The organism is Curtobacterium sp. Leaf261, assembly GCF_001422205.1.
Taxonomy (GTDB): Bacteria; Actinomycetota; Actinomycetes; order Actinomycetales; family Microbacteriaceae; genus Curtobacterium.
Window position 1 is genome coordinate 227,425 of record NZ_LMMJ01000008.1, and the last position, 230,686, is coordinate 458,110.

Sequence of the window (230,686 nt, forward strand, 5' to 3'; positions counted from 1 at the left end):
TGGCGGCGCCTACATCGTCGGCCTGTTCTTCGGCGGGCTCCCGCTCGTCGTGCCGATCGCGGTGTTCGTGTTCCTCGGTGCGTTCATCCCCGTCGTCGGCGCGATCGTCACGGGCTTCCTCGCGGTGTTCGTCGCCCTCATCTTCAACGGGCCGGTCGCCGCGGTGCTCGTCCTCGGGGTCATCCTCCTCGTCCAGCAGCTCGAGGGGCACATCCTCCAGCCGCTCGTGATGGGCAACGCCGTCAAGGTGCACCCCCTCGCGGTCGTCCTCGGCGTCACGGCGGCCTCCGGGCTCGCGGGCATCGCCGGGGCGTTCTTCGCCGTGCCGCTCATCGCCACGCTGAACGCCATGGTGACCACGATCGCCTCCGGTCGGTGGCGCGGGCTCGACTCCGACCACGTGCTCGAGGCGACGCCCAAACGCGGTCAGCACGGCGAGATCCAGCTGTTCCGCCGTCAGCGCCACCGCATCGGCGACGACGTGCCGGCACCCGGGAGCGACAAGCAGCCCGCGGCGGAGAAGGGCACCGCCGGATGACCGAGGGCACAGCCGTCCCGGCGACACCGGCGGGACACCTCGAGCAGCCCGCGGACACCTACACCGACGAGACACCACCGCCTGCGCCGCTCCCAGCGCCGACCCTGGCCGACGTCGAGGCAGCGCGCCGGGTCGTCGAGGGGGTCGTCCGGGTCACGCCGATGGAGACGTCACAGTTCCTCGCCGAGATCCTCGGCAGCCCCGTGCACCTGAAATGCGAGAACCTCCAGCGAACCGGTGCGTACAAGCTCCGCGGTGCGTACAACCGCCTCGCAGCGCTCAGCGAGGACGAGCGCGCACACGGTGTCGTCGCGGCGAGCGCCGGCAACCACGCGCAGGGCGTCGCACTCGCCGCCCGGGAACTCGGCATCCGCGCGACGATCTTCATGCCGGTCGGCGTCGCACTCCCGAAGCTGCAGGCCACGCGCGGGTACGGTGCCGAGGCGGTCCTGCACGGGAACACCGTCGAGGAGGCCCTCGCCGCCGCCAAGGACCACGCGGCGTCGACCGGAGCGGTCTTCATCCCGCCGTTCGACCACCCCGACATCATCGCCGGGCAGGGCACGCTCGGACTCGAGGTCCTCGAGCAGGTCCCCGACGCGGACACCGTGGTCGTGCCGATCGGCGGCGGCGGACTGATCTCCGGCATGGCGATCGCCCTCCGCGGCATGGCCGAGCGCCGTGGTCGCCCCATCCGGATCATCGGGGTGCAGTCGGCGAACGCTGCCGCGTACCCGGTGTCGCTCGCGGCCGGTGCCCCGACGACGATCGCCACGACCCCGACGATCGCCGACGGCATCGCGGTCGCCCGGCCCGGCGAGATGAACTTCCCGATCATCCGCGACCTGGTCGACGAGGTGGTGACCGTGTCGGACGACGACGTCTCCCGTGCCCTGGTGCTCCTGCTCGAACGCGCCAAACTCGTGGTCGAGGCCGCGGGGGCCGTCGGTGTGGCGGCGATCATGACCGGAGACGTCCACGACACGGGCCGGACGGTCGTCGTGCTGAGCGGTGGCAACATCGACCCGCTCATGATGGAGCGCGTGATCACCCGCGGACTCGTCGCGGCGCAGCGCTACGTGGCGGTCCGCGTGATGCTCCCGGACCGTCCGGGGCAGCTCACCCGGGTCTCGCAGATCATCTCGGACGCGGGCGCGAACGTGGTCGAGGTCCTACACACCCGGCACGGCCTGGGGCTCGACATCAGCGAGGTCGCCCTCGACCTGAGCATCGAGGCCCGCGGCCCTGAGCACGCCGAAGAGGTGCAGGACCGCCTCCGCGAGGCCGGGTACCGACCGCAGCTGCAGGAGTAGCGCGACCGCGCGACCTCGCCACCGCCGGCCTCGTCATCGCACGCCGCCGGACGCGACCATGGACACAGACGGGAGGCACGGTGCCAGCTGGCACCGTGCCTCCCGTCAGAACGCGGCGCAGCCGGTCCGGCTGCTCGCGACCCCGTTGCCCGGTTACGGCTGGTAGCGCTTGACGTCCTGGACCACGACCGTGATCTCCTTGCCATTCGGGGCTTCGTACGTCGTCGACGCCCCGGCCTTCAGGCCCATGATCGCCGCACCGATGGGGCTCGACGGGCTGTAGACCTGCAGGTCGGAGCCCTCGGCCACGATCTCACGGTTGCCGACGAGGAACGTCGAGGCGTCCCCGGCGATGGTCGCCGTGACCACGGTGCCCGGCTCGACGGTGCCGTCGTCCGTGGCCTCGCCGACGGTCGAGGTGCGCAGGAGCTCGGTCAGCTGGCGGATCCGGGCCTCGATCTTGCCCTGCTCGTCCTTGGCGGCGTGGTAGCCGCCGTTCTCCTTGAGGTCGCCCTCTTCGCGCGCCGCCTCGATGCGGGCGACGATCTCGGCACGCCCGGGACCGCTCAGCGTCTCGAGCTCAGCCTGCAGACGGTCGTGCGCCTCCTGCGTCAGCCACGTGGTCTGTGTGTCGTTGCTCATGTGATCTCCTCCGGCCCCCGCAGGTCCAGCCAAAAACGAAGAAGACCGGCCAGCGGCCGGTCTCCTTGGCGAATCACACGAGACTACGGGATCCAGCACTTGTTGATCAAGCCGGTGACCCCGCGGGAGCTCGTCTTCACCTCGGTCTGGATCGTCCTGGTGCGCTGCTCGGAGGTGGGCAGCGTGACGACCTTCCAGCCCACGATGGTGAACGACTTGTCGAGGACCTGGACGGCGCACTTCGCGGTGTTGCCCGGATCGACCGACACCTGCGAGCGCACGACGGTGAGGCGGTCGGACTGGACGTGGTAGCCGACGTCGTCCGAGTCGAGCCCGCGATCCGTCTCGCCGGGACCGGCCCAGATCACCCAGACCGTGAACACCACGGCGATGAAGACCGCGACGGCGACCGCGATGACGATGTTCCGTCGGCTGCGGCCGGGGGTCCGGCCGTAGCGGGCGTCCATCGCTGCGGCCGAGGCGGATGCGCCGTGGTCGGGCTGGGCTCCATCGGGGGAGCGCGGGGGCAGTGAAGCGGACAGTTCGGGGACTCCTGGTCGATTACGCTGGGGCAAGCGTAGTTCACCGAGTCCGTGCCGCAGCCGTGCGGGGACCCCGGGTGCAGCCGCGCTCATGCCGAACCGACCAGGAACCAGGAGACGTCGTGACCCTGCGGCTCATCGCGGTCCACGCGCACCCGGACGACGAGTCCAGCAAGGGCGCTGCCACCTACGCCAAGTACATCGCCGCCGGCGCGGAGGTGCTCGTCGTCTCGTGCACGGGCGGTGAGGCCGGCGACATCCTGAACGAGCAGCTGTCGACGACGGCGCGGTACCGGGCCGGTCGCGACATGGCGGGGTACCGGCGCACCGAGATGGCCGCCGCACAGGAGGCCATGGGCATCGAGCACGTCTGGCTCGGCTACCACGACTCCGGGCTGCCGGACGCGGAGCAGGGCGAGACCGTGCGCCCGGGTACCTTCGCGACGGTGCCGATCGAGACGAGCGCCGAGAACCTCGTCCGGGTCGTCCGTCGGTTCCGCCCGGACGTCATGGTCACCTACGACGAGAACGGCGGGTACCCGCACCCGGACCACATCCGGACGCACGAGATCTCGATGGCCGCCTGGCGTGACGCCGGGGACCCGACGAAGTACCCCGAGGCGGGGGAGCCGTGGGTGATGAGCAAGCTGTACTACGAGCGCACGATGAACCCCGCGCGCTTCCGTGCCGTGTTCGCCGCACTCACCGAGCGGGACCCCGAGGCGCCGTTCCTCGAGCAGTTCGGCGAGTTCCTCAAGCGGTTCGAGGACCGTCCGGACCTCGCCACGACGCACGTGCACGTCGCCGACCACTTCGACGCGCGCGACCGGGCGCTCCGTGCGCACGCCAGTCAGGTGCCGGGGGACAGCCCGTTCTTCTTCTGGCCGAACGACCTCATCGCCGAGGTGTGGCCGACCGAGGACTTCCAGCTCGTGGCCAGCCGTGTCGACGCGATGCTCCCCGAGACGGACCTGTTCGCGGGGGTCCACGAGGACTCCGAGCCGTCGCAGACCGAAGTCGCGTTCGCGCCGCTCGAGGCACCGGCCGCCGCTGAGCGGACGGAAGTCACTGAGCGGACGGAAGCCACTGAGCGGGCGGTCGACGACGACCACCCGGGTGTCAGCGGATCGTCCGCAGAAGAGGAGACGCACCAGTGACCCTGTCCGTGCTCATGGCCCTGTCCGTGCTGGGCGGGGCGGTCGTGCTCGCCGCGACCTCGCCGTCGACGCCCGCCTCGACCGTCCCGGACGTCGACGTCACGCCCGGGGTCGTCGGGTTCATCGCGATCGCGGCGGTCGCCGTCATCACGATCCTGCTCATCCTCGACATGACACGGCGGATCCGTCGGACCCGGTACCGGGCCGAGATCCGCGCGCGACTCGAGGCCGAGGAGCGCGGCGAGCTGCCCGAGGACGACCGCGACGGCGTCTGACCGGCTGACGGTCTGACCCCGCCGTCCGACCGGACCCGGCCGACCGACGCTGCACCGGGGGCGCCGAACACGTCCGTCCGTCGGGAACACGCGGATCGCGGTGTTCCCGACGGACGACGGTGTTCGGGACGCCCGCCGATCAGGACGACGGTGTTCAGAACACCGGTCGATCGGGACGCCGGTCCGGTCAGGAGCCGGTCGTGGCGGACGGTGCGTCCGACGGGGCAGCGGGCGGGGTGGGCGCCGAGCCGTCGTTCGCCGAGCCGTCCTTCGGCGCGGCGGGCGGCGTGGGGGCCGACCCGTCCGCCGGGGCCGCCGGCGGGGTGGGAGCGGAGCCGTCCGCGGCGGGACCGTCCTTCGGGGGTGTCGGTGCGCCGGCGGCACCCGGCGCACACTGGCCGGGTCCTGCCGCGGGACCGCCGGCGGCGCCGGCTCCCGCCTTCGGCGCACCCGAGGGAGCGCCGCTCGGTGCACCCGAGGGAGCGCCGGTCGGTGCACCCGAGGGCGCGCCGCTCGGACGGGCGGACGCGGAACTCCCGGCGCCGACGGGCGTCCCGCCGTCGTTCCCGGCGGCGACCGCCGCGGTCACGCCGAAGCCGCCGGCGATCAGGACCGCCGCAGCCGCCGCACCGATCCCGACCCGCCGTCGGAGTCGCGCTCGTCCCGCACCGGGACCGGCCGGGGACGCCGCCGATGCCGGCACCGTGCCTCCCGTCCGGTCCGACGTGGTGCGGTCCGCGTCCTGGAGGCTCGCGAAGACCGGGAACTCGGTCGTCACGTCGTCCGCACGCGAGCCCATGGGGGTCAGCTCGCGGGTCCGGGCGTCGGAGGCGTCGAGCGAGGGCAGCTCGCGGGTCGCGTCGTCGTGCTGCTCGTCGTCGCGGTGGGCGTCCGGCCGGTTGTCGTCGTGGTTCGTCATGGTGGTGTCTCCGTTCCGCCCGGCTCGCTACCGGGTCGAGATCAACCGTCGAAGTCGAATCTGAAGCATGACTGAAGCACAGGGAGCGTCCAGACGACTCCAGGCTTCGTGATGGTCAGGTCACCGAGGGTTGCTCTCATGCCCGCTCCTGCACGTGTCCTCCTCGTCGACGACGACGACGCCATCCGCACCGCCGTCACCGCGTCCCTCCGCGCCGAGGGACTCGTCGTGCGCGACCTGCCGGACGGAGCGGAGCTGCACACCGAACTCGGGTCGTTCGTGCCGGACCTCGTCGTCCTCGACTGGATGCTCCCGGGGGCCAGCGGCATCCAGCTCGCCGCCAGGGTCCGGACGAGCTCGGACGCCGCGGTCGTCATGCTCACGGCGCGCGACGAGGTCGACGACCGACTGCGCGGGTTCGCCGAGGGGATCGACGACTACGTGGTCAAGCCGTTCGCGATGGCGGAGCTCGTCGCCAGGGTCACCGCGGTGCTCCGCCGGCGGGGCAGGATCCCGGCCGTGGTCGAGGTGGGGGACCTCGTGCTCGACGGCGCCGCCGCGACGGTCCAGCGCGGTGGGACGGTCCTCGACCTGACCGCGACCGAGTTCCGCCTGCTGACGTTCCTCGCCGAGAGCCGGGGGAGGACGGTGTCGAAGGGACAGATCCTCACGCAGGTGTGGGGGTACGACGACTACGACCCGAACCTCGTCGAGGTGCACCTCAGTGCCCTCCGGCGGAAGATGGAGGCACACGGACCGCGGCTCATCCACACGGTGCGCGGGCTCGGCTACCGGATGTCCAGCGTGGCGGTGGCAGCGTGACGCGGCGGGCGACCGGGCGCCCCGCGGTCGGTGCGCCGGCCGGTGCGACGGGCAGTGCGCCGAACGCTGCGACGGGCAGTGCGCCGGGCGGTGCGGCGGGCAGTGCGCCGACCGGTGCTCCGGGCAGTGCGGCGAACGGCGCGACGGCGCTCCGGACAGGATCGCTCCGGGCCAGGACCGTCGTCGCGATCCTCGTACTGCTGGTCGTCCTCCTCGGGGCCCTCGCGGTGACGGTCGAGGCGCTCCTCGGGGCGCGGCTGCACGCCCAGATCGAGGACCGCCTCCGTGACAGGGCGTCCGCCGCGGCCGCACTCGTCGGCACGGTCGACGCCGACGACCTCGCCGACCGGCTGTCCATGCAGGGGCTCTCCGTGAAGATCGTGCAGGCCGACGGCGCCGCGGTCGAGGCGGGCCCGACACCGGCCGAGCTGCAGGAGGGGCCGCCGGACCCGGGGACGCTCCCCGGCCCGCCGGCGGGCCGGGGAGCGCGGTCCGACAGCGCGGGCGCCGGCACGAAAACGGGCACGGGCACGAGCACGGGCACGAGCGCTGCAGCGGGCGCTGGGACGGCGGCCGGCGCGACCATCAGCTCGTCGACGGTGCGTGAGCACGACGGCGTCGTCACGCTGGTGTCCCGCCTGAGCGACGACTCGACGATCACCCTGACGACCGGCACGCGGTCCGTGGACCAGACGCTGACCGAGCTCGGCTGGGTGATGGGCGGGGCCTCGGCGGGCTTCCTGCTGCTCGCGGCGGCCGGCCTCGTGCTGGTCGTCCGGCGATCGCTCCGGCCCCTCGACGACATGACCGCCGCCGCGCGCTCGATCGCGTCGGGGGATCGCGGTCGGCGTCTCCGTCCGGCCCGTCGGGACACCGAGATCGGCCGCGTCGCCGCGGCGTTCGACGAGATGCTCGACGCGGTCGAGGGCGCAGAACGTCAGGCGGTCGACGCCGAACTCCGGATGCGGTCGTTCGTGTCCGACGCCGCCCACGAGCTGCGCACCCCCGTGGCCGGCATCCGTGCCGCGGCGGACGCGCTGGTCCGGGCACCGCTCGGGAGCGAGGACCGGGAGCGCCTCGCCACCCACGTCGTCCGGCAGTCGGGGCGCGCCTCGCGCCTGGTCGACGACATGCTCATGATGACGCGCGTCGACCGCGGCCTGGAGCTCGACCGCCAGGACGTCGACCTCGCCGACTTCCTGCGCGCGGAGGGGGAGCGGCTGCGGATGCGGCTGCCCTCGCTCACGCTCGACGTCCGGGTCCCCGGGGTGCCGATGGTCGTCGCGGCCGACGCGGACCGTCTCGCCCAGGTGGTCGGGAACCTCGTGGACAACGCGGCCAGGGCGACCGGGGGCCATGGTCGGGTGCTGCTGGAGCTCGACGAGCCCGTGGACGGCTCGTCGGCGCCGGGGACGACGGCGGTTCGCGTGTCCGACGACGGTCCCGGGGTCCCCGGCGCGGACCGGGAGCGGATCTTCGACCGGCTCGTGCGTCTCGACACGGCCCGGAGCGACCGATCCGGCGGTGCGGGACTCGGGCTGCCGATCGCCAGGGGCATCGCGCGGGCGCACGGTGGCGACCTCGTGTGCGCGGAGTCCGCCGGCGGCGCGGTGTTCGTGGTCACCCTGCCCGGGGCCGCCGGGGCCGCCGGGGCCGCCGGGGCCGCTGGATCAGCCGGAGCCGCTGGATCAGCCGGAGCCGCCGGGTCAGCCGGGGCCGCGGAGGCCGCCGGATCGACGCGCCCGATGGTCCGCGAGCAGTCGGACGGGAGGCGCGGTCCGGCACCGCGCGTCGGTGACGCTGGGTGGGCCTCCAGTCCGGCGCCGACCGGGAGCGGGACCGCCGGACGCGTCCCGGCGGAACTCAGCGGACGGGCTGCAGCGCGATGACGAGGATGCCGACCCACTGCGCGAGGAACGCCACGACGGTGAGCGCGTGGAACACCTCGTGGAAGCCGAACACCCCCGGAGCGGGGTTCGGACGCTTGAACCCGTAGACGACCGCGCCGACGACGTACGCGAGTCCGCCAGCGAGCTCGAGCGTCATCATGGCCACGTTCGCCGCGAACAGCTGCGGCAGGAACGCCAGGGCGGCGCACCCGAGGAGCACGTACAGCGGCACGTACAACCAGCGGGGCGCCCCGATCCAGAACACCCGGAACGCGATCCCGAGCAGCGCTCCGGACCACATCAGCACGAGCAGGACGGTGGCGGGTGTCGTCGCGAGCGCACAGACGGCGATCGGGGTGTAGGTCCCCGCGATGAGCAGGAAGATGTTCGTGTGGTCGATGCGCTTCAGCACGCGCTTGACCTTCGATCCCCACGGGAACCGGTGGTAGGTCGCCGACACCCCGAAGAGCACGAGTGACGTCGCCATGAAGACCGCGCTCGAGGCCTTCGCGGCCGGACTCGCGGCGAGCACGACGAGGACGATGCCCAGCACGAGGGCGACCGGGAAGGTCCCGAGGTGGATCCATCCGCGCCATGCGGGTGGTGCGGCGGGCTGGTCGGTCGCGTCCGCGTCCTCGGTGAACGGGATGTGGGGCAGCGTCCCGGAGGGCTCGGACGAGGTCATGCTGGAACCCTACGGCGACCGGGTCGCGCCTCGGCTGGGAGGCCGGTCCGAGCGCGGTGTGCATGGTTCCCAGCGGATCAGCGCTACCGTTGGCGGGTGGTCGACGGGGTCGGTGGGACAGGGCGAGGGCTGCTGTACCGCGCGTACCAGCGTCGGATCCGGAAGCAGCTCGCCGGTGCGGTGATGCCGAAGCACGTCGCGATGATCGTCGACGGCAACCGGCGCTGGGCCAAGCAGCTCGGCCTCGAGACCGCTGCGCACGGACACCGCGCCGGGGCGGCGAAGATCCCGGAGTTCCTCGCCTGGTGCGACGACCTGGGCATCGAGGTGGTGACGCTCTACCTGCTGTCCGCCGACAACCTCACCGGACGACACTCGGACGAACTCGAGGAACTCACCGCGATCATCGCCGAGCTCGCGGCGGCACTCGGACGCCACCGCGCGTGGCGGGTCCAGCACGTCGGGTCGAACGACGGCCTGCCCGAACCCCTCGTCACCGCGCTCGAGGCCGCCGAGCGATCCACCGCGGACCACGCCGGGCTGCACGTGAACCTCGCCGTCGGGTACGGCGGACGTCGTGAGATCGCGGACGCCATGCGGAGCATCGTCCGCGCGCACGGCGCTGGCGGAGGGACGCTCGACGACCTCGCCGAGGTGCTCACGCCGGAGCTCATCGGCGACCACCTCTACACGCAGGGCCAGCCGGACCCGGACCTCGTGATCCGGACCTCGGGGGAGCAGCGCCTGTCCGACTTCATGCTGTGGCAGAGCGCGCACAGCGAGTTCTACTTCGTCGAGGCCTTCTACCCCGATCTCCGCGAGGTCGACTTCCTCCGCGCGGTGCGCGACTTCGGTCTGCGGTCGCGGCGCTTCGGCAACTGACCCGGCGTCACCGGCGCGTGGACGGACCGACAGACGGACTGGAGGGACGGTGCCAGCCCGCACCGTCCCTCCAGTCCGATGCGGGTCGTGCCCGTCCCGCGGGCGCATCCGGTGCGTGTTCCGGTGTCCGGTCCGGCCCGCGGTACGCGTCGCCGACCGCCAGTCGGTATGCTCTGTTGTCCCTCATGTCCATGTGAGGGCATGGATCGTCGACTCGGGGGTCGATCGACGGTCCGTCCCACGCGACGAAAGGCCCACCCACCGTGACGAGCATCGACGAGTACGCCGCTGGTTTCGCGGAGGAGCCCGGGTACCTCGACCACGCCGCGTTCGGACCCGTCCAGACCGCGGTGCTCGAGGAGCAGCGCGTCCTCGGGACCTACCAGCAGCACGTCCGGTTCGGCGTGATGGACGTGCTCGACGAGCAGGACATCCGACTCCGGACGGTGGCCGCGCGCCTCACCGGGCGGCGCGAGGACCAGGTCGTCTCGCAGACCGCGACGACCCCGGGGCTCCTGCACACCGCGTTCGGGCTCACGGGCGGCGTCCTCGTCGCGGCGGACGAGTACCCGTCGCTGACACTCGCGCTCGCGAGCGCATCGGCCGCGAGCGGACGGATGCATCCCGTCGTGATCGAGTCCGGCGCGGGCTGGCTCACCCCGGACCTCATCGCATCGCGGCTGACCGACGACGTCGCGGCGGTCGCGGTGAGCCTCGTCGACTGGCGGACCGGGTACCGGATCGACCTCGAGGCTGTCCGCGACGTCATCGGCGACCGGCTGCTCGTGCTCGACGCGATCCAGGGTTTCGGCGTCGTCGACGTGCCCTACGAGCTCGCGGACGTCGTGGCGACCGGCGGCCAGAAGTGGTTGCACGCGGGCTGGGGCACCGGCTTCCTCGCGTTCAGCGACCGCGCACTGGAGCGACTGCACCCCGCGCTCTCCGGGCCGATGGGCACGAGCGGTGCACCCGGCGAGGTGCCGAGTGTCCTCCCCGGTGCGGCCGGCTACCAGATGAGCCGCGTGGACCCGGTTTCCCAGGCGCGGCTGGCGGTCGCACTCGAGTCGTTGGCCGGTGTCGGGGTCGGCGCCGTCGAGGCACGGGTCGCCGAGCGCGTCGAGCGTGTGTTCGCCCTGGCGGACGAGTTCGGTGTCGCGGTCGAGTCGTCGAGGGACCCGCGGGAGCGCGGGGGGATCGTGGTGCTCCGGCCGGCCGAGGGGCGTCTCACGGCCCTGACCGCGTCGCTGCACAACCACGGCGTGACAGTCACCACGCGCACCGGGACCGTCCGCGTGTCGGTGTTCGCGTCGACGACGGATGAGACGCTCGGGATGCTGCGGGACGCGCTGGTGTCCTTCGCGACGATGAGCTGAGGCGCGGGGCTGCAGCGGGCGCGGGGCTGGGTTGCGCCGGCGCGGGGCAGCGGGCGCGGTGCGGGGCGGGGCCGGGCGGGGCCGGACGGTGTGGCATCGGTGTTGACGCATCGCGCCGTCTTCGATCGTGGGTGCGATGCGCCGATCACGCTGCCATGCGCGCAGCGTGGTGTGAGTCGCCCCGGCACACCCCGGCGTCGACATCGTTCACGTGACCGTAACTCAGGTCGTGGCGTGTCGGTCCCCTGGGTGTCGGTGGGCGGTCGTAGCTTTGCCGCATCGAGCACAGTGCTCGGTCGAGGCGGCCACAGATGGAGCTTCGCGACCCAGGTGATCTGCTCACGCGGATCTTGCTCAGTGGCCGTTCCGTAGGACATGGACCGGGCCGAGCGCGGCCCGGGGATGGAGTGGTCGTGACCTCTCAGAACGTCTCCCGCGAAACGTCCACCACGGATGCCGTCGGTTCGACACCGGCCGGTTCGGCATCCACACGACGGGTCGTGGACACGTCCGCTTCCGCCGGGGCCGGGGTCCCGACGACGGAGCGCACCTACGTGCTCGACACATCGGTCCTGCTGAGCGATCCGCGCGCGATGTTCCGGTTCGCCGAGCACGCGGTGGTCTTGCCGATCGTCGTCGTCAGCGAGCTGGAGTCCAAGCGGAACGACCCCGAGATCGGGTACTTCGCCCGGCAGGCCCTCCGGATCCTCGACCAGCTCCGCGTCGAGCACGAGCGACTCGACTTCCCGATCCCGATCGGCGACGGTGGGTCCCTGCGTGTGGAGCTCAACCACTCGAACATGGCGGTCCTGCCGTCCGGGCTCCAGCTCGGCGACAACGATTCTCGGATCCTCGCGGTCGCGTCGAACCTGTCGAACGACGGCCTCGACGTCGTCGTCGTCTCGAAGGACATGCCCCTCCGCGTCAAGGCGTCCTCGATCGGGTTGGCGGCGGAGGAGTACCGCGCCGAGCTCGCCGTCGACTCCGGCTACACGGGCATCACGAACCTCGAGATCTCCGGCGACCAGATGGCAGCCCTGTACGAGCACGAGGAGGTCCGCGCCACCGGCCTCGACGACGTCCCGGTGAACACCGGGGTCGTCATCCACTCCGAGCGCGGGTCGGCACTCGGTCGCGTGCACACCAAGGGCGCGGTCGCCCTGGTCCGCGGCGACCGCGAGGTGTTCGGCCTCCGCGGACGATCGGCCGAGCAGCGACTCGCGATCGATGCGCTGATGGACCCGGAGATCGGGATCGTCTCCCTCGGCGGCAGCGCCGGGACCGGCAAGTCGGCACTCGCACTGTGCGCCGGGCTCGAGGCCGTGCTCGAACGGCAGCAGCACAAGAAGATCATGGTGTTCCGACCGCTCTACGCGGTGGGCGGCCAGGAGCTCGGGTTCCTGCCGGGGGACGCGAACGAGAAGATGAACCCGTGGGCGCAGGCGGTGTTCGACACGCTCGGGGCGCTCGTCTCGGACAACGTGCTCGAGGAGGTCGTCGAGCGCGGCATGCTCGAGGTCCTGCCCCTCACCCACATCCGTGGTCGGTCCCTGCACGACGCCTTCGTGATCGTGGACGAGGCGCAGTCGCTCGAGCGCAACGTCCTGCTCACGATGCTCTCGCGGATCGGGCAGAACTCGCGGGTGGTCCTGACGCACGACGTCGCCCAGCGCGACAACCTGCGGGTCGGTCGGCACGACGGTGTCGCGAGCGTGATCGAGCGTCTGAAGGGGCACCCGCTATTCGCACACGTGACGCTGACACGGTCGGAGCGCTCCGCGATCGCCGCGCTGGTGACGGACCTGCTGGACTCGCCCGACCTCGTGTAAGGCGCGGGGGTCGCGCCGCGCCCGGGGTCGCGCCGCGCGGGTCGCGCCGCGCGGGTCGCGCCGCGCGCGGGTTCGCTTGCCCGTTCGCTTGCCCGTGGCGTTGAGAAGTGCCCATCTGTCGGCTCGGAAGCCGGGCCCGACAGATGGGCACTTCTCATGCGGGTGCCGGGGGCCGGGGGCGTGGGCCGGGGCTGGGGCGGGCTCGTCCTGCACAGGCCGGCTCGCGCCGTCAGTCATCCACACGGACTGGAGGGACGGGTCGGTTCCGCCCCGCAGCCCGGCACTCTTGATCCATGCGCACCGACGACCGGATCCGGCTCTGGGGACGGCCACCGTCCGGTTGCCGGTGCGCACGCTCGGGCGGTCGCCACGGTGGGGACTTGCGGCCGCCCGAGCACCTCAGTGTGATCCGGGGTCAGCCCGGGTGCGCCATGCTCAGGACGTCGGAGTCGATGTCGACGTCGGGGTCAGCCCGGGTGCGTCATGCTCAGGACGTCCAGGGCGCTGTCGAGCTGCTGCTCGGTTACCTCGCCGCGCTCGACGAACCCGAGGGCGATCACGGCCTCCCGCACGGTGACGGACTCCGCGACGGCGTACTTGGCGACCTTCGCGGCGGCCTCGTACCCGATGACCCGGTTGAGCGGCGTGACGATCGCGGGCGAGGACTCGGCGAGAGCCCGCGCGCGTTCGAGGTTCGCCTCGAGCCCGTCCACGGTCTTGTCCGCGAGCGCGCGGGTGCTGTTCGCGAGCAGACGGATCGACTCGAGCAGCGCGGTGCCCATCACCGGGATCGCGACGTTGAGCTCGAACGCACCGGATGCCCCGGCCCATGCCACCGTGGCGTCGTTGCCGATCACGCGCGCCGACACCATGAGCACGGCCTCCGGGATGACCGGGTTGACCTTGCCGGGCATGATCGACGAGCCGGGCTGCAGATCGGGGATGTGCAGTTCGCCCAGGCCGGTGTTCGGACCGGAGCCCATCCACCGCAGGTCGTTGTTGATCTTGGTGAGGCTCACGGCGAGCACGCGGAGGGCCCCGGACGCCTCGACGAGTCCGTCGCGGGCACCCTGCGCCTCGAAGTGGTCGAGCGCCTCGGTGATCGGCAGCTCGGTGTCGCTGGCGAGCTGCGCGATGACCCGCTGCGGGAAGCCCGCGGGGGTGTTGATGCCCGTGCCGACCGCGGTACCACCGAGCGGGACCTCGGCCACGCGGCCGATCGTCGCCTGCACGCGCTCGATGCCCAGTCGGATCTGCCGAGCGTAGCCGCCGAACTCCTGGCCGAGCGTGACCGGGGTGGCGTCCATCAGGTGGGTACGGCCGGACTTCACGGCGTCGGCCCACCGGTCCCGCTTCCCCTCGAGTGCCGTCGCGAGGTGGTCGAGTGCGGGGACGAGGTCGTGGAGGAGCGCCGCGGTCACGGCGACGTGCACCGACGTCGGGAAGACGTCGTTCGAGGACTGCGACGCGTTCACGTGGTCGTTCGGGTGCACGGGGAGCGACTCGGTCGAGGCGAGGGTCGCGAGCACCTCGTTCATGTTCATGTTCGAGGACGTCCCGCTGCCCGTCTGGTAGACGTCCACCGGGAACTGGTCGTGGTGGTCACCGCCGATGATCGTGTCGGCAGCACCGACGATCGCATCCGCCACCGCCTGGTCGAGGATGCCGAGCTCGCCGTTCACGATGGCCGCCGCACGCTTGATCCTGGCGAGCGCGACGATCTGGGCTGGCTCGAGCCCGCTTCCGGAGATCGGGAAGTTCTCGACGGCACGCTGGGTCTGCGCGCGGTACAGGGCCGACGCCGGCACCCGGACCTCGCCCATGGTGTCGTGCTCGATCCGGTGGCCGCTCGCAGCGGCCTCCGCTGCGGTCGTCGTGGTGGGGTCGGTGGTGTCGGTCACGTCGTCGTGGTCCTCTCCTTGTCGTGCCGTCGTGCGGCTGGGTGTGCTGTGTTCGAGCTTGGCAGGCCGTCGTGCGGTGATGCTGGGTGCGTTGGCCGTGAGCCCTCGGACATCCTGGCACCACTCGGTGTCGGGAACCGTGTGGTCAGACCGCTCCGGGGGCGACACCGGTGTCCCCGGAGCCGACTCCGGCGTCCCCCACGACCGTGTCGACGGTGACGAGCCCGGAGGCCAGGTCGTACGTCGCGCCGACGACGGCGAGCCGGCCCTCGGCGATCGCGTCGGACACGGCACCGGAGCGCTCGAGGATCGTGCGCATCGTCGCCTCGAGGTGCGCCGCTCCCACCGCTTCCTGCTCGACGCCGGGATCGGTCGCCCTGACCCGTTCCACACTCGGCGCGATCGCGTCGACGAGGGCCTGCAGGTGCGGTGCGGGAACGGGTTCGCCGGACCTCGCCGCCTTGACCGCCCCGCAGAGCGTGTGTCGGAGCACCACGACGAGGGGGGTGCCGAGTGCGACGACGGCGAACTCGATCGAGCCGAGCACGACCTCGTCGGCGATCTGCCCAGCGTTCCGGATCGCGAAGACGTCACCGATGCCGGCGTCGAACACGTGCTCGAACGGCACGCGGCTGTCCGAGCAGCCGAGCACCGTCGCGAAGGGGGCCTGGGCGTCGGCGAGCTCCGTCCGACGCTCCGGGTCCGTCCGCCCCACACGGCGACGATCCGCGGCGAAGCGGGCGTTCCCCTCGGTCAGGAGACGGAGTGCCTCGGCTGGCGTGGACGCGGCGCGGTCGGTCATCGTTCTCCTGCTGCTCGGGTCGGGTGCTGCTCGGGTCGGGTGCTGCTCGGGTGGTGCTCGGGGTGCTGGTCTGGTGTCAGGGGAGGGTGCGTGCGAGGACATGTCCACGCCGGAGACGCTGTGGTCGACCCCCGGGGCGTCGCTGCTCCTGGGTGTCACTGCTCCTGGGTGTCACTGTTCCGAGGTGTCACTGTTCCGGCGCAGTGCGCTAGCCGTCCTGTTGCGCTGCGACCCGCGTTGCCAGGGTCCGGAACGACGCCTGGTCCGCGGTGCCGCTCAGGACGATGGTGCTCGTCCCGAACTTCCCCACGAGCGAGTACTCGTGGTTGCCGGCGGACGAGCCCTCGCTCCGACGGTCGTACACGGTCCACTTCGTGCCGTCGATCGTCCTGGACCCGGTCGCGGTCTTCTGCTCCATGGCGTTCGACACCCACGTCGGGTTCGCCTTGATGCCCTGCTGCAGGCCGATGTACTCCTTGTCCGGTGTCAGGAACCCCACGGTCCAGACCGGCACGCCGTCCGACGGGTCGTCCTGGTAGTCGGCACGGTTCGAGCTGTACCCGGCAGGCAGTTCCGGGGCGGCGATCGTGACCCCGGGGACCTGGGCGTCGGCAGCGACGGACCGGTAGTCGACCGCGGCGCGGGTGCTCTGGTCCGGACGGACGACCACCGCGACGAGGAACAGGACGATCCCGAGCGATGCGACGAGCGCGAGCACGAGGTTCGTCATGGTCTGGTGTGCTCGGTGCGCCCGCCGGTTGGCGTCCTTGCGGATCCGCGTCTCCTCAGCGGTCTCCGGTCGGCCGAGCTCGGCGACGATCGGGCGACCGTCAGCATCGGTCACGATCCGGCCCCCGCAGCCGGACCCTCACCCTGTCGGCCGTCCGAGGCGGTCCGCGCCGCGTCGAGGCGCTCGCGAGCCCCGACGAGCCATTCCTCGCACCGGGCGGCCAGCAGCTCACCGCGTTCCCAGAGGGCGAGCGATCGTTCGAGCGTCGCCGAGCCCTGCTCGAGCTCGCCGACGACCCGCACGAGTTCGTCACGCGCCGCCTCGTAGCTCAGCGTCGCGACGTCGGTCTCCGGCTTGTCGATGTCAGGCACCCCACGATTCTACCGAGCAGCACCCGACGCTCCACCCGTGCGGAGCGCCTGTGGAGAACCGCCACGAGCGCCTGTGGCGAACAGGGTCCGACCACGCGCGCGGGGTCGCCGACCGACTCCGCGGCGGTGGCGGGGGTCGCCGCCCGACTACGCGGCGGCGGTGGCGTCGTCGGCGACGGGGTCCGTCCCGCCGGGACCGGCGCCGTCGGCGGTGATCGTCCCGGCGGCGGTCCCGGCACCGAGCGTCACCCGGACTTCGGTCGGCGTCGCCACGTCAGCCGAGGACCGCACGACGGTGCCGTCCGGCCGCTGCACGATGGCGTACCCGCGTCGGAGCGTGTCCCGCGGCGAGAGCGCACGGAGGCGTCCGGTCAGGTGGCCGACCTCGGCATGCCCGCGCTCCAGTCGGCGCTCCAGGAGTTCGCGGGAGCGGGAGAGGTCGCGGGCGAGCTCCTCGGCCCGGGTGTCCACGAGCCAGGCGGTCGACGCGAGCGCGGGCCGGGAGCGGAGTGCCGCGATGCGGTCTGCCTCCACCGAGAGCGTGTGCGAGAGCCGCAGACCGAGGCGCGCTCGGGCCTGTCGGACGTTCGCGAGCTCGTCGGCCACGTCCGGCACGACGCGCTTGGCCGCATCCGTCGGGGTGGATGCGCGGAGGTCGGCCACCTCGTCGAGGAGCGGTCGGTCGGCCTCGTGCCCGATCGCCGACACGATCGGTGTGGTGGCTGCCGCAGCGGCGCGGACCAGTCCTTCGTCGCTGAAGCCGAGCAGGTTCTGGAAGTCGCCGCCGCCGCGCGCGACGATGATGACGTCGACGTCCGGGTCGGCGTCGAGCTCCTGGATCGCCGCGGTGACCTCGGCGACCGCCCGATCGCCCTGCACGGCAGCGTGCACCGTCCGGAACTCCACCTGCGGCCAGCGGAGCTGTGCGTTCCGCAGGACGTCCTTCTCGGCGTCGGAGTCCCGCCCCGTCACGAGTCCGATGCGATGCGGGAGGAACGGCAGCGGTCGCTTGCGGGCCGGGTCGAACAGGCCCTCGGCGGCCAGGGTCGCCCGGAGTCGTTCGAGACGCTCCAGCAGGTCCCCGAGGCCGACGTGCTTCATCTCGACGACCTGCATGGTGAGCGTGCCGCCCTTGACCCAGTAGTTCGGCTTGACGGCGGCCACCACGCGCGCACCCTGACGGAGGTCGGACGGCACGCGGGCCCGCACGCTCGACCAGATCGAGAAGGACACCGTCGCATCGACCTCGACGTCCTTGAGCTTGCCGTAGACGTTCCCCCCGGCGACGTTCCACTGCGTGATCTCACCCTCGACCCACGCGGTGCCGAGTCGGTCGATCCAGTCCCGCATCTTGGCGCCGAGCAGGGCGACGGGCCACGGGTTGTCCGCGGTCGGGGGTCCCTGGTCGATCGCCATCTCGTGCTCCTGTGTCTGTCGCCGGACCATCGATCCTGCCGCACATCGGCGACATCGGCACGCCGACGAGCCCACGGACGAGAACGTCGACGAGCCCACCGACGAGCCCACCGACGAGAACGCCCACCGACGAGAACGCGGACGCGCCCAGGAGCCGCGCGACCCGCCCGCCTACAATCGAGGGGTGACCATCACCAACGGACAGCGCGTGCAGCTCGCGGCTCCGCGGCTGCCGGCGGCACGGGGGCGACTGCACCCGGTCCAGGGGTCCGGCGAGCGGAAGGTGCTGCTCGCGGCACCCCGCGGGTACTGCGCCGGTGTCGACCGCGCGGTGGTCGCCGTCGAGAAGGCGCTCGAGCAGTACGGCGAGCCCGTCTACGTGCGTAAGCAGATCGTCCACAACGTCCACGTGGTGTCGACGCTCGAGCAGCAGGGCGCGATCTTCGTGGACGAGGTCGACGAGATCCCCGAGGGGTCCCACGTCGTGTTCAGCGCCCACGGTGTCTCACCCGCCGTGGTCAAGGGGGCCGCGGACCGCGATCTCCAGGCCATCGACGCCACGTGTCCCCTCGTCACGAAGGTGCACCGCGAGGCCGTCCGGTTCGCCAGGGCCGAGCGGACCATCATCCTCATCGGCCACGCCGGGCACGAGGAGGTCGAGGGCACCATGGGGCACGCCCCCGAGCGGACGATCCTCGTCAACGGCCCGGATGACGTGGCGGCGCTCGAGGTGCCCGACCCCGACAACCTCGTGTGGCTCTCGCAGACCACCCTGAGCGTCGACGAGACCATGGAGACGGTCCGTCTGCTCCGCGAGAAGTTCCCCGCCATCGAGAACCCGCCCTCCGACGACATCTGCTACGCCACCCAGAACCGCCAGGTCTCGATCAAGAAGGTCGCCGTCGACGCCGACCTCGTGATCGTGGTCGGGTCCGCGAACTCCTCGAACAGCGTCCGCCTCGTCGAGGTCGCCCTCGAGCACGGCGCGAAGGCCGCGCACCGCGTCGACTACGCCGAGGAGATCCGCCAGGAGTGGCTCGAGGGCGTCGCGACGGTCGGGGTCACCTCCGGCGCGTCCGTCCCCGAGGTCCTCGTGCGCGAGGTCCTCGAACAGCTCAGCGACGCCGGGTACGCCACGGTCGAAGAGGTCGTCACTGCCCACGAGGACCTGATGTTCTCCCTCCCCAAGGAGCTCCGTACCGACGCCGCCGGCCAGCCGACGCGCGCACTCGGCGGTCGCAACCGGTGACCGACCCGCACGAGGTCCCGCTCCCGCAGCAGCCGCCGGCTCAGCAGCCGCCGGCTCAGCAGCCGCCGGTCCCGCAGACGGGGACGACGGACGGACGGGAGGCCCGCCACGCGCCCGCCCTGTCGGCCGACGGTCGTCCGATCGGTCGCCCGGCGCCGCGGTACGGCGAGTACGCCCCGGAGGGCTGGGTCAACCCGGCCGAGGTCGAGCGGCAGCGTCGCGAGCGGGCTGCGGCCGAACAGCGTCGTGAACTGGCCGCGCTCGAGGCCGCACGTGCGCGTGCGACGCGATCCGTGCCTCCCGGCCGGAACCGCGGCACTCCGCCGCATCCGGACCCGCGACGACCGGACCAGCCGCGCTCCGACCGAGCGCGCCCCGGCGCGGCGCGATCGCCCTACGGCGCGTCCCCCGGTGACCTGATGATCACCGTGCTGCTGCTCGTGTTCGGCCTGACCACGGTCCTGCAGCAGCTCGTCGGGATCGGGAACGTCGCCTCGCAGGTCGCCCGGCAGATCGAGGAGCGCTACGTCGCGCTCGAGGACCCGCAGGCACTCGTCCCGGCGACCGTGCTGTCGGCCGTCGTCGGCGCAGTGCTCTTCGCGGCGGCGCTCTGGCTCTCGATCGTGCGTCTGCGTCGGCGCCAGGTCACGTTCTGGGTCCCGCTCGCCGCCGGCGCGCTCGCCGGAGCAGTGACGACGATCGTCTACGTCGTCGTGGTCATGCACGACCCCGCGTTCGTCAGCTGGATCGTGACGCACCGCGGCGGTGCGTAGCCACCGCGCTCAGCCCGCCAGGAACGCCGCCGCCGCACGACCGAGCGCCGCCACGTCGTCGATGTGCACGAGCTCGCGCACCGAGTGCATCGACAGCAGTCCGACACCGATGTCCACCGTCGGGATCCCGAGCCTGGTCGCGGCGATCGGTCCGATCGTCGAGCCGCCGGGGATCGTGTTCGGGTTGACGTACGGCTGGTACGACACTCCGGCCGCGGCGCACACGGAGGCCCACATCACCTCGCCGGCCGCGTCGGTCGCGTAGCGCTGGTTCGCGTTGATCTTGAGGAGCGGACCGCCGCCAGGGCGCGGACGGTTCGTGGGGTCGTGCTTCTCCGGGAAGTTCGGGTGCACGAGGTGTCCGGCGTCGCTCGACAGCAGCCACGATGCCCGGAACGACCGCGCGGCCTCGGACACCGTGGCCCCGAGGCCGTCGTGGATGCGGTGCAGCACGTCCTCGAGGAACGGTCCACCCGCGCCGGACGGTGTCGACGAGCCGACCTCCTCGTGGTCGAACGCCGCGAGCACGGGGATGTGGCCGCCGTCGGTCGGCGCTCCGACGAGAGCCCGGACGGACGCGTGCACGCTCGTCAGGTTGTCCATCCGACCGGCCGCGAGGAACTCGTCCCGCATGCCGATCCGTGCCGGTGCCTGGGTGTCCGCGAGCACGAGGTCCCAGCCGACCACCTCGCCGTCGCGCACGCCGGCGAGCCCGCGCAGCGCACCCAGGACATCGCCGGCACCGTCCGTCCCGACGATCGGGAGCAGGTGCCGCTGCCGGTCGATGACGGCCCCCTCGTTCGCACCCCGGTCCAGGTGGATCGCGAGGTTCGGGATCCGGCAGACCGCACCGGTTTCCACGAGCCCCGACGTGCCGTCCGCCCGGACGACGCGGCCGGCGATCGCCAGGTCGCGGTCGAACCAGGTCGACAGGATCGGACCGCCGTAGACCTCGACGTTGAGCTGGCTCCAGCCGCTCGCGGTGGTCTGCGCGTTCGGCTTGAGGCGGAACGTCGGGGAGTCGGTGTGCGCGCCGACGATGCGGAACGGGGTGATCGCCGTGGCCGCCTCCGGCTGGCGCCAGGCGATCACGGCGCCGTCGCGCACGACGAAGTACGACCCGGCTCCGACCGGCCAGGCATCGAGCTCGGACAGCTCCGTGAAGTCGGCATGCCGGAGCCGGATCGCCACCTGCGCCACCGCGTGGAACGGCGTCGGCGCGCCCTCGATGAACGAGCTGAGGTCGGCGACGTACGCGGCGGTGGTGTCGGTCATCCGACCATCGTGGCACGGCCCCGGAACGAGATCACCCCACTCCTGCCGCATGACACCCCCGGTGGGCAGGGGGGTGATGCGTCAGGAGTGGGGTGATCCGGGCCGAGGGCCCGAGGTGCAGCTCGGGGCGGCTAGCTCTGCGAGTGGCCGGCGCTGCCGAGGACCTTCGTCGCCTCGACCACGCGGGCGGCCATCGCCGTCTCCGCCTTCTTGCCCCAGGCGCGCGGGTCGTACTGCTTCTTGTTGCCGACCTCGCCGTCGAGCTTCAGGACGCCGGCGTAGTTGGTGAACATCGAATCGGCGATGTCGCGCGTGAACGCGTACTGGGTGTCGGTGTCGATGTTCATCTTGATGACGCCGTTCCGCACCGCCTCGTGGATCTCGTCGTCGGTCGACCCGGAGCCGCCGTGGAACACGAGGTCGAGCGGGTTCTCGCCCTTGTCGTACTCCTTCGCGATGCCGGCCTGGATCTCGCCGAGGAGGTCGGGGCGGAGCTTGACGTTGCCGGGCTTGTACACACCGTGCACGTTGCCGAAGGTGAGTGCGGAGATCCAGCGGCCCTGGTCACCGAGCCCGAGTGCCTCGACGGCCTTCTCGACGTCGCCGAGGGTGGTGTAGAGCGCGTCGTTGGTGCCCTCGTGCTCCACGCCGTCCTCCTCGCCGCCGACCACGCCGATCTCGACCTCGAGGATGGCGTTGATGTTGCGGGTCTTCGCGAGCATGGTCTTCGCGATCTCGATGTTCTCGTCGAGGGGGATCGCCGAGCCGTCCCACATGTGCGACTGGAAGATCGGGTCGCGGCCGGCGCGGACCTCGTCCTCCGACGCCTGGATCAGGGGGAGCACGAACCCGTCGAGGGCGTCCTTCGGGCAGTGGTCGGTGTGCAGTGCGACCGTGATCGGGTAGTTCTTGGCGACCTCGTGCGCGAACTTCGCCATGGCGAGCGCACCGGCCGCGCGGTTCTTGACGGTCTGGCCGGCGAAGTAGTCCGCACCGCCCGTGGTGACCTGGATGATGCCGTCGGAACCAGCCTCGGTCAGGCCCTGGAGCACGGCGTTGATCGTCTGCGACGACGAGACGTTGACCGCGGGGTAGGCGAACTTGCCGCTCTTGGCGCGATCGAGCATGTCGGCGTACTGCTCCGGTGTGGCGATGGGCATCTGAGGATCTCCTTCGACGTTCGCGATCGCGGACGTGACCCGGCGGGCCGACGTCGTCGACGCGACCCGGCGGGCCGTCGTCGTCGATCGGTGGTGGTGTCCGGTCCGATCGTAGTCAGCGGCACCCGAGCATGTCGTTACGCTTGGGGCGTGACCCCTACGACGGAAACCGGCGCCCTCTTCCTGCAGCCCGATCGCAACCTCGCGATGGAGCTCGTCCGAGCGACGGAGGCGGCGGCGATCCGGGCGCAGCCGTGGATCGGTCGCGGTGAGAAGAACCTCGCCGACGGCGCCGCGGTCGACGCGATGCGGAAGTTCCTCGGCACGGTGAACTTCGACGGTGTCATCGTGATCGGCGAGGGCGAGAAGGACAACGCCCCGATGCTCTTCAACGGCGAGCACGTCGGCAACGGCCACGGTCCGGCCTGCGACATCGCGGTGGACCCCATCGACGGCACCTCGCTCACCGCCGCCGGCCGGCAGAACGCCATCTCCGTCATGGCGGTCTCGGACCGCGGATCGATGTACGACCCGTCCGCCGTCTTCTACATGAACAAGATCGCCGCGGGCGCCGAGGGTCGCGACGTCCTCGACCTGCACGCGCCGATCGGCGACAACATCCGGGCGCTCGCGAAGGCCAAGCACAAGGACATCGAGGACATGCAGATCGCCGTCCTCGACCGTCCGCGGCACGAGGAGCTCATCCGCGAGATCCGTGCCTCGGGCGCCGGGACCCGGCTGCTGCTCGACGGCGACGTGGCCGGCGGTATCTCGGCGGCGATGCCCGGCTCGAAGATCGACATGTGCGTGGGTGTCGGTGGGACCCCGGAAGGCATCATCACCGCGTGCGCGATCAAGGCGCTCGGCGGGGTGCTGCTCGGCCAGCTGCAGCCGAAGGACGACGACGAGCGGCAGCGGGCGATCGACGCCGGCCACGACCTCGACAAGGTGCTCGACCAGGACGACCTCGTCACCGGCGACAACACCTTCTTCGTCGCGACGGGCGTCACCGACGGCGTGCTCGTCGACGGCGTGCGTCGTTCCCGCGGCGTGATCCACACCGACTCGATCGTGCTGCGCTCGCACTCGGGCACCGTCCGCCGGGTGCAGGCGGACCACCGCGCCGAGAAGTGGTTCTGAGCCGCGTCCAAACGTCCGTGTCCTGAACACCCGGGTCCACGTCGAACACGTGTATCCGGGTGTTCCGCATGGACGGGGGTGTTCTGAACACCCGGCGCGGCCAGCCGACCCGCGGCCGGCCGAACCTCAGCGCTCGTCGTCGAGCGCGCCGACGAGCTCCGGCGCGGTGAGCATCCGCGGCTCGTCCTCGACGCTGGCCGGCTCGGCGATCATCTTCGTTTCGTCGAGCAGGCTCAGCCGCCTGGCACTCGGCAGTACCTGCCGCTCGAGCGACCCGACGAACCGGTTGTAGTCCACGACGCTGCCGCGGATCGAGCGCCCGAGCTTGTCGACGTGCCCGGCCATCGTCGCCAGCCGTCCGTAGAGCTCACGGGAGATCCGGAAGAGGTCCTTCGCCTCCTCGGTCACGACGTCCTGCTGCCAGCTGAACGCCACCGTCTTCAGCACGGACCACAGCGTCACGGGGGAGGCGAGGGCCACGCGCTTCCGGAACGCGTGGTCGAGGAGGCCCGGGTCGGCGGCGAGTGCGCTCGAGACGAGTGACTCCGACGGGATGAACGCGATCGTCAGCTCGGGGGAGCCGTCGTAGGCGCTCCAGTACTGCCGTGCGGCGAGGGCGTCGACGTGTGCGCGGAGCGCCTTGACGTGCTGGTCCACGAGCTGCGCGCGTCGGGCGCCGTCGGCGCCGGTGGCCGACGACGGGATCGTCGACGCCTCGAGGTACGCGGTGAACGGCACCTTGGCGTCCACCGCGATCGTCTTGCCACCCGGCAGGTGCACGATCATGTCGGGACGCGCGGCGCCCACGCTCGTGGTGGCATGGGTCTGCACGTCGAAGTCCACCCGTTCGAGGAGTCCCGCCGCCTCCACCACGTTGCGGAGCTGCGTCTCGCCCCACACGCCGCGGGTGCTGTTCGCGGCGAGGGCGCTCGCGAGGGTCTCGGCGGTGGAGCGGAGTCGTTCCTCGGACTCGGCGGCGCTCCGGAGCTGGGCGGACAGCGCACCGTACTGCTCGCCCCGCGCCCGCTCGAGCTCGGCGACCTTGGCGCGCATGACGTCGAGGCTCTGCGCGACCGGGCTGAGTGCCGTGAGGACCTTCGACTCGCTCTCGGTCCTGGCCGACTCCGCGCCGTGCATCCGCGACACGATGTGCTCGAGCTCGGCGGCTCGTCGTTCGAGCGACTCGACCTGCCGTCGGTACTGGCTGTCCTGCGCCTGCAGGCGCTCCTGGTGGTCCCTCGCGCGGTCGGCGTCGTGCGCGGCAGCGTCGGAGCTGGCCCGCTCGAGCTGGCCCCGCAGCGCCTCGGCGGTCGCACCGGACGCGGCCGAACGCCCCCTGGCGAGCGACCACGCGACGAGGGCACCGACCAGGGCGCCGACGACGAGGCCGACGAACAGCATGAGGATCTCCATGGCGGAAGGCTCCCAGCGACCGCCGACAGCGCCGGGACGCGACCGGCGCGGCGAACTTTGTCATGACATGAGCGCACCCGGGGTGTACGCTCGGCCCTGTTCGCAACGCGGCATCGGCGCCCCCACCCGACGACGGTCCGTCCCTCCTCGCACAGAAGGTCCGACTCCGTGGCACTGCCGATCGAGACCACCGACCCGCCCGGGTACGACGTCGTCACGATGGGCCGGGTCGGCGTGGACATCTACCCGCAGCAGGCCGGCCTCGGGCTCGAGGACGTCGAGACCTTCTCCAAGTCCGTCGGTGGGAGCGCCACGAACGTCGCGATCGCCGCTGCCAGGCACGACCACCGAACGGCCGTCGTCACCCGCACCGGTGACGATCCGTTCGGCCGGTACATCGCCCGCGAGCTCCCGAGGCTCGGCGTCTCCGCGGAGTTCCTGGACACCGTGCCCGGGCTGAGCACCCCGGTGACGTTCTGCGAGATCTTCCCGCCGGACGACTTCCCCCTGTACTTCTACCGGCAGCCCAAGGCGCCCGACCTCATGATCACCGCGAAGTCCGTGACGCTCCACGCGGTCGAGCGTGCACGCATCTTCTGGACCACCGTGACCGGGCTCAGCGAGGAGCCGAGCCGGCAGGCGCACCACGTGGCGTACCGGGCCCGCGGCCGTGCCGAGCACACCGTGCTCGACCTCGACTACCGACCGATGTTCTGGTCCTCCCCGGAGTCGGCGACGCGCGAGGTCGCCGTGGCGCTCGAACACGCGACCGTCGCGGTCGGCAACCGCGAGGAGTGCCGGATCGCCGTCGGTGAGACGGACCCGGTCCGCGCCGCGGACGCACTGCTCGAGCGCGGGGTCGGACTCGCGATCGTCAAGCAGGGGCCGAAGGGCGTCCTCGCGAAGACCCGCGACGAGTTCATCGAGGTCCGACCGCACGCGGTGGACGTCGTGAACGGTCTCGGCTCCGGCGACGGCTTCGGCGGCGCGCTCTGCCACGGCCTCCTCGCGGGCTGGAGCCTCGCGCGGACCCTCGCCTTCGCGAACGCGGCCGGCGCGATCGTCGCCACGCGCTTCGAGTGCTCGACCGCCATGCCGACGAGCGCCGACGTCGACGCGTTCCTCGGGAGTGCCGCCCATGTCTGAGCTGGTCACCACCGACCGCGCCGCGGACCTCGGCGACGCGTTCGGCCGCATCCGCGAGGTCCGGGCGACCGCCCCGGGGACGATCCGCGAGACGCTGCTGTCCCGTCGTCGTCGTCCGCTCCTCCGCGGCGACGACCGGCTGTTCATCGTCGCCGCCGACCACCCGGCCCGCGGCGCGCTCGCCGTCGGCGACGACGAGTCCGCGATGGCCGACCGGTACGACCTGCTGGCCCGGCTCGTCACGGCGCTCGGGCGTCCGGGCGTCGACGGGGTCCTCGGCACGCCGGACATCATCGAGGACCTGGCCCTGCTCGGCGTCCTCGACGACAGGGTGGTCGTCGGCTCGATGAACCGCGGTGGGCTCCGCGGCGCCCGCTTCGAGATGGACGACCGGTACACGGCCTACTCGGCACAGTCCATCAGGGACGCCGGACTCGACTTCGCCAAGCTCCTGCTCCGGGTCGCCCTCGACGACGCCGGTACCGCACCGACCCTGGCGGCCACCGCGCAGGCCGTGTCCGACGCGGCGCGCCTCGAGCTGCCGATCATGCTCGAGCCGTTCATGAGCACCTGGCAGGACGGCCGGGTCGGCAACGACCTGCGCGCGGAGGCCGTCATCCGCTCGACCGCGATCGCCGCGGGGCTCGGGGAGTCGAGCGCGTACTCGTGGCTGAAGCTCCCCGTCGTCGACGAGATGGAGCGGGTGATGGCGGCCACGACGCTGCCGACCCTGCTGCTCGGCGGCGACCCCTCCGCGAACCCCGACGAGACCTACGACCGGTGGGCGGACGCACTCGCGCTGCCCGGCGTCCGGGGGCTCGTCGTCGGACGGACCCTCCTCTACCCGCCGGACGGGGACGTCGCCGCTGCCGTCGACGTCGCCGCGGGCCTCGTGCACACCTCCACCACCGTCGCTCCAGCAAAGGACCACGCATGACGACCAGCACCGCACCCGCCACGACGAACACCGCGACGCTCCCCGTCGTCGGCCACTGGATCGACGGCGCTCTCGTCCCGTCGACCTCCGGCCGCACGCAGCCCGTGTACGACCCGGCGCTCGGCGTGGCGACGAAGGAGGTCGCCCTCGCGAGCCAGGAGGAGATCGACACGGCGATCGCCTCCGCCAAGGCCGCGTTCCCCGCCTGGCGCGACCTCTCGATGGCCAAGAAGCAGCAGATCATGTTCGCGTTCCGCGAGATCCTGAACCGCGACAAGGCGGAGCTCGCCGAGATCATCACGAGCGAGCACGGCAAGGTCATCTCCGACGCGCTCGGGGAGATCGCCCGCGGGCAGGAGGTCGTGGAGCTCGCGACGAGCATGCCGAGCCTGGTGAAGGGCGAGTTCTCCGAGAACGTGTCCACCGGCGTCGACGTGTTCTCGATCCGCCAGCCGCTCGGTGTCGTCGGTGTCATCAGCCCGTTCAACTTCCCGGTCATGGTGCCGCTGTGGTTCCTGCCGATCGCGATCGCCGCCGGCAACACGGTGGTGCTGAAGCCGAGCGAGAAGGACCCGTCGGCCGCGCTCTGGATCGCTGCGAAGCTCGGGGAGGCCGGCCTGCCGGACGGTGTCCTGACGGTCCTGAACGGTGACAAGACCGCCGTCGACGGACTGCTCACGAGCCCGGACGTCGAGTCCATCTCGTTCGTCGGATCGACCCCGATCGCGCAGTACGTCTACGAGACCGGGACGAAGCACGGCAAGCGCGTGCAGGCGCTCGGTGGCGCGAAGAACCACATGCTGGTGCTCCCGGACGCCGACCTCGACCTGGTCGCCGACAGCGCCGTCAACGCGGGCTTCGGCTCCGCGGGCGAGCGCTGCATGGCCATTTCGGTCGTCGTCGCGGTCGAGCCCGTGGCGGACGACCTCATCGCGAAGATCGTCGAGCGGGCCGGCATGCTCCGGATCGGCGACGGCCGTCGTGGCTGCGACATGGGCCCGCTCGTCACCGAGCAGCACCGCGACAAGGTCGCCTCGTACATCGAGGTCGCGGAGCAGGACGGTGCCGAGGTCGTCGTCGACGGCCGTACGGTCCAGCCGGACGGCGACGAGAACGGGTTCTGGCTCGGCCCGACGCTGATCGACCGTGTCCCGACCAGCAGCCGCGTGTACACCGAGGAGATCTTCGGTCCGGTGCTCAGCGTCGTCCGGGTGGCGACCTACGAGGAGGGCGTCGAGCTCATCAACTCGGGCGCATTCGGCAACGGGACCGCGATCTTCACGAACGACGGCGGGGCCGCACGTCGGTTCCAGAAGGACGTGCAGGTCGGCATGATCGGCATCAACGTGCCCATCCCGGTCCCCGTTGCCTACTATTCGTTCGGCGGGTGGAAGAAATCGCTCTTCGGCGACAGCAAGGCGTACGGCCAGGACGGCGTGGACTTCTTCACCCGTCAGAAGGCCGTCACGTCCCGGTGGACCGACCCCGCCGACCGGAGCGGCTCGACGCACGGCGGCGTCGACCTCGGCTTCCCGTCGAACGCCTGATCGCGATGACCGAGCAGAACGCCAGCGCCTGGTTCGTCCCGAGCGGGTCCCGTCCGGAGGACGGCTGGACCGACGTCGTCGACGGCCGCGTCGCCGGATGGGCCCACACCGGCATCCGCCTCGGCAGCCTGGTGGGCGGCGGACCCGACCTCGAGGCGGACGGGCAGCCGACGGACCCGGCCGAGCTGCGCCTCCCGTCCGATGCCGTGGAGCGCATCGTCGTGCCGCTGAGCGGCACCTTCACCGTCGCGTACGACGGCGCGTCCGGTTCCGGGACGATCATCCTGGAGGGCCGTGGCAGCGTCTTCGACGGACCGACCGACGTCCTCTACCTGGGTGCGCACACCGGGGCGAGCGTCATCGGGACGGGCCGCTTCGCGGTGGCCGAGGCACCGACCGACGAGGTCAGGCCGGCGGCGTACATCCCGGCCGGTGACGTCCCTGTCGAACTCCGCGGTGCCGGCCAGTCGAGTCGGCAGGTCCACAACTTCGGCACCCCGGCGGCACTCGACGCGGTCAAGCTCATCGTGTGCGAGGTCATCACGCCCGCGGGCAACTGGTCCTCGTACCCGCCGCACAAGCACGACACGCTCGTGCCCGGGTCGGAGTCGGACCTCGAGGAGATCTACTACTACGAGGCCGCGGTCACCCGTGGTGCGATCGGCGAGGTCCCCGAGACCGCCGACCCGTTCGCGCTGCACCGCACCTCCGCCTCCGACGACCGCCCGATCGACGAGTTCCGGCAGGTGCGGACCGGCGACGTCGTCCTCGTGCCGTACGGCTGGCACGGCCCCGCGGTCGCAGCACCCGGGTACGACATGTACTACCTCAACGTGATGGCCGGTCCGGACCCCGAGCGCGTCTGGAACATCACGGACCACCCGGCGCACGGCTGGGTCAGGAGCCAGTGGGAGGCGGAGATGATCGACCCACGCCTGCCCTACCAGAAGGAGTCACCCCGATGAGCACCACCCGTCGCATGACCGTCGGCCAGGCCCTGATCGAGTTCCTCGCCAACCAGTGGACGGTCGACGGCGACGTCCGCGAGCGCATCGTCCCGGGGGTCTTCGGCATCTTCGGGCACGGCAACGTCGCGGGTGTCGGGCAGGCGATCAAGCAGCTGCACGTCGACCACCCGGGGCTGCTGCCGTACCACCAGGCCCGCAACGAGCAGGCGATGGTGCACGAGTCCGTCGGGTTCGCCCGGATGCGCCGTCGTCGGGCCACGTTCGCCTGCACCGCGTCGGTCGGCCCGGGAGCTGCGAACATGCTGACCGGTGCCGCGCTCGCGACGACGAACCGGATGCCGGTGCTGCTCCTGCCGAGCGACACCTTCGCGACCCGCGTGTCCGACCCGGTGCTGCAGCAGGTCGAGCAGCCGCACGACACGTCGGTGCAGGTCACCGACGCGTTCCGGCCGCTCTCGCGGTTCTTCGACCGCGTGGACCGTCCCGAGCAGCTGTTCTCGATCGCGCTCGCCGCACTCCGCGTGCTCACCGACCCGGCCGAGACGGGTGCGGTGACGATCGCGCTGCCGGAGGACGTGCAGGCCGAGGAGCTCGACGTCCCCGTCGAGTTCCTGCAGCCCCGCGAATGGCACGTCCGTCGCCCGCTGCCGGAGACGGGGCCGCTCGAGCGGGCCGTCGCCGCGATCCGCGCCGCCCGGAACCCGGTCGTCGTCGCCGGCGGTGGCGTGCTCTACTCCGGCGCCGAGGCCGCGCTCGCCGCGTTCGCGGAGGCCACCGGGATCCCGGTCGGCACCTCGCAGGCCGGCGGCGGATCGCTCGTCTGGGACCACCCGCAGAACCTCGGCGGCGTCGGCGCGACCGGCACCGCGGCCGCGAACGCGATCGCGGCGGACGCCGACGTCGTCATCGGCATCGGCACGCGGTACAGCGACTTCACCACCGCGTCGCGCACCGCCTTCCAGAACGAGGACGTCACCTTCGTGAACGTCAACGTCGCGTCCTTCGATGCCTACAAGCACGGCAGCCAGCTGCCGCTGATCGCGGACGCACGGGAGGCACTGGTCGCCATGACCGCCGCGCTCGCGCCCGCCTCCGGTGACGGTGCGTACCGCGTGTCGTCGTCGTACGCCGACCGGATCAGCACCCTGAAGGCCGACTGGGACGCGGTGGTCGACGCCGCGTTCCGGCCGTCCGGGAAGGCACTGCCCGGGCAGTCCGAGATCATCGGCGCGGTCCAGTCCTCGACCGACCCGCGCGACGTCGTCGTCCAGGCGGCCGGTTCGCTCCCGGGCGACCTGCACAAGCTCTGGCGCGTCCGTGACGCCCTCGGGTACCACGTCGAGTACGCCTTCTCGTGCATGGGCTACGAGATCGCCGGAGGACTCGGTGTCCGCCGTGCCGCCCCCGATCGCGACGTCGTCGTCATGGTCGGCGACGGCTCGTACCTGATGCTGCACACCGAGCTCGTCACGGCGGTCGCCGAGGGGATCAAGATCATCGTGGTGCTCATCCAGAACCACGGCTACGCGTCGATCGGCCACCTGTCCGAGACCGTCGGGTCCGAGCGGTTCGGCACGAGGTACCGCTCGCTCGACGACACCGGGTCGTTCGAGAACGGTGAGCCGCTGCCGGTCGACCTCGCCGCGAACGCCCGCTCGTACGGCGTCGACGTGATCGAGGTCGAGCCGGGCCCGTCGTCGATCGAGGACCTCCGGGCCGCGGTGCGTCAGGCGAAGCAGAACGACCACACGACCCTCATCCACGTCGACGCCGACCCGCTCGACTACGCCCCGGACGGCAACGGCTGGTGGGACGTCCCGGTCGCCGAGACCTCGACGCTCGCCTCGACGCAGGCGGCCCGTGCGGCGTACGTCGATGAGCGGGCGGCGCAGCGACCGCTCCTCGGCTGACCCCGTCCACGAGCCAGACCAACCTCCCCCCACCACGCAGGAAGCAGACACCGCCGTCATGACCGACACCGCACCCGCCCCGGCCTCCATCCGCATCGGCACCGCCCCGGACTCGTGGGGCGTCTGGTTCCCGGACGACCCGCAGCAGGTCCCGTGGCAGCGGTTCCTCGACGAGGCGGCCGCCGCCGGGTACGAGTGGATCGAGCTCGGCCCGTACGGGTACCTGCCGACGGACCCGTCCGAGCTGTCCGACGAGCTCGCGTCGCGCGGACTCAGGCTCTCCGCGGGCACCGTCTTCACCGGGTTCCACAAGGGCGAGGACCAGTTCCAGCGCGCATGGGACCAGGCGGTCGCGGTCGCGGGACTCGCGTCGAAGCTCGGCGCCGAGCACCTCGTGACGATCCCGGACCTCTGGCGCTCCGACGCCACCGAGGAGGTGCTCGAGTCCCGGACCCTGACCGACGAGCAGTGGGACCGGCTCGGCCGCGGGCACGACCAGCTCGGCAAGGCCCTGCTCGAGGAGTACGGCGTCCACCAGCAGTTCCACACCCATGCCGACAGCCACGTCGGCACCTACGGCGAGACCGTCCGGTTCCTCGAGGTGACGAACCCCGAGTACACGAACCTCTGCCTCGACACCGGGCACTTCGCGTACTACGGGGGTGACAACCTGCGGATGATCGAGGAGCACCCGGACCGGATCGGGTACCTGCACCTCAAGCAGGTCGACCACGACGTCCTCTTCCAGGCGCTCAAGAACGACACCCCGTTCGCCACCGCCGTCGCGCGGGGCGTGATGACCGAGCCACCCCTCGGCGAGCCCGCGCTGGCACCGATCATCGAGGCCGTCGCGGCGATCAACCCGGACGTCTTCGGCATCGTCGAGCAGGACATGTACGGCTGCTCGGTCGATGCGCCGGGGCCGATCGCCACACGCACCTTCCAGCACATCTTCGGCGAGACCACCGCCGCCCGCGTCCACTGAGCCCCGAACCAGGAGCACCACGCATGCCGACCACCGACCCCGCCGCGGGCACCGCCCCCGGCACGGACACCCGTCCGACCACCCTCCGCGCCGCCGAGGACACCGCCACCGCCCTGTGGAACGACTCCGCGGACCCCACCGAGCTCCGGACCGCCATCACCGAGTACGGCGCCGTCGGGGCGACCTGCAACCCGGTCATCGCGCTCACCTGCATCCGGCAGGACCCGGACACCTGGGTGCCGCGCATCCGCGAGCTCGCCGACGAGTTCCCGACGCTCGGCGAGTCCGCCATCGGCTGGAAGGCGGTCGAGGAGCTGTCGATCACCGCGGCCAGGCTCCTCGAGCCCGCGTTCCGAGCATCCGGCGGGCGCAACGGCCGGCTCTCCATGCAGACCGACCCGCGCCACCACCGCGACAAGGACGCGCTCGTCGAGCAGGCCGTGCGCTTCGCGGGACTCGCGGAGAACATCATCGTGAAGATCCCGGCGACCGCACTCGGCATCGAGGCGATCGAGGAGGCCGTGTACCGCGGTGTGTCCATCAACGCCACCGTGTCGTTCACGGTACCCCAGGCGCTCGCCGTCGCGCAGGCCATCGAGCGGGGCCTCGACCGACGCACCGCCGACGGCATGCCGGAGCACGAGTTCGGCCACGTCGTGACGATCATGGGCGGGCGCCTCGACGACTGGCTGAAGACGGTCGTCAAGCGGGACCGCGTGATGGTCGACCCGGGGATCCTCGAGTGGGCCGGGGTCGCCGCGCTCAAGAAGGCGCACCACCTGTTCGTCGAGCGCGGCTACCGGTCCCGGATCCTGTCCGCCGCCTTCCGGAACCACATGCAGTGGTCCGAGCTCGTCGGTGGGGACCTCGTCGTCTCGCCGCCGTTCCAGTGGACCAAGGACATCAACGACAACGGGATCGTGGCGGACCCGCACGCCATCGACCGTCCTGTCGATCCGGTGGTCATCGAACAGCTCCGCGCCGCGACGCCCGAGTTCGCCCGCGCCTACGACGAGGACGGCATGACCCCGGACGAGTTCGATCACTTCGGCGCGACGGTCACGACACTCCGCCAGTTCCTCGACGCGGACGCGCAGCTCGACGCGCTCGTCCGGGACATCCTGGTCCCGCCGATGGTCTGACCCGGGCGCGGCACGGCGTGCCGTTCCGGACGGGAGGCACGGGGCGGCCTGGCACCGTCCCTCCAGCCCGCGGACGGCTCCGCACTGCCGGACGGGAGGCACGGGGCGGCCTGGCACCGTCCCTCCAGTCCGAGTCCGGTCGCGTCCGGTCGGGTTCCCGTGTCCGGTTACTTGTCGACCAGTGTGATCTCGAACGAGTAGCGGTCCGGGCGGTAGCAGTGGAAGCCGACCTCGACGGCTCGGCCGGAGGCGTCGTACGCCGTCCGGCGCATCGTCAGCACGGGTCCGTGGTCGTCGATCTCGAGCAGCCGTGACTCCTCGTGCGTGGCCGACCGTGCGCCGATCTGCTGTTTCGCGACCCGCATCGTCACCCCGCGGGCGCGGAGGAGCTGGTAGAGGCCGAACTGCGCGAGGTCGTCTGCGGTGACGTCCGCGAACCCCGGGGGCAGGTAGTTCTCGAGGACGGCCATCGGGACGTCCTCGGCGAACCGGACGCGTCTGATGTGCGTGACGGTCGTGCCAACGACGACACCGAGCGCCGTCGCGACCCGCTCGTCAGCGGGGACGTCCTCACGAGCGAGCAGGGTGGTCGCGGGCTTCTGGTCTCCCCGTGCGAGGTCGTCCCACAGGCTCGTGAGCTCAACCTTGCGCGTCACCGGACCGTGCACGACCTGCGTGCCGATCCCGCGACGACGGACCAGAAGACCTTTGTCGACGAGGTCCTGGATCGCGCGGCGGATCGTCGGACGCGACAGGCCGAGCCGCTCACCGAGGGCCACCTCGTTCTCGAGGCGGGAGCCGGGCGGGATCTCACCCGAGCGGATCGCGTCCTCGATGCGGGTCGCCACCTGCTGGTACAGGGGCATCGGGCCCGAGCGGTCGAGGTCCACGAACAGGTCGGTCGGCAGGCGGCCGTCGTTGGTCATCGCGGAGGTCCTCGCCGTGCGTCAGTCCGCGAAGACCATGGAGCGATGGTCCTGGGGGCGCGGCTGCGCTGGTGCCCGGTGCTGCGCCGTCGCGAACCGCACCTCCACGCTCGCCGCGAGCTCGTCGAGCGTGGTCGCGCCGTGCCGCCCCGCAGCGTGGATCATGATCGCCGCACAGGCCTCGGCGTCCGCCATGGCGTCGTGGTGCCGGAAGTCCTCGAACCCCGCTGCCATGGCGGCGACCGGCAGGCGGTAGGAGTCGAGCGTGTAGGTCTTCCGGGCGACCTGCAGGCTGCACATCGAGCGGTGCGGGTGGAGCGCGATGCCCGTCGCTGCGCATCCACCGGCGATGACACCCATGTCGAACCGGGCGTTGTGCGCGGTGAGGACGTCGCCGTCCGCGAAGGCGACGATGTCGGCGTACTGCTCCGCCCAGCCGAGGGCGTCGAGCACGTCGGTCTCGACGATGCCGTGGATGCGGGTGTTCCACTCCAGGAAGGCGTCGTGCCCCTGCGGCGGACGGATGTACCACCACGTCCGGTCGACGATCCTGCCGTCGCGCACCTTGACGAGCCCGACCGAGCACGCGGACGCACTCGACCCGTTCGCCGTCTCGAAGTCGATCGCGGTGAAGTCCAGGGCCACGACGCCATGCTCGCACGGGCGGCGGACATCGTCCGGGCGTGCTCGCGGCGTTGCGGCGGACCCGGCTCCGTGTGCAGGCGCGCGCCGTTAGGCTTGTGGACCGTGGCTCTCACTATCGCGATCGTCGGACTGCCCAACGTCGGCAAGTCCACCCTGTTCAACGCGCTCACCAAGAACCAGGTGCTGGCGGCGAACTACCCGTTCGCGACCATCGAGCCGAACGTCGGCGTCGTGAACCTGCCCGACCCGCGTCTCCAGGTGCTCGCGGACATCTTCCACTCCGAGAAGATCCTGCCAGCGCCGGTCTCGTTCGTCGACATCGCGGGCATCGTCAAGGGCGCGAGCGAGGGCGAGGGGCTCGGCAACAAGTTCCTCGCGAACATCCGCGAGGCCGATGCCATCGCCCAGGTCGTCCGCGGGTTCGACGACGACGACGTCGTGCACGTCGCCGGCAAGGTCTCGCCCCGCGACGACCTCGAGGTCATCAACACCGAGCTGATCCTCGCCGACATGGAGACCGTCGACAAGGCGCTCCCGCGCTACGAGAAGATGCTGAAGCTCAAGCAGGCGGAGCCCGTCGTCCTCGACACCGCGCGCGAGGTCCGCGCGGTCCTCGAGCAGGGCACCCTGCTCTCCGCGACGTCGATCGACCTGACGCCGATCGCCGAGCTCGGGCTGCTCTCCGCCAAGCCGTTCATCTTCGTGTTCAACGTCGACGAGGCGATCCTCACCGACGAGGCGCGCAAGGCCTCGCTCGCCGAGCTCGTCGCGCCCGCACAGGCCGTGTTCCTCGACGCCAAGATCGAGTCCGAGCTCATCGACCTGTCGCCGGAGGAGGCCCAGGAGCTCCTCGAGGCCACCGGGCAGCCGGAGTCCGGGCTCGACCAGCTCGCACGCATCGGCTTCGACACCCTCGGGCTGCAGACGTACCTCACCGCCGGGCCCAAGGAGACGCGGGCGTGGACGATCGGCAAGGGCTGGAAGGCTCCCCAGGCTGCCGGTGTCATCCACACCGACTTCGAGAAGGGCTTCATCAAGGCCGAGGTGATCTCGTTCGAGGACCTCGTGGAGACCGGCTCGATCGCCGAGGCCCGTGCCCACGGCAAGGCCCGCATCGAGGGCAAGGACTACTCGATGCAGGACGGCGACGTCGTCGAGTTCCGCTTCAACAACTGATGATCGGTCGCCGCTGATGCCGATGCAGGGACAACCCCGCTACCGCACGATCTGGTCGCGCGTGCAGGTCGGTGTCCTCGCCGTGACGGTGCTCGCGTGCATCGTGTTGCTCATCACCGGTGCCGCAGGCAGGCAGCTCGACCCCGTGTTCGCCGTCGCCGCGGTCTTCTTCGGCATCGCGCTCATCGGGCATGCGACCTTCCTGTGGCTCACTGCGCGGGCCGAACGCGATGCCGGGTCAGGGGGGCGCTCGTGAGTCAGCAGTTCGCGTTCTGGAGCACGCCTGCCACACACGATCCAGCGACGGTCTACGCGCAGCTCGGTGAGGTCCCGCACATCCACGGGCTCGACACCCTCGACCTCGGCCGGATCGACACGGCGCTCGTCGGGGCGTTCCCTGCGTGGCGGGTCGAGTCGCGGCGAAGTGCCGAGGTCGGGCAGACCATGCTCGGAGGGCCTGACGGTCAGGTCGGGATCGATGTCGAGTACGGACCGCAGTACGTCATCGTCACCTGCCACGGGGGCGGGATGACGGAGTGGAACACGATCATCGACACGATGCAGGGGCTCGGCCTGCCGTTGTACGACCCGCAGATCAACGAGCGGTTCGCCTGACACGTCAGCCGATCAGACGTCAGCCGAGGAGCGTGTCGATCACCGAGGGTATCCGGTCGGCGACGACGTCCCAGACGATCGACCGCTTGGCGGACCGGTAGTCGTGCGACAAGATGTTCCGCGTGCGGCGCACTGCGGCCGGGCTGAGGTCGTCGGGAAGTCGAACGGCCTCCTCTGCGGGGAGCCGCCCGAGCAGATCGTCGAAGTGGATGATCACGGCTTCCGCCGCACGGTAGGTCAGGCTGTGCTCGCGATCGAATTCTGTTCGGCCGGCGTGCACGATCGCGAGGCACTCCGTCCGGAGCCCGTCGAGCGCGGCACGCACGGCGGGCCAACGGTCTGGCGGCGCCTCGGCCGGAGAGTCGTTGCGAGGGACCAGTCGGAACTGGTCACGACCGTCGGTCACAGGTCGACGGCTTCTGCGTCGATGTGCGCGAAGAACGGATCCTGGAGGTGGTCATCGGTGATGACGTCGACCGGGAACCCCGTGATCTCCTCGACGGCTGCAGCGAATGCACCGATGTCGAACAGGCTCGCTTCAGCGTCGAGCGTGACGAGCAGGTCGATGTCACTCTCCTCGGTGTCCTGGCCGCGAACGGTCGACCCGAACACACGGACATGCGACAGGCGGAAGCGCAGAGCGACCTCGCGGATCTCCGCGGCGTAGACGGACAGGGGAACGCTCGGTCTGGCACGCGCGGCAGCGAGCACCCGCTGGAGTGTCTCTTGCCTCGGACGTTTCGCGCCACTCTCGTAGGCGGAGATGGTCGGCTGCTGCATCTTCGCGATCCGCGCGAGTTCCGACTGGGTCATCCCGATGTCCTCTCGGGCGATCCGGATCAGTTCGTCTGCCCGCTCGATCCGCATCGTCCGCTCCCATCGGTATAGATGTCGACTATACCGAAGGATGGTCGGCTTCAGCGGGTCAAGCAGCGCTCCCGCACCAGCGACCCCACGCCTCGACCTGTGCCATCGCGGCGTCGAGCGAGAGGTGGTTGCCGGTGAGTGCACCGTTGGTCGACGTGACGTCGAACTGTGCGCCCTGGTTGATGATGCCGACGAGGTCGTGGCCCATCTCGGCTCGCCACCGCGTGCTGCTCTGCTTCGTCCAGTGGAACTGGTCGTCACGAGGTTGGGTGGTCATGGAGCGCATCCGATGATGGAGGAGAGAGTGATCCCGCGGCCGACCATCTGGTTACGAGGTCGCTGTGACCGCAACGGTAGGCGCTTCCGATGTGAACCGTTCAGGTGCCCGCATGATCGGGGCTCATCTCGATCAGGTTCTGGCATGCAAGACCTGACGTGATGGCCCCGAGAATGCAGGAATCGCCGCCACCCGATGCGGGCGGCGACGATTCCGGTGCGGTCTGTGACCTGGGGATCAGGCGGCGAAGGCGTACTCGCGGAGCTGGACGTCGTGCGCCTCGAGGATGGTGCGGCTGGACTCGCCGAGCCATGCGCGGCCCGGGACGATCCAGCCCTCGGCGCCGGTCGCCCGGACGTGGGAGCCGATCGAGACCTCGGTGCCGAGCTCGGTACGGGGGAGGCGGACGAGGAACTCGGCGCGCGAGCTGTCGTCGACGACGACGAACTCCACGAGGTTGTCGTGCGTGAGTGCGGGGACCGAGATGACGGTCCCGTCGATGCGGATGAGGCTGAAGATGTTGGTCATGGTGCTGTCTTTCGAAACTGGCGGCATCCCTGTGCTGCTGCTTCGTGGCCGTGGTCCCGGGTGGGGACTGTCCTGGTTGAGGACCGGCGCAGGAGGCCTGCGGGGGATGCACACGCCGGAAGTCGGCGTGCTGTGTTCGGCCGTGTGGCGGAACTGGTGGTCTCGGTGGAATGCGATCCGGGAGGATCGGGACGAGACGATCGGTGTGAGCGAGTAGATGGGTTCGCTCAGAACACCAGAGACGACTGTAGCACGTCAGAGATCCGCGAGGAACCCCAGGAGCAGGTCGTCGAACGCGTCCGGCTGGTCGAGGTTCGTGGCGTGCCCGGCGTCCTCGACGACGACAGCCCGACCGGCGGGGTTGTCGCCGACCGCGGCGGCAGCGTGCGTGCACGGCCAGAGCTGACTGTTCCGCCCGGCGACCATGAGGAACGGCACGTCGAGGCGCGCGATGACGTCACGCCAGTCCTGCAGCCCGTGGTCGCGCAGCAGTCGGACGGTCGACGGGGCGTCGGCCTGGCGGACGGCGGGCATGCCGCCGATGCGCGCGACGAGCCGCTGCACGCCGGGCTGCGCCTGGTCGACGCGGAGCCCGCGACCGGTGTCCGGGATGCCGTCGTCGAAGAACGTCCCGCTGTTCGCGGCGTCCATGCCGTAGAAGCCGTGCGACCAGTCGTCCGTGTTGACCATCTTCGGCGTCTGGTCGATGGTCACCACGCCGGCGACCCGAGCCGTGTCCCCGACCGCGAGGCCCGCACCCGCGGGATCCGCACCCGCGGGGCCCGCGCCCGACGGGCCCGACCCCGTGCCGAACAGGTCGAGCATCGCCCAGATCGAGCTCGCGCCCATCGACTGGCCGACGAGCACGGCGCCGCGCAGGTCGAGCGTCACGAGGAGTTCGTGGATGTCGGCACCGTGACGCGCGATCCGCTGGCCCCACAGCACGTCCTCACTCGCCCCGTGGGATCGCCGGTCGAAGGCCACGACCCGGTACCCGGCGTCGAGGAGCGCGTCCGACTGCAGGGCCCACGCCGTCGCGGGCATCGCGTACCCGGCGACGAGCACCACCGGCCGGCCATCGCGCGGACCGTCGTCCGTGTAGGCCAGGCGCGCACCGTCGGAGGACGTGAAGAACGACGGGTCCGGCATCAGAACGCCTTGCCCGGGTTGAGCGTCCCCGCGGGGTCGAGCGCGTCCTTGACCGCCCGGTGCATCGCGAGCACCCGCGGCCCGAGTTCCGCGCGGACACCCGGGAGCTTCAGCAGACCGACCCCGTGTTCGCCCGTGACGGTCCCGCCGAGCGCGAGACAGTCCGCGACGATCGCGTCGAACGCCACCTCGGCCCGGTCCTTGGCGGCCGAGTCGCCCTCGGGAGCGATGATCAGCGGGTGCAGGTTGCCGTCGCCGGCGTGCGCGATGTTCGCGATCGTCACGTCGTTCGCCCTGGCGGTGGCCTGGATCCGTCGGAGCATCTCGGGCACGGCGCCCCGGGGGACGCAGATGTCCTCGGTGAGCACGGGCCCCAGGCGCTCGAGTGCCGGGTACGCCAGGCGCCTCGCCTGGAAGAGCCGGTCGATCTCGTCGTGGTCCGTGGCTCGCTCCACGTCGGTGCCCCCGGCGTCGGTGAAGATCGCCTCCACACGATCGGCGATGGCGTCGCCCGCCGCACCGGCCTCGTCGATCCGGGAGAGCAGGAGTGCCTCGACCGAGGACGGCAGCCCGAGGTGCATCCAGTCGTCGACCGCGACGAGGCACGTGTGGTCGACGATCTCGAGCGCGGCAGGGACGATCCCGGCGCGCGAGACGGCGGCGACCGCGTCCCCGGCGGCGGCGAGCGAGGGGAAGAACCCGATCACGGCGCGCTCGTCACGGCCGGCGAGGGGGAGGAGCTGCACGGTGACCGACGTGACGATCCCGAGCGTGCCCTCTGACCCGACCATGAGCCCGGTGAGGTCGTACCCCGCGACGCCCTTCGCGGTCTTCCGGCCGAGTTCGACGATCGACCCGTCCGCGAGCACGACGGTGAGCCCGAGGACGTAGTCGCGCGTGACGCCGTACTTGACGCAGCAGATGCCCCCGGCGTTCGTCGCGACGTTGCCGCCGATGGTCGAGATCGCCGACGACGCGGGGTCCGGCGGGTACCAGAGGCCGTGCTCGGCCACGACGGCCCGCAGCGTGTCGTTGATGACGCCGGGTTCGGTGACGGCGTAGCGCTCGTCGGTGTTCACCTCGAGCACGCGGTCCATGCGTTCCAGGGACACGACGATGCTGTCCGCCATGGCGTTCGCTCCGCCGGAGAGTCCGGTCCCGGCACCCCTGGGAACGACACGGACCCCGGCGGAGACTGCCCAGCGGACGGCCGCGACGACGTCCTCGGTGCTCCGGGCGAGGACGACCGCGAGGGGCGGCACGAACGGCGCCCACTCGGCGTCGTCGTGGCTGTACCGGTCGAGGTCGTCGCTGCCGGTGAGCACCCGATCGTCGCCGAGGAGGTGCTGGAGTGCCGTGGTGACGGAGTCGGGGGTGATGGTGGTCACGGGGACCGACGATACCCGTCAGGCCGGGATCGATGCCGTGACCGCGGCGCGGTGCTGCCGGTGGACGGCGGCCGGATCGCCGTCTGAACGCTCGGTGCGGTCATCCGACCGCACCGGTGACGGACTGGAGGGACGGTGCGGGCCTGCACCGTCCCTCCAGTCCGTCAGGTGGTCGCGTGACGTGTCTCGTCAGTTGAGCGCGGGGGTGTCCTCGGGGACCACGCCGGTGCCGTACAGGTCGGTCGCCAGGTCGCGGAGCGCCCGGAGCGCGACGCGCTGCGTGAGCGGACCGTAGGAGATGCGGGCGACGCCGAGCGCCTCGTACTCGGCCGCGGGGAGTGCGCCCGGGAGACCGATGACGGAGAGCTTGCCCCGGCCGAGGCCCTCGACGAGGCGTTCGACGACCTCGCGCGGGTGGCCCCCGGGGACGAACACCAGCGAGGCGCCCTCGTCGAGGAACGCCTTGCCGCGGGCGATCGCGTCCGCGATGCTCTCGTCGAGCGGACGCTCACCGCCGCGCGCGATCGCGTCCGTGCGGGCGTTCAGCTGGAACGGCACGCCCTCCTGCTCGGCGGCCTTGACGATCGCGCGCACCCGGGCGACCGACTCGTCGAACGGGCGCAGGCGGTCCTCGACGTTCGCACCGACGATGCCGAGGCCGATCGCGCGGCGGATGGTCTCCGCCGGGTCCTCGTAGCCGTCGTCGAGGTCGGCGGTCACGGGGAGGTCGACCGCGTCCACGACCGTCTTCGCGCCCTGGAGCGCGAGGTCGAGCGGCATGCCGCCGTCGTCGTAGCCGAAGGAGGCGGCGATCGAGTGGCCGGCGGTCGCGATCGCGGTCGTGCCGGGCAGGGCCGCGACGGTCTTCGCGCTGACGGCGTCCCACACGTTGACCACGCGGAGGATCTCCGGGGCTCGGTGGAGTGTCTGGAGTGTCGTGGCCTTGGCGACGACGTCGTTCTGGGTGCTGGTCATGGCACGAGCCTATGCAGCGGGTCCGCGGGCTGTCCGGCCGATGACGACGTGCGACGGCCCCTGTGCGAGCGACACCCCAACGGGGAGTTTGTGATTCTGGCCGGGCACCCCCAGAATCGTCGCATGACCGGCAACGCCCTCTCCTCCACCGACCTCAGCGCACACCGCACGCGGTCGAACGTGCGACCCGCAGCTGTGCGGGTCGAGACGCTCGGCGACAGCGTCGAGATCATCGAGGACGCAGCGTCCAGCGGTCAGCCGCAGACAGCGTTCGCGGCCGTCTGAACCGCCCGGCTCAGCGGCCGAACAGCCGCCGGAGCCAGCTCCGCGGCTGCCGGTCCCGGTCTGCGCCGGTCTCGTCCGAACTGACGGCGGTCTCGTCGTCGGAACCCGTGGTGGCCCCGTCGTCGAGGTCGGCCGTGGCCTCGTCGTCGGGGTCGGCCGTGGCCTCGTCGTCGAGCGGTCCGGCCACGAGCAGATCGATGTGGATCCCGAGGAGCGTCCCGCCCGCGTCGAGCGTCCGGAGCAGCGGGTACGCGCCGTCGCCCCACCCGGAGTGGCTCAGCACGACGTTCTGCCCCGCGGACGCCCGCGGCATGACGATGTTCGCGGTGCCGGTCGGCAGGGGGCTGCCTGCGTCCATCTGGGAGAACCACGACCCGGGCTCGCCGTTGTCGAACACCGCGTCGTACCAGTCGGGGTCCTCCGGCATGGAAGCGGCGACCGCGTCGGCGTCCACGAAGCCCACCGTCCCGGTGTCGACGCCGATGCCGAACGCGTCGCCCGGGTCCGGAGTCCGCCCGAGCAGCGGGGCGCCGTCGACCGAGGCCACGTCGCCGTCCGCGACGATCACCGAGAGGTAGGCCTCGCGGAGGTGCGATCCGTCGTGCTCCGACGAGACGTCGGCGATGGTCACGACGACCCGGTGGTCGCCTGGCGGGACCTCGACGACGAGCGGGGTGTCGAGTGCCACGAACGGGTCGCACGCTCCGAGGTGCCCGGACGGCACCCGGACGGTTCCGAGCTCCCGCACGGAGAGGACGACGGTCGATCCGTCGGGACTGGGAGCGTTGCCCGGTCGGAGGGCGTGGAAGTCGGCGATGTCCATCCCGATCAGCAGTCGGCCTCGGTGACGGTCAGGTCCATCGTCTTCGAGGACCCGTCGAAGGTGTAGGTGTACCGCATCGCGATGTCCTGGTCGAGGATCTTCCGCGTCGAGTCCGTCGAGCAGAGCGTCGGCACGATCGATCCCTTGACGCTGCTCTTCGTCACGGCCGACGGGTCGACGCTCGACGACACCGTGTAGGCGTAGTGGATGGCATCGTCCTCGGCGGTGACCGCGGTCCAGGTCGTCACGGAGTCGACCTGCTTCGGGAGATCGGACTGCTTGCGGATCTCAGCGACGCTCGAGGCGATCATGTCCTGCTTGGAGTCGCCGAACGCAGCGGAGAACCCCCAGCGCACCAGCGCGGCGACGACGATCGCGACGACGATGCCGAGCACCGTGATCAGCACGCGTCGGCTCCGCGACTGTCCCTGGGGCGGACCGACCGGCGCGCCGTACTGGGCGCCGGCGTACTGCTGGCCGCCCTGCGGCGCGCCGTACTGCGGGGCGCCGCCCGGCTGCGTCGTGCCGTACTGCGGGGTGCTGTCCGGCTGCGGTGCGCCGTACTGCTGGCCGCTGCCCGGCTGCGGTGCGCCGTACTGCTGGCCGTACTGCGGGCCGGCTCCGTACTGCTGGCCGGCTCCGTACTGCGGGCCGGCTCCGTACTGCGGGCCGGCCTGTGGTGCGCCGTCCTGCGGATCGTTCCCCGGCTGCTGACCGTTCCCATCGGGATTCGGCGGCGTCGTCCCTGACATTGTGTTCCCCCGGTTGTCTCGCGGTGTGCGAACTGTGGTCTCGCGATGTGTGGAGGCATCGCACTGTTCGCGCCGACGGCGGGCACTGTCGCCCACCCCGACACGGGCCACCGTACGGCATGGGCGACCTCAGAGGTGAGCGCCGCTCGGCGGCCGGGCGCCCTGCCGACGTCCCAGACGAGCCGGTGGTCCGGCCCACGCGACCCGTCCGTGTTCTGATCCGTTCTCGACAGGCGCGGATGGCTGCCGCGCGGGTGCGGCAGGATGACCGGACCGTTCGGGAATCCAGGTGAAGCCCGACCGGACTCGATGGAGAACGAGAAAAGCCCCTGCAGGAACAGGGGCCGATCTCACCTCGTGAGAGGTATGTGGTCTGAGCTGTGGTGCAACTCGGATCGCAACGACATCGAGTGTATCGCGCTCGGGTGGACATCCACCAGAGTGCTCGGACCACAGCCTCCTGTCCTGGGGATGGGGGTCCGTGATGGCGAGACATCGACGTCGGGGCAGTGGTGGGCGCACCATCGAGCTGTGGATCAGTGTCGTCGGGTTGTCGACGGCGCTCGTGACGCTCGCGGTGGCCGTGCTCGCGCTGCTGTAGGTCCCGCGGGACGACTCCGGACCTCCGGAGTCGTCCCGTTCCCCACGGCGGTCAGTCCTCGATGACGACCCAGTGCTTGCCGTCGCGGATCGCGGTGACGTCGTGGACACTCATGTCGCAACGGTGTCGGTGGACGGTCCTGTCCGCCCCGCGAACGCGGACTCGTCTCACAGGGCCGGGTGCGAGAAGATGTCAGGAGACGAACCCGGAAGGACCAGCATGATCTCGCTCGTCTACGTGAGCCGCGCCACCGATCTCCTCGACGACGAGGCCCTCGAGAAGATCCTCCTCCACGCGCGGGAACGGAACACCGAACTCGGCATCACCGGCATCCTCGTGTACCGCGGCCGCCGCTTCGTGCAGATGCTCGAGGGCCCGGCCGATGCGGTCGACGCCACACTCGCACGCATCCGCGACGACCCGCGCCACCAGGACGTCGTCGAACTCGACCGCAACGAGACCGACACCCGCTGGTTCCCGGACTGGTCGATGGCGTTCGAGCCGCTGAGCGACACCACGCTCCGTGACGTCCCGGGGTTCCGCGACTTCTTCGGCGCGTCCGGGAGCCTCAGCGAAGCCGCCTCGTCGTCCCAGACCAAGGCCCTCCTGCACTGGTTCCGCCGTCACGAGCTCTCTGCCGCAGCCGGCTGAGCGAGCAGTCCCCGCGTCGGTCCCCGCGTGAGACGTGCCCGAGTGAGACATGCGCAAGTGTCGAGTGGCGCGGGCGACCCGACACTTCGGCACTTCTCATCGGGGACGGGCCTACCGTGGGCACCATGACGCGCATCGATCGACACCGCCGCGGCCGCCTCGAGTTCGACGTCGACGACTCCGGCCCCGAGGACGGCGTCCCCGTCGTGCTCCTCCACGGCTTCCCGGCGAACCGCACCGGCTGGCGACAGGTCACGCCGGGGCTCGTCGCCGCCGGACTCCGGTGCATCGCGCCCGACCAGCGCGGCTACTCGGCCGGCGCTCGGCCGCCCGGACGCCGGAACTACCGCCGGGACTGGCTCGTCGACGACGTCCTCGCGCTCCTCGACCTGCTCGAGGGCCCGGTGCACCTCGTCGGACACGACTGGGGCGGTCTCGTCGCATGGCGCCTCGCGCAGCGGGCGCCGGAGCGGCTCGCGTCGTTGACCGTGCTGTCGACACCGCACCCGTCGGCGTTCGGTGATGCGTTCCTCCAGTCCGACCAGGCGTTCCGCTCCTGGTACATGGCGTTCTTCCAGCTGCCGTGGCTCCCGGAGCGGGTGCTCGCCGGGCGGAACCTCGCGACGGCGCTCACGGGGATGGGGCTCCCGGGACACGTGGCGGACCAGTACGCGGCGCACCTCCGCGAACCGGCGGCACTCCGGGCGGCGCTCGACTGGTACCGGGCGCTCCCCCTGCCGGACCCGTCCTCGGTGCCGCAGGTCGACCCGATGATCACCGTGCCGACGACGTTCGTGTGGGGCTCCGGGGACGACGCGCTCGGGCGGTTCGGAGCCGAGCGGACCGAGCGGTTCGTCGCGGCGCCGTACCGGTTTGTCGAGGTCCCGGAGAACCACTGGTTGCCCGAGACCGCACCCGCGCTCGTGCGGGACACCATCCTCGACGCCGTCGAACGGACGCGGACCGCCTGACCCGCGGCACGCCGGACGCTACGGTTGTCTCGTGGACGGGCACCTGGGGGACACACGGAACGCACCGAGCGGGGGCGAGGTCACGCGGAGCGCACCGGCGAGCGGGGGTGACGACACGCGGCTCGACCCGGCGTGGTCGCGCCTGCCGATCGATCGCGCCGGTCAGCGCCGGGACGTCCTCATCGCGGTCCTGATGGCCGCCACCCTGACGATCTCGATCCTGCTCTACTCCCGCGTCGGGCTCTACGACGACGTCGCACCGTGGGAGGTGAGCGCGGTCATGGTCGTCGCCAATGCGGCGCCGCTCGCGGTCCGCCGACGCTTCCCCCTCACCGTCGCGCTCGTCGTCGCGGTCGCCTTCGCGATGACCCAGGTGCTCCACGTCCCCGACGTGCTCGTGACGAACATCACCCTGTTCATCGCGCTCTTCACGGTCGGCGCATGGGTGTCCGATCGCCCGCGAGCCGCGACCGTCCGCTGGGTGGTCATCGGCGGCATGTTCGCGTGGCTCTTCGGGGTCATCCTCTTCCACTGGGGGTCGCCCGGATCGATGCCCGGGGTTCCCGACGACGGCGGGGTCCCGGCGTACGTCGCGATCTCGATCCTCAACATCGCGATCAACCTGCTGTACTTCGGTGCCGCGTACCACTTCGGCAACCGGGCGTGGGCCGGGGCGAAGGCACGTGCGGCCCTCGACGCGCGGACCGAGGAGCTGACCGCGGAACGGGCCAGGAGCGCCGCCCAGGCGGTCGCGCTCGACCGGGTCAGGATCGCCCGTGAGCTGCACGACGTCGTCGCGCACCACGTCTCGGTGATGGGCGTGCAGGCCGGCGCGGCGCGGCGCGTGCTCGGCGTGGATCCGGTGCAGGCGAGCGTGTCCCTCGAGGCCGTCGAGGCGAGCGCGCGGACCGCGGTCGAGGAGCTCGGCAGGATGCTCGGCACCCTGCGGTCGGACGTCGACACCGGCGCCGTCGCACTCGCGCAGAGCTCGAGCACGCGCGGCGTCGACCAGCTCCCGGACCTCGTCACCCAGGCGGACGCCGCCGGTCACCCGACGCGGCTCACGGTGGTCGGGCAGGAGCGGAGCCTCCCGCCCACGGTCGAGGTGGTCGCGTTCCGGATCGTCCAGGAGGCCGTCACGAACACCCTCAAGCACGCCGGCTCCGGAGCGGCGATCGACATCAGGGTCCGCTACCTCGAGGACGGCGTCGAGCTCGAGGTGACGGACACCGGCCGGGGGAGTCGCGGCTCGGCGGGGAGCGGTTCGACAGCGTCCGACCGAGGAACGGCTGGGAGCGGCCTCGGGCACGTCGGCATGCGCGAGCGCGTCGCAGCGGTCGGTGGCTCGGTCGACGTCGGACCGCGGACGCGGGGTGGCTACCTGGTCCGCGCATGGTTGCCCGCATGATGCCGCAGCGGAGCGGTCCCGTCCGCGTCCTGCTCGTCGATGACCAGGACCTCGTCCGGAGCGGGTTCCGGGTGATCCTCGACTCCGAGCCCGGCATCTCCGTCGTCGGCGAGGGCCGCGACGGTGCCGAGGCCGAGGTCCTCGCCGCGGAGCTCCGTCCGGACGTGGTCTGCCTCGACGTCCAGATGCCGGGGGTCGACGGCATCGAGGCGACCAGGCGCATCATGGCCGCCGACGACCCGCCGGCGGTGCTCGTGCTCACCACGTTCGACGCCGACGACTACCTGTTCGAGGCGCTGCGGGCCGGTGCGAGCGGGTTCCTGCTGAAGACCACGACCCCCGAGAAGCTCATCGAGGCCGTCCGGGTCGTGGCCCGCGGCGACGCCCTCCTGGCTCCGGACGTGACACGGCGGGTGATCGAGCGGTTCGCCGTGGCGCCCGAACCGTCGACGGCTGCGGACGGCGACTGTCCTGCGATCGCGGACCTGACCGACCGCGAAGAGGAGGTCCTCCGGCTCGTCGCGAAGGGGCTCAGCAACGGTGAGATCGCCCGGACACTGTTCGTCGGCGATGCCACCGTGAAGACGCACGTGTCGAAGATCCTGCAGAAGCTCGGCCTCCGAGACCGGATCCAGGCCGTCGTGTTCGCGTACGAGCACGGCGTGACGGTCCCGGGCGCCTGAGCCCGTCCGCCGCACGGGGGAGGCGTGCTGCCCGTCGGGCGGCGGATGTGCCGCCCTCGGCGCTTCCGTAGCGTCGTCCTCGCGACGACGACCTCGCCGTCGCCACGAGATCCAGGAGGCATCGATGCTCACGATCGAGAGCGTGTCCAAGCGGTTCGGGGAGCGGCAGGTGCTCGACGACGTCGGCTTCACCGTCAGCGATGGTCGGCTCACCGGATTCGTCGGCGGGAACGGCGCCGGCAAGACCACCACCATGCGGATCCTGCTCGGTGTGCTCCGAGCCGACGCCGGGACCGTGTCGATCGACGGTCAACGCATCGGCGCCGACGACCGACGGCGCTTCGGGTACATGCCCGAGGAACGTGGTCTCTACCCGAAGATGAAGGTCGCCGAGCAGGTCGCGTACCTCGCAAGGCTCCGCGGGATGGCGAAGGCTGCGGCGAACGCGTCGACGGACCGGCTCCTCGACCGGCTCGGCATCGCGCAGCACGCAAACGACCAGGTGGAGAGCCTGTCCCTCGGCAACCAGCAGCGCGTGCAGATCGCCGCAGCGCTCGTGCACGGACCCGAGGTCCTGATCCTCGACGAGCCGTTCTCCGGGCTCGACCCGATCGCGGTCGAATCGGTGCTCGGGGTCCTCCAGGAGCAGGCTGCCAACGGCGTGCCCGTCCTCTTCTCGAGTCACCAGCTGGAGCTCGTCGAGCGGCTGTGCGACGACCTCGTCGTGATCGCCGAGGGTCGGATCCGCGCCGCGGGCAGCCAGGACGAGCTGCGTCGTGCCGCCGGCCCGCAGGCGTGGGAGCTGCTCACCGCCGACGACGTCGGGTGGATCCGCGAGGTCGACGGCGTCCGCGTCGTCGAGTTCGACGGCGGGTTCGCCGCGTTCGAGGCCGACGACGCCACCGCGCAGACCGTGCTCCAGCGCGCCGTGCAGAGCGGCACCGTCGCGAGCTTCGGCCCGCGCATCCCGAGTCTCACCGAGGTCTTCAAGGAGGTCGTCCGATGAACGACATCTCGTTCAGCCGCTCCGTCCAGCTCATCGCCGGACGCGAGATCCAGGCGCGGCTCCGGAGCAGGGCGTTCATCGTCTCCGCAGCGATCCTGCTCGTCGCCGTCCTCGCGTCGATCGTCGTCGGCAGCATCGTGTCGAGGTCGACGGCCTCCGACACGACGACCGTCGCCGTGGTGTCCGGTGTCGACGCGCGCGTGTCCGGCACCCCGCTCCGCGACGTCCCGGGCATCGACGTCCGCGATGCGTCGAGCGTCGCCGTTGCCGAGCGAGGCGTCCGGAACGGCGACGTGGACGCGGCGATCGTGCCGTCCGACGACACGCTCGGCTTCTCGGTCATCGCGCTCGACAGCGCACCCGACACCCTCGTCGGCCAGCTGAGCGCCACCCCGACGGTCCGGCTCCTCGACCCGAGCGACCAGAGCTCCGGGCTGGTGTACTTCGTCGGACTCGGGTTCGGCGTGGTGTTCTTCATGGCCGCGGTGACCTTCGGCGCGACGATCGCCCAGAGCGTCGTCGAGGAGAAGTCCACCAGGGTCGTCGAGATCCTGATGTCCGCGACGAGTGCGAAGGCGCTGATGGCGGGCAAGGTGATCGGGAACAGCATCATGGCCCTCGCCCAGATCGTCCTCATCGCGGTGGTGGCGGCCGTCGCGCTCGCCGTCACCGGCCAGGACGACCTGTTCGCGGCCCTCGGTCCGAGTGCCCTGTGGTTCGTGCTGTTCTTCGCGGTCGGGTTCGTGCTCATCGCCTCGCTCTACGCGGCGGCGGCGTCGCTCGTGGCCCGACAGGAGGACGTCGGGAGCGTCACGAGCCCGGTGATGATGCTCGTGATGATCCCGTACTTCCTGATCATCTTCTTCTCGGACAACTCCGCGGTGCTCGCGGTGATGTCGTACGTGCCGTTCTCGGCGCCCGTCGGGATGCCGATGCGGATCTTCCTCGGCGAGGCCGCGTGGTGGGAGCCGATCGTGTCGCTCGTGGTCATCGTGCTGACGGCAGCCGCGGCGGTGCTCCTCGGTTCGCGGATCTACGAGAACTCGCTGCTCCGGACCGGCGGCCGCGTGAAGGTGCTCGAGGCGCTGCGGGGCTGAGCGCCTGCCCTGCCGCCCCCACGCCGGTCCGCCGGTTCGCTGGTTCGCCGGTCCGCCGCTTCAGCGCTGGTTCAGCGGGACGGCGGCATGCTGGGGTGATGCGCGTACTCGTGGTCGACGACGAGGTCCGGCTCGCCGACGGTGTCCGCCGGGGCCTCGAGGCCGAGGGGTTCGCCGTGGACGTCGCGAACAACGGCATCGACGGCCTCTGGTACGCCCGCGAGAACACCTACGACGCGATCCTCCTCGACCTCATGATGCCGGGGATGAGCGGCTGGGCGGTCTGCGAGGCCCTCCGGGCAGAGGAGGACTGGACGCCGGTGCTCATGCTCACCGCCAAGGACGGCGAGTGGGACCAGGTGGAGGCCCTCGACGCCGGCGCCGACGACTACGTCACGAAGCCGTTCTCCTACCCGGTGCTCGTCGCGCGTCTCCGTGCGCTCGTCCGGCGCGGATCCCGGGAACGCCCCACGATCCTCCAGGCCGGTGACCTGCGACTCGATCCGGCCGGACGTCGGGTGTGGCGTGGTGACGCCCTGCTCGACCTGACGAGCCGGGAGTTCACCGTGCTCGAGTACCTCATGCGGCACGCGGGGCAGGTGCGCGCGAAGCGTGACGTCATCGGGAACGTGTGGGACGACGACTTCGAGGGCGACCAGAACATCGTCGAGGTGTACGTCGGCCACCTGCGGCAGAAGGTCGACCGCCCGTTCGGTCGGTCGGCGATCGAGACCGTGCGCGGGGCCGGGTACCGTCTCGCCGCCGACGGTGGCTGACGGTGGCTGAGCGCGGCCGGGGGCGCCCGAGGGTGACTGCGCGCACAGCGGCCGGCGACCCCCGTCGTCGCCGGGCGTCCATCCGGACCCGCGCGACCGCCGGGGCGGCGATCGTGGTCCTCGTCGCACTCGTCCTCGGTGCGGCCGCGTTCGTCCTGGTGCTCCGGGCCTCGCTCGTCGACGGCGTCCGGAACACGGCCTCGCAGACCCTGGACGCGCTGTCGTCGCGGGTGGAGGCCGAGGGTGCCGCGGCTGTCGACGACCAGGACGACGACCTCCTCGTGCAGGTGCAGGACTCCGACGGCCGGGTCCTCGCGCACGGCGACGACGCGGGCGGCGCGGCCCTCAGCACGCGGGACGAGTCCCGGGTCTCACGCGACGACGAACCGTGGCTGCTGGTGTCGGACGACGTCGACCTCCCCGGCGGGGGCGACGGTGTGATCGTCGTCGGTGCGCCGCTCGAGGACGCCGATGCTGCCATCCGTGAGGTCGTGGTGCTGCTCGTGGTCGCCGTGCCCGTCGTCGTGGCGCTGATGGGACTCGTGACGTGGATCGTCGTCGGGCGGGCGCTCCGACCGGTCGACAGCATGCGCCGCGAGGTCGACGACATCGAGGCCGGGCGGCTCCACACCAGGATCGACGAACCCGGGAGCGGGGACGAGGTCGACCGTCTCGCACACACCTTGAACCGCATGCTCGGGCGGCTCGAGCGGTCGCAGGAGGTGCAGCACCGGTTCGTCGCCGACGCCTCGCACGAGCTGCGGTCCCCGCTCGCGACCATCCGGCAGCACGCCGAACTCGCCCGCGCGCACCCCGCGGCGACCGACGTGGGGGAGCTCTCCGACGTCGTGCTCGACGAGGGCGCCCGGCTCCAGGACCTCGTCGAGTCACTGCTGCTGCTGACCCGTCTGGACGAGCGGGGCGCCGAGCGGGATCGCACCGTCGACCTCGACGACCTCCTGCTCGCCGAGGTCGCCCGGGTCCGTGGACTCGGTTCCGTGGCGGTCGATGCCTCGGGGGTGGGCGCTGCCCGGGTGTCCGGCGACGAGCGGCTCCTCGCCCGGGTCGTCCGCAACCTCGTCGACAACGCCGTCCGGCACGCCGCGCACGGCATCGCGCTCGGCGCGACGGTGGACGGGGGAGACGCGGTGGTGACGGTCGACGACGACGGCGTCGGCATCGGCCTGGAGGACCGTGGTCGCGTCTTCGAGCGGTTCGTGCGTCTCGACGATGGTCGCGCCCGTGACGCCGGGGGGTCGGGCCTCGGCCTGGCGATCGTCCACGGCATCGTGGCCGCGCACGGCGGAACCGTGACGATCGAGGACGCACCGGCCGGCGGCGCGCGGTTCGTGGTGCGCCTGCCCGTCGCGCTGTGAGCGCGCGGCAGGGCGCTGCAACGTGTGGCTGGGGGCGCTGCAACGCGTGGCCGGGGGCGCTTCAGGCCTGCTTCAGCGTCCGCCCGCCACGCTTGTCCCATGAACACCACGAAGCGATCCACCACCATCCGCCGCACCACCCTGCTGGTCGGACTGCCGCTCGTCGGGGCACTGGCGCTCGCCGGCTGCTCGAACGACGACGACGACGACGACCGCGCGCTCCCGGCGTCGTCGTCCTCGAGTTCCGCCAGCTCGTCGACCGGAGCCTCGAGCTCGGCCGGAGGTTCGACGGCAGCCGGCAACGACGCGCTCGAGGCCGCTGCGAAGTCCGCACTCGACGCTGTCGGGTCCGGCAGCGTGATCTCGATCGAGCAGGAGGCCGGGGCGACGTCCTGGGAGGTCCTCGTCGCCGGCTCGGACGGTGCCGAGCAAGAGGTCCACACCGACGCCGCGGGGACGAGCGTCACCTCCGGCCCGACCACGAAGAGCTCCGACCAGGACGACCTCGCCGAGAACACGCGGTTCCTCGGCGCGGCGAAGCTCGGGCACACGGAGGCCGCGAAGGTCATGACGGACGCCGTCGCCGGGACCGTCACCGAACTCGGGCTCGACGACCACGCGGGAGCGGTCGTCTGGGAGGGGAACGTCGTCGACACGGCGAACACGAAGCACAGCGTCCGCATCGACGCCGGCTCGGGCGACGTCGTGACGAACGAGGTCGACACCGACGACTGACGGCCCGCCGGTCAGCGGACGGTCTCGACGACCTGCCGGGTCACGTCCGCGATCAGGGCATCGTCCGACGACGCGTCCTGCGCCGACCCGCGGTTCGTCAGGATGACGACGATGATCGGCGCGCGCCCCGGCGGTGTCACCACGGCGATGTCGTTCCGCGTGCCGTAGGAACCGTTCCCGGTCTTGTCGCCGACGGTCCACCCGGCCGGGACGCCCGCGCGGACGTACGGCCCGCCCGTGGTGTTGCCTTCGAGCAGCGACACCAGGAGCGTGCGACGCGCGGGGGTCAGCAGGTCACCGACCGCGAACCGGCGGAGGTCGGTGGCGAGCGCGTGCGGTGTCGTCGTGTCGCGGACGTCACCGGGTGTCGCCGTGTTGAGGTCCGGCTCCGTCCGGTCGACGTTCGTCGTGCTGTCGCCGAGCGTTCGGAGCGCGGACTGGACGGCCGCGGGACCGCCGAGGTGTTCGGTCACCAGGTTCGCGGCCGTGTTGTCGCTGACCTGCAGCGCGGCCGTGACCAGGTCGCGCAGGGACATCCCGGTGGCGACGTGCTGGGACGTGACGGGTGCATACGACAGCAGATCGGCGGCGTCGTAGTGCACGACCGTGTCGAGTTCCGCGTCGGAGGCCGTCCGGAGGAGGAGCCCGGCGGTGAGGAGTTTCGAGGTCGAGGCGAACGCGAACCGGGTGTCGTCCCGGTACCCGAGGGTGTTGCCGGATCCGGTGTCGAGCACGCGGACCCCGACCTGGGCGCCGTACTGCTGTTCGAGCGCGGCGAACGCCCGGGTGGTGGCCGGCGTGGTGAGCGAGTGTCCGGCGCCCGCCGACGAGGACGACCCCGACACGGAGGCCGATGCAGACGGCGAGTTCGATGGGGCCGATGCGGGACCGCCGCCGGCCGAGCACCCGGCGAGCACGATCGCACTCAGGGCGAGGGTTGCGGCGAACAGACCCGTCCGGCGGATCCGTGACGGGAGAGGACGTTCGGGCTGCAGGGAACGCACCGGGGCTACAGCTCGACGACCTCGAACTCCAGCAGGTCGGCGCCCGATGCGACGGGCTTCCGCGCACCGTCGTCCCCGTGCCCCTCGGGTCGAGCGTGCGCAGCGGCGGCCCCGTTCGCTGACCAGTCCTGGAAGGCCTGCTCGGTCGCCCACGTCGTCACGACGAAGTAGCGGTCATCGCCCTTCACGGGACGGAGCAGCTGGAAGCCCTCGAACCCGGGGGCGCCGTCGACCGAGTGCTTGCGCGCAGCGAACCGCGACTCGAGCTCGGTGCCGGACCCCTCGGGGACGTGGATGGCGTTGATCTTCACGACGGACATGTGCGGATGGTTCCTTCCGGAGTGACGGACGGACTGGAGGGACGTGCCGGTCTGGCACCGTCCCTCCAGTCCGGTGACGATGATGCGACCGACGCTAGTGCGCCGCTCTGGACGCACGCCTGACGGAGCCACGCTCCTGTGGAGGGACGCGTCCGCTCGGTCAGCTGGGGAGGACGGGCGCGCGGTGCGCGCCGACCTCGTCGACGTCCCACGGTCGGGATCCCCGGTACCGCAGCCCGAGCTGTGCGAGCACGGCGTCGACGTGGTCGACGACGTCCGGGTCCCACGATCCTTCGATGCCCATGCCGAATGAGCGGATCTCGTCGTCCGCGTCGTCGAGCAGGGTGAGGGACCATCGGCCCTCGTCGAGCTCCTCGATCGTCACCCATCGGGCGGCTGAGAAGGGCGTCACGCCGTCCGCATGATGTCGGCCGTGAAGTTCTGCACCCGCTGGAGGAGGGCGGCACTCCGGGCAGCGATCATCTCCGGCGGGTTGAGGTGCGGGGGCGCCACGCGGATGAGGATCGAGCACGCCAGGTCCTCGCAGATGTACGAGCCGATCGTGTTGCCGTTCAGCCCGGCCTCACCGGCGCGGGCCGCCGAGAACAGGCGCACCTGCGTCGCCGGCTGCGGCGAGTGACAGAAGGAGCACATCGCGGCGATGCCCGGTCGGAGCGACCCTCCGGCAGCCCGGACGACGATCCCGGTCGCGACGCCGTCCATCCACTGCACCATGTACCCACGGCGCGAGGCCTGCGGGTCGCGCCAGCCGAGGAACTCCCGTTCGTCCCAGAGCATCTCGTGGAGACCCGGGATCGGCAGGTGGTCGAGTTCATCCGGCATCGCGTTGACGAACGACGATCGGATGTCGGCCTCGGTGAGCGGCTTCACGGATTCCCCTCGGGTGAACGGTCATCCAAGCCTAATCCGTCGTGCCGACGTCCGTCGTGCTGACGTCCGTCGTGCTGACGTCCGACGGTCGCGCTGCGGTCCGCCGGGCGGGTGGCGGGGCGGACGGGAGGGACGGTGCGGGGCCGACCCGCGCCTCCCGTCCGGTGGTCAGCGGCGCTGCAGGCGCGCGATGCGCACCGCGGACAGGGCCGAGTCGGGATCGGCTGCGCGGACCGCGCGGGCGAGCGCGTCGGCGCCGACCCGGCGTGCCGCTGCGTCGTCGGCGGCGAACTCGACGAGGACGCGGCTCGATCGCGCCATCGCGCGGGCTCCGGGGACCCAGGGCACGGTGCGTTCGATGGACTCGGCGACCGCGACGACGCTCGCGTGACGGCCTCGGAGGTGGGCCGACTCGTGGGCGACGACGGCGTCGAGCTCGTCCTCGTCGAGCCGGGCGGTCAGGCCCGTGCTGAGGAGCACGCCACCGCTCCGTCCGGGGACCGCGCAGGCGAGGGCGTGGTCGGCCTCGACCACCGCGACGATCGTGCCGTCGACCAGTCGTCGGGGCGCGACGCCGGAGTGGATGGCCTCGCGGACGGCGGCGTGCTCGGCGCCGGGGCGGACTCGGACGGCGATCACGAACGCGACGACGGCAGCGACCGCGACGACGAGGTGGACGCCGTGCGTGGGGGAGTCCGCGACGCCGAACGGATCGTCCGAGGGTCGGCCGGAGAGCACCACGAGGGTGATGCCGCCGATGAACCCGAGCACCCCGACGACCACCGCGGCGCTCCACGCGACGAGCGCCGTCCGTGGTCGGTCGATCGTCCACGCCCAGCGGGTGAGGCCGCGCGGGGCGAGGGCCACGACGACGATCGCGACCACGAGGAGCGCCACGCCGGTGATGACCACGTCGGTGCCCGGTCAGCCCCGGTGAGCGTCGATCGCTCTCCGCAGGGCGTCGAGGTCGTCGGAGGCGAGCGAACCGGTGAACTGGAGCAGCGCTGCCTCGCGGTCCGTCGACGCGGCGAGGGCGGAGTTCATCAGGGAGGCGGTGTGGTCGGCGCGGGAGTGTGCGGCGCGGAACGTCAGGGCCGCGTCGGCGTGCTCGTGGCGGGTGACGGTGCCCTTCCGGCCGAGGCGGTCGAGCACCGTGAGGACCGTCGTCAGCGCGGGGCGCGGCTCCGGGAAGGACTCCAGGATCGCGCGGGCGGTGAGGCCATCGTGCGCGTCCGGGGCCCAGAGCGCGTCGAGCACCGCCTGCTCGAGCTGCCCGCGGGGCCGTGATCGCTGTCCTGCCACGGCATCACTCTACGTGTTGTCGAACGGCAGACGTCACGTGGCTGAAACACGGGGCGGGTACGATCGGTCCCACAACCGAACACCGGGCCGCTCACACCCTGCGGGAGAGCTCCGATCGAACCGGCACGCCACAAGGCCACCGTCCGATCGGACACCGAAGGAGCAACCTCCCCGTCAATCTCTCAGGTCTCACGACCGCAGGAGTCAGGCCACTCTGGAAAGCAGGACGCGCCCCCGGTGCGTCCTCGCCCACGGTGAAAGCCCCGATCGTCCTCGACGGCGGGGTGAAACTCTCAGGCACAGGGAGCGCGCACGACCGACGCTCGAGGAGATGACAGAGGGGGAGTTCCGCCCGGCGGTGTCCGTCGGGCCGTGTCCGGCGTCCGCCGGGCCGTGCCGATCCCAGGAGAACTCCACCATGTCCGATCCGTCCGCCTCGCCGGTTGCCCCGGCTGCTCCGGGTACTCCGGTTGCTCCGCCGCGCGAGTCGCCGCTGCATGCCGCACACGTCGCCGCCGGTGCCTCGTTCACCGACTTCGCGGGATGGCAGATGCCCGTCCGGTACACCTCGGACCTCGCCGAGCACCACGCCGTGCGCTCGGCCGCGGGCGTGTTCGACCTCTCGCACATGGCGGAGATCGGCGTGGCGGGCCCCGAGGCGACGGCGTTCCTCGACGCGGCGCTCGCCGGGTCCTTCGGCACCATGCCCGTCGGCCGCGCCAAGTACTCCCTGCTGCTCGCGGACGACGGTGGCATCCTCGACGACCTCGTCGTGTACCGGACCGACGACGACACGTTCCTCGTCGTCGCCAACGCCGCGAACCGCGAGGTGGCGGTGTCCGCGCTCCAGGCTCGCGTCGTCGCTCCGTCCGGCCGGTCGTTCGACGTCGAGGTCTCCGACGACAGCGACACCACCGCCCTCGTGGCGATCCAGGGCCCGGCCGCCGCAGGGACCCTCGACGCGCTCGTCGTCGAGGACCGCCTGCAGCCCGAGACGCCCCTGGACGAGCTCCGCTACTACCGGGTCCTGCACGCGTCGTTCGACGGACAGGGCGTGCTCGTCGCACGGACCGGCTACACCGGCGAGGACGGCTTCGAGATCTACTGCCCACCGGAGCTCGCGCCGACGATCTGGGACGCGCTGCTCGACACCGGGGCCGACCGCGGAGTGGTACCCGCGGGTCTCGCGTCGCGGGACACCCTGCGGCTCGAGGCGGGCATGCCGCTCTACGGGCACGAACTCGACACCACGACACGGCCGGCCCAGGCGGGGCTCGGCCGGGTGGTCGCGATGGACACGACGTTCGTCGGCCGGGACGGCGTCGCGCCTGCCGAGGACGCACCCGTGCTCGTCGGCATCGTCATGGAGGGTCGTCGTGCCGCGCGGGCCGGCTACCCCGTGATGGACGGCGACCGGCGGATCGGCGTCGTCACCTCCGGCGCGCTCTCCCCGACACTCGGTCACCCCGTCGCGATGGCGTTCGTCGAGCCCGGGTACACCGAGCCGGGAACCGTCCTCCACATCGACGTCCGCGGCACATCCATCCCCAGCACCGTCTCCTCGTTCCCCTTCTACCGCCGCCAGGCGAAAGGCTGACCCGCATGAACGACATCACCACGCTCCAGTACACCAAGGACCACGAGTGGCTGAGCGTCGACGGCGACACCGTCACGGTCGGCATCACCGACTTCGCCGCGAACCAGCTCGGGGACGTCGTGTACGTCGAGCTCCCCGAGGTCGGCGCGACCGCGGTCGTCGGCGAGTCCCTCGGCGAGATCGAGTCGACCAAGAGCGTCGGCGAGCTGTTCGCGCCCGTCTCCGGCACCGTCGTCGAGATCAACGAGGCCGTCGTGAGCGATCCGGACTCGGTCAACAAGGACCCGTTCGGCGACGCCTGGCTCGTCCGCATCAAGCTGGCCGAGGGCGGCATCCCCGGCGACCTCATGGACCACACCGGCTACGCCGCGTTCGCGAGCTGATCGCATGACGGACCAGGACAACCTCCAGACCACGTTCGCCGACCGCCACATCGGCACGACACCGCTCGACCAGCGCCGGATGCTCGACGCGGTCGGGTACGACTCGATCGACGCGCTCGTCCGCGCGGCCGTCCCCGAGTCGATCCACGCCGAGCCGATCGCGTACTCCACGATCCCCGCGGCCGTCGGGGAGACCGAGGCACTCGCGGAGCTCCGGGCGATCGCCGGCGGGAACACCGTCCGACGCCCGATGATCGGGCTCGGTTACTACGGCACCCACACGCCGGCCGTCATCCAGCGGAACGTCCTCGAGAACCCGAGCTGGTACACGGCCTACACGCCGTACCAGCCGGAGATCTCGCAGGGTCGGCTCGAGGCCCTCATCAACTTCCAGACGATGGTCTCCGACCTCACCGGGATGGCCACCGCCGGCGCGTCCATGCTCGACGAGGGCACGGCGGTGGTCGAGGGCATGCTCCTCGCCCGGCGCGCGTCGAAGGTCAAGGGGGACACGTTCCTCGTCGACCAGGACGTCCTGCCACAGACCATGGCGCTGCTCCGGCACCGCGCGGACGCCGTCGGCATCGCGATCACCACGTTCGACGTCGCCGACGGGCTCACCGACGCGGACGTCGACGGCGCGTTCGGCCTCGTCGTGCAGTACCCCGGGGCATCGGGTCGCGTGGCCGATCCCGCGGGCGTCATCGACCGCATCCACGCGGGTGGGGGCATCGCGGTCGTCGCGGCGGACCTGCTCGCGATGACGCTCCTGAAGAGCCCGGGGGACCTGGGCGCGGACGTCTCCGTCGGCACCACGCAGCGCTTCGGCGTCCCGCTCGGCTTCGGCGGTCCGCACGCCGGGTACCTCGCAGTCCGCGCCGGTCTCGAGCGACAGCTCCCCGGGCGGCTCGTCGGGGTGTCGTTCGACGCCGACGGGGGCATGGCGTACCGGCTGAGCCTGCAGACCCGCGAACAGCACATCCGGCGCGAGAAGGCGACGAGCAACATCTGCACCGCGCAGGTCCTGCTCGCGGTGATGGCGTCGATGTACGCCGTCTACCACGGGCCCGAGGGACTGCGCTTCATCGCGAACCGCGTCGCGACGATGGCCGGCGCGATCGCCGTGGGTGCGCGCGAGGCGGGGGTCGAGGTCGTCCACGACGCCTTCTTCGACACCCTCACGCTCCGGATCCCCGGCCACGCGCACACCGTCGTGGCCGCCGCCGCCGAGGCCGGGTACCTGCTCCACGCCGCCTCCGACGACGTCGTGCTCGTCTCCACCGACGAGACCACGACGGCCTCGGACGTCGTCGCGATCGTCCGCGTGCTCGGTGACCGCGTCGAGGAGCGCACCGTGCTCGCGGCGTCGAACGGCATCCCGGCGGCGCTCGGCCGGACGTCGGAGTACCTGACGCACCCCGTGTTCCAGGCGCACCGGAGCGAGACCCGGATGATGCGGTACCTCAAGCACCTGTCCGACAAGGACTACGCCCTCGACCGCGGCATGATCCCGCTCGGCAGCTGCACCATGAAGCTGAACGCGGCGACCGAGATGGCGGCGGTCACGTGGCCGGAGTTCGCCGGCATCCACCCGTTCGCACCGGCGTCCGACGTGCAGGGCTACCTGACGCTCGTCGGCGACCTCGAGACCTGGCTCGCCGAGGTCACCGGGTACGACACGGTGTCCCTGCAGCCGAACGCCGGCAGCCAGGGCGAGCTGGCGGGGCTCCTCGCGATCCACGGGTACCACCAGGCGAACGGTGACACCGAGCGGACGATCTGTCTCATCCCGTCGAGCGCGCACGGCACGAACGCCGCCAGTGCCGTCCTCGCGGGCATGAAGGTCGTCGTCGTGGCGTGCGACGACGCCGGCAACGTCGACCTCGACGACCTCCGCGCGAAGATCACGCAGCACGCCGGAGCGATCGCCGCGCTGATGATCACCTACCCGTCGACCCACGGCGTCTACGAGCACGAGATCCGGGCGATCTGCGATGCGGTGCACGACGCCGGCGGACAGGTCTACGTCGACGGCGCGAACCTCAACGCACTGCTCGGGCACGCGCGGTTCGGGGACTTCGGTGGCGATGTCTCGCACCTCAACCTGCACAAGACGTTCTGCATCCCGCACGGTGGCGGCGGCCCCGGTGTCGGACCGGTCGCGGCGAAGGCGCACCTCGCGCCGTTCCTGCCCGGGCACCCGATGGCGCAGCAGCCGGACCGGCGACCGGGATCGACGGCGTCCGACGTCGTGCCCGCGGTCGCCGGGGCCGGTCTGGAGGAACGGCTCGACTCGGAAGCGGCCCTCGCGTCCGCCCCGCAGCGGCTCGCACACGGCGGAGGTCCGGTGTCCGCGGCACCGTACGGCAGCCCGAGCATCCTGCCGATCACCTGGGCGTACGTCCGGATGATGGGCGTCGAGGGACTCACGGCCGCCACGGAGGCCGCGGTGCTCGGGGCGAACTACCTCGCCGCCAAGCTCCGGGACGCCTACCCGGTGCTCTACACGGGCGATGCCGGACTGGTGGCGCACGAGTGCATCCTCGACCTCCGTCCGCTCAAGGAGTCCACCGGCATCACGGTCGACGACGTCGCCAAGCGGCTCGTCGACTACGGGTTCCACGCCCCGACGATGTCGTTCCCGGTCGTCGGCACCCTCATGGTCGAGCCGACCGAGAGCGAGGACCTCGCCGAACTCGACCGGTTCGTCGATGCCATGCTCGCGATCCGCGCCGAGGCCGACGAGGTCGCCGCCGGCACCTGGCCCGCTGACGACAACCCGCTCGTCGGGGCGCCGCACACCGCGTCGAGCGTCATCGCGGGGGAGTGGTCGCACGCCTACACCCGCGAGCAGGCCGTCTACCCGTTGCCGGGCATCGCGGCGTCGAAGTACTGGCCGCCGGTGCGCCGCATCGACCAGGCGTACGGGGACCGCAACCTGGTGTGCGCCTGCCCGCCGATCGAGGCCTTCGCCGAGTAGCCGATCACCCGGCCCGACACCACGACGCCCCCGGGACCAGGTCCCGGGGGCGTCGTCGTGCCCGCAGCCCGTCCCCCGTCTCGCCCCAGCCCGCCGGCCCGTTCCGCAAAACACCAACCTGGCCGGTTCGCGCAGGGATATACCTCCGCGCGACGCGGCCAACCTGGTGTTTTGCGGAAGGAGGAGGGCGGAAGGGGGGTCAGGACACGGGGAGGTGCTCGCCCCAGAACCGGAGGACGTGCTCGAAGCGCTGCACGCGGTGGCTCGGACGCCCGGACCGGGAGAGCTCGTGGCCCTCGCCGGGGAACAGCAGGAACTCGGCGGCCACACCGGCGCGCTTCAGCGCCACGAACTGTCGCTGCCCCTGCTCGAGCGGGCACCGCCAGTCCTGCTCGGAGTGCGCCACCATGAACGGGATCGTCACGTCGCCGGCGTAGGTCAACGGGCTGCGCCGCCGCTGCTCGTCCGGGTCCGCACCGACGTAGGCGTCCGCGAAGAAGTACCCGATGTCCGAGCTGCCAGCGAAGGAGTCCCAGGCGTTCACGGCGCGCTCGCTCCACGCCGCGACGAACCGGTCCCCGTGCTTCGCCGCGAGCCACGAGGTCATGAACCCGCCGTAGGAGCCACCCATGATCCCGACACGGGACGCGTCGAGGTCCGGCCGCTCGAGCGCCGTGTCGAGGAGCGCCAGGACGTCGTCCACGTCGAGGGTCCCGAGCGCGCCCACGATCGCCTGCCCGTGGTCCCGTCCGTAGCCCGCCGAACCACGGGGGTTCCCGATCACCACGGCGTACCCGGCGGCCGCGTACACCTGCGCCTCGTCGAAGACGGCACGTGAATCGGCGGCGTTCGGGCCGCCGTGCACGACGCGGAGCACGGGATGGGGCCCGTCGCCCTCCGGCAGGACGAGCCAGCCGTGGACGGGGTAGCCGTCGGGAGCCGTGCCGTGGAGTTCCTCGACGGGGCGGAGTCCGGCCTCCCGGAGGTGCGTACCGTACCCGGTCAGCGCGACGTCGGCGGCAGTGCGGACGTCAGCCGTGCCTCCCGTCAGGACGGTGACCGAACCCGAACCCGAACCGGAACCGGCGTCGGGCCGCGACTCGGCGCCGGACCCTTCGGCGGACCCCGTGGCGGCCCCGGCGGTCGACGCCACCTCCAGCAGCACCACCTCGCCCGCGCTGTCCGGGAACGCGACCGACGCGGCGACCAGGTCGTCCGCGACCGAGAACGCGCGGACGACCACCTCGCCGCCGAGCACGACGGGCAGCTCGTCGAGCGTCAGCGGAGCCTCCGGCGCGGTGCCCGTCCACGGGACGCTCCGCAGCTCGACCGCACCGCGGGTAGTCACCGCGACGAGGACGTCGTGTGCGCGCGCGGCGACGAGTCCGGCGCCGGCCTCGAGTTCGACGGTCCGGTCGTCGGTCAGCGCGCGTCCGATCAGCACCCCGTCGTCGTCGGGGGAGGGGACTCCGGCGTACAGCGCGGTCGGTACGGCGACGACACCCTTCTCGCGGTCGGTCCCCGCCCAGAAGAGCGTGCCGTCCGGACCGAAGAACGGACTGCCGGCCTCGCCCGCGGACCTGGCGTGCAGCGCGAGTGCGCCGGATGCGAGGTCGACGCGGTAGAGGTCGCTCTCCAGCGTCTCGGACACGCCGAGGTCGCGGGGAGCGCTGACGATGACCGTCTGTCCGTCGGGGGTCCACACGGGGTCGCTCACCGGGGTCGAGCCGTCCGTGACCGCCGTGGTGACGAGCTGCCCGTCGAGTGCTGCGGCGACGTCCACGACGACCAGTCGGCGGACGCGGTCGCGGAGGAACCCCACGCCGTCCATCCGGTAGTCGAGGCGGTCGATGTGTCGGGGCGGCTCCGCTCCCGCAACCAGCGTGCTGCCGTCCGGGAGCGCCGTGCCGTACCGTCCGGGCTCGGGGATCCTGGCGGTCGCGACGATCCGCGAGGAGTCGGGTGACCACGCCACGGTGGCGTCGACACCGAGGGGGAGTGCCGTGAGCACACGGGCCTCGCCGCCGTCGACCGGCATGACGACGAGCTGCGGGTGGGTGTCAGGACCGTCGCCACCGACGACCCGCGTGAAGGCGACAGACCGGCCGTCGGGCGCGACGACGACGCCGCCGTCGTGCGGTCCCACGGTCCACGGGCTCGTCGTGCCGTCGCCGCCCACCCGGTCGATCCGGCTCACGTTCTCGTCGGCCTCGAGGTCCGGGTGCGCCAGCGCGGTCAGCAGGAAGCCGCCGGATCGTGGATCGCCGACGAGGGCCGGGCGTGACGGGACGAGCAGGTGCGCGATGTCGGAGGGGTGCATGGAACAACGCTACGACCGTTCGGCTGCTCGGGGCGCGAACCGGATGTTCACCGGCCGGATGGGCCTGCGCTACCGATGGTGTCCCGTCAAGCGGATTCGTTGCGCATCCCCCGACCTGAAGCAAGATTCCGTATCCTGCCGCAACGATCTCGCGCGGTGGTTTCCGGTGTGTAACAACTTCTCCACGGATTTTGAGGTGCCTGCAAGCCGCACCTATCGTTCTCACGAACGTGCGGTGAGGCATGCCTCCTGCCGTTCGATCACCATCCATCCAGGAGGATCACAGAGTGAACATCACCAAGAGGCGGTGGCGTCAGGCCATCGGCGCAGTCGCCATCGCCGGCACCGCAGCCGTCGTGCTCGCCGGCTGCACCACGACCAGCAGCTCGGACGACACGTCGAGCACCGGTGGCGGAACGGCCACGATCGCCCAGGTCAACGAGGTCACGTCGTTCAACACGAACACGCCCCAGGGCAACCTCGACATCAACGGCATGATCAACCAGTTGACCCAGCCGCAGTTCTGGGACTTCGCGAACAGCGACTACAAGATCGAGCAGAACACCGACATCGGCTCCTACAAGAAGCTGAGCAGCGACCCGCTCACGGTGCAGTACACGCTCAACAAGAACGCCAAGTGGTCCGACGGCAAGGCGATGGACTCCGACGACCTCCTCATGGGATGGGCAGCGCTCTCCGGGTACTACGACTCCGCGACGCTCGACCCCGAGACCGCCGAGGTCACCAAGGGCACGCAGTACTTCTCCACGGCCCAGGGTGACATCTACTCGACGAAGTTCCCCAAGGTGAACAACGACAAGTCGATCACCATCACGTACAACGACCCGTACGTCGACTGGAACCTCGTCAACCCGATCCAGTTCCCCGCCGCGACCATCGCGAAGGGCGCCGGCATCTCGGAGTCCAAGCTCGTCTCGACGCTCAAGGACACCCCGGCCGGCGACAAGGACAACCCCGCCTCGCCGAACGCCGACCTCCAGAAGGTCGCCAAGTTCTGGAACACCGGCTTCGACTCCTCGAGCCTGCCGTCGAACAAGGGCCTGCTCGTCTCCGGCGGCCCGATGAAGGTCGACTCCTGGACGCCGAAGCAGTCCATGACCCTCGTCAAGAACCCCGAGTACAAGGGCAACCACGAGGTCAAGATCTCCAAGCTCGTCATCCGGTTCATCGGTGACGCGAACGCCCAGGTCACGGCCCTCCAGAACGGCGAGGTCGACGCGATCCAGCCGCAGGCGTCCGCCGACACCGTCAAGGCGCTGAAGGCCATCTCGGGCACCAACCTCCTCCGCGGCGACCAGGTCGCCTACGATCACCTCGACCTCAACTTCGGGTCGAACGTGTTCAAGGACGAGAACACCCGCAAGGCGTTCCTCCTGACCATCCCGCGTCAGCAGATCCTCGACTCGATCGTCACGCCGGTCAACCCGAGCGCGAAGGTCCTCAACTCGCAGATCTTCCTGCCCGGTCAGCCCGGCTACGACGACAGCGTCAAGAACAACGGCTCGTCCGACTACGACAAGGTCGACATCGACAAGGCCAAGCAGCTCCTGAACGGTGCGACGCCGACCGTCAAGATCCTCTACAACTCGAAGAACCCGAACCGCGTCGACAGCTTCCAGGCCATCCAGGCCTCGGCTGCCAAGGCCGGCTTCAAGGTCACCGACGGTGGATCGCCCGACTGGGGAACACTGCTCCCCGGTGGTGACTACGACGCGTCGATCTTCGGTTGGGTGAACCCGGGCGCCGGGAACGCGCAGATCCCGCAGCTCTTCCAGATCGGCAACGGCTCGAACTACAACAAGTTCAGCAACGCCGACGCGGACAAGCTCTCGGGTGAGACGCAGACCACGCTCGACACCTCCAAGCTCGTCGACCAGAAGCAGGAGATCGACAAGATCGCCTTCCAGCAGGCCTACGGTCTGCCGCTGTTCCAGTCGCCCGGTATCTTCGCCGTGAACAAGTCGCTCAAGGGCGTCAAGTACTTCGGCGGCCAGACCGGTCTCGTCTGGAACATCTGGGACTGGAGCAAGTGAGCCTGACGGCCCACTGACGCAACACCACCCACGCGGGGGCGCCGGGCTCATCGAGTCCGGCGCCCTTCGCTGGGTCCCGGCCCAGCAGTCGGCGGGGCTCAGCCATGGGCGGGCCCAGCCATCGGCGAGGCCCCTCCACCGACGGGTTGAGAGAACCCGTATGGCTGACGGGTCGAAACACCCCGTATCCTTGTCCGGTCCATCGCAGTCCGGCACCACCGACCGGTCCATCGACGTCCGAACCACCCCACGACGGTTGCGGACATCCCACCCCGAGAGGCACCATCACCCATGGTGAGCTTCATCACGAGACGGATCCTCGTCTCGATCCTCGTCCTCGTCGCGGCATCGTTCATCATGTACAACCTCGCCGCGATCGCTGGGGACCCCCTCGCAGACATCCGCGAAAGTACGTCGCCGAACAAGGCCGAACTGATCGCCGCGCGCACCGCGACGCAGCACCTCGACCTCATCCCCCCGCTGCGATGGCTCCTGTGGCTCGGCGGCGTCGGCAAGTGCGTGATCGGGCAGTGCGACCTCGGCACCACGTTCCAGGGCCAGTCGGTCTCCGCGCTGCTGCCCCAGGCGCTCGGCTCGACGCTGCAGCTCGTGGTCTTCTCGTTCATCATCGCGATCGTCCTCGGTGTCGCGCTCGGCATCGTGACCGCGCTGCGCGTCTACTCGGGCTTCGACTACTCGGTCACCCTCGTCAGCTTCTTCCTCTACTCGCTGCCGTCGTTCCTGATGGCCGTGCTGCTGAAGTCCTTCGTGGCACTCGGGTACAACAACTTCCTCGCCGATCCGAAGATCGCTGTGACGACCGTGATCGTCGTCGGGATCGTGGTCGGTGCGATCGTCCAGCTGATCGTCGGGGGGACCGCCAAGCGACGGCTGTACGCGTTCCTCATCTCGGGCGTGGTGACGGCGGGGCTCCTGGCGCTCATGTCGGCGACGGGGTGGTTCACGAAGCCGTCACTCGGCCCGGTGTTCGTCATCCTCTTCACGGCGGGCATCGGCCTCGCGATCGTCTCGGTGCTCGCCGGCACGAACAACCGCCGCGCGTGGCTCGTCGGCGGGATCAACGTGCTCGTCGCGATCGTCTCGTACTTCGCGCTGCAGGGGCTCCTCAACGTGTCGACCGGCGGGACGATCCTGATCCTGGCAGTCGCCGCGCTGCTCGTCGGCCTCGTGTCCGGGTACTTCGTCGGCGGGTACGACCGGCCGCTCATGATGCGCATCGGTGCGCTCACCGCGGTCCTCACCGCAGGGATCGTGCTGCTCGACCGCTTCATGCGTGCCTGGCCGGCCTACTCGAACTCGGTCGGCGGTCGCCCGATCGCGACGGTCGGCTCATCGACGCCGACGCTCGAGGGCGACTTCTGGGTGCACGGTCTCGACACCTACACGCACCTCCTGCTGCCCTCCATCAGCCTCCTGCTGATCAGCTTCGCGAGCTACGCCCGGTACGCGCGCTCGGGCATGCTCGAGGTCCTCGACCAGGACTACGTCCGGACGGCGCGCGCCAAGGGGCTCCCGGAGCGGACGGTCATCGTCCGCCACGCACTCCGCAACGCGCTCATCCCGCTCGCCACCCTCGTCGCGACCGACATCGGCGCGCTGCTCGGTGGTGCGGTCATCACGGAGACGGTGTTCGCGATCTCCGGTATGGGGGCCCTGTTCAACTCGGGGCTCGGGCGGACGGACGTGAACCCGGTGATGGGGTACTTCCTCGTCATCGCGATCACGGCCATCGCGTTCAACTTCCTGGCCGACCTCGCCTACACGGCGCTCGACCCCCGGGTGCGTGTCCGATGACCCGCGGCGAGCAGCCAGTCCGCGGCGAGCAGCCAGTCCGCGGCGAGCAGCCCGACGTCCGCACGACCTCGATGACGGAGACGATCCGATGAGCACCATCCAGGGCGGCGCATCGCTCGAGCCGAACCTCACCGACACGGTCGAGGCGCAGAACACCCAGGACGGCCACGATGGCGAGAGCCAGGGCCGCATCGCGTACAAGCGCTTCGTCGCGAACCGCGTCGCCGTGATCTCGGTCATCGTCTTCGTGCTCGTGATCGTGCTGAGCATCTCGGCCATCGGCCTCGGCCCGATCCCCGGCTGGTGGCGCTGGACGTACCAGGAACTCGACGACCAGGTGAACCAGGGCGCCCCGACGCTCTCGATCATCCCGCAGTGGCTCGGCGGGGCCGGGGTCCACTTCGGGCAGCACCCGTTCGGGCAGGACCGCATCGGCAAGGACTACTTCGCCCTGACGATGCGCGGCATCCAGAACTCCGTGCTGGTCATGCTCGTGATCGGTCTGTTCGCGACCTTCATCGGTGTCGTCGTCGGTGCCGTCGCGGGCTACTTCCGCGGTGCGGTCGACGCGATCCTGATGCGCATCACCGACATCTTCATCGTCATCCCCGCGATCGTCATCGGCGCCGTGGTCGGCAAGACGGCGAACGGACTCGGAGCCTGGGGCCTCGCCCTCCTGCTCGGACTCGTGTCGTGGATGGTCGTCGCCCGACTGGTCCGCGCGGAGTTCCTGTCGCTCCGTGAGCGCGAGTTCGTCGAGGCGGCGCGGGTCGCAGGAGCGTCCGACGGCCGGATCATCTTCCGGCACATCCTGCCGAACGCGATCGGTGTCATCATCGTCGCCGCCACGCTGCTCACCGCGAGCGCGATCCTGCTCGAGACCGCGCTGAGCTTCCTCGGCTACGGCATCAAGGCGCCGGACTCGTCGCTCGGTCTCCTCATCAGCCAGAACCAGTCCGCGATCTCCACGCGCCCGTACCTGTTCTGGTGGCCCGCTGTGTTCATCGTGCTGCTCGCCCTGTGCGCGAACTTCATCGGTGACGGTCTCCGTGACGCGTTCGACCCGCGCTCCAAGCGGTTCAGCCTGCGCCGCACCCGCGATGCGGAGGTCACGAACACGTCGGCCTCCGAGCAGATCAGCGCGTGAGTGCAGATCAGCGCGTGAGTGCAGACAAGCGCATGGGTGTGCTGCTGACCGACTCGCGGACGGCGGGCCCACGCCGCCGGTTCCCGGCCGACACGCGCCGGTCTGGAGGCGCGGTGCCAGGTGCGCCGTCCCTCCAGTCCGGCACAGTGTGCGTCGCGCTACTGCGCGGCGAGCGCGAACCAGCCACCGACGGCCGTGGCGACCAGCAGCACGATCGTCAGCCAGTGCAGTCGCATCGGCACGACCGTGGTGTCCGCGACCCCGAGCGGGATGCGGTCCGCCTCGCGGAGCTCCTCCCACCGCTCGCGGACGAGGTAGGCGGCGTCACCGGAGTCCGTCGCGAGCAGGTCGCCGGCGCGACGCTCACCCTGACCGGCCACCGGAACCGTCGACGCCCTGCCGTGCCGCTGTTCTCGACGTCGTGCCACCGCGGTCCCCGCGCGTCCGGGGGCCGGGGCGGCCCACGCGGCGACCTTCCGGCCCGGCGTGACGAGCGTCAGCGCGAAGCGTGTGTCGACGTGCACGAGCGCGGCCCACGGAACCACGACGGTGCTGAAGACGTTCACCACTTCGACGCCGTCGTCGTCGACCACGACGTTCGGGTGCCACAGTGCACTCCAGCCGACGAGCACCCCGAACGCGGCCGGCACGAGCCCGAGCAGCTTCACCGGAGCGGGGTCGATCAGCAGGCTCGACGCGAGCAGCACCGCCACGAGCACCCACAGGCCGATCGCGAGCCGGCGGTTGAACCTCGACACGAACACGGTGCGGCCGGACGGCGCGGGAGTGACCATGCCTCCATCGTCGCAGGTCGCACGCACCGGACACGCACGACAGACTCCTCGAACGCGGTCGCCATGAGCGACCGAGAAAGGACCGGACGTCGATGAGCACGCCCGTCTCCACCGCTCCGGCCACGGCCACCGCCGTCGTCGAGGTCACCGACCTGTCCGTCGACTTCGCGGTCGACGACGTGTGGACCCCCGCGGTCAAGCACCTGAACTACCAGATCGCGTCGGGTGAGGTCCTGGCGCTCGTCGGCGAGTCCGGCTCCGGCAAGTCGGTGAGCTCGATGTCGATCCTCGGGCTCCTGCCCCGGAACGCCCGCGTCACGGGGTCGGTCCGGTTCAACGGCAACGAGCTCCTCGGGCTGCGGTCCGCGCAGATGCGCGAGTACCGCGGCAAGGAGATCGCGGTCATCTTCCAGGAGCCGATGACCGCCCTCAACCCGGTGTTCACGGTCGGGTCGCAGATCGTCGAGACCCTCCGCATCCACTACGGCATCTCGCCGCACGAGGCTGCCGAGCGGGCGATCGAGCTGCTGACGCTCGTCGAGATGCCCGACCCGCAGAAGGCCTTCAACTCCTACCCGCACCAGCTCTCCGGCGGACAGCGGCAGCGTGCCATGATCGCGCAGTCGATCTCGTGCGACCCGAAGCTCCTCATCGCGGACGAGCCGACGACGGCGCTCGACGTCACGGTCCAGGCCGAGATCCTCGACCTCATCCGGAACCTCGCGGGCAAGCTCGGGAGCGCCGTGCTCCTCATCACGCACGACATGGGCGTCGTCGCGGACCTCGCGGACCGGATCGTGGTGATGCGGCAGGGCGAGGCCGTCGAGACGGGTTCGGTCGCCGGGGTCTTCGCCGACCCGCAGCACGAGTACACGCAGACATTGCTCGACGCCGTGCCCCGGCTCGGCCAGGCGGGTGGCGAGGCGATCGACCTCACGGCGACCCTCGAGAACGTGGTCGAGGCCGAGCACGGCGACGCCGCTCCGGCGACGGTCCAGTCCGGTCCGGGCCACACCGCCGTGCACGACGAGCCGACGCAGGACCTCGGTGCGCCCGTCCTGCAGTTCACGGACGCGGTCATCGAGTACGCGGGTCGTGGACGGGTGAAGGCGTTCCGGGCGATCGACCACGTCGACCTCACGGTGCACGAGGGCGAGGTCGTCGGTCTCGTCGGCGAGTCCGGCTCGGGCAAGACCACCCTCGGTCGTGCCGCGATCGGCCTCCTCCCGATCACCGAGGGCAAGCTCGAGGTCACCGGTGTCGACCTCTCCAAGCCCACCCGCTCGCTCGTCCGCAGCGTGCACAAGAACGCCGGCATCGTCTTCCAGGACCCGGCGTCCTCGCTGAACCCGCGCATGACGATCGGCCAGTCGATCGGTGAGCCGCTGTTCCTCGCGAAGGGGATCAAGGGCGGGGCGCTCAGCCGCGAGGTCGACACGCTCCTCGACAGCGTCCGCCTGCCCCGCACGTACGCGACCCGGTACCCGCACGAGCTGTCCGGTGGACAGAAGCAGCGCATCGGCATCGCACGTGCACTGGCGCTCAAGCCCGCACTGCTCATCGCGGACGAGCCGACGAGCGCACTCGACGTGTCCGTCCAGGCGACGGTCCTCGAGCTCCTCAAGGACCTGCAGCGCGAGTTCCGGTTCGCCTGCCTGTTCATCACGCACGACCTCGCCGTCATCGACGTGCTCGCGGACCGCATCGCCGTGATGCACCACGGGCGTCTCGCCGAGATCGGCACGCGCGACCAGATCCTCCGTGACCCGCAGGACCCCTACACGCAGCGCCTCATCGCAGCCGTGCCGCTGCCGGACCCCGCGGTCCAGCGTGAGCGCCGGGAGCTCCGGGCGCAGATCCTGGCCGCCGGCGCAGACGAGGACCGCTGACGATCCACGGATCGTCCGGGCCGGGGCGCGGTGGTGCCGGGTCTGCACGGTTCGTGCTCAGGGGCCGCGGTGGGACCACGACGTTCGTGCTCGTCGCCGCGGTGAGCGCGTTCCTCGTCGGGGACGCGCTCGTCCGCGGGGACTGGGAACTGGTCCTGCGGTCGGTCGGGATCGTCGCGCTGGTCCTGTGGGGGATCTGGGTGCTCCTCGTCCGGCCGAGCATCCGGGTGGACGAGGGCGCGATCACGGTGGTCAACGTCCTCAGGACCGTCCGGGTGCCCTGGACGGAGGTCGCCCACATCGGGATGCGCTTCCAGATCGTCCTGGAGACCCGCTCCGGCGACGAGGTCCGGTGCTGGGGCGGTCCGACGCTGCCCCGTCCGAAGCCTGCTCGGCGCGGTGAACGGGCTGTGATGCCGAGTGCCCGCGAGGTCGACGTGCTCCGAGATGCCCAGGACCGGCACCGCGAGGACTCGACCTCTGCCGGCGCCGTGGTGACGCGCGGATGGGACGTGCTCGCGGTCGCCATCGGCGGTGCGAGCGTCCTCGCCACGCTCGCCGCAGTCCTGGTCCCCTGACCCGCGACCCCGCGACCCCGCGCCCCGCTCCCGGCCCCGACCCCGAACCGGTTCTGTCCCAGCGAGCGTCAACGCGCCGAGGGACTCCCTGGCGCAGTTGTCGCCCCCTGACGCAGAACCGGTTCCGCGGGCAGCGGACGCGCGTCGTGACGGACTGGAGGCACGGTGCCAGCTGACACCGTGCCTCCAGTCCGCGACGCGGTGGCGCCGGTCAGGCCCTGATCAGGGCGTTCTGCTCCGTCTGGATGCAGGCGACCCCGCGGCCGTGCACCCGTTCGAGCGCCGGGTCGATCGTGCGGCACTGTTCCTGCCGGACCTCGTCGAGCACCGCGTAGAGCGGGCACCGGGTCCGGAACCGGCACCCGTCGACCCGGTCGGTGGGGGAGGGCAGGTCGCCGTCGAGCAGGATCCGGTCGCGGGTGGCCTCGGCCTCCGGGTCCGGGACCGGCACGGCGGACAGCAGGGCACTCGTGTACGGGTGCTGCGGGTCTGCGAACACCAGATCGGACGGCCCGTACTCCACGATCCGCCCGAGGTACATGACCGCGACGTCGTCGGCGATGTGCCGGACCACGGACAGGTCGTGTGCGACGAACAGGTACGACAGGCCGAGACGGCTCTTCAGGTCCTCGAGCAGGTTGATCACGCCGGCCTGCACGGAGACGTCGAGCGCGGAGACCGGCTCGTCGAGCACCAGGATCTTCGGCTGCACGATGAGCGCCCTGGCGATCCCGATGCGCTGCCGCTGACCGCCGGAGAACTCGTGCGGGTAGCGGTCGATGTAGCTCGGCTCGAGCCCGACGAGCTCCAGGGACTCGCGGACGCGCCTCCGGATCTCGTCCTTCGGGACCTTCTGGACCGTCAGCGGCTCGCCGATCACGGAGCCGATGTCGAGTCGTGGATCGAGCGAGGCCATCGGGTCCTGGAACACCACCTGGATCTCGCTGCGGAGTGCGACCCGGTCCTTCTTGGACAGGGTGCTCGTGTCGACGCCGTTGACCTCGATGGTGCCCCGCTGCGCACCGGCGAGCTCGAGGATCTCCATGATGGTGGTCGTCTTGCCGCAGCCCGACTCCCCGACGAGTCCGAGCACACGGCCCCGGCGGAGCTCGAGCGAGATGCCGTCGACCGCGTGCACCTCGCCGATCCGACGACGGAACACCGCGCCGGTGGTCAGCGGGAAGGTCTTCACGACGTCGTCGAGCTGCAGGACGACCTCGTCCGCGTGGACGGTGGCGGCGTCGACGACGTCGTCGGGGCGGGGGAAGATGTCCGACCGGGCGAGCGTGCCGTTCGCGATCTCGTCCCGACGGATGCAGGCGACGGTGTGGTCGGTCGCCGGGGCTGCCGTGGCAGCACCGTCGACGGGGGCCGTCGTGGCTGCACCGTCGACGGGCACCGCCGCGGCGGCGCCGTCGAGCGGGACGATGACCGGCGCCAGCAGCTCCGGCTCCGCCGTCCGGCAGGCGTCGAGCACCGCGGGGCAGCGGTCCGCGAACGGGCACCCGGTCGGCTTCGCGGTGAGGAGCGGCGGACGCCCCTCGAGGGGGACCAGACGCTCCGAGCGCGGCGACACCATGTTCGGCATCGACCGGAGCAGTCCGATCGTGTACGGCATCACCGGTTCGGCGAAGAGCGGGCGGACGGCCGCGTTCTCGACGATCCGTCCCGCGTACATCACCGCGACCCGGTCGGCATTGCCCGCGACGACCCCGAGGTCGTGGGTGATGAGCACCACGGCGGCACCCGTCATCTCCTTGGCGGTCTGCAGCACGTCGAGGATCTGTGCCTGGATCGTCACGTCGAGCGCGGTGGTCGGCTCGTCGGCGATGATCAGCTTCGGGTCGTTCGCGATGGCGATGGCGATCATCGCGCGCTGCCGCATCCCGCCGGAGAACTCGTGCGGGAACGCGTCGAGGCGGCGGGCCGGGTTCGGGATGCCGACGACGCGGAGCAGCTCCTCGGCACGGGCCCGGGCGGCCTGCTTCGACAGCGTGCGGTCGTGGAGCTGGAGCCCCTCCGCGATCTGCTGCCCGATCGTGTAGACGGGGGTCAGGGCGGACAGCGGATCCTGGAAGATCATCGCGATGTCCGATCCGCGGAGCTTCGACATCGCCGCGTCGGACTGTCCCACGAGCTCCTGCCCACGGAACCGGATCGATCCCTCGACCTTCGCCGAGCTGGGCAGCAGACCCATCACGGCGAGCGACGAGACCGACTTGCCGGAGCCGGACTCGCCGACGATGCCGAGGAACTCGCCCTCGCGCACCGCGTAGTCCACGCCGCGCACCGCGTAGACCGGCTTGGTGTCGGCGTTGAACGTGACGTTCAGGCCGGAGACGGTCAGCAGGGGTTCAGTCACGGTTCGCTCCGGAGGTGGGATCGATGGCGTCGCGCAGTGCGTCGCCGAGGAGGCTCGTCGAGAGGACCGTCGCGATGAGTGTCGCGGCGGGGAGCACGAAGAGCCAGGGGCGGGTGACGGCGGCCGAGCTGCCCGCCGCGAGGAGGGTGCCGAGCGAGACGTCGGGGACCTGGATGCCGAACCCGAAGTAGCTCAGGGAGCTCTCGGCGAGGATCGCGGCACCGACCCCGAGCGTCGCGTCGATGATGAGCAGGGAAGCGACGTTCGGCAGGATGTGCCGGCGGATGATCGTGAACGACGGCACACCCATGAACCGGGCGGCCTTGACGTAGTCGCGTTCGCGGAGCGACATGGTCTGGCCCCGGACGACCCTGGCCATCACCATCCAGCTGAAGATCGCGAGCCCGACGATGAGCGCCACCCAGGTGAGGCTCTTGAACACCGGGCTGAGCAGCACGAGCACGTAGAACGACGGCACGACGAGCAGCAGGTCGATCACCCAGACGATCACACGGTCCCAGGCGCCGCCGAAGTACCCGGCCATGGCGCCGACGATCCCGGCGATGAGCGTCGCGCCCGGTCCGGCGATGAGCCCGATGAGGAGCGACTTCTGCAGCCCGACGAGGGTCTGGGCGTAGATGTCCTGGCCGATGTCGTTCGTGCCGAACCAGTGCGATGCACTCGGCGCGGCCCCGAACGCCAGGCCGTCGGACTCGACCGAGTCCCAGTGGTAGAGGTACGGGCCGACGAAGGCCCAGAGGATGATGACGAGCAGCGCGATCCCGCCGACCTGCGCGCGGCGGCTCCGCAGGATCTTGCGCCAGAGGCCCGAACGTCGGGGCTGCTCGTCGACGACGTGCGCGGGACCGGGGCTGTCCCCGGGGGAGCCGGCGGTCGTGGTCGTGGTGGGGTCCAGGACGGACATGGGTCACACCCTCACTCGCGGGTCGAGCGCCGCGTACAACAGGTCGGCGAGTGTCCCGGCGATGAGCACCAGGATCGCGGTGAACAGGATGGTGCCGGCCGAGGCGTTGATGTCGTTGTTGCTGATGGCGGTGATGAAGTACTCGCCCATGCCGTGCCAGCTGAAGACGAGCTCGGTGATGCTCGCACCGGTCAGGATCAGCCCGAACGAGTACGCGAAGAACGTCGACATCGGGATGAGCGCGACCCGGACACCGTGGCGCATGATCGCCGATCCGCGGGTGCGGCCCTTCGAGCGTGCGGTCCGGATGAAGTCGCTCGACAGGACGTCCAGCATGGCCGAGCGCTGGTAGCGCGAGTAGGTGGCGACGGCGCCGACCGTCAGTGAGATGGTCGGGAGCAGCAGGTGCCCGAGTCGATCGCCGAGGTGTGGGAAGAACCCGCCGGACAGTCCCGGGGTGTACTCGCCCGTGAACCGGATGACCTGCGACCCGACCGCGTTGTTGAGCGATGTCGCGAGGATCATCAGGACCACCGCGATGACGAACGTCGGGGTCGCGAGCACCGCGAACGACAGGTACGTCGACACCTGGTCGGAGGTGCGGTACTGCCGGACGGCGTTCCAGACGCCGAGGAGCACGCCGAGGATCGCGCCGAGCAGTGTGCCGATGACCAGCAGGCGGAGACTCGTGCCGGACCTGGCGACGATGTCCGCCGTCACCTCGGTGCTCCGGGTGCTGAGCCCGAGCGAGCCCTGCGTCACCAGGTCGCCGAACCAGTGTCCGAGCCGGGCGAGGAGCGGCACGTTCGGGTCGGCCCCGAGCTTGGCGAGCGCCGCGTCGATGGTGCCCTGCGGGACCGCCGGGTTCCGCCCGAGGAACCGTGCCGCCGGGTTCAGCGTCAGGCTCGCGAGGACGTACCCGAGCGCGGTCGCGACGGCCGACAGGATGACGTAGTTGACGATCCGTTTCACGATGAAGGCGAGCATTCACGTTCCTGAGGGTTGGACCCGTCCCCTGCCGCAACGGGCGATGGAACGGGCCGCGGTCGGGCCAGCGGCGGTGCTGATCCGTCGAGGCTATCGGCAGCCATGCGGCCTCGGGCAAACGTAGACGGCTCACGTTACGGACTTGTTTCATTTGTGGATGGTTCCCGTCCGGGGGGTACAGCCCCCGCTATCGTCGGTCACCAACGCACGACGCCATGGCGCACGGTGCGGATCGGCGCTCTCGCGTCACCGGGTCCGGTGCTTCCGCGCCGCCGGGATCAGCGCACACGCGCAACCACAGGAAAGGGAATCCTCGACATGAGAATGAGGATCAGACACGTCTTCGTCATCGCGGGTGTCACGGCAGCAGCCGTCGCACTCGCCGGATGCTCCGGGGGAGGGGGCAGCGCCGGGGACACCAGCTCGTCGACCGCGCAGTCGTCGCTGAAGTCGACCGGTTGGACGAGCGCAGACCGCTCCAGCGTGACGGACGGCGGGACGCTCAACCTGCCGATCGACACCGCGCCGGCGAACTTCCAGATCTCGAACCTCGACTCCGGCACCGTCGACGACAACAACATCGCGGGCACCTACCTGCCGTCGTTCGTCTCCTACAAGGCCGACGGCACCTGGACCGCGAACCCGGACTACGCGACGAGCGTCGAGCTGACGAGCAAGTCCCCGCAGACCGTCGAGGTGAAGATCAACCCGAAGGCCGTCTGGAGCGACGGCACGCCGATCACCGAGGCCGACGTCGAGGCGAACTGGAAGGCCCTGAACGGCTCGAACGAGGCCTTCAACCCCCTCGCCACGAACGTGTGGGAGGACATCGACTCGGTCAAGCAGGGCACCGACGAGCGCGACGTCATCATGACGTTCTCGAAGACGAACGCCGACTGGCCGAGCGTCCTCGGGGCGATCTACCCGACGTGGGCGGTCGACACCCCGGACCACTTCAACAACGCGTGGGCCAAGGGCCCCTTCGCGGCCGACGGCACGACCTACGTGTCGGGTGGCCCGTTCATCGTCTCGAAGTTCGACGAGAACGGTGGCGTCCTGACCTTCACGAAGAACCCGAAGTGGTGGGGCGACACCCCGAAGCTCGACACCATCATCTTCAAGACGGTCTCGCGTGACGCGGTGGCCCAGGCCTACGCCAACAAGGAGTTCGACGCGTTCAACCTGAACGGCAGCGCGGACAACTTCAAGACGGCGACCTCGCGGTCCGACTCCAAGATCGAGCGGTCCCTCGGCACCACGCAGCGCCAGATCACGCTGAACGGCACCTCGTCCGTGTTCAAGGACAAGACGATCCGCCAGGCGTTCGCGCAGTCGATCAACCGGCAGGTGCTCGCGCAGGCGATCCTCTCGCCCGTCAAGAGCCCGGTCCAGGTGCTCAACAACCTCATCTACCTCCCCGGGCAGAAGGGGTACGCCGACCACGTCTCGAGCGTGTACGGCTACAGCACCGACGACGCCAAGAAGAAGGTCACGGACGCCGGCTGGAAGATCGGCTCGAACGGCTACGCGACCAAGGGCGGCAAGACGCTCTCCGTCCGATTCGTCATCCCGTCCGACAACACCAACTCCTCGAACGTCGCGCAGCTCGTCCAGCAGCAGGCGAAGCTCGCCGGCTTCAAGGTGAACATCGACACCGTGCCGTCGGACGACTACTTCACGAAGTACGTCACCACCGACGGCCGTGACTTCGACGCGACCTACTTCGCATGGCAGGGCACGCCCTTCCCGGTGTCGAGCACGAAGTCGATCTACTACCCCGCGAACGCCGGCCAGAACTACTCCGGTGTCACGGACAAGTCCCTCGGCAAGCTGTGGGACACCGCGAACTCGCAGCTCGACGCGTCCAAGCGCATCACGGACGCCGAGGCCATCGACAAGAAGATCGTCCGCGTCGCCGGCACGATCCCGCTGTTCCCGGAGCCGTACGCATGGGGTGCCCGCAAGGACCTCGCGAACTACGGTCCGACGCAGTTCCAGTCGATCGAGTGGCAGAACGTGGGCTTCACCAAGTAGGCACCACACGCAGCACCGGACGCGCCGTCACCCCAGCAGGGGAGGCGGCGCGTTCCGCGTCGCACGCGCCGCGGCCGGGAGGCCCGGGGAGCGTCCGGCAGGCCGGCCCCGGTGGACGGACGTCGGCCGGGAGGCCCGGGGGAGCGTCCGGCAGGTCGGCTAGAGCTGGGCGCCGGACAGCGAGCCGAGGGTCCCGAGCACGATGAGCAGCAGGATCGCGACCCAGTGGGCCCGATGCGTGATCGGGGCGGCGGTCACCTGCGCCGGGGGCAGCGCGTCCCCGGACTCGTCGACGGGGACGAACGCGACCAGGCGCCGGGCGGCGGCCGCGACGGTGACCGGCACCGGCCCTCCAGTCCGGTCGTCCTCGGTCGACGTCGCGACCCGCGTGACGGACGTGCCCTGTTCCGGGTCGATGCGCAGGCGCGCCGTCGGACGCGGCGCGATCCAGATCCGGCGGACGCCCTCGCTCGTGGTGACCTCGAGGCCGTACTTCGCGCTGACGGCCTCGACGCGCCGCCAGGCGATGGTCGAGGTGCGCCGGACGTCGACGACCACGAGCGCCTCGGCGGTGGCCTCGATGCGAGGACGCCAGAGCACGAACCACGCGACGGCCGCGGTGAACAGCGACGGGGCCCAGACGAACACGAGTGCCCGGGGCCCGCTGCCCACGATGCCGATGGGGACGAGCAGTGCGGCGACGATCCAGAGCACCACGGCGAACGTCCGGAGTCCCGGCGCGACGATCCGGAAGGGTGCGGGCGAGCCCGACGCGGCAGCGGGGATGAGTGGGGCGGAGTGGTCGTCGGGCACGGGCCAATGCTCCCACGGCGGTGCTGCGGTGCCCCCGTGGCCGTGCAGCGGCGCTCCCCTGGCGGTGCAGCGGTGCCGCGTGCACTCTGCCGCGGCGCGCGGGACCGGGTGACGTCCCCCCGGGGACGTCCACCGTGCGGGCGCGAGGCGCAGACCGCGAACCGGCAGACGACCCGATTCCCCGGGGAGACAGTCCTGGAGGGATGATCTCTCCGCGACCAATTAACTGCTCACCCCCGTTCGGGTGTCAATCCCCGGACGCCGTGGATCCGCGTCAGGCGGCCCCGTCGGCCCCGCAGTGGCCGCTCTGCGCGCCGATCGGGGTACAGACCACGGACGGGCGCGGTGTCCTGGCACATGTGCGCATCGTCGCGGCAGACGGGCGCCTCGTCCTAGCCGACGAGCGCCTCGACGTGGCGGCGGATGGTCTCGGCCTTCGGGAAGCGGACGCCGACGAGGCCCACGTGCCGCCACCTGACGACACCGTCGGGCCCGATCACGAACACCGAGCGCCGCACGCCGATCGCCGGGGCCTGGACCCCGTAGGTGCGGATGACACTGCCGGAGGCGTCGGAGAGCAGCGGGAACGACAGCGACGACCCCCGGGCGAAGGCCTCGTGCGAGTCGAGTCCCTGCGGGCTGATGCCCCACACGACGGCACCCAGGTCGACGAACTCGTCGAGTTCGGTCTGGTAGCTGCAGAGCTGCGAGGTGCACACGGGGCTGGCGTCGCTCGGGTAGAACGCGAGCACCACGGTCCGTCCGATCTGCGCCGACAGGGTGTACTCGTCGTCGAAGCGCTCCCCGGCGTGCACGAGCATGCCGGGGACGGTGAAGTCCGGTGCGGGGGTGCCGACGTCGGGGATGCTCACGCGCCCACGGTAGGACTCCGTGTGGGTCGTCAGGGGGACCCCCGCGCTGTGAATCCGCCGTGTTCTCCCGGGAGCGGGCTGATCTGCGCGATCAGGCCTTCGGGAAGAGCCCCGGGAGCGCTGCGGCCACGAACGGGTACCCGACGAACACCGCCGCGTCGAGCAGGCAGTGCGTGATGACGAGCGGCAGGAGCCGGCCCCAGCGCGTGTAGATCCACCCGAACACGACGCCCATCACGGCGTTCCCGACGAACGCCCCGAACCCCTGGTACAGGTGGTAGCTGCCGCGGAGGACCGCCGCGGACAGGATGATCGTCCAGCGTCCCCAGCCGAGGTCGGCGAGGCGCGAGTAGAGGTACCCGACGACGATGAACTCCTCCTGGAGCCCGGACCGGATCGCCGAGAGCAGCAGGACCGGGATCGTCCACCAGTACGAGTCGAGCGCGGTGGGGACGACGTTCACGGTGAACCCGAGTGCGCGGCCGGCGAAGTAGAGGCCGAGACCGGGGATGCCGATGGCGAGCGCGATGAGCGCCGCGCCGCCGAGGTCGGCACGCGGCCGGAACCGGTCGATCCCAAGTCGCGACAGATGCGGACGGGAGGCCCGCCAGAGCAGGTAGGCCACGAGCGCGACCGGCGCAAGGTCGACCGCGATCCCGACGAGCTGCCTGGCGAGGTCGACGTACTGCACCGTGGTGGTGGAGGTGTTCAGCGAGGTGGACTGCGACGCGAGCGACTCCGGCTGCGACAGGTCGTCGATGATCTGCAGGATCGAGTACAGCGCGCTCCCGCCGAGCGAGAGCATGAGAACGATGACGATCTCGGCGCGGATCCGGGTGCGCGACGGCGTGGGGAGCTCCCGGCCGGGCTCGAGCACGGGCTGTTCACGCATCGTTCGCTCCTCGATCGGGGCCGTGGTCCGGGGGGTTGCGCACGCCTTGTAGACTGGAGTGTCGGGCAATCTGTCCGATCCTCCCCCAAACCTGAAGGATGTACCTGTATGGCGCTCGCCACCCGGTCCGACCTGCGCAACGTCGCCATCGTGGCACACGTCGATCATGGCAAGACGACGCTCGTCGATGCCATGCTCACGCAGACCAACTCGTTCGACGCCCACTTCGAGGGCGAGGACCGGATGATGGACTCGAACGACCTCGAGCGCGAGAAGGGCATCACGATCCTCGCGAAGAACACCTCGGTGCTCTACAACGGGAAGCACGCGTCCGAGTTCGGTGCCGGCGGTCCGATCACGATCAACGTCATCGACACCCCCGGCCACGCCGACTTCGGTGGCGAGGTCGAGCGCGGCCTGTCCATGGTCGACGGCGTCGTGCTCCTCGTCGACGCTTCGGAAGGCCCCCTGCCGCAGACACGCTTCGTGCTCCGCAAGGCGCTCGCCGCGAAGCTCCCGGTGATCCTCCTGGTCAACAAGACCGACCGACCGGACTCCCGCATCGACGAGGTCGTCGCCGAGTCGCAGGACCTGCTCCTCGGCCTCGCGTCGGACCTCTCGGACGAGGTCGACGACCTCGATCTCGACGCCATCCTCGACGTCCCCGTCGTCTACGCGTCCGGCCGCAACGGCGCCGCGAGCCGCAACAAGCCGGCCGACGGCACGCTGCCCGACAACGACGACCTCGAGCCCCTGTTCGAGGCGATCCTGCAGCACGTCCCCGCACCGAAGTACGACGACGCGCACCCGCTGCAGGCGCACGTCACGAACCTCGACGCGTCGCCGTTCCTCGGTCGCCTCGCACTCCTCCGCATCTTCCACGGCACCATGAAGAAGGGCCAGACGGTCGCGTGGGTCAAGCACGACGGCACCGTCGCGAACGCCCGCATCACCGAGCTCCTCATCACGAAGGCGCTCGACCGCTACCCGGCCGAGTCCGCCGGCCCCGGTGACATCGTCGCCGTCGCCGGGTTCGACACCATCACCATCGGTGAGACGCTGTCCGACCCCGAGGACGTCCGCCCGCTCCCGACCATCACGGTCGACGACCCGGCGATCTCGATGACGATCGGCACGAACACCAGCCCGCTCGTCGGCAAGGTCAAGGGCCACAAGCTCACCGCCCGCATGGTCAAGGACCGTCTCGACCGGGAGCTCGTCGGCAACGTCTCGCTCAAGGTCGTCGACGTCGGTCGTCCGGACGCGTGGGAGGTCCAGGGCCGCGGCGAGCTCGCACTCGCGATCCTCGTCGAGCAGATGCGCCGCGAGGGCTTCGAGCTCACCGTCGGCAAGCCGCAGGTGGTCACCCGCCGCAACGACGACGGCAAGCTCGAGGAGCCCTACGAGCACATGACGATCGACGTGCCGGAGGAGTACCTCGGCGCGATCACCCAGCTCATGGCCGCGCGCAAGGGCCGCATGGACAACATGGCGAACCACGGCTCCGGCTGGGTCCGCATGGAGTTCATCGTCCCGTCGCGCGGGCTCATCGGCTTCCGCACCTCGTTCCTCACCGAGACCCGTGGCACCGGCATCGCGAACGCGATCTCGCACGGCTACGGCGAGTGGGCCGGTTCGATCCAGACCCGCATCAACGGCTCGATCGTGTCCGACCGCTCCGGTGTGGTCACGCCCTTCGCGATCACGAACCTCCAGGAGCGGATGACGTTCTTCGTCAACCCGACCGAAGAGGTCTACGAGGGCATGGTCATCGGCGAGAACTCGCGCGCCGACGACATGGACGTCAACATCACCAAGGAGAAGAAGCTGACGAACATGCGTCAGTCGACCTCGGACACGTTCGAGTCGATGACGCCGTCCCGCCAGCTCTCGCTCGAGGAGTGCCTCGAGTTCGCCCGCGAGGACGAGTGCGTGGAGGTCACCCCGGCCATCGTGCGCATCCGCAAGGTCGAGCTCGCCGCGCAGGCCCGTGCCCGCAACACGGCACGCCTGAAGCGCCAGGACGCGTAGCCAGCACAGTTACGGCACCGGCACCGGCACCGGCACCGGCACCGCGAGACACCGCTCTCCGCACGAGACACCGCCCACGACGGCGGTGGCTCGTCGGCAGGGCGGTGTTTCGCGTTCGGGGGAGCGTCGCGACTACGGTGGAACGGTGACTCTCGACCTCCTCGCGATCTACACCGACCTCCACCAGCACCCCGAGCTCGCCTTCCGCGAGACCCGCACGGCGGGGGTGATCGCGGACCGGCTCGCGGAGCTGGGCATCCCCGCGACGACCGGTGTCGGTGGGACGGGTGTCGTCGGCCTCGTGGAGAACGGCGACGGACCCGTGGTGTGGCTCCGCGCCGACATCGACGGCCTGCCCGTGCGCGAGCAGACGGACCTGCCCTACGCCAGCACCGCGACCGGCGAGGACACCTCCGGCGCCACCTGGCCGACCATGCACGCCTGCGGCCACGACATGCACATCACCTGGCTCCTCGGCGCCCTCGAGCGGCTCGTCGACACCCGCGACGACTGGTCCGGCACCGTCGTCGCCGTGTTCCAGCCGGCGGAGGAGGTCATCTCGGGCGCGCGGGCGATGCTCGACGACGGCCTCGCCGAGCGGTTCCCGGCCCCGGACGTCGTGCTCGGACAGCACACCGCCCCGGCGCCGGTCGGGGTCATCGCCGTCGGATCCGGTCCGGTGATGGCGTCGAGCGACCGGTTCACCGTGACCTTCCGCGGCAAGGGCGGCCACGGTTCGGCACCGCACACCACGCGCGACCCGATCGTCGTCGCCGCGTCGGCCGTCGTCCGGCTGCAGTCGATCGTCGCGCGCGAGGTCGGCCCGCAGGACCCCGCGGTCGTCACCGTCGGCAGCTTCCACGCCGGCACCCGCGCGAACATCATCCCGGACACCGCCACGATCGAGATCAGCACCCGCGCGCGGAACGCCGAGACCCGCGCGATGATCGTCGCTTCGATCGAGCGCATCGTGGCCGCCGAGTCCGAGGCCGGGCGCCTCGACCCGCCGACGATCACGACGGACCCCGGGGCGAACGTGCTCGTCAACGACGACGCAGCGGCCACCCGGGTCCGCGAGGCCCTGGCCGCGGTGATCCCCGGCACCTCGGCGATGGCGTCCGGGCTCGCGATGGCGAGCGAGGACGTCGGTGAGCTCGCGACCGGGACCGATGCGCCGCTCGTGTACTGGTTCACGGGCACCACCGACCCCGCGCTGTTCGGCGAGGGCGCCGAGGTCCCGAGCAACCACTCGCCGTTCTTCGCACCGCTCGCCGAGCCGTCGATCCCGATCGGCGTCGACGCCTTCGTCGCGGCGACCCACGCCTGGCTCGCGCGCTGACCAGCCGGTTCGAGAGGGAGGGACGGGGTGCGTCCGGTGACCGCGCTCCGGACCGGCGGATCCCCGCGGGGCCCGCACCGTGCCTCCCGGCGGAGGCGTCCCACAGTCGAGCTTCAGTCCGGCTTCAGTCCCGCTCAGTACCGTGACCTCATGCTGAACCCGACCCGCCCCCGTTCCGTCCTGCTCACCGCCGCCGCGGCCGCGGTCCTGACCATCGGCCTCACCGGCTGCTCGTCGGACACCGTCAAGCAGGCGACCGACCTCGGCTCCAGTGTCGCGGGCGACGTCTCGTCGAGTGTCGAGGGCATCACCGGTGGTGCGATCCAGGACGGCATGTCGTCCATCGCGGGTGGCATCGACGGTGCGCTCGACTCGGCGCTCGAGGGTGCGGACATCACCTCCGACGGCACCACCCCCGAGGGCTTCCCGACCGCTGCGGTGCCGCTCGTCGACGGCACCGTCCTCGGCGGTGGCGCAGGCCCGAACGGCAGCGGCTGGGTCGTGCAGGTCCGGGTCGGTGCCGTGTCGGACTTCGCGGCCGCCCAGCAGCAGCTCGAGGACGCCGGGTTCACCGACAACACGGTGCGCACCGAGACGAAGAGCGCCTTCGGGCTGTTCCGGAGCAGCGACCACCGTGTGGTCCTGACGTTCGCCGAGAACAAGGACGGCGTCACGGCGACGTACATCGTCACGCCGCGCTGACCGCCCCTCCCGCGGAACGCCACCTCCGCCGCGTCGCGCAGCGCTGTGGCCGCGCGTGACGCTGCCAGGTGGGTGTCCCGCGGAGCGGATACGCTGGGTCCGATGGCCAGGTCCGCTCCCGCGACGCGCCCCGAGCGCGTCCTCCTCGTGCACGCCCACCCCGACGACGAGACACTCGCGTCCGGAGGGACGATCGCGACGCTCGTCGAGCTCGGCGCCGAGGTGACGGTGCTCACCGCGACCCGGGGCGAACGCGGCGAGATGCTCACGCCCGAGCTCGCTCCGCTCTTCGGCGACGGCCCGCGGGTCGCCGCACACCGGGAGTCCGAGATCGCCGGGGCGCTCGCGGCCCTCGGCAGCCCGCGACACCTCTGGCTCGGCGGCCCTGGAGCGCGCCCGACCGACCTCCCCGTCCGGCGGTACACCGACTCCGGGATGCAGTGGGGCCCGGACGGTCGGGCGATGGCCGCCGAGGACTCCCCGGCCGACTCCCTGACGGCGGCCGACCTCGGCGAGGTCGTGGACGACGTCCGAGCGGCGATCCGGTCGACGGGGGCCGACGCGGTCGTGAGCTACGCCGACGACGGCGGCTACGGGCACCCGGACCACGTGCGAGTGCACCACGCCGCCCGGTACGCCGCCCGTGCCGAGGAGATCCCGTTCTCCATGATCGTCGACGCCGACGGGGGAGCGGCCGACCTCGTCGTCGACGTCCTGCCGGTGCGGCCGAGACTGCGTGCAGCGCTCGAGCAGTACCGCAGCCAGCTCACGGTCGACCCGATCGACACCGCCGAGCCGGAGCAGCTCTCGTACGTGATGCCGCACGGGGCCAGGATCGTCGCACCGGCACGCGAGGGCTTCCGGCACGATGCGGCCCCGACCGTCGTGCCCGCGACCGCGCAGACGTTCGACGAGATGACCGTCGGCGGCCGGGTCGGGGCGATCGTCGTCGCACTGGTCGTCGGCGTCCTGGTCGGCGGCCTCGGCACGATCACGCACCAGCAGACGATCGGCACGTTCCCGATCGGGCTCGTGATCACGACGCTCCTCGTCGCAGCGCTCCTCGTCGGGACGCGGATGCTCTTCCGGTCGCGGACCCTCGTGGCGGCGGAGGCCGTCGCGATCCTCGTGACGTCGCAGGTGCTCGCGGCCGTGGGCGGGACGAGCTCCCCGCTCATCCTGGCGAACGCCGCCGGGTACACCTGGACGTACGGACCGGCGATCATCGCCATGATCGTCCTCGCATGGCCGACACTCCCGCCGCGGCCGGCTCCGCCGCTCGGGAGCGTCCGCGCGTCCGAGTCGACGGACCACTCGGCGTAGACTCGGATCCGTCCACCTCGAAGGGAAACGCTGAACCGTGACGTATGTGATCGCCCAGCCGTGTGTCGACGTCAAGGACCGCGCGTGCATCGACGAGTGCCCGGTCGACTGCATCTACGAGGGCGACCGGTCGCTCTACATCCACCCCGACGAGTGCGTCGACTGTGGAGCGTGCGAGCCGGTCTGTCCGGTCGAGGCGATCTACTACGAGGACGACCTCCCCGAGCAGTGGGCCGACTACTACAAGGCGAACGTCGAGTTCTTCCAGGAGGTCGGTTCCCCGGGCGGTGCCGCGAAGGTCGGCGTCATCCACAGCGACCACCCCGTCGTCGCCGCCGAGCCGCCCCGGGCCTGATCCGTGGCGCTCGACCTGCCGGAGTTCCCGTGGGACCAGCTCGCGCCGGCGAAGCAGCGGGCGTCCGAACATCCTGACGGCATCGTCGACCTGAGCGTGGGATCGCCCGTCGACCCGACGCCGGCGAGCATCAGGCAGGCTCTCGCCGACGCCACCGACGCGCACGCTTACCCCGCCGTCGCCGGCACCCCGGCGCTCCGCGCGGCCATCGTCGAGTGGTACCACCGTCGACACGGGGTGGAGCTCACCGACTCGCAGGTGCTCCCGACGATCGGGTCGAAGGAGTTCATCGCGGGGCTCGCGCTCTGGCTCGGGATCGGACGGGGCGACACCGTCGTGTTCCCCGCCGCCGCGTACCCGACGTACGAGCTCGGTGCGGCCCTCGTCGGTGCCACGGCCCTGGCGTCGGACGACCCGGCCGAGTGGCCCGTCGGGACGAAGCTCGCCTGGGTGAACTCCCCGGGCAACCCGGACGGCAGCGTGCTCGGCATCGAGCAGCTCCGGACCGCGGTGGCCCGTGCGCGCGAACTCGGCGCCGTCATCGTGGGCGACGAGTGCTACGCCGAGCTCGGGTGGGAACCGCCGTACGACGAGACGCCGACCCCGACGATCCTCGACCCCCGTGTCGCGGGCGAGAACGTGGACGGTGTGCTCAGCGTGTACTCGCTCAGCAAGCAGTCGAACCTCGCCGGTTACCGCGCGGGGTTCGTCGCCGGGTGTGACCGCGTCATCGCCGAGGCCCTCGCCGTCCGGAAACACACCGGCATGATGCCGCCGGCACCCGTGCAGCAGGCGATGATCGTGGCGCTCGGCGACGAGGACCACGTCCGGGCGCAGAAAGCCGTGTACCGCCGACGCCGGGACCGGCTGCGGGCGGCGCTGGAGTCCGCCGGCTTCCGGATCGACCGGAGCGAGGCGGGGCTCTACCTCTGGGCCACCCGGGGCGAGGACGCCTGGACGACCGTCGAGGCCCTCGCTGACCTCGGGATCCTCGTCGCACCGGGGTCCTTCTACGGCGTCGCGGGCGGGCAGCACGTCCGCATCGCGCTGACCTCGACGGACGAGCGGATCGACGCCGCGGTCGCGCGCCTAGGGGCGAACGGATAGCACCCAGGGGTCCGACAGACTGAAACACAGTGTTCTTCATACACTTGTGGGGTGCTCGACTCCTCGAGTGCACCGAAGTGAAGGACCCCCCTCATGAACCGTCGTCCCCTCATCGCCTGCGCAACCGCCGCGCTCGGCCTCTCCCTCGTCCTCGTCCCGGTCGCCGCCCAGGCCGCGCCCGCCACCACCGCCGCCGCGTCGTCCTCGTCCGCCGTCACCACGCCCCCGTCGCCGGTCGTCAGCACCACGCAGTCCGACTCCGGTGACTGGCAGATCGTCACGGTGAACCTGTCGACGTCGGCGTACGTCGAGCTCCGCGACGACCACGACCAGCTCCTGGACAGCCGATGGGGCGACGCGAACAACTCCATCCGGTTCATCGCGGACCCGAACGGCGCGGACGTCCGGGCATACACGCTCGTCTCGACGGTCGACGGGCGCAAGGCCGAGAACAAGACGGTCCTCGTCGACTTCTCGAACGCCGCGATCAGCCGCCCGGTCGACCAGACCTCCTACCCCGAGCAGACCGAGCTCCGCACGGCCATCCAGCTCGGCGAGTTCGGACAGACCCTGCACTACAAGGCACTGCCCTTCGCCGACGTCACCGTGACGGCGAACGGTCAGACCCACACGGTCGAGGCGGATGCCCAGGGCGACGCGTTCGTGCCGGTCCTCTTCCAGGCCGGATCGAACCGCCTCGCGGTCTCGCAGCAGCTCGGTGCCAAGAAGTCGGCCGTGTACTCCTACGGGTACCTCTTCTGAGTTGAGCGGTCGCGTCCCTGACCAGGGACGACCGGACGACCGGACGGCCGAACGACCCCCGCCCCGACATCTCGTCGGAGCGGGGGTCGTTCCCGTGCCTCCGGACCGGATCGCAACCGTGCGTTCCCACCAAGTCCGGAGCCTCGGAGTGTGTACGACCTCCAGCCCGTGCGGTTTAGGCTGGTCCTGTGACTGACACTCGCAACGACGCTCAGAAGGCCACACCGTCCGCTGCCGCCGACCCGGCCACCCCCGCCGGTGCCGCCGGCAGCGCTGCCGCCGAGCCGGAGCAGGAGACCGCCACCCTGCACTTCCCGGGGGGCACCGCGGAGTTCCCGATCCTCCGGAGCGTCGACGGCGCGAGCGCGATCGACGTGTCGACGCTGACCAAGCAGACCGGGCTGACGACGCTCGACTACGGGTTCGTCAACACGAGTGCCACGAAGTCCTCGATCACGTACATCGACGGCGAGCAGGGCATCCTCCGGTACCGCGGGTACCCGATCGACCAGGTCGCGGCGAACTGCTCGTACCTCGAGGTCGCCTGGCTGCTCATCTACGGCGAGCTGCCGACGCCAGAGGAGCTCGCGGGCTTCGACGCCCGGATCCGCCGTCACACGCTCCTGCACGAGGACCTCCGGCGGCTCTTCGACGCCCTGCCGCACTCCGCGCACCCGATGAGCGTCCTGTCGAGCGCGGTGAGCGCCCTGTCGACGTACTACGAGGACGACATGGACGTCGACGACCCCGAGAAGGTCGAGCTGCAGACCGTGCGGCTCCTCGCCAAGCTCCCGGTGATCGCGGCGTACGCGCACAAGAAGTCCATCGGCCAGGCCTTCCTGTACCCGGACAACTCGATGTCCTTCGTCGACAACTTCCTGCGGTTGAACTTCGGCACCATGGCCGAGGAGTACCAGGTCAACCCGGTGCTCTCGAAGGCGCTCGAGCGGCTCCTCGTCTTGCACGAGGACCACGAGCAGAACGCTTCGACGTCGACCGTGCGCCTCGTCGGCTCGACCAAGGCGAACATGTTCGCGTCGATCTCGGCCGGCATCAACGCGCTCTACGGCCCGCTCCACGGCGGTGCGAACGAGGCGGTGCTCGACATGCTCGCCGAGATCAAGAAGTCCGGGGAGCCGGTGTCCCGGTTCGTCGAGCGCGTGAAGAACAAGGAGTCCGGCGTCAAGCTCATGGGCTTCGGGCACCGCGTCTACAAGAACTACGACCCCCGCGCCAAGCTCGTCAAGGAGTCCGCGCACGAGGTCCTCGACGCGCTCGGTGTCCAGGACGACCTGCTCGACATCGCGATGGAGCTCGAGGCGATCGCGCTCGCGGACGAGTACTTCGTGTCGCGGAAGCTCTACCCGAACGTCGACTTCTACACGGGCGTGATCTACAAGGCGATGGGTTTCTCGCCGCGGATGTTCACGGTGCTGTTCGCGATCGGCCGTCTGCCGGGGTGGATCGCGCAGTGGCGTGAGCTGAACACCGATCCGCAGAACAAGATCGGCCGTCCGCAGCAGCTCTACACGGGCGCACCCGAGCGCGACCTGCCGCCGCGCGACTGACCGGGCACCACCACACCGCTCTCCGGACAGGACACCGCTCCGGAGCGCGTGTCCTGTCCGGAGAGCGGTGCGCAGCGTTCGGACTGGAGGCCCGGTGCCGGTCTGCGAGAGCGGTGCCGGGCCTCCAGTCCGTTGCGCTGGTGCGGCTGACCGGCGGCCGCTCTGCGCCACCGTGGGTCAGCGCGACGCGGGCGCCTCGGCGGTGGAGTCGGCGATGCGGAGCTCGCACGGCAGCAGCAGGTGGGGGAGTTCGCCCGTCGTCCCGTCGAGCTGGTCGATGAGCGCGTCCGCGGCACGCATGCCGAGCTCGCGGCTCGGCGCGACCATGGTGGAGAGCCGCGGGAAGTGCTGGTCGCCGGCGGCCGCGGAGGACGCGAGCGAGAGCACGGAGACGTCCGTCGGGACGCGGAGCCCGGCCTCGTAGAGTCCGACGAGGAGCCCGGCTGACGAGTCCTCCTTCATGATGAGCACACTCGTCACGGCCGGATCGGCGGCGAGGAGTTCGGCGGCGGCCCGTCGACCGCCCTCACTGCCCTGGCCGGAGTGGATGACGGTGCCGTGCACCCGGCGTCGTGTGGTCGACGCCGCGAACGTCGCCTGTGCCCGGAGGTGCGGCGCGTAGCCGGCCATCGGGGTGCCGTCGAGGTCCTCGAGGACGAGCGCGAAGCGACGGTGCCCGAGGCCCACGAGGTGGTCGAGGCTGTCCTCGATCGTGGTCTCGAAGTCGATGTCCACGAACGGCAGGCCGGAGCTGTCGCGTGTCCGCCCGATGAGCGTGAACGGGACGTCGAGCGCACTCAGCACGTCGACGCGGGGATCGTCCATCCGGACCTCCATGAGGATCACGCCGTCGACCAGGCCACCCGAGACGAGGTCGTCGAGGTCCTGGCCCGCGGGGTCGACCGGCCAGAGCACGAGGTGGTGGTCCCGCTGGGAGGCCCGCTCGGCCGCGCTCATGAAGAACTCGGACGTCGTGGCGCTGAAGCGGTCTCCCGCGGTCGGGAAGAGCAGCGCGATGATCCGGGTCCGACGGCTGGCGAGGGCACGGGCGACGACGTTGTTCCGGAAGTTCAGCTCCTGCATGGCCGCGGTCACGCGCGCGGTCGTCGCGGGGGAGACGTACTTCGTGCCGTTGACGACGAAGGAGACCGTGCCGAGCGAGACGCCCGCGCGGTCGGCGACCTGCTGCATCGTGGCCATGGCGCCTCTCGCTCCGCTGGTGCCCTCGTGTGGGGAGTTCTCAGTGTAGTGGCCGTCCGAATCAAGAAAAGCGCTTTACAGGTGAAGCGCTTTTCTGCTAGCTTCGCGCCTCGAGGAACCCAGTGACGACGACGTCCGCGGAGTTGTCGGTGTGTGCCTGTCCCTGCACCCGTCAAGAGAAGAGCTACGCAATGAAGCCTAGATTCCCCTCCCCGTCCCGAAGGGCGCGCGCCGTCCTCAGCGCCGTCGCGGTGATCGCCACCATCCCGCTCGTGCTCACCGGTTGCTCCGGTGGATCGTCCGCGTCGTCGTCCGGCAGCAAGACGCTGACGATCGAGGACTACTACGCCGCGAACTACAACCCGATCTACAAGCAGTGCGCCAAGACGACCGGTGCGACGCTCAAGATCAACCACGTCGCCGGTGCCGGCCTCATCGCGAAGGTGCTGCAGCAGGCATCCTCCAAGACGCTGCCCGACGTCCTCATGCTCGACAACCCGGACGTGCAGCAGATCGCCGCGTCGGGCGCGCTGTCCTCCCTCGGTGACTATGGACTGAGCGCCTCCGGCGACGTCCCCGGTGTCAAGGCCGCGAACACCTACAAGGGCAAGCTCTACGGTCTGCAGCCGGCCACGAACTCGATCGCCCTCTACTACAACAAGAAGCTCCTCTCGGCGGCCGGCATCGAGCCGCCGAAGACCTGGGACGAGCTGCAGGCCGCCGCGAAGAAGCTCACGAGCGGATCGACCTACGGGTTCGCGATGAGCAACATCAACACCTACGAGGGCACCTGGCAGTTCCTGCCGATGTTCTGGTCGAACGGCGGCAACGAGAAGAACATCGCCACGTCATCCGCGACGCAGGCGCTCCAGTTCGTCGAGGGTCTGCAGAACGACGGGTCGATGTCGAAGAGCTCGATCAACTGGGCGCAGGCCGACGTGAACTCGCAGTTCATCGCCGGCAAGGCCGCCATGATGATCAACGGTCCGTGGCAGCTCCCGACGCTGAACGCCGCCAAGGGCCTCGAGTTCGGCAGTGTCCCGATCCCGACCCGCACTGGTTCGGAGACCGTCGCACCGCTCGGTGGCGAGGCGTTCACCGTCCCGGAGACCGGCAACGCGGACACCATGAAGCTGGCCGGCAAGTTCGTCGGATGCCTCAACAGCGACAAGATGCAGAAGGTCATCGCCGGCGTCACGGGCAACGTGCCGACGAACATCGAGGTCGGCGCCGCGTGGGGCGAGAGCCACCCGCAGGTCGCCTCGTTCGTCACGACGGTGAAGACCGCTCGTGCCCGCACCGGTGAGCTCGGGCCGGACTGGCCGAAGGCCGCCACGAAGATCTACACCGCCGTCCAGCTCGCCCTCACCGGCAAGGCCGACCCCGCGGACGCGCTCAAGCAGGCGCAGTCGCAGGACCAGTAGGACGACCGGGGAGCCGGCCGGCCGGCCGGCTCCCCTCCGCGGCGAAGGAGAGGACCAACGTGAGCGCCACGACACAGACACGACCACGGACATCGGTGTCCGCGGTGACACCCCGACCCGGCCAGCGCCGAGCACGGATGCGGAGCGGGGCCACCCGATGGCTCTTCGTCGTCCCCGCGGCCCTGTTCGTGGCGGTGTTCTTCGGCTACCCGGTGGTCAAGAACATCATCATGTCCTTCCAGGACTACACGACCAAGACGTTCTTCACGGGGGAGGCCCCGTGGGTGGGCCTCGCCAACTACATCTCGGTGTTCAAGAGCTCGGTCTTCACCACGAGCCTCGTCAACACCGGCCTGTTCACCGCCGGGTCGATCATCCTGCAGTTCGTCATCGGGCTGAGCCTCGCGCTGTTCTTCAAGCGGCACTTCCCGCTGTCGGGCTTCCTCCGGGGACTGCTCCTCCTGCCGTGGCTCCTGCCGCTCATCGCGTCGAGTGCGGTGTGGAAGTGGCTCCTCGACCAGGACAGCGGTGCACTCAACCAGCTGCTCGGCGTCGTCGGGATCGGTCCGGTGCCGTGGCTCGTCAGTCCGTCGCTGGCACTCATCGCGGTGATCGGGGTCAACGTCTGGCTCGGGATCCCGTTCAACACGACGATCCTCTACAGCGGCCTGCAGTCCGTGCCGCCGGAGCTCTACGAGGCCGGGTCGCTCGACGGCGCCACCGGGTTCAAGGCGTTCCGGTACATCACCTGGCCGAGCATCCGGTCGGTGGTCAGCGTCGTGGTCGTGCTCGGCGTGGTCTACACGCTGAAGGTCGTCGACATCATCCTCGGCCTGACCGGCGGCGGTCCCGCGAACTCGACGCAGACGCTCGCGACCAACGCGTACCACCAGTCCTTCATCAACTTCCAGTTCGGCATCGGCGCGGCCGTCAGCAACGTGCTCATCATCGTCTCGTTCGTCTTCGCGATGGTCTACATCGCGATCTCCAGGAAGGCGGTCGACGAATGACCGTCGGCATCGCGACCAAGGCACTCCGTCCCAGCCGGGCGACCGCAGCGCGCACCGCTCGCCGACCACGCCGGGGCACCGGGGGGCGGAAGATCCCCCTGACCATCATCGGCGTCGTGATCCTCGCGATCATGGTGTTCCCCGTCTACTGGATGGTGAACACCAGCCTCCAGGCCACGTCGGGTGCCGCCACCGCCACGTGGTTCCCGTTCAGCCCGACGTTCGCCGGGTACCGTGCCGCGTTCGCGCAGCAGGGTCAGAACTTCCTCTCGAGCATGATCATCGGGCTCGGCACCGTGGTGCTGACCCTCGTCATCGCCACGCCGGCCGCCTACGGTCTCGCGCGGTTCCGGATGCGCGGCACACGGGTGTTCCTCCTCGTGCTGCTCATCACGCAGATGATCCCGGCGATCGTCATCGCGAACGCGCTCTACACGCTGTTCAACAACGTCGGACTCCTGAACAGCTACATCGGCCTCATCCTGGCCGACAGTGCCGTGCAGGTGCCGTTCGCCATCCTGCTCATGCGGGCGTTCATGGAGTCGCTCCCGCCGAGCCTGGTGGAGGCCGCCCTCGTCGACGGCGCCGGCGACTTCCGCGCGTTCGTCTCGATCGTCATCCCGATCAGCCGCAACGCGATCGTCACCGCGGCGCTGTTCACGTTCCTCGGGGCGTGGGGGGACTTCCTCATCGCGCTGACGCTCACCTCGACGACCGCGGTCCGGCCGATCACACTGGGCATCTACAACTACATCGGCTCGAACGTCACCGACTGGGGCCCCGTGATGGCGACCTCCGTGCTGGCGTCACTGCCAGCCGCCGTGCTGCTGATCTTCGCGCAGCGGTACATCGCCGCCGGTGCACTCGGCGGCGCGGTGAAGTGACCGGACCCGCGCGACCGCACGCTCCGCACACTCCAGCATCACCGTGACCAGGGAAGAAGTACACGACATGAGCGACACCACCACCCCGCTCCGCATCACCGTCTGGGGCGAGAACGTCCACGAGCAGGTCGAACAGCACGTCGCCGAGCGCTACCCGGAGGGCATGCACGGCGCGGTCGCCGACGGCATCCGGGAGAACCTGCCGGACGCCGTCGTCCGCACCGCGACCATGGACCAGCCGGAGCACGGACTCACCGACGAGGTCCTCGCGGAGACCGACGTCCTCACCTGGTGGGGACACGCCGCGCACGGCGACGTCGTCGACGCGGTCGTCGACCGCGTGCACCGGCACGTGCTCTCCGGCATGGGGCTCATCGTGCTCCACTCGGGGCACTGGTCGAAGATCTTCGGCAAGCTCATGGGCACCACGTGCACCCTGCGCTGGCGGAGCGAGCACGACCAGGAGCTCGTCTGGACCGTCAATCCGCAGCACCCGATCACCCGGGGTGTCCCGAACCCGATCGTCATCCCCGAACAGGAGATGTACGGCGAGTACTTCGACGTGCCGACGCCGGACGAGCTCGTCTTCATCTCGGGCTTCACCGGGGGCGAGGTGTTCCGGAGCGGGATGACGTACCGCCGTGGCTTCGGGAAGATCTTCTTCTTCTCTCCGGGCGATCAGGACTTCCCGGTCTACCACCACCCGGACATCCGCCGCGTCATCGCGAACGCGTCGGAGTGGGCGCGCCCGGACCGCGAGCGCGAGCTGCCGATCCTCCGCCGGTTCGACCTCGGCGAGTACCACGACGGGCAGCACTACCGCGGTCCGTTCGACGACCAGCCCGAGGAGACCGACACCGGCGCCACGGCCGATGCGCCCGCGTCTGGGTCTGCGCCGGCGCCCGCGGACGCTCCCGCCGAGGCCGCACGATGACCGGCTTCCGCGCCGTCGGCGACACCGGAACCCCGCTCCGCGTCATCCAGGTCGGCGCCGGCGGCATGGGCACGGCCTGGCTCCGCACGGTCGCCGCCGCCCCCGAGGTCGAGCTCGTCGGGATCGTCGACCTCGACCTCGACGCGGCCCGAGCGGGTGCCGAGGCGGCGGGCGACGCGTCGATCCCGGTCGGGACGAGCCTCACCGCGCTCGCGGCGTCGACCGGCGCGGAGGCCGTCCTCGACATCACCGTCCCGGTCGCCCACCACCCGGTGACGATCGAGGCGCTCACCGCGGGCCTGCCGGTCCTCGGCGAGAAGCCCGCCGCGCAGGACGTCGCGGAGGCGCTGTCGCTCGCCGCCGCGGCCGAGGTCACCGGTGAGCTGTTCATGGTGTCGCAGTCCCGGCGGTACAACGACCAGCTCGTCGCGTTCAAGCAGCACCTGGCGCTGCTCGGCGGTGTCGGCTCGCTGAGCACGGCGTTCGCGAAGGCCCCGCACTTCGGCGGCTTCCGCGAGGACATGGACGACGTCCTGCTGCTCGACATGGCGATCCACCCGTTCGACTCCGCGCGCTACCTGCTCGACCGCGAGCCGGTGTCCGTCTACTGCGAGTCGTACAACCCGTCCTGGTCCTGGTACCGGGGCGACGCGGCTGCGGCTGCGGTGTTCACGTTCGAGGACGACATCCGGTACGTCTACGACGGCTCGTGGTGCGCACCCGGGTTCGAGACGTCGTGGAACGGTGCCTGGCGTGCGTCCGGAGCGTCCGGGACGGCGCTGTGGTCCGGGGACGACGACCCGACGAGCGACGTCGACGGCGCACCCGGTGCGCCGTCCGCCGCGGCGAGCGTCGGCGTCGAGATCGCCGGCTCCCTGTCCGCGTTCGTCCACGCGCTCCGCTCCGGCGACGCGCCGGACGGCGAGGTGCACGGCAACGTCATGAGCCTCGCGATGGTCGAGGCGTCGATCGCGTCGACGCGGAGCGGGCAGCGGGTGCAGCTCGACGACGTCCTGTCGGACGCGCACGCCCTGGCGGTCGGCCGGGAGGCCCGGGCGGACGTCCGCCAGGTCCTGTCCGGCTGGACGTCGGTCCGGTCCGCACTGGGCACCCCGATCGGTGCTCGGTCGTGACCGGGGCTCCGCTCCGGGTCGCGATGGTCGGGCACGGGTTCATGGGCGCCGCGCACTCGCAGGCCTACCGGGTCGCTCCGCGCTTCTTCGACCTGCCTCGGACACCGGTGATGCAGACCCTCGTCGGGCGGGACGGTGCCGCGACCCGGGCCGCCGCCGACCGCTGGGGATGGGCGTCGACGTCGACCGACTGGCGCGAGGTGCTCGACGACCCGACGATCGACCTCGTCGACATCGTCAGTCCCGGTTCGACGCACGTCGACATCGCCGTGGCGGCGCTCGCCGCCGGCAAGCACGTCCTCTGCGAGAAGCCGCTGGCGAACACCGTGGCCGAGGCGACGCGGATGGCCGAGGCCGCACGCGACGCGGCGACCCGCGGGGTGTTCGCGATGGTCGGGTTCACCTACCGCCGGGTGCCCGCCGTCACGCACATGCGCGACCTCGTGGCGGCCGGCCGCCTCGGCACCATCCGGCAGGTCCGCGCACAGTACCTGCAGGACTGGCTCGTCGACGAGGACGGTCCGATGACCTGGCGCCTCGACAAGGACCTCGCGGGGTCGGGGGCGCTCGGCGACATCGGGGCGCACGCCGTCGACGCCGTCGAGTTCATCACCGGACAGCGGCTCGACGCGGTGTCCGGGCTGCTGCACACCTTCGTCACCGAGCGACCGCTGCTCGACACCTCGGTCGTGCAGACCGGGCTCGGCGGTGCGGCCGGTTCCGAGCGCGGGACGGTCACGGTCGACGACACGGCGCTCATCACCGCGAAGCTCTCCGGCGGTGCGATCGGGTCCTTCGAGGCGACGCGGATGGCCACCGGGCGGAAGAACGCCCTGCGGATCGAGATCTCCGGGTCCGCCGGCGCACTGGCGTTCGACCTCGAGCGTCCGAACGAGCTCGAACTGTACGACGCCACCCGCCCGGCGACCGAGCTCGGGTTCACCCGGGTCCTCGTCACCGAGCCGGAGCACCCGTACTTCGCCGCATGGTGGCCGACCGGGCACACCATCGGGTACGAGCACGCGTTCTCGCACCAGCTCGTCGACCTCGTCCGTGCCGTCGACGCCGGTGTCCAGCCGACGCCGTCGTTCGCCGACGGCCTGCACGTGCAGCGTGTCCTCGACGCGGTGGAGCGGTCGAGTGCGTCCGGGAGTGCTTGGATCGACACGGAGCCCGACGGCGAGAGCGAGCGGGACAGCGACCACGAAGGAGTGTCTGCATGACGAGCATCAAGCGACCCGTCACCCTGTTCACCGGCCAGTGGGCCGACCTGCCCTTCGAGGAGGTCTGTCGACTCGCGGGGGAGTGGGGCTACGACGGGCTCGAGATCGCGTGCTGGGGCGACCACCTCGACCCCGACCGCGGGGCGACCGACGACGCGTACATCGCGGACCGGTTGGCGATCCTCGAGCGCAACGGCCTGCAGGTCTTCGCGATCTCGAACCACCTGAAGGGCCAGGCTGTCTGCGACGACCCGATCGACGACCGGCACCACGACATGCTGCCGCCGAGTGTGTGGGGCGACGGGGACCCCGAGGGTGTCCGGCAGCGCGCCGCCGAGGAGCTGAAGAACACCGCGAGGACCGCGGCGAGGATGGGCGCGAAGGTCGTCACCGGGTTCACCGGGTCCTCGATCTGGAAGTACGTGGCGATGTTCCCGCCGGTCCGCGACGAGCTCGTCGAGGCCGGCTACCAGGACTTCGCGGACCGGTGGAACCCGATCCTCGACGTGTTCGACGAGGTCGGCGTCAAGTTCGCGCTCGAGCCGCACCCGTCCGAGATCGCCTACGACTACTGGACGACGCAGAAGACGCTCGAGGCCATCGGGCACCGCGAGGCCTTCGGGATCAACTGGGACCCGAGCCACATGGTGTGGCAGGACATCGACCCCGTCGCGTTCCTCTGGGACTTCAAGGAATCGATCCTCAACGTGCACTGCAAGGACACCAAGCGGCGGCTCAACGGGCGGAACGGCCGGCTGTCGTCGCACCTGCCGTGGGCCGACCCCCGACGCGGCTGGGACTTCATCTCGACCGGCCGCGGCGACGTGCCCTGGGAGGACGCCGTCCGGATGCTGAACGCGATCGGGTACACCGGTCCGCTCTCGGTCGAGTGGGAGGACGCCGGGATGGACCGGCTCGTCGGTGCTCCGGAGGCCCTGGCGTTCGTGCAGGGACTGTCGTTCCCGCAGCCCGAGAACGCGTTCGACGCCGCGTTCGCGCAGGAGCGCTGACCAGCTGATGCACGGGAGGCCCGGTGCCGGTCCATGGACCGGCACCGGGCCTCCAGGCCGTCACCTACGCGCGCACCCTCACCCGCTCGCGCACCGTGTTCGCGGCCTCGACCATGTTCCGGAGCGCCGCGACGGTCTCGTCGTAGCCGCGGGTCTTCAGCCCGCAGTCGGGGTTGATCCACAGCAGGTCGGTGCTGACGCCATCGAGAGCCGTCTCGATGAGCCCGGTGATCTCGGCGACGCTCGGCACGCGGGGGCTGTGGATGTCGTACACGCCGGGACCGACGCCGCGGGAGAACCCGGACGCGGCGACGTCGTCGACGACCTCCATGCGGGAGCGCGCTGCCTCGATGCTCGTGACGTCCGCCCCGAGGCCGTCGATCGCGTCGATGACCTCGGCGAACTCGGAGTAGCAGAGGTGCGTGTGGATCTGCGTCGCGCGGTCAACCCCTGACGTCGCGACCCGGAACGAGCGGACCGACCAGTCGAGGTAGGCCGGCTGGTCCTCGCTCCGGAGCGGCAGGAGCTCGCGGAGCGCGGGCTCGTCGACCTGCACGATGCCGATCCCGGCTGCCTCGAGGTCGGCGATCTCGTCCCGGAGCGCCAGCGCCACCTGCAGCGCGGTGTCCCCGAGCGGCTGGTCGTCGCGGACGAACGACCACGCGAGGATCGTCACCGGACCGGTGAGCATGCCCTTGACCGGCTTCGGGGTGAGCGACGCCGCGTACGAGGACCACGACACCGTGATCGGCGCCGGACGGGAGACGTCGCCCCAGAGGATCGACGGACGGGTCGCCCGCGAGCCGTAGGACTGGACCCAGCCGTGCTGGGTCACCGCGAAGCCGTCGAGGTTCTCGGCGAAGTACTGCACCATGTCGTTCCGCTCGGGTTCGCCGTGCACAACGACGTCGAGGCCGAGGTCCTCCTGCAGCGCGACCACGCGGGCGATCTCGGCGCGCATCGCGTCCTCGTAGTCGGCGTCCGACAGGTCGCCCCGGGCGTGTGCGGCACGGGAGCGGCGGATGTCACCGGTCTGGGGGAACGAGCCGATGGTCGTCGTCGGCAGGAGCCCGAGCCCGAGCGCCTCCTGCTGCGCCGTGCGACGGTCGTCCACGTCGCCGCGCTCGGCGTCGTCGGCCGTCAGCGCCGCGACCCGCTCGCGGATCGACGGGATCCGCACGCCGGTGGTCGACGCGCGGCGGGCGAGCGACTCGGCGGCTTCGTCGAGCTCGGCCCGGACGGCGTCCTGACCCTCGGTCAGACCGCGGGCGAGCGTGACGACCTGCGACACCTTCTGGTCCGCGAACGCGAGCCACGAGCGGAGCTCCGGGTCGAGATGCTCCTCGCGCGACACGTCGTGCGGCACATGCAGGAGCGAGGTCGACGGCGACACCGACACCGCCGCGGCGTGCGCCCCGAGCTCGGACGCCGCGGAGAGTGCGGCGGACAGGTCGCCGCGCCAGATGTTGTGCCCGTCGACGACACCGGCGACGACGGTGGTGCCCGCGAGCACCGAGGGGTCCTCCGGCTGGGCGCCACGGACGAGGTCGATGCCGACCGCCTCGATGCCGGTGGCCACGAGCGGGGCGAGCGCGTCACGGAGGTCGCCGTACGGGGCCGCGACGAGGAGGGCCGGGCGGCCGGGCGCGGCCACGAGCGCGTCGTAGGCCGACGTGACGGCCGCGAGCACGGCCTCCCGTCCGACGGTGTGGGTGTCGGTGACGAGCGCCGGCTCGTCCAGCTGGACCCACTCGGCACCGGCCGCGCGGAGCTCGGCGAGGAGTTCCGCGTACACCGGCAGCAGGTCGGCGAGGCGGTCGAGGGGGCGGAAGTCCTCCGGCGCGTCGTCCGTGGGCTTCGCGAGGAGCAGGAACGTCACCGGACCGACGAGCACCGGGCGCGTGACGAAGCCGTCGGCCACCGCCTCGCGGACCTCGGCGGCGCGGCGACGGTCGGCGGCGCGGAACACGGTGTCCGGTCCGATCTCCGGCACCAGGTAGTGGTAGTTCGAGTCGAACCACTTCGTCATCTCGAGCGGGGCGTCCTCGCCGCGGCCACGGGCGATGGTCGAGTACCCGGCCAGGTCGACCGCCCCGTCCGGTCCGACGACGTCCGCGAACCGCGCGGGGACCGCACCGACGGCGACGGCGGTGTCGAGCACGTGGTCGTAGTACGAGGACGCCTCGGGGATCGCGGAGTCGTCGCGGCCGAGCCCCAGGGACGCGAGGCGGGCCCGGTTCGCGCGGCGGAGGTCCTGTGCGGCCTGCTCGGCGTCCGCGGCGGGGATCGCCCCGCGCCAGAAGGCCTCGAGTGCCTTCTTGAGCTCGCGGTCCGGCCCGATGCGCGGGTAGCCGAGGATGGTCGCGGTGGGGAACGGTGTGGTCGTCATCGTCGGTTCCTAACGTGAGGGGGTCTGGGTGGGAGGGGTGGTCGTCGTCGTGCGGAGACGGTCGAGCACGGCGAGCGGGAGCGCGTGCTGGTTGAACGTGTAGAGGTGGAGGCCCGGGGCGCCGCCCGCGAGCACCTGGTCGGCGAGTGCCGCCGCGTGGTCGGCGCCGCGCTCGAACCGCTCCTCGTCGGAGTCGGCCGACTCGAGCCGGGCCAGGAGGTCGGCGGGGACGGTCTCCTGCGCGAGCGACGTCGCACCGAGCAGCCGCTTCGGGGACGACACCGGCATGAGCCCAGGGAGGATCGGGATCGTCAGCCCGGCGGCCTGGCAGCGGTCGACGAACGTCAGGTAGTCGTCCGCGCGGTAGAACAGCTGTGTGATCGCGAGGGTCGCACCCGCGGCCTGCTTGGCGAGCAGGGCGTCGATGTCCTGCGCGAGGTCTCTGGACCGCGGGTGGCCGTTCGGGAACGCGGCGACGGCGATCTCGACCTTGCGGCCCTGCGCTGGGAGCCGTGCACCACCGGGTCCCGCGCCGGCGGCCCGTGCACTGCTCGGCAGGAGTGCGTCGTCGAACTGGGCGCGCTCGGCCTGCACGCGGTGGATCAGCTGGACGAGCTCGGCGGCACTGCCGAGCCCCACCGACGGGTCGCACGGGGCGTCGGAGCCGTCGGCGTTCCGCGGCGGGTCCCCGCGGAGGGCCAGGAAGTGCCGCACACCGGCGTCGAGGAACCGTCGGACGAGGTGCGCGGTCTGCTCGGCCGTCAGCCCGACGCAGGTCAGGTGCGCGAGCGGCGGGACCCCGGCGTCCCGGATCACCCGGCGCACGATGTCGAGGCTGGCGCCCCGGCTCGACCCACCGGCGCCGTAGGTCACCGAGATGAACGCTGGACGCACCGACGCGAGCTCCTGGATCGTCGTCCGGAGGCGGGCCTCGGCGGCGGCGGTCCGCGGCGGGAAGAGCTCGAACGACACCCGGGGACGCGCGTCCGGCAGCGCGGGCTCGCTGGGTGCTGCCTGCTGGAACAGCGGGGGGACGGACAACGGTTGCTCCCAGGGCACGGTCGGCACGACGATCGGATGATCGTGGTGTCGAGCGGGTGCCGGGCTCGGCTGTCGCTCGCTCATCGGGCAGCGGATGCGGTCCGGAGCCGATGAGGTCGACCGCGACGTTACTGAGCCAGGGGTGCCGGTGTCGACCGTGTTACGCGGGGTGACACATCAGCCGACGGTCGCCGCGGCACGGTCGACTTGCAGTGCGGGCCCGCGCGTGCAGCGCGCCTACGCGTGCAGTGCGGTGTTCAGCTGGATGCCCTGCCCGGCACGCGGGACCGCCTCGACCGCGCCCGACACGCTGTTGCGCCGGAACAGGATGTTCGGCGTGCCGGAGAGCTCGACGGCCTTGACGGTCTGCGGGCGGCCGTCGGGGCGCGGGGCGGCTCCGACGAGCGTCACCTTCGTGCCCGCAGTGACGTAGAGCCCGGCCTCGACCACGGAGTCGTCGCCGAGGGAGATGCCGAGCCCGGCGTTCGCCCCGAGCAGGGCCCGCTCGCCGATCCGGACGCGCTGGGTCCCGCCGCCGGAGAGCGTGCCCATGATCGAGGCCCCGCCGCCGACGTCCGAACCGTTCCCGACGACCACGCCCTGCGAGATGCGGCCCTCGATCATCGCCTCGCCGAGGGTCCCGGCATTGAAGTTCACGAAGCCCTCGTGCATCACGGTGGTGCCGGGTGCGAGGTGGGCGCCGAGCCGGACACGGGAGGCGTCGGCGATGCGGACGCGGTCGGGGACGACGTAGTCGAGCAGCCGCGGGAACTTGTCCACCGCGTGCGCGACGATGCCGGCCCGCTGGAGCGCCGGGCGGAGTGCCGGGAAGACGTCGGCGTGCACCGGCCCGGCGTTCGTCCAGACGACGGTCGGCAGGTGCGCGAACACGCCGTCGAGGGACAGCCCGTTCGGCTGTACGAGCAGGTGGCTGAGGAGGTGCAGGCGCAGGTACGCGTCCGGGGTCGACGCCGGCGCGGTGTCGAGGGCGATCTCGACGGTGACGGCCTCGAGGCGCACGCCGCGCCGGGCGTCCGCTCCGACGTGCACCGCGAGTGCGTCCGGCACCGCTGCCGCGTCGACGTCGTCGGGGATGCGCCCGAGTGCGGGGGAGGGGAACCAGGTGTCGAGGACGGTGCCGTCCTCGCTGACCGTCGCGAGGCCGGAGCCCCAGGCGTGCGTGGGGGCGGTGGGTGCGTCGGTCACGCAGCCAGGGTACAAGGTGGCGGACGGGAGGGACGGTGCGGGCCCGCCACGTCCCTCCCGTCCGGTTCTCCACAGCCTGGGCAGGGCCCGCCTGCTGCCTGGGCAGCGCCGGTAGGCTGCCCTCCATGCCAGCCGAGCTCGATCTGACCGCATCGTCCATCGCCATCACCCGTGCCATCTGCGACATGGAGTCGGTGTCCGGGAACGAGGGCCCGCTCGCCGATGCGATCGAGGCGGTGCTCACGCCGCTCGCGCACCTCGAGGTGATCCGGGACGGCGACGCGATCGTCGCCAGGACGAACCTCGGCCGGAGCCGCCGGGTCGTGATCGCCGGACACATCGACACCGTGCCGCTCAACGACAACCTGCCGACCCGGACCGACGTCGAGGACGGCGTCGAGATCCTCTGGGGGCGCGGCACCGTCGACATGAAGGGCGGCTGCGCGGTCCAGCTGAAGCTCGCCCACGACCTCGTCGACCCGACGATCGACATCACGTGGGTGTTCTACGACCACGAGGAGGTCAGCGACGCCCTGAACGGCCTCGGGCGGCTCGCACGGACGCGGCCCGAGCTCCTCGCGGCCGACTTCGCGATCCTCGGCGAGCCGTCGAACGCGCAGATCGAGGGCGGGTGCAACGGGAACCTCCGCGCCGAGGTCCGTGCGTCCGGCAAGCGCTCGCACTCCGCGCGGAGCTGGATCGGCGACAACGCGATCCACAAGATCGCGCCCGCGCTCGACGCGCTCGCCGCCTACGAGCCGCGCACCGTCACCGTCGACGGGCTCGAGTACCGCGAGGGCCTGAACGCCGTCGGCATCACGGGGGGCATCGCCGGCAACGTCATCCCGGACGAGGTCATGCTGCACGTGAACTACCGCTTCGCCCCCTCGCGGAGCGCCGACGAGGCCGTCGCGCACATCCACGAGGTCTTCGCTGGCTACGACGTCACGATCGTCGACCTCGCCGCCGGTGCACGTCCCGGTCTCGACGCACCACTCGCACAGGAGTTCGTCGCGGCGGTCGGCGGTCCGGAGCCGAAGCCGAAGTACGGGTGGACCGACGTCGCGAGGTTCTCCGCGCTCGGGGTGCCCGCCGTCAACTACGGCCCCGGTGACCCGGCCTTCGCGCACCACGACGAGGAGCAGGTCCCGACGGCGCAGATCACGGCGGTGGAGGAGGGCCTCCGCCGGTGGCTGACCGCCTGACCGAGGAGCCGTCACGGGCCACGGTCCCGCACCGCCGGCGCGTGTGGCTGCGCGCCCGCTACCGCCTCGTGCCGTGGTGGGCCCGCATCACGGTGGTGTACGTCCTCACGAGGATCGTCACGGCCGGACTCCTCGCGGGGTTCGCGCGTGTGCAGCCGCTGAACCAGTTCACGCAGGCGTCGCCGACACCCCTGCAGTTCGCCACCATCTGGGACGGCGCCTGGTACCGGTACATCGCCGCGGCCGGGTACCCGTCGACCCTGCCGATCGGCACCGACGGCGCCGTGACCCAGAACGCGTGGGCCTTCATGCCCGCGTACCCGTTCTTCGTCCACGGCATCATGCTCGTCACCACCGCGTCCTTCGAGGTCGTCGCGGTCGTGGTGTCGCTCGTCTGCGGCTGGGGTGCCGCGCTGCTGTTCCGGCGTCTCATGGGACGGTTCCTCGACGACCGGACCGCGACGTTCGCGACGGTGCTCTTCTGCGTCGCGCCGGTCTCCGCGATGTTCCAGGTCGGGTACGCCGAGTCGATGGGCGTGTTCCTGCTGACCCTCGTGCTGTGGCTGTGGGGACAGCGCCGGTTCTGGGCGATGCTCCCCGTCATCGTGCTGCTCGGGCTCACCCGGCCGACGGGCCTCGCCCTCGCGCTCGCCCTCGTGGTGTCCCTGGTCGTGCGGTTCGTGCGACCCGGCGACCATGAGCGGATGGCACTCCGGGCATTCGTCCCGCAGGCCGTGGCCGCGGTCGTGTCCGGAGTCGTCGGGCTCGCGTGGCCGGTGATCGCGTGGGTGGTCACGGGCGTGCCGCGGGCGTACACCGACACCGAGCTCGCGTGGCGGCAGTCCTACATCGGACGGCAGGAGCTCCTGCCGTTCGCGCCGTGGGTCCAGGGGTTCGACTGGTGGTTCCACGAGCCGGCGGGCATCATCCTGCTCGTCGTCGTGCTCGCCGGGTTCGCCGCGTTCCTGCTCATGCCCCCGGCTCGGCGGATCGGGCCGGAGCTGCGGATCTGGGCCGGGGCCTACATGGTCTACCTGCTCGCGGTGTTCTTCCCGCAGTCGAGCACCTGGCGGATCCTGATGCCCCTGTTCCCGCTCCTCGGCGTGGTGGCGCTCCCGCGCTCGAGGGTCTACCGGGTCGCGATGGTCATCGTGTCCATCGCGCTGCAGTGGGTGTGGATCTACTTCTGCTGGTGGGTCGACGGCTACGACTGGACCCCACCGTGACCACTGCTGGTCGCATCGTGCGCCGGGCTGCTCGCCGCGCCGCTCGCCGCGCTGCTCGCTGCGTCGGTCGCCGGTGACCGCACGGCCGCCAGGACCATCGCGTTGACGGTGGCGATGAACGGCACCGCGAAGAACGCTCCGGCGATCCCCGCGACACTGGTGCCCGCCGCGACGCCGAGCACGATGCCGAGCGGATGCACCTTCACGACGCTCCCGGTGAGGAGCGGGTGCAGCACGTGGCTCTCGAGCTGCTGCATGAAGACCACGATGCCGAGCATGCCGAGGGCGACACCCCACCCGTTGAACACGAGGGCGATCGCCACGGCGACGATGCCCCCGACGATCGCACCGACCACCGGGACGAACGCGCCGATGAACACGATGGCGGCGATCGGGACGGCCAGGGGGATCCCGAGGGCTGCGGCACCGACCCCGATCCCGATGGCGTCGGTCACCGCGACGATGAGCTGGACCCGGATGAAGCTCGTCAGGGTCCGCCACCCCGCGGCACCCGCGACGCCGATCCGCCGGCGAGCCGCACGGGGGAACAGCCCGACGACGAAGGCCCAGATGCGACCGCCGTCGATGAGCGCGAAGAGCGTGGTGAACACGACGATGAAGACGCCCTCGAGCGCGTGCACCGCGCTGTCGCCGGCCGAGCGGAACCCGGACGCGAACGACGACGAGTGCCGCTGCAGGTAGTTCGTGGCATCGGTCACGTACTGGTCGATCTTCTGTGGTGTCAGCCCGAACGGGTGGTTCGCGAGCAGCGCCTGCGCGGAGCGGACGGTCTGCCGCGTCCGTTCCTCGAGCATCGGCAGGTCGTAGCGGATCTGCGCCGTGACGACGAGCACGAGGGTGCCGAGCACGACCAGGACGACGACGAGACTCGCGACGATCGCGATCCACTTCGGCCACCGGTGCCGCTGCAGGAACGCGGAGAGCGGGACGAGGAGCGCCGACAGGATGAGTGCGACGAGGAAGGGCACCACCACGTCGGCGAGGCGAACGACCAGGAACCCGACGAGCGCGAGGGCCGCCGCCACGACGATGAGCCGCCACGAGAACGCCGCCGCGGTGTCGAGCGCCCGAGGCACGTCGACGGAGGTCTCGACGGAGGTGTCGTCAGAGCGCTCGACGGAGGCGTCGATCGGCGCGGTCTTGCGGCGGAACGGCGGGAGCAGCACCGGATCAGCGTAGGGAGCGCCGCCCGCGACAGGGCCGGGAGAACCGCGCCGCAGGCGGCACGAACCTTGGCGGTTTCGCAGAACGGGCCTCTGTGCCGGATAATGGTCCGGCATGTAACTGCACGAAAGGGGACATCTGATGGCAGCCATGAAGCCGAGGACCGGTGACGGGCCGATGGAGGCTGTTAAGGAGGGTCGACTCATCATCGTGCGGGTTCCGCTCGAAGGTGGAGGCCGCCTGGTGGTCTCGGTCAACGACGCCGAGGCCAAGGAACTCCACGACGCACTCGCCGCGGTCGTCTCGGCCTAGCCGATCCGATCGCTGCGGTCGTCGCAGCAACCGCAACACCCAGCAGCAACCAGCAGCAACCAGCAGCAGACGAACGGCCCGGGTCCGATACCCGGGCCGTTCGTCGTTCCGGGTCCGGTCGTGCCGCACTCGCGGCGGTGTCCGCGCAGCGGCATGATGGACCGGTGCGCGCACCCCGACCGATCCGTCATGTCGGCGCCCTGGACGCGGCTCGGGACGGATCGACGTTCGACCACGATCGATGGCCGGGCACCCTGGCGCCGGTCCGGCAGCTCCTCGGCGCCGGACTCGACCTCGACCGGATGACGATCCTCGTCGGCGACAACGGTGCCGGCAAGTCCACCGTGGTCGAGGCGATCGCCATGGCGTACGGCCTCGGTGCCGAGGGCGGCTCGACCGGCGCGATGCACGCCACCCGACACTCGGAGTCGGTCCTCGGCGACCACCTCCGACTCGTCCGCGACCCGGGGGCCGTCCGGAACGGGACGTTCCTCCGTGCGGAGACGATGCACGGGTTCTTCACGTACCTGGAGCAGAACCCCGGCGGGCGGCCCGAGCCGGTGTTCCACGAACGGAGCCACGGCGAGTCGTTCCTCGACTTCGTGATGGACCGTTCGACCTGGCCCGGCCTGTGGATCCTGGACGAGCCGGAGTCGGCGCTGTCGTTCTCCGGCTGCCTGGCGCTCATCGGTCTGATGCAGGACATCCTCGCCGACAGCCGCACCCAGATCCTGCTGTCGACACATTCGCCGATCCTGGCGTCGTTCCCCGGTGCGACGATCCACGAGGTCGGCGACTGGGGCATCCGGCGCTCGGACTACGACGACCTCGACCTCGTCCGGAACTGGCGTGCGTTCCTGGCGTCTCCGGAACGGTACCTGCGGCACCTGGGGTGAGCCGCGCCTCCAGTCCGATGGATCGGCACCGGATCGAGGACTCGACGGGACCGCCGGACGGGAGGCCCGGATCACCCCCGACGCGACGCGAGCGTCGCTAGACGGTCACCTTGGTCATCTGCAGCAGCCCGTCGCCCGCGGGGGAGAGGGCGCTCCGCACCGCGCCGGAGGTGGAGACCTCGGTCAGGAGCGTCCGGAAGTCCGTCGCGGCCCGGTCGCGCTTCGTGGGGTCGGCGACGCGCCCCTTCCACAGGGCGTGCGGGACGAGGACGGTCCCGCCGATGCGCGCGAGTCGCAGTCCGTGCTCGACGTACTCGATGACGTGCTCCGGATCGGCGTCGACGAGGACGACGTCGTAGGACGCCTCGTTCATCCGGGGGAGCACCTGCGCGGCACGGCCGGGGATCAACCGGATCCGACCCGGCGCGGTCCCCGCGGCGATGAAGGCGTCGCGTGCCGACTGCTGGTGGTCGACCTCGACGTCGATCGTCGTGAGCGTGGCGTCGGGTGCGCCTGCGAGCAGGTACAGCCCGGACACGCCGAGACCGGTTCCGATCTCGATCATGCTCGTGGCACGGGACGCGGCAGCGATCACGCTGATCTGCGCACCGATCGCCGGCGACACGGCGGCCACCCCGAGTTCGAGGCTGTGTTCACGCGCTCGCGCAACGACCTCGGGCTCGGAGACCAGGTCCTCCGCGAACTTCCAGTTCGACTCTTTCTCTGACACGCACACTCCTCGTCGGTCAACCTTACGGGTGGGTTCGGGGGGAAAGCGGCTACCCTCGTTCCGTGTTCGAAAACTTCGACAAGATCCTGGTCATCGGGATCATTGCCGTGCTCCTGCTCGGACCGAAGCGACTCCCCGTGTACGCGCAGAAGCTCGCGCAGTTCATCAAGATGCTCCGCGGCATGGCGGACACGGCGAAGTCCCGCATGCGCGAGGAGATGGGTCCGGACTTCGACGACGTCGACTGGCAGAAGCTCGATCCGCGGCAGTACGACCCGCGCCGGATCATCCGCGACGCCCTGCTGACCGACGCCACCACGAACGACCGTGCTGACGCGACGCCGACCGTCAAGCCGCAGTCGGTCCGGGCAACCCCGCCCGTGGTGACGCTCGCCGCGGGGGAGTCCGCCCCGTACGACGCCGAGGCCACGTAGCCCCTCCGTAAAACACCGCTCTCCGACCGAAACACCGTGCTCGAGGGCGGTGTTTCGCCGTGGGAGCGGTGTCTCGACGATCGAACAGGCTGCGGGGCAGGGGCGGGGGGACTAGCGGACGCCGAGGTTCAGCTTCCGGCCCGCGAGACCCCGACCCATCGCCACGAGCCGGTCCGCGATCGCCGACAGCGCGACGGCCGCGACGTCCGACGGGTCGCCGACGACGACCGGCACGCCGGAGTCCCCACCGGTCCGGAGCGCCACGGACAGCGGCACGCTCCCGAGCACCGGCACCGGGTCGACCTCCGGGGCGCCGACGGACAGCCGTCGCGCAGTCTCGACACCACCGCCAGACCCGAAGAGCTCGAGCACGGACCCGTCGGGCTGCACGAGCCCCGCCATGTTCTCGATCACGCCGATCACCCGCTGCCCGGTCTGTCGCGCGACGACCCCGCTCCGCTCCGCGACGTCCGCCGCAGCTGCCTGCGGGGTGGTCACGACGAGGACCTCGGCGTGCGGCAGGAGCTGTCCGACCGAGATCGCGACGTCCCCGGTGCCCGGCGGCAGATCAAGGAGCAGGACGTCGAGGTCACCGAAGAACACGTCGGTGAGGAACTGGTTGATCGTGCGGTGCAGCATCGGCCCACGCCAGGCGACGGCGGTCGAGGGATCGTCGACGAACATCCCGATGGACACGACCTTCACGTCGTGGGCCACGGGAGGCAGGATCATCTGCCCGACGCGGGTGGGCCGTGCTGCCCGGCCGGAGTCGTCCGTCAGCCCGATGAGCCCCGGCACGCTGAACCCGTGTACGTCGGCGTCGACGATGCCGACACGCAGACCCCGTCGCGCGAGCGCCACCGCGAGGTTCACCGTGATGGTCGACTTGCCGACGCCGCCCTTGCCGCTCGTCACCGCGATCACCCGCGTCAGCGAGTCCGGGGTGAACTGCACGCCGTTCGGTCGTCCGGCGCGGAGTCGTTCGGTGAGTGCGGTCCTGGTCTCCGGGCTCATCACGGACACGTCGACGTCGACGTCCGTCACACCGGGCACCGAGGAGGCTGCCGCCAGCACGTCGGCCTCGATCGTGGACGCAGCCGGGCACCCGACGATCGTGAGCTGCAGATCGACGCGCACCGCGCCTCCCGGCTGTGCCTCGACCCCGCGCACCATGTCGAGTTCGGTGATCGGACGATGGATCTCCGGGTCGATCACGCGCGCGAGCGCGACGAGGACGGCACGCGCGAGCGCGTCCCCGGACCGGTCTGGAGGCACGGCGTCAGCCATGCAGACCGGTGGGCGCCGCCTCCTGCGCGTCCTTGGCGGCGTCGTCCGCGGCGTCGCTCCGCTCGGTGGCCGCGGTGAGCGCTGCCTCCTCGTCGCGCCGGTCGAGCTCCTCGAGGAGTGACCGGAGCTCGGCACGGATGAAGTCCTTCGACGCCATGTCCCGGACCGCGAGGCGGAGTGCGACGACCTCGCGGGCGAGGTACTCGGTGTCGGCGAGGTTCCGCTCGGCACGCTGGCGGTCCTGCTCGAACTGCACGCGGTCACGGTCGTCCTGGCGGTTCTGCGCGAGGAGGATCAGCGGCGCGGCGTACGAGGCCTGGAGCGAGAGGATCAGCGTCAGCGCCGTGAAGCCGATCGCGGCGGAGTCGAAGCGCCAGTGCTGCGGCGCGACGGTGTTGAACACCATCCAGACCACACAGAACAGCGTCAGTCCGATGAGGAACCAGGGCGTGCCCATCCCGCGCGCGATGCCCTCGGTCGCCCGCCCGAACGTGTCGCGGCTCTGGCGGCCCCGACGGCTCGGGAGGACGCTGGTGCGCATGCCCTTCGGCGAGTCGAGCCGGTTCGCGGTCCGGTCGGAGCGGTCGGAGCGTGTGTTGTCAGCGGGAGCCATTCGTCGTCCTCCTCCCGGTGGTCACCGGAGGTCTGCGAGTTCGCGTGCGTGGTCTGGAGGCCGGGCCGTTGTCGGGCCCGCCCTGACTTCGCCAGTCATCCGGCAGGATGTGGTCGAGGACGTCGTCGATTGTCACCACCCCGACGAGTCGCTGGGCGTCGTCGACGACCGGCACGGACACGAGGTTGTACGTCGCCATCACCCGGGTGACCTCGGCGGCACTCGCGTCGGCGCGGACGGGTTCGAGCTGGGTGTCGATGAGGGTGCCGAGGCGTTCGTTCGGCGGGTAGCGGAGCATCCGCTGGAAGTGCACGAACCCGAGGAACCGGCCGGTCGGCGGCTCGTACGGGGGCAGGGTGACGCAGACGGCGGCGCCGAGCGCGGGGGCGAGCTCGTGCCGACGGATGAGCGCGAGCCCCTCGGCGACGGTGGCGTCCGCGGAGACGATCACGGGTTCGGTCGTCATCAGACCGCCGGCGGTGTCCGGGTCGAACTCCAGGAGCATCCGGACGTCCTGGGCCTCCTCCGGCTCCATGAGCTGCAGGAGGGCCTCGCTCCGCTCCGAGGAGAGCTGCGCGAGGACGTCGGCGGCGTCGTCGGGCTGCATCTGGTCGAGGACGTCGGCGGCACGGGCGTCCTCGAGACCGGACAGGATCTCGATCGACTCCTGCTCGGGCATCTCCTCGAGCACGTCGGCGAGCCGGTCGTCGGGGAGTTCGCCCGCGACCTCGATGCGCCGCTCGACGGGCAGGTCGAGGAGCGTCGATGCGAGGTCGGCGGGCAGCAGGTCGGAGTACGCGGCGATGACGTGCTCGGCGGACTGGGACTCTCCGGGGAGGGTGTCCTCCTCGGTCACCTCGGCCCACGTCGCGAACGTCGTCGGACCCTTGCCGAACGGGGACGGCGTCGTCTTGGGCTTCCGGAGGAACAGTTGCGAGACGTCCCACGCACCCTGCCCGGAGCTCTCGATGGCGACGTCCTCGATGGTCGCCCGGATGCGGTCGCGGGTGATCAGGACCCGTCGGCCGAGCATCTCGGCGATGACACGGACCTCGCCGCCCCGCTGCTCGAACCGACGCACGTTCACCAGACCGGTCGTGATGACCTGGCCGGCGCCGATCGACGTGATCCGCCCGACGGAGACGAAGATGCGGCGTTTGCCGGGGACCTCGACGATGAGACCCACGACCGTCGGCGAGCCCGAGTTCCGGTAGACGACCAGCACGTCGCGCACCTTGCCGACGCGGTCGCCCGCGGGGTCGAAGACGGAGCACCCGGCCAGTCGGGCTACGAATACCTTCGTGGCGCTCACCCGTCCAGCGTAGCCGTCCCGGGCGCTGCCGTGGTCGCCGCGGACAGCGCGCTCCCGTCGTTTCCCAAGCGGCGACGAGGATACTCGCCGTGTGAGCACTCAGAGCCCGTACGGCCGGACCAATGCCGCCTTCCCGTCGCTGCCCCGCGGAGACGTCCTCGGCACCTACGAGACCTACCCCGAGGCGCAGCGGGTCGTCGCGAAGCTCGCGGAGTCGGACTTCCCGGTGAAGCAGGTCGCGATCGTCGGCAACGACCTGAAGACCGTCGAGCGGGTGACGGGCAAGCTGACCTACGGCCGGGCGGCCATCGCCGGTGCGCTCAGCGGGCTCTGGCTCGGCATCTTCTTCGGCATCGTCCTGACGCTGTTCTCACGCGGGGCGTCGGGCGGGACGATCATCGCCGCCGCGATCATCGGTGCGGCCTTCGGGATGCTCTACGGCGTCGTGAGCTTCTCGATCACGAAGCGCCAGCGGGACTTCACGAGCGTCCACCAGGTGCTCGCGACGAACTACCAGATCGTCGTCGACCCGCAGCTCACCGGTCGGGCGCAGCAGATCCTCGGCGCCGCGTCCGAGGGGTGGACCCCGCAGCAGCCCCAGCCGACGCAGCACACGCAGCCGTGGTCACCGCCGCAGGGGCCGGGCCAGGGCCAGGGCCAGCAGCGCCCGTACCAGCCGCCGCAGCAGCCGCAGCAGCCGCAGCAGCAGCCGCCGCGTCAGCAGCTCCCGCCGCAGCAGCGCCCTCCGCAGCCTCCGCAGCAGCGGCCGACCTACTCCGGCCCGCAGTACGGCGCGCCGGCCTCCGAGGGCGAGCGTCGTCCGGAGCCCCGGCACGACCAGCCGCCGTACGGGCAGCGGACCGAGCGGCCGCGGTACGGCGAGAACGCCCCGCAGACACCGCCGAGGCAGGCGCCGCAGCCGAAGCCGGACACCGCGGACGAGCGCACCGAGCAGGACAGCACCGAGAAGCACGGCACCGAGAAGGACAGCCGCGAGCAGACGGACTGATCGGACGCGGACTGGAGGCGCGGTGCCAGCTGGTGCCGCGCCTCCCGTCCGTCCGTGGTCGCGGAGGCGACCGAGCGGTCCTGCGGGACCGCTCGCTTACAGGACCTTCGCGAAGCAGATCGAGAGCGGGTTGGCGGCGTACGGGCCGAACGGCGCGATGCGGATGAAGCCCTCGCGCTCGGAGAACCGGATCGCGCCGGTCTGCTGGATGCCGGTCTCGTGCACGATCGCCGGTGCACCGAACTCGCTCGCGGCCTCCTCGAGCGCGCGGAGGAGCGCGGCACCGACACCAGCACCGCGGGCTTCCGACCGCACGAACATCCGGCGGACCTCGAGCACACCGTCGGCCACCGCGACGAGCGCACCGCAGCCGAGTGGCACACCGTCTGCGTCACGCGCGACGACGTTCACGACCGCCGAGTCCGTCGTCAGCGGTGCGCCGTGGTCCGGGTAGCCGTGGTAGAGCGCGTCGACCTCGAGCCGCGCGACGGCACGGAGACGGACGGAGTCCGGGGAGTCGAACGGCTCGGCCTCGATCGAGACGACGCCGTTCTCGGCGGTGTCGGGCATGCGGGTCTCAGAGGATCTTGGAGTAGCAGACCGAGAGCGGAGCGCCCCGGTACGGACCGAAGTTCGCGATCCGCGTGAACCCCTCGCGCTCGTAGAACGCGATCGCACGACGCTGTTCGGTGCCGGTCTCGAGGACGACCGCGGGGGAGCCGAGCTCCCGAGCGCTCTCCTCGAGCTGCCGGAGGATCGCCGTGGCGACGCCGATGCCGCGGGCCTCGGACCGGACGTACATGCGCTTGATCTCGACGATGCCGTCCTCGATCTCGCGCAGTCCGCCGCAGCCGAGGGGTGTGCCGGCGGCATCACGCGCCAGGAAGAACGCCGTGATGGACTCCGCCGTCGGCTTCTCGCCCGGCTCGGTGTCGCGGCCGTAGGTGCTGTCGATCTCGATGCGCTGTGCTGCGCGGAGGCGCTGGGCGTCGGGCGCGTCGAACGGCTCGGCCGAGATGATGCAGGCCAGCGGATCGGGGATGGACGACGTCACGTCGAGCAGGCTACCGCGCACACCGCGTGATCCGGCTGTTCTACACCCGAAGGTGGGGGTTCCTCGGGTGTTGGCGCGGTATCCGGCCGTCGGTCGCCGTGCTCAGGACCGTGCGATCCAGGCCTCGACGTCGGAGGCGGTGCGGGGGATGCCGACGGACAGGTTCTCGGCACCGTCCTCGGTCACCAGGATGTCGTCCTCGATCCGGACGCCGATGCCGCGGAACTCCTCGGGGACGGTCAGGTCGTCGGCCTGGAAGTACAGTCCGGGCTCGATCGTGAACACCATGCCCGCCTCGACGACACCGTCGATGTAGAGCTCCCGGCGGGCCTTCGCGCAGTCGTGCACGTCGAGTCCGAGGTGGTGGCTCGTGCCGTGCACCATGTAGCGGCGGTGGTACTGCGCATCCGGCTGCAGCGACTCCTCGGCCGACACCGGCAGGAACCCCCACTCGGCGGTCTTCCGCGCGATCACCTGCATCGCCGTCGCGTGGACCTCGCGGAAGGTGATCCCGGGCTTCACGATCGCGAACGCCGCGTCGGCTGCCTCGAGCACCGCGTCGTACACGAGGCGCTGGATGTCGTCGAACGTCCCGCTGACCGGGAGCGTCCGGGTGATGTCGGCGGTGTACAACGAGTCGACCTCGACCCCGGCGTCGATCAGGATCAGGTCGCCGGGCTGCACGGCGCCGTCGTTGCGGGTCCAGTGCAGGATGCACGCGTGGGAGCCCGACGCGGCGATGGTGTCGTACCCGACCGTGTTGCCGTCGGCGCGGGCACGGCGGTTGAAGGTGCCCTCGACGATGCGCTCGCCGCGCGGGTGGGCGAGGACCTGGTCGAAGTCCGCGATCACGTCGGCGAACCCGTGGCCGGTCGCCGCGACCGCACGGCGGATCTCGTTGATCTCGTAGGCGTCCTTGACGAGGCGGATCTCGCTGAGGTCCCGTGCGAGGGCGTCGTCCGTCGCCGGCACGCCGTCCTGCTCGGCGACACCGCCGACCAGCGCACCGACGCGGGTGTCGATCGACTCGGTGAACGTCGGGTCGGCGTCGCGGACCAGGAGCGCGTCGGAGCCGAGCGCGTCCGCGACCACCGCGAACTCGCCGAGGTCGGCCGTCGCGATGCCGAGGTCGGCGGCGACCTCGTCGAGGGACGGGCGCGGCCCGACCCAGAACTCGCCGATCTCCGGGTTCGCGTAGAACTCCTCGGAGTCCCGGCCGGCGCTCGCGCGGAAGTAGAGCGTGGCGTCGTGGCCGCTGCCCCCGGCCGACGGGGCGAGGACGAGGACGGAGCCGACGACCGCGTCGGTGCCCCACCCGGTCAGGTGCGCGAACGCGGAGTGCGCGCGGAACGGGTAGTCGCAGTCGTTGGACCGGACCTTCGCCTGGCCTGCCGGGACGACGAGGGTCACACCGGGGTGCAGCGCGGAGATGCGCGCACGGCGCTCGGCGGCGAACGCTGCCTGCTCGCGTGCGGCGGGCGTGGAACGGGCACGGTCGGCCCACTGGGAACCGATGAAGTCCTTGAAGGTGCTCGACCCGGGGGTCGTGGAACGGTTGCTCGTCGCGCGGGGTGCAGGAGTCTCGGCCATGCAGGACATCATCCCACTGTGTGTCTCGGCGTGCGCGGGGTGCGAGGTGGGCGACGCGTGCGGTGACCGGCCGGAGGGCGCCGGTGTCGCCCTTGGTCTGGATAGCATGGTCTCCGTGCCAGACCACCTGATCGACCTGCACACGCACTCGAGCGTGTCCGACGGCACCGAGCGGCCCGCGGACCTGGTGCGAGCGGCGGCCACGGCCGGGCTCGACGTCGTGGCGCTCACCGACCACGACACCACCGCGGGCTGGGACGAGGCGACCGAGGCGGCGACTGCACTCCCGCTGACGCTGGTGCCCGGCCTCGAGCTGTCGACGCGCATCGGTCCGCGGAGTGTCCACATGCTCGGCTACCTGGTGGACCCCGACGACGCCGCCCTCGCCGCCGAGACGGCCCGGATCCGCGACGACCGGCTGTCCCGCGCGGAGCGGATGGTCGAGCGCATCGGCCGCGACCACCCGCTGACGTGGGCGGACGTCCTGGCGCAGGCTCGGCCGGGTGCGACGATCGGACGGCCGCACATCGCCGACGCACTGGTCGTCGCCGGGCTCGAGCCCGATCGCAGCGCTGCGTTCCGCGGGATCCTGCACCCGGCCGCCGGGTACTACGAGCCGCACGACGCCCCGTCGCCCCTCCGCGGGGTCGAACTCATCCGGAACGCCGGGGGAGTGCCGGTGATCGCGCACCCCGCGGCCTCGACGCGTGGCATCGTCATCGACGAGCGGGCGTTGGCCGACCTGGTCGAGGCCGGGCTCGGCGGGCTCGAGGTCGACCACCGCGAGAACCTCACGCACGGCAAGCGGGTCCTGCTCGAGTGGGCGGACCGCTTCGGGCTGTTCGTCACCGGGTCGAGCGACTACCACGGCACCGGCAAGCCGAACCGGCTCGGGGAGCATCGGACCGGCGCGGGTGCGCTCCGCGAGATCGTGGCCCAGGCCACGGGGTCGTCCCCGGTCGTCGGCGAGGGTGCCCGCCAGGTCCTCTGACCGCCCGGCCCTGGCCCCGGCCCCGTCTCGGTCGCTGAGAGGTCACATCTGAGACGCCTCGCCCGTCGATGCGGCGCAGATGCGACCTCTCGAGCGGCTGACCTTCGGACCCGCGTCGCGCGAACTCCGCGGACGACGAACGCCCCGCGCGGTCCGGAGACTGCGCAGGGCGTTCTGCGTGTCGCGGGAGCTACTCGGCCGTGGGGGCCGATGCCTCGGGGGCGCCGCCACCGCCGCCACGACGGCGCCGACGCCGACGACGCGGAGCGCCCTCGGTGCCCTCGGGTGCGTCCGTGGTCGTCACCGGGCCGGAGGTGCCGGGCTCGACCGACTCGGAACGGCCGGCCGACGTCGTGTCGGAACCCGTGCCTCCAGTCCGACCGCCGCGTGAGCGCGAGCGGCCGTCACCGGACCGGCCTTCGCCGGACCGAGCCTCACCGGACCTCCCCTCGGAACGGCCTTCGGACCGACCGCCGGAGCGGCCACCGTCACGCGGCGGACGCTCCGTGCGCGGAGCAGCCGCCGCGTGCGCGGACGCACCGGGCAGGCGACCCTTGGTGCCCACCGGGATGTCGAGGTCGGAGTACAGGTGCGGGCTCGAGGAGTAGGTCTCCGTCGGCTCCGGCTGCCCGAAGTCGAGCCCCTTGTTGATGAGCGACCACTTGTGCAGGTCGTCCCAGTCCACGAAGGTGACCGCGATGCCGGTCTTGCCCGCGCGACCGGTCCGGCCGGCACGGTGCAGGTACGTGTCCGGGTCGTCCGGGATCGTGTGGTTGATCACGTGCGTCACGTCGTCGACGTCGATGCCGCGGGCGGCGACGTCGGTCGCGATGAGGACGTCCTTCTTGCCGGCCTTGAACGCCGCCATCGCCCGCTCACGCTGCTCCTGGTTGAGGTCGCCGTGCACCGCCGCGGTGTTGAACCCGCGGTCGTGCAGCTCCTCGGAGATCCGGGCCGCAGCACGCTTGGTGCGCGTGAAGATCACGGTCTTGCCGCGACCCTCGGCCTGCAGGATCCGCGCGATGACCTCGTCCTTGTCGAGCGAGTGCGCGCGGTAGATCACGTGCTTGATGTTCGCCTGCGTCAGACCCTCGTCGGGGTTCGATGCCCGGATGTGGATCGGGCGCGACATGAACCGACGGGCCAGTGCCACGATCGGGGCCGGCATCGTCGCGGAGAACAGCATCGTGTGGCGGATGGCCGGCACGGACTGGAAGATCCGCTCGATGTCCGAGAGGAACCCGAGGTCGAGCATCTTGTCGGCCTCGTCGAGGACGATCTCCTGCACGTGCGACAGGTCGAGGATGTGCTGGCGGTGCAGGTCGATGAGGCGACCCGGCGTGCCGACGACGATCTGCGCGCCGTCCTTGAGCTGCTCGATCTGGCCCTCGTACGCCTTGCCGCCGTAGATGGAGGCGAGCTTCGTTGGGCGGTTCGAGGCCGCGAGGACGAGGTCCTCGAAGACCTGCACCGCGAGCTCACGCGTCGGCACGACCACGAGGGCCTTGACGCCGGGCTCCGGATCGAGCCCGAGGCGCTGGATGATGGGGAGGCCGAAGCCGAGCGTCTTGCCCGTTCCGGTCTTGGCCTGGCCGATGATGTCCTGGCCGGTGAGTGCGAGCGGGATGGTCTGCGTCTGGATCGGGAAGGGCTCGATGATGCCCTTCGTCGCGAGCGCATCGACCATGTCCTGCTCGATGTTGAGGTCTGAGAAAGTCAAGTGTTTCGCCCTGTTCGTTGTCGGGGAGTCCGTTCAGTCTACCGGTGGCGTGATTTCGCCTGACCACGGCCCTCTATGCTGGTGCCGTGGTGTCGTTGTGGAACCGGAGACGCGCGCGTCTCGCGGCGAACTGGCTGGCGTCGAGGACGACTCGCGCCAAGGTGCCGGTCGAGCGACTGCAGCTCGACGACGTGTCACCCGAACTGACCGTCTACCTCGGTCAGGCCGCCTACCTCCAGCTCTCGCTGTACGAGGCCATGGGGCGTGCGGGGTCCTCCGCGCCGACGATGTCCGGCCGTCTCGTCACCGGGGTGCTCGCCACGACCGCGCTCGACCGGCACCGTGCGATCGTCGCCGAGATCACCCGGTCGCACCACGATCCCGCGGAGCTCATGGAGCCCCACCGCGAGGCGATCGACGCGTTCCTGCACCGGACCGCGGGAGCGGACTGGTTCGAGTCGATCCTCACCGGCTACGTCACCGCCGGGATCCTGAACGACCTGTTCGCGTCGCTCGCACGGTCGCTCCCCGCCGATGTACGCGGTCGTCTGAAGAACGTGTTCGACGCGCGCGAGGAGCCTGCCGTCGTCGAGGAACTGACGGCGGACATCGCGCGCGAGCCGCTCGTCGCGTCGCGGCTGGCGATGTGGGGACGTCGGCTCGTGGGAGACACCCTGCTCGTCGGCCGGTCGGCACTCGCCTCGCACGCCCGTGAGGACGAGGAGCGCCTCGAGCCGGTGTTCACCGAGCTGATCGCGGCACACACGCGTCGCATGGACGCGCTCGGTCTGACGGCCTAGCGCTGATCGTCCTGGTCGCGGCGGTCAGGCCGCTTCGGTCAGGGCGTGGCGGTCAGGCCGCGGCGGTCAGGCCGCGTCGGTCGTCGGCTTCGCGGCGACGCGGTAGAACTGCTCGTCCGCACGGACTCGGCGCGGACCGGTGATCCACTCGACGACGACCGCGACGACCGCGGCACCGACGAGCGCGACGATCCAGATCCAGGTGTCGCCGTATCCCCATCCAGCCCAGGTCAGCGCCTCCCACAGCACCGCGGCGGCGATCCCGCCGAGCGCGGGCCCGACGAGGGTCCCGCGAACGGCTCGCCACGGCATGACCACGTGTGCGATCGCGCCGACGACGATGCCGCCGAGCACGACGAAGAGCAGCTCCATGCCGGTCAGCTCAGGCGACGAAGCCGATGCGGCGCGACTCCTCGGAGCCGACCTCGACGTAGGCGAGCGACGTGACGGGGACGATGAACCGACGGCCCTTGTCGTCCTGCAGTGCGATGTGCGTGGCCTTGGCGGACAGGGCGTCAGCGACGGCCTGCTCGATCTCGGCTGCCGTCTGCTTGGTCTCGAACGCGATCTCGCGCGGGCTGTTGGTGATGCCGATCTTGATGTCCACGTGCTCACCATATCCGAGCGGCACGTGCGGGGCCGCGCCGTTCACTGTGGGCGCACACCGCGTCCCGCAGCGCGCGCGCGGGGGCGGTGCGGTGTCGGTCCCCGCCGGTACCGTGGCGGTCGTGCCGCAGCCCAGATCGACGTCCGCTCCCTCGCGCGGTGCGCGGTTCCGATCGGAACGGCGGCCGGAACGGGGCGGTGCCGCCACCCGGCTCGCGCCCGACGCCGGTACCGATGATCTGACTGGAGGGCCGTGGTCGCGTGCACTTGCCACGGATCCCTCGCAGGATGCGGTGCTCGCGCTGCCGGACGTCGGGAGCGCGTCGGTGATCGGCGCGCCCGGGTCCGGCAAGACGAGCGTGCTGAGCCGACTCGTGGCCGCGCGGCTCGCGCGCCCCGGGGCGGTCACCCCGGACGGCTTCTGCACCGTCGTCGCGCTCACGTCGTCGCGCCCCGCCGCCACCGCGCTCCGTGACCGCCTCGCTGCGGTCGTCGGTCGGGTGACGCCGGGGGCCCTCGCGCGCACCGTCAACTCCCTGGCGTTCGCGGTCGTCACACACGCCGCGGCGGTCGCGGGCGACGAACCGCCGACCCTGCTCACCGGCGGCGAGCAGGACGCGATCCTCGCGGACCTGCTGGCCGGGGCCGACGGCGACCTCGTCGACGACGCAACGGGTCCCGAGCACTCGCACCGTCCCTCCTGGCCGGATCCGATCTCGTCCGCGGTCCGTGAGCGCGCGGGGTTCCGGACGGCGCTCCGCGACGTCATGATGCGGGCGACGGCGGCCGGCGTCGAACCGGACCGCATGCGGGAGCTCGCGGCGCTCCGCGACCGACCGGGGTGGGCGGCCGTCGGCGACCTCGTCGACGAGTACCGCGCGGCGCTGACGTCGTACCGATCGACGAGCCTCGACGCCGCGGAGCTCGTGGCGTTCGCGACGGCGGCGATCGAGCGCGGGGACGTCCCGCCGGCGGTCGCGGCGCTCCGGCTCGTGGTGGTCGACGACGCCCAGGAACTCGTCGAGGGCGAGATCGCCCTGCTCGGGGCGCTCGCCAGGTCCGGCGTCCAGGTCGTCGCGTTCGGTGACCCCGACATCGCATCGAGTGCGTTCCGCGGCGCGGAGCCCGACGTCCTCGGACGTCTCGCCCCACGCCTCGGACTGCCGTCCGTCCACCGGTTCGTGCTCGGGACGGTGCACCGGCACCCCGCGTCGATCCGTGCGCTGGTCAACGGCGTCACGGCGCGGATCGGCACCGCTGCGGCCGGGCGACAGCGCGCGGCCGCAGCGTCCGAGGCCGACGGACGCGCGGACGCCGTCGTGCACCTCGAGGCGCCCAGCAGATCAGCCCTCGTCCAGGCCGTGGCCAGACGTCTCCGAGAGCACCACCTGCTCGACGGTGTCCCGTGGCACCGCATGGTCGTCGTCACCCGGAGCGGCGGCGCCATCCCGGAGCTCGTCCGATCGCTCTCCGTGGCAGAGGTCCCCGCGACCGCGGGCGCTGCTCCCGCCCGGGTCCGCGACGACCTCGCAGCCCGGTCGCTGATCGACGCGGCCGCCGTCGCCCTCGGCGTGCAGCCGCTCGACGCCGCACTCGCGACGTCGTTCGTCACCGGACCCCTCGGTGGACTCGACACGCTGGCCGTCCGTCGGCTCCGTCTGGCGATGCGACGCGAGGAGCTCGCCGCGGGGGGCACCAGGTCCGCCGACGAGCTGCTCGTCGAGGCGCTCTCCGGCCCGAACCGGTTCGCGAGCATCGACGCCGGGTTCGCACGCCGTGCGGGGCGTCTCGCCCAGAGCCTCGAGACCGCGCGGCACGACGCCGCGGCGGACGCGACCATCGAGGAGCTCCTCTGGGGCATCTGGGAGCGGAGTGGTCTCGCCAGGACCTGGGGCGCGCAGTCGTCGGCCGGCGGGGTCGGCGCTGCGGAGGCGGATCGGCACCTCGACGCGGTCGTCGGGCTCTTCACGGCCGCCAAGCGGTTCGTGGAGCGGACCCCGGACGCACCGGCGCGGGTGTTCGTCGACGACGTCATGGAGTCCGACCTGCCCGAGGACTCGATCGGCCCCGACCGGACCGCCGGACGCGTGCGGGTCGCCACGCCGCTCGCGACGATCGGTGTCGAGTGCGACGTCGTCGTCGTGCTCGGGCTCCAGGACGGCGTCTGGCCGAACACCAGGGTCCGCGGCAGTCTGCTCGACCCGGACGGTCTGGTGCGCGCGGCCGCCGGCATCGAGCAGACGCCGATCGACGAGCGCACCGCCGTCGTCGCGGATGAACTCCGGCTCTTCGCGCGGGCGGTCTCGCGGGCGACCACCCAGGTCGTCGTCGGCAGCATCGCGAACGACGACGAGTCGCCGTCGCCGTTCCTCCGCCTCGTGCCCGTCGACCCGGACCGCGCGCCGTCCGGACACCCGCTGTCACTCCGGGGGATGGCCGGGTCGCTCCGTCGCCGCGTGGTGACGAACGGAGACCACGAGGCCGCGTCAGCGCTCGCCAGGCTCGCCGCAGCGGACGTCCCCGGGGCGGCACCCGACGAGTGGTACGGCCTCGTCGAGCCCTCCACCGTCGCCCCGCTCGTCGACCTGGCGGCCGAGCCGTCCGTCCCGGCGTGGGCAGCCGACGACCCGGACGCCGAGCCCGTGCCGCCGACCGTCTCGGTCTCGCCGTCACGGATCGGCGCGTACGAGGAGTGTCCGCTGCACTGGTTCGTCCAGACGTTCGGTGGTGGATCGCCGAGCCCCGCGATGGGCATCGGCACGATCGTGCACGGTGTGATGGAGCACGCGACGGCGATCGACGTCGAGTCGCTCTGGACAGGGGTCGAGGCCAGGTGGTCCGAGCTGACCTTCGAGTCCGACTGGATCGCCGAGCGCGAGCGGGCGCGGACCCGCCGGATGATCGAGGGGCTGAGCGACTACCTCCGTGCGTTCGCGAGCGCGGGGAAACGGGTCCTCGGTGCCGAGAGCACCTTCGTCCTGGTGTCCGGTCCCGCGCGCATGCGGGGGAGCATCGACCGCGTCGAGGTCGACGACGCCGGGCGACTCAGCGTCGTCGACCTGAAGACCGGTGCGGGCATGCCGAGCCAGCGGGACATGGCGGAGCACGCGCAGCTCGGGGCGTACCAGCTGGCGCTCGAGGTCGGCGCGGTCGACGGGGTGCCCGCCGACGCCGAGGTGGGCGACGCCAAGCTCGTGTTCGTCGCGAACCCCAAGGGCGGACTCGGCTACACCGAGCGCGTGCAGGACGCGTACGACGACGATGCCAGGGACGCCTACCGTGCACGGCTGCACGACGTGGCTGCGGGCATGGCCGGTCGGACCTTCGTGGCGAACGTCGACGACCACTGCGACCGGGCGCGGTCCGGGGTCGAGTGCCGCATCCACGTTGTGGGGGAGGTGACGTGGTGAGCGACGCGAGCGATCCGACCGACGCAGCCCCGGGCCTCCCGTCCGATGCGGGCGCGTCGCGCCACAGCGCTGATCCGGGCGCGTCGCGCCACAGCGCGGACGCGATCGCCGACGCCCTCGGACGCCCGCGCCCGACCGCGCAGCAGCGCGCCGTCATCGAGTCCCCGCTCGCGCCGGCGCTGGTCGTCGCCGGTGCCGGGAGCGGCAAGACGGAGACCATGGCCTCGAGGGTCGTGTGGCTGCTCGCGAACCGGTTCGTCCGCCCGGACGAGGTCCTCGGGCTGACCTTCACCCGCAAGGCGGCGGGCGAGCTCGGTGTCCGCGTGAACGACCGCATCGCGGCGCTCGAGGAGGCCGGGATCATCGAGCCCGCCGATGCGTTCGAGGCCCCGACGGTGTCCACCTACAACGCCTTCGCGAACGCCGTGTTCCGCGAGAACGCGCTGCTCGTCGGCCGCGACGGCGAGTCGCAGGTGCTCACCGAGCCCTCCGCCTGGCAGCTGGCACGCCGCGTGGTCGTGGCGGCGCACGATGACCGGCTCTCGGGCCTCGACAAGAACGTCGACACGGTGACGGCGGCCCTGGTCGCGCTCAACGGTGTGATGAGCGAGCACCTCGTCGACCCGGACCGGCTCCGACGCTTCGCGGAGGACTTCGCGGGGACGCTCGAGCTGCCGGGGAACCGGGGCAAGCCGTACGCGGCGATCGTCAGGGCGGTGCAGGCCGTGTCCGGGCTCGGACCGCTCATCGACCTCGTCGGGGAGTTCCGACGCCAGAAGGTCGAGCGCGGCTTCGTGGAGTTCTCCGACCAGGTCGCCCTCGCCCTGCAGGCGGCCGACGCGGCGCCCCGGGTGATCGACGACCTCCGAGCGCGGTACCGCGTGGTGCTCCTCGACGAGTACCAGGACACCTCGGTGGTCCAGACGCGCTTCCTCGCGCAGCTGTTCGCCGGCCACCCGGTGATGGCGGTCGGCGACCCGCACCAGTCGATCTACGGGTTCCGCGGCGCGTCCGCGGCGAACCTCGGACGGTTCCCTCTGGACTTCGGCACGCCGCCCGGTGCGACGGTCGCCTCCGGCGCCGTGGGTTCCTACGCGCTGTCCACGAGCTGGCGGAACCCGGTCGACGTCCTCACCGGCGCGAACGCGATCGTCGCGCCGCTCACCGCGGCGTCGAGCGTGCCGGTCGAGCAGCTCGCGCCACGGCCGGGGGCGGACGCGGGGTCGGTGACCGCGATCTACCCGGAGACACTGCCCGAGGAGGCGGTCGGTGTCGCGGTCTGGTTCGAGGAGCACCGCGCGGCGAACCCGGGGTCGTCGATGGCGCTGCTCCTCCGCGCCCGGAAGGACCTCACGGCGTTCACCGCGGCGCTCACCGCCAGGGACGTCCCCTTCCACGTCCTCGGCACCGGTGGACTCCTGCAGCGACCCGAGATCGTGGACCTCGTCGCGGCACTCCGGGTGCTCCACGACCCTGCCGCGGGCAACGACCTCATCCGGCTGCTCGCCGGCGCGCGGTGGCGCATCGGCCCGGCCGACGTCGTCGCCCTGCAGCAGGTGTCCCGCTGGCTGTTCGACCGCGACCACACCCAGGCGAGGCTCGACGAGGACATCACCGGCGCCTTCCGCGCGTCGGTCGCCGCCGGCGAGCACGGCTCGCTCGTCGACGCTCTCGACTTCGTCGCCGCGGCACCGGACGAGCACGGTGCGCTCGAGGGGATCAGCCTGGAGGGTCGTGCCAGGATGCGCGCGCTCGGCACCTCCCTGCAGGGGTTGCGTGCGCGTGCCGGGGGCGACCTCGTCGACTTCGTGACGCTCGTCGTGCAGGAGATGCGGCTCGACGTCGAGGTCGCCGCGCACGAGAACGGCAGCGCCGCCTACCTCGACGCCTTCCTCGACGAACTCGCCGGCTTCGTGTCGACCGACGACCGTGCGGACCTCGGGTCGTTCCTCGGGTGGATCGACGCCGCATCCCGCCGCGACGACATGGGCCCCCGGTCGGAGGAACCGGAGGCCGGAACGGTGCAGATCCTCACGATCCACGGCTCCAAGGGCCTCGAGTGGGATGCCGTCGCGGTCCCGCGGATGGTCGAGGGCGGGCTGCCGTCCCGTCCGCAGGAGGGATCGATGGGCTGGCTCGGGTTCGGGCGGCTGCCGTACGACTTCCGCGGGGACGCCGAGGAGCTGCCCCGACTGCAGTGGCGTGGTGCGGAGACCCAGAAGGAGGTGGTCGACGCGATCGAGGACTACAAGGAGCTCGTCGGCCGAAGCAACCTCGACGAGGAACGTCGGCTCACCTACGTCGCGCTGACCCGGGCCCGTCGGTCCCTCCTGGTGTCCGGGTCGTACTGGGGGTCGGGGAGCCGGCCGACCGAGCCGAGCCGCTACCTCGCGGACCTCGTGGCGGCCGGTGTCGTGGACGGTGCCGCGATCCCGGCATCGACGGAGTTCGAGACGAACCCGCTCAGCGAGTCCGGCGCGACGATGCCGTGGCCGCACGTGCCGTTCACCGAGCGCGGGCGCCGTGTGACCGCGGCGGCGGAACGGGTCCGGAACGCCAACCCCGGGGCCGCCGGTCGCTACGCGGCGGACATCGACCTGCTGCTCGCCGAGCGGACGGCCGCCCAGCACGGTCGTCACGTCGTCGACCTGCCGCACCGCATCGCGGCGTCCGGGTTCAAGGACTACCTGACCGCACCGGGCAAGGTGGCGGAGCGACTCCGGCGACCGATGCCCGAGCGGCCCTACCGTGCGACCCGTCTCGGCACGCTGTTCCACCAGTGGGTCGAGCGCCGAGCTGCGCCCGGTGGGGCCCTCGAGGCACTCGACGCGTGGGACGGTGAGCTCGACCTCGACCCGGAGGAGTCTGCGGTCGCCGCGGCCACGGACGACGACGCCCGGCGCCTGGCGGAGCTCCAGACGACCTTCGCCCGGTCGCGGTGGGCGGAGCGGACCCCGGTCGAGGTCGAGCGCGAGATCCACATCCCGTTCCGCGGCCACAGCGTCGTCTGCAAGCTCGACGCGGTGTACGAGATCGACGGCCGCATCGAGATCGTCGACTGGAAGACGGGCAAGGCTCCGCGGGACGACGCCGACCTGCTCGAACGACAGTTGCAGCTCGCGCTCTACCGGGTCGCGTACGCGGAGTTCACCGGCACGGACGTCGCGGACGTCGACGCGGTGTTCTACTTCGTGGCGGACGACGTCGAGATCCGCCCGTCGCACCTGCTCGACCGCGCGGGGCTCGAGCAGGCCTGGGCCGAGGCGGTCGGCTGACCGTTCCGCGCCCCGATCCGCGACCCGCGCGGCCCGTGACCCGCGCGGCCCGTGACCCGCGCGGCCCGTGACCCGCGCGGCCCGTGACCCGCGCGGCCCGTGACCAGCGGGACGGGCTTGGCGGGGCCGCACCGGGCCTCCAGGCCGTCCGCGACGCGGCGTCAGCCGTGTCGACGTTCGGTCGAGCTGAGGAGCTGCTCGACCTCGCCGATCTCCATCGTCTCGGGCGAGACACCCTGGAGCGGCTTCGCGAGCGGGGAGTGCACCTGGTCGACGAGCCGGTGCATCATCGCGACGGCATCGTCGACGACCTCGGTGCTCTTGACCTGCACGCCGTGGAGCAGCCACTGGGCCGTCTCGAGCTCGTGGTGGACGCGCGCGCGCTGCGGGAGCTGCCGGTCCCGGCCGCCGCCGTTCGTCGTGTAGGACGCCAGGACGGAGTCGAACGCCGTCGAGTCGCGACCGCCGAGGATCCACGCGAGGTCCTTCGCCGGGTCGCCGAGCCGCAGCTCGCCCCACCCGAGGACACCAGTCACGGCGTCGTCCATCGCGAGCACGGACTCGGCCCCGAGTGCGCCGTGCACGACGGTCGGGGTGAACTGCCAGAGCTGCTGGTCCTTGGCCGCGCCCTCCCACCGCTCCTGGAGCGCCGCGGGGACGAGACCCGTGGAGACCGCACGGTCCATCACGGACACCGCCGACCGCAGCACCTCGAACGGTGTCAGCGACGGCAGGCCGGCGTCGGTGACGAAGCTCGTCGGGAGCGCGTGGACCGCGGCGACGGCACGTCCGACCGAGGTCGCGAGCGCCGGTCGTGCGAGCAGCGCACCCGTGTCGAGCTGCTTCCCGCGCACGTACGTGGTCACGATGGCGCGGGTCTGGCCGATCGGCGCCTGACCGCGGTACTCCGGCACACCGAACGGGAGGCGCGTGCGGATCCCGGCGCTGAGGGCGCGGATCGCGACGAGGTCGGCGGACTGACGCGCCTCGGCGCGCTGGTTGCGCGGACGCCGGATCGCGATGACGTCGCCGTCGGCGGTGCGGAGGACCGCAGATTCGTAGTCCCCGTCCGACGCGGACCCGAGCATCTGGGTCCCCGTCACGACGAGACCGGGCACGGCCGTGGTGGCCAACGCCGCTAGAGTGAAGTGGGAACCAGCCATGCCCTCAGGGTAGGTCGGCATCCCACTCACCAGGGGTTCGCCACGCTGTCCCGGCGTCGAACAGTCGCGGTGTCCACCGTGCCCCGTCGATCCGCAGGAGTCCCGTTGTCCGAGGAATTCGCCGCCCGGTTGCCACTGTCCAGGAACGAGCTCGACCGCGACGGCGAGTTCCGCGGGACCCCCGACCTCGAGCGGGTCCTCCGCGACGATCCCGAGACGCGCTTCCTGCCGCTCCAGCGTGCCGCGATGCTGCGGAACCCCGACGGCACCCTGCGGTTCGTCGGCGCGGACCAGGTGCCCGCCGGCACCGTGCTGCTCTACCTCGGACGTGCGATCTCCGACGCCCCGGACGCGCCGGCCGGCACCCGGTTCGTCGCTGCGTTCGTCGACGAGGACACGGCGCACACGATCGAGCCGGACGACGACGCGTGGGAGAGCCTCCGCATGTTCGGGACCGAGCTCTCGCCGCGCGACTCCGGGATCGCGGTCGAGGCCGTCGCCATGGCGAACTGGCACGCGGTGCACGGGTTCTCGCCGAGGACCGGTTCGGCGTCCGTGCCGGAGCAGGGCGGCTGGGTGCGTCGTGATCCCGAGGGCCACGAGCTCTTCCCGCGGACCGACCCCGCGGTCATCGTCGGGATCACCGATCGCGACGACCGGATGCTCCTCGGGTCCAACGCGGCCTGGGACACCGGTCGGTACTCGCTCCTGGCGGGGTTCGTCGAGCCGGGGGAGTCCCTCGAGGACGCCGTCCGGCGTGAGGTGCACGAGGAGTCCGGCGTGCACGTCGAGGAGCCGCGGTACCTGGGTTCGCAGCCGTGGCCGTTCCCGGCGTCGCTCATGCTCGGCTTCATGGCGCGCGCGGTCGACGGCGATCCGTCCACGATCCGCCCCGACGGCGTCGAGATCATGGACGTCCGCTGGTTCTCGCGCGAGGAGATCGCCGCCGAGGCCGGGAAGACGCTGTTCCTGCCCGGCCGCACCTCGATCGCCCGCGCGATCATCGAGGAGTGGTACGGCGAAGCGCTCGACGTGCCGTGACGGACGATGCGGCACGGCCACCGTCGCCGGAGGAGATCCTCGCCGCACTCGACGCCGAGCAGCGCACCGTCGCGACGACCCTGCTCGGTCCCGTCGCGGTCCTCGCCGGTGCCGGTACCGGGAAGACCCGGGCGATCACGTCGAGGATCGCCTACGGCGTCGCGACCGGCACCTACGCGCCGAACCACGTCCTCGCGCTGACCTTCACCACGCGTGCCGCGGGCGAGCTCCGGTCGCGGCTGAGGGCGCTCGGCGCCGGAGCCATCCAGGCGCGAACGTTCCACGCGGCGGCGATGTCCCAGCTCAGCTACTTCTGGCCGGACACCGTCGGGGGAGCGGCCCCGCGGATCGTCGAGTCCAAGGGTCGGCTCATCGCGCACGCCGCCGACACGATCCACCTGCGGGTCGACACCGCCGTGCTGCGGGACCTCGCGGGCGAGGTCGAGTGGCGGAAGGTCGAACGGCTCACCTTCGACGAGTACGAGGCCGCCGCCGCCGACCGGGTGATGCCGCAGGGGGCGGATCCCCGTCGCGTGGTCGACCTCATGAAGGCGTACGAGGAGATCAAGGACGACCGTCGGCAGCTCGACTTCGAGGACGTGCTCCTCGCGACACTCGGCATGATCGAGGCCGAGCCGAGGGTCGCCTCCTACGTGCACCAGCAGTACCGGTTCTTCGTCGTCGACGAGTACCAGGACGTCTCGCCGATCCAGCACGACCTGCTCCGGGCATGGCTCGGCGGCCGCGACGACCTCTGCGTGGTCGGTGACGCCAGCCAGACGATCTACTCCTTCGCGGGGGCCTCGAGCGGCTACCTGCTCGGGTTCGGCGCCGAGTTCCCGCGGTCCTCCGTCGTCCGGCTCGAGCGGAACTACCGGTCCACCGCCGCGGTCGTGCAGGCGGCGAACACGCTCATGCGCGGGCGCCCCGGTGCCCTCGACCTGATAGCGCAGACTGCCGACGCCGGGGTGCCGCCGGAGGTCCTGGCGTGCGTCGACGACGGTCAGGAGGCGGGCGCCGTGGCCAGGCGCATCGCCGACCTCGTCGCGGAGGGAGCGACGTACAGCGACTGTGCCGTGCTGTTCCGGGTCGGGGCGCAGTCCGCGCTCCTCGAGACCGCGCTCGCCCGCGCCGGCATCCCCTACCGTGTCCAGGGCGGTACGCGGTTCTTCGACCGGCCGGAGGTCCGGCAGACCGTGCTGCTGCTCCGTGGAGCCGCGCGGAGCATCGTCGGTGAGCCGATCACGAAGACGGTCTCGGACACGATCCGGTCACTCGGTTGGAACCCGGAACCCCCGGAGGGGCAGGGTGCCGTCCGAGCCCAGTGGGAGGCGCTCCAGGCGATCATGGGCCTCGCAGAGGCCGCCCCCGCCGGGGCCACCCTGCAGCAGTTCTCGGCCGACCTCGTCGATCGCGAGGCGACCCACCACGAGCCGTCCGTCGACCAGGTGACGCTCGCGACGCTGCACTCGTCGAAGGGCCTCGAGTGGCCGCACGTGACGATCGTCGGTGCGACCGAGGGGCTCCTGCCGATCTCGCACGCCACGACCGAGGCGGAGATCGACGAGGAGCGCCGGCTGTTCTACGTCGGCATCACCCGGGCGCGTCGGAGTGTGACGGTCACGTGGTCGGCGCGCGGTGGGTCCCGCGGCGGTGAGCGTCGACCGAGTCGTTTCGTGGCAGCGCTCGACACGAGCACCGGGGGTGCGGCCCGAGGGTCAGGGGCGTGACCGTCAGGTCCGTCCGGTCGACCCGGAGCTGACGGCCGGACGGCGCCACGGACGGCGATGCCGAGAAGGACGGTGTCGGCGACGTCGATCGTGGTGTGGGTGACCGTCCGTCCGGCAACCGGGCGAGCACGAGCCCGCACACGGTCGCGGCGATCCCGTCGGCACGCCACGGCGACGGTGGTGGCAGGCGGCGACCCCAGAGCTGCCCGGCGATGACCGGCCACACGGGGTCCTCGTCCACCCGCCAGAGCTCCATGCACGCCAGGCACGCCCCCGCGTCGGGCTCGAGGACCGGTCCGACGCGGACCGTGCCGTCCCCGATGACGACCGGGAGCTGCGGCACCAGTCGCCGCGACCACGTCGAGCGGACGACCGGGTCGACCACGTGGTCGGTGACGAGCACGGCGAGATGCGGTTCAGGGTCGGGGAGCGGGACGGGGCCGCCGGGGGGTGCATCCGTCCGGATGACGTCGACGTCCTCGCCGCGGAGGTGTTCGACGAGGCGGTCGGCCACGGCACCGGATCCGTGCACCTCGACCAGACGATGGGGCAGCGGTGTGGCCTCGACCATCGCCGGTGCCGCCGCTCCGAGCACCGCCGCGGCCGACGTCGGCGCACAACCGAGGTGCTCGGCGATCGCCGGCAGGGCATCCCTGGCGGTCTCGCGGCGGATGGCCGAGAGGAACCGTTCGTCCGGCGTCGTGGGGACGTCGACGATCGCGCGCATCGGATCGACCCCGAGCTGGATCGTCCTCGGGTCCCGCCAGACGAGTTCGAGCGAGGGTTCGATGTGGATGCCCATGGACATCGAGCCTGGCGTGTGGAGGAGCCGCCGTGGGGCGGACCGCAGGATCTGTGGAGAACCCGCGCCGTGCCTCCCGTACCGGATCGGCGCAGCCGTCAGTCCCTGTCGGTCGCCGAGCCGTCCGTGGCCTCGTGGGGCCGGTCGTCGGTCGTGTCGTTCAGCAGGTCCTCGATCGCCCGGTCGATCTCGTCGGACCCGTCCTGCGGATCGCGGAGACGCGCGACCAGGGCCTCCGGTGCGTCGATGTCCTCGCTCGTCGGGACGAGGTCGGGGTGCGACCAGAGCGCGTCGCGCTGCTCGGCACCGAGGTCGTCCGACACCGTCTGCCACATCTGAGCAGCCTCGCGGAGACGCCGCGGGCGGAGTTCGAGTCCGACGAGGGTCGCGAACGCGGACTCGGCCGGGCCACCGGCGGCGCGACGGCGGCGGACCATCTCGGCGATCGCCGCCGACTTCGGCAGCCGCGTGGTCGCGGCCGGGGTGACGACGTCGACCCAGCCCTCGACGAGCGCGAGCATGGTCTCGAGGCGGGCGAGCGCCTGGTCCTGCTCAGGGGTCCGCGGCGGGATGAGCGCACCGCTCGCCAGGGCGTTCTGCAGCTCCTCGGCGTTCGACGGGTCGAAGCTCGACGCGAGGTCCTCCACCGCCGAGGTGTCCACGTGGATGCCACGGGCGAACTCGGTGATCGAGGTGATGAGGTGGAGTCGGAGCCACCGCGCCGACCGGAACAGCCGGGCGTGGGCCAGTTCGCGCACCGCGAGGTAGATGCGGACCTCGTCCTCGGGCACGTCGAGTCCCTCGGCGAACGCGGCGACGTTCTGCGGCACGAGTGCCGCCTGCTGCTCGTCGAGGAGCGGGATGCCGACGTCGCCGCCGGACACGACCTCCGTCGAGAGCTGTCCGACGACCTGGCCGAGCTGCATCGCGAAGAGGGCGCCACCGACGCTCCGCATGATCTGGCTGGCACCGCTCAGCATGCTCTTCAGCTCTTCGGGCGCCTGGGTGTCGATGACCTCGGTGAGGGCGTCGGCGATGCTCGTGGCGACCGGCTCGGCGACCTGGCTCCAGACCGGCATCGTCGCGGACGTCCACTGCTCGCGGGTCAGCAGCCGTGGTGCCTCGGTGAGCTCGGCGACCGTCGTGACGTCGTCGAGCCAGAGCGCCGCGACCTGGAAGGCCTGCAGGAGCGCGTTCGACGTCGCGGGGTCGACGGCCTGACCGCCGTCCTTCGCGATGCTCGCGGCGCGCTCGCCCGCCGCCGAGAAGTCGATGCCGTCGCCGCCCTTCTGGACGGCGTCCTGCAGCTGCCCCATGAGGCGTGCCACGAAGGCGGGATCGTTGGGCAGCCCGGCAGCACCGGCCAGCTGCGAGGGATCGATGTCGGAGCCGCCGGACAGGAACTTGCGCAGCATGTCGCGGAACTCGTCGTCAGGTTCCCGCTGCGGATCTTCAGCCATGGCCACTACGCTAACGGCTGGTCCACGGCACGACCTGGGACCGGCCCGAGGGATCGCGCATCAGCGTGCGCCCGTGGCGAACAGCGGGTTGCGAACAGTGGGTTGCGACCCATGCGGACCGCCGTCTGCACCGCGGCGGACAGCACCGTGCGGACGGCTGCGACCGCTCGTCACCCGGGCTCCCCGATCCGCCGGAAGGACAACGTTGACGCTCTTCGCCCCGACCCCCGCCAAGCCCCGGTCGAGGGCCCGCCTGGTCGGGTGGGGGCTCATCGTCGTGGCCCTCGTCCTCGCGCTCGCCGCGACCGTGCTGCCGAGTCCCTACCTGATCGAGCTCCCCGGGCCGGTGTTCAACACGATCGGGACGCAGCAGCAGGGCACCGGGAAGAACGCGAAGGACGTCGAGCTCATCCAGGTGTCCGGGCACGAGACCTACCCGACGAAGGGCGCCCTCGACATGCTCACGGTGAGCGTCGACGGCACCGCGACACAGCGGCCGTCCTGGCTCGCCGTGATCCGCGCACTCTTCACGAAGTCCCAGGCCGTGATCCCGGCGTCGGCGATCTACCCACCGGGTGAGACCACCGAGAACGTCGACAAGCAGGACGCCGCCGACATGCAGAACTCGCAGCAGTCCGCCGTCGCCGCCGCACTCATCCACAGCGGGTACGACATCGACTCGCGGCTCAAGGTCGGCTACGTCGCCGACGGGTCGGCCGCGGCGGGCGTGCTGAAGACGGACGACGTCATCGAGTCGATCAACGGCACCTCGCTCACCACGAACAGTGACACCACGCGGCTCACCTCGCTCGTGCGGAAGAACGGGACCGGCACGGCGGCCTCGCTCGTCATCGACCGTGACGGCACCGAGCGGACCGTGTCGGTGACGCCGAAGGAGACCGACGGCGCACCGCTGCTCGGCATCGGGGTCGTCGAGTCCTACACGTTCCCGTTCGACGTCAAGATCGCGCTGCAGAACGTCGGCGGGCCGAGCGCCGGCATGATGTTCGCGCTCGGGATCATCGACGAGATCACACCGGGGCAGCTGAACGGCGGCGAGCACGTGGCCGGCACCGGGACCATCACGGCGAACGGGCAGGTCGGGCCGATCGGCGGGATCCGGCAGAAGCTGTTCGGCGCAAAGGACGCCGGGGCGACGATCTTCCTCGCGCCGAAGAGCAACTGCGACGAGGTCGTGGGACACGTCCCGGACGGCCTCGACGTGTACGCGGTGTCGACCCTGTCCCAGGCGACGAAGGACCTCGGCGTGATCAGCGCGGGCGGCGACACGTCCGGGCTCGAGCGCTGCGGGTCCTGACCCAGCGCACGGTTCACGGTGACCCCGGAGCCGATGCCCGGCGCGAGCACACACGTTCCACAGGCGGCATGAACCGGGCGGGGCTGTCAGGACGAACCCCTAGGATCGATGCTCCGAGGGCCTGACCGGTCGTTGGTCCGAAACGTCTGGAGCATCACAAGTGACGACTACCTCGTCCGCATCGGGGCGGCGCTCGCCGCGGGTCCCGATCGTCGTGACCATCATCGTGCTGGCGGCACTGGTGATCGCGTTCTTCATCTTCGCGAGCCTCTACACGGACTACCTCTGGTTCGCGCAGCTCGGGTTCCAGAAGGTCCTGACGACCCGTTGGCTGGCCGGGACCGCGATGTTCTTCGCGGGGTTCCTCGGCATGGCCGTCCCGGTCTACGTGAGCATCGCGGTGGCGTTCCGTTTCCGCCCGGTGTACGCCAAGCTCAACGCGCAGCTCGACCGGTACCAGCAGGTCATCGAACCGCTGCGCCGTGCGGTCATGTTCGGCATCCCGACCGTCCTCGGCCTCTTCGCCGGCCTCGCGACCGCGCCCCGGTGGAGCATGGTGCTCGAGTACTTCAACCGGACGTCGTTCGGCAAGGTCGACCCGCAGTTCCATCTCGACATCTCCTTCTACGTCTTCGAGCTGCCGTTCTGGCGCTCGATCGTCGCGTTCGCGTCCGCCGTCGTGCTCATCGCGGGCCTCGCGGCCATCGCTGCGTCCTACCTGTACGGCGCGCTCCGCTTCGGCGGGCGAGAGGTCCGCATCTCGCGGACGGCGCGCGTCCAGCTGGCCGCCACCGCCGCCGTCTACATCGCGCTCCAGGCGGTGAGTCTCTGGCTCGACCAGTACGCCACCCTGGCCAAGGACAACTCACTGATCACCGGTGCGCAGTACACCGAGGTGAACGCCACGATCCCTGGTCGGCAGATCCTCGCCGGGATCGCGGCCGTCGTCGCGATCCTGTTCATCCTCACCGCGGTGATCGGCCGGTGGCGGATCTCCGTCGTCGGGACCGCCCTGCTCCTCGTCTCCGCGATCGTCGTCGGCGGGATCTACCCGTGGATCGTCCAGCGACTGCAGGTGGCCCCGAGCGAGCGGAGCTACGAGTCGTCGTACATCCAACGGAACATCGACGCCACGAGATCGGCGTACGGAGTCTCTGGCGTCAAGGAGCAGACGTACGACGCGACGAAGGACACCTCCACCGGCGCGCTCGCCCAGGACGCCCAGACCACCGCGAACATCCGGATCATCGACCCGTCGATCGTCAGCGAGTCGTTCAGCCAGCTGCAGCAGTACCGCCAGTACTACAAGTTCCCCTCGACACTCGACGTCGACCGGTACGACGTCGACGGCACGAGCGAGGACACCGTCATCGCGGTGCGCGACATCGACCTCGACGGCCTCGGCAAATCCGCCACGCAGTACAACCGCACGTTCGTCTACACCCATGGGTACGGCGTCGTCGCGGCGTACGGCAACAAGCGCGCGAGCGACGGCAAGCCGGTCTTCGCGGAGTCGGGCATCCCGACCTCGGGCAAGCTCGGGGACTACCAGCCGCGGGTGTACTTCGGCGAGAGCTCGCCGGCGTACTCCATCGTCGGTGCGGCGAAGGGCACGAAGAAGGTCGAGCTCGACTACCCGTCGGGCGCGGACGCCTCGAACGCCGGCAACGCGTTGACGACCTACGACGCGGAGGGCGGGCCGGAGCTCGGCAGCGTGTTCAACCGTCTCGTCTACGCCGCCAAGTTCCAGTCGGAGCAGATCCTGCTCTCGAACGCGGTGAACGCCGACTCGCAGATCCTGTACGACCGCAACCCGATCCAGCGGGTCCAGAAGGTCGCCCCGTACCTGCAGACCGACAAGGACGCCTACCCCGCGATCGTGAACCACCGCATCGTGTGGATCGTCGACGGCTACACCACGACGAACGCCTACCCGTACTCGCAGAGCGCGAGCCTCGACGACACCATCAACGGGACGTCGACGTCGGGGTACCGCACCGACCAGGTGAACTACATCCGGAACTCCGTCAAGGCGACCGTCGATGCGTACACGGGCAAGGTGACGCTCTACTCGTGGGATGCCAAGGACCCGATCATCCAGACCTGGAAGAAGATCTTCCCGACGTCGATCAAGCCGATGTCGTCGATGAGCGCCGGTCTGCTCGACCACGTCCGGTACCCGACCGACCTCTTCAAGGTGCAGCGGACGATCCTCGGTACCTACCACGTGACCACGGCGAACTCGTTCTACTCGGGTGACGATGCGTGGGTGACCCCGCAGGACCCGACCACGAGCTCATCGGACTCGACGGACACCTCGGCGAACGCGGGGACGAGCTCGAACACCACCACGACGGCGCTCGGGACGACGACCACCACCACCCGGGCGAACCGGCAGGATCCGTACTACCTGACCATGAAGGTGCCCGGGCAGTCGACGACGTACACGCTCTACTCGACGTACATCCCGCAGCAGACGGGGTCGAATGCGAGGAACGTGCTGACCGGGTACCTGTCGGTCGACTCCAACGCCGGCGGAGTGGGCAAGGGCAAGAAGGCGAACGGGTACGGCAAGCTCAACCTGCTCACCATCCCGAAGACCGACAGCATCCCCGGCCCCGGGCAGGTACAGGCCTCGTTCAACTCCGACCCGGACGTCTCCACGGAGCTGAACATCCTGCAGCGCGGTGACACGACCATCAAGCGCGGCAACCTGCTGACGCTCCCGGTAGGCGGCGGGTTCCTCTACGTGCAGCCCGTCTACGTGCAGTCCACCTCGGACACGTCGTACCCGCTGCTCCAGAAGGTCCTCGTGGCGTTCGGCGACAAGATCGCGTTCGAGGACACCCTGAACGAGGCGCTCAACCAGCTCTTCGGCGGAGACTCCGGCGCGGCCGCGGGTGACTCGGGCGCGACCGACGGTTCGTCCGGCACAGGCTCGTCCGGCTCGGGTTCGAGCGACAGCGGGTCCACCGGCGGCAGTGGCTCGACGGGCGGCAGTGGCTCCGGCTCCTCTACAGGCGGCACCCAGAGCCCGGCGCTCCAGCAGGCGCTCTCCGATGCGAACCAGGCTCTCCAGGACCGACAGGACGCCTACGCCAAGAACGACCTGGTGGCCGCAGCGGAGGCCGACAAGAAGCTCCAGGAAGCGATCCAGGCAGCACTGGCCGCCGAGGGCGACACGGCATCCACGAGCACGAGCAGCGGGAACTAGCGGACTCGCACGCGTGCGACTCGGGCCCCGGAGGACGTTCCTCCGGGGCCCGCGTCGTCTCGATTCGCGTCGCCCCGATTGCCGTGTTAGGCTTTCACACGTGCCGCGGGGTGGAGCAGTTCGGTAGCTCGCTGGGCTCATAACCCAGAGGTCGTAGGTTCAAATCCTGCCCCCGCAACCAAGTCAGAACGGCCCGGTCTTCACAGACCGGGCCGTTTCGTGTTCCGGCAGGGGTCCGCACCCGGCAGCTGCCGTTGATCTGAACACCCCCGTCCACCCGGAACACCCGCATGTGGGTGTTCGCGCTGGACCGCCGTGTTCAGAACACCCCGCGAGTGCGGCGCCCGGGGCCCGCACGCGCCCGGGGCCCGCACGCGCCCTCGGCTACGCTCGGGCCATGGCCAGCCTCACCATCGCCGCCGCGCAGTTCGCCCCGACGGACGACGCCACCGCGAACCTCGGCGTCATCGCCGACGCGGCCCACGACGCCGCCGCCGCCGGGGCACGTCTGCTCGTCGTCCCCGAGTACAGCGCCTTCTTCGAGCGCGACCTCGGCCCGGCGTCCGTCGCGGCAGCCGAACCCGAGGACGGCCCCTTCGTCACCGGCCTCGCGGAGATCGCCGTGGCGGAGTCCATCGCCCTCGTGGTCGGCACGGTGGAGACGAGCACGCACGACGACCGGTTCCGCAACACCGTCGTGGCGGTCCAGCCCGACGGCGCGGTCGTCGTGCGCTACCGCAAGGTGCACCTGTACGACTCCTTCGGTGCCCGTGAGTCGGACTGGATCGAGCCGGGCGATCCGACGCAGTGCCCCGTGTTCGAGCTCGACGGCGTCCGCATCGGCATCGAGACCTGCTACGACCTGCGCTTCCCCGAGGTCACGAGGCGGCTCGCCGTCGCGGGCGCCGACGTCGTCCTCGTCCCGGCAGAGTGGGTGCGCGGTCCGGGCAAGGAGCACCACTGGCGGACGCTCCTCACGGCCCGCGCCATCGAGAACACCCTGTACGTGGTCGGGGCCGGGCAGACGCCGTCGGTCGGCATCGGCGCGTCGGTCGTGGTCGATCCGTCGGGCGTCACGGTCGCCGGGCTCGGATCCGAACCGGGACTGCTCACCGCGAGGGTGTCGACCGACGAGGTCGCGCGGGTCCGTGCGGTCAACCCGTCGCTGTCGCTCCGTCGGTACGACGTCGTGGAGCGCGACGACCGTTCCGGGGAGTAGCGCGGAGCGACCATCCGGAGGCCGGTGACGGTACCGTCCGCTGGCCGGGAGGCGCGGTGCACGCCCGCCCTGTCCCTCCAGTCCGGAATCCGGTACCGCCTGCAGGCCGGGAGGCGCGGTGCACGCCCGCCCCGTCCCTCCAGTCCGGAAGGCGGTACCGTCAGGCCGCGAGGCCGGCCAGTCGCACCACGGCGTCGTCGAGGACCTCGCGGCGCTTGCAGAACGCGAACCGGACGAGCGACCGGTACCCGTCTGCGTGCTCCGGGCGGACGAAGGCGGACACCGGGACACCGACGACGCCGACCCTGGCGGGGAGCTCGAGGCAGAGTGCGCGCGCGTCGGAGTACCCGAGCGGTGCGGCATCCGCGATCACGAAGTACGTGGCGTCCGGGAGTGCGACGTCGAAGCCCGCGGCCTCCAGCCCGCCCGCGAGCACGTCGCGCTTGCCGGCGAGGGTCGCGGCCGTCGTCGCGAAGAACTCGTCCGGGAGCCGGAGCCCCGTCGCGATGGCCGGCTGGAAGGGCGCCCCGTTCACGAAGGTCAGGAACTGCTTGACGGCGAGGGCGGCGTCCACGAGCTCGGCCGGACCGCTCAGCCAGCCGATCTTCCACCCCGTCGTGCTGAACGTCTTGCCGCCGCTCGACACCGTCAGGGTCCGGTGCGCCGCTCCGGGCAGGGTCGCGATCGGTGTGTGCGGGACCCCGAAGGTCAGGTGCTCGTAGACCTCGTCCGTGAGGATCAGCACGTCGTGCCGTTCGGCGAGCTCGACGATGGTCTCGAGCACCTCGCGGGGGAGCACCCGTCCGGTCGGGTTGTGCGGGGAGTTGACGAGGATGACCCGGGTCCGGTCGGTGACCGCGGCGCGGAGGGTGTCCTCGTCCGGCAGGAACCCCGGTGCGACGAGCGGGACCGTCACGTGCGTGCCACCGGCCAGACGGATGAGTGCTCCGTAGGCGTCGTAGAAGGGTTCGAAGGTCACGACCTCGTCGCCGGTGTCGACGAGGGCGAGGAGCGCTGCCGCGAGCGCCTCGGTGGCACCGGCGGTGACGAGCACCTCGCGCTCCGGGTCGAGCTCGAGCCCGTAGAAGCGGCGCTGGTGCTCGGCGATCGCGAGGCGGAGGTGGGGGGTCCCGCGCCCCGGCGGGTACTGGTTCGCGCCCCCACGGACGGCGTCGACGGCGGCGTCGAGGACCTCTGTGGGGCCGTCCTCGTCGGGGAACCCCTGCCCGAGGTTGATCGCGCCGGTGGCCGCGGCGAGCGCGCTCATCTCCGCGAACACCGTCGGAGCTGGTCGCCCGTCCGGTCCGAGGAGCATGGCTCCCGCCGCGGCACGGAGCCAGGGGCCGGTCGATCGCATGGGTCTCCCATCGGAATCATCGGATCGCTGCCTAACCTAGCGCCGCAGGACACCGCATCCCCGCCGACGACGTACCAGGTCGTTCAGCTGGCGCATAGGGTCGCCATAGGGCACTGGCAGCTGCGACCGAAGCATCGCCCAGGTGTGTGCGATTGACTGCACTGGCTTGAAAGGAGCACGCTCAGCATGACCGACACCACTCCCCACGGGGACGACGACCGCCGGCACGACGACGCGGCAACGAACGACGCAGCAGCACCCGAGGCGGCAGGCGCCGGGTCGGCGCACGGCGGCGCGGGGGATGCTGCGGCGACGACCGACCACGGAACGGGTGACGCCGCGGCCAGCCACGACGACGCCGCGGACGGCCACGGTGTGACGGACGCTGATGCGACCGACGCGTGGCCCCGGGTCGACGAGCACCCCACGGACCGGTACACGGCTCCGTACCCGCTCCCGACGCAGGACTCGACGGGCGAAGCGCAGCAGACCGCCCAGTACGGCGACGGCGTGACCTCGGATCGGCAGCAGAGCCCGTACGGTCAGCAGCCCGAGTACGGCCAGCAGCCCCAGTACGGACAGGCGAACCAGTCCGGCTCCGGCCAGCAGTCCGGCTCCGGCCAGCAGTCGCAGTACGGTCAGACGGACCCATACGGCTACCAGTCCGGACACAGCCAGCAGTCCCAGTACGGCCAGCAGGACCAGTACGGCCAGCAGGACCAGTACGGCCAGCAGCACCAGTACGGCCAGCAGGATCGGTACGGCCAGCCGTCCCAGTACGGTCAGCATGACCAGTACGGCCAGCCGCAGTACGGCCAGCAGTCCTACCACTCCACCGGGTACGGGCCTGCCGGCTACGGCCAGGGGTACGCCGCATCGGCAGCGCAGCCGTCGAGCAGCGCAGCGCCCGGTTCCTCCCAGGCCCCGACGAGCGCGTTCGGTGACATCGACGGCGGGAACCGCAACGGCACGTACTTCACCTCCGACGCGGCGACCGCGACGGTACCCCGGTCCGATCGTCGTCGCCTGATCCTCCCGCTCGTCGGGATGCTCCTCATCGGCGCGATCGTCGGCGGTGCGACCGGGTACGGCCTCAGCACGCTGAACCGGGGACCGGCGACGGTCTCGAGCTCCACCTCCACCGGCTCCTCCGGCGGGAACCTCACCGTCAACGACTACAACTCGGCGACCGTCGTCACCGCGGTGGCCGCCAAGGCGACGCCGTCCGTCGTGACGATCAACGTGTCCGCGGGTTCCGAGGCCGGGACCGGCTCCGGCGTCGTGCTCAACAAGGACGGCTACATCGTCACGAACACCCACGTGGTGACGCTCGACGGCGACAGCTCGAAGGGCACGATCCAGGTCACGACCTCCGAGGGCAAGATCTACAAGGGCACGCTGGTCGGCACCGACCCGACGGTCGACCTCGCGGTCGTCAAGATCGACGGAGCGAACCTGACGCCGATGGACTTCGCCGACTCGTCGAAGCTCAACGTCGGCGACACCGCCGTCGCGATCGGTGCACCGCTCGGCCTGTCGAACACCGTCACCGACGGCATCGTGTCGACGCTCAACCGCAGCATCCAGGTCGCCTCGAGCGCACCGAGCGACTCGTCGTCCGGTGACTCGAACGACGGCGGCAGCAACAACGGCCAGGGCCCGTACGACTTCTGGGGGAACGGCGACAACGGCAGCTCCGCGACGGCCGCACCGATCTCGCTCCCGGTCATCCAGACCGACGCGGCGATCAACCCCGGCAACTCCGGTGGTGCGCTCCTGGACTCCAAGGGCCGGCTCATCGGGATCAACGTCGCCATCGCGAGCGCCGGACAGTCCTCGAGCTCCTCGGACTCGCAGTCGGGCAGCATCGGCGTGGGCTTCGCGATCCCCGCGAACCTCGCCAAGCGCGTGGCGGGCGAGATCATCGACAACAACGGCAAGGCGACCCACGGGCTCCTCGGCGCGACGGTCGGTGACGCGACGGCCGACACCTCCGCCACACAGGTCGGCGCGGTCATCAAGTCCGTGACCGGCGGTGGCGCGGCCGCTGACGCGGGACTCCGCAAGGGCGACGTCGTCACGGCACTCGGCGGCGTGACGGTCACCGACGGCACGGACCTCACGGCGCAGGTCCGCTACAACGCCGGTGGCGCGAAGACGACGATCACCTACGTGCGCAACGGGCAGAGCTCCACCACGGACGTCACGCTCGGCACCTACACCGGCTGAGCCGGTCCGTCCCGATGCCCGACCGCGTCCCCGGATGCGGTCGGGCATCGTCGTGTCCGCACCCACCTGCCGGACGGGAGGCACGGTGCCAGCCCGCACCGTCCCTCCAGTCCGATGCCGGTCGGGTCCTGCTGCTCCTGCCCCAGGGAGCGTCAACGGCCTGAGGGAGTCCCTGGAACAGATGACGCTCCCTGGGGCACGAGTGCGACCGGGGCAGGAGTGCGACCGGGCACCGTCGGCGTGGGTGCCGGGAGTCGCGTCGTGGGGCGCTGATAGGCTCATGGTCGCTCTGCGGAGCCGTGCCCGACCGGGCGCAGCCCTCCGCGATGGACCACGAGGTACGGATCGAATGCGCTCAGACGGCCAGCCCCTGTCGGGCGTCTCCTACGTCATGCCGGTCCTCAACGAGGTCACCGAGGTCCGCGCCGCGGTCGCGAGCCTCCTCGCCCAGGACTACGACGGGCCGGCCGAGATCGTCCTCGCGCTCGGTCCGTCGATCGACGGCACGAACGAGCTCGTCGAGGAGATGAGCGCCGCTGACCCGCGCATCCGGGCCGTGCCGAACCCGATCGGGTCGACACCGGCCGGTCTCAACGTCGCGATCCGGGCGTCATCGCACCCGATCGTCGTCCGTGTCGATGCGCACTCGGTGCTCCCGACCGACTACACGCGCATCGCCGTCGGGGTCCTCGCCGAGTCCGGCGCCGACAACGTGGGCGGCATCATGCGGGCCGAGGGGCGGACGCCGTTCGAGCGGGCCGTCGCCCTCGCCTACGGGAGCCGGGTGGGTCTCGGGGGGACGCCCCACCACGTCGGAGGACAGGCCGGCCCCGCCGAGACCGCGTACCTCGGCGTGTTCCGCCGCGACCGGTTGCTCGAGGTGGGGCTCTTCGACGAGGGCATCAAGCGCGGCCAGGACTGGGAGCTCAACCGACGCCTCCGGAAGACCGGCGGCACGGTCTGGTTCACACCGGAGCTCGTGGTGACCTACCGTCCTCGCCCGAGCCTCCGACGACTCGTCCGACAGTTCGTCGCGACCGGGCTCTGGCGGGGCGAGCTCGCCCGACGGTTCCCGACCGGCAACGGTCTGCGGTACTTCGTGCCGCCGACGATGGTGGTCGCCGTGACCCTCGGCATCGTCGCCGGGATCGTCGGCATCATCGGAGCGGCCGTCGGTTCGGGTGCCGCATGGGCACTCCTCGGCTTCGTCGTGCCGGCCGTCTACGTGGTGTTCGTGGTGGTCGGGGCCGTGCTCGTCGGGCGTTCCAGTGGACTGGCGACGCTCACCTGGCTCATCGTCGTCCTGCCGTGCATCCACGTCGGCTGGGGCGTCGGGTTCGTCCTCGGGTTCCTCGGGACCTCCGAGCTGACGACGCACACCGGAAGGTAGCCCCGCATGACCGATCCCATCCCCGAGCACGTCCCGGGCGAGTCCCGTGGGGACGACGAGCGACTCCCCGCGGACCGAGCCGTACCCGCCGGCGGGACACCGTCCTCGGACGCGACGGCGGACGCCGCAGCGACGGAGGACGCCGACGCGACGGCGGACGCCGACGGGTTCGGCGCTCGCGGCGACCAGGCCTACGCACGCCCGTCCTCGATCGCCGAGCTCCGCGCGGTTGCCCAGCCCGACGAGGTCCGGTCCCGCGCCAACGCCGAGCACTGGACCGCGTCGCTGTACCTCCGTGACATCTCGCCGTACCTGACGTGGATGCTGCTGAAGACCCGCGTCTCGGCGAACCAGGTGACGGGGATCATGATCCTCGTCGGCTGGAGCACGGCCGCCGCGCTCCTGATCCCGGGGATCATCGGCGCCGTGATCGCGCTCGTGCTCGGCCAGCTCCAGATGCTCGTCGACTGCTCCGACGGCGAGGTCGCCCGATGGCGCGGGACCCGTTCGCCGGCCGGGGTGTTCCTCGACAAGGTCGGCCACTACACGACCGAGTCGCTCATCCCGATCGCACTCGGAGTCCGCGCCGCGACGTGGCCGATCCACGGCGGCGACTGGCTCTGGACGACGATCGGCACCGCGCTCGCGCTCGTGATCGTGCTCAACAAGGCCCTGAACGACATGGTGCACGTCGCACGGGCGAACGCCGGACTCGCGAAGCTCGTGGACAAGCGCGATGCGAGCACCGCGCCGAGCGGTCGTCGTCTTGCGAGCCTCCGTCGGGTCGCGAAGTTCCTGCCCTTCCACCGGCTCTACCACTCGGTCGAGCTGACGATGATCGCGGTCGTGTTCGCGATCCTCGGACTCGTGATCGGCAGCCCCCTCGCCGACCGGATCCTCGTCGGCGTCCTGCTGCCGCTGTCGGTCCTCGCGCTGGCCGGGCACTTCGTCGCGATCATCTCGTCGAGGCGGGTCCGCGGATGACGGGCGCGGGGCCGAGCGCAGGTTCGGGCACCGGTCAGGGCGCGGGCTCGGGTGCGGCGTCGGGTACGGCGTGGGACCCGGGTCAGGCAGCGAGCCCGGGTACGGTCCGCCGCCGTGCGGTCCCGCACCGCGTGACGCCCAGGGTCGCGGTCGTCAGTCTCACCCAGGGCACCCGCCAGGACGACCTCCGCGTCGGCCTCGAGAGCGTCCTCGCGCAGGAGGGTGTCGAGCTCGACGTCGTCTGCGTCGGGAACGGGTGGGACCCGACGGACCTGCCGGACGGGGTGCGCGCGCTCGCCCTGCCCGAGAACGTCGGGATCCCCGCCGGGCGGAACGCCGGAGCCGCCGTGGTGTCCGGCGACTACGTGTTCTTCCTCGACGACGACGCAGCGATCCCGTCCACGTCGTTCCTGGCGGATGCGATCGCGCTGTTCGAGCGCGACCCGAGCCTCGGACTGATCCAGCCGCGGGTCGTCGATCCGACCGGCACCGCGAACCCCACGCGCTGGATCCCACGCATCCGGAAGGGCGAGCCCGACGAGTCCGGCCAGGTGTTCAGCGTCTGGGAGGGTGCGACCATCCTGCCGTCCGAGGTCTTCGCGGCGAGCGGTGGCTGGGGCGATCCGTACTTCTACGCGCACGAGGGCATCGAGCTGGCGTGGCGGGTCTGGGGTGCTGGGCGCCGAGCGTGGTACGCGGGGCACCTCGTGGCGAACCACCCCGCGATCGACCCGGCCCGGCACGAGGAGTACCACCGCCTCAACGCCAGGAACCGGGTGTGGCTCGCGCGCCGGAACCTGCCGGCGGTGCTCCGTCCGGTCTACGTCGGCTCGTGGATGCTCGTCCAGACGATCCGCTGGCGACGGCACCCGAAGCGCCTCGCCGTGTGGTTCGGCGGACTCCGCGAAGGCTGGACCACCGACTGCGGACCCTACCGGCCTCTCGGTTGGATCACGATCGGACGCATGACCGCGGCGGGGCGTCCGCCCGTCGTCTAGGTCGGGCAGACTGCCGCAATCGGGTACGTACCGACCGGGTCGAGCACCGCGGTCAGAAGGGAGACGACGTTGGCGATCCTCAACGACGTCAAGACCGCGAAGCGCCTCGTGCAGCGACTCCTGCGGTCCCGGAGGAGTCGGCGCACGCTCGCCAAGGTCCTGCCGACCGTCGACCGACCGGATCCCGGCACGATCGACGTCGCCGTGTACTTCGCCGACGGCCCGGTGAACATGTACCAGATCCGCCAGTGGTACGCCCCGCTCCGGGAGCTGGCGGAGACCCATCCGGTCGCGATCATCTCCCGATCCCCGGGCGCCATGCTCACGCTCCTCGACGAGTCGCCCGTGCCGGTCGTCTACGCGCGGCAGATCGTCGATCTGGAGCGGTTCGTGGAGGAGCAGCGCCCGAAGATCGTGCTCTACGTCAACCAGAACGCTCGCAACTTCCAGATGATGCGCTACGGGCGCATGTGGCACGTCTTCGTGAACCACGGCGAGAGCGACAAGATGTACATGACGACGAACCAGTTCAAGGCGTACGACTACGCCCTGATCGCCGGAGACGCCGCTCGTGACCGTCTGAAGCAGGCGCTGTGGGACTACGACATCGACCGCCGTGCGATCGCGATCGGACGGCCGCAGGCGGATCACTTCGCGGGGGCCGTCCCGTACCCGGACGACGACCGCATCGTCGTGCTCTACGCGCCGACGTGGGAGGGCGACCGTCCGGCCGCCGAGTACGGATCCATCGCCACGCACGGCACCATCATCGCGGACCGTGTGCTCGCGTCGCCGAGGCACCGGCTCGTCTACCGTCCCCACCCGAGGAGCGGGGTGCTCGACGCCGGCTACCGGGCGGCGCACGAACGCATTATCGCAGCGATCTCCGCCGCGAACGCCGCCGAGCCGAGCGCGCACCACGTGTACGACGACGGCCCGACGATGGGATGGCAGATCGCGGCGGCGGACGTCGCCGTCACCGACATCAGCGCGATGATCTACGACCGGCTCGCCGTCGGCAAGCCCCTCCTGGTGACGCGTCCCACGTCCGATGCCGCCGACGTGGACGACGCGGGGTACCTGGGTGCCGCGGACTGGCTGCTCGCCCATGACGCCGGCGCGATCATCGACCGGGTCGATGCCGCGCTGCACGACCGGTCGCGCGTCGAGGAGCTCCATCGCTGGGTCGAACGGTACTTCGGCGACACCACGCCAGGCGTCGCGACCACACGGTTCCACGCGGCCATCGACCGGCTCGTCGACCGCTGGGAGACCGTGGCTCGGGAGCACCGACCCGGCGGCTGACGTCCGGCCGCTTCCCGCTGCCACTCGCCGAGCCGTGTCAGACGAGGGACATGCGCCACAGGTACTCGGTGCCCGTCGGCCGCTTCCAGCGCACGATCACGACACCGGTGTCCTCGTTGCCGGCACCGAAGACGGCGAGTGCCAGGTGCCGCCCTGGTTCGAGTCGGCGCACCGCGAGCGGTGGGGAGTACCCCGTGCCGAGGTGGGTGAGGGTCACTGCGTCGACCGGCTCGGGTCCGATGTTGACGAGGTCGTAGCGGCGTGGTGCGCCCGTGCGGTCGATGCGGAACGGAACGGCGTAGGCGGTGGTGTCGTCGGTGTGGAACATGGCGGGAACGCTAGGGGGTGCCGCCGACGGCGGGGTTCGTCGTGGACCCGCGGAGCGATGTGGTTGTGGAGGGGGGTCGCGGGCGGTCCGTGGGGGAGGAGTGGCCCGTCAGGCAGACGGGTAGTCGGTCTCGTAGCGTTCGAGGGCGGCGTCGATCGTGTCGTCGAGCACGAGCGAACCCTTGTCCAGGTAGAGGCCCCGACTGCAGAAGCGCCGCAGGTCCTTCGCGTTGTGCGAGACGAAGAACAGCGTCCGCCCGCCGGCGAGGAGCTCCTCGATCCGGCGGTAGCACTTCTCGCGGAACGCCTTGTCACCGACCGCCAGGACCTCGTCCACAAGGATGACGGGTTCCTCGAGCCGTGCGATGACTGCGAATGCGATCCGGACCTTCATGCCGCTCGACAGGTGCTTGTACGGGGTGTCGACGAAGTCGCCGATCTCCGCGAAGGCGATGATCTCGTCGAACCCCTGCTGGATCTCTGCACGCGACATGCCGTGCAGGCCAGCGGTGAGGAAGACGTTCTCCCGCACCGTGAGGTCCCCGACGAAGCCGCCCGTGATCTCGATGAGGGGTGCGACGCCGGCATCGACCGTGATCCGGCCCTCGTCGGGCAGGATGACCTGCGCGACGAGCTTGAGGAGCGTCGACTTGCCCTGACCGTTCCGTCCGACGACACCGATCGCCTCGCCGGGCTGCACCGTGAACGAGACGTCGCGGAGTGCCCAGAACTCGTCCACCGGCCGACGACGACGCTGCCGCCCGGCGAACAGGTCCTTGAAGTTGCGGCTCGCTCGCCGGTTGCGGCGGAAGTGGATGCCCGCGCCGTCGACGGTGATCACGGGAGCGGTGCGGACGACCCGGCTCGGGGCTGGTGCGGTCATCAGAGCTCCTTGAGGACGCGGTGCTCGCTCCGGCGGAAGACCACGAGGCCGACCATGAGCACGACGAGTGTCACGAGTGCGGCGGTGATCACGGCGGACGGGTCGAAGAGCTTCGGGAAGAACCCGGCGCGGTAGAGGCTGAAGATCCCGACGAGCGGGTTGATCTCGGCGATGTGGCGCACGGACTCGGGGAGCTCGGACGCCGAGTAGATGATCGGCGACGCGTAGAAGGCGAAGCGGAGCACGAGCTTCGTGGCACGTTCGAGGTCGCGGAAGAAGGTCACGAGGGGCGCGATGATCAGCCCGATCCCGTACACGAGCACGACCTGCATGAGCATCCCCACCGGGAACCACACCAGCTGCCAGTGCGCGTGTGCACCGGAGAAGACCGCGAACAGCGCGAGCACCGGCAGGCTGAACAGGAACTCGATGCCCTTCGACAGATCGATGCGCGCCACCCAGATGGTCCGGGGGATCGTGGTCGACCTGATGAGCTTGGCCTCGCGGATGAAGGCCCGTGTGGAGTCGGACACGGCACCGGTGAACCACATCCAGGGCAGGAGCGCCGACAGCAGGAAGACGATGTAGGGCTCTTCACCGACGTCACGATGGAAGACCTGCGTGAAGACGAACCAGTAGATGCCCGACATCACGAGCGGATCGAGGATCGACCACAGGTACCCGAGTGCCGACGTCGAGTAGCGGACCTTGAGGTCGCGCATCGTCAACAGCCACAGCGCGTGCCGGTACCGCGTGGCTGCGCTCCGCGACGAAGCCGAGCCGACGGTCGTCGGCTCGGCTGTCGTCTGCGCGCTCGTTCTGCTCATCTGGTCCTTCGGGAGTCACGACCCCGGTGGTGTGCCGAGGGCGGGTGTCGCACCGAAGGTCTGAGCGAACGGTCTCGATCGAGCAGGTGTCGATCCGACTGGTGCTAGGCGAAGAGGTTGTTCGCGCGCTCGAGGTCTTCGGCGAAGTCGATCTCGACCGCGTAGAGGTCGGAGATGTCGACGGGCGACCAGCGTAGCCCGTCCTCGGCGATGGCCGCCTCGATGCCGCCCTCGAAGTACTCCTGGTCGTCGACCCGGCCGAGTTGGCGGATGAGTGCCTGCTTCTCGGTGGAGGCGACGTAGTTGATGCCGACGGCCTCGCCGAGGCCACCCTTGACCCGCTTGGAGAGCTTGTCGATGAAGCCCTCGGCGTCGACCGTGTACTTGACCTCTTCGTCGGACACCTTCTCGGTGTTGACGCTGACGAACGAGCGGTCTTGGTCCATCATGTCGGCCGCACGGACGAGTGCGCGCGGGTCGAACACGACGTCGCCGTTCATCCAGAGGACGCCGTCCTTGCCCGTCGCCTTGAGGGCACGGAGCAGGCTCTTCGACGTGTTCGTCGAGTCGTAGGACTCGTTGTAGACGAAGTTCGCCTCCGGGAACGCCTCGACGATGTACTCGGACTTGTACCCGACCACGACGGTGATGCGCGCGCTCGACCCGAAGGCCGCGCGGATGTTCTCGAACTGCTGCTGCATGATGGTGCGGCCGTCGCTGAGCTCGGTGAGGGGCTTCGGGAGGGACCGGCCGAGCCGGCTCCCCATGCCCGCGGCAAGGATCACGATCTGCGTGGTCATGGCTTGTCTCCTCGAAGTGTCCGCCCGACGGACGAGTGGTCCGCGCCGGAGAGGACTCCGCGCCGGACATGAGTCCGTGTCAGGGCATTGGTCGATCCTGCTCGATGCACCTCTGAATGTGCCGAGAACAGGTGCTCCTTCGCGCACTGCACTCATCAGAGTGGCCCGTCGATCACAGGTTTCTGGGTGGTGAACACTTCTTCGTGCCCCGGTGAACTCTAGACGACACCCCCGTTTCGTGGGGTGGACGTCACGTTTCGTCGCCGTTTCGTGACCAGGGGCCTGTCACTCGCTCGGGGGCCGATCGCGTTGGTACGGTTGGGCCGTGGCGAAGGGCAGCCGCTGAACGAGACGACGGGGGATCAGACGGTGACCGACGACCAGGCCGAGCGGGACACCGACGGCGGGACACTCCCCGCCGCCGTCAGTCCGAGCACGACCCCGAAGCCACGGGCCAAGCGCGCGCCCGCACCGCGGAGGCGTCCCACACGGCCGACCGCAGCGGTGGACGTGACCGGCACCGTGCCTCCCGGACTGGAGGCGCGACCCGACTCCGCGACGTCGGCCGACGGTCCGGCGGATGCTCCGGACCGCGACGGGACGCTCCCGACCGACGAGACCGTCGTCCCCGACGCGACCACCGGCTCCGACGCGACCACCGCCTCCGACGGGGCGGCCGCGTCCGGCGGGACCACGGCGATCGACGGCGCGGCGAAGGCGCCGCGGAAGCGCGCGCCCCGCGCGCCGGCCAAGCGGCCGGCCGCGAAGCAGCAGCCGGTCGTCCTCCGCGCCGAGGGGCTCGTCAAGCGGTACGGGCAGACCACCGCCGTGGACGACGTCGACCTCGAGATCCGCCAGGGCTCGATCTTCGGTGTCGTCGGTCCGAACGGCGCCGGCAAGACCACGACCCTGTCGATGGTCACCGGGCTCCTCCGCCCGGACGCCGGATCCGTGACCGTCCTCGACCACGACGTCTGGGCGGACCCCGCCGCCGCCAAGCGCTCGATGGGCGTGCTGCCGGACCGTCTCAGGCTGTTCGACCGGCTGACCGGCGCGCAGCTGCTCTTCTACTCGGCGACGCTCCGCGGGCTCGACGGCAGGACCGCCAGGGCCCGGAGTGCCGACCTCGCGCAGGCGTTCGGTCTCGGTGACGCGCTCGGTCGCCAGGTGGCCGACTACTCGGTCGGCATGTCGAAGAAGATCGCCCTCGCCGCGACGCTCATCCACTCGCCGCGCGTGCTGGTGCTCGACGAGCCGTTCGAGTCCGTCGACCCGGTGAGTGCGGCGACGATCACCGAGATCCTCCGGCGGTACACGGCCGGTGGCGGCACGGTGGTCCTCTCGAGCCACTCCATGGACCTCGTGCAGCGCACCTGCGACTCCGTCGCGATCATCGTCGGTGGCAAGCTCCTCGCGGCCGGCACCATGACCCAGGTCCGCGGACGGAAGAGCCTCGAGGACAAGTTCGTCGAGCTCGCCGGTGGCCGCGTCGTCGCAGAGAGCATGGAATGGTTGCACAACTTCTCCAACTGAGGCTCGATCTCCTGGCCGGGGAGGTCCGCCAGTCCGCCGTCCGATCGGTGCTCGTGGTCGTCGGTGCACTCGTCGCACTCGTGGCGGCGGTCGCCGCGGCCGTGCTCGTCGGCGGCCTCCGCGACGCGCCCGCCGCGGTCGCCGCAGGGGTCGTCGTCCCCGTCGGTGCGCTCCTGACCCTCGGCTTCACGGTCATCCCGCTCGCGGTCGGGGTCGGCGACCAGCTCGACCCCCGCCGCTTCGCGGTCTTCGGGATCCCGCGTCGGCAGCTCGTGATCGGCCTCGCCGTCGCGGGGCTCGTCGGTGTGCCGGTCGTCGCGGTCGCCGTCCTCGCGGTCGCCCAGTCGGTGGCGTGGATGCGGTCGCCGGGGGTCGGGTTCGCCGGCGTCGTCGCGGCGGTCCTCATCGTGCTGACGTGCGCCCAGTTCGCACGGGTCGCCACCACCATCGGCGCCTGGCTGCTCGCGTCGCACCGCACCAGGGACGCCGCATGGCTCGTCGCGCTCGTGGTCGTCGTGCTGCTCATCCCGGCGTTCTCGCTGCTGCTCCGGGTGGACTGGCTCGCTCCCGGGGGACCTGAGATGCAGCGGATCGCCGACCTCGCCGGGTGGACGCCGTGGGGTGCCGCGTGGGCGTTCCCCGCCGACGTCGCCACCGGGCACGCGGGGCGCGGGGTCCTCAAGCTCCTCATCGCGCTCGCGGTCGTCGGCCTGCTCGCCTGGGCCTGGTGGGCGATGGTCGGCAGGCTCCTGCACACCGTCGACGGTGAGGCACACACCCGCCGCTACCGGAACCTCGGCTGGTTCGACCGGCTGGGGGCGACACCCGTGGGTGCGGTCGCCGCGCGGAGCCTGACCTACTGGGGGCGCGATCCCCGGTACCGCATGTCGTACCTCGTGCTCGTGTTCATCCCCGTCGTGGTGCTCCCGCTCGGCGTCGCCGGGGTCCCGTGGCACTGGACGGCGCTCATCCCGCTGCCGCTCATGGCGCTCGTCGCCGGGTTCCTGCCGCACAACGACGTCGCCTACGACAACACGGCGGTGTGGCTGCACGTCGCATCCGGCGCCGCGGGGTGGAGCGATCGGCTCGGGCGGGTGACGCCGGTGCTCGTCGTCGGCATCCCGTTGCTCGCGGCCGGATCGGTGGTCACGGCGTGGTTGTTCGGGGACTGGGACGTCCTGCCCGAGGTGATCGGTGTGGCCGGATGCGCGATGCTCGTCGGGCTCGGGCTGTCGAGCGTGTTCTCGGCGGCACTGCCCTACCCGACCGTCCGACCGGGTGACCACCCGTTCCAGCAGCCGCAGGCCGCCGGGGCCCTCGCCACCACCGCGCAGTCCGGCATGATCGTGCTCACCCTGGCGTTCACGGCCCCGGCGGTGTGGTTCGCGGTCCGCTCCTTCCGCGAGGGGCAGGACCCGTGGGGGATGCTCACCCTCGTCACCGGCCTCGGGGTGGGCGTCGTCGTGCTCGCCCTCGGGATCGTCATCGGCGGACGGATGTTCGACCGGTACGGACCGGACATCCTGGCGGCGGCGCAGCGCAACTGACCGGTGCGGCACGGGTCCTCGAGGCATCCTGGCGGCGGCGCAGCGCAACTGACCGGTGCGGCACCGCGCGGCTGTCGAGACGTGCCCAAGTGTCGGGAGCCGGGACAGCACCCGACAGATCGGCACATCTCACGCGCGCGGACGTGGGCGCTCGTCGTACCCTTGGACCATGAGCACGATGGAACCGGCCGGCGGCCTCGACGTGATGGACCGCGAACTCGAGAAGCTCCTGGAAGAGGAGGCGATCGAGCCCGGCGACCACGAGCGCTTCTCGCACTACGTCAAGAAGGACAAGATCCTCTCCTCCGCCCTCTCCGGCAAGCCCGTCAAGGCACTGTGCGGCAAGAAGTGGACGCCGGGACGCGACCCCGAGAAGTTCCCGGTCTGCCCGACCTGCAAGGAGATCTACGAGAAGATGAAGTCCGAGTAGCCAGGACTCCCGCTACAGCGCGAGCGTGGGGATCGCCGGGTCGCCCCGCCCGATCCGCTCCGCGTCCGCCGGCAGCTCGGCCTTCGCACCGCGGTGGTGGGCACGCGCCGCATCCACCCCGCGCACCCCGAGGAACGCCTCATCGACCTCGCCACCCGTGACGACCGGCACGAGCAGCGTCCGCTCGTCGGCCCCGGCCCCGACCCCGCCGCCGACACGGACCACCTCCGCGGTCGCGACACCGTTCCGCAGCCGTCGCCCCGCCTCCTTGCGACCGCCGACGGTCGCCTTCTCGGCGGACTTCTTCGCCACCGGCACCCAGTCCCCGTCGGGCGACGAGTGCGCGACGAGCTTGAAGACCATGCCCGCGGCCGGGTGTCCTGAGCCCGACACGACCGAGGTCCCGACGCCGTACGAGTCGACCGGAGCCGCCCGGAGCGCCGCGATCGTGTACTCGTCGAGGTCGTTCGTCACGGTGATCTTCGTCGACGTCGCCCCGAGCCGGTCGAGCTGTGCGCGGACCGACGCGACGACGGATGGCAGGTCGCCGGAGTCGATCCGGACCGCGCCGAGGCGACCCTCGGTGAGCCGGACCGCGGTCTCCACGGCGGCCGGGATGTCGAAGGTGTCGACGAGCAGTGTCGTGGCGTCACCGAGTGCGTCGAGCTGCGACCGGAACGCGGACTCCTCGCTGTCGTGCAGGAGCGTGAAGGCGTGCGCGGCGGTGCCCATCGTCGGGATGCCCCACGTGCGCCCGGCCTCGAGGTTGCTCGTCGCACCGAACCCGGCGATGTAGGCCGCGCGGGCCGCTGCGACGGCGTTCCACTCCCCGGTGCGGCGCGACCCCATCTCGGCGAGGGGCCGGTGGTCGGCGGCGGAGACCATGCGCGCCGCCGCGGAGGCGATCGCAGAGTCCGCGTTGAACACGCTGAGCGCGAGGGTCTCGAGCAGCACGGCCTCGGCGAAGGTGCCCTCGATCTGCAGGATCGGTGAGTTCGGGAAGTAGATCTCGCCCTCGCGGTAGGCGCGGATGTCCCCGGTGAACCGGTACCCGGCGAGCCAGTCGCCCGTGGCGGCATCGACGACGTTCCGATCACGGAGGAACGCGATCTCCTCGTCGCCGAAGCGGAAGTCGGCGAGCAGGGTCAGGAAGCGTCCGAGGCCGGCCGCGACGCCGTAGCGCCGTCCGTCCGGCAGGCGTCTGGCGAAGACCTCGAAGACGCACCGCCGGTCGGCGGTCCCGTCCTTGAGGGCCGCGTCGACCATGGTCAGTTCGTACTGGTCGGTGAGGAGAGCGGTCGTCACGTGGTCGAGACTACCCACCGACCGGACGGGTGGGCTGGCGCACCGGACGGGAGGGACGGATCGCGACCACGGGATCGGGTTCCGCGCCCGACGGGGCCGGGTCGGGCCTCCAGTCCGAGGCGATAGCCTGAGGGCGTGACGGACGCGCCCATCGGAGTCTTCGACTCCGGACTCGGAGGCCTGACCGTCGCCCGCGCGATCATCGACCAGCTCCCGCGGGAGTCGATCCGCTACGTCGGCGACACCGTCCACTCGCCCTACGGCCCGAAGCCCATCGCCGACGTCCGCCGGTACGCGCTCGAGGTCATGGACGACCTCGTCGAACAGGGCGTCAAGGCCCTGGTGATCGCCTGCAACACCGCCAGCTCCGCCGTGCTCCGCGACGCGCGCGAACGCTACGAGCAAACCTACGGCATCCCCGTGGTCGAGGTCATCCAGCCCGCGGTCCGCGCCGCCGTCAAGCAGACCAGGACCCGGCGGATCGGGGTGATCGGCACCGCCGGCACCATCGCGTCCCGCGCCTACGAGGACGCCTTCGCCGCGGCGTCCGACGTCGACCTGACGCTCGCCGCCTGCCCCCGGTTCGTCGAGTTCGTCGAGGCGGGGGACACCGCCTCCCCGAAGCTCCGGAGCATCGCCGAGGCGTACCTCGCACCGGTCCGGGCGGCCGACGTCGACACCCTCATCCTCGGGTGCACGCACTACCCGCTCATGTCGGCGGCCATCCAGTACGTGATGGGCCCGGACGTCACGCTGGTGTCGAGCGCCGAGGAGACCGCGAACGACGTCTACCGCTCGCTCGTCGAGCACGGCATCGAGCGGGTCTCGGCGGAACCCCCGACGTACGAGTTCGACGCCACCGGGACCGACCGGCTCGGGTTCGTCCGGCTCGCCCGACGGTTCCTCGGCCCCGAGGTGTCGCGGGTCGGCCACCTGCAGACCGGGGCCATCCCGCTGCCACGGAGCGCTCCGCACGACCAGTGATCCACCGGGCACGGGCGGTCCACCGGACCTGCACCGTGCCTCCAGACCGAACCGCCATCCGACCAACCGGAGGAACCCATGACCCGCATCGACGGCCGCAGCGCCGCAGACCACCGTCCCGTCACGATCGAGCGCGGCTGGAGCACGCAGGCCGAGGGCAGCGCGCTCATCAGCTTCGGCAACACGAAGGTGCTCTGCACCGCGTCGTTCACGAACGGCGTGCCGCGCTGGATGTCCGGCAAGGGGACCGGCTGGGTCACCGCCGAGTACTCGATGCTCCCGCGCTCCACGAACGACCGGATGCAGCGTGAGTCGATCAAGGGCAAGATCGGCGGACGCACGCACGAGATCTCCCGGCTCATCGGCCGGTCGCTCCGTGCCGTCGTCGACATGAAGGCGCTCGGCGAGAACACCCTCGTGCTCGACTGCGACGTGCTGCAGGCCGACGGCGGGACCCGCACGGCGTCGATCACCGGCGCCTACGTGGCGCTCGCGGACGCGATCGCCTGGGGGAAGGAGCGGAAGTTCATCGCGCAGAAGGCGACCCCGCTCACCGACAGCGTCGCGGCGATCTCGGTCGGCATCGTCGGCGGCGAGCCGATGCTCGACCTGGCGTACGAGGAGGACTCGCGTGCCGACACCGACATGAACATCGTCACGACGGGCTCCGGGAAGTTCATCGAGGTGCAGGGGACCGCGGAGCACGCACCGTTCGACCGCGACGAGCTGAACCTGCTGCTCGACCTCGGGCTCGCCGGCAACACCTCGCTGACCGCCATCCAGCAGGCGGTCCTGGCGGAGTCGCGCGCGTGACCGACGAGCGCGTCGTCGTCCTCGCCACGCACAACCAGGGCAAGGTCGTCGAGCTGCAGGAGATCCTCGGTTCGGTGCTCCCCGGGGTGCGGCTCATCGCCTACGACGGCCCGGAACCCGTCGAGGACGGCGACACGTACGCCGCGAACGCCCTCATCAAGGCGCGGGCCGCGGCTGCCCACACGGGGCTCCCGACACTCGCGGACGACTCCGGGATCGCGGTGGACGCCCTCGGCGGAGCGCCCGGGATCCACTCCGCGCGGTACGCCGGCACGCGCGTGGACGACGACAACATCGACCTGCTGCTGCAGAACCTGTCCGGTGTCGTGGAGCGGACGGCGTCGTTCGTGTGCGCGGCGGCGTTCGTCGTGCCGTCGGGCGACCCGGGCGCGCTCGCCGAGTGGGAGCACGTCCAGGAGGCCGTCTGGAACGGCGAGGTCCTCACCGAGCGGGTCGGGACGGGCGGGCATGGGTACGACCCGGTGTTCAAGCCCGACGACGCGGACCGTTCGAGCGCCGAGCTCACGCGCGCGGAGAAGAACGCGCTGAGCCACCGGTCGAAGGCGTTCCGGGCGATCGCGCCGATCGTGGCGGAGTACTTCGGGGTGGAGTAGTTCCGCACAACACGAAGTTGGCCGGTTCACGCAGGGGAACATGTCTGCGCGAACCAGCCAACCTGGTGTTTTGCGGGAACGACGGGCTAGTGCGCCTGCTCCTCGTCGCGCTTGGCCTTCCGCGCGTTCCGGATGTAGGTGATCGCGGCGGGGATCACCGTCACGACGACGGCCGCCACGAGGATCACGTCGATGTAGTTGCGGACGAACTCGGCGACCGGCGGGATGAAGCCGAGCACGAAGCCGAGGAACGTGACGCCGGTGCCCCAGACGAGCGCGCCGATGGCGTTGTAGAGCGAGTACTTCTTGTAGGACATCCGGCCGACGCCCGCGGCGATCGGGGCGAAGGTGCGCACGACGGGCACGAACCGCGCCACGATGACGGCAGCGGCACCGAATCGCTCGAAGAACGCGTTCGTCCGGTCGACGTTCGCCTTGGAGAACAGCCCGCTCTCCTTCCGCTCGAAGATCGGCGGGCCGACCTTCTTGCCGATGAAGTACCCGAGCTCGCCACCGAGGAACGCGCTCACGCCGATCATCAGCGCGATGAGCCAGATCGGGAGGCCACCGATGTGCCCGCCCTGGTCGAACGCGGTGAGACCCGTGATGATCAGGAGCGTGTCGCCCGGGAAGATGAACCCGACGAGCAGTCCGGTCTCGGCGAAGACGATCGCGCAGACCACGAACACGGCGAGCCCGCCGAAGTCGTGCAGGATCGTGTTCGGGTCGAGCCAGGGCAGCAGGGCAAGGGGGACGGACGTCATGACTCTTCTCTCGGTCGTCGACCACGCGGACGGTTCCCAGCGGTGGCTCGGCGGCACGCGGGATCGATCCCGCACGTCGAGGGTAGCGGGTTGCCGCAGCCGCTGCGATGCGGGACCGGCGGCACCGCTGAAGATCGGTCCAGCGGATGACGAACGGTGCGGGAGAAGGGACTCGAACCCTCACGCCCTAGAGCACAGGAACCTAAATCCTGCGTGTCTGCCAGTTTCACCACTCCCGCGGGCAGCAGTCAGTGTACCGACGGGCCGCACGGCACCCACCGGGCGTGCGCCGGGCCTCCCGGCCGTCAGCCGGTGTTCCGGACCGGTCTCGTCCCAGGGAGCGTCGACTCCCCGAGGGCGTCCCGGCTGCAGTTGACGCCCCCTGGGACAGGAACGTGCTGCTCGTCAGCGCCGCGTGCGCGGCACGTAGCGCGGGACGTACCGCAGGAGGATGCCCGCACCGACGATGCCGAGGACGCCCATCACGGTGCTCGCGACCGCGATGGTCGCCACGGCGGTGACCCCGGCGATGACGAGCGGTGCGACGGCGCTCCCGAAGTCGCCGGTGAACCGCCAGGCCCCGAGGAACGGTGCCGGGTGCCCGCGCGGGGCGAGATCGGCCCCGAGGGTCATCAGGATGCCGGAGCCGACACCGTTCGCCAGGGACATGATCATGGCGACGCCGATGAACCAGACGACCCGCGAGTCGAGGTGGTCGCTCCACGCGAGCAGGAAGTAGCAGATGCTGAGGCCGAGCATGCAGGGCAGCGCGCTCGCGAGCCGTCCGAAGCGGTCCATGATCTGCCCGCTCGAGTAGAAGAGCGCGAAGTCGATCGCGCCGGCGATGCCGATCACGAGTGCGGCCGTCGAGTCGTCCATCCCGACGCTCACGGCCCAGAGCGGCAGGATGACCTGTCGACCGGCACGCATCGCACCGATGAGCCCGGCACCGCTGCCGAGCCGGAGCAGGACGCGTGCGTTGGCGCGGATGGTGGCGAAGAGGCCGACCGACTCCTCGCGGACGAAGACCTCGCCCGTCTCGAGCGTGGGTGCCGGACTGGAGGGACGGTGCCGCACCCGGAATCCGCGTGAGCCGTCGACGGGGTCGCGGAGGACGAGCAGCACGGCCGCCGCCGCGAGGCAGCAGACGACGTGGATCCAGAACGCGCTCTGCGTCGAGCCGGTCAGGTGGGTCACGCCGGCGGACAGGAACGGCCCGACGAAGTAGCCGAAGCGGAACACGCCGCCGAGGCTCGAGAGTGCCCGCGCCCGGAACTCCACCGGGACCGCCGTCGTCATGTACGCGTGTCTGGCGAGGGCGAACACGGCTGTCGACACCCCGACGAGGAACACCCCGACCGCGAGCACGACCGCGTTCGGTGACCACGCCGCCACGAGCAGACCGACGATGCTGACGAGCGCAGCACCGATCATCGCCGTCCGCTCGCCGATCGCCGCGACGACCCAGCCGCTCGGCACGTCGCCGATGAGCTCGCCGACGAGGATGAGCGACGCGACGAACCCGGCGAACGCGAGCGTCGCGCCGAGGGAGTGTGCCGCGATCGGGATGATCGGGATGATCGCGCCCTCGCCGATCGCGAAGAGCGCCGCAGGCAGGAAGGCGGAGAGGGCGACGGCGCGGAAGTCGAAGGAGCTCGTCGCGTTGGTCATGGCGTGGACAACGGTACGCCCGGGGCCGTCCGCTGTCGGACGCGGCGGATACCCTTGACCCCATGAAGGTGCTCGCAGCGATGAGCGGAGGGGTCGACTCCGCAGTGGCGGCCGCCCGTGCCGTGGAAGCCGGACACGACGTCGTCGGGGTCCACCTCGCGCTGAGCCGGATGCCGGGGACGCTCCGGACCGGCAGTCGCGGGTGCTGCACGATCGAGGACTCGATGGACGCGCAGCGTGCGGCGTCGAAGCTCGGGATCCCGTACTACGTGTGGGACTTCTCCGAGCGGTTCAAGGCCGACGTCGTCGACGACTTCATCGCGGAGTACTCGGCCGGTCGCACGCCGAACCCCTGCATGCGGTGCAACGAGCGGATCAAGTTCGCCGCACTCCTCGAGAAGGCCCTGGCACTCGGCTTCGACGCCGTCTGCACCGGGCACTACGCCTCGGTCGTCACGGACGCCGACGGCAACCGCGAGCTGCACCGTGCCGCGGCGTGGGCGAAGGACCAGTCGTACGTGCTCGGTGTGCTGACCGCGGAGCAGATCGCACATTCGATGTTCCCGCTCGGTGCGACCCCCTCCAAGGCCGAGGTCCGTGCCGAGGCGGCCGAGCGCGGACTCACCGTCGCGCAGAAGCCGGACAGCCACGACATCTGCTTCATCCCGGACGGCGACACCCGCGGGTGGCTCGCGGAGCGCGTCGGCACCGCCACCGGGGACATCGTCGAGCCCGACGGCACGGTCGTCGGTGAGCACGAGGGTGCCCACGCCTACACGGTCGGGCAGCGCCGCGGGTTGGCACTCGGCCGTCCCGCACCGGATGGTCGGCCCCGTTTCGTGCTCGAGGTCCGACCGAAGGACAACACCGTCGTCGTCGGCCCGAAGGAGGCCCTGGCGATCGCCGAGATCGCCGGGCACACCTACACCTGGGCCGGTGTCGCACCCGCGGACCCGACCGAGCCGTTCCGCTGCGACGTGCAGATCCGCGCGCACGCCGATCCGGTCGCCGCCGTGGCACGGGTGGCCGTCGACGCCGACGGTGCCCGAGAGCTCGTGGTCACGCCGGACGAGCCGCTGACCGGTGTGGCTCCCGGCCAGACCGCCGTCGTCTACGTCGGGACGCGGGTGCTCGGGCAGTGCACCATCGACCGGACGACGAGTGCCGTGCCGGTGCGTGCGCGATGAGCACCACCGAGCACGACGCGACCTTCGAGACGCTCGATCCCGCCGATCTGGATGCCGCACAGGCGCAGGACGAGGTCGACCGCCTCCGGCAGGTGCTGAACGGCCTCCGTGACGCCTACTACGAGGGCAACGGCTCCACCGCCACCGACGCCGACTACGACGCGATGATGCACCGGCTCGACGCGATCGAGCAGCGCTGGCCGGAGCTGTCGAGCCCGGACAGTCCGACGCAGACCGTCGGTGGCCGCGCCGAGACGACGCAGTTCGCCCCGGTCGAGCACGCCGAGCGCATGCTGAGCCTCGACAACGTGTTCAGCCCGGACGAACTGACCGAGTGGGCGGTCAAGGTCCAGCGCGACGCGGGTGCGGAGCGAGTCCGGTTCCTGACGGAGCTGAAGATCGACGGCCTCGCGATCAACCTGCGGTACGAGAACGGTCGGCTCGTCACAGCGGCCACGCGCGGTGACGGCGTGGTGGGGGAGGACGTCACCGGGAACGTCCTGACCATGGGCACCATCCCCGCCCGGCTCCGCGGCGAGGGGCACCCGCCCCTGGTCGAGGTCCGCGGCGAGATCTTCTTCCCGGTCGCCGAGTTCGACCAGCTGAACGCCCGCCAGCACGACGCGGGGGAGCGCCTCTTCGCGAACCCGCGGAACGCCGCCGCCGGGTCGCTCCGCCAGAAGGAGGAGGGGAAGAGCCCGGCGAAGCGCCAGCTGATGGTCGACCGCATCCGCGGACTCCGGATGCTCGTGCACGGGATCGGCGCCTGGCCGGTGCGCGAACTCGAGCGCGACACCGACGTCCGTGCGCAGTCCGAGGTCTACGACCTGCTCGAGTCGTGGGGGCTGCCGATCAGCACGCACTTCCGGGTGTTCGACACGATCGAGGACGTCGCGGGCTTCGTCCGCGACTACGGCGTGCGGCGGGCGAGCGTCGAGCACCAGATCGACGGCATCGTGATCAAGGTCGACGACCTCGCGCTGCACGAGGAACTCGGGGCGACCTCGCGGGCCCCGCGGTGGGCGACGGCCTACAAGTACCCGCCGGAGGAGGTCCACACGAAGCTCCTCGACATCGTCGTCAGCGTGGGCCGGACTGGCCGGGCCACGCCGTTCGCCTCGATGGAGCCGGCCGAGGTCGCCGGATCCGTGGTGCGCCAGGCGACGCTGCACAACCAGCAGGTCGTCAAGGCCAAGGGCGTGCTGATCGGCGACACCGTGGTGCTCCGGAAGGCGGGGGACGTCATCCCCGAGGTCCTCGGCCCGGTGGTGGAGCTCCGCGACGGCTCCGAGCGCGAGTTCGTGATGCCGACCGAGTGCCCGGAGTGCGGCACGACCCTGAAGCCCGCCAAGGAGGGCGACATCGACCTCCGGTGCCCGAACGCCCGGAGCTGCCCGGCACAGGTCCGCGGCCGCGTCGAGCACATCGCGTCCCGCGGGTCCCTCGACGTCGAGGGCCTCGGCGAGGTGGCGGCATCGGCCCTCACCCAGCCGCTGTTCCCGGAGACCCCGCCGCTCGTCACCGAGGCCGGGCTGTTCGACCTGACGATGGAGGACATCGTCCCGATCGAGGTGATCGTCCGCGACGCCGAGACCGGGATGCCGAAGGTGGACGGCGGCGGCGCCCCGAAGCGGGTCACGCCGTTCAGCCGGGCCCGCAAGAAGACCGACCCCGCGTTCGACCCCGACGCGCACGGCGCCGACTACACCGGCGAACCGAGCCGGTTCCCGTCGAAGAACGCCTTCGAGATGCTCGCGAACCTCGACAAGGCGAAGACGAGTCCGCTCTGGCGCATCCTCGTCGGCCTGAGCATCCGGCACGTGGGACCCGTCGCCGCTCGTGCGCTCGCGAACCACTTCGGGTCGCTCGACGCCATCCGCGCCGCCTCTCGCGAGGACCTCGCGGCGGTCGACGGCGTCGGCGGCATCATCGCGGATGCGCTCCTGGAGTGGTTCGAGGTCGACTGGCACCGCGAGATCATCGACCGCTGGACGTCCGCCGGCGTGCAGTTCACGACCCCCGGTCACCAGGGCCCCGGCGCCGGCGACAGCGTCGACGGGGTGCTCGCCGGGCTGACGGTCGTGGCCACGGGGTCGCTCGAGGGGTTCACCCGCGAGGGCGCACTCGAGGCGATCATCGCAGCCGGCGGCAAGGCGGCGTCGAGCGTCAGCAAGAAGACCGACTTCGTGGCCGCCGGACCGGGGGCCGGGTCGAAGCTCACGAAGGCGGAGCATCTCGGGGTCCGGATCATCGACGCCGAGCAGTTCGCGCTCCTGGTGACGGACGGGCCCTCCGCGATCGCCGAGGAGCCCGTGGCGGACGACGCGGGGGAACCGTCGGAGGGGCAGCTGGACCCCGAGGTCGAACCGACGGACTGACTGTACCGGTCAGTACAGCCGCATCACGCACGGTCGGGCGCCTCGGACGAGCTGATCGCGGCGACACACGCGCTTTGGGGGCGATTCGAGCGTTCCTCGAACCCAGTCCGGGGGACAGTTGTGCCCGAAAGCACCCCGAACGAGGGGCATTTCCTTACAATTGCGAGTGCATCACCTGTCGTCTACAGGGCGACGACAGGAGGCCTTCCCAGGGGAGACCACCTTGCTGTTGCTCGCAGCCGTACTACTGACCGCCTCCATGCACTTCCCCGGATCCGTCGAGGCGGCCCCGACCTCCGTGGCGTCCCCCGCGGCTGTCGGGACGTCCGATCGGACACACGACGACCTCCAGCGCGCCTCGGAACAGGGTGGCAGCGTGGCCCGCTCAGACGACCCAGACCACGTCGGGGCGCTGCACGGCGAGGCGCTGCTCGACGCGCTGACGGACCTGTCCGCGCCCGATCTCCGCCGTGCGGTGGCGGACGGCAGCCGCGTCCAGACGACGGTCCTCGACGACCCGCCCACCGCGTCGGAGACGGCTTCGTGGTGGTCGACGCTCACCCGCGTCGACCAGGAGCGTCTGGTCGACGTCGCGCCGCAGGTCGTCGGCAGCCTCGAGGGGGTCCCGTACGACGTTCGCGACGTCGCGAACCGCACCTACCTGGCACGCGCGGCGAAGCGCATCGACTCCGACGGTGCCGCCGAGACGTCCGAGAGCGCGATGATCGGACAGATCCAGGTGTCCCTGGCCGACACGGCTCCCGGGGACCCCCGCAAGGAGCTCCTGACGGTCGACCTCCGGGGGACCGGCCGGGCGTCCATCGCGATCGGTGACCTCGACACGGCCCGGGACGTCACGGTGCTGGTCCCCGGGATGTTCTTCACGGTGACGGGGCAGCTGCACGACTGGACGGACACCGGCGTCGACCTCTACCGCGAGCAGGCGACCCTGACCCCGGCCGCCGACGCGCTCGTCGCCAGGACCGTCTCCACGACCGGCGCCGTGGGGTCGGCAGCGGGGGTGCCGACGGTCGGCCAGGGATCCGGCGTCGCCGTCATCGCGTGGATGGGGTACCGCACACCGGACCTGTCGAACGTGATGTCGCTCTCGCTCGCACACGAGGGCGCGCCGCGACTCGAACGTGTGATCTCGGGGCTCGACCTCATGCGTGCCGACCACGCCCCGCGTGTCTCGATCGTGGCGCACTCGTACGGTTCGACGACGTCGCTCATGGCACTCGCCACGGGTCGCATCCACGTCGACAGCCTCACGGTCATCGGCTCGCCCGGGAGCACGATCGCGCACTCGTCGTCCCTCGCGGTCCCGACGGGCCAGGTGTTCGTCGGCAACGCCCACTGGGACCCGATCGCCGGGACGGGGTACTTCGGGACCGACCCCGGATCGAAGTCGTTCGGGGCGACGGTCCTCGACCTGGACGGCGGCGCCGACCCGGTCGACGCGGACGACGTGTTCCGGCAGCCCCGCGGGCACAACGACTACCTGAAGGCCGGGACCGCGTCGCTGCACGACATCGCGCTCATCGCGATCGGCCGGAGCGACCTGATCCAGGCGGGGACCTCCGGGGACGGACCGGACGGCCGTGATGGTTCCGGCTCGCCGCAGTTCCTCGTCGTCCGTCCGCAGGACCTCGCCCTCCGCGACTGACCACCGGTCGGGACCGCCTGACGGAGGGGAGGGACGGTGCCAGGCCGCACCGCGCCTCCCGTCCGTCCCGTCGCCGGTCCCGGCGGGTCATCCCTTCGGATGGTCTCGGGACCATCCCTCATCCGGAAGTGGCGGATCCTGAGGTCCGTCGCAGGTTCCGGTGGGTCGCGCCAGGGACGCCACAGTGTCGATTCGTAGCGTCGTCGCATGCGCATCGTTCGGTGGCCGGGTGCCCTGCTCCTCTTCGTGGTGATGTCCGCGCTCGCCGGCGTGCTCGTCGCCGTCGCGGTGACGCCCGCGGTCGCGATCTCCGGGCAGGGGGTGTCCGGGGCGGCAGCGTTCTTCGAGGACCTGCCGAGCTACCTCGACGTGCAGGCACCGCAGCAGGTGTCCACCATCTACGCGAAGCAGGACGGCCAGGACGTCAAGATCGCGTCCTTCTACGCGGAGAACCGCACGAGCGTGCAGTCCGACGCCATGGCGAAGACCGTCAAGCAGGCCGCCATCGACACCGAGGACCCGCGGTTCTACGACGAGGGCGGCATCGACGTCGTGGGCACCCTCCGCGGTGCCGCGGCGACCGCGCTGCACCACGGTGTGCAGGGCGGGTCCTCGATCACGCAGCAGTACGTCAAGAACGTGCTCGTGCAGCAGTGCGAGCAGCTCGGCACCCAGAGCAAGGTCGACGCCTGTTACAAGAGCGCGACCGACGTCACCGCGGCGCGGAAGCTCCAGGAGGCGCGGTACGCCATCGCGGTCGACAAGAAGTACTCCAAGGACACGATCCTCACCGGGTACCTCAACATCGTCGGGCTCGGCGGACGGGTCTACGGCGTGCAGGCGGGAGCGCAGTACTACTTCGGCGTCGACGCGAAGGACCTCTCCCTCGCCCAGTCCGCGACCCTCGTGGCGATCCTCAACAACCCCTCGAACCTCCGCATCGACCAGCCGACGTCCGCGCAGAACGGCTCGGCGAACGGGTACGCGTTGACGAAGACCCGGCGCGACTACGTCCTCCGCCGCATGGCCGTGCAGCACTCGATCACGACGGCCGAGCGCGACGCCGCCATCGCCGAGCCGATCACGCCGAAGATCACCGCGACGACGAACGGGTGCTCCGCCGCTGCCCAGTACTCCGCGGCGTACTTCTGCGACTACGTGCGGAACGACATCCTGAACGACACCGCGTTCGGTGCGACCGCCGCCGACCGGATCGCGACGCTCGACACCAAGGGGCTCGCGATCCACACGACGCTCGACCTGGACCTGCAGGCGACCTCGCAGGCGGCGCTGTCGTCCTTCGTGCCGGCGACCATCAGCGCGACGAAGATCGGTGGCTCGAACGTCACGGTCGAGCCCGGGACCGGTCGGATCCTGTCAATGGCCCAGAACACCGCGTTCAACCAGTCCGACACGGCACCGGACGGCGAGACGAGCGTCAACTACAGCGCCGACGCGAAGTACGGCAACTCCGGCGGTTTCGCGACGGGCTCGACGTACAAGGTGTTCACGCTGGCGGAGTGGCTCGCCACCGGGCACACGCTCGGCGAGTCGATCAGCACGACCCAGCACGCGTTCCCCGCGTCGGAGTTCAGGAACTCGTGCCAGAGCCTCGCCGGCACGCCGACCTGGTCGGTCGCGAACGCCGAGTCGGTGCCGTCGTCCATGTCCGTGCAGGCCGCCACGACCGAGTCGATCAACACCGCGTTCGCGCAGATGGGCAAGCAGCTCGACCTCTGCAAGATCTCCCAGGTGGCCGAGGCGATGGGCATCCACACCGCCGGCGGCAGCAGCGACCTGTTCCAGGGTCCGTCGATGATCCTCGGCGTCAACAACCTGTCGCCGATCGACCTGGCGAGTGCGTACGCCGGGTTCGCGAACGGCGGCGTGGTGTGCACGCCCGTCGCGATCGACTCGGTGACCACCGCGGCCGGTGCCATCATCACGCCGACGCCGACGTCCTGCACCCGCGGCGTGTCCGCCGAGGTCGCGGGCACCGTCGACTACGCCCTGCAGGGGGTCCTGTCCGGGGCGGGCACGGCCGCCAGTGCGAACCCCGGCGACAGCGTGCCGAAGTTCGCCAAGACCGGGACGACCGACCGCGACGTCCAGAACTGGCTCGTGACGTCCACCACGAAGTACACGAACGCGACGTGGGTCGGGAACGTGTCCGGGCAGGTCGGGCTCGCGAACGTGCGACTCGGGCAGGGGACGACCGGATACAGCGCGAAGTTCGGGGTGGGCAAGGCACTCATGACCTACCTCGACCAGCACTACGGCGGCGACGCGCTCCCGGTGCCCGACCAGGCGATGATCGGCGGGCGTGCCTCGTCGAGCGGGTCCGGGGCGACGGCCGGGGCGGCGGCGAGGGCTGGCGCGGCGGCGGGACCTGCGGCGACGACCACGGGCCGGTGAGCCGGAGCCCGGTCCGGGCGTTCGGGTGGTCGGAGGCGTCCGCCCTAGACTGGATGCCAATCCACGAACCGATCGACGGAGCACCATGCCTGACATCACGAGCGAGCAGGTCGCCCACCTGGCGAACCTCGCACGTATCGCCCTCACGCCGGACGAGATCGAGAAGCTGACCGGGGAGCTGTCGCAGATCGTCGACAGCGTCGCCCAGGTGGCCGAGGTCGCCACGGACGACGTGCCCGCGACGAGCCACCCCATCCCGCTGCAGAACGTCTTCCGCCCCGACGTGGTCGGCCAGACGCTGACCCAGGAGCAGGCGCTCTCCGGCGCCCCGGACTCCGACGGGCAGCGGTTCCGCGTCACCGCGATCCTGGGGGAGGAACAGTGAGCACGGACAGCACGAGCACCGACATCACCCGCATGACCGCCGCCGCGCTCGCGGACGCCCTCGTGGCCCGTGACGTGTCGAGCGTCGAGGCCACGCAGGCCCACCTCGACCGGATCAGCGATGTCGACGGTCACGTCCACGCGTTCCTGCACGTCAACGAGAAGGCGCTCGCCGTCGCCAAGTCGATCGACTCGCGTCGCGCCGCCGGTGACGACCTCGGGCCGCTCGCCGGCGTGCCGATCGCCATCAAGGACGTCCTCTGCACGCTCGACATGCCGACGACGTCCGGCTCGAAGATCCTCGAGGGCTGGGTGCCCCCGTACGACGCCACCGTCGTCCAGAAGCTCCGCCAGGCCGGTCTCGTGCCGCTCGGCAAGACGAACATGGACGAGTTCGCGATGGGCTCGTCGACCGAGTTCTCGGCGTACGGCCCGACCCGGAACCCGTGGGACCTCGACCGGATCCCCGGCGGTTCCGGCGGCGGCTCGGCAGCTGCCGTCGCAGCGCACGAGGCACCGCTCGCACTGGGCAGCGACACCGGTGGGTCGATCCGCCAGCCGGGTTCCGTGACCGGGACCGTCGGTGTCAAGCCGACCTACGGTGGCGTGAGCCGCTACGGTGCCATCGCACTCGCGTCGAGCCTCGACCAGATCGGGCCGGTCGCCCGGACGGTCCTCGACGCAGCGCTCGTGCACGACGTCATCGCCGGCCACGACGCCCGTGACTCCACGTCGATCCGCACCGAGTGGCCGTCCTTCGCAGCCGCGGCCCGCGAGGGACTGCAGGCGGGTACGCTCTCCGGCCTCCGTGTCGGGGTCGTCAAGGAACTCGGCGGCGACGGCTTCCAGGCCGGTGTCACCCAGCGGTTCACCGAGACGGTCGCGCTCCTCGAGTCCGCCGGGGTGACGGTCGTCGAGATCGACGCTCCGAGCTTCGCCTCCGCGATCGCGGCCTACTACCTGATCCTCCCCGCGGAGGCGTCGTCGAACCTCGCCAAGTTCGACTCCGTCCGCTTCGGCCTCCGCGTGACCCCGGAGAACGGCGGCACCGTGGAGGACGTCATGGCGGCCACGCGCGAGGCCGGGTTCGGGCCCGAGGTCAAGCGCCGCATCATCCTCGGCACCTACGCCCTGAGCGCCGGGTACTACGACGCGTACTACGGCAAGGCGCAGAAGGTCCGCACGCTCGTGCAGCGCGACTTCACGAAGGCCTTCGAGCAGGTCGACCTGCTCGTCAGCCCGACCGCACCGACGACTGCGTTCCCGATCGGGGAGCGCATCGATGACCCCCTGTCGATGTACCTGAACGACCTGACGACGATCCCCGCGAACCTCGCGGGCATCCCCGGCATGAGCATCCCGATGGGACTCGCGCCCGAGGACGGACTGCCGACCGGTGTGCAGCTCATGGCACCGGCGCATGAGGACGCCAGGCTCTACCGGTACGGCGCGGCGCTCGAGCGGCTCCTCGAGGACTCGTGGGGCCACACCCTCATCTCGAAGGTCCCGGACCTCGACTCAGCGACGCTGGCCGCCGGCCAGCAGTCGGCAGCGGAAGAAGGCGTGATCTGATGGCCAAGGACGCACTCATGGACTACGACGAGGCGCTCGAGCGCTTCGAGCCGGTCCTCGGGTTCGAGGTGCACGTCGAACTCGCGACGGCCACCAAGATGTTCTCCGACGCCCCGAACTTCTTCGGCGGCGAGCCGAACACGAACGTGACGCCCGTGGACCTCGGGCTCCCCGGCTCGCTGCCCGTCGTGAACGAGCAGGCCGTCCGGTACTCGATCAGCATCGGGCTCGCGCTCGGCTGCGAGATCGCGGAGAGCTCGCGGTTCGCGCGGAAGAACTACTTCTACCCGGACCTCGCGAAGAACTACCAGATCTCACAGTCCGACGAGCCGATCGCGCACGACGGCACCGTCGAGGTCGAGCTCGCCGACGGCACGGTCTTCACGATCCCGATCGAGCGTGCCCACATGGAGGAGGACGCCGGCAAGCTGACGCACGTCGGTGGTGCTGCCGGCCGCATCCAGGGCGCCGAGTACTCGCTCGTCGACTACAACCGCGCCGGGGTCCCGCTCGTCGAGATCGTCACGCGTCCGATCTTCGGGACGGAGCACCGCGCGCCCGAGCTCGGTGCCGCGTACGTCGAGACCATCCGCGACATCGTCCGCGGCCTCGGGGTGTCCGAGGCGCGCATGGAGCGCGGGAACCTGCGCTGCGACGCGAACATCTCCCTGCGGCCCCGCGGCCAGGAGAAGCTCGGCACGCGCACCGAGACGAAGAACGTCAACTCGTTCCGGGCCGTCGAGCGTGCCGTCCGCTACGAGATCCAGCGGCAGGCAGCGATCCTTGCCGGTGGCGGGACGATCACGCAGGAGACACGGCACTGGCACGAGGACACCGGCCGCACCTCGGCCGGGCGTCCGAAGTCCGACGCCGACGACTACCGCTACTTCCCGGAGCCGGACCTGCTCCCCGTGGTGCCCGCGCCCGAGCTGATCGAGGAGCTCCGCGCCGCGCTGCCCGAAGCCCCCGTCGCACGGCGTCGTCGGCTCAAGGGCGAGTGGGGATTCGCGGACCTCGAGTTCCAGGACGTCGCGAACAGCGGACTCCTGACCGAGGTCGAGGAGACCGTCGCCGCCGGTGCTGCACCGCAGGCCGCCCGCAAGTGGTGGACGGGTGAGATCAGCCGCATCGCGAACGCCCGCGGACAGCAGGACGACGGCGAGCAGACCGCTCCCGGCGACCTCGTCAGCCCGGCGCACGTCGCCGAGGTCATCGCGCTCGTCGAGTCCGGTGATCTCACGGACCGGCTCGCCCGCCAGGTGCTCGAGGGTGTCATCGCGGGCGAGGGCTCTCCGGCCGAGGTCGTCGAGGCCCGCGGGCTCAAGGTGGTCTCGGACGACGGTGCCCTGACGGCCGCGGTCGACGAGGCCCTCGCCGCGCAGCCCGACGTGCTCGAGAAGATCCGCGACGGCAAGGTCCAGGCCGCCGGCGCGATCATCGGCGCCGTGATGAAGGCGATGAAGGGCCAGGCGGACGCCGCGCGCGTCCGCGAGCTGGTGCTGGAGCGCGCGCAGGCGTAGCCAGCGGGCGACAGCACGACCGGATCCCCACCACACGACAGATCACGTCGTGTGGTGGGGATCGCGTCGTACGGGTGCGCCTGACGGACTGGAGGGACGGTGCGGCCCCGCCCCGTCCCTCCAGTCCGTCAGGTGGTCGCGTCGGGCAGCGGATCGGCCGGCGTCCTCGTCGCTCGCCGGAGCTGTCCGTACCGGGCGAGGGCTGCGGCCGCGCCGACGGCGAAGGGCGCGGATCCGAAGATCTCCGCGGGGAAGACATCCGGTCCGAACGCGAGCGGCACCGCGGCCAGCGTCCCTCCGAGGATCGACTGCGCGACGATGTGGACGGGCCACGGGCGGACACGCTCGAGCACGTGACCGAGCAGGTACGTCAGGGGGAGGATCGCTGCGGCACCGATCACGACGAAGGGGATCGCGACGACGACGATGAACGGCAACCAGTCGAACATGACGAGGATGTAGTCGGGGTGTTGCGTCAGGACTGTGTTGACAAGGGTTGCGACCGGTAGTGTCGCACCGATCGTCCAGCAGACGCCGCGCAGTTCGAGTCGGACTGCCGTTCCCCAGGTCCAGGGCGGCCGGTCCGCGTCCGTCGTCGTGTCCTCCGTGGTCGTCTCAGTGATCATGCTCCGGCCTCCTCGGGCTGTGCGGTGACCTCGGCGGGTGCGATCGGCTCGGCTGGTGCCGTCGCCGCGGTCTGCGCGAGGCGGTCGGCCCGTCGGAACTCGCCGCGACGAGCCAGGGCTCCGGCGGCACCCGCGGCGATTGACATCGGCACGAAGATCAGGAGCGTGTCGGGGGACACCATCGGGAGTGCGGCGAGCGTGCCGGCGAGGACCGATGTCGCGGTGATCTGGTTCCGCCGGGACTCCACGGGTCGCAGCGCGCGTCCGAGCAGGTACGTGAACGGCAGGGCGACGACCACGGCGGCGAACGCGAACGGGATGGACACGACGTCGAGCCAGAACGCCGCGGCCAGCGCACTGCCGAGGGTGCCGAGCCAGTTCCACTCCATGGTGAACCAGCCGCCGAGCCCGACGATGAGTGTCAACACGAACGTCGTGATCGGCAGCGTCACCCCGATCAGCCAGCCGTAGGCACGGATCTCGACCCACCAGCTGTCCGACCAGGTCCACGTCGGTGTCGGCGTCGGCGCGGACTCGACACTGGCGACGGTGGGGACGTGCTCCACGGCACTCACGAGGCACGCCCGGCGACGATGCCGACGATCTCGGTGACCGCGAGCCGGAACGGCCGGACCCGGAGCAGCGGGAGCGCGAACCGCAGGACGCGCAGCATCGCGTCGACGAGCTTGGTCGTGCGGGCCTGGTCGGGGGAACGGTCGTACGTCCAGAACAGTGCGAGGAGGAGGTACCCCATCCAGAGCGCCGTCGGCAGGTCGTCCGCGAGGTCCCGGGGGAGTTGCTGCTTCGCCCCGCTGACGGCCTCGGTGAAGAGCCCGAGGACGAGGTCCCGCGCGGGTGTCGACTCGGACGACAGCGGGTTGACCGGCGAGTCGGGGGTGAACGCCGCGGCGAGGAACTGGGGCGCGATCGCGTGGTACTCGGTGAGGTTCGCAAGGCCCGCGCGGACGACGATCCCGACCCGTGCCGTCAGGTCCTGCTCGTCGGCGAGCAGCGGCAGGGCGACGGTGCGGTGCTCCTGCTGCACGTCGAGGTAGAGCTCCTGGACGAGGTGGTCCTTGGTCGGGAAGTGGTAGTACGCGTTCCCGACGGAGAGGCCGGCCTCCGCTGCGATGCCGCGCATCGTCGTGGCGTCGTAGCCCTGCTCGCGGAGGGACCGGATCGCCACCGCGCGGATGGCGGCACGCGTGCGGTCCCGCTTCGACTGCGGCGGCGTTTCGTTTTCGAACATGTTCAAAAACTAGTCTGCGATCCGTGGACTGTCCAGACCCCGGGTCGTTCGAGCACGGAGCGTCGGACGCTCCGGGCATGATGACGTCGTGACCGCGCACGAGCAGGACCCCGCTGGCCCGACCCGCACGCGTCTGCTGTTCCCCGGCCAGTACGGGCCCGAGTTCGACGACGGCGGTCCGGTCCTCGTCGTGGAGGCGATGGAGTTCTTCGGATCGAGGCCGATGCATCGCGCGAAGGCCCTGCTCTGGCTCTCGGCGCTCCGACATCGCGTCGCCGAGCTCGGGGACCGTGCAACGCACGTCCGGGTCGAACGGGTCCGTGACGCGTTGTCCGACGCCACGGAGAACGGCATCGAGCTCGAGGTGATCGACCCGCCGTCCTGGAGCCTCCGCGCTGAGGTCCGACGGTTCCCGGACATCGCGATCCTGCCGAGCCGTGGGTTCGTGACGAGTGAGGACGACTTCGCCGAGTGGGCGACGGGCTCGTCGAGCCAGTTCCTCATGGAACACCACTACGAGCGTGTCCGTCGTCGCGAAGGCTGGCTGATGGACGGGGACCGCCCGCTCGGCGGCCGGTTCAGCCTCGACGAGGACAACCGCAACCCACCACCGAAGGGTGCGACCTCACTCGGTCTGCCGGACCCGTGGTCACCGACCGAGGACGACATCGACGCCCGGGTGCGCGAGGACCTCGCGCGGTGGGAGCAGGACGGCCTCGTGCACTTCGTCGGCGCGATGGACCGACGCCGGTTCGCGGTCACCCCGGCCGAGGCTGCCGCCGCGCTCGAGGACTTCGTGGCGACCAGGCTCAGCGACTTCGGGCCGTTCGAGGACGCCGTGCTGCAGGACGACCGGGCGATGGCGCACTCGCTGTTGAGCGTCCCGATGAACCTCGGCGTGCTCGACCCGCGGACCGCCGTCAGTGCGGCGATCGAGGCGCTGGGCACCGGCGCACCGCTCGCGAGCGTCGAGGGCTTCGTCCGCCAGGTCGCCGGGTGGCGGGACTACGTCTGGCACCTGTACTGGGAGTTCGGCGAGGACTACGGGGCCGATGCGGAACCACTCGGCCCGCCGACGTCGCTCCCGGCCTGGTGGTGGGAGCTCGACACCGCGGACGTCACGGCGGCCTGCCTGACCTCGACGCTCGACGACCTCCGCGAGCACGGGTGGCTGCACCACATCCAGCGCCTGATGATCCTCGGCAACTGGTCGTTGCAGCGCGGGTACGACCCCGTCGAGCTGACCGCGTGGTTCACCGACCTGTTCGTCGACGGCACCGACTGGGTGATGCCCGCGAACATCATCGGGATGTCGCAGCACGCGGACGGTGGTCGGGTCGCGACGAAGCCGTACGCATCGGGCGGTCGGTACATCGACCGGATGACCGACCACTGCGGCGGTTGCCCCTTCGACCCGACGAAACGCCTCGGGGAGGACGCCTGTCCGTTCACGGCGGGGTACTGGGCGTTCCTCGACCACGCCGAACCGGCACTCCGCGCCAATCGGCGCATGATGCGTCCGCTGCAGCAGCTCGCCCGCCTGACAGACCGGGAGGCCGTGGTCGAGCAGGAGCGTAACCGCACCATGCCCTGACGAGGCCCGCCGGACGGGAGGCGCGGATCGCCACCACCTGTCGTCGTGCGGTGCGCAGGCGGCCGGCACCGTGCCTCCAGGCCGGATCGCGTGACCCACCGGTCCGCCGGGTCGGTGGCAGACGCGTTCAGTGGCGGACCATGGTCGAGTAGAACCGGTACGCCTCCGCGCGGTAGCGCGTCGTGCCGATGAGGAGCGGTCGGCCGACCGCGTCGAAGCACGTCTCGGTCCCGAGGAGGAGCGGTGCGCCGACCGCGACGCCCAACAGTGCGGCCTCGCGGTCGTCAGCGGCGATCGCCTCGACCGCGAAGCTGGATCGGGCGGGGCGTGTCCCGAGCGCCTCGAGGCGCTGGTACAGCGAGCTGTCCGCCAGGTCGGCGGCGTCGATCCCCGGACTCCGGTCGAGCACGATCACCGAGCGGTCGAGGCAGATCGGCACCGTGTCGAACGACCGCAGGCGCTCGACGTCCAGGACGGGTGCCAGCGGCGCGGCGCGGAGGTCCTGTGCCTCGTCGAAGGTCGCCTCCCGCACGCGGTGTGCGAGGACCTTCGTCCGTGGGACGACACCTCGACGCGCCGCCATCTCGGTGAAGCTCAGGAGGGTCCGGTCGGGCTCGCCGAGTGGAGCGTTCGTGACGAACCAGCCGGACTGCGGTGTGGCGGTGACGACACCGCGCTCGGCGAGCATCGTCAACGCTCGGCGCAGAGTCGTCCGGCTCACAGCGATGCGCTGCACGAGGTCGCGCTCGCTCGGGAGACGACCGATCTCGCTGCATGCCCCGCCGACGATGAGCTGCTCGATGCGCTCCATGGCCATCCTGACGGTCGCACCACCAGCCGTCCGGACCGCTGCGTCGCTGTGTTCCATGGGGTGACTGTAGAGCCAGATCGCGGAATTGGTCTCTTCTGGTCGGAACTGGTCCGTTCGCCTGCGGCATCGCCCTACGCTTGCGCAACCACCGGCCGTCGAGGAGGACACCAGTGACCGTGCAGCTCTCAGTACGCCAGACCCCCGCGGATCTCGGCGACGCACTCGCCGAGATCGCGATCGACCACATCGTCGACGCCCGGTCCGCGGGGCGTCGGATCCTCATCGGCATCCCGGCCGGCCGGACACTCGTGCCGGTCGTCGATGCACTGGCGGCTCGGCTCGCCGCTCGGCCGATGGACCTCGACCACGTGGTGCTCGTCCTCATGGACGACTACGCGATCCCGGACGGCGCGGGGTTCCGACTCCCGGACGCCGCCGCACACTACAGCTGCCGCCACTTCGGCGAGGTCGTCCGCGCCCAGCTCTCCGACGCGGTCGCGCCGCTCGCCGGCATCGCGCAGGCGCACCTGTGGTCGCCGGACCCGTCCGACCCCGCCGCGTACGACCGTGACATCGCCGCAGCGGGCGGCATCGACCTGTTCTTCGTCGCCGTCGGGGTGAGTGACGGCCACGTCGCGTTCAACCCGCCCGGGACGGCGCTGGCGTCGCGCACGCGCATCATCGACCTCGCCGACTCGACCCGCACGGACAACCTCGGGACGTTCCCGGAGTTCACGTCGCTCGACGACGTCCCCCGGCACGGTGTCAGCGTCGGGATCGGCACCATGCTCGACGCGAAGACCGTCGTGCTCGTGGCACACGGGGCCGCGAAGTCGACGGCCGTCCAGCGGGTCCTCGAGGCCGACCGTTTCGACCCCGCGTGGCCCGCGACCTTCGTACACGAGCACCCCGCCGCGTCGCTCTGGGCGGACGACGCCGCGGCAGAGTCGAGCACCGCGGGACAGGCGGTGGACGCATGAGGCGCCGGACCGCCGGGATGCTCGGTGTCCTCGCCGTCACCGTGCTCCTGCTGAGCGGGTGCACGACCGGCGTCGGCCAGTCCGAGGCCGGTGCGGGAGGGCTCGATGACAAGACACCCGTGACGATCTCGCTGTGGAGCTTCTTCACCGCACGGGAGAAGGGCGACGTCGACGCCCGCCTGAAGGCCTTCCACAAGCTGTACCCGTGGATCACGGTGGACCACGTCGGCGGTGAGAGCGACGACAACATCGTGCAGTCGGTCCGCGGCGGGAACCCGCCGGACGTCGCCATCTCGCAGAACAGCGACAGCGTCTCGGGGTACTGCGCGACCGGGACGTTCCAGGACCTGACCTCCCGCATCGCCGCCGCGGGTCCTGCGACCTCGTCGGTGCTCCCGGCGACCGCTGCCTACACCTCCTACGACGGCAGGCGGTGCGCGCTCCCGGTCCTCGCCGACGTGTACGGCCTGTACTACAACACCGACATGTTCCAGAAGGCGGGCATCACGGCACCCCCGCGGACCTGGCCCGAGCTCACCGAGGACGCCAAGAAGCTCACCACGTTCAACCCCGACGGGTCGATCAAGGTCGCCGGGTTCGTGCCGTTCCTCGACTTCTTCGAGAACAACGTCGGGACGTTCACCCCGGGCTTCGACCTCGACTGGTACGACGCCGCCGGGAAGGCGCAGATGGCGAACGACCCGAACTGGGCGGCCATGTTCACGTGGGAGAAGCAGCTCGTCGACTGGTACGGCTACGACAAGCTCCAGACCTACGTGGCGTCGCTCGGCGCCGAGTTCTCGCCGCAGAACCCGTTCCAGACGGGCAAGCTCGCGATGGCCGTCGACGGTGAATGGCGCGTCGCGTTCGCGGCGGACCAGGCGAAGAAGTTCTCCTACGGCACGGCGCCGATGCCGACCGAGAGCGCCTCGCGCTACGGCAGCGGCGTCATCAGCGGGACGACCATCGGCATCCCGAAGGGCTCCAAGCACTCGGCGGCGGCATGGCTCCTCGTCAAGTACCTGTCGACCGACACCTCGAGCCTCGTCGACCTGACCCTGCGGCTCCGGAACGTGCCGACCACGACACAGTCGCTCGCGGACCCGGCGATCCGGACCGATCCACGGTTCACCACCATGCTCGACATCGCGGCGGACAAGGACACCAGGTCGGTGCCCGGCACGTGGGCGGGGAGCGCGCCGCGGGAACTCCTGACGCAGTTCGCACAGTCCTGGGCGGCGGGCAACGTCCCCGACCTCCACGCGGGACTCGCCAGCGTCGCCGACCAGATCGACTCGCAGATCGACCAGGCGAGTGCGGGGGAGAGCCGATGAGCGCCGCAGTGGGACCGACCGCAGCGAGTGGTCGGAGGGACGCCGGAGCGCAGGCAGGTCCGGATGGGCAGACGTCGGCGCAGGCGCTCGCGGTCCGCACAGCAGTCCGCCGCAAGCAGCGGTGGCGCGAGCGACGGACGATCCTCGTGCTGCTGTCGCCCGGGCTCGTCGGCCTCGCGGTGTTCTTCCTCTACCCGCTCGCCGCGAACGTCTTCTACTCGTTCACGCGGTACAACCTCATCGACGCCGCGTCGTGGGCGGGGCTCGCGAACTACCGGTTCATGTTCGACGGTGACCACCAGATCGGGCCGGCACTCCGCAACACCGTCCTCTTCTGCCTCGTCGCCGTCCCGATCCAGTTGCTGTTCGCCCTCGGGGTGACCGCGGTCCTCGCGCGAATCCGGTCCGGCGCCGGCGTCTACCGGCCGCTGTTCTACCTGCCGACGCTCCTGCCTCCCGTCGCCGCGACGCTCGCGTTCACGTTCGTGCTGAACCCGGGAACCGGGCCGGTGAACACCGTGCTCAAGGCGATCGGCGTGCCGCAGCCGCTGTGGTTCAACAGCCCGACGTGGTCGAAGACGGCCCTGCTGCTGCTGACGATGTGGGGGATCGGCAACACGATCGTCATCCTGCTCGCCGCGACGCTCGACGTGCCGGAGGAGCTGCAGGAGGCCGCGCAGCTCGACGGGGCGAACGGCCGGCAGCGGTACTGGCACATCACGCTGCCGACGATCGCGCCGGTGTTGTTGTTCTCGACCATCATCGGGGTGATCCAGAGCCTGCAGCTGTTCACCCAGCCGTACGTCGTCAGCACGATCCTCGGGTCCGGGTCCGGGACCACCGCGAACAACCTCGGGTACCCGCAGAACTCGATGCTGTTCTTCACCGAGGTCCTCTACCAGCAGGGCTTCCGCTACTTCAACATGGGCTACGCCTCGGCGCTGTCCGTCGTGCTCTTCGTCGCGACACTCGTCGTGACGGGCGTCCTGATCCTCGTGACCCGCCGCCAGATGAACGCCGAGAGGGACTGACATGACCGACCAGATCGTGCAGGGACCGGCAGTGGTCGCCGTCCCACGCCCGACGGCGCCCGACCGTCGCGCCGGGCGACGGTCGCGACTCCTCGACACCGTCGCACGGCACGCGATCCTCATCGCCGTGCTCATCGTGTTCCTCATGCCGGTGGTGTTCATCCTGACGACGGGGGTGATGACCGACGACCAGGCACTGACGAGGGACCTCGTACCGCACCCCGTCCAGTGGTCGAACTTCGCCGAGGTGTTCCGGACCGTGCCGCTCGCGCGGTACCTGTTCAACACCGTCCTCATCGCGGTGCTGTTCACCCTGTTCTCGATCGCGAGCAGCGTCCCGGTCGCCTATGCGCTCGCGAAGTTCCGGTTCCGTGGACGGATCCCGCTGTTCTTCGCGTTCATCGCCGCGATGATGCTGCCGCCGCAGGTGACCGTGGTGCCGCTGTACGTCATGTACGCGCACCTCGGCTGGACCGGGACCCCGCTCCCGCTCATCATCCCGGGCCTGTTCGGCGACGCGTTCACGATCTTCCTGCTGCGGCAGTTCTTCGTGTCGGTGCCGCAGGCGTACCTCGACGCGGCCCGGATCGACGGCACCGGTGAGTTCCGGTTGCTGTGGTCGGTGTTCCTGCCGATGGTGAAGCCTGCGATCGCGGCGGCCGGGCTCTTCGCGTTCTTCTTCTGCTGGAACGACTTCTTCAACCCGCTGCTGTACCTCGGCTCGAACCCGGACTGGTCGACGCTGTCGATCGCGCTCTCGCAGTTCCGGACCGTGCACGCCGTGCAGTGGAACCTGGCGATGGCGGCGACGGTGCTGTTCGTCCTGCCGGTGGTCGTCCTGTTCTTCTTCGCCCAGCGGCAGTTCGTCCAGGGCATCGCGCTGAGCGGTGTCAAGGAGTGACACGGCGGCGACGCCCTGGTGCGGTGCCATCGCGCCGGACGATCCACGACCCCAGCACCATCGAGAGGACCATGCCATGAAGGTGACCGTCATCGGAGCGGGCTCCACGTACACCCCCGAACTCATCGGCGGACTGTCGCAGCAGCTGGACCGGCTGTTCGTCGACGACCTGTGGCTGATGGACACGGACGAGGAGCGACTGCAGGTCGTCGGGTCGTTCGCCGCCCGGATGATCGGCGCGCAGGGGCTCGGGACGACGGTGCACCTGACGACCGACCGCGCCGAGGCGATCCAGGACGCCGACGCCGTCCTCATCCAGCTGCGCGTCGGCGGGCAGACCGCACGTCTCGGTGACGAGACGTTCCCGCTCGACTGCGGGTGCATCGGGCAGGAGACCACGGGTGCCGGCGGGTTCGCGAAGGCGCTCCGTACCGTCCCCGTCGTGCTGTCCATCGCGGACGACGTCCGCCGGCTCGCGAAGCCGGACGCGTGGATCATCGACTTCACGAACCCCGTCGGGATCAACACCCGGGCGCTCCTCGCCGCAGGGCACCGTGCGGTCGGTCTCTGCAACTACGCCATCGGGGTCCAGCGCTGGGCGGCGAGGACGATGGGCGTCGACGCGGCCCGGGTCGAGGTCGACCCGGTGGGGCTCAACCACTTCTCCTGGACCCGGCGCATCCTCCTCGACGGCGAGGACGTCGTCCCGTCGTTCATCACCGACCGGATGGACGCCCTGACCGAGCAGTTCCCGTTCGACGAGTCGCTCTACCGGTTACTCGGGGTCGTCCCCTCGCCGTACCTGCAGTACTACTACGGCCACGACCGCGCGCTCGAACGCCAGCGACACGAGACCCCCCGCGCCGAGGTCGTCGCGAACCTGGAGCGGGAGCTGCTCGAGCAGTACCGGTCCGAGTCCCTGACCGAGAAGCCGCCGCAGCTCGCGCACCGCGGCGGTGCGTTCTACAGCGAGGCCGCGGTCGACCTTCTCGCGTCACTGTGGTCCGACGACGAGACCATGCACGTCGTCAACGTGCTGAACCGCGGCACCGTGGCCGGGCTCGCCGACGACGACGTCATCGAGACGCGGTGCGCCGTGTCCCGCGCCGGGATCCGACCGCTTGCACAGGCCGCCGTCGACCCGCTGCTGCTCGGGCCGATCCAGCACGTCAGCGCGTACGAGCGGCTCGCCGTCGCCGCGGCGCTGTCGGGCGACCCGGACGACGTCCGACGCGCGCTGCTCGCACACCCGCTCATCGGGCAGTGGGACACGGTCGAGTGCCTCGTGCCGAAGCTCCTCGAGAGCGGTGCGGAGCACCTCCCGCAGTTCGCCGAGACGATCGCGGGCGGCCGGTGAGTCGAGAGGACAGCGGGCGTCCGGTGAGCCGACAGGACGCCAGCCGGCCGTCGAGCGGTGACCTGGTCGTCGGCGTCGACGTCGGGAACTCGAAGACCCACGCCGTCGTGGTCGACCTCGACGGCGCCGTCGTCGGCGTCGGCCATGGGCCGGGCGTCGCCACCACCGACCGCACCGTCACCGCGCTCGTCGGGCTCGCGCTCGACGCCGTCGAACAGGCCGTCGGGACCCGGTCGGGATTCCACGCCGCGGCCCTCGCGATGGCCGGCATCGACTTCCCGGACCAGGAGCGCACCGCTGCCGGTCTTGCCGCCCGCGCAGGGCTGGCGACCCACACGGTGATCTGGAACGACACGTTCGCGCTCCTCCGGACCGTGTCGCGCGAGGGCGACGGGATCGCAGTCATCTGTGGTGCGGGCATCAACTGCATCGGGCGGCGGGGTGACGACACCGTTCGGTTCAACGCCCTCGGAGCCTTCTCGGGCGACTGGGGCGGCGGCCAGGACCTCGGTGCCGCGGCACTCGCCGCAGCCTGCCGCGGTGAGGACGGCCGGGCTGCGCCGACCATGCTGAGCGACCGCGTCGCCGCACACTTCGGGCTCGCCAGTGCGCTCGACGTCGGAGTCGCCATCGCGACCGACCTGATCCCGGAGCACCGGCTCGTCGAGTTGCCGCCGGCGGTCTTCGCGGCGGCGGACGACGGTGACCAGGCGGCGGTGCAGATCGTCGAGCGTCTGGCGGCCGAGATCGCGCTCTTGATCCGGACGACGGTCGAGCGGCTGCCTGACGGTGAGCGTCTGCCGGTGATCCTCGGCGGCGGGGTGCTCGAGAGCGGCTACGCACCGCTCATCACGGCGATCCGGGACCGGTGCATCGACATCGTCGGCGACATCCGGATCGCGGACGTCCCGCCGGTCGTCGGTTCGGTGCTGCTCGCGTTCGACGTCATCGACCGGAACCCGGACCTCGACCTCGACGCGATGCGTCGGGCGATCCGTGGATCGCGGGTCCCCTGACCGGGACCGGCGGCGGCTCCAGACGCGTGCGGAACCGGCCTGGAGGCACGCCCCACCCGGGCGCGCGACGATCGGTCGTGGAGATGGGCGGCCCTGTGACCCGGCGAACCTGAGGGGCCCTGACCGCCCGGTGACAGGATGGTGTGTGTCCGCAACGATCCGCGCCATCGGTACCGCCGTCCCGCCCCGCACCCTCGACCAGGACGGGGCGATGCGGCTCTTCCAGGCGCAGCCGGGTCTCGGGCGTCTCGGGGAGCGTCTCGTGGGTGCAGCCTTCGGGGCGTCGGCCGTCGAGCGGCGCCACACCGTCGTCGAGGACCTGCACGAAGACCACCGGCCCGGGGCCTTCGTGGGTACCGACGGCGTGATCACCTCGCCGTCGACCGGCTTCCGGAACGACCGCTACCGCGAGCTCGCCATCCCGCTCTTCGTCGCTGCGGCCCGCGACGCGCTCGCCGCCGCCGACATGACCGCCGACCAGGTCACCCACGTCGTCACCGTCTCCTGCACGGGCTTCACCCAACCGGGCCCGGACCTCGCGGTCGCGCAGCAGCTCGGGATGCGCCCCGGCGTCTTCCGGCACCACATCGGGTTCATGGGCTGCTACGCGGCCTTCCCCGCGCTCCGCACCGCTGCCGCGTTCTGCGAGGCCGACCCCGACGCCGTCGTCCTCGTGGTCTGCGCCGAGCTCTGCACCCTGCACGTCCGGGCGTCGTCGGACCCGGACCAGATCGTCGCGAACAGCGTGTTCGCCGACGGTGCCGCTGCCGCCGTGGTCGTGCCCGACTTGCCGAGCGCTCGGTTCGCCGATCCGGAGCAGTCCGACCTTCGACCCGGGCTCCGCATCGATGCGTTCGCCACGACCGTGATCCCCGAGGGCGCCGACGACATGGCCTGGAACATCGGCGACGAGGGCTTCGAGATGGTCCTCAGCACCGCCGTCCCGCGGCTCATCGAGCAGCACGTCGCCGAGGCGGTCGCGCCGGTCCTCGCGGCGATCGAGATCGGCTCCGCGGCGGAGGTCCCACTCTGGGCGGTGCACCCCGGTGGCCGCGCGATCCTCGACCGCGTCGAGGAGGAGCTGGCGTTGCCGACGGACGCGGTCACGGCATCACGCGGCGTCCTCCGCGAGTACGGGAACATGTCGAGTGCGACGGTGCTCTTCGTGCTCGAGCGCATCCTCCGGAACCGGCCCGCGGACGGTACGCGCGTGGTCGCGCTGGCCTTCGGCCCCGGTCTGACGGTTGAGTCCGCAGCCCTCGAGGTGGTGCGCGCGTGAGCGACGGTCGCGACCGCGACCGGGAGACGGACTGGAGGCGCAGGGCGGGCTCCAGCCGCGCCTCCAGTCCGGTGGGTGGCCGGTTCCGGAACGGGGAGCCGCGGCATCCGGACCTCTCCGCGCGGGCGATCGGCCTGCCGGAGCTGATGGACGACCCGCGGTGCGATCCGCGGACGCTCGACCGGACGTTCCGACGGTTCGCGGTGATCAACCCGCTCGTCGGTGGATGGCGCAGGGTGTGGCGGAACGGCATCCGCCCGGTGCTGGGATCGGACGGTTCGGCACGGATCCTCGACCTCGGGTGCGGTGGCGGCGACCTCGCACGGTCGATGGCACGGTGGGCGCGGGCGGACGGCCTCGACGTCGAGGTCGTGGGTGTCGACCCTGACGAGCGGGCGATCCGGGCCGCACGGCGAGCGGACACGCGGGGCGTGGACTTCCGGACCACCTCGAGCGGCGACCTGGTGGACGCGGGGGAGCGGTTCGACGTCGTCGTGTCGAACCACGTCCTGCACCACCTCGGCGACGACGAACGCGACGGGTTCCTCGAGGACTCGGCGGCTCTCGCATCGCATCGCGTCGTCCACAGCGACATCCGGCGATCGCGGGCGGCCTACCGGTCGTACGCGCTCGGGGCGCCGTTCGTCGCGGCGGGGACGTTCGTGCTCGTCGATGGCCTCCGCTCGATCCGGCGGAGCTACACGGTGCCGGAGCTCGAGGCCGTCGTGCCTGCAGGCTGGCGGGTCCGGGCGTCGTCCCCGCACCGCATCCTGGCGATCCGCGACCCGGACTGACCTGCGGCGGCGGTCAGGTCGCGGCGGTCAGGAGGTCGGCGTGCAGGCGTGCCGCTCCCGCCGCGTCGAGGTCGAGGATCGCGCCCTCCGCGACACCGAGATCGGACAGCGCACGCACCAGGTACAGCGGCACGGCATTCTCGGGGACCGTGCGCTCTGGTGCACCGCGGTCCGGCAGGACGCCGTCGCGGACGCACGCCCAGAACGCCGGGGCTCCGACGTCCAGTTGCTCACGCAGGATGTGACTCCACATCCTCGCTCCGTACGTCGACCCGTCGACCGGCTTCGAGATCCGGGTCCGGAGCACCCGCCGGTCCCAGAGCTCGAACTCGTAGGTCCGGTGGTGTCGGACCGGTCGGCCGGTCGCGCCCCGGACCAGCGTCCACCGCTCGCGCTCACAGAACGTGTCGTGGTGCTCCCGCGTCGGAGCTGGCGGCCTGTCACTCACCGCCGTGGTCCAGCCAGTCGAGCAGCTCCTCGTCGGTGCTGAGTCGGATGAGTTGCACCAGACCCCATGCACCCTGGTGGTTCGGCGCATGTCGGAGTCGGGCGTACCAGTCCTCGGCGTACTCACGGAGGACGAGCACCAGGTCGACGAGGGCATCGGCGATCGTCGAACCCTCCGCCGCGAACGGACGATCGGCCATCAGTGCGACCACGTGCCCGTCCTCGCGGAACACCGAGACACGCGGCGAGACCGTCTGGAAGAAGTAGCCGCGGAGACGCTCGACCGGGAGCATGGCGGACAGCTGGCCGTCTCGAGCCACCGTGACCGTGCGGCCGTCGGCCGTTGCATCGAGCATGTCCTTGAAGTGCGCCCGGGCCCCCGAATACGTCGGGTAATCCACCGTGATGGGCATCCGCAGTCCTTCCATCCGTGACGTACGCCGCGTACGTCACGTACGTCACGTACTCAGGCTAGCATCTTCCCCTCAGCGGGTCCCGCCGCCCACCGTCCTCGCCGTGCTCACCCGCAGGAAGTCGAACGTGCTCGTGAACCCGGCGCCGCCGAGCGAGATCAGGCCGATGCGCGGGTGGGTCCCGAGGTCCGCCGTCCACGTGCCGCCCTGGACGAAGTGGCGCCCGTCGACGCTCGTGGACGCGGTGTAGACGTCCTGGCCGTCGACCCGGTGATGTGCGATGCGGAGCGTCGTCCACGAACCGACCGGCCCGACCACCATGTTCCCGTAGTTCGGGGCCCCCTCCGGCTGTGGGGTGACCTCCTTGCCGAACTCGGTCTGCCGGGTGTCGTAGATCGAGTTCGACACGAGCCGGACGTAGTTGCCGTCGTCCCCGGACACGATGAGTCCGCCCTGGACGTAGTTCACGCCGTCGCCGGTGGCCGGGGTGTCGACCTTGACCCGGGTCTCGAGCACGTAGTCACCGCGCGGGGCCGCCTCGCTGAGCACCGACGCGAGCGGTGTCTGCGGCGGGTGGAGGTCGGCGTCCTGCGTCTGCCACCGGAACGAACCGCCGCGGACGGACCAGGTCGACCGGTCGGGCTCGCGGGTCCAGGAGAGCGAGGACGGCAACGCGTGACCGGTGAAGTCCGTGGACGCCGAGCCGATCGTGCGGCCGGGGACGATCACCGGAGCGGGCTGTGCGACGGCCGCCGCACGGTCACCCGGCTGGGCCGCCGGGGCCTGCTGCCGGTCGTCTGACGGCCCGGCACCACCGCGGACGCTCGGCCACCCGTCGTTCCAGTCGAGCTGGTCGATGAGCACCGGGCGCTTGGTGTACCCGGTCTGCCCCGCGTAGTACGGGTCGTTCCGGTCGACCGCGTGGTAGATGATCCAGTCCTGCCCGGCGAAGTCGGTGACGACGGTGTCGTGCCCGGTCCCGACCCATCGGTTGCCGTTCTGGGCCAGCAGCGGGGTCCCACCGACGCGGGTGTCGAGGATCGAGACCCCGTCGCGGTCGACGAACGGCCCGAGGGGGCTCTTCGACCGTGCGACGAACACGCCGTACCCGGTGAGTGAGCCGTTGCAGCAGTTCGTGGCCGAACCCTGGAAGTACCACCAGCCGTCGTGGTGCATCAGGAACGCGCCCTCGTAGCGGTTGTCGATCGCGATCGGCGTCTCGGAGGCGGGGTCGGACCGGAGTCCGTCGGTGCTGAGCGTCCGGACGTTCACTCCGCCGAAGTAGCTGCCGAAGTACACGTACGTCGTGCCGTGGTCGGTGATGACCTCAGGGTCGTACTCCCACCGGTAGCCGTCGCCGTTCGGGGCCGTCTGCGGAGCGACGACCGGGCCGCCCGAGTCCGTCCACGGACCCGTCGGGCTCGAGCTCGTGGCCACGCCGACGGCCGAGCCGCCACCCGTCGGGCCGGTCGCGCTCGGGGTGTCCGAGGCGGCGTAGTACATGAACCAGGTGCCGGCCCGGCCGTGCGACCCTGCGCGGTACAGGACGTCCGGCGCCCAGATCCCGTTCGCGTCGCCGACCCAGGCGGGCTTCGCGGTGAACGCGTCACCGACGGACGTCCAGGTCGTCAGGTCGGTCGAGCGGTACGTCGGGACGACGTGCTGGACGAGGGAGCCGTCGGCGTTCTGCTCCGTCGCGCTGAGCGCGTCGGACGTGCAGTACAGGTACCAGTTCCGGTCGCCGTCCGCCCCGTGCACCGCGGTCGGGTCGGCGCAGCTGGCCGCCGTCTGACCGTCCGGGAGGCGCAGTGCGAGTGGGTTCTGGTACGTCGCGCCCCGCTGGTGGTGGCGGTCCGGCGACGCTGCCGCGCCTCCCGAGACCGACGGGGCGCCCGGGGCTGCCGACGTGGACGGAGCGGCTGTCGGGGACGGCGTGTGCGTCGCCGACGGTGTCGCGCCGGGGACGGACGTGGGGCTCGTCGAGGGGGCCGTGGCAGTGGCGGGTGCTCCGCTCGGGGTCGCTGACGGGCTCGCCGCCGCACTCGTACTCGCCGTCGCACTCGCACTCGGCTGCACGGACGGGACGGCACCGGCCGCTGCGGGGAGCACGCCGGCTCCGATGAGCCCGACGGTCAGGACGCCGATCGTCAGGAACGCTGCTCGGGTTGCACGGGGCACGGTGGCTCTCTCTCGTCGTTGAGGAGTGGTGCGCGTGACGCTACTCCCGCCCACCGACGACGGCCGACCCCGCACCGGGCGACGCGATCCCCTCCGCCCCACGGGATGCCGTGGCGGGGAGGGGATCCGGTCGAGCGCTGGCGCGGTCTCCGCCTCAGCGGACTCCGCCTCAGCGGTCTCCGCCTCAGCGGATGGGCGCCGTCGTCGAGGCGAACTCCCGGGTCGCGACACCGGCCCGGTAGCGCTCCAGGGCCTCCGCCGACGCCCCGACGGACTCCAGCGCCGCGAGCCCGGCGCCGAGCACCGGCGGCGTCGTCACCCACGTCGGGACCGCTCCCGGCGCGATCGCACCGAGTCCGGCCACGACGCCCTCGACGAGCAGCGGGTGCCGAGCTGCGAGCACGCCACCGCCGAGCACGACCGGCACGGCGGACGACAGGAGCCCGAGCCGCCGCATCGCCGTCGTCGCGAGCAGCACGATCTCCTCGGCCTGTCGGTCGACGACGGACCTGGCGACCGTGTCCCCGGCGCCGGCGACCTCGAACAGCACCGGGCAGAGCCGGTTGAACGTCTCGTAGCCGAGCCGGCCGAAGTGGATCGCCTCGGTCACCTCGCGGACGGTCGACAGGCCGAGCGCCGCGGGGACGGCGTCGACGAGCGCCGTGGCGGGACCCCGGCCGTCGTCGGCACGAGCCGCGTGCCAGAGCGCCCGGTTGCCGAGGTACGCCCCGCCGCCCCAGTCGCCGGAGATGTCCCCGATCGCCGGGAACCGCGCCGTTGCACCGTCCGCGCGGACCCCGATGGCGTTGATGCCGGTGCCGCAGACGACCGCGACGGCGTCGGCGGAGAGGGTGCCCGCGCGGAGCAGGGCGAACAGGTCGTTGTCGAGGACGTCCGGTGCGCCGCCGTCCGAGGACCAGTGCGCGAGTGCCGTGGCCGCGGCGTCGAGCTCGTCGGGGAGGTCGAGCCCGGCGAGGTAGACGTGCGTCGTCAGGATCTCGCGGCCACCGAGGTCGTCGACGACCCGCGCACGGACGTCGTCGAGGATCGGCCCCGCGACGTCCCACCCGCGGGTCTGCGGGTTCGACCCCGGACCCCGGGCGTGCCCGACGACGGCACCGTCGAGACCGATCGCGACGACGTCGGTCTTCGACCCGCCGCCGTCCACGGCGAGCACCACCGGACCACCCGACGCCGACGCGGCGGCTGCCGGACGCGACCCGGTTCCGGACTGGAGGGTCGTGGCGGCGCCGTCCCGCGCCTCCCGTCCGTCCGTCAACGCGCCCATGCCAGGTGGTCCGCGTTGTTCGCGATGAGCAGGTCGGTGAGCTTCTCCGCCTTGTCCACCTGGCCGACGAGGGGGTGCGCGAGCATCGCGTGCAGGACACGGTCCCGGCCACCGTGGACCGCCGCCTCGAGGGCGAGCCGCTCATACCCCGCGACGTGCGCGACGAGCGCGGCCTTGTCCGCCTCGAGCGCTGCCACCGGCAGCGGGGTGATCCCCGACGCGTGCACCCGCGACGGGACCTCGATGACGTGGTCGTCCGGCAGGAACGCGAACGTGCCGTCGTTCCGGACGTTGAGCACCTGCACGTCGCCGCGGTCGGACAGGATCGACGAGAGCACGTCGATCGCCGCCTCGGAGTAGTACGCACCACCGCGCTGCTCGAGCTCGACGGGCTTCGTGACGACCGATTCGTCGGCGTACTTCGCGAGGAGGGCCCGCTCCGTCTCCATCACGGCCTCGGCGCGGGTCGGTTCGTGCAGCTGCTCCTCGAGGACGATGTCGTGCTCGTAGAAGTACCGCAGGTAGTACGACGGCACGGCGCGCTGCAGGCGGAGGAGTGCCGGCGCCATGTGCACGCTCTCCGCGACCTCGTCGAGCTGGACTCCGACGAGCTCGTCGATGACGTCGCGCTCGCTGCCGTCCTCGGCCCGGATGTGGACGCCGCGCTCCCACGTCAGGTGGTTCAGTCCGACGTGGTCGAGCCGGACGTGGTCGGCCGCGACGCCGTACTGCTCCGCGAAGCGGCGCTGGAAGCCGATCGCGACGTTGCAGAGCCCGACCGCGCGGTGCCCGGCCTCGAGGAGCGCCCGCGTGACGATGCCGACCGGGTTCGTGAAGTCGACGATCCAGGCGTCCGGCTTGGCGTGCTTCCGGATCAGCTCGGCGTACTCGAGCACGACCGGCACGGTGCGGAGCGCCTTCGCGAACCCGCCCGGTCCCGTCGTCTCCTGGCCGATGCAGCAGGCCTCGTGCGGCCAGGTCTCGTCGCCCTTCCGTGCGTTCTGCCCCCCGATGCGGAGCTGCAGCATGACCGCGTCGGCGTCGGACACCCCCGCGACGACGTCGTCGGTGACGTGGATCGTGCCCGGGTGTCCGGCGTGCGCGAACATCCGCTTCGCGACACCGCCGACGAGCTCCCGACGGACGGGGTCCGGGTCGACGAGCCAGAGCTCGTCGATCGGCAGTTGGTCGCGGAGCCGGGCGAACCCGTCGACGAGTTCTGGTGTGTAGGTGGATCCTCCACCGATGACCGTGAGTTTCACTGTGGTGCTATCCCTTCACGCCGGAGAGCGCGATGCCCTCGACGAAGACCTTCTGAGCGAAGAAGAAGATGACGACGACCGGGATCATGATGACGACGGTCATCGCCATCGTCAGACTCCAGTCGGTGCCGTGCTGACCGCGGAACGTGGCGAGACCGTAGGCGACGGGCCACGCCGCCTGGTTCTCGGACGCGTACAGGAGCGGCCCGTAGTAGTCGTTCCACGAGTTGAAGAACATGAAGATCGCCGCTGCCGCGATGCCCGGGCGCGCCATCGGCACGATCACGCTCCAGAGCACCTTCCACTCCCCGGCACCGTCCATCCGGGCGGCGTCCCCGTACTCCTTCGGGATCGTCAGGAAGAACTGCCGGAGCAGGAAGATGCTGAACGCGTCGCCGAGGAGGTTCGGCAGGATCAGCGGCCAGAGCGTCCCGGTGAGGTGCAGGTGGCTCCAGAGGATGTAGACCGGCACGGCGGTGACCTGCGGGGGGAGCAGCATCGTCACGATGATCGCCGTGAAGATGAGGTTCGCCCCCTTGAAGCGGATCTGCGCGAGGGCGTACGCCGCCGGCACACTCGCGAGCAGCATGAACAGCGTCGCGAGCACCGCGTACATCGCGGAGTTCCCGAACCACTGCGCCAGCGGCAGCGTGGTGAACACCCTCGCGTAGTTGCTCCACTCCCAGGTGGTGGGGATGATCGACGCCGTCAGGGCCTGGTTGCTCGACATGAGCGAGGTCAGGACGACGAAGACGATGGGCGCGAGGGTGATCACGCCGAGCGCCACGAGTGCGGCGTGCTCGGCGACCCAGAGGAGGCCGCGGTTCGAGCCCCGTGGACGGACGAACCGGGGTCGGGCGTCGCGCGACATGGTGTCGGCGACGGGGCGGGAGAGCGTGGTCATCGTGGCTCCTAGTCGGTTTCCGGTCGGAAGACCGAGATGCGGCGCATCGTGAACACGAGCACGACGGCGGTGACGATGAACAGGACGACGGCCATCGCGGACGCGTAGCCGAACTGGAAGTTGGCGAACCCGTGCTGGTACAGCAGCTGCGTGTACGTCAGGAGCGACGTGCCCGGGTAGCCGAGGAGCGACCCCGAGCCACCGCCGATCGTCGCCTTGCCCGATGCGACCCCGGACGCGACCGCCGCCTCCGTGAAGTACTGGAGCGCGGCGATCACCCCCGTGACGATCGAGAACCCGATCACCGGCGCAATGGTCGGCATCGTGATGTGCCGGACCTGCTGGACACCGTTCGCGCCGTCGAGGGACGCTGCCTCGTAGAGCTCCCTCGGTACGTCGAGGAGCGCTGCCAGGAAGATGATCATGATGTCGCCCATCACCCAGACGCCGAGGATCACGAGCGAGGGCTTCGACCAGTTCGGGTCGTTGAACCACAGCGGGCCCTTGATGCCGAACCACGACAGGATCAGGTTGACGGGGCCGGTGCCGGGGTTGAACAGGAACACGAACGCCACGACGCTCGCCACCGGGGGCACGAGGGCCGGCAGGTAGAAGAGCGTCCGCCAGAACCCCGACGCGTTCCTCGCCCGGGACAGCAGCCCCGCGACGGCGAGTGCGCAGATGATCCGGATGGGGACGAGGATCACCACGAACCAGATCGTGTTGACGACCGCGGCGCCGATCTGCGGGTCCTGCGTGAACAGGAACCGGTAGTTCAGCAGCCCGACGAACTGCGGGCTCTGCAGCTGGTTGTACCGCGTGAACGAGTACACGATCGACGCGATGAGCGGGTACACGAAGAAGACCGCGAGCCCGAGGAGTGCCGGGGTCAGCATGACGAGCGCGACGCGACGTCGCTGCGACTCCGCCGTGCGGCGACGCCGCGGCAGCCCACCGGACGTGCGGCCGGTGGCTGTGGGACGCGACCCTGTCGGGCCGGTGGGCCGGGAGGCACGGGTCGAGCGTGCCTCCCGGCCTGCGGTCTGCGAGCTGGTCACGCCGGTCACGGTCCCGCCAGCGTGTTCGCGTCGTCGATGTTCTTGTCGAGCGTCTTCAGCTGCGCCGACAGGTTCCCGCCGTTCGCCTGGTAGGCCTGCCACATCTTCGTGAAGGTGCCGATGTACGCGGCGCCGTCGGTCGTGGCGGGGGAGGTGATGGTGTTCTCGTTCTTCGCGGCCTCGACGAACGTCTTGTAGTTGTCGTCGACCTCGAGCTTCGGGGAGTCGAGGGCCGAGGTGATCGTCGGGATGTTCTTCAGACCGTTGCCCATGATCACCTGCGCGTCGGTGTTCGTGGACAGGTACTTGAGGAGCGCCCACGCGAGCTCGGGGTTCTTCGAGCCCTTCGCGATGCCGGCGACGTTCCCGGCGATGTACGTGCTGCCGTAGTGGCCGAGGCCGTCCATCACCGGGGTGGGTGCGGTGCCGTAGTCGAGGTCCGGCTTCTGGTCCGCGATGAACGCCGAGCGGTACTCGCCGTCGATCTGCATCGCGACCTGGCCGGTCTGGAACGCGTTGTCGGCGGCGAACTCCTGGCCGAGGCCGGACGTGAACGCCTTGAGCTTGGCGTAGCCGATCTTGTCGACGAAGCCCTTCTGCCACTCGATGAGCTTCTTCCAGCCCGCCGAGGTGCCGATCTCGCTGTTGCCCTTGCTGTCGAGCCAGGTGCCGTCGATCATCGGCGCGAAGTGCTCGGGGGAGTTCTCGTAGAAGTCGATGAGCGGGTTGAAGCCGAGCTGCTTGATGGACCCGTCCGCGTTGTACGTGGTCATCTTGAGGCCGTCCGCCTCGAGCTCGTCGAGGGTCTTCGGCGGCGAGGTGATGCCCGCGGCTGCCATGGCCGTCTTGTTGTACATGAGCGCGCTCACGTCGGCGAGGGCCGGGAGCGTGCATCGCGTGCCCTTGTACGCGGTGTACCCGCGGACCGCCTTCGGGATGTCGGAGAGGTCGACGTCGTCCCGCTTGATGTACGCGCCGAGGTCGCGGAAGGCGCCGGAGGAGCAGAAGCTGCCGACGATCGCGGTCGAGTACGACAGGCCGACGTCGATGTTCTGCCCGGACGAGATCGCCTTCTGCAGCTTCTCGTCGTCCTGCCCACCGTGGATCTCGACGGTGACCTTCGGGTTCTCCTTCTCGAAGCCCTGGACGGCCTTCTTGACCACACCCGCCTCTCGCCCGGTGAAGAAGTGCCAGAGCGAGACGGTGCCCGAGAGCGTCTTCGGGGCTGTCTTGTCGATCGAGGACGCGCTGCTGCCGGAGCTGCAACCGGTGATGACGAGGGCGCCTGCGGTCGCGATGGCTGCTGCGGTCGCGATGCGGCGGAGTGTGGGCTTGTGCACTTCGGATCTCACTCTCGGTGGGGATGGATCGTCGGGGGGATGTGTCGTCGGGTGTTCCGGGTGTTCCGGGTGCGTCGGGTGTTCCGGGGCGCGACGAACAGCCCTCGGTGAGGGCGGCGTCCGTCGGGACGGATGCCCGGCGTGCGGGCTGGCAGGTCTTGGGTGGCTAGGGGGAGGCGCGCTCGTCGAGCGTCACGCCCGATGACCCCGGGGCGGGACCGGCGGCTCTGCCGGTCTCGGTCTCGGCGATCACGGACAGGCGCGCGGCGAGCGCGGCGCGGACGATGTCGATGAGGACATGTCGTGCGCCGTGCAGGACGGGTGCATCTGGGACACCGGGCGCGACCACCGTGGTGGACCAGCGGGTGCGGGTCCGGAGCCATCTGGTCGTCGCTGCGGCGAGTGCGGGGCCGCCGGCCGTCCCGGTGGGGCCGTGCAGCACGACGGTCTCCGGGTCGGCGACGGCGAGGGCGGGGAGGACGTTGTGTCCGACGCGCTCGCCGAGGGCGGCGAGGAACGGGTGACGTTCGTCGAGCTGGGGCATGGCGGCGAGGACGTCCCGCCAGGTGCTCGTGTCCTCGGGGACGACGTCATGTCGGACGGCGAGGCGTTCGATCGCCCGCTCGGAGATCAGGTCCGCGACGATCTGCACGTCGGGGTCGAGGTGCACCGCGTCGACCGGAGCACTGAGGTACCCGATCTCGCCGGCCGCACCCGAAGCGCCGCTGTGCACGCGCCCGTCGATGTCGAGCGCCATGCCGAGGCCCTCCGCCATCCACATGAGCGCGAACGAGGTGGTGGTCCGGCCGACGCCGATGTTCCGCTCGGCGATCGCGGCGAGGTTCGCGTCGTTCTCGACGACGACCTGCAGGCCGAGCTGGCCGGAGAGGGTCGCGGCGACCTGCTCACGCGGCCAGCCGGGGAGTCCGTCGGTGAAGATGAGGGTGTCGGTGGTGTGGTCGACCGAGGCCTGGACGCCGACGCACACGGCGGTGACGTCCTCCGGGTCGATGCCCGCGGCGTCGGCCGCTCGGGCGACCGCGGCCCCGACGATGTCGGCGGCGTCACTCCGCATCTCGGCGTCGGACATCCGGTGCGAGACCGTCGGGTGCGTCCTGCCGGCCGCGTCGACCACGGTGGAGCGGACGTCGACGAGCTGGACGTCGACCGCGACCGCGAGGGCTTGGGACGCGTCCGCCTCGTACAGCGCCGCGCTGGGGCCCCGACGGCCGGCCTGGGTGCCGGACTCGCGGATCAGGTCGGCGGCCTCGAGTCGTCGGATGATCTCCGCGGCGGTCGGTTTGCTGAGGCCGGTCCGCGTGGCGAGCTCGTTCCGGGTGAGGGGTCCGGCGTCGAGCAGGAGGGTGAGCGCGGCCCGGTCGTTCAGCTCGCGCAGGAGCGCTGGCTGTCCAGGGTTCGGTCGCGTGCTCATGCGGCGACTGTAACGGACAACCTTCTTTACTGAAAGGTTTGTTTACAAAGAGGAAACAGTCGTGTTGCTCCCCGAAACGCGTGGGTGGCGGCCCGTCTCTCCGCAAAACGCAAGGTTGGCCGCATCGCGCAGGGAAATATGTCTGCGCGATGCGGCCAACCTGGTGTCTTGCGGAGGCAGCCCGGCCCGCGGCCCGGGGCCCGACCGGGACTACGGGCGGAGCAGCACCTTGATCGCACGACGCTCGTCCATCGCGCGGTACGCCTCCGGCGCCTCCTCCAGCGGGAGCTCGAGGTCGAACACCTTGCCGGGCTGGACCTTGCCGGACAGCACGTCGGGCAGCAGCTCGGGGATGTATGCCCGCGCGGGGGCGATGCCGCCGCCGACCGTGACGTTGTTGCCGAACAGGTAGGGGAGCGGGAGCTCTGGGCCACCGGCGGGGACGCCGACGTAGCCGACGTTGCCGCCCGGGCGCACGACCCGGAGCGCGGTGTCCATGCTCTCCTTCGTGCCGACGGCCTCGAGCGCGCAGTCGGCGAGGTCGCCGTCGAGCAGCGCGCGCACCTCGGCCACACCCTCGTCCCCGCGGGTCGCGACGATGTCGGTCGCGCCGAACTCCCGCGCGAGCGCCTGGCGGTCCGCGTGACGGCTCATCGCGATGACCCGCGCCGCACCGAGCCGCGAGGCCGCGAGCACTGCGGACAGCCCGACCGCGCCGTCGCCGACGACGACGACCGTCTTGCCGGGGCCGACCTCGGCCGACACGGCGGCGTGGTGTCCGGTGGAGAACACGTCGGACAGGGTGAGGAGCGACGGGATCAGCGCCTCGTCGATCGGCCCGGGCACGACGACGAGCGACGCCTCGGCATCCGGTACGCGGACGAACTCGGCCTGGGCGCCACCGAGGGCGTCGCCGTACGCATCGGGGGTGACGCCGAAGGTGGACTGGTGGTCGCAGCTTGACGTGACGCCGTGCTGGCAGGCCTGGCAGGTGCCGTCGTTCGTGGTGAACGGCGCGATGACGAAGTCGCCGACGTGCAGGTCGGTCACGTCGTCGCCGACCTCCGTCACCGTGCCGACGAACTCGTGCCCGATCACGCGGGGTTCCTTCGTGTCGCGGACGCCGCGGTACGGCCAGAGGTCGGAGCCGCAGACGCAGGCCGCGGTGACCTGGACGATCGCGTCGCGGGGCGTGAGGATCGTGGGGGCGTCGCGGTCCTCGACGCGGATGTCACGGGCGTCGTGGATGACGGTTGCGCGCATGGATGAGCCTTCCGTTCGGAGGTCTCGGCTCGCCGCGCGGCACGTTCCGACGCGCCAGGGCGACGGAGCCGGAGGGGGACGACACGACGTTACGCTCCTGCAGGTGGACGACGATCGATACGGCGGGGACGTGCTCTCCGGCGACTGGCGCTCGAAGGGTCGGAAGCTCGTCCGCGAGGTCGCGCTCGAACGCGACATGGTCCTCGAGGACCCGGCGTCCGGATGGGCGGGGGCCGTCGTCCGGCTCGAGGCCGGCAACGTCGAGCTCGAGGACTGGAAGGGCCGCACGCGGTCCTTCCCGGCGACCGGGCAGTTCCTGCTCGAGGGCGAGCTCGTCCGGCTCGGGCGTCCCGGCGCGCCGGTGAACCGACCAGGCGGCGGGGGACCTGGCAGCACGGTCCCGTTCCGCACACCGGCTCCCGTCGCGGCGCCGCTCGCCCTGGACCGGCCGGGAGGCGCGGCACGAGCAGGTGGACCGGCCACCGGTCGAGCACGCACCGCGTCCGGCAGCTTCGCGGTGGAACGGGAGCGGGCACGGGTCGCCCTGCCCTCCCGGATCATGGTCGAGGGCCGGCACGACGCCGAGCTCGTCGAGAAGGTGTGGGGCGCGGACCTCCGGGTCGAGGGCGTCGTGGTCGAGTACCTCGAGGGTGTCGACAACCTCGCCGAGGTCCTCGAGGAGTTCCGGCCGTCCAGGGACCGCCGTGTCGGGGTGCTCGTCGACCACCTCGTCCCCGGGTCGAAGGAGACCCGGTTCGCCGAGGCCGTCATGCGCGGGAAGTGGGGCGCGCACGTGCTCGTCGTCGGGCACCCGTACGTCGACGTCTGGCAGTCGGTCAAGCCGTCGCGGCTCGGGTTCCGGGAGTGGCCGACGATCCCGCGGTCCATCGAGTGGAAGCACGGCATCTGCGACGCGCTCGGCTGGCCGCACGAGGAGCAGGCCGACATCGCGCGTGCCTGGCAGCGGATCCTCGGGCAGGTGCGGACCTTCGCGGACCTGGAGCCGGCGCTCCTCGGGCGGGTCGAGGAGCTCATCGACTTCGTCACTGAGCCCCGCGGCTGACCGAGAGGTCGTACACGAGACTCCTCGTGGTTCGAGGGGTCGCAGATGTGACTCCTCGCGAGTCGAGGGGTCACGGATGGACTCGCCCGCCGAGAGGTCGCAGATGTGACTCCTTGAGGATCGAGAGGGCTCATGTGCGACTCCTCGCGGCACCGGGGGTGACCATCTGTCCACCGTTCCGTGCGGGAACCGGTGATCCGGGCCTCCCGTCCGTACTCTTGGGACATGGACGGGATCGACGGACGCGTGCGCAACGCCGTCGACGTGTGGCTCCGCTGGCTGCCCAGGTGGCAGATCGGGTCGGCGCGCCCGCGGACCCGGATTTGCCGGAAATGCACCGGGTCGCCGATCGCGACCGCAGCGGGCTTCGGGCCCGACGTCCCGCACACCGTCCAGCACGCGCTCATCGGCCGGGTGTCGACCATCGTCGAGAGTGCCGTCGACGAGTACACCGCGAAGAACCTGCCGCTGCTCGGCCGTGAACTCGACCGGATGGCGGCGCGCAAACGGCACGCCGGGTACCAGCCGGACGCCGATCTGTCCCCGGAGTTCGCCGGGCTCGACGTCGACCCCGAGCCGCAGCCCGGCGAGCCGTTCCTGTTCACCCTGGCCGAGCTCGCGGGCACCGGCGCCGCGGCCGACCAGGCTCCGCGAGAGCCGCTCTCGGACGAGGCGAAGGCCGCCCTGCGGCACGAGATCGCCCTGTCCGACGAGTGTGCGCGGTCGACGGGGACCGCGGTGTGCCTCGCGCTCGTGGAGCACCGCGAGCGGATCGCCGAGGCCGTCGAGCGGCTCGTCGAACCGCAGATCATGGCACTCGTGTCGGACATGTTCGCCGGGTTCGGCGGCCCCGACGAGCGTCCGCGCGACGGGCTGTTCTGAGCACCAGCTGCCCTGAGCGCCTCCTTCTCTGCGGCTGCTGGTCGGCGCCTGCGACAATGGGGTCGTGAGCACCTCGACCACCGCCCCTCGGTTCCCCGCCTGGCTCGCAGCCGTCATCGACGTCGTCCTGCTCGTCGTCTTCGCGCTCATCGGCCGCCTCTCCCACGAAGAGGGCCTCACCGCGTGGACGCTCTGGGTCACGGCGTACCCGTTCCTCGCCGGTTGGGCGATCGCGTGGGTGACCACCGGTGCGTGGTCCCGTCCCCTCGCGCTCTGGCCGACCGGCGGTGTCGCGTGGATCCTGACGGTGTTCGTCGGGATGGTCATCCGCGTCGCGAGTGGTCAGGGCGTCGAGGACGGCAACCCGCTCCCGCTCTCGTTCCTCATCGTCGCGACGATCGTCACCGGGGTGTTCCTGCTCGGGTGGCGCCTGGTCGCGCGGCTGGTCACCAACCGCGTGGCGCGGCGCCGCGCAGTGACCGTCTGACCGCAGCGGTTCACCTGCTGTTGGGGTGTCGTTCGTCTCGGGGTGGAACGATCGTTCCGTGAGCACGATCGACCTCGGCGAGTCCGCGGCACCCGTCGTCGGAGTGGACGACCACCCCGCGGCGTCCACGGACTCCGCGGCGTCCACTGGCTCCGCGGCATCCACTGGCTCCGCGGCGTCCACTGGCTCCGCGGCGTCAGCGGATGATGCGGGGTCGGTACCGACACGCCGGGTCGTCGCACACCGTGGCGCACCCCGTGTCCGCCGCGAGAACACCCTGCCGTCGGTCGCTGCCGCCGCTGCCGTGGGGGCGGACGCGATCGAGGTCGACGTCCGACGGACCTCGGACGGGGTCGCCGTCCTGCTCCACGACGAGACCCTGGCGAGGCTCTGGGGAGATGCCCGCCCGGTCGCCGACGTGCCGTGGTGTGAGGTCGCGCGCCTCGGCAACGGTCTCGATCGCATCCCGCGGCTCGACGCGGTGCTCGATCGTCTCGGCGGCACGGGGACGGTGCTCGTGATCGACCTGGCGGACCCTGAGGACGCTGTGACCGCCGCGACGACGGTCCTCGGCGCACCCACCGCCCCCCTCGTCGAGTGGTGCGGAGCACCCGCCGCGATGGACGTGGTCCGCACGGTGCTCCCCGATGCGGTCGTCTGGCTCGCGTGGGAGTCGCTCGCCGCACCGACGGCCGCCGACCTCGTCCCACTCCGGCCCGCCGTCCTGAACCTCGACGTTGCGTTCCTCACGCCGGCGACGGTGCGGGCGGCGCACCGTCTCGGACTCCTCGTGTCCTGCTGGACCGTCGACGACGCGGACCTCGCCGTGTGGGCCGAGCGGACCGGAGCGGACTCGATCACCACCGACGACGTCCCCCTCGTGCAGGCGTCGCTCGAGACGGCCGCGTCGCGGGGGTGGCCGTCCCTCGACACGGTGCCGAGCGAGGCCGAGGTCGCGGTGCGTGCCGAGGTGCTCGTGCACCGCGTCGCGAACGAGGTGATCGCGTTCACCCGCGAGCACCCGGTCACGGCGGTCACGACGAAGACGCATCCGGCCGACCTGGTCACCGACGTCGACCGGCTCGTCGAGCAACACGTCCGGGGGCGGGTCAGGGCGGCGTTCCCGACGCACGGGTTCTCCGGCGAGGAGTACGGGGACGCGCCCGGGGACGCCTTCCGCTGGTACCTCGACCCGGTCGACGGCACGACGAACCTCGCGAACGGCCTGCCGTGGACGAGCATGTCGATCTGTCTGACCCGGAACGGACGCCCCGTGGTGGGTGCCGTCGCCGATCCGTGGCGCGGCGAGGTGCTCGAGGCGAGACACGGGCACGGCGCCAGGAACCGGGGGCGTGCGCTCCGGCTCCGCTCGGACGAGACGTCCGGCCGGGTGTCACTCGCGGGGAACGTCGTCGGCACCGAGCTCGACGGGCATCGGCCCTGGCCGGGCTTCGCCGCGTTCCTCGACGCGCTCGCCGATCGATCGTGCACCCTCCGCGTGATGGGGTCCGGGACGTTGACGCTCGCGCAGGTCGCCGCGGGGAGGGGTGCCGGCGCCTGCGTGTCCGCGTTCGACCCGATCGACCACGCGGCCGCACTCCTGCTGGTGCACGAGGCCGGCGGTGTCGTGCTCGACCCGTCCGGTCCGGTCCGGGGGTTCCCCGCCGTCGGTCAGCCCGTCCTCGTCGCCCACCCCGACGTGGCCGGTGAGCTGCACGCGATCTGGACGGCTGCGCTGGGCTCCTGAGCCCTCCGACGTGGCCACCCCCGGGTCCAGCCGGCTCGCAGCGGGGACGGGCGGATTCTGAGCGGGCGCACAGCGAGCGTCGCCCGCTGCTCCGTACGCTGAGTGCTCCACCCGAAGGAGACAGCGCATGGGATTCCTCGACCGACTGCTCGGCCGCGACGACCGCCACCAGCCGACCGGCCAGCCGCAGTACGGGCAGCAGCCGTACGGCCAGCCGCCGCGTGAGCAGGGCTTCCAGTACGGGCAGCAGTCGTACCAGGGCGGCCCCGGCCAGGCGAACGGCGGCGCACAGCAAGGCGCACAGCAACCAGCGGACCCGCGTTCCGATGACGAGCGCGCGGTCGAGCGGTATCGCTACCTGCTCCGCACGGCACCGCCAGAGCGCATCGAGGAGGTCCACACCGAGGCGTTCGAGCGACTCACGCCGGAGCAGCGGCGGATGGTGTTCGACGAGCTCTCCAAAAACGCTCCGGCCGGCGACGCTCCCCGCGGCGACGACGCTCGTTCGCTGGCACAGGCCGCGACGCGCTCCGAGCTCCGGCAGCCCGGGACCATGGAGCGCTCGCTCGGCGGGTTCACCGGTGGCCGCGGCGGGTTCGGCGGCGGCGGGTTCGGCGGCGGCATGGCCGGGCAGCGGCAGGGGCCGGGCTTCGGGAGCATGATCGGCGCCTCGATCCTCGGGTCGGTCGCGGGGTACGTCATCGGCTCCACACTGATGAGTGCGTTCCTGCCGGATCCCGGCGCGTTCGACGGCGGGACCGACGCATCCGGTGCCGAGTCGGACGCGGGGGGTGCGGACGGCGACGCTTCGGGGGATACTTCCGGGAACGACGCCGGTGCATCCGACGCCGGTGCCTCGGACGGCGGCGGGTTCGACGACGCAGGATGGTCGGACGGCGGCGGCTGGGGCGACGACGGCGGGTTCGACCAGGACCTCGGTGGCGGGTTCGACATCTGAGCCCACGGCGCCCCCGGGTCCCACTCCCGATGCGCCCTCGGGAGTGCCCACCATCTGACACGTTGCGTGGTCTGACGAGGGAGTTGCCATGTCGATCATCGAAGCCGAGGGTCTGACGAAGACCTACCGGTCGAAGTCCGGGCCGGTGCACGCCCTCGCGGGGCTCGACCTCGACGTCCCCGAGGGTAGCGTCATGGCCCTCCTCGGCCCGAACGGCGCCGGCAAGACCACCACCGTCAAGGTCCTCACCACGCTGATCCGGCCGGACTCCGGACGTGCGACCATCGCCGGCGTCGACGTCGTCGCCGACCCGCAGGCCACCCGTCGAGCGATCGGTGTGTCAGGCCAGTACGCGGCCGTCGACGAGAACCTGACGGGCTTCGAGAACCTCGAGATGATCGGTCGCCTGTACCACCTCGGCCGGTCCGCATCACGCGCCCGGGCACGCGAGCTCATCGACGTGTTCGACCTCGCCGAGGCGGGGGACCGCCCGGTGAAGGGGTTCTCCGGGGGCATGCGCCGGCGGATCGACCTCGCCGGAGCACTCGTCATGAACCCGCGGGTGCTGTTCCTCGACGAGCCGACCACCGGCCTCGATCCCCGCAGCCGCCTGGCGCTCTGGGGCATCATCGAGCGGCTCGTGGCGGACGGAGCCACGGTGCTCCTCACCACCCAGTACCTCGAGGAGGCGGACCGGCTCGCCGACGACATCGCCGTGATCGACGACGGGACCGTGATCGCCCGGGGCACCTCGGACGAGCTGAAGGCGCAGGTCGGTGGACACCGCGTGGTGGTCACGGTCGTGGACGCCACCGACGCGGTCAGGGTCGTCGGGGTGCTCGAACGGACCGGCACCGGTGCGGTGGAGAGCTCGGGGGACGGCAGGACCCACTCCATCGCGGTGACGAACGGTCCGGCGGCGCTGCAGCGGATCCTCGGCGAGCTGGGCGACATCGGGATCGAGCTCCACGACGCCGGTATGCGCCGTCCGACACTCGACGACGTCTTCCTCCGGCTCACCGGCCACGCGGCGACCGAGGACGAGCAGCCCGACCCGTCGGCGGGGTCCGACCGGTCGGCGGGGTCCGACCGGTCGGCGGGGTCTGGCGCGCCGGGGCCCTCGGACCGCGCGGGTGCGGGCGGCTCGCGGATCGATCGACGCCGGCGTACCGAGGAGACGGTCCGATGAGCGCCGTCACCCGCACCCCGATCACCTCCCTGCCCGTGGTCGTCTCCGCGCCCGTGGCGGTGTGGTTCTCCGACGGCTGGACGGTCACCAAGCGCAACCTGATCAAGATCAAGCGGTCGCCGGACATGCTCGTGTTCGCGGTCCTGCAGCCGGTCATGTTCGTGCTGCTCTTCAGCCAGGTGTACGGCGGCGCGATCGCGGTGAAGGGAACCGACTACACCCAGTTCCTGATGGCGGGGATCTTCGCCCAGACGGTGGTCTTCGGTGCGACGTTCTCCGGCTCGGCGATGGCCCAGGACCTGAAGGAAGGCCTCATCGACCGGTTCCGCACGCTGCCGATGACGTCGTCCGCGGTGCTCATCGGTCGGACGAACAGCGACCTGGTGCTGAACACGATCTCGATGGTGATCATGATGCTCACCGGGCTGATCGTCGGATGGCGGGTCAACTCCTCGCCGCCGGAGTTCATCGCCGGGGTGGCACTGCTCCTGCTCTTCAGCTACTCCTTCAGCTGGGTGATGGCGCTCCTCGGCATGAGCGTCAAGACACCCGAGGTCATCAACAACGCGTCCTTCATGATCCTGTTCCCCCTGACGTTCATCTCGAACGCATTCGTCCCGAGCGACACGCTGCCGCTCGTGCTGCGGGTGTTCGCGGAGTGGAACCCGGTGTCGTCACTCGTGCAGGCCGCGCGGCAGCTCTTCGGCAACGTCGGCAGCGCACCCGTGCCCGACATCTGGACGATGCAGCACCCGGTGGTCACGGTGCTCGTCGGGATCGCGGTGATGCTCGCGGTGTTCGTCCCCTGGAGCGTCGACAAGTACACGCGGATCAGCGCGAAGTAGCGGCGGTCTCGGACGGGAGGCGCGGATCGCCTGGCCGGGACCCCGAACGTCGTGCGCGTGGCCGGCACCACGGCTCGGCCCGACCTGACCGGACACGCCCACCGGCGCGCCTGGCCCGGCGCGGCTCCGCCCGCTGGCGCGCCGGGCCCGGGGTGCCCGCGGGCGCGCAGGGCCAGGATGCTCGTCGGTGCGGTCAGTCCTTCGCGGTGATCTGGTCGCGCACCTTCCGGCGGAGCACCTTGCCGATCATCGACCGCGGCAGGTCCTCGACGACCACGATCCGCCGTGGCACCTTGTAGGCCGCGAGGTGCTCGCGGGCGTACGCGCGGAGCCCGTCCGCGTCGAAGTCGGCCGGGTTCGTCGGGACGACCGCGGCGACGACCTGCTCGTTCCCGTTCTGGGTGATGCCGACCACCGCGACCTCGCGCACACCGGGGAACGTCACCAGGGTGTCCTCGACCTCGGACGGAGAGACGTTGAAGCCCCCGGTGATGATGAGCTCCTTGAGCCGGTCGACGATGGAGACGTACCCGTCGTCGTCCATTGAGACGATGTCGCCGGTCCGGAACCACCCGTCGGCGAAGACCTCGTCCGACGCCTCGCGCCGACCCCAGTATCCGGAGAACACCTGCGGACCCTTGACGAGGAGCTCACCCGGGTCGCCGACCGGCACGTCCTTGGCGGGGTCGTCCGGATCGGCGATGCGGATCGACGTCGACGGGAGCGGCAGCCCGACGGCGCCGAGACGCCGGGCGTCGGACACCGGGTTCGCCATGATCACGGGCGAGGTCTCGGACAGCCCGTAGCCCTCCACCAGCCACCCGCCGGTGCGTGCCTCCCACGGCTCGATGATGTCCTTGCTGAGCGGCATGGCCCCCGAGATGCCGATCTCGATGCCCTTGAGCGAGACCCCCTTGGCGTCGGCGGCGTGCTGGAGCCTGGCGTAGATCGGCGGCACCGCGGGGAGGAACGTCGGCGGGTGCTTCTTCATCGCCGTGAGCACGAGCGCCGGATCGAACGCCGGGAAGAGCACGAGCCGCGCGGCCATGCTCATCGCGAAGGTGAGGCAGAGGGTCAGACCGTACGCGTGGAACATCGGCAGGATCGCGTACACCGTGCTGTCGCCGAGCGTGATCTGCGGGATCCAGACCCTCGCCTGCGCCGCGTTCGCGAGCAGGTTGCGGTGGCTGAGCACCGCGCCCTTCGGCGTCCCCGTCGTGCCGGACGTGTACTGGATGAGGGCGATGTCCTCTGTTGCAGGCCGCGGGTGGCGCCGTGCGATCCGGCGACTGTCGACCAGGGCCTCCCACCGGGTGGTGCCGCGGACCTTCGTGGTCAGCTTGTCGCGGGACTCCCTGGCCTTCTTGAGGGGGAGCGCGAGGGCGGCACGCGTGCTCCTCGGCATCGCCCGGGTCAGGTCCACGGAGACGATCGCGTCGAGCCGGACGTCGGATGGGAAGTCCTGGATCGCCGCGACGGCCTTGTCCCAGGCGATGGCGACCTTCGCCCCGTGGTCCTCGAACTGGTGCCGCAGCTCGCGAGGCGTGTAGAGCGGGTTGTGTTCGACGACGATCGCACCGAGCCGGAGGACCGCGTAGAACGCCACGACGTGCTGCGGGCAGTTCGGGAGGACGATCGCCACGCGGTCACCCGCCACCACGCCGAGCTTCTTCAGGCCCTGCGCCGCCCGCTCGATCTGCTGTTGCAGGTCGGCGTACGAGGTGGTCTGGCCGAAGAACTCGAGCGCGACCTTCCGGGGGAAGCGTCTGGCGGACTCCTCGACGAGGTCGAGCAGCGACCCGGTCGGCTCGTCGATGTCGTGCGGGACTCCTGGCGCGTAGCTGGCCAGCCATGGCCGCGGCGTGTCGTTGCTCACGCGGACCACGATAGAGGTCGAGACCGGAGTGCGCTGGGAGGCCACCGAGCGCTATTCCAGGCGGGCTCTCCACTCCGCGGCGCAGAATGCGGTCATGGTTTCCCTGGCCACTGCCATGCGCGACCGGCTGAACGTCACATTCACCGGCAGCTCCACCGTCCGCCCAACGTGGATCGACGACCTCGAACGCGGCTCCGACGCCGGGTTCTTCGGGCCCGGTTCGGCCACCTGGGCCGTGCACGGCGGGATGTCCACCATCGTCGCCGGTATCCGGGCGCTCCTCGTCCAGGCACTGCACCCGGGGGCGCTCGCCGGTGTGTACGACCACTCCCGCTACCGCGAGGATCCGTTCGGCCGACTCGCAGGCACCATTCGGTGGATCTACACCGTGACGCACGGCGACACGGCGACGGCGACCGCCGGGAGCGAGTGGGTGCTCCGGCTGCACGAGCGCGTCCGTGGCGAGTTCGTCGACGGGCACGGCGTGCAGCGGCCGTACACCGCGAACGACCCCGACCTCCTCCGGTGGGTGCACCTGGCGTTCGCCGACGGGTTCCTGCGGACGGCGGAGCTCTGGGGCGAGCCGATCCCCGGCGGCGCCGACGCGTACGTGCGGGAGTGGTCGACCGCCGGGCGACTCATGCACGTCGATGCTCCACCGGAGTCGGACGCTGCGCTCCGGGCGGACCTCGACGGGTACCTCGACCGGGGCGAGCTCGCCGTCTCGGCCCGAACGCGCGAGGTCGTCTCGTTCATCAAGAACCCGCCACTGGCACGGCTCCTGCGCCCCGGGTACCGGGTGCTCTTCGACGGCGCGGTCGCGTCACTCGACCCGAGGCACCGCAAGTTGCTCGGACTGCCCGTCCCCGGCATCGGTCCCGTCCCGGCGCCCGCGATCGCATCGACGCGCCTGGTGCTCGACGGCATCGGGAGGGTCCTCGGCGAGCGTTCCGGGACCGAGCGTTCGGCGCTCGTCCGGATCGAGCGGCTCCGCGCCGAGCAGCGCGCAGCCTGAGACCGGCCGCCGAGCCCTGGACGAACGCGAGCAGACAGCCGACCCCGAGCGGCCAGCCGACCCCGAGCGGCCAGCCGACCGCGAGCAGTCAGCCGACCGCGATCGGTCAGCCGACCGTGATCGGACAGGAGTCGCCGCCCCGCGCGGGTCGCGGCGACGACTCCCGCAGACCGACGACAGCGCGTCCGTCCACGCGTGCGGCGCTCAGAAGCCGGACGGGGTCCTCGGCGTGTAGGGCGCCTCGAGCTGCGCGACCTCGTCGTCCGTGAGCTCGAGGTCGCTCGCCGCGACGGCGTCGTCGATGTGCTGCTCCTTCGTCGCGCCGACGATCGGTGCCGTGACGGCGGACCTGCCCGCCACCCACGCCAGTGCGACCTGCGCCATCGGCACCCCACGGGCGTCGGCGACCGCTGCGACCGCGTCGACGATCGCGCGGTTGGCGTCCTCGTCCTGGCGGTAGAGGGTCTTGCCGAACTCGTCGGTGCCCTCGCGCTTGGTGCCGGACTCGCCCCACGGCCGCGTCACCTTGCCGCGCGCGAGCGGGCTCCACGGGATCACACCGACCCCGGTGGCGGCACAGAACGGGTGCATCTCCCGCTCCTCTTCGCGCTCGAGGAGGTTGTACTGGTCCTGCATCGCCACGAACTTCGTCCAGCCGTGCAGCTCGGCAGTGTGCTGCATCCGGGCGAACTGCCACGCCCACATGCTCGAGGCGCCGATGTACCGCGCCTTGCCCGCCTTGACCACGTCGTGCAGCGCCTCCATGGTCTCCTCGATCGGCGTGACCGGGTCGAAACGGTGGATCTGGTAGAGGTCGACGTAGTCGGTGCCGAGTCGTCGGAGCGAGGCATCGATCTCGTGCATGATCGACACCCGGCTGAGTCCGGCCCCGTTGCGGCCCTCGCGCATCCGGTTGAACACCTTCGTCGCGATGACGACGTCCTCGCGCGGGGCGAGCTCCTTGAGGAGCGTTCCGGTGATCTCCTCGCTCGACCCGGCGGAGTACACGTTCGCGGTGTCGAAGGTGGTGATCCCGGCCTCGTAGGCGCGGCGCACGAACGGCCGGGCGTCGTCGATGCCGACGCTCCACTCGTGGGAGCCCTTGTCCGGCTCCCCGTAGCTCATCATCCCGAGGACGACGGCGCTGATCTCGAGGCCGGTGGTGCCGAGTCGTGTGGTCTTCATGCGGAGGTCCGTTCGTCGCGGCCGGTGACCGCCAGCAGCCGCGTCTGCAGCGTGGCGTGGTCATCGACCTGGATGGGTGCGTCGTAGAGGCCACTCGCGGCCAATGAGTCGATCTGTGGCTCGAACACCGTCCAGACCGCTTCGACGAGTCCGTCGTCGAGGTGTTCGTCCGCGCCGGTCGCGCGCGCGAGGTCCCACGAGTGGATGGCGATGTCGGAGGTCTGTTCCCGCAGGTACTCGCCGGCGGAGACGGTGTCGGTCTGCAGGTGGACGTCCGTGTCCAGGGACGCCGACGACCACGCGGCGCTCGCTGCGGCCGAGAACCGCTGCCACGCCGCGACGAGGTCGTCCCCGATCGGCTCGAGGTCGGCCTCGGCCTGCTCGTACGCGCACCCGCTGAGCAGCAGGGGGATCCAGCGCTGCTCGTCGATGACGTGGGTCACGAGGTCCCTCGTCGTCCACTCGGTGTCGGGCGTCGGTGCGTCCCAGTCGGTGACCGCGGTGAGGCGGCGACCGAACTCGGCGGCGGCACGCGCCTGCAGGTCGATCCAGTCGTGGGCCAAGGTCGTGCTCCTGTCGTACGGGTGGTGCCGGCGAGCGCCGATGCACCGGGCGCGGCTGCGCCGGTGCGCGTCCTGGTGAACGCAGGCCGAGGGTGTCGTGTTCCCGGACTGCTCGGCCGGGAGGATCGCCAGCGGTGCAACGGTACGCCGCACGGTGAGCGCGTGGTCGGGTCGCGCCTCCCGTCTGTGGACGGATGTTGCGGACCGCGCGCTGTGCAGGACGAGCGCCCGGAACGACGGAACCCCGGCGCCCACCGGGCACCGGGGTTCGTCGGGGCAGCGATGCCGCCCGGACAGCGAGACCTACGCCTTCGGGGCGAACTGCAGGTCGAGCGTGATGGTGACGTCGTTGCCGAGCGTCAGGCCGCCTGCCTCGGTCGCGGCGTTCCAGGTCACGCCGAACTCGGTGCGGTCGATCTTGGTGGTCGCCTCGACGCCGAGCTTGGTCTGGCCGTAGCCGTCGGTGGTGATGCCGCCGAACTCGGTCGTGAGGGTGACGGGCTTGGTGACGCCCTTGAGCGTGAGGTCACCGTCGACGAGGAGGTCGTCACCGTCCTCGCGGATGCTCTTCGAGGTGAACGTGATCTCCGGGAACTCGTCGGCGGAGAAGAAGTCGCTGGTGCGGAGGTGGCCGTCGCGCTGCTCCTGGCCGGTGTTGACGCTCGTGATCTCGATCGTCGCGGTGATCTTGGTGTCGAGGGGGTTCTCGCTGGTCTCGAGCGTGGCGTCGAACTTCTCGAACTTGCCCTTGACCTTGCTGATGGCGAGGTGACGGACGCTGAAGGCGACCTCGGAGTGCGTGGGGTCGAGCACCCAGGTGCCTGCGACGTAGCCCGGGATGGTGGAAGCGGTGATGGCCATGAGTTCTCCTCGTGGTGATGGTCTGGGACGTGGTCTGCCGGATGGCTCGATCATGCAAGCGCATCGATCTGTGAGTGTATTCCATCATCGGACAAAAAAGTTAGAGCGACAACCATTTGTTCATCCGGGCCTGCGGGCTGCCGCGCGCCCCGGCTGCCGCGTGTGAACGCCGGGTGACGTGACTCTGGCAATGGGCTGAGGGTGTGTGTACCCCTGCAAACGACTTCCGCGATGCCCCCGAATGAGTGACATGACCCGGCGTGTGCCCCCCGAACGGGTGCGCCCAGTCCGGGGCATCATGAATGTGTCTCGTCTTCCCAGAGCACATCGCCGCAGCACGACACCCCGCACCATCGCCGACAGCGCCGCCGGCACCGGCGTCTGACAGTTCCCAGTCCGACCCGCCGCGCCCACCACCGTCGTTCCCGATCCCACGGAGGCCCTGGTCCATGAGCAGCACCCTGATCACCACACTCGCATCCCACGGCTCGACCCTCGCGGGCGCGCTGCTCCAGCCGAGCCAGAACGGTCCGGCGAACGACACCCCGAACCGTGGCACGACCTCGGTGCCGGCCGGTGGCTCGGGTGCGGTCTCGGGCAGCGCGTGGAGCATCGGCGAGTGGATCGGGTACTCGGCGCTCATCGCCATCTCGGTGCTGCTGACCTGCATCGCACTGTCCACCCTCTGGTGGATGCTGCACGCCTGGCGCTCCCGTGACGCACTGAAGTCGACGAGCTTCAGCACCGACCCGCTGCCCGCCGCACACCGCTTCACGCTGCTGGTCCCCGGTCGTCACGAGCAGGATGTCATGGGGCAGACCCTCGACATGCTCGCGATGCAGGACCACCCGGACTTCGAGATCATCGCCATCGTCGGCGAGGACGACCCGGAGACCGACCGCGTCGTCCGTGAGGCAGCGGCGCGCCACCCGGAGCTCATCCGCGTGGTCGTCGACGACACCCTGCCGAAGAACAAGCCGAAGGCGATGAACCTCGCGCTGCAGTACGCCACCGGCGACATCGTCGGCGTGTTCGACGCCGAGGACGAGGTCTACCCGAAGCTCCTGACGCTCGTCGACTCCCGCTTCCAGGAGACCGACGCGGACGTCGTGCAGGGCGGCGTCCAGCTGATGAACTTCAAGTCGAGCTGGTGGAGCCTCCGGAACGTCCTGGAGTACTACTTCTGGTTCCGCTCGCGCCTGCACTTCCACGCCGAGTCGAAGTTCATCCCGCTCGGTGGGAACACCGTCTTCGTCACCAAGGAACGCCTCGACTGGTCGGACGGCTGGGACGCGCACTGCCTCGCCGAGGACTGCGAGCTCGGCGTGCGGTTGTCCGCGGACGGCGCGAAGGTCGTCGTCGCGTACAGCCCGGAGGCGGTCACCCGCGAGGAGACCCCGCCCACGTTCACCTCGCTCCTCAAGCAGCGCACCCGCTGGAACCAGGGGTTCCTCCAGGTCCTCGCGAAGGGCGAGTACAAGAAGCTGCCGACCGCGAAGCAGCGCTTCTTCGCCCGGTACCTGCTGATCATGCCGTTCGTGCAGGCCGCGACCGGACTCCTCATCCCGCTGAGCGTCCTGATGATCGTCTTCGTCAAGGTGCCGACCGCCATCGCCCTGGTGTCCTTCATCCCGGTCGCACCGACACTCATGCTGCTGGCCGTCGAGATCGTCGGGCTCGGGGAGTTCGGGCGCATCTACAAGGAGAAGGTCCGGATCCGCGACTACGTCAAGCTCGTGCTCGGACTCATCCCGTACCAGATCTTCCTCGCCGCAGCAGCCGTGCGGTCCGTCGTCCGGCACGCCCGCAAGCAGAACGGCTGGGAGAAGACGGAGCACACGAACCAGCACCGCTCCGCACAGCCGCAGGTCACCGGGTTCCCGAGCGCCGTGACCGACCCGTCGGCAGGCCAGTCCGCCGGGCAGCCGGTCCTCGCCATGGCCGGGACGACGAACGGAGATGACCGATGAGCGCCGGAACGACCCACCCCGCGGCGGTCCGCACGACCCCGACCGTCCGCGCGAGAGCGACGCAGCAGTCCGGCATCGCGCGCTGGTTCGCCGTCCACGCCAGGAACATCGCCTGGATCACCCCGGTCCTCGCGATCGCGGCCGTCGTCCAGTCGATCAACATGACCGGCAACCCCCAGCGCATCGACGACGAGGGCACCTACACCGCGCAGGCGTGGGCGATCTCGCACCTCGGCGAACTGACGCACTACACCTACTGGTACGACCACCCACCGCTCGGCTGGATCCAGATCGCCGGGTACACGCAGTTGACCGGGGCGTTCCTCCGCTACCCGTTCGCCGTCGACGCAGCCCGTGAGGCGATGGTGTTCTTCACCGTCGTGTCCGCCCTGCTGCTGTTCGTCCTGGGCCGCAAGCTGCGGCTCTCCCGCGCCGGTGCGATCGTCGCGCCGTTGGTCTTCGCGCTCTCGCCGCTCGCCCTGCAGTACCACCGCACGGTGTACATCGACAACGTCGCGACCCCGTGGCTCATCGCTGCGTTCGTCCTCGCCCTCAGCAAGCGCCAGCAGCTCGCCGGGTTCGCCGCTTCGGCCGCGTGCCTCGGCATCGCGACGCTCTCCAAGGAGACGTACCTGCTCGCCCTGCCGTTCCTGGCGTGGACGATGATCCGGAACAGCGACCGCAGCACCCGTCGGTACACGCTCAGCGTCGCCGGTGCCGTCCTCGTGATCATCGGTGGCGGGTACCTGATGCTCGCAGCGGTGAAGGGCGAACTCGTCCCCGGTGCCGGGCGGGTGAGCCTCCTCGAGGGGATCACCTACCAGCTCGCGTCCCGGAACGGCAGCGGATCCATCCTCGACACCTCGAGCCTGGCCTTCGACGCCGCGAAGCAGTGGTGGCAGCTCGACCCGACGTTCATCATCGTCGGTGTCCTCGCCGCGGTCGTCGGGCTCTTCCTGAAGCGCATCCGTCCGATCGCCGCGATGATGATCTTCCTGCTCGCGATGATGTTCCGCCCGAACGGGTACCTGCCGGTGCCGTACGTGATCATCCTCGTGCCGTTCGGTGCGCTGCTCATCGCGTACGCCGGCGAGCGCGCCGTGATCGCGGTGATGGGCATCAAGCGGAAGCGCGTCGCCCTCCGCCGTGCCGTCGGCGTGACGTGGCTCGCCGCCATGGCCGCCGCCCTCGTCGTGGCGGTGCCGCTCTGGACCGGGCAGCTCCGTGGGTTCTTCCTGACGAACCTCGACCAGCCGATGCAGCAGGCCGAGACCTGGGTCGGCGACAACGTCGACAAGAGCTCTCGACTGCTGGTCGACGACGCCATGTGGGTCGATCTCGTCAATGACGGCTTCGCCAGGAACAACGTGATCTGGTACTACAAGCTCGACACCGACGGCGCCGTCATCAAGCAGTCCCCGAACGGTTGGAAGGACTCCGACTACGTCATCACGACGGACTCGATGCGGACCGGCGGGAACTCGTCGGCCGACGTCGCGAAGGCGATCAGGAACTCCACGGTCGTCGCGAGCTTCGGGACCTCGAACCAGCAGGTCGACGTCCGACGGATCCACTCCGAGGGGCAGGCGGCCGCCGACCAGGCGATCACGAAGGCCTCCGACCTCCGGAAGACGATCGGCACGCAGCTCTCCGAGAACCCGTCGCTCGACGCGAACGCCGGCACGAAGAGCCAGTTCGCGGCCGGCCAGGTCGACCAGCGTGCGGTCATCGTCCTCGGCCAGCTGCTCTCGGCCGGCACGGTGCACGTCGATCGGTTCACGCCGATCGAGGGCGAGGACGGACAGGTCTTCCGACGGGTCGTCCTCGAGGGGTCGTCCGTCAGCGACACGCTCCGCATCGAACAGCAGATCCGCGCCATGGACGGCACCTACGCACCCGAATCGATCGACCGCGACGGCAGGCAGCTCGTGCTGACGTTCTCGGCCACCGACCCGGCGACCTCGGTCGTCACTCCCACGCCATGACGCTCGGGGTCCCACCCCGAACGCCCCGGCACCCATCCACGACGCGGACGTCCCATCCGCGGACAAGGAGCAGCACGATGTCAACCCGAGACGCAACGACCTCCACCATCCCCACCCAGCGCCGCCGTGGGCGGTTCGCCCTCGTCGGCGGGATCGCACTCGCGGTCGTCGCCGCATCGATCGGCATCGGCGCGCCGGCGAACGCCGCGGAGTCCGACGGATGGCTCCGCGTGGCGCACCTGTCGCCCGACACCAAGGGCGTCGACGTGCAGCTGTCGAACCTGTCCGGCGGTGCGAGCATCTTCGAGCTCGACGACGTCAAGTACGGGCAGGTGAGCGACTACAAGGAGCTCGCCGCCGGCACCTACGTGCTGTCGATGCGCGCCACGAACGCCCCGGACTCGACGCCGGTCATCTCGACCGACGTCACGGTCAAGGCCGGGTCCCCGACCACCGTCGTGGCGTACGGCAAGAACAAGTCGTTGAAGACGGCCGCCTACACCGACGACCTCACGGCGCCGGCGGACGGCAAGGCCCGACTGCGCCTCGTGCAGGCCGCCACGAACGCCAAGACGGTCAGCATCACCACGACCGAGGGCACGAGCGTGGCCAAGGACGCCAAGTTCGGCACCGCGACCCAGTACGCCACGATCGGCGCCGGCAAGTGGTCGCTCAACGTCCGGGGTGGCGGGCAGACCGGTTCCGCCGACGTCGACCTGGCGAGCGGCTCCGTCTCGACACTGTTCGTCCTCGACAACGCCCAGGGCAACCTGACGGTCGTCCCGGTCGTCGACAGCGCCTCCGTCGGGGCGACCCCCGTCGGCGGTGTGCAGACCGGCGGTGGCGGCGCAGCCGCGACACCGATCGACACGATCGGCCACGGCATCGCCAAGGCCGTGAACACGCTGGTGCGCTGACCGGACCCGCACGTCAGGTTCCGGACCGCGTTCCGGACAGGAGGCACGGGGCGGCCCCGCACCGCGCCTCCCGTCCGTCACCGTGCCGTCCGACGACCGGACAGCACCTGGAGAACCCGACCACCGACCGACGCACTGACCACACGGGCCGCCCGCATCGCGGGACCGTGAGCCCGGAGAGGACAGCATGACGAGGAAACAGTGGATCCCCATCGCCGGCATCGCGGCAGCAGCGGTGCTCGTCACCGGCGGCATCGCCGTGGCAGCGGTGCACCCGTGGAGCGGCGACGACGGCCCAGCGGGGACGGCAGCCGAGCAGCCCAGCTCGACCGCGACCTCCGGAACCGCGGAGGATGCCGGTCGGTCCGCGGCGACGCTCCGCAGCGACTTCATCGACGACTACGTGCAGGGCGGCCGTGTCGTGCGCACCGACCAGGGCGGCGACACCGTGAGCGAGGGACAGGCCTACGGCATGCTCATCGCACTCGCGTCCGACGACCGCTCGACCTTCTCCGACATCTGGACCTGGACGAGGAAGCACCTGCAGGGCGACGACCATCTGCTCGCATGGCGTTGGCAGGTCGACGGTGGCACCGCGGACGAACAGTCCGCGAGCGACGCCGACCTCGATGCCGCCAGGGCACTCGTCCTCGCCGGCAAGCGGTTCGACGAGCCGTCCTACACGAGGGCGGGCACGCAGATCGCCGGAGCGATCCTGGCGAAGGAGACCGTGATGACCGACGTCGGCCGGATCCTCCTGCCGGGTCCGTGGGCGAAGACCGGCGACCCGTACAAGTACGACGCGTCCTACGCCTCCCCGGTGGCGTACTCGCTGCTGTTCGCGGCGACGGGCGACGACCGCTGGAAGGAACTCGAGACCGGCTCCCGTGCCGTGGCCGAGAACATCCTCGCGAAGACCGACCTGCCGAGCGACTGGGCGCAGGTCCACCAGGACGGTTCGGTCGACCCACTCGCCTCGCCGAGCGGCGACAGCGGACCCGTCGTGTACGGATGGGACGCCATGCGCATGCCGCTCCGGTTCGCCGAGTCGTGCTCCGCGGACGACCGGACGATCGCCGGCAGCATCGCTCCGACACTCCGCAGGTCGACGCAGCTCGCGGCGCAGCTCGACCTCGGTGGCACGGCCGTCACCGACTCGACGAGCGCGCTGGCGTACGCAGCCCGTGCCGCGAGCGAGCAAGCCTCGGGATCGACGAGCGCTGCCACGAAGGACCTGGCGCGTGCCGACCGCACCGCTGCCACGACGCCGACCTACTACGGCGACGCTTGGGCGGCGCTCGGCGCGACCATGCTGACCTCCGACGCGCTCGGCGGGTGCGCCGCCGACGGTGGGAGTGCATCGTGATCCGGCTGCCGAAGTGGGGATGGGTGACCATCGCCGCCGCTGTCGTGGTCGTCGGGGGAGGCGCCGGCCTGACCGCGGCGGTCGCGATCGGCCGGGAGGCCCCGCGCGCGTCCGTCTCGCAACCAGCGTCCGATGCGACGAGCACCGATGAGCCCTCGTCGTCGTCCTCGGCGGCACCGCGCGGGAACAACGCCGCGGACGGTCCGCAGGACCCCACCGCGAACGAGACGTCGTCGACCGCCGCGGACGCAGTCCCGGTGTCGGTGCACATCCCGTCGATCCACGTCGATGCGAACCTCGAGGACCTGCACAAGGACGCCGCCGGTGCGCTCGAGCCGCCGACCGAGTGGAACGACGCCGGCTGGTACAGCGACGGCGTCGTCCCGGGCCACGTCGGTCCGGCGATCATCGCCGGCCACGTCGACTCGCTGACGAGTGCCGCGATCTTCTACGACCTCGACGAACTCGCCGCCGGGGACGCCGTGACGGTGTCCATGTCGGACGGCACGACGCTCTCCTTCACGGTGCGCAGCTCGCAGCAGGCCGCGAAGAACGCCTTCCCGACGTCGAACGTCTACGGCACGACCCCGACACCGGAACTGCGCCTGATCACCTGCGGCGGGACATTCGACAAGACTGCCGGGCACTACACCGACAACCTCATCGTGTTCGCGGACCTGAACACCGCCTGATCGATCTCGCAGCCCCACATCGTCGGAACACCGTGCATCGCGGTGTCCGCCCCAAGCTCGACCGCTACGGTCCGAAGGAACACCGAAGGAGCCCGCATCATGATCGACACCCTGGTCGTCATCCCGACGTACGACGAGGCGGACAACGTCCGCATGATCGTCGAGCGAACCCTCGCCGCCTCGGACCGTGTCGACGTGCTCGTCGTCGACGACAACTCGCCCGACGGCACCGGTGACATCGCCGACCGGCTGGCCGCCGCCGATGGTCGGGTGCACGTGCTGCACCGCACCGAGAAGAACGGTCTCGGCGGGGCGTACCTCGCCGGGTTCGCGTGGGGTCTCGAGCGCGGCTACGAGCGACTCGTCGAGATGGACGCAGACGGCTCGCACCACCCGGAGTACCTGCCGGCCATGCTCGAGCTGTCCGAGACCAACGACCTGGTCCTCGGCTCCCGCTGGGTCAAGGGCGGCGAGGTCGAGAACTGGCCGCTGCACCGCGAGCTCCTCTCCAAGGGCGGCAACCTGTACTCGCGGCTCGCCCTCGGGATCCCCGTCCGCGACGCGACAGGGGGCTTCCGGGTGTTCACGTCCGCGGCGCTCCGCCGCATCGACCTCACGGGCATCGCGTCGAAGGGGTACTGCTTCCAGGTCGACCTCTGCTGGCGTGCGCTCGAGGCCGGGCTCAGTGTCGTCGAGACGCCGATCACGTTCACCGAGCGCGAGTTCGGGGTGTCGAAGATGAGCGGCAACATCGTCCGCGAGAGCCTGACGCTCGTGACGCGCTGGGGGATCGACCGCCGGGTGCGCGAGGTGAAGAGCCTCGTGCTGCACCGTCGTCGCCTGCCGTCCGTCCGCGCGAACGCCCACGTGGCGTAGGGACCCGTCCTGTCCCTGCCCGCACGACGCCAACTTGGCCGGTTCTCGCAAAGGTATTGCTCTGCGAGAACCGGCCGAGTTCGTGTTCTGCGGAGGGGCCGGGGGCCGGGGAAGCGGGGCCGGGGAGCCGGGGAGCCGGAGGCTCGGGTGGCATGATCGACGCATGTTCGTCGTGCGGAACCGCTGGGCCAAGGCCGGACTCGTCGTCGCCGTGTTCGTCGTCGTGTCGATCATCGGCCGGGCCCTCGGGTTCGTCCCGGGTCCGACCGGGGCCATCGTCGTCGCGGTGCTGCACTGCCTCGGGGTCCTCGCGCTGACGCGGGTGTTCCGTGGACCGGAGGAGTCCGACGCGCCGCGGCCGGGGTGGCGCATGACGGCGACCTCCGGGTGGTCCTCCGGCCTCGGCACGCTCTGGCTCGTGAGCGCGTTCCTCGGGGTGGTCACCGCCGTCACGGGACCGCTCCTCGGCACGTCGGCCGACACCGCGGCCTCGATGGGCATCTCGACACCGGCGTACTTCGTGGTGCTCGCCGTCGAGATCGTCGGCCAGGTGGTGCTGCTCGTCCTCTTCGTCCGGTCGGGCCGGAGGCTGCGGGCGCTCGCACAGACGGCGCCGGCCCGGCCCACCGGGGCCGGGCCGCGCCTCCCGTCCTGATCAGAGCGCTCCGCGCCTGGCGGAGGGGGACCGGCCTAGCGGACGACCGCGACGCCCCGCCCGTGGAACCGGAGGCATCCGGTGGACACCTCGACACCGTCCGTCGCGAAGAGCACCTCGGAGGAGCCGCCGCCCACCGGGACCGGCACCGGGACCTCGGCGGTGTCGTCGAGGAAGTTCACCGCGACGTGGATGTCCGACCGTGACAGCACGAGCCACCGGCGGTTCTCGCTGAACTGCACCGAGACGGCGCCGTACCGCCAGTCGACCAGGGCCTCCTCGCGGCGACGCAGGGCGATGAGCGCGCGGTAGGCGTCCAGCACGCGGGTACCTCGACCCTCGAGCGTCTCCTCCCACCGCAGCTTGGAGTTCTGGAACGTCGCCGGGTCCTGCGGGTCCGGGACGCTCGACTCGTCCCAGCCCATCTTGGCGAACTCCGCGATGCGGCCCTTCGCGGTCGCCTCGCCGAGGTCCTTCTCCGGGTGCGAGGTGAAGAACTGCCACGGGGTGCTCGCGGCGAACTCCTCGCCCATGAACAGCATCGGTGTGAACGGCCCGAGGAGCGTCAGCGCGGCGGCGACGACCAGCCCGTCCTCGTCGAGCGTCGCGGCCAGGCGGTCCCCGGTCGCCCGGTTGCCGATCTGGTCGTGGTTCTGGTTCGCGACGACGAGGGCCGTCGTGGGCGAGGTCGCGCGGTCGATCGGCTGCCCGTGCACCGACTCGCGGAACGACGACCAGGTGCCGTCGTGGAAGAACCCGCGTTCGAGCACCTTGGCGAGCGCACTGAGCGGGGCGAAGTCGGCGTAGTAGCCGGTCGTCTCACCCGTGAGCGCGACGTGCACCGCGTGGTGGAAGTCGTCCGACCACTGACCGGCGAGCCCGTACCCGTGCGCCTCGCGCGGTCGGAACATCACCGGGTCGTTGAGGTCCGACTCGGCGATGAGCGACAGCGGCCGTCCGACGTGTGCGGAGAACGAGTCGGTCTCCTCGGCCATGACGGCGAGCACGTGCGGCCGCGAGGTGTCGCGGATCGCGTGCACCGCGTCGAGCCGGAGCCCGTCGACGTGGAAGTCGCGCAGCCACATCCGCACGTTGTCGAGCACGAACCGCCGGACCTCGGGCTCCTCGACGTTGACGGAGTCGCCCCACGTGTTGCCGAGTCCCGCGATGAGGTACGGGCCGTACAACGGCAGGTAGTTGCCGCTCGGTCCGAGGTGGTTGTACACGACGTCCTGGACGACACCGAGCCCGAGTGCGTGCGCCCGGTCGACGAAGCGCTGGTACGCGGCCGCGCCACCGTACGGCGCGTGCACCGCGAACCAGTCGACGCCGTCGTAGCCCCAGTTCCAGGTGCCGTTGACCGCGTTCACGGGCAGCACCTCGACGAGGTCGACGCCGAGCTCGACGAGGTGCTCGAGCCGGTCCGCCGCGGCGTCGAGCGTGCCCTCGGTCGTGAAGGTGCCGACGTGCATCTCGTAGATCACGGCGCCGCGAGCCTGGCGACCGGTCCACGCCTCGTCGGTCCAGGCGAATGCATCGAGGTCGACGACCTCCGAGGTACCGTGCACGCCGTCGGGCTGCGAGAGCGTGCGCGGGTCGGGGATGACCGCGTCGTCGTCGCCGATCCGGTAGCCGTAGCGGGCTCCGACGACCGGTGTCACCGCGTCGGTCGACCACCAGTCGCCGTCGCCCCTGGTGAGCGCGTGCTCCGCATCGTCGACGACGAGTCGGACGCGGTCCGCGTCGGGAGCCCAGACCTCGTAGCGTCCGGCGCGGAACGGGCCGGTCCGGAACGTGGTCGCGGTGGGGTGGCTCATGCGTGTCCCTCCAGGATGTCGATCTCGGCGGCCTCTGCGGCGGCGGAGCCGTCGCCGACGGCTGCGGCCGAGCCGTCCGGCGTGCCGGCGGTGCTGCCGGCCTGTGTTCCGGTCGACGTTCCGCTCGGACTGGAGGCACTGCTCACGCTGCGAGCGACGGCTCCCGGTTCGTCCGGGGTCGCCTCCGCAGGCGCCAGGAGCGCGACGGGGTACGTGCGGAACAGGTCCGCCACGCGGATCCCGCGACCGGCCGGGAACCGCCGCCCGGTGAGGACGTCGACGCGCTCCGCCGGCACCGGGTGGATCATCGTCTCGGCCCAGCCGCCGCTCTGCTCGAGGCCGATCGGCATGCGGGTCACCGCGGTGACCGCGCCACCGCGGTCGAAGGCCACGACGTGGTCGGCGGTCGGTCCGGACGCGGACACCGGGACGTAGCGCGGGAAGAGCTCGGGGCGGTCGCGGCGCAAGTGGAGCGCAGCGGCCGTGACGAGGAGCTTCGCCGCACCAGAGGCGTCCACCGGGGGGAGCGCACCGTTCTGCACGCTCGCGAGCAGCCGACGACGCTCGGTGAAGTCGACCGACCGACGGTTGTCCGGGTCCACGAGGGAGCGGTCCCAGAGCTCGGTGCCCTGGTAGACGTCGGGGACACCAGGGGCGGTGAGCTGCACGAGCTTCATCGCGAGGCCGTTCGTCCAGCCAGCGGTGTCGATGAGCCCGTCGATGCGATCGAGCTCGGCGACGACCCGCGGGTCGTCGAACACGGCGTCGACGAGGGCGTGCATGCGCTCCTCGAACACCTCGTCCGGAGCCGTCCACGTGGTGCTGTTCCCGGCTTCGCGCGAGGCCTTCTCGGCGTAGGCGTGGAGCCGTTCGCGGGAGGCCGGCCGGGAGCCGACGATCGCCTGCCACAGGAGGTTCGCGAACACCCCGTCGCCGATGGGGGCCAGGGCGTCCAGGCGCTCGAACGCCGCGGTCCACTCGGCGCCGAGTTCACTGAGCACCGTGATGCGGGCGCGGGTGTCCTCGCTCCGCTTGGTGTCGTGTGTCGTCATCGTCGTCATGGTGTTCGGCCACGACGCGAGGCGGACCTGCTGTGCCTCGTGGAACCCCGCGGGGGTGACCGCGAACGCGGACGGGTCGGCCCCGACCTCGTTGAGGCTCGTCAGGCGGGAGTACCGGTAGAACGCGGTGTCCTCGACGCCCTTCGCCATCACCATGCCGGTGGTCTGCTGGAGTCGGACGGCTGCCGCGTGATCCGGGTCGGCGAGGAACGGCGCGATGCGGTCGATCACCGGTGCGAGCTCGGGCCGCGTCCGGCAGGCCTCCTCGAGGGCGTCGACCAGCCAGTGGTCGGCCTCGGGCAGGTACGTCCGGTAGACGTCGAACGTCGCGGTGATCTCGGCGAGGGCCTCGACGAGTGCAGGACGGCGGACGTCCGGCACGTCGGGGCCGAGGATGCGCGCGAGCCGCTGCACCTCGCTGCCGAGGATCCCGTCGGCGATGCCACGCCGGGTGCCGTTGATGAGCGCGTGCCACGAGAACGGATCGGACTCCCCGCGGAGGCGGGAGTCGAGCGATCCGAGTGCCTCGGCACCCGCGGGGTCGACGAACAGCCGGTCGACGAGCCCGAGGGCGTCGTACCCGGTCGTGCCGTCGACGGGCCACGACGCGGGCAGCTGCTCGCCGGGCTCGAGGATCTTCTCGACGAGGGTGTAGGCGTGGTCGGTGAGCTCGGCCAGGTCGGACAGGTACCCGGCGGGGTCGTACAGTCCGTCCGGGTGGTCGATCCGGAGGCCGTCGACGAGCCCGTCGCGGAACCACTCGCCGACGAGTGCGTGCGAGGCGGTGAAGACCTCGGGGGCCTCGACCCGGATCGCGGCGAGGGTGTTCACGGCGAAGAACCGCCGGTAGTTGAGCTCGCGGTCGGCGCGCCTCCAGTGCACGAACTCGTAGTGCTGCCGGTCGTGCACCGTGCGGACGTCGTCGCCGGCGTGCACCGTGCCGGGCGCGGTCGGGTAGGGGGTGCTGCCGACCATGAGGTGGTCGTCGACGAGCTCGATCGAGTCGAAGCCGTCCTCGCCGGACCCGGGGGTCATGTCGTAGTCGAGCACGGGGATGCGGATCCGACCGGATGCGGCCTCCCAGTCGACGTCGAACGCGTCGGCGAGGGCCGAGCCGCGGCCGTTCGTCAGCAGGTCGTTCCACCAGGCGTTCGTCGACGGGTCGGCGACGCCCATGTGGTTCGGCACGATGTCCACGAGCACACCGAGGCCGGCCGAGTGCGCCGCGAGGGTGAGGGCGCGGAACGCCTCGTCCCCGCCCCGGGAGTCGTCGACCCGTCCGTGGTCGACGACGTCGTACCCGTGGTCGGACCCCGTCTCGGCCTGCAGCACGGGGGACAGGTAGAGCCAGTCGGCACCGAGGGCGGCGACGTAGTCGACGACGTCCCGGGCGGCGGACAGGTCGAAGTCGGCCCGGACCTGCAGTCGGTAGGTCGACGTCGGAACGCGGTGTGCGCCTCCGTGGCGGTTCATGCCTGCTCCTCGTTGTCGGTGGTGCTGCTGCTACTGCTGCTGGCGTCGGCCTCGATCGGGGATGCCGGTGCGGGACTCGACGGCGTGGTCGCGTCGACACCCTCGGCGGCCACGACGCCGGCGCCCGCTGCGGTCCCACCGGTCGCGGGGACCGTCGGTGCGGCGGACGGCGCGGTCGTGGTGACGTCCACCGGGGTGCTCGTCGGCTCCTGTGGCGGCTCGGCGCGGAGCACCAGCATCGAGCGCGCGGGCACGTCGAGCGGAGCTCCGGCATCGAAGACGTCGCCCTTCTCGGTCGGGTCCGCGGTGTCGATCCGGATCATCCAGTGCGGTGCGTACTCGTCCGGCGGCAGCGTGAACGTCACGGTGTCGTCGTGCGCGTTGAAGTACATCAGGAAGTTCACGTCGGTGACCCGGCCGCCCCGGGCGTCGCGCCCACGGATGCCGTCGCCGTTCAGGAACACGCCGACGCTCTTGCCGAACCCGGAGTCCCACTCCTCGGGCTGCATGGCTTCGCCCTCGGGGGTGAGCCACACGATGTCGGGCAGCGGCTCGTCCTGGCCGCGGCGGACCGGGCGCCCGTTGAAGTACCTCGTCCGGCGGAAGGTGGGGTGGTGGCGCCGGAGGCGGACGACCTCGCCCGTGAAGGCGATGAGGTCGTCGTCGGCGTTCGCCCAGTCGATCCAGCTGAGCTCGGAGTCCTGCGCGTACACGTTGTTGTTCCCGAGCTGGGTGCGGCCGAGCTCGTCGCCGTGCGCGATCATCGGCACGCCCTGGCTGAGGAGCAGCGTCGCCAGGAAGTTCCGTCGGCGCTGGAGTCGGAGCTGCGTCACCGCCGCGTCGTCGGTCGGACCCTCGACCCCGGAGTTCCAGGACCGGTTGTGGCTCTCGCCGTCGTTGTTGTCCTCGCCGTTGGCGTCGTTGTGCTTGTCGTTGTAGGACACCAGGTCGAGCAGTGTGAAGCCGTCGTGCGCGGTGATGAAGTTGATGCTCGCGACCGGGCGGCGGCCGTCGGACTCGTACAGGTCGGCCGACCCCGAGATCCGCGAGGCGAACTCGCCGAGCGTCGAGGGCTCGCCGCGCCAGAAGTCCCGGACGGTGTCGCGGTACATGCCGTTCCACTCGGTCCACTGCGGCGGGAAGTTGCCGACCTGGTACCCGCCGGGACCGACGTCCCACGGCTCCGCGATGAGCTTGACCTGCGACACGATCGGGTCCTGCTGGACGAGCTCGAAGAAGGTGGACAGGCGGTCGACCTCGTAGAACTCCCGCGCGAGCGCCGACGCGAGGTCGAAGCGGAAGCCGTCGACGTGCATCTCGGTGACCCAGTAGCGGAGGGAGTCCATGAGCAGCTGCAGCGAGTGCGGGTGACGGACGTTCAGGGAGTTCCCGGTGCCGGTGTAGTCCATGTAGTACCGGGGGTCGTCGTCCATCAGCCGGTAGTACGCGGCGTTGTCGATGCCCCGGAAGGACAGCGTCGGGCCGAGGTGGTTGCCCTCGGCGGTGTGGTTGTAGACGACGTCGAGGATGACCTCGATGCCCGCGTCGTGGAGGGTGCGCACCATCCACTTGAACTCCTGGACCTGCTGCCCGCGGTCACCGGCGCTCGAGTACGCGGCCTGCGGCGCGAAGAACCCGATGGTGTTGTAGCCCCAGTAGTTGCTGAGCCCCTTGTCCTGCAGGGTCGAGTCGTTGACGAACTGGTGCACCGGCATGAGCTCGATCGCCGTGACGCCGAGCCGCTTGAGGTGCTCGATGATCGCCGGGTGCGCGACGCCGGCGTAGGTGCCGCGCTGCTCTTCGGGCACGTCCGGGTGCGTCTCGGTGAGGCCCTTGACGTGTGCCTCGTAGATGATGCTCTCGCCGTACGGGGTCCGCGGCGGTCGGTCGCCCTGCCAGTCGAAGAACGGGTTGATCACCACGCCCTTCATCATGTGCGCGGCGGAGTCCTCGTCGTTCGTGGAGTCCGGGTCGCCGAACGTGTACGAGAACAGCGACTGGTCCCAGTCGATCTCGCCGCTCGTCGCCTTGGCGTAGGGGTCGAGGAGCAGCTTGGCCGGGTTCGATCGGTGTCCGGACGCGGGGTCGTACGCCCCGTGCACGCGGAAGCCGTACGCCTGCCCCGGAGCGACGCTCGGCAGGTAGGCGTGCCACACGTAGGCGTCCACCTCGATCAGGTCGATCGCCGTCTCGGTGCCGGCGTCGTCGAAGAGGCAGAGCTGCACCCGGTCCGCGACCTCACTGAAGATCGCGAAGTTCGTCCCACTCCCGTCGTAGGTGGCGCCGAGTGGGTAGGGACTGCCTGGCCATGTCTGCAAAGGGACCTCCTGGTCGTGGACCTGGCCAACCTACCGAGGGGTGGCCGTCAATGTCCGGTGGGCCCGTGTCAGGTCGCCGACGCGACCACGTGCGGACGGGAGGCCCGGTACCAGCTGGTACCGGGCCTCCCGTCCGTCTCCTGGTCGCGTCCGCGACCCGTGTGGTCAGGCGACCTCGGCGTCGACCGCTCCGGCGACCTGACGGTGCAGCTCGAGGAGGGGCGCGGTGCGGTCCGCGGGCCCGCGCCCGAAGCCGCACTCGGTCGCGATGCCGAAGCGGTCGAGGGCGGTGCGGGCTGCCTCGACCCGGGCGAGCGCTCCCGGCAGGCCGTCCTCGTGGTGCACGAGCCCCAGGACGAGTTCGGTCTCCTCGGGCACGTCGACGTCGGCGAGCGGTGCGAAGTACGCCGCGTCCGAGCGTTCGATCGGGACGGGCAGGTGCACGAAGTCGATCGTCCGGGGTGCACCGTCGAGGACCGCCGCGAGGACCGCGGCGAGGGTCCCGGTGTCGTCGGGCTGGACGAAGTGCTGCTCCTCGACGTCGCCGTAGCAGAGGTGCATGCCGACCTCGACCCCGGCGGGCACCGCGCCGATCTGTCGGTGCGCACGCTCGACGATCCCGATGAGCGGATCGCCGAACCACGACTCGATCGGCGAGGTGCGGACCCGGCTCGACTCGAGGATCGCGAACTCGACGGCGTTGTCCCACTGGATCGCCAGGTCGCCGTGCGGGATGCCGTCGACGATCCGGTCGAGTTCGGCGAACATCGCGCGCTCGTAGACGGGTTCGAACGCGGCTCGGTCCTCGGCGCGGAAGAAGGCCCCGACGACGCCGATCGGTGTCGGGAGCGACACCTGGAACCGGGTGCCCGGAGCGATCACGCCGGCGTCGCGCAGTTCCCGGAACGTCGCGTACGACTCCAGTGCGGCGCTGGCGTACCCGAGGTCCGGCAGCACGATCGACGCCGCGTCGACGCCCTCGATGATCCGGAGCTGACGGCTGTCGAACAGGTCGCGGATCATGAAGCCCGGCTCACCGACGCGCTCGAGGCCGGCGGTGGCGTCGAACCGGAAGTTCTGGAACTGGATCCAGTAGAAGCGCTCACCGACCTCGCCGTCCGGGATCCGATGGGCGAGCGGACCGACGTGCTCCGCGACGGCGCGGAAGGTCGACTCGGCGTCGGGGGAGTTGACGCTCCCGACGAGGTGGACGCCCGTGACGACGGGGGCGGTGGTGGGGTGGATGTCCGATGACGGCGCTGACATGGGAGCAGCATCCCACGCCCTCCTATACTGGGCGCAACACACACGGGAGTCCGGGCGATGCCGGGCTGAGAGGGAGCGACCAGCGCTCCGACCGTCGAACCTGATCCGGGTCATGCCGGCGCAGGGAGGAGTCATCATGCGCGATCGCGCCACCACGTCCACGGTGCCCGGTTCCGAGCCCACCACCACGTCAGCCCGGGTCGACGGGCACGGAGACCGTGGGGGCCGCCGCCCGCGGAGCCTCCGATGGCGGGTCGTCGACATCGTCGTCGCGAGCGTCCTCGCCGTCGCCGCGGGCCTCGTCTTCACGCTCTGGGACCTCGGGTACGCTCCGATCAGTGCCGGGCTGCAGCTCGTCCTACCGGGGATGCAGTCGCTCGTCGGCGGTGTCTGGCTGCTCGCCGGCGTGCTCGTCGGCATCGTCGTCCGGAAGCCCGGCGCCGCGCTCTACGGTGAGCTCGTCGCCGCGACGGTCGAGGCGCTGATGGGGAACGTCTGGGGGCCGATGACGCTCGAGTCGGGGCTCGTTCAGGGGCTCGGTGCCGAGCTCGTCCTCGCGATCTTCCTGTACCGCTCGTATCGGCTGCCCGTGGTCATGCTCGCCGGGGCCGTCGCCGGACTCGCGCTCGGGTTCAACGACCTCGTCTTCTACTACGCCGGCTACGCGCCCGCCTTCAGCATCACGTACGTCGTCTGCGCGGTGCTCTCCGGGGCGGTCGTGGCGGGCATCGGCTCGTGGCTCCTCGTCCGGGCGCTCGCGAGGACCGGCGTGCTCTCCGGGTTCGCGGTGGGCCGGGAGCTCCGGGCCGACCGGGGTTCGTCCCGGCGCCCGTCCGCCCGTTCGTCCCGCGGCCGGGCGTGACCGCTCACCCGACGGACACGGCCGCCGCGGTCGGCGCGGACGGGGCGCGCTCCGCACCCGCTCGCATCGAGTTCTCCGGGTGGGGGCTCCGGTACCCGGACCGTGACACGTGGGCCGTGCGCGGGGTCGACCTCGTCGTGCAACCGGGCGAACGTGTCGCGATCGTCGGACCCTCTGGCGCCGGCAAGTCGACGCTCCTCCGTGCGGTCGCGGGCGTGTTGCCGGACGACACGGACGGCGACGCCGGGCAGGACAGCGACGCCGGGCAGGACGGCGCGGACGGCGACGCCGGGCAGGAGGGTCGGTGCACGGTGGACGGACTCGCCCCGAGCAGCGTCCGCGGGCGGGTCGGACTCGTCATGCAGGACCCCGAGGCGCACACCGTGATGTCCCGTGTCGGCGACGACGTGGCGTTCGGGCCCGAGAACCTCGGCGTCCCGCGGCCCACCATCTGGTCCGAGGTCACGCACGCCCTCGACGTCGTGGGGCTCGACCTGCCGCACGGACGGTCCACCGCGGCGCTCTCCGGCGGGCAGCGACAACGACTCGCGCTCGCCGGGGTGCTCGCGATGCGTCCGGGGACCCTGGTGCTCGACGAGCCGTGCGCGAACCTCGACCCGGAGGGTGTCGCGCAGGTCCGGCGCGCCGTCGGACGGGCACTCGACGACACCGGGGCGACGTTCCTCGTCGTGGAGCACCGCATCGGCACGTGGCTCGACCTCGTGGACCGCCTCGTGCTCCTCGCGCCTTCGGGTGGTGTCGTCGCCGACGGGCCCCCGGCCGAGGTCCTGGGCGCACACCGCGGGGCCCTGACCGAGGCCGGGGTGTGGGTCCCCGGGGCCGACCCCGACACGGTGCCGGCGAGACCGGGTGGCGACGTGCTCCTCACGGTGTCCGAGCTCACCACGGCTCGGCGAACCGGGGAACCGGTCGGCCAGGGCATCGAGCTGGTCGTCCGTGCGGGGGAGTGCATCGCGGTCACGGGGCCGAACGGTGTCGGCAAGTCGACGTTCGGGCTGACGCTCGCGGGGCTCCTCCGACCCGAGCATGGCGCGGTCGTGGCCTCCGACACGCTCGCACCCCCCGGTGGGTCGGCCGAGCCCGGGGCCTGGTCCAGCACGGAGCTCGCGGCACGCATCGGCACGGTGTTCCAGGAACCAGCGCACCAGTTCGTCGCCGCGACCGTCGTCGATGAGCTCGCTGCGGGGCCTCGTGCGCTCGGGCTCTCCGAGGACGACGTCGAGGGCCGTGTCGACGAGGTCATGCTCGCCCTCGGGCTGCAGGCGCTCGCCGATGCCAACCCGTTCACGCTGTCCGGCGGGGAGCAGCGGCGCCTCGCGATCGGCACCGTCGTGGCGACGCGGCCGCGGGTCGTCGTGCTCGACGAGCCGACGTCCGGTCAGGACCGGAGAACCTGGCAGGGGATCGTCGACGCGCTCGCCGGGCTCCTCGACGTCGGGTCGGCCGTCGTCGTGGTGACACACGACCGGGCGCTCGTCGATGCCCTCGGCGCGCGCGAGCTCCGGCTGGTCCCGCCGCCGGCTCCTGCTCCCGCCGCCGCCGAGGCTGGTGCCGCCGCCGAGGCTGGCGCCGCCGCCGTGTCGCCGGCCGAGCGGCGTCCGGAGGGGCTCCGTGTCAACCCCGCCGCGTCGCTGCTCGGGGTCCTCGCCCTCGCCGTCTGCCTCGTGACGAGCCTCGACGTGGTCTCCGCGGCGACGGCCCTCGTGCTCGAACTCCTGCTCCTGCCGCTCGCGCGGATCCGCCCTGGCACCCTGCTCCGCCGGGCCGCACCGCTCCTCGTCGCCGGACCGCTCGCGGCGGTCGGCATCGCGCTCTACGGGGAGGCGTCCGGCCGCACCTGGATCGACGCGGGCTTCGTGCACGTCACGGACGGTTCCCTGGTCTTCGCGCTCGCGACGCTGCTCCGTCTCCTCGCACTCGTCCTGCCGACCATCGCGGTGTTTGCGGCGGTGGACCCGACCGACCTGGCTGACGGACTGGCGCAGGTGCTCCGGCTCCCGGCCCGGTTCGTCCTCGGGGCCCTCGCGGCGATCCGGATGGTGTCGCTGATGCGCGAGGACTGGCGGCAGCTCGGCATGGCCCGCCGGTCCCGCGGCCTCGCGGATCGTGGCCGGGTGCGTCGCGGGGCGTCGATGGCGTTCGCGCTGCTGGTGCTCGCGCTCCGACGGGCGACGACCCTGGCGGTCGCGATGGAGTCGAGGGGCTTCGGTGCCCCCGGTCGACGCACGTGGGCGCGGGAATCGCGGTTCGGCGCCCGCGAGTGGACGCTGATGGCCGTCCTGGTCGGGATCGGATTCGTCGCGATCGGCACCGCGGTCACGGCGGGGACATGGCACGGTCGATGACCGTCCCGAACGGAGCGGACGGGAGGCACGGCGCACCGCCGACGGATGACGGTGCGTCCGTCGTCGACTCGGCCGGGGCACCGGTGCCGCTCGACGAGATCGTGGCCAGGGCATCCACCGCGACGCGTCCCGTGGTGCTCATCGACGGGCGGTCCGGTACCGGCAAGACGACCCTCGCCGGTTCGCTCGCGGGGGAGCTCGGCGCCGAGGTCGTCCATCTCGACGACGTCTACCCGGGGTGGGACGGGCTGCGGGCGGCGTCCGATGCCGTCGTGCAGGAGGTCCTCGCGGTGCCGGACGCGACCGGACGTCCGCGCTGGCGGCGCTGGGACTGGGCCACGGGCCTCCCGGCCGAGTGGCACGTCGTCGACGTGACCCGACCGCTCGTCGTCGAGGGGTGCGGTGCGCTGTCGCGCGGATCCGCGCCGCTCGCGACACTCCGTGTCTGGCTCGACGGGGACGACGCGGTGCGGAAGGCGCGGGCGCTCGCTCGCGACGGCGCGACGTTCGCGCGGGAGTGGGACCGGTGGGCGGCCGAGGAGCGGGCGTTCATCGCCGCCGAGGACCCGAGGTCACTCGCCGACGTGGTCCTGCGTCTGCCCTGAGCGCGCGCGTGGTGCGTCTCCTCGCGCTGCCCGCCCTTCTCATCGCTTCTGTCCCAGGGAGCGTCAACTGGCCGAGGGAGTCCCTGGCACAGTTGACGCCCCCTGCGGCAGAACCAGCAGGTCAGGCCCAGCCGAGCTCGTGGAGCCGGTCGTCGTCGATGCCGTAGTAGTGGCCGATCTCGTGCACGAGGGTGGTGTGCACCTCGTCGTGCAGGTCGTCCAGGCTCTCGCACTCGAGGAGATGTGCCTTGCGGAACACGACGATGCGGTCGGGGAGTTCGCCGAAGCCGTACTGGCCGCGCTCCGTCGCCGCGATGCCGTCGTAGCGGCCGAAGAGCTCCTCACCGTCCTCCGGCTCGTCCTCGACGACGAAGGCGACGTTCTCGAGGCCGTCCATCATGTCGTCCGGCAGCAGGTCGAGCTCCTCGGTGACGAGGTCCTCGAAGGCCTCGGGCGACATCTCCAGCACGCGCTCATCGTCCCAGCTCTCCCTGGGTGTCCGGTCGCACGATACGCGCGCATCCCATGCGTGGGGACAGGGCGACAGGCGTCTGCGGGAGCGACGTCGTGTCGGCCCGGAACTGTCGCTCCTTGCGCGCGCATCCGATGCGTGGGCACGGGGCGACAGGCCACCGTGGGAGCGACGTCGTGTTGGCCCGGAACTGTCGCTCCATGTGCACACACCGGAGGGCGGGCCAGCAAGCACTGAGGGAGGCCTGCGGTTTCGCACAACGTGCGAAACACAGTCCTCCCTCGTCTGCGCCGCCCGGAGGGCGGGCTGTAAAGCACTGAGGGAGAGCTCCGGTTCCGCAACGCGGAACGGAACTCTCCCTCGACCGGGGTGAATAACGGGGCTCGAACCCGCGACCTCCTAGACCACAACCAGGCGCTCTACCAGCTGAGCTATATCCACCATGTCGCGCCCGGGGTGGAGCCCAGACGCGGCTCATCAATAGTAGTACACACAGGGGCTGCTTCCGAACCACGGCTGTTGCGGGCGGTGCAGGGCGGAGGTGGGTCGTGCCTCCCGTCCGGTGCCGCCACCATGTTGCGGGAGGCGACCTGTCAGGCGTTCGGCGCGACGAGCCGCGGAGCCCACTTCGCGACGACCTCGGCGTTGATCGCCTTCACGTCGTCAGAGGTGGGGCCGGGCTCCGGGGTGAATCCGGCACGACGGTAGTACTCGAGCTCGCGGATCGACTCGAGGATGTCGGCGAGCGCGCGGTGGCCGCCGTGCTTCTCGGGGGCGTTGAAGTACACGCGTGGGAACCAGCGGCGGCTGAGCTCCTTGATGCTCGAGACGTCGACGCTGCGGTAGTGCAGATGCCCGTCGACACGGGGCATGTACTTGGCGAGGAACGCACGGTCGGTGCCGATGGTGTTCCCGGCGAGGGGCGCGGAGCCTTCGACCGGGACGTGCGCCTGGATGTACTCGAGCACCTGGAACTCGGCGTCAGCGAGACTCACGCCGTCGGGTATCTCGGTGATGAGCCCCGAGCTCGTGTGCATGTTCGTCACGAACTCGTTCATGTTGTCGAGCGCCGACTGGTCGGGCTTGATGACGATGTCGAAGCCGGGGTGCACCGGCTCGAGGTCGAAGTCGGTGACGACCACGGCCACCTCGACGAGTTCGTCGACGGCGATGTCGAGCCCCGTCATCTCGCAGTCGATCCAGACGAGACGGTCGTTCGCAGTACCCATGG

Annotated in this window: 203 protein-coding genes, 3 tRNA genes and 2 riboswitches (1 of these 208 cut by a window edge); of the genes, 117 read left to right on the plus strand and 89 right to left on the minus strand. The window is 71.0% G+C overall.

The window, feature by feature from the left end:
• Window positions 1–538 carry the final stretch of an AI-2E family transporter gene (locus ASF23_RS09275; RefSeq protein ID WP_082473985.1) on the plus strand. It extends 764 nt beyond the left edge of the window, so 538 of the gene's 1,302 nt are visible here — the last part of the coding sequence; its start codon lies beyond the left edge, outside the window; its stop codon occupies window positions 536–538.
• On the plus strand, window positions 535–1,851 hold the full coding sequence (ilvA, locus tag ASF23_RS09280; RefSeq protein ID WP_082473986.1) for a threonine ammonia-lyase: 1,317 nt from the start codon (window positions 535–537) through the stop codon (window positions 1,849–1,851). The genes ASF23_RS09275 and ilvA overlap by 4 nt, the downstream gene beginning before the upstream one ends.
• A gap of 153 nt (window positions 1,852–2,004) precedes the next feature.
• Here ilvA and greA read toward each other — a convergent pair whose 3' ends face one another.
• Together greA and ASF23_RS09290 are read right to left on the minus strand one after the other, a co-directional pair.
• On the minus strand, window positions 2,005–2,493 hold the full coding sequence (greA, locus tag ASF23_RS09285; protein ID WP_055952185.1) for a transcription elongation factor GreA: 489 nt from the start codon (window positions 2,491–2,493) through the stop codon (window positions 2,005–2,007).
• Between the two features lie 83 nt (window positions 2,494–2,576).
• Window positions 2,577–2,960 carry a DUF4307 domain-containing protein gene (locus ASF23_RS09290; protein ID WP_055952187.1) on the minus strand — a complete coding sequence of 128 codons (384 nt, stop codon included), beginning with the start codon at window positions 2,958–2,960 and terminating at the stop codon, window positions 2,577–2,579.
• A 197-nt stretch (window positions 2,961–3,157) separates the two neighbouring features.
• Between ASF23_RS09290 and mca the strand changes: the two genes are divergently transcribed.
• Window positions 3,158–4,192: a mycothiol conjugate amidase Mca gene (gene mca, locus ASF23_RS09295; RefSeq protein ID WP_200919333.1), complete on the plus strand. Its 1,035-nt coding sequence runs from the start codon at window positions 3,158–3,160 to the stop codon at window positions 4,190–4,192.
• On the plus strand, window positions 4,189–4,467 hold the full coding sequence (locus ASF23_RS09300; RefSeq protein WP_235510844.1) for a hypothetical protein: 279 nt from the start codon (window positions 4,189–4,191) through the stop codon (window positions 4,465–4,467). The genes mca and ASF23_RS09300 overlap by 4 nt, the downstream gene beginning before the upstream one ends.
• A gap of 187 nt (window positions 4,468–4,654) precedes the next feature.
• On the opposite strand, the gene ASF23_RS18310 is transcribed toward ASF23_RS09300, so the two are convergent.
• Window positions 4,655–5,386 (minus strand): hypothetical protein, encoded by a 732-nt coding sequence (locus ASF23_RS18310; RefSeq protein WP_055952190.1) that lies wholly within the window; start codon window positions 5,384–5,386, stop codon window positions 4,655–4,657.
• A 138-nt stretch (window positions 5,387–5,524) separates the two neighbouring features.
• Here ASF23_RS18310 and ASF23_RS09310 point away from each other — a divergent pair, with 138 nt between their 5' ends.
• Together ASF23_RS09310 and ASF23_RS09315 are read left to right on the plus strand one after the other, a co-directional pair.
• Window positions 5,525–6,208 carry a response regulator gene (locus ASF23_RS09310; protein ID WP_055952192.1) on the plus strand — a complete coding sequence of 228 codons (684 nt, stop codon included), beginning with the start codon at window positions 5,525–5,527 and terminating at the stop codon, window positions 6,206–6,208.
• Window positions 6,205–8,097: a sensor histidine kinase gene (locus ASF23_RS09315; RefSeq protein ID WP_082473989.1), complete on the plus strand. Its 1,893-nt coding sequence runs from the start codon at window positions 6,205–6,207 to the stop codon at window positions 8,095–8,097. The genes ASF23_RS09310 and ASF23_RS09315 overlap by 4 nt, the downstream gene beginning before the upstream one ends.
• Here the strand turns inward: ASF23_RS09315 and trhA are convergent.
• A complete protein-coding gene (gene trhA, locus ASF23_RS09320; protein WP_055952195.1) occupies window positions 8,072–8,782 on the minus strand; it encodes a PAQR family membrane homeostasis protein TrhA in 711 nt (236 codons plus the stop codon). The two genes, ASF23_RS09315 and trhA, sit on opposite strands and share 26 nt — an antisense overlap.
• Window positions 8,783–8,878: 96 nt before the next feature.
• On the opposite strand from trhA, the gene ASF23_RS09325 reads away from it, so the two are divergent.
• The 3 genes from ASF23_RS09325 (at window position 8,879) to ASF23_RS09335 (ending at window position 12,866) form a co-directional block, all read left to right on the plus strand.
• Entirely contained in the window at window positions 8,879–9,664 is a 786-nt protein-coding gene (locus tag ASF23_RS09325; RefSeq protein ID WP_055952196.1) for an isoprenyl transferase, read from the plus strand.
• A gap of 263 nt (window positions 9,665–9,927) precedes the next feature.
• Window positions 9,928–11,037, plus strand: coding sequence for an aminotransferase class V-fold PLP-dependent enzyme (locus ASF23_RS09330; protein WP_082473990.1), 1,110 nt, complete (start codon window positions 9,928–9,930; stop codon window positions 11,035–11,037).
• Between the two features lie 500 nt (window positions 11,038–11,537).
• A complete protein-coding gene (locus tag ASF23_RS09335) occupies window positions 11,538–12,866 on the plus strand; it encodes a PhoH family protein (RefSeq protein WP_055953148.1) in 1,329 nt (442 codons plus the stop codon).
• A 467-nt stretch (window positions 12,867–13,333) separates the two neighbouring features.
• On the opposite strand, the gene ASF23_RS09340 is transcribed toward ASF23_RS09335, so the two are convergent.
• The 5 genes from ASF23_RS09340 to xseA form a co-directional block, all read right to left on the minus strand.
• Entirely contained in the window at window positions 13,334–14,767 is a 1,434-nt protein-coding gene (locus ASF23_RS09340; protein WP_082473991.1) for a class II fumarate hydratase, read from the minus strand.
• A 145-nt stretch (window positions 14,768–14,912) separates the two neighbouring features.
• On the minus strand, window positions 14,913–15,569 hold the full coding sequence (locus ASF23_RS09345; RefSeq protein WP_055952199.1) for a carbonic anhydrase: 657 nt from the start codon (window positions 15,567–15,569) through the stop codon (window positions 14,913–14,915).
• A 208-nt stretch (window positions 15,570–15,777) separates the two neighbouring features.
• Window positions 15,778–16,413: a DUF4245 domain-containing protein gene (locus ASF23_RS09350; protein ID WP_055952202.1), complete on the minus strand. Its 636-nt coding sequence runs from the start codon at window positions 16,411–16,413 to the stop codon at window positions 15,778–15,780.
• Entirely contained in the window at window positions 16,410–16,670 is a 261-nt protein-coding gene (locus ASF23_RS09355) for an exodeoxyribonuclease VII small subunit (RefSeq protein WP_442855020.1), read from the minus strand. Before ASF23_RS09355 ends, ASF23_RS09350 begins: the two co-directional genes overlap by 4 nt.
• 147 nt (window positions 16,671–16,817) lie before the next feature.
• Entirely contained in the window at window positions 16,818–18,086 is a 1,269-nt protein-coding gene (gene xseA / locus ASF23_RS09360) for an exodeoxyribonuclease VII large subunit (RefSeq protein WP_156364419.1), read from the minus strand.
• Window positions 18,087–18,270: 184 nt separating this feature from the next.
• On the opposite strand from xseA, the gene ASF23_RS09365 reads away from it, so the two are divergent.
• Together ASF23_RS09365 and ASF23_RS09370 are read left to right on the plus strand one after the other, a co-directional pair.
• Entirely contained in the window at window positions 18,271–19,335 is a 1,065-nt protein-coding gene (locus tag ASF23_RS09365; protein ID WP_082474052.1) for a 4-hydroxy-3-methylbut-2-enyl diphosphate reductase, read from the plus strand.
• Window positions 19,332–20,108, plus strand: coding sequence for a DUF6264 family protein (locus ASF23_RS09370; protein ID WP_055952205.1), 777 nt, complete (start codon window positions 19,332–19,334; stop codon window positions 20,106–20,108). Before ASF23_RS09365 ends, ASF23_RS09370 begins: the two co-directional genes overlap by 4 nt.
• Before the next feature lie 9 nt (window positions 20,109–20,117).
• Here the strand turns inward: ASF23_RS09370 and ASF23_RS09375 are convergent, their stop codons facing one another.
• Together ASF23_RS09375 and fbaA are read right to left on the minus strand one after the other, a co-directional pair.
• A complete protein-coding gene (locus ASF23_RS09375) occupies window positions 20,118–21,383 on the minus strand; it encodes a M18 family aminopeptidase (RefSeq protein ID WP_055952208.1) in 1,266 nt (421 codons plus the stop codon).
• 131 nt (window positions 21,384–21,514) lie between these two features.
• Window positions 21,515–22,543: a class II fructose-bisphosphate aldolase gene (gene fbaA / locus ASF23_RS09380; protein ID WP_055952210.1), complete on the minus strand. Its 1,029-nt coding sequence runs from the start codon at window positions 22,541–22,543 to the stop codon at window positions 21,515–21,517.
• A 207-nt stretch (window positions 22,544–22,750) separates the two neighbouring features.
• On the opposite strand from fbaA, the gene glpX reads away from it, so the two are divergent.
• Window positions 22,751–23,683 (plus strand): class II fructose-bisphosphatase, encoded by a 933-nt coding sequence (glpX, locus tag ASF23_RS09385; RefSeq protein ID WP_055952214.1) that lies wholly within the window; start codon window positions 22,751–22,753, stop codon window positions 23,681–23,683.
• Between the two features lie 126 nt (window positions 23,684–23,809).
• Here glpX and ASF23_RS09390 read toward each other — a convergent pair whose 3' ends face one another.
• Window positions 23,810–25,096 (minus strand): DNA recombination protein RmuC, encoded by a 1,287-nt coding sequence (locus tag ASF23_RS09390; protein ID WP_055952216.1) that lies wholly within the window; start codon window positions 25,094–25,096, stop codon window positions 23,810–23,812.
• Window positions 25,097–25,315: 219 nt separating this feature from the next.
• Between ASF23_RS09390 and iolC the strand changes: the two genes are divergently transcribed.
• The 7 genes from iolC to ASF23_RS09425 are packed head-to-tail and all read left to right on the plus strand — an operon-like array spanning window position 25,316 to window position 33,731.
• Complete coding sequence (gene iolC / locus ASF23_RS09395) at window positions 25,316–26,242, plus strand: 5-dehydro-2-deoxygluconokinase (RefSeq protein WP_055953161.1); 927 nt, start codon at window positions 25,316–25,318, stop codon at window positions 26,240–26,242.
• A complete protein-coding gene (locus ASF23_RS09400; protein ID WP_055952219.1) occupies window positions 26,235–27,179 on the plus strand; it encodes a class I fructose-bisphosphate aldolase in 945 nt (314 codons plus the stop codon). Before iolC ends, ASF23_RS09400 begins: the two co-directional genes overlap by 8 nt.
• Complete coding sequence (locus ASF23_RS09405; RefSeq protein WP_055952222.1) at window positions 27,176–28,726, plus strand: CoA-acylating methylmalonate-semialdehyde dehydrogenase; 1,551 nt, start codon at window positions 27,176–27,178, stop codon at window positions 28,724–28,726. The genes ASF23_RS09400 and ASF23_RS09405 overlap by 4 nt, the downstream gene beginning before the upstream one ends.
• Before the next feature lie 5 nt (window positions 28,727–28,731).
• Window positions 28,732–29,691, plus strand: a complete 960-nt coding sequence (gene iolB / locus ASF23_RS09410) for a 5-deoxy-glucuronate isomerase (RefSeq protein ID WP_055953164.1) — start codon at window positions 28,732–28,734, stop codon at window positions 29,689–29,691.
• Entirely contained in the window at window positions 29,688–31,604 is a 1,917-nt protein-coding gene (iolD, locus tag ASF23_RS09415; protein ID WP_055952225.1) for a 3D-(3,5/4)-trihydroxycyclohexane-1,2-dione acylhydrolase (decyclizing), read from the plus strand. The genes iolB and iolD overlap by 4 nt, the downstream gene beginning before the upstream one ends.
• Before the next feature lie 58 nt (window positions 31,605–31,662).
• Window positions 31,663–32,589: a sugar phosphate isomerase/epimerase family protein gene (locus ASF23_RS09420; RefSeq protein ID WP_055952228.1), complete on the plus strand. Its 927-nt coding sequence runs from the start codon at window positions 31,663–31,665 to the stop codon at window positions 32,587–32,589.
• Window positions 32,590–32,612: 23 nt separating this feature from the next.
• Window positions 32,613–33,731 (plus strand): transaldolase family protein, encoded by a 1,119-nt coding sequence (locus ASF23_RS09425; protein WP_055952231.1) that lies wholly within the window; start codon window positions 32,613–32,615, stop codon window positions 33,729–33,731.
• 167 nt (window positions 33,732–33,898) lie between these two features.
• Here ASF23_RS09425 and ASF23_RS09430 read toward each other — a convergent pair whose 3' ends face one another.
• Window positions 33,899–34,657 (minus strand): GntR family transcriptional regulator, encoded by a 759-nt coding sequence (locus tag ASF23_RS09430; RefSeq protein WP_055952234.1) that lies wholly within the window; start codon window positions 34,655–34,657, stop codon window positions 33,899–33,901.
• A 21-nt stretch (window positions 34,658–34,678) separates the two neighbouring features.
• Window positions 34,679–35,302: an exonuclease domain-containing protein gene (locus ASF23_RS09435; RefSeq protein WP_055952236.1), complete on the minus strand. Its 624-nt coding sequence runs from the start codon at window positions 35,300–35,302 to the stop codon at window positions 34,679–34,681.
• Between the two features lie 102 nt (window positions 35,303–35,404).
• On the opposite strand from ASF23_RS09435, the gene ychF reads away from it, so the two are divergent.
• The 3 genes from ychF to ASF23_RS09450 are packed head-to-tail and all read left to right on the plus strand — an operon-like array spanning window position 35,405 to window position 37,093.
• The gene (ychF, locus tag ASF23_RS09440; protein WP_055952239.1) at window positions 35,405–36,478 is read left to right on the plus strand and encodes a redox-regulated ATPase YchF; all 1,074 of its coding nucleotides are present in this window, start codon (window positions 35,405–35,407) and stop codon (window positions 36,476–36,478) included.
• A 22-nt stretch (window positions 36,479–36,500) separates the two neighbouring features.
• Window positions 36,501–36,734, plus strand: a complete 234-nt coding sequence (locus ASF23_RS09445; protein ID WP_156364421.1) for a hypothetical protein — start codon at window positions 36,501–36,503, stop codon at window positions 36,732–36,734.
• Window positions 36,731–37,093 (plus strand): hypothetical protein, encoded by a 363-nt coding sequence (locus ASF23_RS09450; protein WP_055952245.1) that lies wholly within the window; start codon window positions 36,731–36,733, stop codon window positions 37,091–37,093. Before ASF23_RS09445 ends, ASF23_RS09450 begins: the two co-directional genes overlap by 4 nt.
• Before the next feature lie 19 nt (window positions 37,094–37,112).
• Here the strand turns inward: ASF23_RS09450 and ASF23_RS09455 are convergent, their stop codons facing one another.
• The 7 genes from ASF23_RS09455 to ASF23_RS09485 all read right to left on the minus strand — a co-directional run bounded on the left by ASF23_RS09455 (window position 37,113) and on the right by ASF23_RS09485 (window position 42,277).
• Window positions 37,113–37,418, minus strand: a complete 306-nt coding sequence (locus ASF23_RS09455) for a HepT-like ribonuclease domain-containing protein (RefSeq protein WP_156364423.1) — start codon at window positions 37,416–37,418, stop codon at window positions 37,113–37,115.
• 77 nt (window positions 37,419–37,495) lie between these two features.
• A complete protein-coding gene (locus ASF23_RS09460; protein WP_055952251.1) occupies window positions 37,496–37,960 on the minus strand; it encodes a nucleotidyltransferase domain-containing protein in 465 nt (154 codons plus the stop codon).
• A gap of 58 nt (window positions 37,961–38,018) precedes the next feature.
• Entirely contained in the window at window positions 38,019–38,237 is a 219-nt protein-coding gene (locus ASF23_RS09465) for a hypothetical protein (RefSeq protein ID WP_156364425.1), read from the minus strand.
• A gap of 237 nt (window positions 38,238–38,474) precedes the next feature.
• Window positions 38,475–38,765 carry a hypothetical protein gene (locus ASF23_RS09470; RefSeq protein ID WP_055952257.1) on the minus strand — a complete coding sequence of 97 codons (291 nt, stop codon included), beginning with the start codon at window positions 38,763–38,765 and terminating at the stop codon, window positions 38,475–38,477.
• Window positions 38,766–39,020: 255 nt separating this feature from the next.
• On the minus strand, window positions 39,021–39,914 hold the full coding sequence (locus ASF23_RS09475; RefSeq protein WP_055952260.1) for an alpha/beta fold hydrolase: 894 nt from the start codon (window positions 39,912–39,914) through the stop codon (window positions 39,021–39,023).
• A complete protein-coding gene (locus ASF23_RS09480) occupies window positions 39,914–41,302 on the minus strand; it encodes an FAD-binding oxidoreductase (RefSeq protein ID WP_082473992.1) in 1,389 nt (462 codons plus the stop codon). Before ASF23_RS09480 ends, ASF23_RS09475 begins: the two co-directional genes overlap by 1 nt.
• 189 nt (window positions 41,303–41,491) lie before the next feature.
• Window positions 41,492–42,277, minus strand: coding sequence for an isocitrate lyase/PEP mutase family protein (locus ASF23_RS09485; protein WP_055952262.1), 786 nt, complete (start codon window positions 42,275–42,277; stop codon window positions 41,492–41,494).
• Window positions 42,278–42,400: 123 nt separating this feature from the next.
• Between ASF23_RS09485 and ASF23_RS18315 the strand changes: the two genes are divergently transcribed.
• Entirely contained in the window at window positions 42,401–42,562 is a 162-nt protein-coding gene (locus ASF23_RS18315) for a hypothetical protein (RefSeq protein WP_156364427.1), read from the plus strand.
• A 10-nt stretch (window positions 42,563–42,572) separates the two neighbouring features.
• Here ASF23_RS18315 and ASF23_RS09490 read toward each other — a convergent pair whose 3' ends face one another.
• Window positions 42,573–43,385 carry a DUF4241 domain-containing protein gene (locus tag ASF23_RS09490; protein ID WP_055952266.1) on the minus strand — a complete coding sequence of 271 codons (813 nt, stop codon included), beginning with the start codon at window positions 43,383–43,385 and terminating at the stop codon, window positions 42,573–42,575.
• A 5-nt stretch (window positions 43,386–43,390) separates the two neighbouring features.
• Window positions 43,391–44,137, minus strand: a complete 747-nt coding sequence (locus tag ASF23_RS09495; protein WP_055952271.1) for a proline-rich domain-containing protein — start codon at window positions 44,135–44,137, stop codon at window positions 43,391–43,393.
• An 820-nt stretch (window positions 44,138–44,957) separates the two neighbouring features.
• Between ASF23_RS09495 and ASF23_RS09500 the strand changes: the two genes are divergently transcribed.
• The 9 genes from ASF23_RS09500 (at window position 44,958) to ASF23_RS09540 (ending at window position 53,441) form a co-directional block, all read left to right on the plus strand.
• Entirely contained in the window at window positions 44,958–45,389 is a 432-nt protein-coding gene (locus ASF23_RS09500) for a BLUF domain-containing protein (RefSeq protein WP_055952274.1), read from the plus strand.
• A gap of 125 nt (window positions 45,390–45,514) precedes the next feature.
• Window positions 45,515–46,360, plus strand: coding sequence for an alpha/beta fold hydrolase (locus ASF23_RS09505; RefSeq protein WP_055953170.1), 846 nt, complete (start codon window positions 45,515–45,517; stop codon window positions 46,358–46,360).
• 31 nt (window positions 46,361–46,391) lie between these two features.
• Window positions 46,392–47,768, plus strand: coding sequence for a sensor histidine kinase (locus ASF23_RS09510; protein ID WP_156364431.1), 1,377 nt, complete (start codon window positions 46,392–46,394; stop codon window positions 47,766–47,768).
• Window positions 47,765–48,451, plus strand: a complete 687-nt coding sequence (locus tag ASF23_RS09515; RefSeq protein ID WP_055952284.1) for a response regulator — start codon at window positions 47,765–47,767, stop codon at window positions 48,449–48,451. The genes ASF23_RS09510 and ASF23_RS09515 overlap by 4 nt, the downstream gene beginning before the upstream one ends.
• A 124-nt stretch (window positions 48,452–48,575) precedes the next feature.
• On the plus strand, window positions 48,576–49,457 hold the full coding sequence (locus tag ASF23_RS09520; RefSeq protein WP_055952286.1) for an ABC transporter ATP-binding protein: 882 nt from the start codon (window positions 48,576–48,578) through the stop codon (window positions 49,455–49,457).
• Window positions 49,454–50,554: an ABC transporter permease gene (locus ASF23_RS09525; RefSeq protein WP_055952288.1), complete on the plus strand. Its 1,101-nt coding sequence runs from the start codon at window positions 49,454–49,456 to the stop codon at window positions 50,552–50,554. Before ASF23_RS09520 ends, ASF23_RS09525 begins: the two co-directional genes overlap by 4 nt.
• A 98-nt stretch (window positions 50,555–50,652) precedes the next feature.
• Complete coding sequence (locus ASF23_RS09530; RefSeq protein ID WP_055952289.1) at window positions 50,653–51,330, plus strand: response regulator transcription factor; 678 nt, start codon at window positions 50,653–50,655, stop codon at window positions 51,328–51,330.
• Between the two features lie 32 nt (window positions 51,331–51,362).
• The gene (locus ASF23_RS18955) at window positions 51,363–52,706 is read left to right on the plus strand and encodes a sensor histidine kinase (RefSeq protein WP_055952291.1); all 1,344 of its coding nucleotides are present in this window, start codon (window positions 51,363–51,365) and stop codon (window positions 52,704–52,706) included.
• Window positions 52,707–52,805: 99 nt separating this feature from the next.
• Window positions 52,806–53,441, plus strand: a complete 636-nt coding sequence (locus tag ASF23_RS09540; RefSeq protein WP_055952294.1) for a PepSY domain-containing protein — start codon at window positions 52,806–52,808, stop codon at window positions 53,439–53,441.
• An 11-nt stretch (window positions 53,442–53,452) separates the two neighbouring features.
• Here ASF23_RS09540 and bla read toward each other — a convergent pair whose 3' ends face one another.
• The 6 genes from bla to ASF23_RS09570 form a co-directional block, all read right to left on the minus strand.
• The gene (gene bla, locus ASF23_RS09545; RefSeq protein ID WP_235510846.1) at window positions 53,453–54,286 is read right to left on the minus strand and encodes a class A beta-lactamase; all 834 of its coding nucleotides are present in this window, start codon (window positions 54,284–54,286) and stop codon (window positions 53,453–53,455) included.
• 164 nt (window positions 54,287–54,450) lie between these two features.
• The gene (locus tag ASF23_RS09550) at window positions 54,451–54,765 is read right to left on the minus strand and encodes an antibiotic biosynthesis monooxygenase family protein (protein ID WP_055952297.1); all 315 of its coding nucleotides are present in this window, start codon (window positions 54,763–54,765) and stop codon (window positions 54,451–54,453) included.
• A gap of 160 nt (window positions 54,766–54,925) precedes the next feature.
• Window positions 54,926–55,177 (minus strand): hypothetical protein, encoded by a 252-nt coding sequence (locus tag ASF23_RS09555; RefSeq protein ID WP_156364433.1) that lies wholly within the window; start codon window positions 55,175–55,177, stop codon window positions 54,926–54,928.
• Window positions 55,174–55,656 (minus strand): FBP domain-containing protein, encoded by a 483-nt coding sequence (locus tag ASF23_RS09560; RefSeq protein ID WP_055952302.1) that lies wholly within the window; start codon window positions 55,654–55,656, stop codon window positions 55,174–55,176. The genes ASF23_RS09555 and ASF23_RS09560 overlap by 4 nt, the downstream gene beginning before the upstream one ends.
• 168 nt (window positions 55,657–55,824) lie before the next feature.
• Window positions 55,825–56,568, minus strand: coding sequence for a M56 family metallopeptidase (locus ASF23_RS09565; protein WP_055952305.1), 744 nt, complete (start codon window positions 56,566–56,568; stop codon window positions 55,825–55,827).
• Between the two features lie 12 nt (window positions 56,569–56,580).
• Window positions 56,581–56,958, minus strand: a complete 378-nt coding sequence (locus ASF23_RS09570; protein ID WP_055952308.1) for a BlaI/MecI/CopY family transcriptional regulator — start codon at window positions 56,956–56,958, stop codon at window positions 56,581–56,583.
• Between the two features lie 91 nt (window positions 56,959–57,049).
• Window positions 57,050–57,166, plus strand: a riboswitch (glycine riboswitch).
• A gap of 210 nt (window positions 57,167–57,376) precedes the next feature.
• Between ASF23_RS09570 and gcvT the strand changes: the two genes are divergently transcribed.
• From gcvT to gcvP, 3 genes are read left to right on the plus strand one after another with little or no spacing between them, the layout of a single operon-like run.
• Window positions 57,377–58,555, plus strand: a complete 1,179-nt coding sequence (gene gcvT, locus ASF23_RS09575; protein ID WP_055953179.1) for a glycine cleavage system aminomethyltransferase GcvT — start codon at window positions 57,377–57,379, stop codon at window positions 58,553–58,555.
• A gap of 5 nt (window positions 58,556–58,560) precedes the next feature.
• Window positions 58,561–58,938, plus strand: coding sequence for a glycine cleavage system protein GcvH (gcvH, locus tag ASF23_RS09580; RefSeq protein ID WP_055952315.1), 378 nt, complete (start codon window positions 58,561–58,563; stop codon window positions 58,936–58,938).
• 4 nt (window positions 58,939–58,942) lie between these two features.
• On the plus strand, window positions 58,943–61,918 hold the full coding sequence (gcvP, locus tag ASF23_RS09585) for an aminomethyl-transferring glycine dehydrogenase (RefSeq protein ID WP_055952318.1): 2,976 nt from the start codon (window positions 58,943–58,945) through the stop codon (window positions 61,916–61,918).
• 199 nt (window positions 61,919–62,117) lie between these two features.
• Here gcvP and ASF23_RS09590 read toward each other — a convergent pair whose 3' ends face one another.
• Entirely contained in the window at window positions 62,118–64,238 is a 2,121-nt protein-coding gene (locus ASF23_RS09590) for a S9 family peptidase (RefSeq protein ID WP_055952321.1), read from the minus strand.
• Window positions 64,239–64,525: 287 nt separating this feature from the next.
• Between ASF23_RS09590 and ASF23_RS09595 the strand changes: the two genes are divergently transcribed.
• The 3 genes from ASF23_RS09595 to ASF23_RS09605 all read left to right on the plus strand — a co-directional run bounded on the left by ASF23_RS09595 (window position 64,526) and on the right by ASF23_RS09605 (window position 69,254).
• Window positions 64,526–66,292, plus strand: a complete 1,767-nt coding sequence (locus ASF23_RS09595) for an ABC transporter family substrate-binding protein (protein WP_055952323.1) — start codon at window positions 64,526–64,528, stop codon at window positions 66,290–66,292.
• Between the two features lie 291 nt (window positions 66,293–66,583).
• The gene (locus ASF23_RS09600) at window positions 66,584–68,107 is read left to right on the plus strand and encodes an ABC transporter permease (protein ID WP_055952326.1); all 1,524 of its coding nucleotides are present in this window, start codon (window positions 66,584–66,586) and stop codon (window positions 68,105–68,107) included.
• Window positions 68,108–68,195: 88 nt separating this feature from the next.
• Entirely contained in the window at window positions 68,196–69,254 is a 1,059-nt protein-coding gene (locus ASF23_RS09605) for an ABC transporter permease (RefSeq protein ID WP_055952328.1), read from the plus strand.
• A gap of 158 nt (window positions 69,255–69,412) precedes the next feature.
• Here ASF23_RS09605 and ASF23_RS09610 read toward each other — a convergent pair whose 3' ends face one another.
• Window positions 69,413–70,048, minus strand: a complete 636-nt coding sequence (locus ASF23_RS09610; RefSeq protein WP_055952331.1) for a PH domain-containing protein — start codon at window positions 70,046–70,048, stop codon at window positions 69,413–69,415.
• 92 nt (window positions 70,049–70,140) lie between these two features.
• Between ASF23_RS09610 and ASF23_RS09615 the strand changes: the two genes are divergently transcribed.
• Complete coding sequence (locus tag ASF23_RS09615; protein ID WP_055952339.1) at window positions 70,141–71,937, plus strand: ABC transporter ATP-binding protein; 1,797 nt, start codon at window positions 70,141–70,143, stop codon at window positions 71,935–71,937.
• A gap of 53 nt (window positions 71,938–71,990) precedes the next feature.
• Complete coding sequence (locus ASF23_RS09620; protein WP_055952341.1) at window positions 71,991–72,515, plus strand: PH domain-containing protein; 525 nt, start codon at window positions 71,991–71,993, stop codon at window positions 72,513–72,515.
• A 211-nt stretch (window positions 72,516–72,726) separates the two neighbouring features.
• Here the strand turns inward: ASF23_RS09620 and ASF23_RS09625 are convergent, their stop codons facing one another.
• From ASF23_RS09625 to ASF23_RS09635, 3 genes are read right to left on the minus strand one after another with little or no spacing between them, the layout of a single operon-like run.
• A complete protein-coding gene (locus tag ASF23_RS09625) occupies window positions 72,727–74,877 on the minus strand; it encodes an ABC transporter ATP-binding protein (RefSeq protein ID WP_156364434.1) in 2,151 nt (716 codons plus the stop codon).
• Window positions 74,870–75,802, minus strand: coding sequence for an ABC transporter permease (locus tag ASF23_RS09630; protein ID WP_055952346.1), 933 nt, complete (start codon window positions 75,800–75,802; stop codon window positions 74,870–74,872). The genes ASF23_RS09625 and ASF23_RS09630 overlap by 8 nt, the downstream gene beginning before the upstream one ends.
• A 3-nt stretch (window positions 75,803–75,805) precedes the next feature.
• Window positions 75,806–76,789, minus strand: a complete 984-nt coding sequence (locus tag ASF23_RS09635) for an ABC transporter permease (RefSeq protein WP_055952348.1) — start codon at window positions 76,787–76,789, stop codon at window positions 75,806–75,808.
• A gap of 318 nt (window positions 76,790–77,107) precedes the next feature.
• Here ASF23_RS09635 and ASF23_RS09640 point away from each other — a divergent pair, with 318 nt between their 5' ends.
• Window positions 77,108–78,823: an ABC transporter family substrate-binding protein gene (locus tag ASF23_RS09640; RefSeq protein WP_162236745.1), complete on the plus strand. Its 1,716-nt coding sequence runs from the start codon at window positions 77,108–77,110 to the stop codon at window positions 78,821–78,823.
• 159 nt (window positions 78,824–78,982) lie between these two features.
• Here ASF23_RS09640 and ASF23_RS09645 read toward each other — a convergent pair whose 3' ends face one another.
• The 3 genes from ASF23_RS09645 to ASF23_RS09655 form a co-directional block, all read right to left on the minus strand.
• Window positions 78,983–79,636 carry a PH domain-containing protein gene (locus tag ASF23_RS09645; RefSeq protein WP_055952354.1) on the minus strand — a complete coding sequence of 218 codons (654 nt, stop codon included), beginning with the start codon at window positions 79,634–79,636 and terminating at the stop codon, window positions 78,983–78,985.
• A 392-nt stretch (window positions 79,637–80,028) separates the two neighbouring features.
• Window positions 80,029–80,508: a peroxiredoxin gene (locus ASF23_RS09650; protein WP_082473996.1), complete on the minus strand. Its 480-nt coding sequence runs from the start codon at window positions 80,506–80,508 to the stop codon at window positions 80,029–80,031.
• A 91-nt stretch (window positions 80,509–80,599) separates the two neighbouring features.
• Complete coding sequence (locus ASF23_RS09655) at window positions 80,600–81,400, minus strand: CPBP family intramembrane glutamic endopeptidase (protein WP_055952356.1); 801 nt, start codon at window positions 81,398–81,400, stop codon at window positions 80,600–80,602.
• Window positions 81,401–81,508: 108 nt separating this feature from the next.
• On the opposite strand from ASF23_RS09655, the gene typA reads away from it, so the two are divergent.
• The 8 genes from typA to ASF23_RS09695 all read left to right on the plus strand — a co-directional run bounded on the left by typA (window position 81,509) and on the right by ASF23_RS09695 (window position 90,587).
• Window positions 81,509–83,431 carry a translational GTPase TypA gene (gene typA / locus ASF23_RS09660; protein ID WP_055952359.1) on the plus strand — a complete coding sequence of 641 codons (1,923 nt, stop codon included), beginning with the start codon at window positions 81,509–81,511 and terminating at the stop codon, window positions 83,429–83,431.
• 145 nt (window positions 83,432–83,576) lie between these two features.
• Complete coding sequence (locus ASF23_RS09665) at window positions 83,577–84,770, plus strand: amidohydrolase (RefSeq protein ID WP_055952362.1); 1,194 nt, start codon at window positions 83,577–83,579, stop codon at window positions 84,768–84,770.
• Window positions 84,771–84,920: 150 nt separating this feature from the next.
• On the plus strand, window positions 84,921–85,472 hold the full coding sequence (locus ASF23_RS09670; protein WP_055952364.1) for a hypothetical protein: 552 nt from the start codon (window positions 84,921–84,923) through the stop codon (window positions 85,470–85,472).
• A 102-nt stretch (window positions 85,473–85,574) separates the two neighbouring features.
• Complete coding sequence (locus ASF23_RS09675; RefSeq protein WP_055952367.1) at window positions 85,575–86,795, plus strand: PIG-L family deacetylase; 1,221 nt, start codon at window positions 85,575–85,577, stop codon at window positions 86,793–86,795.
• A gap of 37 nt (window positions 86,796–86,832) precedes the next feature.
• On the plus strand, window positions 86,833–87,150 hold the full coding sequence (gene fdxA, locus ASF23_RS09680; RefSeq protein WP_055952370.1) for a ferredoxin: 318 nt from the start codon (window positions 86,833–86,835) through the stop codon (window positions 87,148–87,150).
• A 3-nt stretch (window positions 87,151–87,153) separates the two neighbouring features.
• Complete coding sequence (gene dapC / locus ASF23_RS09685; protein ID WP_055952373.1) at window positions 87,154–88,257, plus strand: succinyldiaminopimelate transaminase; 1,104 nt, start codon at window positions 87,154–87,156, stop codon at window positions 88,255–88,257.
• 93 nt (window positions 88,258–88,350) lie between these two features.
• Window positions 88,351–89,019 (plus strand): hypothetical protein, encoded by a 669-nt coding sequence (locus tag ASF23_RS09690; RefSeq protein WP_055952376.1) that lies wholly within the window; start codon window positions 88,351–88,353, stop codon window positions 89,017–89,019.
• A 188-nt stretch (window positions 89,020–89,207) separates the two neighbouring features.
• Entirely contained in the window at window positions 89,208–90,587 is a 1,380-nt protein-coding gene (locus ASF23_RS09695) for a citrate synthase (protein ID WP_082473997.1), read from the plus strand.
• 177 nt (window positions 90,588–90,764) lie between these two features.
• On the opposite strand, the gene ASF23_RS09700 is transcribed toward ASF23_RS09695, so the two are convergent.
• Window positions 90,765–91,787 (minus strand): LacI family DNA-binding transcriptional regulator, encoded by a 1,023-nt coding sequence (locus tag ASF23_RS09700; RefSeq protein ID WP_235510847.1) that lies wholly within the window; start codon window positions 91,785–91,787, stop codon window positions 90,765–90,767.
• Between the two features lie 191 nt (window positions 91,788–91,978).
• Here ASF23_RS09700 and ASF23_RS09705 point away from each other — a divergent pair, with 191 nt between their 5' ends.
• The 7 genes from ASF23_RS09705 to ASF23_RS09735 all read left to right on the plus strand — a co-directional run bounded on the left by ASF23_RS09705 (window position 91,979) and on the right by ASF23_RS09735 (window position 99,405).
• Window positions 91,979–93,211, plus strand: a complete 1,233-nt coding sequence (locus ASF23_RS09705; RefSeq protein ID WP_055952379.1) for a sugar ABC transporter substrate-binding protein — start codon at window positions 91,979–91,981, stop codon at window positions 93,209–93,211.
• Between the two features lie 137 nt (window positions 93,212–93,348).
• Entirely contained in the window at window positions 93,349–94,221 is an 873-nt protein-coding gene (locus tag ASF23_RS09710) for a carbohydrate ABC transporter permease (protein WP_055952382.1), read from the plus strand.
• Window positions 94,218–95,105 (plus strand): carbohydrate ABC transporter permease, encoded by an 888-nt coding sequence (locus ASF23_RS09715; protein ID WP_055952384.1) that lies wholly within the window; start codon window positions 94,218–94,220, stop codon window positions 95,103–95,105. Before ASF23_RS09710 ends, ASF23_RS09715 begins: the two co-directional genes overlap by 4 nt.
• A gap of 67 nt (window positions 95,106–95,172) precedes the next feature.
• Window positions 95,173–96,039, plus strand: coding sequence for a ThuA domain-containing protein (locus ASF23_RS09720; protein WP_055952387.1), 867 nt, complete (start codon window positions 95,173–95,175; stop codon window positions 96,037–96,039).
• A complete protein-coding gene (locus ASF23_RS09725; RefSeq protein ID WP_055952390.1) occupies window positions 96,036–97,172 on the plus strand; it encodes a Gfo/Idh/MocA family protein in 1,137 nt (378 codons plus the stop codon). The genes ASF23_RS09720 and ASF23_RS09725 overlap by 4 nt, the downstream gene beginning before the upstream one ends.
• A 23-nt stretch (window positions 97,173–97,195) precedes the next feature.
• Window positions 97,196–98,395 carry a Gfo/Idh/MocA family protein gene (locus ASF23_RS09730; protein WP_055953192.1) on the plus strand — a complete coding sequence of 400 codons (1,200 nt, stop codon included), beginning with the start codon at window positions 97,196–97,198 and terminating at the stop codon, window positions 98,393–98,395.
• A gap of 5 nt (window positions 98,396–98,400) precedes the next feature.
• Window positions 98,401–99,405 carry a sugar phosphate isomerase/epimerase family protein gene (locus tag ASF23_RS09735; RefSeq protein ID WP_055953195.1) on the plus strand — a complete coding sequence of 335 codons (1,005 nt, stop codon included), beginning with the start codon at window positions 98,401–98,403 and terminating at the stop codon, window positions 99,403–99,405.
• A 64-nt stretch (window positions 99,406–99,469) separates the two neighbouring features.
• On the opposite strand, the gene metE is transcribed toward ASF23_RS09735, so the two are convergent.
• The 3 genes from metE to dapD all read right to left on the minus strand — a co-directional run bounded on the left by metE (window position 99,470) and on the right by dapD (window position 104,041).
• Window positions 99,470–101,794, minus strand: a complete 2,325-nt coding sequence (gene metE / locus ASF23_RS09740; protein WP_055952393.1) for a 5-methyltetrahydropteroyltriglutamate--homocysteine S-methyltransferase — start codon at window positions 101,792–101,794, stop codon at window positions 99,470–99,472.
• Window positions 101,795–101,803: 9 nt separating this feature from the next.
• Window positions 101,804–102,835, minus strand: coding sequence for a methylenetetrahydrofolate reductase (locus ASF23_RS09745; RefSeq protein WP_235510848.1), 1,032 nt, complete (start codon window positions 102,833–102,835; stop codon window positions 101,804–101,806).
• Between the two features lie 237 nt (window positions 102,836–103,072).
• Complete coding sequence (gene dapD / locus ASF23_RS09750) at window positions 103,073–104,041, minus strand: 2,3,4,5-tetrahydropyridine-2,6-dicarboxylate N-succinyltransferase (protein ID WP_055952395.1); 969 nt, start codon at window positions 104,039–104,041, stop codon at window positions 103,073–103,075.
• Between the two features lie 125 nt (window positions 104,042–104,166).
• Here dapD and dapE point away from each other — a divergent pair, with 125 nt between their 5' ends.
• Window positions 104,167–105,246, plus strand: a complete 1,080-nt coding sequence (gene dapE, locus ASF23_RS09755) for a succinyl-diaminopimelate desuccinylase (protein WP_055952398.1) — start codon at window positions 104,167–104,169, stop codon at window positions 105,244–105,246.
• A complete protein-coding gene (locus ASF23_RS09760) occupies window positions 105,231–106,472 on the plus strand; it encodes a hypothetical protein (RefSeq protein WP_055953201.1) in 1,242 nt (413 codons plus the stop codon). The genes dapE and ASF23_RS09760 overlap by 16 nt, the downstream gene beginning before the upstream one ends.
• Here ASF23_RS09760 and ASF23_RS09765 read toward each other — a convergent pair.
• Window positions 106,451–107,659 carry an AI-2E family transporter gene (locus ASF23_RS09765; RefSeq protein WP_055952401.1) on the minus strand — a complete coding sequence of 403 codons (1,209 nt, stop codon included), beginning with the start codon at window positions 107,657–107,659 and terminating at the stop codon, window positions 106,451–106,453. The genes ASF23_RS09760 and ASF23_RS09765 overlap by 22 nt on opposite strands.
• Window positions 107,660–107,798: 139 nt before the next feature.
• On the opposite strand from ASF23_RS09765, the gene ASF23_RS17840 reads away from it, so the two are divergent.
• Window positions 107,799–107,969: a DUF3117 domain-containing protein gene (locus ASF23_RS17840; RefSeq protein WP_082474055.1), complete on the plus strand. Its 171-nt coding sequence runs from the start codon at window positions 107,799–107,801 to the stop codon at window positions 107,967–107,969.
• 164 nt (window positions 107,970–108,133) lie between these two features.
• Window positions 108,134–108,865: an AAA family ATPase gene (locus ASF23_RS09770; RefSeq protein WP_156364435.1), complete on the plus strand. Its 732-nt coding sequence runs from the start codon at window positions 108,134–108,136 to the stop codon at window positions 108,863–108,865.
• A 97-nt stretch (window positions 108,866–108,962) separates the two neighbouring features.
• Here ASF23_RS09770 and ASF23_RS09775 read toward each other — a convergent pair whose 3' ends face one another.
• Window positions 108,963–109,595, minus strand: a complete 633-nt coding sequence (locus ASF23_RS09775; protein WP_055952404.1) for an O-methyltransferase — start codon at window positions 109,593–109,595, stop codon at window positions 108,963–108,965.
• Window positions 109,596–109,657: 62 nt separating this feature from the next.
• Here ASF23_RS09775 and ASF23_RS09780 point away from each other — a divergent pair, with 62 nt between their 5' ends.
• Window positions 109,658–110,029, plus strand: coding sequence for a twin-arginine translocase TatA/TatE family subunit (locus ASF23_RS09780; RefSeq protein WP_055952407.1), 372 nt, complete (start codon window positions 109,658–109,660; stop codon window positions 110,027–110,029).
• A 111-nt stretch (window positions 110,030–110,140) separates the two neighbouring features.
• Here the strand turns inward: ASF23_RS09780 and ASF23_RS09785 are convergent, their stop codons facing one another.
• The 3 genes from ASF23_RS09785 to ASF23_RS09795 are packed head-to-tail and all read right to left on the minus strand — an operon-like array spanning window position 110,141 to window position 113,241.
• Window positions 110,141–111,316 carry an Mrp/NBP35 family ATP-binding protein gene (locus tag ASF23_RS09785; RefSeq protein ID WP_055952410.1) on the minus strand — a complete coding sequence of 392 codons (1,176 nt, stop codon included), beginning with the start codon at window positions 111,314–111,316 and terminating at the stop codon, window positions 110,141–110,143.
• Complete coding sequence (locus tag ASF23_RS09790; RefSeq protein ID WP_055952413.1) at window positions 111,309–111,929, minus strand: DUF1003 domain-containing protein; 621 nt, start codon at window positions 111,927–111,929, stop codon at window positions 111,309–111,311. The genes ASF23_RS09785 and ASF23_RS09790 overlap by 8 nt, the downstream gene beginning before the upstream one ends.
• Window positions 111,916–113,241: a magnesium transporter MgtE N-terminal domain-containing protein gene (locus tag ASF23_RS09795; RefSeq protein ID WP_055952416.1), complete on the minus strand. Its 1,326-nt coding sequence runs from the start codon at window positions 113,239–113,241 to the stop codon at window positions 111,916–111,918. Before ASF23_RS09795 ends, ASF23_RS09790 begins: the two co-directional genes overlap by 14 nt.
• Before the next feature lie 91 nt (window positions 113,242–113,332).
• Between ASF23_RS09795 and ASF23_RS09800 the strand changes: the two genes are divergently transcribed.
• Window positions 113,333–114,250, plus strand: coding sequence for a general stress protein (locus tag ASF23_RS09800; RefSeq protein WP_055952419.1), 918 nt, complete (start codon window positions 113,333–113,335; stop codon window positions 114,248–114,250).
• A gap of 96 nt (window positions 114,251–114,346) precedes the next feature.
• On the opposite strand, the gene ASF23_RS09805 is transcribed toward ASF23_RS09800, so the two are convergent.
• The 3 genes from ASF23_RS09805 to ASF23_RS09815 all read right to left on the minus strand — a co-directional run bounded on the left by ASF23_RS09805 (window position 114,347) and on the right by ASF23_RS09815 (window position 116,894).
• Entirely contained in the window at window positions 114,347–114,820 is a 474-nt protein-coding gene (locus ASF23_RS09805; RefSeq protein WP_055952422.1) for a GNAT family N-acetyltransferase, read from the minus strand.
• 7 nt (window positions 114,821–114,827) lie between these two features.
• Window positions 114,828–115,304, minus strand: a complete 477-nt coding sequence (locus ASF23_RS09810; protein ID WP_235510849.1) for a GNAT family N-acetyltransferase — start codon at window positions 115,302–115,304, stop codon at window positions 114,828–114,830.
• A 102-nt stretch (window positions 115,305–115,406) separates the two neighbouring features.
• The gene (locus ASF23_RS09815) at window positions 115,407–116,894 is read right to left on the minus strand and encodes an aminopeptidase P family protein (RefSeq protein WP_055952425.1); all 1,488 of its coding nucleotides are present in this window, start codon (window positions 116,892–116,894) and stop codon (window positions 115,407–115,409) included.
• Between the two features lie 115 nt (window positions 116,895–117,009).
• On the opposite strand from ASF23_RS09815, the gene ASF23_RS09820 reads away from it, so the two are divergent.
• The gene (locus ASF23_RS09820; protein WP_442855021.1) at window positions 117,010–117,885 is read left to right on the plus strand and encodes a PHP domain-containing protein; all 876 of its coding nucleotides are present in this window, start codon (window positions 117,010–117,012) and stop codon (window positions 117,883–117,885) included.
• A 190-nt stretch (window positions 117,886–118,075) separates the two neighbouring features.
• On the opposite strand, the gene ASF23_RS09825 is transcribed toward ASF23_RS09820, so the two are convergent.
• Window positions 118,076–119,605 (minus strand): DEAD/DEAH box helicase, encoded by a 1,530-nt coding sequence (locus ASF23_RS09825; protein WP_055952439.1) that lies wholly within the window; start codon window positions 119,603–119,605, stop codon window positions 118,076–118,078.
• A gap of 86 nt (window positions 119,606–119,691) precedes the next feature.
• Between ASF23_RS09825 and ASF23_RS09830 the strand changes: the two genes are divergently transcribed.
• On the plus strand, window positions 119,692–120,405 hold the full coding sequence (locus ASF23_RS09830; RefSeq protein WP_235510850.1) for a ferritin-like fold-containing protein: 714 nt from the start codon (window positions 119,692–119,694) through the stop codon (window positions 120,403–120,405).
• A gap of 66 nt (window positions 120,406–120,471) precedes the next feature.
• On the opposite strand, the gene ASF23_RS09835 is transcribed toward ASF23_RS09830, so the two are convergent.
• Window positions 120,472–120,777 carry a hypothetical protein gene (locus tag ASF23_RS09835; protein ID WP_055952441.1) on the minus strand — a complete coding sequence of 102 codons (306 nt, stop codon included), beginning with the start codon at window positions 120,775–120,777 and terminating at the stop codon, window positions 120,472–120,474.
• A gap of 10 nt (window positions 120,778–120,787) precedes the next feature.
• Window positions 120,788–121,012 (minus strand): DUF3107 domain-containing protein, encoded by a 225-nt coding sequence (locus ASF23_RS09840; protein WP_055952443.1) that lies wholly within the window; start codon window positions 121,010–121,012, stop codon window positions 120,788–120,790.
• Between the two features lie 121 nt (window positions 121,013–121,133).
• Between ASF23_RS09840 and ASF23_RS09845 the strand changes: the two genes are divergently transcribed.
• Window positions 121,134–124,421, plus strand: a complete 3,288-nt coding sequence (locus ASF23_RS09845; RefSeq protein WP_162236746.1) for an ATP-dependent helicase — start codon at window positions 121,134–121,136, stop codon at window positions 124,419–124,421.
• A complete protein-coding gene (locus ASF23_RS09850; protein WP_055953212.1) occupies window positions 124,418–127,696 on the plus strand; it encodes an ATP-dependent DNA helicase in 3,279 nt (1,092 codons plus the stop codon). The genes ASF23_RS09845 and ASF23_RS09850 overlap by 4 nt, the downstream gene beginning before the upstream one ends.
• Window positions 127,697–127,857: 161 nt before the next feature.
• Here ASF23_RS09850 and ASF23_RS09855 read toward each other — a convergent pair whose 3' ends face one another.
• The gene (locus ASF23_RS09855) at window positions 127,858–128,859 is read right to left on the minus strand and encodes a phosphotransferase (protein ID WP_055953216.1); all 1,002 of its coding nucleotides are present in this window, start codon (window positions 128,857–128,859) and stop codon (window positions 127,858–127,860) included.
• A 105-nt stretch (window positions 128,860–128,964) separates the two neighbouring features.
• On the opposite strand from ASF23_RS09855, the gene nudC reads away from it, so the two are divergent.
• Window positions 128,965–129,900: an NAD(+) diphosphatase gene (gene nudC, locus ASF23_RS09860; protein WP_055952451.1), complete on the plus strand. Its 936-nt coding sequence runs from the start codon at window positions 128,965–128,967 to the stop codon at window positions 129,898–129,900.
• A complete protein-coding gene (locus tag ASF23_RS09865) occupies window positions 129,897–131,630 on the plus strand; it encodes an ATP-dependent helicase (RefSeq protein ID WP_055952453.1) in 1,734 nt (577 codons plus the stop codon). Before nudC ends, ASF23_RS09865 begins: the two co-directional genes overlap by 4 nt.
• On the opposite strand, the gene ASF23_RS09870 is transcribed toward ASF23_RS09865, so the two are convergent.
• Window positions 131,521–132,432, minus strand: a complete 912-nt coding sequence (locus ASF23_RS09870) for a hypothetical protein (protein ID WP_055952457.1) — start codon at window positions 132,430–132,432, stop codon at window positions 131,521–131,523. The genes ASF23_RS09865 and ASF23_RS09870 overlap by 110 nt on opposite strands.
• A gap of 98 nt (window positions 132,433–132,530) precedes the next feature.
• A complete protein-coding gene (locus ASF23_RS09875; protein WP_055952460.1) occupies window positions 132,531–133,892 on the minus strand; it encodes a zinc-dependent metalloprotease in 1,362 nt (453 codons plus the stop codon).
• Between the two features lie 205 nt (window positions 133,893–134,097).
• On the opposite strand from ASF23_RS09875, the gene ASF23_RS09880 reads away from it, so the two are divergent.
• From ASF23_RS09880 to ASF23_RS09895, 4 genes are all read left to right on the plus strand, one after another.
• Complete coding sequence (locus tag ASF23_RS09880) at window positions 134,098–135,210, plus strand: YlbL family protein (protein ID WP_055952463.1); 1,113 nt, start codon at window positions 134,098–134,100, stop codon at window positions 135,208–135,210.
• Between the two features lie 160 nt (window positions 135,211–135,370).
• The gene (locus ASF23_RS09885; protein WP_200919334.1) at window positions 135,371–138,424 is read left to right on the plus strand and encodes a UPF0182 family membrane protein; all 3,054 of its coding nucleotides are present in this window, start codon (window positions 135,371–135,373) and stop codon (window positions 138,422–138,424) included.
• A 104-nt stretch (window positions 138,425–138,528) separates the two neighbouring features.
• Window positions 138,529–138,605 (plus strand) — tRNA-Met (locus ASF23_RS09890).
• A gap of 216 nt (window positions 138,606–138,821) precedes the next feature.
• Window positions 138,822–139,643 (plus strand): carbon-nitrogen hydrolase family protein, encoded by an 822-nt coding sequence (locus tag ASF23_RS09895; RefSeq protein WP_055952466.1) that lies wholly within the window; start codon window positions 138,822–138,824, stop codon window positions 139,641–139,643.
• Window positions 139,644–139,803: 160 nt separating this feature from the next.
• On the opposite strand, the gene ASF23_RS09900 is transcribed toward ASF23_RS09895, so the two are convergent.
• Window positions 139,804–141,000, minus strand: a complete 1,197-nt coding sequence (locus tag ASF23_RS09900; protein ID WP_055952469.1) for an aminotransferase class I/II-fold pyridoxal phosphate-dependent enzyme — start codon at window positions 140,998–141,000, stop codon at window positions 139,804–139,806.
• Between the two features lie 186 nt (window positions 141,001–141,186).
• Here ASF23_RS09900 and ASF23_RS18960 point away from each other — a divergent pair, with 186 nt between their 5' ends.
• The 5 genes from ASF23_RS18960 (at window position 141,187) to ASF23_RS09925 (ending at window position 147,906) form a co-directional block, all read left to right on the plus strand.
• The gene (locus tag ASF23_RS18960) at window positions 141,187–143,229 is read left to right on the plus strand and encodes a S1C family serine protease (protein WP_055952472.1); all 2,043 of its coding nucleotides are present in this window, start codon (window positions 141,187–141,189) and stop codon (window positions 143,227–143,229) included.
• A 349-nt stretch (window positions 143,230–143,578) separates the two neighbouring features.
• The gene (locus tag ASF23_RS09910) at window positions 143,579–144,619 is read left to right on the plus strand and encodes a glycosyltransferase family 2 protein (protein ID WP_055952475.1); all 1,041 of its coding nucleotides are present in this window, start codon (window positions 143,579–143,581) and stop codon (window positions 144,617–144,619) included.
• Between the two features lie 6 nt (window positions 144,620–144,625).
• A complete protein-coding gene (locus ASF23_RS09915; protein ID WP_235510851.1) occupies window positions 144,626–145,603 on the plus strand; it encodes a CDP-alcohol phosphatidyltransferase family protein in 978 nt (325 codons plus the stop codon).
• A gap of 131 nt (window positions 145,604–145,734) precedes the next feature.
• Complete coding sequence (locus tag ASF23_RS09920) at window positions 145,735–146,601, plus strand: glycosyltransferase family 2 protein (protein ID WP_055953226.1); 867 nt, start codon at window positions 145,735–145,737, stop codon at window positions 146,599–146,601.
• Between the two features lie 69 nt (window positions 146,602–146,670).
• Window positions 146,671–147,906, plus strand: coding sequence for a CDP-glycerol glycerophosphotransferase family protein (locus ASF23_RS09925; RefSeq protein WP_055952478.1), 1,236 nt, complete (start codon window positions 146,671–146,673; stop codon window positions 147,904–147,906).
• Window positions 147,907–147,943: 37 nt separating this feature from the next.
• On the opposite strand, the gene ASF23_RS09930 is transcribed toward ASF23_RS09925, so the two are convergent.
• The 4 genes from ASF23_RS09930 to ASF23_RS09945 form a co-directional block, all read right to left on the minus strand.
• On the minus strand, window positions 147,944–148,234 hold the full coding sequence (locus ASF23_RS09930) for a hypothetical protein (RefSeq protein ID WP_055952482.1): 291 nt from the start codon (window positions 148,232–148,234) through the stop codon (window positions 147,944–147,946).
• A 108-nt stretch (window positions 148,235–148,342) separates the two neighbouring features.
• The gene (locus tag ASF23_RS09935) at window positions 148,343–149,116 is read right to left on the minus strand and encodes an ABC transporter ATP-binding protein (protein WP_055952484.1); all 774 of its coding nucleotides are present in this window, start codon (window positions 149,114–149,116) and stop codon (window positions 148,343–148,345) included.
• Window positions 149,116–149,943, minus strand: coding sequence for an ABC transporter permease (locus ASF23_RS09940; protein ID WP_055952487.1), 828 nt, complete (start codon window positions 149,941–149,943; stop codon window positions 149,116–149,118). The genes ASF23_RS09935 and ASF23_RS09940 overlap by 1 nt, the downstream gene beginning before the upstream one ends.
• A 104-nt stretch (window positions 149,944–150,047) precedes the next feature.
• Window positions 150,048–150,743, minus strand: a complete 696-nt coding sequence (locus ASF23_RS09945) for a phosphocholine cytidylyltransferase family protein (protein WP_055952490.1) — start codon at window positions 150,741–150,743, stop codon at window positions 150,048–150,050.
• Window positions 150,744–151,112: 369 nt separating this feature from the next.
• Between ASF23_RS09945 and ASF23_RS09950 the strand changes: the two genes are divergently transcribed.
• The 3 genes from ASF23_RS09950 to ASF23_RS09960 all read left to right on the plus strand — a co-directional run bounded on the left by ASF23_RS09950 (window position 151,113) and on the right by ASF23_RS09960 (window position 154,253).
• Complete coding sequence (locus ASF23_RS09950; RefSeq protein WP_235510852.1) at window positions 151,113–152,276, plus strand: ABC transporter ATP-binding protein; 1,164 nt, start codon at window positions 151,113–151,115, stop codon at window positions 152,274–152,276.
• Entirely contained in the window at window positions 152,252–153,823 is a 1,572-nt protein-coding gene (locus ASF23_RS09955; protein ID WP_156364444.1) for an ABC transporter permease, read from the plus strand. The genes ASF23_RS09950 and ASF23_RS09955 overlap by 25 nt, the downstream gene beginning before the upstream one ends.
• Before the next feature lie 169 nt (window positions 153,824–153,992).
• Window positions 153,993–154,253, plus strand: a complete 261-nt coding sequence (locus ASF23_RS09960; RefSeq protein ID WP_055952497.1) for a DUF3039 domain-containing protein — start codon at window positions 153,993–153,995, stop codon at window positions 154,251–154,253.
• Between the two features lie 12 nt (window positions 154,254–154,265).
• Here ASF23_RS09960 and ASF23_RS09965 read toward each other — a convergent pair whose 3' ends face one another.
• A complete protein-coding gene (locus tag ASF23_RS09965) occupies window positions 154,266–155,558 on the minus strand; it encodes a nicotinate phosphoribosyltransferase (RefSeq protein ID WP_082474004.1) in 1,293 nt (430 codons plus the stop codon).
• Window positions 155,559–155,693: 135 nt separating this feature from the next.
• Here ASF23_RS09965 and murI point away from each other — a divergent pair, with 135 nt between their 5' ends.
• From murI to rdgB, 3 genes are all read left to right on the plus strand, one after another.
• Window positions 155,694–156,542, plus strand: a complete 849-nt coding sequence (gene murI, locus ASF23_RS09970; protein ID WP_055952500.1) for a glutamate racemase — start codon at window positions 155,694–155,696, stop codon at window positions 156,540–156,542.
• Window positions 156,543–156,620: 78 nt separating this feature from the next.
• Window positions 156,621–157,355, plus strand: a complete 735-nt coding sequence (rph, locus tag ASF23_RS09975; protein WP_055952502.1) for a ribonuclease PH — start codon at window positions 156,621–156,623, stop codon at window positions 157,353–157,355.
• Window positions 157,352–157,969 (plus strand): RdgB/HAM1 family non-canonical purine NTP pyrophosphatase, encoded by a 618-nt coding sequence (gene rdgB / locus ASF23_RS09980; RefSeq protein WP_055952505.1) that lies wholly within the window; start codon window positions 157,352–157,354, stop codon window positions 157,967–157,969. Before rph ends, rdgB begins: the two co-directional genes overlap by 4 nt.
• 86 nt (window positions 157,970–158,055) lie before the next feature.
• On the opposite strand, the gene ASF23_RS09985 is transcribed toward rdgB, so the two are convergent.
• The 3 genes from ASF23_RS09985 to ASF23_RS09995 form a co-directional block, all read right to left on the minus strand.
• Window positions 158,056–158,733 (minus strand): DedA family protein, encoded by a 678-nt coding sequence (locus ASF23_RS09985; protein ID WP_055952507.1) that lies wholly within the window; start codon window positions 158,731–158,733, stop codon window positions 158,056–158,058.
• Between the two features lie 157 nt (window positions 158,734–158,890).
• Window positions 158,891–158,972 (minus strand) — tRNA-Leu (locus ASF23_RS09990).
• Window positions 158,973–159,138: 166 nt separating this feature from the next.
• Window positions 159,139–160,404 (minus strand): MFS transporter, encoded by a 1,266-nt coding sequence (locus ASF23_RS09995; protein ID WP_055952511.1) that lies wholly within the window; start codon window positions 160,402–160,404, stop codon window positions 159,139–159,141.
• A gap of 62 nt (window positions 160,405–160,466) precedes the next feature.
• On the opposite strand from ASF23_RS09995, the gene mnmA reads away from it, so the two are divergent.
• The 7 genes from mnmA to gatB all read left to right on the plus strand — a co-directional run bounded on the left by mnmA (window position 160,467) and on the right by gatB (window position 171,526).
• Window positions 160,467–161,591, plus strand: coding sequence for a tRNA 2-thiouridine(34) synthase MnmA (gene mnmA / locus ASF23_RS10000; RefSeq protein WP_082474005.1), 1,125 nt, complete (start codon window positions 160,467–160,469; stop codon window positions 161,589–161,591).
• Window positions 161,588–163,969: an NAD-dependent DNA ligase LigA gene (gene ligA, locus ASF23_RS10005; protein ID WP_055952513.1), complete on the plus strand. Its 2,382-nt coding sequence runs from the start codon at window positions 161,588–161,590 to the stop codon at window positions 163,967–163,969. Before mnmA ends, ligA begins: the two co-directional genes overlap by 4 nt.
• A 376-nt stretch (window positions 163,970–164,345) precedes the next feature.
• Entirely contained in the window at window positions 164,346–165,635 is a 1,290-nt protein-coding gene (locus tag ASF23_RS10010; protein ID WP_156364446.1) for an alpha/beta hydrolase, read from the plus strand.
• A gap of 207 nt (window positions 165,636–165,842) precedes the next feature.
• A complete protein-coding gene (locus ASF23_RS10015; protein WP_055952519.1) occupies window positions 165,843–168,050 on the plus strand; it encodes a transglycosylase domain-containing protein in 2,208 nt (735 codons plus the stop codon).
• Between the two features lie 85 nt (window positions 168,051–168,135).
• Window positions 168,136–168,435: an Asp-tRNA(Asn)/Glu-tRNA(Gln) amidotransferase subunit GatC gene (gene gatC, locus ASF23_RS10020; RefSeq protein ID WP_055952522.1), complete on the plus strand. Its 300-nt coding sequence runs from the start codon at window positions 168,136–168,138 to the stop codon at window positions 168,433–168,435.
• Between the two features lie 32 nt (window positions 168,436–168,467).
• Window positions 168,468–170,006 (plus strand): Asp-tRNA(Asn)/Glu-tRNA(Gln) amidotransferase subunit GatA, encoded by a 1,539-nt coding sequence (gatA, locus tag ASF23_RS10025; protein ID WP_055953238.1) that lies wholly within the window; start codon window positions 168,468–168,470, stop codon window positions 170,004–170,006.
• Window positions 170,006–171,526 carry an Asp-tRNA(Asn)/Glu-tRNA(Gln) amidotransferase subunit GatB gene (gene gatB / locus ASF23_RS10030; RefSeq protein ID WP_055952526.1) on the plus strand — a complete coding sequence of 507 codons (1,521 nt, stop codon included), beginning with the start codon at window positions 170,006–170,008 and terminating at the stop codon, window positions 171,524–171,526. The genes gatA and gatB overlap by 1 nt, the downstream gene beginning before the upstream one ends.
• A 128-nt stretch (window positions 171,527–171,654) precedes the next feature.
• On the opposite strand, the gene ASF23_RS10035 is transcribed toward gatB, so the two are convergent.
• Genes ASF23_RS10035 through ASF23_RS10045 form a run of 3 tightly spaced genes read right to left on the minus strand, consistent with a single transcriptional unit; the run spans window position 171,655 to window position 173,401 of the window.
• Window positions 171,655–172,152, minus strand: coding sequence for a hypothetical protein (locus tag ASF23_RS10035; protein WP_055952529.1), 498 nt, complete (start codon window positions 172,150–172,152; stop codon window positions 171,655–171,657).
• A complete protein-coding gene (locus tag ASF23_RS10040) occupies window positions 172,149–172,718 on the minus strand; it encodes a hypothetical protein (protein ID WP_156364447.1) in 570 nt (189 codons plus the stop codon). The genes ASF23_RS10035 and ASF23_RS10040 overlap by 4 nt, the downstream gene beginning before the upstream one ends.
• Window positions 172,719–172,723: 5 nt before the next feature.
• A complete protein-coding gene (locus tag ASF23_RS10045; protein ID WP_055952534.1) occupies window positions 172,724–173,401 on the minus strand; it encodes a TetR/AcrR family transcriptional regulator in 678 nt (225 codons plus the stop codon).
• A gap of 88 nt (window positions 173,402–173,489) precedes the next feature.
• On the opposite strand from ASF23_RS10045, the gene ASF23_RS10050 reads away from it, so the two are divergent.
• Window positions 173,490–174,995, plus strand: a complete 1,506-nt coding sequence (locus tag ASF23_RS10050) for a cryptochrome/photolyase family protein (protein WP_235510853.1) — start codon at window positions 173,490–173,492, stop codon at window positions 174,993–174,995.
• Between the two features lie 127 nt (window positions 174,996–175,122).
• On the opposite strand, the gene ASF23_RS10055 is transcribed toward ASF23_RS10050, so the two are convergent.
• On the minus strand, window positions 175,123–175,863 hold the full coding sequence (locus ASF23_RS10055; protein ID WP_082474007.1) for a GntR family transcriptional regulator: 741 nt from the start codon (window positions 175,861–175,863) through the stop codon (window positions 175,123–175,125).
• 113 nt (window positions 175,864–175,976) lie between these two features.
• Here ASF23_RS10055 and ASF23_RS10060 point away from each other — a divergent pair, with 113 nt between their 5' ends.
• From ASF23_RS10060 to ASF23_RS10095, 8 genes are all read left to right on the plus strand, one after another.
• On the plus strand, window positions 175,977–176,786 hold the full coding sequence (locus ASF23_RS10060; RefSeq protein ID WP_055952540.1) for a 6-phosphogluconolactonase: 810 nt from the start codon (window positions 175,977–175,979) through the stop codon (window positions 176,784–176,786).
• Window positions 176,783–178,120 carry an ABC transporter substrate-binding protein gene (locus tag ASF23_RS10065; RefSeq protein ID WP_082474009.1) on the plus strand — a complete coding sequence of 446 codons (1,338 nt, stop codon included), beginning with the start codon at window positions 176,783–176,785 and terminating at the stop codon, window positions 178,118–178,120. Before ASF23_RS10060 ends, ASF23_RS10065 begins: the two co-directional genes overlap by 4 nt.
• Window positions 178,117–179,151, plus strand: a complete 1,035-nt coding sequence (locus ASF23_RS10070) for a carbohydrate ABC transporter permease (RefSeq protein WP_082474010.1) — start codon at window positions 178,117–178,119, stop codon at window positions 179,149–179,151. The genes ASF23_RS10065 and ASF23_RS10070 overlap by 4 nt, the downstream gene beginning before the upstream one ends.
• A gap of 1 nt (window position 179,152) precedes the next feature.
• Entirely contained in the window at window positions 179,153–180,052 is a 900-nt protein-coding gene (locus ASF23_RS10075) for a carbohydrate ABC transporter permease (protein ID WP_055952544.1), read from the plus strand.
• 76 nt (window positions 180,053–180,128) lie between these two features.
• Window positions 180,129–181,409: a 6-phospho-beta-glucosidase gene (locus ASF23_RS10080; protein WP_055952547.1), complete on the plus strand. Its 1,281-nt coding sequence runs from the start codon at window positions 180,129–180,131 to the stop codon at window positions 181,407–181,409.
• 23 nt (window positions 181,410–181,432) lie between these two features.
• The gene (locus ASF23_RS10085) at window positions 181,433–182,425 is read left to right on the plus strand and encodes an N-acetylglucosamine kinase (protein WP_055952550.1); all 993 of its coding nucleotides are present in this window, start codon (window positions 181,433–181,435) and stop codon (window positions 182,423–182,425) included.
• A 145-nt stretch (window positions 182,426–182,570) separates the two neighbouring features.
• Window positions 182,571–183,704, plus strand: a complete 1,134-nt coding sequence (locus tag ASF23_RS10090) for a type III polyketide synthase (RefSeq protein ID WP_055952553.1) — start codon at window positions 182,571–182,573, stop codon at window positions 183,702–183,704.
• On the plus strand, window positions 183,701–184,498 hold the full coding sequence (locus ASF23_RS10095) for a methyltransferase domain-containing protein (RefSeq protein WP_235510854.1): 798 nt from the start codon (window positions 183,701–183,703) through the stop codon (window positions 184,496–184,498). The genes ASF23_RS10090 and ASF23_RS10095 overlap by 4 nt, the downstream gene beginning before the upstream one ends.
• Window positions 184,499–184,511: 13 nt before the next feature.
• Here ASF23_RS10095 and ASF23_RS10100 read toward each other — a convergent pair whose 3' ends face one another.
• From ASF23_RS10100 to ASF23_RS10145, 10 genes are all read right to left on the minus strand, one after another.
• On the minus strand, window positions 184,512–184,946 hold the full coding sequence (locus tag ASF23_RS10100) for a hypothetical protein (RefSeq protein WP_055952554.1): 435 nt from the start codon (window positions 184,944–184,946) through the stop codon (window positions 184,512–184,514).
• Window positions 184,939–185,358 carry a hypothetical protein gene (locus tag ASF23_RS10105; protein ID WP_055952557.1) on the minus strand — a complete coding sequence of 140 codons (420 nt, stop codon included), beginning with the start codon at window positions 185,356–185,358 and terminating at the stop codon, window positions 184,939–184,941. Before ASF23_RS10105 ends, ASF23_RS10100 begins: the two co-directional genes overlap by 8 nt.
• 72 nt (window positions 185,359–185,430) lie before the next feature.
• Complete coding sequence (locus ASF23_RS10110; RefSeq protein WP_055952559.1) at window positions 185,431–187,536, minus strand: family 43 glycosylhydrolase; 2,106 nt, start codon at window positions 187,534–187,536, stop codon at window positions 185,431–185,433.
• Window positions 187,537–187,720: 184 nt separating this feature from the next.
• Window positions 187,721–188,824: an N-acetylglucosamine kinase gene (locus ASF23_RS10115; RefSeq protein ID WP_082474012.1), complete on the minus strand. Its 1,104-nt coding sequence runs from the start codon at window positions 188,822–188,824 to the stop codon at window positions 187,721–187,723.
• Window positions 188,812–190,086 carry a 6-phospho-beta-glucosidase gene (locus tag ASF23_RS10120; protein WP_055952562.1) on the minus strand — a complete coding sequence of 425 codons (1,275 nt, stop codon included), beginning with the start codon at window positions 190,084–190,086 and terminating at the stop codon, window positions 188,812–188,814. Before ASF23_RS10120 ends, ASF23_RS10115 begins: the two co-directional genes overlap by 13 nt.
• Window positions 190,087–190,093: 7 nt before the next feature.
• Window positions 190,094–190,990 carry a carbohydrate ABC transporter permease gene (locus ASF23_RS10125; RefSeq protein WP_055952564.1) on the minus strand — a complete coding sequence of 299 codons (897 nt, stop codon included), beginning with the start codon at window positions 190,988–190,990 and terminating at the stop codon, window positions 190,094–190,096.
• 8 nt (window positions 190,991–190,998) lie between these two features.
• Window positions 190,999–192,048: a carbohydrate ABC transporter permease gene (locus ASF23_RS10130; RefSeq protein ID WP_235510855.1), complete on the minus strand. Its 1,050-nt coding sequence runs from the start codon at window positions 192,046–192,048 to the stop codon at window positions 190,999–191,001.
• Window positions 192,049–192,053: 5 nt separating this feature from the next.
• The gene (locus ASF23_RS10135; RefSeq protein ID WP_055952566.1) at window positions 192,054–193,388 is read right to left on the minus strand and encodes an extracellular solute-binding protein; all 1,335 of its coding nucleotides are present in this window, start codon (window positions 193,386–193,388) and stop codon (window positions 192,054–192,056) included.
• A 166-nt stretch (window positions 193,389–193,554) separates the two neighbouring features.
• Window positions 193,555–194,820, minus strand: a complete 1,266-nt coding sequence (locus ASF23_RS10140; RefSeq protein ID WP_055952569.1) for an ROK family transcriptional regulator — start codon at window positions 194,818–194,820, stop codon at window positions 193,555–193,557.
• Window positions 194,821–195,030: 210 nt separating this feature from the next.
• Window positions 195,031–196,083 carry a zinc-dependent alcohol dehydrogenase family protein gene (locus ASF23_RS10145; RefSeq protein WP_055952572.1) on the minus strand — a complete coding sequence of 351 codons (1,053 nt, stop codon included), beginning with the start codon at window positions 196,081–196,083 and terminating at the stop codon, window positions 195,031–195,033.
• A gap of 103 nt (window positions 196,084–196,186) precedes the next feature.
• Here ASF23_RS10145 and ASF23_RS10150 point away from each other — a divergent pair, with 103 nt between their 5' ends.
• From ASF23_RS10150 to ASF23_RS10180, 7 genes are all read left to right on the plus strand, one after another.
• Window positions 196,187–197,146, plus strand: a complete 960-nt coding sequence (locus tag ASF23_RS10150) for a DUF3097 domain-containing protein (RefSeq protein ID WP_055952575.1) — start codon at window positions 196,187–196,189, stop codon at window positions 197,144–197,146.
• A 225-nt stretch (window positions 197,147–197,371) separates the two neighbouring features.
• Window positions 197,372–198,028 carry a hypothetical protein gene (locus ASF23_RS10155; RefSeq protein WP_055952578.1) on the plus strand — a complete coding sequence of 219 codons (657 nt, stop codon included), beginning with the start codon at window positions 197,372–197,374 and terminating at the stop codon, window positions 198,026–198,028.
• Between the two features lie 64 nt (window positions 198,029–198,092).
• Entirely contained in the window at window positions 198,093–198,515 is a 423-nt protein-coding gene (locus ASF23_RS10160; protein WP_055952581.1) for a DUF3054 domain-containing protein, read from the plus strand.
• A gap of 58 nt (window positions 198,516–198,573) precedes the next feature.
• Window positions 198,574–200,262: an inositol monophosphatase family protein gene (locus tag ASF23_RS10165; RefSeq protein WP_162236748.1), complete on the plus strand. Its 1,689-nt coding sequence runs from the start codon at window positions 198,574–198,576 to the stop codon at window positions 200,260–200,262.
• A 127-nt stretch (window positions 200,263–200,389) separates the two neighbouring features.
• Entirely contained in the window at window positions 200,390–201,220 is an 831-nt protein-coding gene (locus ASF23_RS10170) for a hypothetical protein (RefSeq protein ID WP_055952587.1), read from the plus strand.
• 88 nt (window positions 201,221–201,308) lie between these two features.
• Window positions 201,309–202,409: an ATP-binding cassette domain-containing protein gene (locus tag ASF23_RS10175; protein ID WP_082474013.1), complete on the plus strand. Its 1,101-nt coding sequence runs from the start codon at window positions 201,309–201,311 to the stop codon at window positions 202,407–202,409.
• The gene (locus ASF23_RS10180) at window positions 202,406–203,254 is read left to right on the plus strand and encodes an ABC transporter permease (RefSeq protein WP_055952590.1); all 849 of its coding nucleotides are present in this window, start codon (window positions 202,406–202,408) and stop codon (window positions 203,252–203,254) included. The genes ASF23_RS10175 and ASF23_RS10180 overlap by 4 nt, the downstream gene beginning before the upstream one ends.
• A 193-nt stretch (window positions 203,255–203,447) precedes the next feature.
• Here ASF23_RS10180 and ASF23_RS10185 read toward each other — a convergent pair whose 3' ends face one another.
• The gene (locus ASF23_RS10185) at window positions 203,448–205,130 is read right to left on the minus strand and encodes a long-chain-fatty-acid--CoA ligase (protein ID WP_055953254.1); all 1,683 of its coding nucleotides are present in this window, start codon (window positions 205,128–205,130) and stop codon (window positions 203,448–203,450) included.
• 94 nt (window positions 205,131–205,224) lie between these two features.
• On the opposite strand from ASF23_RS10185, the gene ASF23_RS10190 reads away from it, so the two are divergent.
• Window positions 205,225–206,145 carry an oxygenase MpaB family protein gene (locus tag ASF23_RS10190; RefSeq protein ID WP_055952593.1) on the plus strand — a complete coding sequence of 307 codons (921 nt, stop codon included), beginning with the start codon at window positions 205,225–205,227 and terminating at the stop codon, window positions 206,143–206,145.
• A gap of 204 nt (window positions 206,146–206,349) precedes the next feature.
• Here the strand turns inward: ASF23_RS10190 and ASF23_RS10195 are convergent, their stop codons facing one another.
• The 3 genes from ASF23_RS10195 to ASF23_RS10205 all read right to left on the minus strand — a co-directional run bounded on the left by ASF23_RS10195 (window position 206,350) and on the right by ASF23_RS10205 (window position 208,754).
• Window positions 206,350–207,330, minus strand: a complete 981-nt coding sequence (locus tag ASF23_RS10195; RefSeq protein ID WP_055952595.1) for an aldo/keto reductase — start codon at window positions 207,328–207,330, stop codon at window positions 206,350–206,352.
• Window positions 207,327–207,893: a TIGR03086 family metal-binding protein gene (locus tag ASF23_RS10200; RefSeq protein WP_055953257.1), complete on the minus strand. Its 567-nt coding sequence runs from the start codon at window positions 207,891–207,893 to the stop codon at window positions 207,327–207,329. Before ASF23_RS10200 ends, ASF23_RS10195 begins: the two co-directional genes overlap by 4 nt.
• A 303-nt stretch (window positions 207,894–208,196) precedes the next feature.
• Window positions 208,197–208,754: a YceI family protein gene (locus ASF23_RS10205; RefSeq protein WP_055952598.1), complete on the minus strand. Its 558-nt coding sequence runs from the start codon at window positions 208,752–208,754 to the stop codon at window positions 208,197–208,199.
• A gap of 449 nt (window positions 208,755–209,203) precedes the next feature.
• Between ASF23_RS10205 and ASF23_RS10210 the strand changes: the two genes are divergently transcribed.
• From ASF23_RS10210 to ASF23_RS10240, 7 genes are all read left to right on the plus strand, one after another.
• A complete protein-coding gene (locus ASF23_RS10210) occupies window positions 209,204–210,724 on the plus strand; it encodes a glycosyltransferase (RefSeq protein ID WP_082474014.1) in 1,521 nt (506 codons plus the stop codon).
• Window positions 210,721–212,709, plus strand: coding sequence for an ArnT family glycosyltransferase (locus ASF23_RS10215; RefSeq protein ID WP_055952601.1), 1,989 nt, complete (start codon window positions 210,721–210,723; stop codon window positions 212,707–212,709). The genes ASF23_RS10210 and ASF23_RS10215 overlap by 4 nt, the downstream gene beginning before the upstream one ends.
• Before the next feature lie 77 nt (window positions 212,710–212,786).
• Entirely contained in the window at window positions 212,787–213,626 is an 840-nt protein-coding gene (locus ASF23_RS10220) for a DUF4397 domain-containing protein (RefSeq protein WP_055952604.1), read from the plus strand.
• A 187-nt stretch (window positions 213,627–213,813) separates the two neighbouring features.
• Entirely contained in the window at window positions 213,814–214,992 is a 1,179-nt protein-coding gene (locus ASF23_RS10225; protein WP_055952607.1) for a glycosyl hydrolase family 8, read from the plus strand.
• Complete coding sequence (locus ASF23_RS10230; RefSeq protein ID WP_055952610.1) at window positions 214,989–215,684, plus strand: class F sortase; 696 nt, start codon at window positions 214,989–214,991, stop codon at window positions 215,682–215,684. The genes ASF23_RS10225 and ASF23_RS10230 overlap by 4 nt, the downstream gene beginning before the upstream one ends.
• Window positions 215,685–215,783: 99 nt before the next feature.
• Complete coding sequence (locus ASF23_RS10235; RefSeq protein ID WP_055952613.1) at window positions 215,784–216,560, plus strand: polyprenol monophosphomannose synthase; 777 nt, start codon at window positions 215,784–215,786, stop codon at window positions 216,558–216,560.
• Window positions 216,561–216,723: 163 nt separating this feature from the next.
• Window positions 216,724–217,215: a hypothetical protein gene (locus ASF23_RS10240; RefSeq protein ID WP_055952616.1), complete on the plus strand. Its 492-nt coding sequence runs from the start codon at window positions 216,724–216,726 to the stop codon at window positions 217,213–217,215.
• 35 nt (window positions 217,216–217,250) lie between these two features.
• On the opposite strand, the gene treZ is transcribed toward ASF23_RS10240, so the two are convergent.
• From treZ to ASF23_RS10260, 4 genes are all read right to left on the minus strand, one after another.
• Window positions 217,251–219,032 carry a malto-oligosyltrehalose trehalohydrolase gene (gene treZ, locus ASF23_RS10245; protein WP_055952619.1) on the minus strand — a complete coding sequence of 594 codons (1,782 nt, stop codon included), beginning with the start codon at window positions 219,030–219,032 and terminating at the stop codon, window positions 217,251–217,253.
• Window positions 219,029–221,566, minus strand: a complete 2,538-nt coding sequence (gene treY / locus ASF23_RS10250) for a malto-oligosyltrehalose synthase (RefSeq protein ID WP_082474017.1) — start codon at window positions 221,564–221,566, stop codon at window positions 219,029–219,031. The genes treZ and treY overlap by 4 nt, the downstream gene beginning before the upstream one ends.
• The gene (gene glgX, locus ASF23_RS10255) at window positions 221,563–223,884 is read right to left on the minus strand and encodes a glycogen debranching protein GlgX (protein WP_082474018.1); all 2,322 of its coding nucleotides are present in this window, start codon (window positions 223,882–223,884) and stop codon (window positions 221,563–221,565) included. Before glgX ends, treY begins: the two co-directional genes overlap by 4 nt.
• 165 nt (window positions 223,885–224,049) lie before the next feature.
• On the minus strand, window positions 224,050–225,150 hold the full coding sequence (locus tag ASF23_RS10260) for a hypothetical protein (protein ID WP_055952621.1): 1,101 nt from the start codon (window positions 225,148–225,150) through the stop codon (window positions 224,050–224,052).
• A 32-nt stretch (window positions 225,151–225,182) separates the two neighbouring features.
• Window positions 225,183–225,295, plus strand: a riboswitch (TPP riboswitch).
• Between ASF23_RS10260 and ASF23_RS10265 the strand changes: the two genes are divergently transcribed.
• The 3 genes from ASF23_RS10265 (at window position 225,287) to ASF23_RS10275 (ending at window position 228,983) form a co-directional block, all read left to right on the plus strand.
• Window positions 225,287–226,012, plus strand: a complete 726-nt coding sequence (locus ASF23_RS10265) for an ECF transporter S component (RefSeq protein ID WP_082474060.1) — start codon at window positions 225,287–225,289, stop codon at window positions 226,010–226,012. Its footprint overlaps the riboswitch before it by 9 nt.
• Entirely contained in the window at window positions 226,009–228,378 is a 2,370-nt protein-coding gene (locus ASF23_RS10270; protein WP_055952624.1) for an ATP-binding cassette domain-containing protein, read from the plus strand. Before ASF23_RS10265 ends, ASF23_RS10270 begins: the two co-directional genes overlap by 4 nt.
• A complete protein-coding gene (locus ASF23_RS10275; RefSeq protein ID WP_082474061.1) occupies window positions 228,375–228,983 on the plus strand; it encodes a hypothetical protein in 609 nt (202 codons plus the stop codon). Before ASF23_RS10270 ends, ASF23_RS10275 begins: the two co-directional genes overlap by 4 nt.
• Window positions 228,984–229,104: 121 nt before the next feature.
• Here the strand turns inward: ASF23_RS10275 and ASF23_RS10280 are convergent, their stop codons facing one another.
• From ASF23_RS10280 to orn, 3 genes are all read right to left on the minus strand, one after another.
• Window positions 229,105–229,443, minus strand: coding sequence for a metallopeptidase family protein (locus ASF23_RS10280; RefSeq protein WP_055953268.1), 339 nt, complete (start codon window positions 229,441–229,443; stop codon window positions 229,105–229,107).
• Window positions 229,444–229,823: 380 nt separating this feature from the next.
• A tRNA-His gene (locus tag ASF23_RS10285) sits at window positions 229,824–229,896 on the minus strand.
• 152 nt (window positions 229,897–230,048) lie between these two features.
• Window positions 230,049–230,684: an oligoribonuclease gene (orn, locus tag ASF23_RS10290; RefSeq protein ID WP_055952627.1), complete on the minus strand. Its 636-nt coding sequence runs from the start codon at window positions 230,682–230,684 to the stop codon at window positions 230,049–230,051.
• Window positions 230,685–230,686 lie beyond the last annotated feature (2 nt).

What these genes read in the sequence shown, in the direction of transcription:
- ASF23_RS09940 (WP_055952487.1), bottom strand. Translation starts at nt 149,943, where the DNA reads ATGAGCAGAACGAGCGCGCAGACGACAGCCGAGCCGACGACCGTCGGC.
- ASF23_RS09805 (WP_055952422.1), bottom strand. Translation starts at nt 114,820, where the DNA reads ATGCCCGACACCGCCGAGAACGGCGTCGTCTCGATCGAGGCCGAGCCG.
- iolB (WP_055953164.1), top strand. Translation starts at nt 28,732, where the DNA reads ATGACCGAGCAGAACGCCAGCGCCTGGTTCGTCCCGAGCGGGTCCCGT.
- ASF23_RS09815 (WP_055952425.1), bottom strand. Translation starts at nt 116,894, where the DNA reads ATGGCCGAGACTCCTGCACCCCGCGCGACGAGCAACCGTTCCACGACC.
- ASF23_RS10140 (WP_055952569.1), bottom strand. Translation starts at nt 194,820, where the DNA reads ATGAGCACGCGACCGAACCCTGGACAGCCAGCGCTCCTGCGCGAGCTG.
- ASF23_RS09505 (WP_055953170.1), top strand. Translation starts at nt 45,515, where the DNA reads ATGACGCGCATCGATCGACACCGCCGCGGCCGCCTCGAGTTCGACGTC.
- ASF23_RS09855 (WP_055953216.1), bottom strand. Translation starts at nt 128,859, where the DNA reads ATGGCTGGTTCCCACTTCACTCTAGCGGCGTTGGCCACCACGGCCGTG.
- ASF23_RS09915 (WP_235510851.1), top strand. Translation starts at nt 144,626, where the DNA reads ATGACCGATCCCATCCCCGAGCACGTCCCGGGCGAGTCCCGTGGGGAC.
- ASF23_RS09375 (WP_055952208.1), bottom strand. Translation starts at nt 21,383, where the DNA reads ATGACCGACACCACCGCCGCGTACGTCGCCGACCTCAGCTCGTTCATC.
- ASF23_RS09715 (WP_055952384.1), top strand. Translation starts at nt 94,218, where the DNA reads ATGACCGTCGGCATCGCGACCAAGGCACTCCGTCCCAGCCGGGCGACC.
- ASF23_RS09400 (WP_055952219.1), top strand. Translation starts at nt 26,235, where the DNA reads ATGTCTGAGCTGGTCACCACCGACCGCGCCGCGGACCTCGGCGACGCG.
- ASF23_RS09530 (WP_055952289.1), top strand. Translation starts at nt 50,653, where the DNA reads ATGCGCGTACTCGTGGTCGACGACGAGGTCCGGCTCGCCGACGGTGTC.
- ASF23_RS18960 (WP_055952472.1), top strand. Translation starts at nt 141,187, where the DNA reads ATGACCGACACCACTCCCCACGGGGACGACGACCGCCGGCACGACGAC.
- ASF23_RS10235 (WP_055952613.1), top strand. Translation starts at nt 215,784, where the DNA reads ATGATCGACACCCTGGTCGTCATCCCGACGTACGACGAGGCGGACAAC.
- ASF23_RS09310 (WP_055952192.1), top strand. Translation starts at nt 5,525, where the DNA reads ATGCCCGCTCCTGCACGTGTCCTCCTCGTCGACGACGACGACGCCATC.
- trhA (WP_055952195.1), bottom strand. Translation starts at nt 8,782, where the DNA reads ATGACCTCGTCCGAGCCCTCCGGGACGCTGCCCCACATCCCGTTCACC.
- ASF23_RS09345 (WP_055952199.1), bottom strand. Translation starts at nt 15,569, where the DNA reads ATGACCGACCGCGCCGCGTCCACGCCAGCCGAGGCACTCCGTCTCCTG.
- mnmA (WP_082474005.1), top strand. Translation starts at nt 160,467, where the DNA reads ATGAAGGTGCTCGCAGCGATGAGCGGAGGGGTCGACTCCGCAGTGGCG.
- ASF23_RS10075 (WP_055952544.1), top strand. Translation starts at nt 179,153, where the DNA reads ATGACCGACCAGATCGTGCAGGGACCGGCAGTGGTCGCCGTCCCACGC.
- ASF23_RS10105 (WP_055952557.1), bottom strand. Translation starts at nt 185,358, where the DNA reads ATGCCCATCACGGTGGATTACCCGACGTATTCGGGGGCCCGGGCGCAC.
- ASF23_RS09425 (WP_055952231.1), top strand. Translation starts at nt 32,613, where the DNA reads ATGCCGACCACCGACCCCGCCGCGGGCACCGCCCCCGGCACGGACACC.
- ASF23_RS09670 (WP_055952364.1), top strand. Translation starts at nt 84,921, where the DNA reads ATGCTGAACCCGACCCGCCCCCGTTCCGTCCTGCTCACCGCCGCCGCG.
- ASF23_RS09540 (WP_055952294.1), top strand. Translation starts at nt 52,806, where the DNA reads ATGAACACCACGAAGCGATCCACCACCATCCGCCGCACCACCCTGCTG.
- gatB (WP_055952526.1), top strand. Translation starts at nt 170,006, where the DNA reads ATGGCCAAGGACGCACTCATGGACTACGACGAGGCGCTCGAGCGCTTC.
- ASF23_RS10175 (WP_082474013.1), top strand. Translation starts at nt 201,309, where the DNA reads ATGTCGATCATCGAAGCCGAGGGTCTGACGAAGACCTACCGGTCGAAG.
- ASF23_RS09465 (WP_156364425.1), bottom strand. Translation starts at nt 38,237, where the DNA reads ATGACCACCCAACCTCGTGACGACCAGTTCCACTGGACGAAGCAGAGC.
- typA (WP_055952359.1), top strand. Translation starts at nt 81,509, where the DNA reads ATGGCGCTCGCCACCCGGTCCGACCTGCGCAACGTCGCCATCGTGGCA.
- ASF23_RS10280 (WP_055953268.1), bottom strand. Translation starts at nt 229,443, where the DNA reads ATGTCGCCCGAGGCCTTCGAGGACCTCGTCACCGAGGAGCTCGACCTG.
- greA (WP_055952185.1), bottom strand. Translation starts at nt 2,493, where the DNA reads ATGAGCAACGACACACAGACCACGTGGCTGACGCAGGAGGCGCACGAC.
- ASF23_RS10215 (WP_055952601.1), top strand. Translation starts at nt 210,721, where the DNA reads ATGAGCGCCGGAACGACCCACCCCGCGGCGGTCCGCACGACCCCGACC.
- ASF23_RS09870 (WP_055952457.1), bottom strand. Translation starts at nt 132,432, where the DNA reads ATGGGCATCCACATCGAACCCTCGCTCGAACTCGTCTGGCGGGACCCG.
- ASF23_RS10180 (WP_055952590.1), top strand. Translation starts at nt 202,406, where the DNA reads ATGAGCGCCGTCACCCGCACCCCGATCACCTCCCTGCCCGTGGTCGTC.
- ligA (WP_055952513.1), top strand. Translation starts at nt 161,588, where the DNA reads ATGAGCACCACCGAGCACGACGCGACCTTCGAGACGCTCGATCCCGCC.
- ASF23_RS09900 (WP_055952469.1), bottom strand. Translation starts at nt 141,000, where the DNA reads ATGCGATCGACCGGCCCCTGGCTCCGTGCCGCGGCGGGAGCCATGCTC.
- ASF23_RS09955 (WP_156364444.1), top strand. Translation starts at nt 152,252, where the DNA reads ATGGTTGCACAACTTCTCCAACTGAGGCTCGATCTCCTGGCCGGGGAG.
- ASF23_RS10080 (WP_055952547.1), top strand. Translation starts at nt 180,129, where the DNA reads ATGAAGGTGACCGTCATCGGAGCGGGCTCCACGTACACCCCCGAACTC.
- ASF23_RS10170 (WP_055952587.1), top strand. Translation starts at nt 200,390, where the DNA reads ATGGGATTCCTCGACCGACTGCTCGGCCGCGACGACCGCCACCAGCCG.
- ASF23_RS09405 (WP_055952222.1), top strand. Translation starts at nt 27,176, where the DNA reads ATGACGACCAGCACCGCACCCGCCACGACGAACACCGCGACGCTCCCC.
- ASF23_RS09710 (WP_055952382.1), top strand. Translation starts at nt 93,349, where the DNA reads ATGCGGAGCGGGGCCACCCGATGGCTCTTCGTCGTCCCCGCGGCCCTG.
- ASF23_RS09590 (WP_055952321.1), bottom strand. Translation starts at nt 64,238, where the DNA reads ATGCACCCCTCCGACATCGCGCACCTGCTCGTCCCGTCACGCCCGGCC.
- orn (WP_055952627.1), bottom strand. Translation starts at nt 230,684, where the DNA reads ATGGGTACTGCGAACGACCGTCTCGTCTGGATCGACTGCGAGATGACG.
- ASF23_RS09985 (WP_055952507.1), bottom strand. Translation starts at nt 158,733, where the DNA reads ATGACGTCCGTCCCCCTTGCCCTGCTGCCCTGGCTCGACCCGAACACG.
- ASF23_RS09700 (WP_235510847.1), bottom strand. Translation starts at nt 91,787, where the DNA reads ATGGCCACGATGCAGCAGGTCGCCGACCGCGCGGGCGTCTCGCTCGGC.
- ASF23_RS10205 (WP_055952598.1), bottom strand. Translation starts at nt 208,754, where the DNA reads ATGGCCATCACCGCTTCCACCATCCCGGGCTACGTCGCAGGCACCTGG.
- gatA (WP_055953238.1), top strand. Translation starts at nt 168,468, where the DNA reads ATGACCGCCGCCGCGCTCGCGGACGCCCTCGTGGCCCGTGACGTGTCG.
- ASF23_RS09895 (WP_055952466.1), top strand. Translation starts at nt 138,822, where the DNA reads ATGGCCAGCCTCACCATCGCCGCCGCGCAGTTCGCCCCGACGGACGAC.
- ASF23_RS09630 (WP_055952346.1), bottom strand. Translation starts at nt 75,802, where the DNA reads ATGTCCGTCCTGGACCCCACCACGACCACGACCGCCGGCTCCCCCGGG.
- ASF23_RS09290 (WP_055952187.1), bottom strand. Translation starts at nt 2,960, where the DNA reads ATGGACGCCCGCTACGGCCGGACCCCCGGCCGCAGCCGACGGAACATC.
- ASF23_RS09525 (WP_055952288.1), top strand. Translation starts at nt 49,454, where the DNA reads ATGAACGACATCTCGTTCAGCCGCTCCGTCCAGCTCATCGCCGGACGC.
- ASF23_RS09690 (WP_055952376.1), top strand. Translation starts at nt 88,351, where the DNA reads ATGAACCGTCGTCCCCTCATCGCCTGCGCAACCGCCGCGCTCGGCCTC.
- ASF23_RS10115 (WP_082474012.1), bottom strand. Translation starts at nt 188,824, where the DNA reads ATGGGCGCGTTGACGGACGGACGGGAGGCGCGGGACGGCGCCGCCACG.
- ASF23_RS09615 (WP_055952339.1), top strand. Translation starts at nt 70,141, where the DNA reads ATGAGCACGCCCGTCTCCACCGCTCCGGCCACGGCCACCGCCGTCGTC.
- ASF23_RS09600 (WP_055952326.1), top strand. Translation starts at nt 66,584, where the DNA reads ATGGTGAGCTTCATCACGAGACGGATCCTCGTCTCGATCCTCGTCCTC.
- ASF23_RS09445 (WP_156364421.1), top strand. Translation starts at nt 36,501, where the DNA reads ATGCAGGGACAACCCCGCTACCGCACGATCTGGTCGCGCGTGCAGGTC.
- ASF23_RS09460 (WP_055952251.1), bottom strand. Translation starts at nt 37,960, where the DNA reads ATGCGGATCGAGCGGGCAGACGAACTGATCCGGATCGCCCGAGAGGAC.
- ASF23_RS18315 (WP_156364427.1), top strand. Translation starts at nt 42,401, where the DNA reads ATGACCGGCAACGCCCTCTCCTCCACCGACCTCAGCGCACACCGCACG.
- ASF23_RS09910 (WP_055952475.1), top strand. Translation starts at nt 143,579, where the DNA reads ATGCGCTCAGACGGCCAGCCCCTGTCGGGCGTCTCCTACGTCATGCCG.
- ASF23_RS10070 (WP_082474010.1), top strand. Translation starts at nt 178,117, where the DNA reads ATGAGCGCCGCAGTGGGACCGACCGCAGCGAGTGGTCGGAGGGACGCC.
- ASF23_RS09640 (WP_162236745.1), top strand. Translation starts at nt 77,108, where the DNA reads ATGAGAATGAGGATCAGACACGTCTTCGTCATCGCGGGTGTCACGGCA.
- ASF23_RS10015 (WP_055952519.1), top strand. Translation starts at nt 165,843, where the DNA reads ATGCGCATCGTTCGGTGGCCGGGTGCCCTGCTCCTCTTCGTGGTGATG.
- ASF23_RS09430 (WP_055952234.1), bottom strand. Translation starts at nt 34,657, where the DNA reads ATGACCAACGACGGCCGCCTGCCGACCGACCTGTTCGTGGACCTCGAC.
- ASF23_RS10225 (WP_055952607.1), top strand. Translation starts at nt 213,814, where the DNA reads ATGACGAGGAAACAGTGGATCCCCATCGCCGGCATCGCGGCAGCAGCG.
- ASF23_RS10190 (WP_055952593.1), top strand. Translation starts at nt 205,225, where the DNA reads ATGGTTTCCCTGGCCACTGCCATGCGCGACCGGCTGAACGTCACATTC.
- ASF23_RS09390 (WP_055952216.1), bottom strand. Translation starts at nt 25,096, where the DNA reads ATGGAGATCCTCATGCTGTTCGTCGGCCTCGTCGTCGGCGCCCTGGTC.
- ASF23_RS10065 (WP_082474009.1), top strand. Translation starts at nt 176,783, where the DNA reads ATGAGGCGCCGGACCGCCGGGATGCTCGGTGTCCTCGCCGTCACCGTG.
- ASF23_RS10210 (WP_082474014.1), top strand. Translation starts at nt 209,204, where the DNA reads ATGAGCAGCACCCTGATCACCACACTCGCATCCCACGGCTCGACCCTC.
- ASF23_RS09475 (WP_055952260.1), bottom strand. Translation starts at nt 39,914, where the DNA reads ATGCCGGACCCGTCGTTCTTCACGTCCTCCGACGGTGCGCGCCTGGCC.
- ASF23_RS10155 (WP_055952578.1), top strand. Translation starts at nt 197,372, where the DNA reads ATGGACGGGATCGACGGACGCGTGCGCAACGCCGTCGACGTGTGGCTC.
- ASF23_RS09485 (WP_055952262.1), bottom strand. Translation starts at nt 42,277, where the DNA reads ATGACCAGCACCCAGAACGACGTCGTCGCCAAGGCCACGACACTCCAG.
- ASF23_RS10220 (WP_055952604.1), top strand. Translation starts at nt 212,787, where the DNA reads ATGTCAACCCGAGACGCAACGACCTCCACCATCCCCACCCAGCGCCGC.
- ASF23_RS09790 (WP_055952413.1), bottom strand. Translation starts at nt 111,929, where the DNA reads ATGGCTCCCGCTGACAACACACGCTCCGACCGCTCCGACCGGACCGCG.
- ASF23_RS10195 (WP_055952595.1), bottom strand. Translation starts at nt 207,330, where the DNA reads ATGAAGACCACACGACTCGGCACCACCGGCCTCGAGATCAGCGCCGTC.
- glpX (WP_055952214.1), top strand. Translation starts at nt 22,751, where the DNA reads ATGGAGCTCGTCCGAGCGACGGAGGCGGCGGCGATCCGGGCGCAGCCG.
- metE (WP_055952393.1), bottom strand. Translation starts at nt 101,794, where the DNA reads ATGACGACCACACCGTTCCCCACCGCGACCATCCTCGGCTACCCGCGC.
- ASF23_RS09785 (WP_055952410.1), bottom strand. Translation starts at nt 111,316, where the DNA reads ATGGCTGACGCCGTGCCTCCAGACCGGTCCGGGGACGCGCTCGCGCGT.
- ASF23_RS10045 (WP_055952534.1), bottom strand. Translation starts at nt 173,401, where the DNA reads ATGTTCGAAAACGAAACGCCGCCGCAGTCGAAGCGGGACCGCACGCGT.
- iolD (WP_055952225.1), top strand. Translation starts at nt 29,688, where the DNA reads ATGAGCACCACCCGTCGCATGACCGTCGGCCAGGCCCTGATCGAGTTC.
- iolC (WP_055953161.1), top strand. Translation starts at nt 25,316, where the DNA reads ATGGGCCGGGTCGGCGTGGACATCTACCCGCAGCAGGCCGGCCTCGGG.
- ASF23_RS09550 (WP_055952297.1), bottom strand. Translation starts at nt 54,765, where the DNA reads ATGTCCGTCGTGAAGATCAACGCCATCCACGTCCCCGAGGGGTCCGGC.
- xseA (WP_156364419.1), bottom strand. Translation starts at nt 18,086, where the DNA reads ATGGCGATCGACCAGGGACCCCCGACCGCGGACAACCCGTGGCCCGTC.
- ASF23_RS09655 (WP_055952356.1), bottom strand. Translation starts at nt 81,400, where the DNA reads ATGCGTGAACAGCCCGTGCTCGAGCCCGGCCGGGAGCTCCCCACGCCG.
- fbaA (WP_055952210.1), bottom strand. Translation starts at nt 22,543, where the DNA reads ATGCCCATCGCCACACCGGAGCAGTACGCCGACATGCTCGATCGCGCC.
- ASF23_RS10240 (WP_055952616.1), top strand. Translation starts at nt 216,724, where the DNA reads ATGTTCGTCGTGCGGAACCGCTGGGCCAAGGCCGGACTCGTCGTCGCC.
- ilvA (WP_082473986.1), top strand. Translation starts at nt 535, where the DNA reads ATGACCGAGGGCACAGCCGTCCCGGCGACACCGGCGGGACACCTCGAG.
- ASF23_RS10125 (WP_055952564.1), bottom strand. Translation starts at nt 190,990, where the DNA reads ATGACCACGCTCTCCCGCCCCGTCGCCGACACCATGTCGCGCGACGCC.
- ASF23_RS09495 (WP_055952271.1), bottom strand. Translation starts at nt 44,137, where the DNA reads ATGTCAGGGACGACGCCGCCGAATCCCGATGGGAACGGTCAGCAGCCG.
- ASF23_RS10260 (WP_055952621.1), bottom strand. Translation starts at nt 225,150, where the DNA reads ATGTCAGCGCCGTCATCGGACATCCACCCCACCACCGCCCCCGTCGTC.
- ASF23_RS09835 (WP_055952441.1), bottom strand. Translation starts at nt 120,777, where the DNA reads ATGGAGCTGCTCTTCGTCGTGCTCGGCGGCATCGTCGTCGGCGCGATC.
- gcvT (WP_055953179.1), top strand. Translation starts at nt 57,377, where the DNA reads ATGTCCGATCCGTCCGCCTCGCCGGTTGCCCCGGCTGCTCCGGGTACT.
- treY (WP_082474017.1), bottom strand. Translation starts at nt 221,566, where the DNA reads ATGAACCGCCACGGAGGCGCACACCGCGTTCCGACGTCGACCTACCGA.
- ASF23_RS09520 (WP_055952286.1), top strand. Translation starts at nt 48,576, where the DNA reads ATGCTCACGATCGAGAGCGTGTCCAAGCGGTTCGGGGAGCGGCAGGTG.
- ASF23_RS09960 (WP_055952497.1), top strand. Translation starts at nt 153,993, where the DNA reads ATGAGCACGATGGAACCGGCCGGCGGCCTCGACGTGATGGACCGCGAA.
- ASF23_RS10035 (WP_055952529.1), bottom strand. Translation starts at nt 172,152, where the DNA reads ATGATCACTGAGACGACCACGGAGGACACGACGACGGACGCGGACCGG.
- ASF23_RS10055 (WP_082474007.1), bottom strand. Translation starts at nt 175,863, where the DNA reads ATGGAACACAGCGACGCAGCGGTCCGGACGGCTGGTGGTGCGACCGTC.
- ASF23_RS09930 (WP_055952482.1), bottom strand. Translation starts at nt 148,234, where the DNA reads ATGTTCCACACCGACGACACCACCGCCTACGCCGTTCCGTTCCGCATC.
- ASF23_RS09720 (WP_055952387.1), top strand. Translation starts at nt 95,173, where the DNA reads ATGAGCGACACCACCACCCCGCTCCGCATCACCGTCTGGGGCGAGAAC.
- gcvP (WP_055952318.1), top strand. Translation starts at nt 58,943, where the DNA reads ATGACGGACCAGGACAACCTCCAGACCACGTTCGCCGACCGCCACATC.
- ASF23_RS09470 (WP_055952257.1), bottom strand. Translation starts at nt 38,765, where the DNA reads ATGACCAACATCTTCAGCCTCATCCGCATCGACGGGACCGTCATCTCG.
- ASF23_RS17840 (WP_082474055.1), top strand. Translation starts at nt 107,799, where the DNA reads ATGGCAGCCATGAAGCCGAGGACCGGTGACGGGCCGATGGAGGCTGTT.
- ASF23_RS09935 (WP_055952484.1), bottom strand. Translation starts at nt 149,116, where the DNA reads ATGACCGCACCAGCCCCGAGCCGGGTCGTCCGCACCGCTCCCGTGATC.
- ASF23_RS09515 (WP_055952284.1), top strand. Translation starts at nt 47,765, where the DNA reads ATGATGCCGCAGCGGAGCGGTCCCGTCCGCGTCCTGCTCGTCGATGAC.
- dapE (WP_055952398.1), top strand. Translation starts at nt 104,167, where the DNA reads ATGCCAGCCGAGCTCGATCTGACCGCATCGTCCATCGCCATCACCCGT.
- ASF23_RS09490 (WP_055952266.1), bottom strand. Translation starts at nt 43,385, where the DNA reads ATGGACATCGCCGACTTCCACGCCCTCCGACCGGGCAACGCTCCCAGT.
- ASF23_RS18310 (WP_055952190.1), bottom strand. Translation starts at nt 5,386, where the DNA reads ATGACGAACCACGACGACAACCGGCCGGACGCCCACCGCGACGACGAG.
- rph (WP_055952502.1), top strand. Translation starts at nt 156,621, where the DNA reads ATGACCCGCATCGACGGCCGCAGCGCCGCAGACCACCGTCCCGTCACG.
- ASF23_RS10265 (WP_082474060.1), top strand. Translation starts at nt 225,287, where the DNA reads ATGCGCGATCGCGCCACCACGTCCACGGTGCCCGGTTCCGAGCCCACC.
- gatC (WP_055952522.1), top strand. Translation starts at nt 168,136, where the DNA reads ATGCCTGACATCACGAGCGAGCAGGTCGCCCACCTGGCGAACCTCGCA.
- ASF23_RS09705 (WP_055952379.1), top strand. Translation starts at nt 91,979, where the DNA reads ATGAAGCCTAGATTCCCCTCCCCGTCCCGAAGGGCGCGCGCCGTCCTC.
- ASF23_RS09610 (WP_055952331.1), bottom strand. Translation starts at nt 70,048, where the DNA reads ATGGTCACTCCCGCGCCGTCCGGCCGCACCGTGTTCGTGTCGAGGTTC.
- ASF23_RS09945 (WP_055952490.1), bottom strand. Translation starts at nt 150,743, where the DNA reads ATGACCACGCAGATCGTGATCCTTGCCGCGGGCATGGGGAGCCGGCTC.
- ASF23_RS09500 (WP_055952274.1), top strand. Translation starts at nt 44,958, where the DNA reads ATGATCTCGCTCGTCTACGTGAGCCGCGCCACCGATCTCCTCGACGAC.
- ASF23_RS09420 (WP_055952228.1), top strand. Translation starts at nt 31,663, where the DNA reads ATGACCGACACCGCACCCGCCCCGGCCTCCATCCGCATCGGCACCGCC.
- ASF23_RS09730 (WP_055953192.1), top strand. Translation starts at nt 97,196, where the DNA reads ATGGTCGGGCACGGGTTCATGGGCGCCGCGCACTCGCAGGCCTACCGG.
- ASF23_RS09635 (WP_055952348.1), bottom strand. Translation starts at nt 76,789, where the DNA reads ATGCTCGCCTTCATCGTGAAACGGATCGTCAACTACGTCATCCTGTCG.
- ASF23_RS10275 (WP_082474061.1), top strand. Translation starts at nt 228,375, where the DNA reads ATGACCGTCCCGAACGGAGCGGACGGGAGGCACGGCGCACCGCCGACG.
- gcvH (WP_055952315.1), top strand. Translation starts at nt 58,561, where the DNA reads ATGAACGACATCACCACGCTCCAGTACACCAAGGACCACGAGTGGCTG.
- ASF23_RS09725 (WP_055952390.1), top strand. Translation starts at nt 96,036, where the DNA reads ATGACCGGCTTCCGCGCCGTCGGCGACACCGGAACCCCGCTCCGCGTC.
- treZ (WP_055952619.1), bottom strand. Translation starts at nt 219,032, where the DNA reads ATGAGCCACCCCACCGCGACCACGTTCCGGACCGGCCCGTTCCGCGCC.
- ASF23_RS09875 (WP_055952460.1), bottom strand. Translation starts at nt 133,892, where the DNA reads ATGGCTGAAGATCCGCAGCGGGAACCTGACGACGAGTTCCGCGACATG.
- ASF23_RS09675 (WP_055952367.1), top strand. Translation starts at nt 85,575, where the DNA reads ATGGCCAGGTCCGCTCCCGCGACGCGCCCCGAGCGCGTCCTCCTCGTG.
- ASF23_RS09995 (WP_055952511.1), bottom strand. Translation starts at nt 160,404, where the DNA reads ATGACCAACGCGACGAGCTCCTTCGACTTCCGCGCCGTCGCCCTCTCC.
- ASF23_RS09605 (WP_055952328.1), top strand. Translation starts at nt 68,196, where the DNA reads ATGAGCACCATCCAGGGCGGCGCATCGCTCGAGCCGAACCTCACCGAC.
- ASF23_RS10145 (WP_055952572.1), bottom strand. Translation starts at nt 196,083, where the DNA reads ATGCGCGCAACCGTCATCCACGACGCCCGTGACATCCGCGTCGAGGAC.